This is a genomic window from Streptomyces parvulus (genome assembly GCF_014648855.1).
GTDB classification, from domain to species: domain Bacteria; phylum Actinomycetota; class Actinomycetes; order Streptomycetales; family Streptomycetaceae; genus Streptomyces; species Streptomyces parvulus.
In genome coordinates this window covers 56,802-282,911 of record NZ_BMRX01000001.1, presented here as the reverse complement: position 1 = coordinate 282,911, position 226,110 = coordinate 56,802, and the positions used below count along the sequence as shown (strand labels likewise).

Genomic DNA, 226,110 nt, shown 5'->3' with positions numbered 1-226,110 from the left:
CAGCGTCTTGCCCGAGCCGGTGCGGCCCCGGCCGAGGACGTCCCGCCCGGCCAGCGAGTTCGGCAGGGTCGCCGCCTGGATCGGGAAGGGCACGGTCACGCCCTCGCCGGTCAGCGCGGCGAGCATGCGCTCCGGCAGGTCCAGTTCGGCGAACGAGTCCACGGCGGGCAGGGCCGGCGTGATCGTCTTCGGGAGGGCGAACTCGCCCCCCTGGGGAGCGGCGGCCGGGCGGCGGCCGGGATTCTGGGAGCGGCCGGCCGTCCGGGGGGAGCGGCGGGGGCCGCCGCCGGAACGCCTGCGGTCGTTGGTGCGTGCGCGGTCCATACGGAACCTTCCTCGATACGGCACGTATCAAGGGAGTCCCGCAGCGGTGGTACGGCGCGGGGAATCGCAAGAACGAGCCGGGTCCGGTCACTGTGGGCGCGGCTGGGCGCGGGACCGGAAAATGGAGAAGAAAACGAGAAGAAAAACAGAGAAACGCGAGCGGGGGCCCGCACCCCAAGGTGCGGGCCCCGACTGCGAAGTAACGCGAGTGCGTCGTGAGGTCAGGCGACCACGATGTTCTCGGCGGTCGGGCCCTTCTGGCCCTGCGCGATGTCGAAGGTCACCTTCTGGCCCTCGAGCAGCTCACGGAAGCCCTGGGCGGCGATGTTCGAGTAGTGGGCGAAGACGTCGGGGCCGCCGCCGTCCTGCTCGATGAAGCCGAAGCCCTTTTCCGAGTTGAACCACTTCACGGTGCCGGATGCCATTTTTTTCTCCTTCGGTACGGTGCTCGGTGTTCACCCTGTGTGAACACCGGTCGCCGCGATGATCACCCCGTCGGAAAAACCTTCAGGCAACCACAACTGCAACTCCCATCGACAGTAGCACGCCGTGACCAGGTGGACGCTCGAGGTGCGACCCGGTCAGTTTTCGAGAAGCGGCGCGGCACCGGCCGCCCATACCTTCAGGGACATGAACTCCATCGACTCCGTCACCCTGGAAGTGGCCGACGCCGAGGCCGCCGCCCGCTTCTACTCCGACGCCTTCGGGCTCGACGCATCCCGGGTGCGCGTCCGCGCCTCCGAGGCCCCCTCGACCGGTTTCCGCGGCTTCACGCTGTCCCTGGTCGTCTCCCAGCCCGGCAACGTCGACGCGCTCCTCGCCGCCGCCGTGGACGCGGGCGCCACCGTCCTCAAGCCCGCCGAGAAGTCGCTGTGGGGCTACGGCGGCGTCGTGCGGGCCCCGGACGGCACGATCTGGCAGCTCGCCACCTCGAAGAAGAAGGACACCGCTCCGGTCGGCCGCGAGTTCGACGAGATCGTGCTCCTGCTGGGCGTCGAGGACGTGAAGGCCAGCAAGCAGTTCTACGTCGACCGGGGGCTCGGCGTCGGCAAGAGCTTCGGCGGCAAGTACGTCGAGTTCGCCACCGGCCCGGACACCGTGAAGCTCTCCCTCTACAAGCGGCGCGCCCTCGCCAAGGTGGCCGGCGTCGACGCCGAGGGCACCGGCTCGCACCGCCTCGTACTGAACGGGGAGACCGAGCCGTTCGAAGACCCGGACGGCTTCGCCTGGCAACCCGCGCAGTAATACATTCGTCTTCTTGTGCTGACGGGCAGGTAACCCTCCCGTCGACCGAAAGGTCGTTTATTCGCGCAAACCAGAACAAAAACGCAAACAGAATAAAGATTGAGATACATGCCATCACGGATACCTTCGCGCGCAGGTTGGCGTCAGCCGCGCGCAAAGCTCTGGGCCGTGGCGGGTGTGGCGGCTCTCGCGTTCCTCGTCGCGCTGGAGATCGCCGCGCGCCGCTACGGCCTGCCGGGGCCGATCACCAACCAGGCGAAGGAGGTGGTGTTCGCCCCGGTCTCGGGACCGCTGCTGTACGCCGGCCTGGCGCTGACGATGGTGGTCCTGACCTGGCGCCAGCGCTGGATCGCGGCTGCCTGCGCGGTCGGTGTCGACCTCGTCTTCGCGCTGGTGCGCTGGGCGTCGGGGGCCACGGTGTCCGGCAGCCACTCCTTCGGCAACGGCGCGCTGTGGGTGGTCCTCGGCTGCGGGGTCCTCGCGCTCACGCGCCGCACCGGCCCGGAGCGGGTGCTGCTGCTCAAGGGCGTCGGGCTCGGCCTGCTGCTGGTGGCCGGCCGCAAGACCGGCGACGCCTGGCTGCTGATCACCGCGAAGACCCGCCCCGACGTGCTGGACCCGTACGTCGCGGTCGCCGACCACGCGCTGGGCAGCCCCTCGTGGCTGGTGGGCCGGGCGATCAGGGCCTCGGGTCCGGTCGGTGAGCACGTACTCGACTGGGTCTACGTCCAACTCGCCGTCGCCGCCGTGGTCGTGGCCCTCTACCAGCTGCGCCACGTGGCGGCCCGGCGCCGCTTCCCGCGCCACCACCTGGTCCGCACCTTCCTGGTGATAGGCCTGCTGGGTCCCGCCATCTACATGATCTTCCCCGTGGTCGGCCCGGTCTTCACCTACGGCACCGGGGCCTTCGGCACCGGCGGCGAGCAGTGGGCGATCGCCACGCTGTGGCCGGACACCCCGCCCCCGCTCACGGCGCCCGCCGCGTTCACGTACGACGGGATCACCCCGCGCAACTGCATGCCGAGTCTGCACACCGCGTGGGCCACCGTGATCTTCCTGCACTCCCGGTACGGGCCGCGGCCGCTGCGCTGGGCGGGAACGTTCTGGCTCCTCGCCACGCTCGGCGCGACCCTGGGCTTCGGCTACCACTACGGCATCGACCTGGTGGCCGGCGTGGTGTTCGCCGTCACGGTCGAGGCGGGCCTGCGCGCCCACGACCGCGGCTGGGACCGGGCCGGGGTCCGGCTCGTGGCCCACGGCGTGCTCGTGTTCGCGGCGATCCTCGCGGCGACCCGCTGGCTGTCGCTGGACATGGCCCGCCATCCGCTGGTCTTCGGCCCCCTGCTGCTGCTCGCGATGGCCTCGGTGGTCCACGGCTACGTCCGCACCGTCCGGGGGTGGCGGCCGGCCGGCGCGACGGTGCCGGCCCAGCAGCGGGAGCCCCAGCTGGAGGCGGCCTGACGCGTCCGCCCCGGCCCCGGGGAGGGCGCCGGGGCGGTCAGTCGCGGTAGGCGTGGGTCTGGGCGGCCTTGACCGTGGCCCAGACGGTGGCGCCGGGGCGCAGGTCGAGTTCGGCCGCGGCGACCGTCGTCAGATCGGCGGCCAGCGGGAGTTCGCCGGTGAGGTCGGCGCGGATCTGGTCGCCGTGGGTCTCCAGGCCGGCGACCTCGCAGCGCCACAGGTTGCGGGCGCTGGAGCCGGTGGGGCGGTCGCGGTGCAGGGTGACGGCGCCGGGCGGGAAGGCCACGAACGCCGGCCCGGTCAGCTCCTCGGTGGTGACGATCGCGGTGCCGTCGTCGAGCCGCACCGTGTGCCCCTCGGCCCGCCCCCGGTACAGGTTGAGGCCGACCAGGTGGGCGATGTAGTCGGTGCGCGGGTGGCGGGCGATGTGGGCGGGGGTGCCCTCCTGCACGACCCGGCCGTCCTCCACGACGACGAGGTGGTCGGCGAGGACCATGGCGTCCAGCGGGTCGTGGGTGACGAGTACGGCCACCGCCTCGAAGTCGGCCAGGTGGCGCCTGAGCTGGGCGCGGACGTCGAGGCGGGTGCGGGCGTCGAGGGCGGCGAGCGGCTCGTCCAGGAGCAGCAGCCGGGGCCGGGTGGCCAGGGCGCGGGCGAGGGCGACGCGCTGGGCCTGCCCTCCGGAGAGCCGGCGCGGCTTGGCACCCCGGTGCTCGGCCAGGCCCATGCGGTCCAGCCAGTCCGCGGCCACCGCCCGTGCCTCCGCCTTGCCGGCGCCGTGGCAGCGCGGTCCGAAGGCCACGTTGTCCAGCGCGGTGAGGTGCGGGAAGAGCAGGTAGTCCTGGAAGACGACGCCGACGGGCCGGGACTCCGGGGGCGTACGGTCCAACTCGCCTCCGTCGAGCCGGAGGTGGCCGTCGGAGAGCGGGGCGAGGCCGGCCAGGGCGCGCAGGGCGGTGGTCTTGCCGGCGCCGTTCGGGCCGAGCAGGGCGACCACGTCGCCGGGGGCCGCGGTCAGGGAGACGTCGAGGCGGAAGGACCCGCGCTCGACGACGAGCCGGGCGTCCAGCCCCTCGGCGCCGGTCCCGGTCACGAGGCGGTCATCCAGCGGTCGCGCAGTCCGGCCAGTACGGCGATGGACACGGCCAGCAGCACCAGGCTGAGGGCGATGGCGGCCTCCGGGTCGCTCTGCAGGGCCAGGTACACGGCCAGCGGCATGGTCTGGGTGCGGCCGGGGAAGTTCCCGGCGAAGGTGATGGTCGCGCCGAACTCGCCGAGCGCCCGCGCCCAGGCCAGCACCGCGCCGGCCGCGATGCCCGGCGCGATCAGCGGCAGGGTGACCCGGCGGAAGGCGGTGAAGCGGGAGGCGCCGAGGGTGGTGGCCGCCTCCTCGTAGCGGGGGTCGGCGGCGCGCAGGGTGCCCTCGACGCTGATGACGAGGAACGGCATGGCGACGAACGCCTCGGCGAGGACGACGCCCGAGGTGGTGAACGGCAGGGTGATCCCGAACCAGGAGTCCAGCCACTGCCCGACGACCCCGTTGCGGCCCAGCGCCATCAGCAGGGCCACACCGCCCACCACCGGCGGCAGCACCAACGGCAGTGTCACCAGGGCCCGTACGAGCCCGCGGCCGGGGAAGTCGACGCGCGCCAGCAGCCAGGCCAGCGGCACGCCGATCACCATGCTGACGGCGGTCGCCGCCGTGGCGCAGATCAGCGACAGCCGCAGCGCCTGCCACACCTCGGGGCTGGTCAGCAGCTCCGGCATGCTCGTCCAGGGGGCCCGGACCAGCAGGGCGAGGAGCGGCACCAGGAGGAAGGCCAGGCCGATCAGCGCGGGCACGAGCAGGGGCAGCGGAGCCCCGCCCCGCACCCGCGCGCCGCCGGACTTCCGGGTCACGGTGCGGTGAACCCGGCCTCGGTCAGCACCTTCTGGCCCTCGGCGGACCGCACCAGCTCGATGAAGGCCTCGCCCACCTCGGCGTTGGGCGCGTCCTTCAGCAGGGTGATGGGGTAGTCGTTGACCGCGTCGGCCGATTCGGGGAAGTCCACGCCCTCCACCTTGTCACGCGCCGACTTCACGTCGGTCCTGTAGACCAGCGCGGCGTCGGCCTCCTTCAGGACCACCTTGTTCAGCGCCGACTTGACGTCCTCCTCGTAGGAGACGGGCGTCAGCTTCAGCCCGCTCGCGTCCAGCGCCTTCTGCGCGGCGGCCCCGCATGGCACCGACTTGTCGCAGAGCACGACCTTGAGGCCGGGGTCGGTGAGGTCCTTGAGGGACGCGATCTTGTCCGGGTTGCCCGGCAGGGTGGCGATCTGGAGCTGGTTGCGGACGAAGGTGGCGGGCGTCCCCGAGGCCGCGTCGGCGTCGGTGACGACCTTCATGGTCTTGGGGCTGGCGGACGCGAAGACGTCGGCGGGGGCGCCGCTGGTGATGCCCGCGGCGAGCGAGTCGCTGCCGCCGAAGTTGAAGACGACCTTGGTGCCCGGGTGCTCCTTCTCGAACGTCTTGCCCAGCGCGGTGAAGCTCTCGGTCAGCGAGGCCGCGGCGAACACGTTGACCGTCCCGGAGAGCTTCTCCGCACCCCCGGCCGCGCCCTCGGACTTCCCGCCCGACCCGGAGCCCGGGTCGGAGTCGGAGGACGAGCAGGCGCTCAGAGCCAGCAGCGCGGCGGCGCTCGCCCCCACCACCTGCACGGTGCGACGGGTCCGGCGCGCGGAACGGGTCATCACGGGTCCACTCCCTCGGGTCCTGATCCTGCTGGAACGGCTGCCTGGACAGCCGGCTCCACGGCTGCGCTTACGCCGATGATAATGCCGCAGATGCCACCCGTAAGTCTCCTGTCTCTTTGCATGAGCAGGCACAACTCATCTCTGGCATGGCATGTGCGTTTGTACGGGATGCCCGGCCGGGTACCGTCTCACGGGAGGTGATAGCCGTGAGTCAGTCCCTCGCGTCCGCCGGTCCGGCCGCCGCTCCGACGGCGGAGGTCGTCATCACCGGCGACCTCGGCCGCCCGGCCCGCCTGACCGTCCCCGACCTCGCGTCCTGGCCCCAGCACACGGCCCGGGTCGCGTTCGAGTGCGCCACCGACGGCATGCGGTACCACCGGTTCACCGGACCGCTCCTGCACGACGTCCTCGCCGACGCCGCGCCGGCCTTCGACCCCGCCCGCCGCAAGGACCGGCTGCGCTTCCTGATCGCCGTGCGGGGCGCGGACGGCCACCACGCGCTGCTGTCCTGGGCGGAGATCGACCCCGACTTCGGCCGCGCCCCCGTCCTCCTCGCCGTCACCCTCGACGGCACCGGCCTGGACCGCGTCGGCCCCCAGCTGGTGCTGCCCCAGGACCGCTGCGGGGGGCGGCACATCAGCGGCATCGACGCGATCCGGGTGGACGGGGGGTACGCCGGGGCGGTCACCGCGCCCCGGGGTCCAGCGCCTGCCACACCCGGTCGCGGGTGAGCGGCAGTTCGGTGAAGCGCACGCCCGTCGCGTCCCGCAGGGCGTTGGCCAGGGCGGGCGCGACCGGGTTGAAGGGGCTCTCGCTCATCGACTTGGCGCCGAGCGGGCCGATGGCGTCGGCGGTCTCCATGAAGTGGACCTCGGTGCGCGGCACGTCGGCGTACTGCGGCAGCCGGTAGCGGCGGAAGGCGGCCGTGTCGACCCTGCCGTGCGCGTCGATGCGGACGTTCTCGAAGAGGGTGGCCCCCAGCGCCTGCGCCACGCCGCCCTCGACCTGCCCGCGGCACTGCATCGGGTTCATCACCCTGCCCGCGTCGGCGGCGTGCACGCTGCGCAGGATGCGGATCTCCCCGGTGCCGGGGTCGACGGCCACCCTGAACCACTGGGCGTTGAAGGCGACCGAGCGCGGGGTGCCGCCGAAGTGCCCGTCGGCGGCGCACTCGACGCCCACCGCGCGGGCGCCCGCGTACAGCTCCTTCAGCGGCAGGCGGCCTCCGGGGTGCAGGACGTCCTCCTCGCCGAGCCGGCACTCCGCGCGCGGCACGCCCAGCCGCGCGGCGGCCAGGTCGAGCAGCAGGTCGGCCAGGGCGCGGGCGGCGCGCAGGGTGGCCTTGCCCGCGACGACGGTCCCGGTGGAGGCGAACGCGCCGGTGTCGTGCCGTACGACGTCGGTGTCGGACTGGCGGACGGTGATCCGGTCGACGACGGTGCCGAGTTCACCGGCGGCGATCTGGCGGTGGACGGTGGTGGTGCCGTTGCCGAACTCGGCGGTGCCGACGGCCAGGTCGTAGGAGCCGTCGGGCAGCAGCGCGGCCCTGGCGTCGGCGATGTGCCCGCCGGGCGGACCGGTCGCGATCATCGCGAGGGCGGCGCCCTCGCCCACCAGCCAGCCCTCCGGCGCCGGCGCGCCCGCGCCGGTCTGCGCCTGCGCGCGGCGCACGACGGCGACGCACTGGTCGAGGCCGTAGCTGGCGATGTGCAGGTCCTCCTCGTGGCCGCCGGGCGTGACCATGGGCTCGTCGGCGCCGATGACGTTGCGGGCGCGGAACTCCAGGGGGTCCAGGCCGAGCCGGCGGGCCAGTTCGTCCAGGGCCGACTCGACGGCGAACATCACCTGGCCCAGGCCGTAGCCGCGGAAGGCGCCCGCGGGCACGGTGTGCGTGTAGACCGAGTAGGCGTCGACCCTCTTGTTCGCCGCCCGGTAGACCGCCATGGACTCGCCGACGCTGTGGAACATCACCGCCGGCCCGTGGTTTCCGTACGCCCCGGTGTTGGCCACCACCCGCAGCCGCAGCGCGGTCAGGGTGCCGTCGCGGCGGGCGGCCGCCTTCACCGCGATGGTGAAGGGATGGCGGGTGGTGGCGCCGTAGAACTGCTCGGCGCGGGTGTACTCCAGTTTCACCGGGCGCCGCAGCCGCAGTACGGCCAGCGCGACGATGTCCTCGACGAGCATCTCCTGCTTGCCGCCGAAGCCGCCGCCGACCCGGCCCGCGACCACGCGGACCTCGTCGAGGGGCAGGTCGTAGAGGGCGCACAGGGCGCGCCGGGTGAGGAACGGCGTCTGCGAGCTGGTGCGCACGGTGAGCCGGCCGTCCTCGTCGAACCAGGCGACGGCCCCGTGCGTCTCCAGGCTGGCGTGCTGCGCCCGCTGGGTGCGGGAGGTGTCCTCGTAGACGGCGTCGGCCTCGGCGAAGGCGGCCTCCACGTCGCCGGTCTCGCCGTGGGCCTCGCCGACGACGTTGGCCTCCGGGCGGGAGATCCGGGCCGTCGCCGCGTCCTTGTCGTGGACGACGGGGGCGCCGGGCCGCATGGCCTCCTCCGGGTCGAGGACGGCGGGCAGCACCTCGTAGGTCACCTCGACGCGGCGGCAGCCCTCCTCGGCGGCGGCCTCGCTGTCGGCGACGACCGCGGCGACGCGCTGCCCGGTGTACCGGACGGTGTCGTCGAGGACGCGCGTGTCGTCGGGGTCCTCCTCGGGGTGCTCGTGCCGGGCGGTGGAGAAGTGCCGTTCGGGGGCGTCGTGGTGGGTCAGGACCGCGTGCACGCCGGGCACGCGCAGGGCGGCGGCGGTGTCGATCGCGACGATGCGGGCGTGGGCGTGCGGGGAGCGCAGCAGCTTCATGTGCAGCAGGCCCGGCACGTCGAGGTCGAAGGTGTAGCGGGCGGTGCCGGTGACGATCTGCGGTCCGGCCGGCGCGGGCAGGCTGCGGCCGACGGCCTCGCCGGGGGCCGGCTCCTCCACGTTCGTCACCCCGCGCACCGCGTCCTCGATGGCCCGGTACCCGGTGCAGCGGCAGAGGTTGCCCTTGAAGGCGCGGGGCAGGTCGGCGAGCTTGTCCTCGTCCAGGGCGGCCGTGGTCATCAGGAACCCGGCGGTGCAGAAGCCGCACTGGAAGCCCTGCGCGTCCAGGAACCGCCGCTGCACGGGGTGGAGTTCGCCGTCGGCCGGGGCCAGCCCCTCGACGGTGGTGACCGCGCGGCCGTCCGCGCGGAAGGCGGGGTAGAGGCAGCTGTGCACCGGTTCGCCGTCCACGTGGACCGTGCAGGCGCCGCAGTCGCCCTGGTCGCAGCCCTTCTTCACGCCGAACCAGCCGCGCTCGCGCAGATAGGTGCGCAGGCACTGGCCGGGCCGCGGCTCCTCCGCGTGGGACCGTCCGTTCACCTCGACCCTCATCGCGGGCCCCCTTCCAGTTCCCGGCGGATCTCCTCCGCGTACCGGAACGTCATGTGCCGCCGCCAGCGCGGCAGTCCGTGGATGTCGTCGAACCACTCGTCGTCGGCGACCGCCCCCTCGATCGCCGCCCGCAGCCGCCCGGCCGTCGGCGCCAGCGGGAACCACAGCCGCACCGGCCGCACGGTCGACGCCGTGAGCGTGACGGCGAGGGAGCCGTCGAGCGGGTCCAGGGCGCCGACGACGAGGACACCGGAGCGGCCCAGCCCGTACAGCGAGGCCTGCCGGAAGGCCGTACGGCAGGACAGGGCGCGGGCGGGCAGGGTGACGGACCGCAGCAGCTCGCCCTCGGCGAGGTCCTTGCGGCCCGCGCCGGTCACGAAGTCCGTGACGCGCACCCGGCGCCGTCCGCCGTCCTGCGCGAGCAGCAGGCACTCCCCGTCGAGGGCGGCGGTGAGGGAGGTCATCGGGCCGGCCGGCAGGGCGTTGCAGAGGTTGCCGCCGACGGTGGCCATGTTCCAGATCTTGAACGAGGCGAGGAAGGCCCGGCAGCACTGCTCGAACAGCGGCGCCGCCGGCGCCCCGAGGCCGCGGGCGTACCGGGAGAGCTGGGCGATGGTGCAGGTCGCCGCGATCTCCAGGTCGCCGTCCGGGCCGCGCCGCACCGGCGTCCAGCCGGTCCGGCTCAGGTCGACCAGCCGGCGCAGGTGCGGCTGCGGCTCCGAGAAGAGGTACGTCCCGCCGCCCAGCCACGCGTCGCCGGGCCGCCAGGGCGCGGGGTGCCGGCCGTCCCGGATCTCCACCACCGTGTTCAGGTCCATGTCCGCAGTGAAGCAACGCGGCGGGGGCCGGGACGACTGGTGCACAGCACGGAAAACACGGCCCGGCCACCCCGATGGTTGGTGGATCAACCAAGAGGCATACCGCTCACATCGTCTTGCACTTACGATGCTGTGACTCGCATACACCTGGTGAATGTGAGATGCCGGGTGGCACGCCCCTGCCGCCCGGCAGCACGACGAGGAGCCGGATCGCATGCACGTCGCACACCTCCTGCAGGACGCCTCCCTCGGCCTGCGCCCGCTCTGGTCCGAGGAGGCGCTGCTGCGGCGGGAGATCAGCGGCGTCACCGTCACCGACCTGGAGGACCCGGCCCGCTTCGTCCGGCCCGGCGAGGTCGTGCTCAGCGGCCTCGTGTGGTGGAGCGCGGACGGCGGCCCGGACCGGGCGGAACGCTTCGTCCGCGGGCTGCGGGACGCGGGCGCGGTCGCGCTGCTGGCCGGCGAGGAGACCCACGGATCGGTCCCCGGCGACCTCGTCGAGGCCTGCGCGCGCCATGCGATGCCGGTGGCGGGGGTGCCCGCCGACGTGATGTTCCGGGCCATCACCGACACCGTCTACCTGCGGCAGTGGGGCGACCTCAGCCGGCACCACGCCGGCCACGACGCGCTGCCCGAGCACGTGCGGCTGCTGCTGAACGGGCTCGTCGCGCGGGAGGCCGGCCCGGCGGAGATCCTCGCGGCGGCCTTTCCGCCCGACCCGCCCGCCGCCCACCTGCTGACCTCGGCGGGCCGGACCGTCGCGGCCACCCCCGGCGCGGGTCCGGCCCCCGTGCGGGTCCCGGCGGCCGGGAGCGACGGGGGCGTGACGGTCGCGGTGGACACGGACGCGGACGTCACGCCGTACGAACGCTGGTGGCTGCACCTGCCCGACGCCGGCGCCGCGCCCGCGCGCCTGCTGCACGAGATCACCGCGGTGCTGGGCCGCTGTCAGGAGGCGCTGGTCCGCCGCCGCCGGGCCGTCCGGCGGGCGGCCGACGGGCTGGGCGCGGCGCTCACCGGCGACGACGCGGGCGAGGTGGCCGCCGCGGCGCGGGCCTGCGGCCTGCCGGCCGAGGGGCCGTACCGGGTGGTGGCCGCCGACGCGGGCGCCCGCCGCGGTGACCTGGCGCTCGGAGCCCTGGCCGAGGCGGTCGGCCGCACCGGACCGGCGTGCGCGGCGGTGGGGCGCCTGCCCGGCGGTACGGCCTTCGCGGTGCTGCCCGAGGAGGCGGCCGCGGGCCTCGCGCCGGTCTGGCCCCCGGTGTGCGCCGCCGAGCCCGGCACCCTCGTGCACGCCGGGCTCTCCGCGCCGTCCGCGGGTGTGGCCGGCCTGCCCGGCGCCCTCGCCGAGGCGCGCTACGCCCTGGCCGCCGCCCGCACCACCGCTCCCGCGACCCCGGCCCTCGCCGACGCCACCGGCCTGACCAGCCTGGACGCCCTGCTCACCGGCGTACCCGCCGAGGTCCGCGCGGCCTTCAGCCGCTCCACCCTCGGCCCGCTGCTCGACCCGGCCGACGCCTCCGCCGCCGCGCTGCTGAACACCCTGGAGGTCTTCCTCGCCCACGACGGCTCCTGGGCCCGCACCGCCGAGGCCCTGCACCTGCACGTGAACACCGTCCACTACCGGATCCGGCGCATCGAGCACTTCACCGGCCGCGACCTCGCCCGCCTCAGCGACCGCCTCGACCTGTGGGCGGCCCTGCTGTGCCGTACGGAGCCGGACGGCGGGCGGCCGGTTCCGGCACCTCGACGTGCACGTCCGACGACGTCATCCGCGCGGTGACGGTGACCCCCACCGCGAGGCCCAGGTCCTCGACCGCCTCCCGGGTCACCAGCGACGCGATCCGGTGCGGGCCGGCCTGGACCTCCACCCGCGCCACCACGCCGTCGAGCCGCACCCCGGTGACGATCCCGGTGAGCGCGTTGCCGACCGGCACGGGCGCCGGGGAAGCCTCGTCGGGAGCCTCCCCGCCGGCCCGCTCCCGCACGAACCGCGCCAGCCCCGCCCCGTCGATCACCCGGTTCCCGGAGCCGTCCCGCCCCATCGGCAGCCGCCGGGCGTCGGCCCACCGGCGCACGGTCTCCGGACTCACCCTCAGCAGGCGCGCGGCCTGGCCAATGCTGTACGTCGGCACGCGAGAACCCTAGGCCGTGTCCGCGCGGCCCTCCCCCGGCCCACGGCCGGAAGGGGCCCGCCCCGGAGACGCCCGCCTCGCGCAGAGCAGCCGCCCCGGCCGCCCGCTCAGCCCCGGTCGATGTGGACGTTGGTCGACTTCACCCGGGCGGTGGCCTCCATGCCGACCTCCAGGCCCAGTTCCTCCACGGCCTCGCGCGTCAGCAGGGACACCAGCCGGTGCGGGCCGGCCTGGATCTCCACCTGCGCCGCCACGTCGCCGAGTTTGATCGCGGTCACGATCCCGGGGAACGCGTTGCGGACCGAGGTGTAGGACGCGTCCTCCTCGCCGCTGCCGCTCTGGGCCAGCTCCACGGAGAACGCCGCCAGATCCCTGCCGTCGATGAGCCGCCGGCCGCCCTCGTCGCGGTGGGTCGTCACCCGCCCCGCGTCCGCCCAGCGCCGGGCGGTGTCCGGGCTGACGCCGAGCAGCCGGGCCGCCTGGCCGATCGTGTATGCCTGCATGGGCGCCAAGATAGGCGAACCGCGGCGGCGCGCTGCACGGAGCCCGGCGTGCGCGCACCATGGGATCGGGGCCGCGCGCGGCGGCCCGCGACCCGGGAGGTGGCACGTGCCGGAGCTGCCCGACGTCGAGGGATTCCGGAGGGTCCTCGCCTCCTGTGCGACCGGCCGGGTGGTCCGGCGCGTCGAGGTGCGCGACGCCGGCGTCCTGCACGGCGTGAGCGCCCGCGGCCTCCGCGACGCGCTGGAGGGCCGGCGCTTCACCAGGGCCGAACGCCACGGCAAGTGGCTGCTCGCCCGCACCGGAGGCCCCACCGTGCTGCTGCACTTCGGCATGACCGGCATGCTGCTGTGCGGCCGCCCCGACGACCCCGCCGACCCGCACGACCGGGTGCTGTTCACCGTGTCCCGCGACCGCCGGCTCTGCTACCGCGACCAGCGCAAACTCCGCGGCCTCTGGCTGGCCCACGACGAGTCCGACGTGGGCCGGCTGCTGGCGGGCCAGGGCCCGGACGCGCTGACGGTGGACCGCGAGACCTTCGAGGAGGCGCTCGCCGGGCGGCGCGGCAGCGTCAAGACCGCGCTGACCGACCAGTCCGTCCTGGCCGGCCTCGGCAACCTCCTCGCCGACGAGATCCTGTGGCGTGCCCGGCTGCGCCCCACCCACCCCGCCGGCGACCTCACCGATGCCGAACTGCGCGTCCTCCACGCCGACATGCGCCGCACCCTGCACGGCGCCGTCCGCGCCCGCCGCGTACCGCCCCGCCCCTCCTGGCTCACCGGCCACCGCGACGCCCCGGATCCGGCCTGCCCCCGCTGCGGTACCCGCCTGCGCCGCACCCGCGTCGGCGGCCGCGGCACGGTGTGGTGCCCGCACTGCCAGCGGTGAGGCGGCGCGGCTAGGATCCGGGACATGGCCCTGCCCGTGAGCGACGTGGAACGGTTCGAGGCGTCCAGGCCCCGTCTGGAGGCCATCGCCTACCGCCTGCTCGGCTCGGCGAGCGAGGCCGAGGACGCCGTGCAGGAGACGTACCTGCGCTGGCAGGCCGCCGACGTCGCCCGCGTCGAGGTCCCCGAGGCCTGGCTGACCAAGGTGCTCACCAACCTCTGCCTCAACCAGCTCACCTCGGCCCGCGCCCGGCGGGAGACCTACGTCGGCCAGTGGCTGCCCGAGCCGCTGCTCGCCGGCGACCCCATGCTCGGCCCGGCCGACACCGCCGAACAGCGCGAGTCGGTCTCCTTCGCGGTGCTCACCCTGCTGGAGCGCCTGACGCCCGGGGAGCGGGCCGTCTACGTGCTGCGCGAGGCGTTCGGCTACCCGCACCGGGAGATCGCCGCGATCCTCGACCTCACCGAGGCCGCCAGCCAGCAGGTCTTCCACCGCGCCAAGAGGCACGTCGCCGAGGGCCGGACCCGCACCGAGGTGGACGGGGCCGCCGCCCGGCGCGTCGTGGAGGAGTTCCTCGCCGCGGCCACCAGCGGCCGCACCGAACCGCTGGTGCGCCTGCTCACCGCCGACGCGGTGTCGATCGGCGACGGCGGCGGGAAGGTCCCGGCGCGCACGAAGGCGTTCGAGGGCGCCCGCGCGGTGGCCACGTTCATGCGGGGCCTGTTCAAGCCCGGCAAGGCCAAGCGGGCGCTGGCCGGCGGCACCGTCGCGGTCCACGTGGACACCGCCAACGGCGACCCCGCGGTGGTGGCGGTCGTCGACGGCAGGGTCATCGGCGTCATGTGCCTGGAGGTCACCCCCGAGGGCATCGCCGGGTTCCGCAACCAGGTCAACCCCGACAAGCTCGAACGCGCCACCCGGCGCTGGGCCGCGGCCGACCACGGAGAACCCCTGTTCCACGCCTTCTGACCCGCCCTCCCCTTGTCATGAGACGTGGATGTGACGCGGATCACAACCTGCTCCTGTCAGGAAACCGCGGGCTGCCCGGTTCAAGGGGCGAACCCGCTGGAGGCCCCGCAATCCGGAGACCTCCGGCCACCGGAGAGGAGCAGGGAAATGCAGCACCGCATCGTCGTCCTGGGCGCCGGATACGCCGGAGCCGTCGCCGCCGGCCGCCTCGCCAAGCGGCTGCGCCGCGAGGACGTCTCCATCACCCTCGTCAACGCGGAGCCCGACTTCGTCGAGCGGGTCCGGATGCACCAGCTCGCGGTCGGCCAGGAACTCCGGCCCCGCCCGCTCGCCGCCATGTTCGCGGACACCGGGGTCGAAGTGCGCCTCGCGCGGGTCACCGCCGTGGACGTGGACCGCGGGACCGTCGCCGTCACCGACCCGAACGACCCGGGCCGGACCGGGGAGCTGGAGTACGACACCCTCGTCTACGCCCTCGGCAGCGCCTGGAACCCCCAGGACGTGCCCGGCGCCGCCGAGCACGCCCACGAGATCGCGGGACGCCCCGGGGCGCTGCGGCTGCGCGAGCGGCTGGCCGGCCTGGACGCCGGAGCGCCGGTGGTCGTGGTCGGCGGCGGGCTCACCGGCCTGGAGGCCGCGACCGAGATCGCCGAGGCCCGCCCGGACCTCGACGTGTCCCTCGCCGCGCGCGGCGGCCTCGGCGACTGGCTCTCGCCCAAGGGCGGCCGCCACCTGCGGAAGGTCTTCGACGCCCTCGGCATCACCGCGTACGAGAACGCGGCGGTCACCGCGGTCGCGCCGGACCACGTCGTCACCGCCGACGGCACCACCGTCCCGGCCGCGGTCACCGTGTGGACCACGGGCTTCGCCGTCCACCCCGTCGCCCGCGCCACCGCCCTCGACGTGACGGACACCGGCCGGATCGTCGTCGACGCCACCATGCGCTCGGTCTCCCACCCGAACGTCTACGCCGTCGGCGACGCGGCCCTGGTGGCCGGCCCCGGCGACAAGCCGCTGCGGATGTCGTGCGCCTCGGGCGTCCCCACCGCCTGGCAGGCCGCCGACTCCATCGCGGCCCGCCTGACCGGCGGGAAGCTGCCCAGCACACCGCTGCGCTACTTCAACCAGTGCGTCTCGCTGGGCCGCCGCGAAGGCCTGATCCAGTACGTCACCGCCGACGACCGGGCGGTGGGCGCGGCCCTGACCGGACGCTTCGCCGCCTTCTACAAGGAGGTCGTCTGCAAGGCCGCCGCCTGGGGCGTCGCCAACCCGACCCTCGGCGTCCCGGCCCGGCGCCGCGCCGTCACGTCACCGCAGACCCGTCCCGCGACGGTGTGACGGCACGTGTGTGACGGGGCGCGGGACCCCGGCCGCCCGCCCGGCCGGGGTCAACGCACCGGGAAACCGAACGAGTAGCCCTGCTCCGCCAGCCACGGAAGCACCCGGCGCAGGGCCTCGACGGTCTGCGAGCGGTCGCCGCCCGCGTCGTGGAAGAGGAGCGTCGGCCCGTTCGCCAGCTCCCGCTGCACCGTCTCGACGATGGCGTCCGTGCCGGGGCGTTCGAAGTCCTTGGTGTCCACGTTCCAGCCCAGCGGACGCATCCCGTGCGAGGCGGCGAGCTCGCGGCTGTAGGGGGTGAAGGCGCCACCGGGGGCGCGGTAGTACATCGGCCGCACGCCGCCCGACGCCTTGATGATCATCTTCTCGGCGTCGAGGATCTCCTTCGACTGGTACGCCTCGGACTTGCCGTCCATGCCCGTGTCGTGGGACACCGAGTGGTCGCAGAGCCGGTGCCCGGCCGCGACGACGTCCTTCACGAGGTCCGGGTGGGCCGCGGCCTGCGTCCCCGTCACGCAGAACGTGGCCTTCACCTCGTACTCCGCGAGCAGGTCGAGCACTTGGGGCGTCCAGGCCGGGTCGGGCCCGTCGTCGATGGTGATGTTCACGCCCCGCGGCCCCGCGTCCGAGGCGTGCGCGATGCTCGTGCCGACGGGCTTCACGGCACCGCCCGGCGCCGGTGACGCGGACGCCTTCGGGGGCGGACCGCCCACGGAGTCGGCCTGCGCGGTCCACACCGACGCCCCCACCGCGAGCATCGTCACCCCGAGCGCGGCCCCGACCACCTTGCCGTACCAGCCCCGCCCACCACTGTGCCGTGCCATGCCCGCCCCGCCTTCCCGCAGTCCGCCGACGAACCCCGGTCGCCCCGGGTCCACCTGGCATGACGAGGAAAGGCGGCCGGGGGATCCGTCCGTTACGGATCACGGACAATTCCGGAGGAGTTCGTGGACAAGGCCGCGACGTAAGGGTTTCGTCATCCGCCGCGTCACCCGGACGGGCCGCCGGGTCCGTTGAATGGACGCCATGCGGAACTCTCCCCGGGAGGCGGACGGTATGGGCCCTGGACGACGCGCGAGGATCCGGCCGTGGGCGGGCGGCGTGCTGGTGGCGGCGGTGGCCGTGGCGGGCCTCGGGCTGTACTGGTTCCAGCCCTGGAAGCTGTGGCAGGACGAGACCGTCCAGGAGGCGCTGCCCGGCACGGCCGACGCCGGCCGCGCCCGCGCCGCGGGACCGTCGTCCGCCGGGCCCTCGGCGTCGCCCGCCGCGCCGGTCACCCTGGCGAGCGGCGAGCTGATCGACCACGAGCACGCGACGTCCGGCACGGTGCGGCTGGTACGGCTGGCCGACGGCTCCCACGTGGTGCGGGTCGAGGACCTGGACACGAGCAACGGCCCCGATCTGCGCGTCCTGTTGAGCGACGCGCCGGTCCGGGAGGGGCGGGCCGGCTGGCACGTCTTCGACGACGGCGAGCACGTCGGCCTGGGCGGCCTCAAGGGCAACAGGGGCAGCCAGAACTACCCCGTCCCCGCCGACGTCGACCCGGCCCGCTACCGCAGCGTCAGCATCTGGTGCGACCGCTTCGACGTCTCCTTCGGTGCCGCCCGGCTCGACCCCGCCTGACCCGGCACGCCGCGTGCGGCGAAGTGACATGGCCCACACAGAAAGTGCGGCCTACGGACGCAACTGTGCAGGAACGTACCGTTTGTTCGTACGACGTGCGGCCTTTTCCGGCATGGGCGCGGGAAAGCCCCTGGGACCCCGGTCGTCCAGGTCATACGATCACCGGAGCGCCGCACCGCGTGACCACCCCGCGAGCGCGGCGCCCCTCGCACTTTCCGCCTCCCGACCAGGGGTTCATGTGAAGATTCGCCGTGCTCTCGCGACCGCCGTCGCCGCCGCCGTGACCGCGCCGGTCGTCCTCCTGTCGTCGGCCCCGGCCTTCGCCGAAGAGAAGCCCGCCGCGCAGACGCAGCAGGCGAAGCCGACGATCAAGGAGCTGAGGAAGGCCGTCAAGCGCGCGCAGAAGGAGTACGACGCCGCCGTCGCCGCGGTGGAGGACGCCATCCAGTTCCTGGAGGAGGGGCTGGAGGAGGAGACCTACCCGACCAAGGCCGCGCTCCTGGAGGCGAAGAAGGCCGCCGAGGCCGCCGGCAAGGCCAAGGCCGAGGCCGACCAGGCCGTCGTGGACGCGCAGGCCGAGCTGGACGCCGCCACCACCGACGAGGCCAAGGCGGCGGCGCAGCAGAAGCTGGACGAGGCCACGAAGGCCGCCGGGGAGGCCGCGACGGCCAAGACGGCCGCCGACACCAAGGCCACCGAGGCGCAGACGGCCCACGACGACGCCCGCGTCGACCAGACCCGCAAGATCGGCCTCCTCCAGAAGGCGCGGGACGAGGCGGAGACCAAGCTGGAGGACGCCAAGAAGGCGCTCGCGGCCGCCGAGGCCGAAGAGGCCGAAGAGGGCGGCGAGGGTGAGGAGGGCGGCGAGGGCGAGGAGCCGGACGGCGAGTGCGTCCCCGTGCCCGAACTCACCGCCGTGGTCCACGGTCTGCCGGACGAGGTCGTCGGCGGCACCACGGAGGACTTCACGCTCCGCGTCACCAACGGCACCGGCGAGACGATGGACGAGGTGTACCCGTTCGCCACCGTCCACGGCTTCGACACCAAGGGCTTCGAGGAGCTGGACTCCTACCTCGACCTGGAGTGGTCCACCGCCGCCAGCCCGAAGTGGCGCGACGCCGAGCTGCTGGGCGGCACGTCCCTCGGCTCCCTCAAGGCGAACACCTCGGTCGACGTCAAGCTCCGCCTCAAGGTCGACGCGGACGTCCCGGCCGGACAGGGCTCGGTCTACACCACGGCCGACTTCCTCAACGACGACGACTCCTGCGGCGGGTTCCCGGACCTGACCGACCACGTCTTCCAGATCCTGCCCAAGGGCGCGGACGACGGCGGGGACCCGGCCAAGCCGGACGACGCCAAGGGCAAGCCGGGCACCCCCAACAGCCCCTCCGGCCAGGGCGGCACCTCCACCACGCCGGTGAACACGACGTCCACCACCGGCTCGCTGGCCCAGACCGGTTCGAGCGACGCCCTGCCGAAGATCGCCCTGGCGGCCGGCGCGGCCCTCGTCCTCGGCGCCGGCGCGGTGGTCGTCACCCGCCGCCGCAAGGCGGACGCCGACGCCTGACCGGCACCGACGGCACACGACCGGGCCCGGTTCCCCCCTCGGGGGAGCCGGGCCCGGCCCGTCGGGCGGCCCGGCGACCGGGTCAGCCCTCGTCCTCCGCCTCGTCCTCCTCGTCCCCCTCGAAGAAGTCCCCCACCTCGTCCACCACCTCCGCGGCGACCATGCCGCCGGCGACGCCGACCGCGAGTCCGGCCGCACCCGCCGCGACCGCCGTTCCCATCCCGGGACCGGAGCGGTGGTGGCCCTCGTGGTGGTGCCCGCCGTGCGCGTGGTCGCCGTACGGCGCGTGCCCGTAAGCCTCGTGCCCGTGCGCCTCGTGGCCGTGAGTCTCGTGCCCGTGCGCGGTCCGGGACTCCAGCAGTTGGCGGATCCAGTCCTCGACGGTGGCGTTCCAGTCGCGCTCCTCGTCGTGGCCCACGGAGAAGCGCGTGAGCGCGTCGTGGCCCGGGGAGAAGAGGCCGCCGCGCTTGTCCGCCTCCAGGACCACCTCCATTCCGCCGGGGCCCGCCAGGAAGGTCAGCTCGATCTCGTCGGCCAGGTGCGCGTACCGCGGGGGCGGGGTGAGTTCGATCTCCTGGTAGAAGGGCAGTCGCTGCCCCGTGCCGCCGATGTGCCCGTACTCCAGGTCGGCCGAGCGGAAGCCGAAACCGAGCTGCCCCAGGGCCTCCAGGACGGCCTCCTGGGCGGGCAGGGGCGAGACGGTGAGCGGGTCGAGGTCGCCCGCGTCCCTGGCCCCGGCCACCGCGAGCTCGGTGCGCACCCCGAGCACGATCCCCAGGGCCTGGCCGTGCAGTTCGGTGACCGGGGTCTCCCAGGGCAGCGCGACGCCGAAGGTCACGTCGCGCTCCTCCTCCGCCGCGAGCCGGAAGCCGCCGCCGACGGTGACCCGTTCGAAGACGACGACGCCCTCGCTCTCCCCGTCCTCGTGCTCCGCCTCGACCCCGGCGACCAGTTCCAGCGTGATGCGGCTGACGTCGAAGTCGGCCTGGCCGCCCCTGAGCCGGACCTGGCCGGTGAGCGTGGAGCCCGGCCGGACGGGGCCCGGGTCGAGCACCGTGTCGACCGTGGGCGCGCCCACGCCCAGTGAACCGAGAAGCCGCTTGAACACCATCGTGGCGTCCACTCCTTATGCGTGCCGTCGTACGTGTCCCCGTGCGTGCCGTCGTGCGTGCCGACGCGTGTACCGGGGACCCGGACCTGTTTCTACAAGCGAGTAGAAGCATAGAGTTGCCCCGGCGGGCCGGGAGCGCACTCCGGGCCCGCCTCGCCGGAAAGGCCGAAACGCGCCCCCGACCCGCCCGGCGGCTCCGGCGCGGAGAGCGGCCGGCCACCCGCTCCCGGTCACTATCGTTTGCCGCCTGCACGCACAGATGAGGAGTCGCCCCTTGTCCGCCACCCCGACGGACCCGGCGGGACACGGCCCCCGGCCGTCCCGCCCGGCACTTCCCGAGCACGGCACGCGGCGGGGCGGTGCCCGATGAGCGCCGTCGAGGCCTGGCTGGGCGTGCTCGCGGTGTTCGTACTCACCGCCGGCACCGGCTACTTCGTCGCCCAGGAGTTCGCGTACGTCTCCGCCGACCGGCTCGCCCTCGCCCGCGAGGCCGACGCGGGGGACCGGCGGGCGGCCCGCGCCCTGAAGGTGCTGGGGCGGCTGTCGTTCATGCTGTCCGGCGCGCAGCTCGGCATCACCGTGACCGGACTGGTCGTCGGTTTCATCGCCGAGCCGTCCGTCTCCGCGCTGCTGCGGCCGGTGCTGTCCGGTGCCGGCGTCCCCGGCGGCGCGGTCACCGGCATCTCCGTCGTGCTCGCCTTCGTGCTGGCCACGGTCGTGCAGATGGTGCTGGGCGAGCTGGCACCGAAGAACCTCGCCATCGCCGTACCGGAACGGCTCGCGAAGTCGCTGGCGTCCTCCACGCTCGCCTACCTGAAGGTGGCCGGGCCGGTGGTCCGGGTCTTCGACGGCGCCGCGAACAGGCTGCTGCGCGCGATCGGCATCGAGCCGGTCGAGGAACTGCACCACGGCGCCACCCTGGAGGAGCTGGGCCACCTGATCGGCGAGTCCCACGAACAGGGGCAGCTGCCGCGCGGCACCGCCGAACTGATCGACCACGCCCTGGAGTTCTCCGAGCGGACGCTGTTCGAGGTGATGGTGCCCCGGGTGGACGCGGTCTTCGTCCGCGAGGACGCCACCGCCGCCGAGGCCGTCGACCTCGTCGCCCGGCACGGCCACTCCAACTACCCGGTGCTCGGCGACCACCCGGACGACGTCCCCGGAGTCCTCGGCGTACGGGAGCTGATGGGCCTCGCGGCCGACCGGCTCGCCACCGTCACGGTCGGCGCGGTGGCCCGCGGACCGCTGCTGCTGCCGGGCACCCTGCCGCTGCCGGACGCGGTGGAGCGGATGCGGGAGCGGGACGACGAGTTCGGCGTCGTCCTCGACGAACACGGCGGCGTGGCGGGCGTCGTCACCTACGAGGACATCGCCGAGGAGCTGGTGGGCGACATCGCCGACGAGTCGGACCGGGTCACCGAGGTCGCGGTCGCGGACGGCGCCGGCTGGCTGGTGGACGCCGGGCGGCGGCTGGACGAGGTCGCCGGGGTCACCGGGATCGAGCTGCCCGAGGACGAGGACTACGACACGGTGGCCGGCCTGGTCGTGGACCGGCTCGGGCGCTTCCCGGCCATCGGCGACCACCTCACCCTGCCGCTGCCCGACGGCGGCGGCGTGCGGATCGACGTACACACCCTCGACCGCCACGTACCGGAACGGGTCCGGATCGAGCGGACGGCGCCTTCTGAGCCCCCGGAGGAGCAGGCATGAGTTTCCCGACGGCCGTCTTCGTCACCGTCCTCCTGCTCGTCGGCAGCGGCTTCTTCGTCGCCGCCGAGTTCGCGCTGGTCGCCGCCAAACGGCACCGCGTCGAGAAGGCCGTCGCCGACGGGCGGCGCGGCGCCGGGGCGGCACTGGCCGGCATGCGCGAGCTGTCCCTGATGCTGGCCGGCGCCCAACTCGGCATCACGGTCTGCACGCTGGGCCTGGGCTCGGTCTCCAAGCCCGCGATCTCGCACGAACTCGACCCCCTCCTGCACGACCTGGGCCTGCCCGCGGCGCTCAGCTACGCCGTCGCGTTCGCCGTGGCGATGATCGTGGTCGTCTTCCTGCACATGGTGCTCGGCGAGATGGCCCCCAAGTCCTGGGCCATCGCCCATCCCGAGCGCTCCGCCATGCTCCTCGCCCCGCCCTTCCGGGGCGTCGTGAAGGCGGTGCGCCCCCTCATCCGGGTCCTCAACGTGCTCAGCAACGCCCTGGTCCGGCTCTCCCGGGTGACCCCGCGCGACGAACTGGCATCCGTCCACAACCGCGAGCAGCTCACCCACCTCGTGGCGGAGTCCGAACGGCTCGGCCTGATCAGCGGGACCGACTCCGGCCTGCTGACCCGCTCCCTGACCGAGCCGGAGACGCCGGTGCGCGACCTGTGCGTCCCGGTCGCCGCCATCACCGCCGTCGACGCGGACGCCGACGCGGAACGGATCCTGGCCGTGGCCGCCGCGGCCGACCGCACCCGGCTGCTGGTCCGCGAGGGCGCCGGCGTACTCGGCTCGCTGCACGCCCGCGACGTCCTGGTGGCCCGGGCCCGCTCCCGTCCCGCCACCGCCCGCGCCCTGGCCCGCCCCGTGCCCGAGCTGGCCGAGCACACCACGGTGGCCGAGGCGATCGAGGTCCTGCGCCGCCGCCGCTCCACCCTGGCGGTGGTCCGCGACGGCGCCGGCACGCTCACGGGCATGGTGACCCTGGACGACCTGCTGGCCCGCTACCTGCAACCGCGGGCGGCCTGACCCGAGCGGCCCGACCGGGCGGAGACCGCGTGGTAGCGTCCGTATACAAGGTGTATGCGAGAGCTGGGGGCTGCCGTGACGTCCGGTCGGGAGAAGGCGTACGCGTATCTCAAGGAGACGGTGCTCACGGATCCCGGGATGCAGGGCACCTTCCTGTCGGAGCAGGAGCTGGCCGACCGGATCGGCGTCTCCCGCACGCCCATCCGCGAGGCGCTGCTGCAGCTCGCGGCCGAGGACCTGGTCGAGCTGGTGCCGAAGCGGGGCGCCCGGGTGTCGCCGCTGACCGGGCGGGAGATCCGCGAGCTGATGGAGTTGCGCGGCATCGTCGAGCGGTACGCCGCCCAGGAGCTGGTCGCGGGCGGGGGAGCACCGGTGGCGGAGCTGCGGTCCCTGCTGGAGCGGCAGCGCGGGCTGACCGGCGCCGACCAGGCCCGGGAGTTCATCGCCGTCGACCACCGCTTCCACGCGGCCCTGGTCTCGGCCGTCGGCAACGCCCTCCTCGACCGGCACTACGAGGGCCTGCGCAGCCGCCAGGTCCGGGCGGGTGTCGCCGCCCTGTTCAGCGTGCAGGGCCGCCAGGAGGCGGTGCTGGAGGAGCACGAGGCCATCCTGGACGCCCTGGCCGCCGGCGACGCCCGGGCGGCGTGGGCAGCCATCGACCACCACCTGGAGTCGACGCTCAAGGTCCTGCTGGCGGGCTAGGCACTCACCCAAGAGCCCCCGACGAGCCCTGGCGACCACCAGCGACCGCCGTCGGGCGGCCCGCCCGTGGAACCCCTCACCCCCTACCCCCACACCTCCGGCCGCCGGTTCGCCAGTACGGAGATCCGCCGCCGCACCTCGTCGACCTCGTCGACGCCGAGGTCGGCGAGGAGCAGGCCGGGCTCCGCGCCCAGCGCGTGCCGCACGGTCCCGTCGGGTCCGGCGACGAGGCTGTGCCCGATGCCCGTCGGGGCGGAACCGGGGCCCGCGCCGGTGCCGGGGTCGGCCTGGCCCACGGCGGCGAGCCACACCGTGGCGTCCAGCGCACGGGCCCGCGCCAGCAGCTCCCACTGCTCGGCCTTGCCCGGCCCCGCGCCCCACGACGCCGCCAGCAGCACGGCCGCGGCACCGGCGTCGGCGTGCGCCCGGAACAGCTCGGGGAAGCGGATGTCGTAGCAGGTGGCCAGCCCCATCCGTACGCCGTCCACGTCGATGAGCACCGGGCCCCGGCCCGCGGCGACGGTGTCGGACTCGCGGAAGCCGAAGGCGTCGTAGAGGTGGATCTTGTCGTACGACGCCTCGACCCCGGGCCCGGTGGCGATCAGGGTGTTGGCCACCCGGCCCCCGTCGGCCGGGGTGAACATGCCGGCCACGACGACCGTGCCGGTCTCCCGGGCGAGGCGCCGCACGCCGTCGGCCCAGGGGCCGTCCAGCGGCTCGGCGAGCGGGGCGAGCGGGGTGCCGAAGCAGGCCATCGACGCCTCCGGGAAGACGACGACGCGGGCGCCGGCATCCGCCGCCCGCCGGGTCCACTCCTCGACGAGCAGCAGGTTCTTCGCCGGATCGGGGCCGGTGGTGAGCTGGCACAGGGCGATGCGCACGGTGTGATCCTCCTCGGATGCGGATGGCGCTCGGATGCGGGTGGCGCTCGGATACGGGTGGCGCTCAGACGCGGGTGGCGCCGGCGGTCCGCGGCGCCTTCGGTGCGGCGGCCAGGGCGGCGTCCTCGTCCAGCGCCGCGTCGGGATCGCGTCCGAGCCAGACGCCGACGAGGGAGACGGCCGAGGCGAGGGCGATGTACCCGGCCAGCGGCGCCCAGGTGCCGTACGCGCTCAGCAGGCTGGTGAACAGCAGCGGTGCGACGGCGCCGCCGATGATCCCGGCCAGGGTGTAGGCGAGGGACGAGCCGGTCGAGCGCAGGTGCGGTGCGAACTGCTCGGTGATGAACGCGGCCTGCGGACCGTACAGCAGGCAGTGGATCACCAGCGCGACGACGACCCCCGCGGCCAGCGGCAGCCAGGTGCCGCCGCCGGCCATCGGGAAGAACACGAACGGCCACACACCGGCCGCCACCGAGGCACCCCCGTACAGCAGACGCCGGTTGACCCGGTCGGAGAGGGCGCCGGCCAGCGGCATCAGGAAGACCTGGATCGAGGAGCCGATGAGCACGGCCGCGAGGGCGGAGCCGCGTGACATGCCCAGTTCCTCGGTGGCGTAGGTGAGGACGAAGACGGTGAACATGGCGTACAGCACGTCGGGGCCGACGCGGCACAGGATCGCGGCGAGCAGGGCGCGCGGCTGGGTGGTGAACACCTCGCGCACCGGCGCCTGGGGCCGTGACCGCTCGGCCTCCATCGCCTTGAACACCGGGGTCTCCTCCAGCTTCGCCCGGATCCACAGCCCGAACCCGACCAGCACGCCGGAGAACAGGAACGCCACGCGCCAGCCCCACGACTCGAACTGCGCCTCGGTCAGCGTCGCGCCGAGGGCCGCCAGCACGCCGTTGGCCAGCAGGTTCCCGGCGGGCGGCCCGACCTGGGCGGCGGAGGCGTAGAAGCCGCGGCGGCGCGGATCCCCGAACTCGCTGGACAGCAGCACGGCCCCGCCCCACTCGCCGCCGACCCCGACACCCTGCGCGAAGCGCAGCACGACCAGGGCGATGGGCGCGGCCACGCCGGCCGTCGAGTACGCGGGCAGCACGCCGATCAGGAAGGTTGCCGCGCCGATCAGTACCAGCGTGGCGATCAGCACCTTCTTGCGGCCGATCACGTCACCGAGCCGGCCGAAGACGAACCCGCCCAGCGGGCGGGACACGTAACCGACGGCGTAGGTGGAGAACGCCAGGAGCGTGCCGGTGAGCGGGTCCTCCGAGGGGAAGAACAGGTCGCCGAAGACCAGGGCGGCCGCGGCGGAGTAGACGGCGAAGTCGTACCACTCCAGCGCCGTGCCGGTCAGGCTCGCGACGAAGGCGCGGCGCACGCCGGAGCGCCGCCGGGGCGCGTCCGGGCCGTCCTTCCTGGCGTCCTCCGGGTTCGTGGCGTCCTCGGGGGCGTCCTTGGGGGTGTCGGACATGGTTCCCATCCTTGCTCGGGGACGTCGGGAGACATCGACCTTCCGGCATACTTCTTGTATACAGGTCGTATGCGCAACCCCCTGCGCGAGAACTTCCCCGCCGGCCGGGTCCGCGGACCCGGCCTCGGCGGACCCGACCTCAAGGGAGTGCCCCCATGGCCGTGCTGACCTTCGAACTGCCCGACGGATCGACGCGCGAGGTCGACGTCGTCCAGGTCCTCAACGCCGGGTACGCCGGACGGAGCCAGGAGGACGTCGCCGCGCACGTCGCGGAACTGGCCGAGCTGGGCGTGCCCGGCCCGGCCGTGACGCCCGCCCTCTACCCCGTCTCCCCCTACCTCGCCCAGCAGACCGACCGGGTCCAGGCCCAGCACGGGCGCACCTCGGGCGAGGCGGAGTGGGCGCTGGTCGTGGCGGACGACGGCGAGCTGCTGCTCACCGCCGCCTGCGACCACACCGACCGCGACCTGGAGGTGCACGGCGTGGCCTGGAGCAAGAACGCCGGCCCCGACGTCCTGGCCCGACGCGCCTGGCGCCTGGCCGACGTGGAGTCCCGCCTCGACGACCTCACCCTGCGGGCCTGGGTCACCCACGGCGGCACGCCGACGCTGATCCAGCAGGGCACCCTGGCCGAACTCCTCGACCCCGCCTACTGGATCGACGTCCTGCGCTCCCGCGGCGACCTGACGCCCGGCACCGTCCTGATCTCCGGCACCATCCCCATGGCCCCCGGCGTCGACCAGTTCGCCGACGGCTGGAGCGTGGAGCTGGCCGACCCCGCCACCGGGGACGCGATCAGCCTCCGGTACGACGTCCGGCCCATGCCGGCCCCGATCGGCTGAGGGCCGTCAGCCGCCGCTCCGCGTGACCGACGGCTGGAGGAGCTGGTCCACGGGCGCGTGGTCGTCGGTGAGCACCCGGGCGTCGCCGGTCCACGCGGCGAGCGCGTCCCCGGAGGCGATCCGCCACCCGGTCCCCCGGGCGTCCAGGCCCCGCTGCGTGGCGCGCAGGTCGAGGACGCGCCGGTCGGAGGCGAGCACGACCAGGTTGCCGCCCACGGGGCCGGCGCCCGGGTCGAGGCCGAGGTCACCGGGCTTGCCGACCACGGCGACGTGCTCGAACACCTCGCCCAGGGTGGCCACTTCGGCACGCGCGAAGTCCAGCCGCCCGTGGTCGATGAGGTTGACGACGTACAGCCCGTCCTCGTCGAGCACCCGCCGCACGTCGGTCATCGCCTCCACCGTGGTCAGGTGCCACGGCACGCTGACGCCCCCGAAGGCGTCGCCGACGACGAGGTCGCGACTGCCGGCGGCCAGCCGCCGCAGACCCAGCCGCCCGTCCTCGACCCGCACGTCGACCCCGGCGGCCGCGCGGAGACCGAGCCGCTCCCGGTCGATGCGTACGACCCCGCCGTCGATCTCGGAGACGAGGCTGCGGGTCCCGGGCCGGGTGGCGGCGAGATAGCGCGGGAAGGTGAGCCCGCCGCCGCCCAGGTGGTGGGCGGCGAGCGGCCGGTCCCCCGGGAAGGCCGCGTCCACCGCGGCGGCGAGGGCGCGCACGTACTCGAACCGAAGGAACGTCGGATCGTCCACGTCGACGTAGGAGTGCCGCACGCCGTCCAGCACCAGCGTGCGCCCGCCGGCCCGGTCGGGATCCGCGACCACCCGCGCGCAGTGGTAGCGGGTCTCCGCGTCGCAGCCGCCGGGCGCGACCGCGGTGGCGAGACCGCCCGCGACGACCACGAGGGCCAGCGCGGGCGTGCCGCTCCACCCCCGCGCACGCCACTCCACCACCGCCGCCCCGGCCACCAGCAGCGCCCCGAGGCCGAGCAGGATGCCGCTGACCGGCAACCGCGACACGAGCACGAACCCGGTCAGCACGGTCCCGAAGATGGCCCCGGCCGTACCGACCCCGGACAGCCGCCCCACGACCGCCCCGGTCTCGGCGAGGGTGGTCAGCCGCAGCTTCGTCACGACCGGCGTCACCGCGGACAGCAGCGCGCCGGGCACGAGGATGGTCATCGACGCGATGAAGAACAGCGCGGCCGGCGCCCACTCGGCGGTGGTCCGCAGCACGGCGGGCGTGAGCGCCACGACCGCCCCCGACACCCCGAGCGAGGGCCCCAGCAGCCGCCGCGGGTCGACCTGGTCGGCGAGCTTCCCCCCGAGCCACGACCCCACGGCGATCGCCGTCAGCGCGATCCCGATCACCATCGTGCTGGTCTCGAGGGTGAGCCCGAGGTAGGGGGCGAGCAGCCGCAGCGCGACGATCTCGACGACGAGTACGGCGGCGGAGGCCCCGAACACGAGCACACCGGCCCCCCGCGAACCGACCCCGCGCGCGGGGGCGTTGGCTTCAGCGACGACTGAGGGCGACGAATCGGTCACGGGGGGAAGTGTCCCACGCGACCCACCCCCTACTCCTCCTCTTCCTCCACGTACTCGTCGTCCGCCTCCTCGTCGTTGCCCTCCTCCTCTTCGTCGCCCTCCTCCTCGTCGTCCTCAAGCCCTTCCTCGTGCGTGCGGACGACCTCGCCGTCGCGGATCTCACCGCGCCAGCCCTCCAGTTCCTCGTCGTCGGAGAGGGTGGCGTACCGCAGGAAGTGCTTGAGGTCGAGGCGCAGACGACGGCCCTGCGCCCGCCAGATGTTGCCGGTCTTCTCGAAGAAGCCGGACGGGTAGTACTCGACGACGGCGACGACCCGCGTGAGGTCCGGGGTCAACTCGTGGAAACTGACGGCACCGCGCGTGGTCCCCTTGCCGCCCTCGGAGTTCCAGACGATGCGCTCGTCGGGAACCTGCTCCTGGACGGTCGCCTTCCAGCTGCGGTTGGAGAAGGCGATCTTGGCCTTCCAGTCACTCTCGGTGTCGTCCGACTGCGAGACGCTCTGGACGCCCTTGGTGAAGGAGCTGAACTCCTCCAGCTGCGTCCAGCGGTCGTACACGGTGCGCACCGGCTTGCCGACGTCGACGACCTCGACGATGTTGGTGACCTTCACGCTCCCGGCCTTGCCACCGCCCCCGCCGAAGGCCGCCTTCACGGTGTCGACCACCTTGTCCTTCACGTCCCCGGCCTTCTCGCCGAGGAACGCCTTGACCGGCGACTCCCCTTCGCCGAGCACACGCTTGCCCACGTTGAGCAACGTGCTGTCGCCGTCGCCCACCTCGCCGAGCCCCTGCGCGAGATCGCTGATCTTCTCCCCGGCCCGGTCCGCCAGCCGCTGCCCCTGCGCCGAGGCGAAGGCGGCCAACTCCTCCTTGAGCCGGTCCACACCAGACCCACCGGCCCCGGCGTCCTTCTCCTGCGCCCTGCCCACGGCCCACCTCCTACACCCCCACGCACACCCGCCCCCTCTCTCCCTCCACCTTCCTCCCGCGGGCGGGGGCTCGCATCTCCCCATCCGCCCCGAGCGGCGCGGCCCACTCGGCTGTTGTGCCATTTCAAATGGCATACTCGAAGGGTGACTGACGACGACGTTGAATTCCCGCCCGGCGACGGCCCCACCAGCGGTATCTCCGTCACCTTGACCACGGGAACCTTGCAGGCCATCCGCGAGCGGGTCGGCAAGCGTGGTGTCTCGGCCTACCTGGAGAAGGCCGCCCAGCGGCAGATCGAGCGCGACAACCTGGACGAGCTGATCGCGGACTTCGACAAGGTGCACGGTCCGGCCGACCCCGAGGCCGTCGCGGCCAAGCGCGCCCGAATGACCGGAGGCACCGCGAACCCAGGATCGGCCGCGTGAGCGGTGCCCTGGTCCTGGACAGCGAGGGCCTGGCGAAGACCGTGCAGCGGGACCGGGAAATCCACGAATGGCTGACGGCGGCTCGCGACGCGGACCTGCCCGTGATCACCTCGGCCGCCGTGCTGGTCGAGGTGATCCATCCCAAGATCAACGACGCCGCACTGCGGTGGACCCTGTCCCGCCTGGGCGTCGAGCCCGTGACGCAAGCGGTCGCCCAGTCCGCCGCCGCCCTGCTGCGGGCAGCCGGCCTGCACGGCCACACGTACGCCATCGACGCCATGCTGTGCGCGACCGCCTTGCAGCATCCCGGCCGGGTGACGATTCTGACTTCGGACGTGGAAGACATCGGCATGCTCACCGCCGGGCATTCCCGCCTGAGGACCGAGAAGGTCTGAGCCGTTGAACCAGGATGCCGGGCTGCTGCTAGCGTCCGGCGCCATGTGGGCTCAAGAGACCGTGGCCGGCCGGCCGACCGGCCTGGCGACACACCCCTTCCGGCGTGGTCTTCCGGGCTGTGCCTGGTGGGACGTTTCGGATGGGCCTGTCCGACGCGGAACTGGACGCGGTTCGTGCCATCGAGCGGGGCGACGGCGCCGATGACGACCTGGACGCGTTCTTCACCGGTGCTGACCAGGCCCGGCCGGTGCGGGAAGTACGCGTCGAGCCTTTCCTGATCGCTCGGCATCCGCTCACGGTGACGCAAGTACGGCACTGGCTGCCCGAGTACGAGGACGGCTTCACCGAGTCGGAGTCGAGCACGGCTCGGATCGAGGACGACCTGCCCGATCTGCTCGGGGCGTTGCCCTTCCGGCTGCCCAGCGAGGCGGAATGGGAGTATGCCGCCCGGGCAGGTACGACCACTCTGACCTTCCGGGGGGACAGGAGGCCGGAGGAGAACCAGGTCCTTGACGATTTCACCGACGAAGAGCGCACCGCCGCGGCCGAAAACGCCTTCGGGCTGGCGGCGATGGGATCGGCGAACGAGATCTGCGCCGACGTGTGGATCCCCCATTTCACGAACGCCCCCGCGGACGGACGCCCTCGCACCGGGGACGGACCGCGGGTGGTGCGCGGAGGCGCCGGCGACCTCTCTCCGTGGCAGGGCTGCGACGAGTGGCTGCTGCTGCTCTCCGCCACTCGCTACGAGCTCCAGGACTTCACTGCGGTCCGCCCGGTCGCACCTCTGCCGACCAGTCAGGGGCATGCCGAGCCCGCGGCGTCTTCATTCACGGAAGTCTGGCGACCGACGGGCAGGATGGCGTCATGAAGAAACAGTCCGTACTGCCAGTCCGGCGTGCCTCCTCGGGCTCAGTGCTGTCCTTGTGGTCACAGGACTCTGTGTTGTCGATCGGTTCAGTGGGATCCGTGCTGTCTGTGGGGTCCGTCGGTTCGGCCTTGTCGGTGGGCTCGATCGGAAGCGCCCTGTCGGTCGGCTCGATCGGTTCCGCCCTGTCGCTGATCTCAACCGGGTCGTGGCTGAGTACAGGATCGTTGTTTTCCGCGCAGTCGCGCTGGTCGGTGCTGTCCTGGCGCTCCTCTCGCGGTCTCCTGGCCGCGGGAGCGGTAGGGGCAGCGACTGGAGGCGCCCTGCTGCTCACTCACATGCTGCACAAGGCTGATACCGGCACCGGATGAACCTGGTCAGGCTGAGGAGTTGCTCCGCTCGGTGTTCAGACCGGTGGCCGCGAATGCAGCCCGCACCGATGTCGTCGAGGCACGCAGCCGTCTGAGCGAGGCCGTCGGCATGTGACCCGACGGCCGAGGCCCAAGGGGGTCGGGGGCAGCCCGGGCACAGCGCTGCCCGTCCGATGGGCGGAAATGAAACAACCCCCGGGTCAATGACCTGGGGGCTCGTATTGGAGCGGGTGACGAGAATCGAACTCGCGCTCTCAGCTTGGGAAGCTTGGGTTTTCTCCGGACGGTTGCCGGGCTGGCCTGCGGCTGACCGGCTATGGGGCCCGAGTGGTCAGCAACCTGGTCCCCGCCATTCCCCGTGGTTCCCCGCACGATCTGGCACGGTCCTGGCACGACATCTTCGTCCCGAACGCGATCAAGGGCCCTCGTGACGTTGCAATCAAGTATCAGGGCCGCTCTTTCGGTTCCGGGACTGTCCACCACTGTCCGGGACAGTCCTCGCGCGGCTGCAATGTTTGGCCCCCGTTTGGTCCCCTGGGCTGAGCCCGCGGAAGCTACCACTCTCGCGCAGCGGAAGAAGATGGAACGATCTCCAAGGCGTGCCGAGCGACCGGAATATTCTACTTTGTAATGTCTTGCCTGCTTGGGCTTCCTGCTGCGCATGTGACCTGGCGAGTCCAAGAGTTGACTTGAGGGGACATGGGCGTCGGTACCTGCCAAAATAACGGCGTGGGTATCGAAGCAAGGCGGACAAGCGCCTCGGAGCGCGTGGACAGCGCGCTAATCGAGCAAGAGCTGAAGGCGCTTACACCAGAGGATTTTGTCAATCACTATGTCATTGATCGCGTCCCGTGGATTTTTAATAGCCGACGACAGTACGTCGATTGGAAGATTGAGCTCGGTCGGGACCTCGACGTTGACCCGTTTTCGATCGTTGTGGTTGGGAGCGGATGTGTAGGGGTTAGCCTTTCCCCAAGTAAGAACTTCTCTCATTTTCACAGCGGCTCTGACATTGACGTTGCAGTTATCAGTTCTAGACATTTCGATGAGAGCTGGAGATGGCTTAGAACGCTCACCCCATCGGAGAGCCTGGCCTTGAGCAGGTTTGAGAAGAGCATGTTCAAATGGCATCATAAGAATCTAATTTTCGACGGTACGATTGCCACTGATAGTCTACTTTCAAAGGTTCCCTTTGGGAGGCAATGGACGGTTGCACTGGCGAAGGCTGCTCTCAGGGAACCAACCGAAGGACGGGAGATAAAGGCGCGAATCTACAGAGATTTTGAGTCTCTGCGCTATTATCAGGTCAAGTGTGTTAGAGATTTGCGTCTCGATCTGACGAACCCGGACCCTGACGAAGCGCCGGAAGCACTCGCAGTAAAGAATGCCGATATTTCGGAAATTGCACCAGAGAGGCAAATTGATGAATGCTGAGCTGCCTGCGAATCAGCGGTTTGCGGAGGCCACGCACCAGACGATTTCCTGGTTCTGGAAGAGGCTTAACTCTCAAGAGCTGGAACTGAGTCCCCCCTTTCAGAGGAACCCGGTTTGGCAAGTGGCGCAGAAATCGTTTCTTATCGACACGATCCTGCGTGGATATCCAATTCCCGAGCTTTACCTCCAGTCATCTACGACGGCTGAAGGGGATGAAGTGCACACCGTCGTTGATGGGCAGCAGCGAGTTCGGGCATGTATGGAATTTTTGGACGGATCTTATGCGCTCACCGATGAAGCAAAAGAGTATTCTGGTCTGAGGTTTGCAGATCTAGGTGACAATCTTAAAAAGCGTATCTGGCAATACAGGTTCGTCGTCAGATCCTTGCCCATCATGGAAGAGGAGGAGATTCGGAATATCTTTGGCCGACTCAACAGGAACAATGTTGCGCTGAATGGCCAAGAGCTGCGGCAAGCCACTTATTGGGGCGAGTTCATTACTTGCGTAAATAAACTGAGTCAGGATGATTTCTGGGTCAGCTCCAATATTTTTACGGCTAACGATTTTCGGAGAATGCTGGATATCGAATATGTGGGTGAGCTTGTCGTTGCATCCTTGTTTGGTCCGCAGAACAAGAAGGCGACTCTGGATAGATTTTACGGAGCGTTCGAGGAGGATTTCCCTGATCGAGAACGTGTGGAATCTGTTTTCGCTAAGGTATTGTCGGAAGTGGCCGAAATTCTAGAATGGCCGAACAAGTTGCGGTGGTCAAAGAAGATTGATTTCTATGCGCTATTTCTCGCGCTTTCTTCAAAGGTGAGTAGCTTCCCCTTGGGGGCGGCAGAGAGGGCGGATCTTCGTGAGAAGCTTGTTGACTTCTCGGAATCTGTAAACACTGTAGTGCGGCTTCCTGCCGGAGTGGCGGCTGATCCCTCGATCAGTCTCGCTGCCCGCGTATATGAAAGCGGAATCAGAAATTCGAGCGACCTTGCAAGCCGACGCAAAAGGATCAATGCGCTTAATAGCGTGTTGTGGGGTCCGGAGATGACTGAAGAGCCTCAACACGAATCAACCAGTCCAGTGGATCGCCTTGCAACAATTGAAGACTTGTATGCTTCTGCCCCTGACAGGGATGAGGAGAACCTCGACGGGGGTGACTAATGTCTTTCGAAGTCTCATTGGAGAAGGAATCCAGGCTTTTCAAGTCCGAGTACTTGGAGCCGTGCGAGGTATTCCTGTGCCGCGGGTTCTGAGCTGTATCGGCGTTTCATCTCGGCGGCGAGTTCGCGGCTCGTCATGATGAGCGACGGCATAGATTGCCGTCGCCATCCAGAGCACGGGCGCCCATCGTGAGTGCTTCCTCCGTGTCGCCTTCACGTGCTGCCGTGACCCTCAGCGTGACGCGGTCTCCCGCGTTGCGCATGGGTGAGCGCTCGCGACCGTCGAAGTCCGTGCCGGCCCTGAGTGCTTCCTCAGCGAGCGTGCGGGCGAGCTTGTCCTCACCGACCAGGCGATAGCAGTCCATCGAGTATGAAGTCGAACTTGGCGGGGTCCACTACGAAGTGGTTGTCCAGGTTGTCGGGATGCGGCATGCCTTCGAGCAGGCGCCGCCCCTTGTCGAGAGCGACCTCGACTTGCCGACGGTCGCCGAGCCGTGCCCACGCCTTGGCTTCCTGGCCTGAGCGCTGCACTGCCACGCTGTGGTGCGGCGCCACCCCACCTCCGGCCTGCGCTGCCGAGATCACGCCGCGGTAGTGGCCGGTCGTGAGCGCTGAAAGCCCATCGAGGGTCAGTGGGCTGGTCGGAAGGCTTCCGACAGCCGTTGGTGGTCGCCTGAGGTCAGGAAGGTTGCTGTACTTCGCTGCTGTACCGCTTCTAGCAGTACCGGGCCGGTGTCCGGCCAGTACGATGCGCAGGCTGGGCAATGTCCACGCGATGGGGGAGGGGTAATGAGGATCAAGGACCCGGAGTATCCGGCAGCGGTCGAAGCGGCCGTGGAGATCCTGCGGAAGCGGGCCCGACAGGGGCAGACCATGACGTACGGGGAGCTGAGCGCCGAGTTGGCGGTACAGGGCTTCGACTCCGTCCCGCCATACCGCGGAGTCATGACCTACCTGCTCAAGGATGTCTGCCTCCACCGCAACGAGGACGGACGAGCACCGATGCTTTCGGCGATCGTGGTGAACAAGGCCAGCCGGGAGCCATCCGACCAGTTCTCCGGCCTTGCCCGAAGCCTGCCGTTTTCCCGGCCAGGCAACTGGAGCTGGCGGGAGGAGCAGCAGCAGGTGTTCGCTCAGAGCCGCGAGGAATGACGTCGGCCCTCGATACGCGCTTTAGGAGTTCGATCTATGCCCGTCCCTGGGACCATCGGCGGCTGGAACGGCGGTCTTTCGGGGGCGCTGCTGTATGCCGCCGTCCGGCCTCGTTGATGTCAGCGTTGGATGTCAGCGAAACAGCTGAGGGACTGGGCAGACCTCCAATGCCTCCTCCGGCCGATCCGCACACTGCCACCAGGTCTGCCGGTCGATGCATCGCCACAGAGACCGGCAGGCCCTCCGGCCGTCGTCGTCTCGCTTGGACAGCACGAGACCGCCGGACTTCAGTGGCTGGCTGCACTCGGGACAGAGCTGGGCGTCGTCGGCCATACGGCGAACCCTAGGCCGGGCTAGCGGTTGATCGGGATCTCGTAGACGATCTCGCAGTGAGCGGCGGGCACCACGATGTCCGCCGTTTCGATGGGCCTACCGTCGTCGCTGTAGTACGTCCGTCGGATGTGCGTGACCAGTGCGGCCTTCTGGATGCCGAGTAGCGACGCCTCCTCGGCGGTCGCCTGCCTGGGCTCCGGCTGCTCCACGGCATGGCTGACCGTGATGCCGATCGCGGACATGCGGTTCACGACGCCCGCGCCTGCGTGCGGTCCTCCTTCGGGGAGAACGACGAGAGTCCCGGCGGTGAGGTCGTACGGCTCCCAACTGGTCGAGAGCTGCACGGGCCTGCCGTCGGCCAGGAACTCGTACGCGGTCCGGACGCACAGCTCACCCTCGGTGATCCCGAGTCGGGCGGCGATTTCCGCCGGGGCCGGCACCTTGGCGTCCGTTCTGCTCTCCCAGTCGCCCTGCCTGCCGACGGCCTTCATGTCCGCCCGGAACGGCGACCCTTCGGGCTGCTCGCGCGCCGACGACCGCACTACGCGCACGCGTTGCCGGGGCTCGGCGACGTAGGTGCCCGAACCGGCCCGACCTTCCAGCACGCCTTGGGAGATCAGCAGCTCCTGCGCCCTGCGGACGACGTTCTCGCCTACGCCGCACTCCTGGCCGATCTGCGCGCGGGAGGGCAGCCGGTCCCCCGGTTCCCACACGTGCTCCGCGATCCGCTGCCGTAGCTCGTCGGCGATGCGGAGATAGGGCGGCTGCTCAGACATATGGAAAATCTAGTCCACTAGTCCAATCTAGTTAACTAGCTTTACTCAAAGTGATCGTCGAGTGACGGAGGCTTCTCTGTGCCCGCTTCGCGAGTGAGCGCGGAGGCCATCGCCGCCCGGTTATCGGCAGTCGGGCTCACCACACGCGTGGAAGAGCGCGACCGGTGCACGTCGGTCGAGGCGGAGGTACCGGAATCGCTCTCCGCCGAGTCATGGCGGGAGGTCCTGGAAGTCCTGGCGGAGGCCGATCGATTCGGGCTCCACGCCACCAGCCAGAACGGCCGCACCCTCTGGGCGGTCGTACGCAAAGCGGCCCCCACGACGGGCGACGTCGGGGGACCGAGCCATCAGCGATAGGAGCTGAGCAGCGTGCTCAACCGTATCCGCCGTGCCGTCACGCTCGCCAGAGCGCGGCACTTCCCCAAGGGCAGGCACCGCCGAGCCTTAACGCCGTCCCGAACGGCTGTCGCGGCGCCGCTCGCGCTCGCCGTAGAACCACCGGCCGTCCCGGAATGGATGCCGGACACCGCTGACCGCCTTCACCTGCTCCTGGGCGAGGACAACGCGCTCGTCCGTCCGTACGTGCTGGCCTGGGAGCGGCAGCGCGCACGCCAACGCTCGATGATCGTGGCGCCGCGACTGTCGGCTGAGGCCTTCTCGGCTCTGGCAGGTGCTCGCTAATGCCCCCTCGTCAACAGCTCTATGTATCGGAAACCGGGGCTGCTGCCTACCGGTCGACTGCATGCAGGGTTGGCACTCACGCAGCCTGTGCGGAAGCGGCGCCATCTCCTGCGCCGGTCGACCTGCCGGTGATCTACGAGACGTGCGCCTGCCCCTGCCACCCCGCGCCGGACCACTCCACGCGACCGGCGGTGAAGCGGTGAGCAACTGGGCCCCCGGGGGTGCGCTGGCATCCAACGTCGAGATCACGGCGGCCACCGTTCTGCGGGGCGACATCATCCAAGTCGGCGGTCGGGCATGCCGGGTGAGCGACCTCTTCCAGTTGCCCCAGGGCGCGAAGCAACTCCTGTTCGAGTCGGGAGAGCTGCTGACCATAAACGGGCGAACCCGGCTCGTCGCCGTGCGGATGACGAGAAGGCGGTGACGTAGTCCATGACGTCTCGCCGCCTCGTCGTCGCTGACGACCTGAGACGCCAGATCACGACCGGTCGAATCGGACCCGGTGAACGGCTCCCGTCTGAGTCCGTCCTGGCCGACCGGTACAAGGTCAGCACGGCGACACTGCGAAGCGCCCTCGCCGTGCTCCAGGGAGAAGGCCTCGTCGAGAAGATCCACGGCAAGGGCAACTTCGTCCGCCGCCCGCTGCGCAAGGTCACGTACGTCGGTGGATGGGGCACGCTGGATCCACGGACTGCCGCAGACGTGGACCTGCGCATGACGGTCCGAACTACGGTGCTGCCCGCGCGGGGCCACCTGACAGCGCTGCTGAAGGTGGACGACGGAAGCCCACTGACCGAATACCTCCGACTCAGCTACGAGGGAGAGTCCCCACACAGCCTGGCCCGCGTCTACGTACCGCGAGACCTGACACCGACCAAGGCGCTCGGCGACCGGTCCTCAAGGGCGTGGGCGGAGGCCAGCTTCTCTGTGCCGGACCCGCCGCCGGCCGAGATCCACGAGATGGTGTCCGCCCGTCTCCCAACGCCGGACGAGGCGTCGACCCTGCGGATCAACACAGCCTTGGCCGTCCTCGCGATCACCCGCGTTGCGGCGGACAACACCGGGCGAGTCATTGAGGCGGCACTACTGGTGTTCCCTGGGGATCGTGTCGACGCTGTCTTCAGTACCCACCACGTGATCGAAGAAAGGCAGGCGCGCAGATGACGCCGCAGAACGAACTACGACTCCTCCCGTGGTCGGGCCCGGACGGCAAGCCCTGCTACCTGAGCACCGATGACAGCGGCGGCTACATGTCCCGCCTGGCGGACAACATCGAAGCGGTACAGCTCGGGATGGCAACCGATCTTCTGGAGCGGGCCGCGGGAGTCCTCGGCTACCAGGACGCCGGCCGCGATGACCTGCGGCTCATGCTGACCGAAGTGTCCCGAGCCCTACGAGACGTGGTCCGCGTGGCAGCCAGCCGCGGTCATCTCCTAGCGGTGAGCGAACTCCAGCCCTAAAGGCGCGGTCACGGCGGCGTCCCTGAGGTGGCCCTCCTGTCAGCGCTCAGGAGCCCGTCTACTGATCACCGGCTCCGCTGACCAGCGGGACTGAAGAGGCCCACGACTCTGAATAGTTCAGATGCCGTGGGCTTCTGTCGTTGCCGGTCAGTGTCGGGTGACCGTGAACGGCCGGGACGGCCCAGGATCCGCCCTCGGCTTCCACCAGCCAAAGAACACGACCTCTTCGTCCCGAAGCAACTTCGGTACACGTTCGGCCATAGGCTGAGGTGCCGTTCACATGCACTGACTGTCCGCAGGCGTCCGTGCATGTTCGCCTGCGTGCGTCGGCGTTGTCACGCAGTTAGGCACTCAGCAACCCGAGGAGCCAGCCACCACCTAGGGCTGTGTCCTCCCTAGCTGCTCTCATCTACAACGGAGCGCAGGCTTGTAGATGAACTTGTAGATGAGCTGTCTCCTGGGCGCCCGCAAAGCAGGGATTGTCACTCATCGTGACTACCGTGAAGGTCTAGTGGTGCTGTCGTGGATACGCTCCGTCGCTACGCTGCACCTTCGGTGACGGAGCGTATCCACGACAGCCCGACCTAAGGGTGCCCTTGGGGCAGACTTGACCTTCTCATAGTGGAATCTTTACCTACGGCCCTGACCTGGTCGTCCGTTGTAGGTCTGGCAAACCTACAACGGGCTCTTGTAGGTTTGCCTGCGTGGATACAGCTGAGCTGGCGACCGTCATCGCGGACTTGCGTAGTGAGGGTAGCGACATCGCGGAAGTGGAAGTCAAGCTGGCTGCAGGGGGATTCCCGCAGACTTTGGCTCCCACTTTGTCGGCATTTGCCAATACCCCAGGAGGTGGCACGCTCCTCTTTGGGCTGGATGAGTCCGACAATTTTGCTTCTGTTGGAGTATATGACGTTGCGGCCTGCAAGGCGGCTCTCGCCAACCTTGCTCGGACCGGTATGGAGCCAGCTCTAGTTCCTCGCTCGTGGAGTTTGGAATTCGAAGGAAAGGACATAGTTGTTGCGCAGATTGATGAGCTTTCCACCTCGGTAAAGCCGTGTCGAGTGAAAGGGACAGGGAAGGCTTACCTTCGCTCGTATGATGGTGATTATGAGCTGTCGCTTCTTGAGGAGCAGGCTTTCATTGCCAATCGGGATACACCTCGATTTGACCAGGAACCAGTAGCAGCAGCGACGATTGCAGATCTTGATCCGTCGCTGGTCTCTGACTATCTTGAAACATGTAAATCATCATCCGCCGCATTGGCCCGTTTTCAAGACTCTGAAATCCTCTTTCGGACGGGAGTTGTTGCGGAGCGGGAAGGCGCTCCTACGATGGCGGGTGTACTGGCGCTCGGACTTTACCCGCAACACTACTATCCGAACCTGGTAATTCAGGCGAGTGTTGCACCTGGACCGAACGATCCGCCAGGTACTCGTGCCGTGGATTCGAAAAAATTCGATGGTCCGATCCCGCTGATGCTTGACCAGGCGCTAAGGTGGGTTCAGCGTAATACGAGAAGTCGTGTTCGATTTGGCCGCGATGGGCATGGTCGAGACGAGCCTGAGTACCCGATCGAGGCAGTACGTGAACTACTCTCGAACGCGCTAATTCACCGTGACCTCGGGCCGTACGCTATGGGTGAAGCCATTACTTTGAAGCTAGAGAGCGGTCAGCTCATCCTGAGTAATCCGGGCGGCCTCTGGGGGCTGACAGTCGACCGTCTGGGCAAAACTGGAGTCACTTCTGCTCGTAATGGGTTCTTGACTCGCATCTGTCAAAATGTTCGTTATGCTCGTGATCAGCGGGTCATCGAAGCCCTGGCTTCTGGCATTCCAACTGTCCTCAGAAGTCTCCAAGAGGCCGGGATGGTTCCACCTCGTTTCCATGATCAGGGAGTTCGTTTTACAGTTCGGGTCCCCAACCACACGCTACTAGCTTCTGAGGACCTCGAGTGGTTGGCTTCTCTGCGTCCGGCGGTGCCACTGAGTGATATTCAGCGGCATGCAGCGGTGGCTATGCGGCAGGGGGTCAAGTGGTCCAATAAGACGCTCAGGGATGCGTTCCCCATGGACTCCCTGGACGCTAGGACGGTATTGGCTGGCCTGGTGGACGCAGGGGTCGCGGAAGCTGTTGGTGAGCGTGGTGGTCGCGTTTATCAGTTGTCTGAAAACCTACTGCCCGAGGGTGCCCCGGAGCAGCAAAGGCTTCCCATCGAATCAGAGGAGGTTCCTAGTGAGCTATCTGAGCCTCCCGTGCCGGCCGTGGAGGGTGAAACACCTTTGGCTTCGAGAGCCCGCGGGGCTCGTCGGGTAAATGCAGAAAACATCGCCAAGATTCTAGTGAGCGGACCTGCGTCCATGGCGACAATCCAGAAAGCCACAAACTTGTCTGAGAGGCAAGCTCTGTACGCGCTGCACCTATTGAAGGATCAAGGCAGAGTAGTTTTGCAGGGTGGGCAAGGGGACAGGAACAGCAAATGGGCGCTAATTCACGATGGTGAAAGCCGAACTGACTGATTTAGGTCGGTGGAGCGGCTTTGGGCTGGAGCTGCTTTGGGGCGAGTGATCTTGGCCCCGTAAGCTGATGGCGAGTCGGGCAGTCTGTGGACCTGCCCGTTAAAGCACGACGTTGGGGCCAAGATCTTAGAGGCTCGCCCCAAAGTGGCTGCCTAAAGCCGTGGAGCCGACCGCCCCAGCCACAGAGGGTGTCTCCCCACTTCATGCCCGCAGCCGCCGAGCGCGCCGCCGGGCGCGGCCAGCCGGGGCGAAGACAGGAGGCAGGCCGCGCCGTAGAGGCGGCGCGCGCCCGCGCCGTGCGCGGGCCTTGATGAAGTAGGGAAAGTCTTATCCCGCTGGGATGAGGTGCTTGCTTGTCTTGTCTCGGTTGATACTTGACGTTGTGGCTTCACCTGATGCTTGACACCGCTTGCCTCGGCTTGGCTGTGCGCGTCGTATCCGCGTGCAGGGAGGGCCGGGGCCGTGCTGGTGGAGTTGAGCGTGGTCGAGCAGCGGTATCACGCGGTGATGGAGGTCGCCGCGGGGGTCCCGGTCACTCAAGTCGCCGCCCGGTATGGGGTGTCGAGGCAGTCGGTGCACTCCTGGGTGCGCAAGTACAAGCAGTCGGGTCTGCCGGGTCTGACGGACCGGTCACACCGGCCGGACTCGTGTCCGCACCGGACAGCGCCGGAGGCGGAGGCTCTGGTGTGTGAACTGCGGCGCCGGCATCCGGGCTGGGGTCCGCGCAGGCTGGTGCACGAGCTGGAACGCAGGGGCACCACGCCGGTGCCGTCCCGGGCGACTATCTACCGGGTCCTGGTCCGCAACGGACTCATTGAGCCCGGGGTGCGTAAGCGTCGCCGGTCGGATTACCGCAGGTGGGAGCGGTCGGCGGCGATGGACCTGTGGCAGATGGACATCGTCGGCGGCATCCTGCTGGCCAACGGCAGCGAGTGCAAGATGGTCACCGGGATCGACGACCACTCCCGGTTCATGGTGATCGCGAAAGTGGTGCAGCGGGCCACGGCCCGAGCGGTGTGTCTGGCCTTCGGCGAGGCACTGGTGCGGTTCGGAGTGCCCGGCGAGGTGCTGACGGACAACGGCAAGCAGTTCACCGCCCGCTTCAGTCCCGGCAAGCCCGGAGAGACGATGTTCGACCGGATCTGCCGGGAAAACGGCATCGCTCACCGGCTGACGAAGCCGCAGTCCCCGACGACCACGGGCAAGATCGAACGCTTGCACCAGACTCTGCGTCGCGAACTCCTCGACCGGCGCGATCCGTTCACCGACCTGGCTACCGCGCAGGCGGTGGTGGATGCCTGGCTGGAGGACTACAACCGGATGCGGCCGCACCAAGCCCTGGACATGACCGTTCCGGCCAGCCGCTTCGTTCCTCGCCCGCGGTCCGAGCAGGACGCCCTGCCGGTGGTGCTACCCGCCCGCCTCGACCCCGTCCCCCAACCTGATGTCCCGGAGCCTCCACCCGAGCCTGTGGCGGCGGCGGCCTGGCCGATGGCGGAGGGGGAGGTCGGTGCGATCGAGGTGGAGCGGGTAGTGCCCGCCTCGGGAAACCTGAGCCTGCGCGGTCAGCAGATCTGGTTCGGCCCGGCCCTGGCCGGCATCACGGTGACCCTGCGGATCGACGTGAACCGGCTGCACGTCCTGATCGGCGGCGGCCGGCACAAGACGCTGCCCTCGAAGCTGTCCGGCCGGGACCTCAAGGCCCTGCTGGCAGGCGGGGACGCCCGACCCGCCGGGCCCCGGGCGGACGATCCCGGACCGGTGCAGGATGCGAAGGGGGCGGTGGAGGTGGACCGGACCGTGAACGCGGTCGGCTACGTCGGGCTGGGCGGTGACAAGGTCCTGGTCGGCTGGCCGTTCGCGGGACAGCGGGTCACCCTCCGCCTCGACGGGAAGGTTTTGCAGGTCTTGGACGAGCAGCGTGTCCTGCAGGCCACCCTGCCCAGCCCGCTGCCGCCCTCGGCCTGCGGTCGCCTGCAAGGGGGCCGTCCGGCCGGGCCGCCACCGCTGCTGCCTCCGCCCGGCCAGCAGATCGCCGAGCGGACCGTCAGCAGCGTCGGCGGCTTCATGGTCGCCGGACAGCGCGTCCAGCTCGGCCGCGGCTACGCCCACCAGGTCGTCACCGCCCACTTGGACGAGACATCGATCCGGGTCTTCCACGGCCAGGATCTGATCACCACCGTCCCGCGTGTCACCAGGAAGGAGGTGGTGGTCCGCAAGTCCGGCGAACACAACCGCCGGAAGATCGTGTGATCGCTGTGTCAGGAGGGTTCGGACGGCTGCTTGGACGGCCAGTTGGCCAGTCGGGCGCGGGCCTCCTGAGCAGTGACCGGCCACGGGTCATCAACCAAGCCCGCAACCGCCGGCCACGGCGAGTGCGGATGGTTTGCTACGAGCCTCCGCACGGCGTCATGCGGATCGTCGACCAGCCGTTCCAGCAGCTCAGGCGGGCAGTTGCGTTTGCTGGCCACCCGGTCTCGGACCCGCCAATCCGGATCCTTGATCAGCTCGGCCAGGATCTCCGACGGCGCCGTCCTGTTATGGGCAGCCCAGACACGCATGTCGGGACGGTTGCGCACCAGGTCCCACCAGACGGACAGCGGCATGGCTGCCCACGCCGAGCGGTTGTACTCCGCCGGATCCTCGCTCTCCCGCAGCCGGATGAACTCCTCCACGGAGGTGATCTCAGGGAAACGGTCCGTCATGGCAGCCAGTAAGCCACGATGTCTAGGTCAGACGTCAAGCATCACCTGGCGCCGAATCGTCAAGCATCAGCTGGGACTCGACAGGGATGAGGTGCTTGCCGTCGTGGCTTCGTACGTGGGGGCCAGCCCCGTCTAGGGCGTCCAGGAGTCTGATGGCGTAGACCTCGGACATGCGGTCGCTGACCTCGACGGGCGTGAGCCAAGAGACGGCTGTGGACTCGCGTGAGGTGCGTTCGGTGCCGCCGGAGGGCTTGCAGCGGAAGACCAGGGCGACGATGCCGCGGGTGGTGTTCTTGTAGACGCCGGTGAGTTCGTCGACCTCGACGTGGATGCCGGTCTCTTCCCAGACTTCGCGGGCTACGCCGGCCTCTGGGGTCTCGTTGAGTTCGAGTACGCCGCCGGGGAGTTCCCAGGTGCCGTTGTCGGCTCGGCGGATTGCCAGGAGGCGGCCGTCTTCGCGCACGACGACTCCGGCTACGGATACGGAGTGCAGGGGCGTCGACGTTGCTTCCTGTGGTTGACTCATGTACAGGAGCATAGGAGGCAGGGAAGGACTATGGGAACTGCGGTAGAGGGGGGCAGGTCCGGGCCTCGGTACGTGCAGATCGCGGACGAGATCGTGCAGCAGATCCGGGCGGGTGTGCTCAAGCCTGGTGACATGGTGCCGAGTGAATCGGAGCTGGTGGACCGCTACGGCGTGTCCGGCGGCACGATCCGCAAGGCCATGGTCGAGGTGCGGGCGAGCGGGCTCGTCGAGACCCGGCACGGCAAGGGCTCGATCGTGAAGGACCGGCCGCCGGTGCGGCACCGTTCCTCCGACCGCTTCCGGCGCTCGCTTCGCCAGGGCGGCAAGGCCGCGTACCTTGCGGAGTCCGCGCAGTCCGGCGCCACGGCCAAGGTGAGCGTCCTCTACATCGGCCCGATGGAGGCGCCCGCGGATGCCGCCCGGCGGCTCGGCGTTCCCGCTGGCACTCAGGTGCTTGCCCGGCGGCGTCTCTACTTCCGCAACGGCACCCCGGTCGAGACCGCCTCCTCCTACCTCCCGTGGGACGTCGTCAAGGACATCCCCGAGCTGTTCGCCGAGAACCCCGGCGGCGGTGGCATCTACGCCCGACTCGAAGACCACGGCCACGAGTTCGCGGAGTTCGTCGAGACGCTGCAAGCGCGGCCAGCCTCCAAGGCGGAAGCCTCCGAGCTCGCATTGAGTCCGGGTGCGCCAGTGGTTCATCTGATCCGGGAGGCCCGTACGACCGCCGGGGTCGTGGTGGAGGTCTGCGACACGCTCATGGCTGCTGACCAGTTCGTTTTCGAGTACCGGATCCCTGCCGCCGACTGACGCTCGCTCAACTTCTTGCAACCCGTCGTGACTTCGGTGTCGCGGCGGGTTGACTCATGTACAGGAGTGATGCACTCTTCTTCATGTCACTCATGTACATGAGTGACGGAGTTCAGCATCTGTAGAGGAGTGTTCTGCTGTGCGTCAGATCCCCGTCGACACCTCCGCCGCGACCGTGATGGTTGCCAAGACCCCGCAGCCCAAGGTGCGTGACCGCCGTACCGGCGAAATCGCTACCGACGCCGAGACCGGCGCGAAGCTGATGACCGTGGACGTGATGTTCGCGGCCAACGACGAAGTCGAGATCCTGTCCGTCACCGTCCCGGAGACCGGCATCTCCGGTGACCTGACCATGGGCACCCCGGCCGCGCTCACGGGGCTCATCGCCCGGCCGTGGGAGAACGAGTTCAACGGCCAGAAGCGGCACGGCATCGCCTTCCGCGCGGTCGCCGTCACCTCGCTGGCCACCACGGGCACGGCCTCGAAGGCGGCCTGAGCCATGACGTGGCCGACGGTCTTACTGCTGGTGGTCGTCGCCGCTGCGGGTCTCCTGCGGTGGCGGCGTCCCGCCTGGTACTGGACGACCTTCGGGGTCACCTTCGCTGTCGTGCGCGTCCTGGTCCGCTACGCCTCCGTCATGGAGGCCTGCGGGCTCACGGTCCCGCCCTCGCGCTGGCGCCTCATGCTGGCCCGGATGACCAACCGCCCGGCACCGGAATCCCGCGCGCCGCGCATCCTGCGGCTGCGGCCCACCCACACCGGCCTGGTCCTCCGGCTCAAACTCCGCCCGGGGCAGGACGCCTTCGACGTGGCCGCCGCCTCGGACCGGCTGCGCCACTCCTTCGGGATGTACGGCGTCACCTCCCGTGAGCTGAGCTCCGGTGTGGTCGAGATCCGGATGACCGGCTACGACGTGCTCAAGCGGGTGCAGATGCCGGCCAAGACCGACACCCGGCCGATGCGTGTTCCGGTCGCGTTGCGGGAGGACGGCTCGGTGCACTACCGCGACTACCGCGCCGTGCCGCACGGTTTGACTCTCGGGGCCACGGAGTCCGGCAAGTCCGTGTATCAGCGCAACCTCGTGGCCGGGCTCGCTCCGCACCATGTCGCGCTGGTCGGGATCGACTGCAAGCAAGGGGTCGAGCTGTTTCCGCTGGCACGCCGGTTCTCCGCGCTCGCCGACAACCCCGACACCGCGCTGGAACTGCTGGAGGCGCTGGTCTCCCACATGCAGGACGTGTATCAACTCATCCGCGCCGAACAGCGGATCAGCGTCGCCGTACCGGATGCGGAGATCGCCGCCGACGTCTGGGACCTGCCCGAGGACCTGCGGCCGGTGCCGGTCGTCGTCCTGGTCGACGAGGTCGCCGAACTCGCGCTCTTCGCCAGCAAGGAGGAAGAGAAGCGGCGGGACCGGATCATCACCGCCCTGGTCCGCCTCGCCCAGCTCGGCCGCGCGGCCGGCGTCTACCTGGAGATCTGCGGGCAGCGCTTCGGCTCCGAACTCGGCAAGGGCATCACCATGCTCCGCGCCCAGCTCACCGGCCGCACCGCCCACCGCGTCAACGACGAGACGTCCGCGAACATGGCCTTCGGCGACATCGCCCCGGACGCCGTCCTCGCCGCCATCCAGATCCCCGCCGAGACCCGCGGCATCGCCATCGCCGGGGACTCCACCGGCGGCTGGCACCGCATCCGCGCCCCGTACACCACGCTGCGCCAGGCCGTGAACGTCTGCAACAAGCACGCCGACCGCACCCCCGAGCTGCCCGCCCTCGCGCCCTTCCGGCCCGCGGTCGCTGCGCTGCCCTCGGCCCGCGTACCGCTGTCCAAGACAGCCCCGGCCACCGCCTGACCCATCCCCCTCCCACGGTCGGCGCGACCGTCCTTCGCGCCGGGTCCCTACCCCAGCCATGCCTGATGACAGGAAGGAGCCGTGATGGCCCGCCCCGCTCTCCGTATCGACGCCGTACTCGTTCAGGCCGTCATCGCCGGGGCGCTGTCCTTCGCCCACCTCCACGACCTCGCCGCCGCTGCCGGACAGAGCGGCTGGAAAGCCTGGGCCTATCCCGTCTCGGTCGATCTGCTCCTGGTCGCCGCCTGGCGACGGCTGCGGGCCGATGGGCCGTCCCGGTTGGCCTGGTGCTGGTTCCTCATCGCTCTGGTCGCGTCGCTCGGTGCCAACGTCGCCACCGCAGGGCTCCTCGACCTGGGCGACGTCCCGCCTTGGCTGCGCATCCTCGTCGCGGCCTGGCCCGCACTGGCATTCATGGGCGGCACCCTCCTCGCCCACTCACCCGCAGAACCTCCCCCGGCTCCGCCGACACCCTCCGACCCGACTCCGGACCCTGCGCCCGAAACGGCCGCCGCTGAGCCGGGCCCGACGCCCGAACCTTCCGCCGTCCCGCAGATCGAGGAAGCTCCTGCTCTGTCCACGGCCGTGCCGGTCCCTGCCGCGCTCGTCGACCATGCCCGCAAAGTCGCCGACGACCACCACGCCCGCACCGGCGCCCGGATCGACACCGACACCCTTCGCGCCCGCCTCGGCGTCCCGCCTCACCTCGCCGACGCCATTGCTGCCCACCTCAATGACATGACCGTGACACGAGAGGAGATCGACTGACATGCCCGCCCGCGACTTCTTCCACTCCGTCATGCGGATCGGCCCCGTGCAGATCGGCACCCACCGCGACCGGCGAGGCCAGACCAAACACGCCGCCGTGTGCACCAACGACCGCTGCGGCTGGTCCGCCGACTACTCCAGCCAGTCCGCCGCACAACTCGCCGCCCGCACCCACCGCTGCCGCGTCAGCTAGGAGGCCACCCGATGGACGTCCCGCTCTGGCTCGCGCTCCTCGCCGTCGGCTACCTCGGCGTCAAGCTCATCCGCCCGCCCTGGTGGCTCATCGCCGTACTGCTCCTCGGCGGCTTCCTCATCGCCGACAGCGTGCTGGCCCCCGTCGTCAACGGCTTCGTCAAGTAGCACGATCCGAAGGGAGAACCCCGATGCTCCGCCCGAAGATCCCGACCAACCCCACGCCCGCCGGCCACCTCACGCCGCCCGTGGTCGTCGAGCCGACCGCCGTCGTACCGAGTGCGCAGGTTCCGACTCCTGCTCCGGTCGCTCCTGCGCCGTCCCGGCCCACGGTGCAGCTCACCCCCGGCACCGCCCTCGCCCTCGTCGGCGGCGGAACGGCCGTCGTCCTGGTCGTCGGCGCCGTCCTCGTCTCGCTGCTCCTGGCCGTCGCCATCACCGGCGCCTCGGTCGCCGTCTGCGCCCTGGTGATCCGCTCCCTCGTCCAGGCCGACGCCAAGCGACGCTGACCGGCCCCCGGGCGGCCTCGATACCGCCAAGCATCCGCCGCCCGGGCGCCGTCCCCAACCGATCTCACAACCGGAAGGAAGCACCCAGCATGGCGCACCGCGCCCCGATCGCGCATGCCCCGCTGCTCGACCCGACCACCCTCGGCGACCTCCTCCGCGTCGCCTCCGCCCCCGACTACACCCGCTGGGAAGACCAGGTCCGCCGCACCGGCGGTTGCTCCGACCCCGTCCACCTCACCGGCTGGACCCTCCACAAGGACAAAACCACCGGCGAAACCCTGCACCACTACACGACCGCCGTAGAGCCTGGCGGACGCCTTCGCCTCGCCTGCGGCAACCGCCGCGCCTCCCGCTGCCCCTCCTGCGCCTGGACCTATGCAGGCGACACCTATCACCTCATCCGCGCGGGCCTGGCTGGAGACGACCGCCGAGACGTCCCCACCACGGTCCGGGAACACCCGCGCGTGTTCGCCACGCTTACAGCCCCCTCCTTCGGCCCGGTCCACAACCGGCCCGACCACGGCACCTGCCGCTGCGGCACCCAACACGCCCCGGACGCCCCAGAACTGGGCACCGCCCTCGATCCCACCACGTACGACTACGCGGGCGCCGTCCTGTTCAACAACCATGCCGGACAGCTCTGGCAGCGCTTCACCACACGACTGCGCCGCGAACTCGCCGCCCGCGCCAGCCTCACCCGCCGAGAACTCGCCGGCCGCCTCCGCGTCTCCTACGGCAAGGTCGCCGAATTCCAGAAGCGCGGCGCCCTCCACTTCCACGCGGTGATCCGGCTCGACGGACCGGACGGACCCGGAACGCCCCCGCCTACCTGGGCTACGGTGGGCCTCCTCGCCGATGCCATCCATGCTTCTGCCGCGCACTCCTACACGTCCGTCTCTGTTCCGACCGCCGGAGACCAATCGGCCCGGTCCTTCCGCTGGGGCACACAGCTCGACGTCCGGCCGGTGCAAGCCTTCGGCGACGGCTCCGACATCACCGAACAGGCCGTCGCCTCCTACGTCGCCAAGTACTCCACCAAAGCCGCCGAGAACACCGGCACCCTCGACCGCCGCATCGGCGAACTCGCCGAACTCGACCGCCACCAGGTCCCGGACCACACCCGCCGACTCATCACCGCCTGCCGCGACCTGGACCGCCTCTACCCGGACCGGCGGCTGTGGGCGTGGGCGCACATGCTCGGCTTCCGCGGTCACTTCTCCTCGAAGTCCCGCCACTACTCCACCACCCTCGGCGCCCTCCGCCAGGCCCGTGCCGACTACCGCGCCGCCCAGGACCATGCCGCCCTCGCCCTGGACGACCGCGAGCCGGACAGCGTCCTCGTCCTGAGGGACTGGCAGTACGCCGGACACGGTCACACCCCCGGCGAATCCGCCCTTGCCGCCACCATCGCCCGGGACCTCCGGCTCAACCGCGAGACCGCCCGCGATGCCCTGCGCGACCAATCCGCAGCCGAGGGGGAGTGGTGACCATGGATGGACTCCTCACCGTGGACCAGGCGGCTGAACTGCTGGGCACGACCGTCCGCTTTCCCCGGCGGCTCATCGAGGAGCGGCGCATCCGGTACGTCAAGGTCGGACGGCACGTTCGTATCCCGGAGAGCGCCCTCCGCGACTACGTCGCCTCGCGCACTGTGGAGCCGCTGAGGCGGCCTCGGTCTCGCTTCGGGAGGGCAGCTGCCTGATGGCCAACAGCAAGGGCAGGCGACGCCGGTTCGGCGCGATCAGAAGGCTTCCATCCGGCCGGTACCAGGCTCGCTATCCGGGCCCTGACGGCGTGATGCGTCCGGCGCCCGTCACCTTCGAGACGACGGCCGATGCCGACGACTGGCTTGCCGAACGGCAGACAGAGATCCGCCGGGGTGAGTGGCGCGATCCCGAGGCAGGCGCGGTGAGCTTCCAGGCCTACGCCGACAAGTGGGTCGACGAACGAGAGCTCGCGCCGCTCACCCGAGATCTGTACCGTTACCTCCTCGATAAGCACCTGTTCGCCTTCGCCGCGTCGGACTTGGACGAGATCACCGCGCCGCGTGTCCGCGAATGGCGGGCCGATCGACTGCGGGCCACTAATGCCAAGACGATGACGGCCAAGGCGTACCGGCTTCTCAAGGCCATCATGGAAACGGCCGTGGACGACGAGCTGATCACCCGCAACCCGTGCCGAATCAAGGGAGCGGGGAAGGAGAAGGCGGCTGAGCGACGCATCGCGACCGTTGCCCAAGTCGATGCCCTTGCCGAAGCCGTAGGCATGAGGTGGCGGCTCATGGTCTACCTCGGCGCGTACGGTCCGATGCGTCCGGAAGAGCTGGCCGGCCTCCGGCGCCGAGACATCGACCTCGACGAACTGCGCGTCCGCGTCCGCCTCGCCGAGCCGGAGCGGACGAACGGGCGACGCGTCCAGGGCGACACCAAGTCCGAGGCGGGCACCCGGACTGTGATTCTTCCAGCGTTCCTTCGCCGAGAGCTCCGCTGGCACCTGGAGAGCTATGCCGAGCCGGGCCCGGACGGGCTGATCTTCGTCGGGGAGAAGGGTGCTCCCTTCCGGCGCAGCACCTTCGGGCGGAAGTGGCGGAAGGCGCGTGAGACGGTCGGCATGCCAGAGGGCTTCCGCTTCTACGATCTCCGGCACACGGGACACACCCTGTCCACGCGCTCCGGGGCCACGCTCAAAGACACCATGGTCCGTGCCGGGCAGTCCTCGGAGAAGGCGGCGCTGATCTATCAGCACTCCGACGACGAGCGGCAAGTGGAGGTCGCCGCCGGGCTGGACGCCACCGTGCGGAAGGCGCGGGCCGCTGCCAGGGAGAAGCAGCCCGACAGGCCTTCTGGCACGGATCTGGCACGCGGCGAGTGATCACAGCGCACAGCAAAAAGGCCCGGGTCTCTGACCTGGGCCTTCTGTATGGAGCGGGTGACGAGAATCGAACTCGCGCTCTCAGCTTGGGAAGCTGATGTTCTACCATTAAACTACACCCGCGTAAGACGCCGACCACGGTCGGTGCCTGGACGCTCGGTTACTCTACCCCATCGCTGGCCCCCGGTGTTTGCGCCGTGGGGCCGGTGGTCGTTCCGGGGTGGGGGGACGCGGCTTCGGGTGGGTCGGGTGGGGCGTAGGTTGGGGCGTACGGTGGGGGCCTTCGAGAGGGTGCGTGCGAGGGCGGAGTGCCGCCTGGAAGGTCGTCTCTTTCATCCCCTACTGTGGCTTTTGTCGTCAGGGTAGAAGACACCCAGACGCGGCTTCTGGGGAAGGGACTTGAAGGACTTGATGGAGCGCACCACCGTCGTCCGCTGTGCCGATGGGCACGTGTTCACCGCCGCCTCGTTCCCGATGCAGCAGGCCGGTCGCCTCGGCCCCGGCCGGCTCGTCCGATGTCCGCGGTGTGCGCGGCTGAGGAGTGCCGTGCCGGTGGGTTCGCAGCAGCGGTAGGGCAGGACCGGGCGCGCGGTGCGGCGGCGGTTGTCGCAGCTCCGCGCGCCTTGCGTATCCTCGGTGCGTGCTTCTCTCAGACAAGGACATCCGGGCCGAGATCGACTCCGGGCGGGTGCGGATCGATCCCTTCGACGACTCCATGGTGCAGCCGTCGAGCATCGACGTACGCCTCGACCGCTACTTCCGGGTGTTCGAGAACCACCGGTACCCGCACATCGACCCCTCCGTCGAGCAGGTGGACCTCACCCGGCTCGTGGAGCCGGAGGGCGACGAGCCCTTCATCCTGCACCCGGGCGAGTTCGTGCTGGCCAGTACGTACGAGGTCGTCTCGCTGCCCGACGACCTCGCCTCGCGGCTGGAGGGGAAGAGCTCCCTCGGCCGGCTCGGTCTGGTCACGCACTCCACGGCCGGGTTCATCGACCCCGGTTTCTCGGGGCACGTGACGCTCGAACTGAGCAACCTCGCGACCCTGCCGATCAAGCTGTGGCCGGGGATGAAGATCGGGCAGCTGTGCATGTTCCGGCTCACGTCGCCGGCCGAGCACCCCTACGGGAGCGAGCGGTACGGGTCCCGTTACCAGGGGCAGCGGGGGCCGACGGCCTCCCGCTCCTTCCTCAACTTCCATCGGACCCAGGTATGAACCCAGGTATGAGCAGGACGCGCGCATGAGTGATGTTCGGGAGAATCTGACCTACGAGCAGTTCGGCGTCGCCGTGCGCGAACTCGCCCAGACGATCGCGGACGACGGGTACGAGCCGGACATAGTGCTCTCCATCGCCCGCGGCGGCGTCTTCGTGGCCGGCGGGCTGGCGTACGCGCTCGACTGCAAGAACATCCACCTCGTGAACGTCGAGTTCTACACGGGCGTCGGGACCACGCTGGACATGCCCGTCATGCTCGCGCCCGTTCCCAACGTCATCGACTTCTCCGACAAGAAGGTCCTGATCACCGACGACGTCGCCGACACCGGCAAGACGCTGAAGCTGGTCCGGGACTTCTGCCTCGACACCGTCGCCGAGGTCCGCAGCGCGGTGATCTATGAGAAGTCGCACTCGCTGGTCCAGTGCGAGTACGTGTGGAAGCGGACCGACGAGTGGATCAACTTCCCGTGGAGCGTCCTGCCCCCCGTGGTCCGGCGTGACGGTCAGGTGCTCGACGCCTGACCGTCACGGTCGCAAGGGTCAGTACAGGCCCTTGAACGTGTTCCAGCCTCCCGTGCCGATCAGCACCCGGCCCCCGTACGCCCCGGACCCCGTGGACGCGTACCGCCACAGCTTCCCCGTGGTGTCCCGGGCCAGCAGGTCGGTGCGGCCGTCGCCGGAGAGGTCGCCGGTGCCGGCGAGGGCGGAGTAGACGTTCCATCCGCCGCCGACCCGCTCCCGGGGGGTCACTCCGCCGGCGGCGGTGCCGTAGTAGCGCCACAGCACGCCCGCGGAGTCCAGGCCGAGCAGGTCGCCGCGGCCGTCGCCGTTGAGGTCCCCGGCGCCGGTGACGCTCTTGTACAGCTTCCAGTTCGTCTGGATCCGCACCCGGGGCTTCAGGCGGTGGTCGGCCGTGCCGCCGTAGAAGTAGATGTCCCCGGTGGCCGCCTGGCGTGCGATCAGGTCGACGAGCCCGTCCCTGTCCATGTCGCCCGGCGAGGTCAGCAGGTCGTACTGGGACCAGCCGCCGCCGATCGGCGTGTACGGCGACGAGGCGCCGACGACCTTGCCGCAGCCCGGCCGGTAGGCCCGCAGCTGGTCGCCGACCCGCACCAGGACGTCCGTGCACCGGTCGCCGTCCACGTCTCCGACGGGCACGAGCGGCGAGCCGGCGGCGAAGGCGCCCGCGGTGCCGGCGGTGCGGGCGGAGAGACCGCCGGTTCCGGTGCCCCGGTACAGCGACACGGCCCCGGCGGCGTCCGTGGTGAGCAGGTCGCCGAAGCCGTCGTCGCCGGCCATGTCCCGCCAGACGGCCGCGCCGCCGGTGACCGGGAAGGTGCCCGAGACGGAGAGGGCGGCCTGGACGCCGTCGGCGGGCTGCGCGGTCAGGGTCCAGGTGTAGGAGCCGTTCGGGAGCCGGCCGCCGGAGGCGTCCTTCCCGTCCCACGACGGGGCGATCATGCCCCGGGCCTCGCCGCCGGACAGCGTCCGCACGGTCTTGCCGCTCGCCTTGTTCCTCAGCGTCAGCGACCACGAAGCCGCCGGCTTCGACAGCCACCAGCGCGGCTGCCACGCCCCGGCCGCGACGTCCGGGGCGGGCACGTCCGCGTCGACGACGGCGACGCGGGAGGCCGGGACGCCCGACGGGACGATCCGCACCCGGCGGTCCGCGCCCGCGTAGGCGACGTGGCCGCCGAAGCGGTCGACGGTCCAGTCGGCCCGGCGCACGGTCCGCTCGCCCAGCTCCGCGGCGGTGACGATCACCCGCTGGGGCAGGTCCGCCTCCGTGCCCGAGGCCGGGAGGCCGTCGCGCAGGTCGATGAGGGTGAGACCGGCCGCGTCCGACTGCCGCACCAGGTAGCCGTCGCCGAGCAGCGTCCTGTCGGTGCCGAGCTTCAGGGTGCGCCTGGTCTGGCGGTCGTAGACGCCGCCGCTGCGGTAGTCGGGCCAGGAGTCGTCGCACTGCCAGTACACCAGGCGGCCCACGGCCTGGAGCTCGCGCGGGACGCACCCCGCGTCGAAGCTCTCGCCGGCCGCGCCCGTCGTCACGTTCTTCGCCGCCACCGTGGTCGGCACGTTCTGGCCGGGGCCGGCCCAGCCGCCGGCGGCGCTCCACAGGGTGCTGCCCCAGAGCGCGGCCGCGACCTGTTCCCGCTTCTGGAGGACGCGGCCGGTGTCGCCGTTCCCGAGGTCCAGGAGCGCCTGCGTGCCGCCCCACGCCTGGTCCACGACGGCGAACCGGCCGGACAGGTCGACGAGTTCGGGACTGCCGAGTCCCGAGGTCACCCGCGGGCCCCAGGACGCGGAGCCGTTGCGGTAGAGCATGGTGACGTCCTGCTCGGTGGCGGCCTTGCGGCCGTGGTGCCCGTCGCCGCTCGCGAACATCGTGACGCAGTAGCCGCTCTCGCTGTCGCCGCAGTCGTCGTCCCGGCCCGACACGAGGCCGTCGACCGTCGACTTCAGCTCCTCGGGGCGGCCGGACGTCTTCAGCCAGGTGCTCCGGTAGCCGCCGACGTAGGTGCCCGGCATGTAGAGCTTCGAGTCGTCGGCCGTGGTGAGGATGCCGCTGCCCAGCGAGATGCCGGCCGGCTCGGCCTCCCGGTCCTCGATGTCCGCGAGGCGCTTGCGGGTGACGGTGCCGTCCGCGCCGGGCGTGAAGAGGTAGTACCCCCAGTCGAGCGGGCCGTAGTCGGTGTCCGCCTCGGCGCCGGTCACTAGCAGCGAGCCGTCGGGCGTGCGGTGCACGGAGGGCGCGGCCACCGCCAGCAGGGTCTTCAGGTGGTTCCCCTCGCGGTCGCGCAGGGACAGGGCGTTGCCCCGGTACTCGTCGTCGCCGGGGTTGGGCGGGGAGACGGTGGCGAAGCCCTCGCCGAAGGGCAGGACGGTCTCGTCGTACCCCATGTTCCGCAGGTCGAGGGTGGTCGGTTCCGCGTCCGGGTCGTCCCGGCGGTACACCTGGGCGGCGTAGGGCTCCGGGGCGCCGAGGTGGAAGACGGTGTCCCGGTCGAAGGTGACGCGCTCGCCGTGCGTGGAGAGCGTCCTCAGCTTCCCGGTGGCGAGGTCGAGGACCCACCACCCCTGGGACATGGTGGTGTCCTCCCACTTGATCGCGCGGACGGCGACGGACCGCGTGTCGCCCTCGCCGAGGCTGAGGTTCCAGCCCTCCGGCAGGCCCTCCACCCTCTGGTCGCGCACCTCGCCGTCCACCGAGCGCAGCAGGTGCAGGCCGGTCTCCGCGCCCTTCGCACCGGTGCGGGTGACGACGGTGTCGCCGTAGGTCGCGACGTACGACTGGCCCTCGGGGATCCGGATCGTGACCGTCGGTCCGCCGCCGGCCCGCTGCTGGAGCGTCACGTGCGGGTCGGGGGACTCCCCGTACAGGGCGACGGTGTCGGAGCCGTGGCCGAACTCCCCCGGATACGCGGCGAAACGGAAGTCGTCGACGTCGTAGGAGAGCGGCTTGGGCAGCCGGTGGTCGAGGACGGTGACCGCGCCGGTGGCGTAGTCGGTCCAGCGGAGCCGGTCGTCGCCCTCCTGGGCGGTGAGGAAGCCGGTCTCGCCGGCGTTCAGGACCAGGGTGGCGCGGGGCACGAAGCGGGCGCCGGGGCTGATGACGACGGGTTCGGCGGTGGTGCCGGCGGGCGCGGCGACGGCCGTTCCCGTGGTGGCGCCCACTCCGGCGGTCACGGCGAGCGCGACGGTCAGAGCGGTACGGGCGAGCGCGCGCCGACGGCGCTCGGCCCGCTTGTTCAGCGGACGTGTCACGTGTGAGTCCCTCCCCAGGGCGCTCCGCGCAGGGGGGGTGTTCAGGGAACCGCCGCTCGGCCCTGCGCGAGCAGGGTGACATTAGCAGGGGGTGATCACCGCGGGGCAGGGGAAGGGCCCCCGGCGCGACGCCGGGGGCCCTTACGCATCCGAGCTGCTAGAACGTCCCGAGCTTCACGATCGACAGCAGTGCGATCAGCTGGATCGCCGACGCGCCCAGCGCCTTCGGCCAGGGCAGGTCGTGGGAGCGGGAGACCATCAGGGTCAGCAGGGCGCCGGCCGCGATCCAGGTGGCCCAGCCCAGGATCTGGACGAAGGGCGCGTCGCCGCCGGCGAACAGGGCGACGACCAGGCGCGGCGCGTCCGTGATGGACATGATCAGCATGGAGAGGCCGACCGTGGGCTGCCACGCGCCGTCGCCGCCGAGCTGGCGGGCCAGGGTGTGGGTGACCACGCCCAGGACGAAGGCGCTCAGGACCATGGCGACGGCCGTGGTCAGGACGATCGGGACCGCGTTCGACAGGGTGGCGTTGATGGCCTCCTCGCGGGCGCCGTCGAAGCCGAAGACCGCCAGCAGGCCGTAGAGGAACGTCACGATGAGCGCCGGGGCCCACATCGCGTAGTCCCGCATCTGGAGGAAGGTCTGGTTGGGGGCGAGGACGACGCCCCTCAGCAGGTCCTTCCAGTGCAGGCGCGGGCCGACCGGGCCGGGCGCGGGGGCCGATCCGGCGCGGTAGGTGTCGCCCTGGTTGTAGGGGTCGTCGACGGTGAACGCCTGGGTGTGGCCCGGGTTGTTGGCGGCGTACGGGTCGTACGGGGCCTGGCCGCCGGGCTGCCCCGGGTGGTGGCCGCCGTCGCCGAAGTACTCCGGCTCGCCGTGGCCGCCGCCGTGGGCCTGGGGCCAGGGGGAGCCGCCCGGTCCGGGTCCGCCACCCCCGTACGGCTGCTGCGGGTACGGCTGCCGAGGCGCCGCCTGTCCGCCGTACGGCGGTCCCTGGGGCGCCTGCTGTCCGTACGGTGGGCGTTGCGGTCGCGTGTGTGGAGCGCCGTTGTCCCGGCCGCGTCCGATCCTGAATCCAGCCACGCCTTCGAACGTACCTGGTCCCGGAGAGTGACGTGCGGGGCCCGGCCATTCGGGGGACCCTTTGCGGCCGAGCTGTGACATCCCCTACGGGTCTCCCCGAGGGGCCGGTGCACGGCATGCCGCCCCGACCTCGGCCCGAGGCCGCCCGGCCCCTAAGGGGTCAGGAAGTACGCCGTCGAGAAGGTGACCGCCGGCTCCCGCGTCACGAGCCCGTTCGCCGTGCCCCGGTAAACCTCGACGGTGTCCTTGGTGTCGCCCCGGTTCGTCCGCACGACCAGGTCCGCCCGCCCGTCGCCGTCGAAGTCGCCCGCCGTCAGCACGCGCGTCGTCCCCTGGGCGGCGGGCTCCACGGTCACCGCGCCCTCCGTCACCGGGCCCGTCGCGCGGCCCGGGAGGACGCGTACGGCGGGTTCGCCGAGGACCAGCTCCGTGCGGCCGTCGCCGTCGAAGTCGGCGGCGTCGAGGGCGGTGCCGGGGGCGTCGAGGGTGCCGCGGCGGGAGGCGGGCAGGTCGAAGCGGAGGGCCGTGCCGTCCGCGCCGCCCACCGCCGCGTCCAGCGCCTTGCCCCGCCCGAAGGAGCCCAGCGCGACGTCCGTGCCCGCCGGGAGGGCGACCCCGGTGCGGGTGGGGCCGTCGGGGCCGCCGAGGACGAGGGCGGCGGCGCCGGGGCCCGCGGAGGCGCGGACGACGAGGTCGTCGTACCCGTCGCGGTTCACGTCGGCGGCGGGGCCGGTCGGCACCTCGCCGGGGGAGGGGACGGGCGCGCCGGCCTCGCGCGGGGCGCCCTCGCGGGTGAAGGGGCCGCGCAGGTAGCTGAGGTGGCCGGCCGAGGCGTGCAGGACCAGGTCCTCGGCGCCGTCGCCGTCGAAGTCGCCGCAGACCGGGCGCTCGGGCCAGTCGTTGCCGAAGCGTGCCGTGCCGGGGACGGCCAGCGGGACCGCGCGGGCGGCCGGTCCGGCCGGGGATCCGAAGAGGAGCTGGAGCGGGACCGGGGGGCGGCCCTGTCCGTCGTAGGGCGGGTCGGTGGTGACGACGAGGTCGGTGAAGCCGTCGCCGTCCAGGTCGCAGGCCGACTCCGCCTCGAAGACGGCCGGGATCTGCCCGTCCGTGGGGGCCGCGTACTTCGCGGGGGTGAGCAACTGCCGGGTGGCGGGGGCCGGTCCGCGCGCCGAGCCGTAGACGATGCCGATCCCGGCGTCGTCGGCGTGGCTCTCCGCCTTGACCAGGTCGTCGAGGACGAGGTCGCGGTGGCCGTCGCCGTTGAAGTCGTCGGGGACCTCGCTGCCCTCGCCGCGCGGGACGGGCTGCGCGGCGGGGGCCTGGGCCGCGCGCACGGGGGTGGGGCCGGTGCCGTCGGCGGCGGGGGCCGGTCCGCCCCGGCCGCAGGCGGCGAGCAGCAGCGCGCAGCCGGCGGCCGTCGTACCGACCCGGATGGCTCTTCGTCCGCGCACCATTCGCCCCGCCCCGTCCGATCCGGTGATTCCGTGATTCCGTGCCACTGACAACGACCGGGTAATGATGCACGCGTTCGACGAACGGCGACACCCCCGGGTCCGGGCGGGACCAGGGGGTGTCGGCGGCAGGAGTGGTGCGGGTTACTTCACCGGCTCCGGCGTCGGCTCGCTCTCCGGCTCCGGCTCGCCCGCCGGGTCGGCCGGGGTCTTCACCGAGTCCAGCAGCAGCTGGGCGACGTCGACGACCTGAATGGACTCCTTCGCCTTGCCGTCGTTCTTCTTGCCGTTGACCGAGTCGGTCAGCATGACGAGGCAGAACGGGCAGGCGGTGGAGACGATGTCCGGGTTGACGGAGAGGGCCTCGTCGACGCGCTCGTTGTTGATGCGCTTGCCGATCCGCTCCTCCATCCACATCCGCGCGCCGCCGGCGCCGCAGCAGAAGCCGCGCTCCTTGTGGCGGTGCATCTCCTCGTTGCGGACGCCCGGGACGGCGGCGATGATCTCGCGCGGCGGCGTGTAGATCTTGTTGTGCCGGCCCAGGTAGCACGGGTCGTGGTACGTGATGATGCCCTCGACCGGGGTGACCGGGAGCAGCTTGCCCTCGTCCACGAGGTGCTGGAGCAGCTGGGTGTGGTGGATGACCTCGTAGTCGCCGCCGAGCTGCGGGTACTCGTTGCCCAGGGTGTTGAGGCAGTGCGGGCAGGTGGCGACGATCTTCTTCGCCGACTTCGGCTTCTTCGACTCCTCGGTGACCTTGCCGTCGTCGTCCATCTCCTCGCCGAAGGCGGCGTTGAGGGACATGACGTTCTCCATACCCAGCTCCTGGAAGAGCGGCTCGTTGCCCAGGCGCCGTGCCGAGTCACCGGTGCACTTCTCGTCGCCGCCCATGATCGCGAACTTGACGCCCGCGATGTGCAGCAGCTCGGCGAAGGCCTTGGTGGTCTTCTTGGCGCGGTCCTCCAGGGCGCCGGCGCAGCCGACCCAGTACAGGTACTCGACCTCGGTGAGGTCCTCGATGTCCTTGCCGACGACCGGGACCTCGAAGTCCAGCTCCTTGAGCCACTCCAGGCGCTGCTTCTTCGCCAGGCCCCAGGGGTTGCCCTTCTTCTCCAGGTTCTTGAGCATCGTGCCCGCCTCGGACGGGAACGCCGACTCGATCATGACCTGGTAGCGGCGCATGTCGACGATGTGGTCGACGTGCTCGATGTCCACCGGGCACTGCTCGACGCAGGCGCCGCAGGTGGTGCAGGACCACAGGACGTCCGGGTCGATGACGCCGTTCTCTTCGAGGGTGCCGATCAGCGGGCGCTCGGACTCCGCGAGCGCCGCCGCGGGCACCGGGGCGAGCTGCTCCTCGGACGCCTTCTCGTCGCCCTCCATCGTCTTGCCGCCGCCGGCCAGCAGGTAGGGGGCCTTGGCGTGCGCGTGGTCGCGCAGGGACATGATCAGGAGCTTGGGGGAGAGCGGCTTGCCGGTGTTCCACGCGGGGCACTGCGACTGGCAGCGGCCGCACTCGGTGCAGGTGGAGAAGTCCAGTAGGCCCTTCCAGGAGAACTGCTCGACCTGGGAGACGCCGAAGGTGTCGTCGTCGCCGGGGTCGGTGAAGTCGATCGGCTTGCCGCCCGAGGTCATCGGCAGCAGGGCGCCGAGGGCGGTGCCGCCCTTCGCGTCGCGCTTGAACCAGATGTTCGGGAAGGCGAGGAAGCGGTGCCAGGCGACGCCCATGTCGGTCTTGAGGGCGACGGTGATCATCCAGATGAACGAGGTCGCGATCTTCAGGCCGGCGAAGAGGTAGACCAGGTTCTGGAGGGTGGAGACGTCCAGGTTCCCGAGTGCGGAGACGACCGGGTACGAGATGAAGAACGAGGCCTCGTAGCCGTCCACGTGGTGGAGGGCGCCCTCCAGGGCGTGCAGCATGAAGATGCAGACGCCGACGATGAGGATGACGGCCTCGACGAAGTACGCCTGGCCGAAGTTGGACCCGGCGAAGCGGGACTTGCGGCCCGGCTTGTCCGGCCGGCTCAGCTGGCGGATCACGATCAGCGCGAGGATGCCGAGCACCGTCATGGTGCCGATGAACTCGACGAAGACGTTGTACGGCGCCCAGTCGCCGATGACCGGCAGGATCCAGTCCGCCTCGAAGAGCTGCCCGACCGCGTTGACGATCGTCAGCAGCAGGGAGAAGAAGCCCACCGCCACGAACCAGTGCGCCACACCGACGATGCCCCAGCGGTTCATCCGGGTGTGGCCGAGGAACTCCCGGACCACGGTGACGGTGCGCGCTGCGGGATCGTCGGTCCGCGTGCCGGCCGGCACCGGCTGGCCCAGCCGCATGTAGTTGACGATCTGCAGGACGGCGCGGCCGAACAGCGCCACGCCGACCACGATCAGGACCAGCGACACGATGATCGCGGCGAGTTGCATTTGGGGGCTCCTCGGGCCTGCGAGGTTGCGAGGGGATCAGTGTTGCTCGGTATTACTAAGCGGTAACTTATTCAGTCCGTCCGAGACTACCCCGATCCTCAGCCGCACTGTAGTCGGACGTGCGGTGATCTGCGTCGCTGAGGCAACCCTGACCGCCGGGCCCGCCCGGGGGCCCCTTCGCCACGCCGTAGCGGCCGAGCAATTCATAGCAAAACGTGATATCCGGCATAACTTGTCCCCGTGCTCTACGGGATCGCCGCCGCCACCGCCTCCTTCCTCCTCGCCGCCCTCCTCGCCGCGCTGCTGCGCGCCCCCGCCCTCTCCCTCGCCCTCGTCGACCGCCGCCGGCGGCGTCCCGTCCCGCTGTCCGGCGGGGTGGCGGTCGCCCTGGTCACCGGGCTGGTCGCGGGGGTGGGCGACTGGACCGGCGTCGTGCCGCTCGGCCCCGCGGCCGGCCGGCTGCTGCTCGGCGCCCTGGCCGCCGGCGCCCTCGGCCTCGCCGCCGACCTCTGGCGGCTGCGCCGGCGGTGGGTGGTCGCCGGTACGGCCGTCGCGGCGGCCTGCGTGGTGCCGTACGGGGAGACCGGCCCGGTGGCCGGAGTGCTCGCCGTGGGATGGATCACGCTGGTGGCCGCCGCCTTCCGGGGGCTGGACCACGCCGACGGGGTGGCCGGCACGGTGGGGGTCGTCACCGCCTTCGGGGTCGCCGCCTGCGCCGCGGCGGAGCTGCGGGACGGGCTGGCGGTGGCGCTGCTCGCGCTGGCGGCCGCGCTGACCGGGCTGCTGCTGCACAACTGGCACCCGGCGCGGATCGCGCTCGGCGCGTGCGGGGCGCTCTTCACGGGCTTCCTGCTGGCCGGGGCCGCCGTGTTCACCCGCGCGGGGCATCCGCCGGCCGGCGGTGCGGCGGTGCTCTTCGCGCTGACCGCGCCGGCCTGCCTGGACGTCGTACTCGTACTCCTCTCGCGCCGGCTGGCCGGGCGGCCCGTGCTGCGCGCGGGGCCCGACCACCTGGCCCACCGGCTGCGCCGGCTCGGGCTCACCCCGCAGGGCGCGGCGGTGGTCGTCGGCGCGGTCTCCTGCGGCGCGGTGCTCACGGGTGTGCTCGTGCACACGGGCCGGGTCGGGGCGCCGGCGGTGTGGTGGGTCGCGGGAGCCGCGGCGGCCGCGGTGGCGGGGCTGCTGCGGGTACGGGTGTACGGGCCGCGGCACGGGGCAGGGGCGCAGGGCCGGGTACCGGGGCCCGCGCGGCCGCCTCGCGGTGCGTCCCGGGTGCCTCCCGAGGTGGCGGACACCCCTGGGGATGCCTCCTCCCGAGGGACGATTTTCCCGGTTCGCCAGGCTCGGCGGGCCGAAGAAGTCCAGGTCAGCGCCCCGTTGCGTGTAAGGAACGGATAAGAGTTGAGTCGGCTCGACTCACCTCTGTTGACCGCACGGAGACCGTCGTGCACACTTGAGCCTGTTCCACTCAAGTCAGCTGGAGGTTATTCACCATGGCACGTGCGGTCGGCATCGACCTGGGCACGACTAACTCCGTCGTCAGCGTTCTGGAGGGCGGCGAGCCCACCGTCATCACCAACGCCGAGGGCGCCAGGACCACGCCGTCCGTCGTCGCCTTCGCCAAGAACGGTGAGGTGCTGGTCGGCGAGGTGGCCAAGCGCCAGGCGGTCACGAACGTCGACAGGACCATCCGGTCGGTCAAGCGCCACATGGGCACCGACTGGAAGATCAACCTGGACGGCAAGGACTTCAACCCCCAGCAGATCAGCGCCTTCGTGCTGCAGAAGCTGAAGCGGGACGCCGAGTCCTACCTGGGCGAGAAGGTGACCGACGCGGTCATCACCGTCCCGGCGTACTTCAACGACGCCGAGCGCCAGGCCACCAAGGAGGCCGGCGAGATCGCGGGCCTGAACGTCCTGCGCATCGTCAACGAGCCGACCGCCGCCGCGCTGGCGTACGGCCTCGACAAGGACGAGCAGATCATCCTCGTCTTCGACCTCGGCGGCGGCACCTTCGACGTCTCGCTGCTGGAGATCGGCGACGGCGTCGTCGAGGTGAAGGCCACCAACGGTGACAACCACCTCGGTGGTGACGACTGGGACCAGCGCGTCGTCGACTACCTGGTGAAGCAGTTCCAGGCCGGCCACGGCGTGGACCTGTCCAAGGACAAGATGGCCCTCCAGCGTCTGCGCGAGGCCGCCGAGAAGGCCAAGATCGAGCTGTCCTCGTCCACCGAGACCTCGATCAACCTGCCCTACATCACGGCCTCCGCCGAGGGCCCGCTGCACCTGGACGAGAAGCTCACCCGGGCGCAGTTCCAGCAGCTGTCGGCCGACCTCCTGGAGCGCTGCAAGACGCCGTTCCACAACGTCATCAAGGACGCCGGCATCCAGCTGTCCGAGATCGACCACGTCGTCCTCGTCGGCGGCTCGACCCGTATGCCGGCCGTCGCCGAGCTGGTCAAGGAGCTGACCGGCGGCAAGGACGCCAACAAGGGCGTCAACCCGGACGAGGTCGTCGCCATCGGCGCCGCCCTGCAGGCCGGTGTCCTCAAGGGCGAGGTCAAGGACGTCCTGCTCCTCGACGTCACCCCGCTGTCCCTCGGCATCGAGACCAAGGGCGGCATCATGACCAAGCTGATCGAGCGGAACACGACGATCCCGACGAAGCGTTCGGAGATCTTCACCACCGCCGAGGACAACCAGCCCTCCGTGCAGATCCAGGTCTACCAGGGCGAGCGCGAGATCGCGGCGTACAACAAGAAGCTCGGGATGTTCGAGCTGACCGGCCTGCCCCCGGCGCCCCGCGGCGTCCCGCAGATCGAGGTCGCCTTCGACATCGACGCCAACGGCATCATGCACGTGACCGCGAAGGACCTGGGCACGGGCAAGGAGCAGAAGATGACCGTCACCGGCGGCTCCTCGCTGCCGAAGGACGAGGTCGACCGGATGCGCCAGGAGGCCGAGAAGTACGCGGAGGAGGACCACGCCCGCCGCGAGGCCGCCGAGTCCCGCAACCAGGGCGAGCAGCTCGTCTACCAGACGGAGAAGTTCCTCAAGGACAACGAGGACAAGGTCCCGGGCGAGATCAAGACCGAGGTCGAGGAGTCCGTCGCCGAGCTGAAGGAGAAGCTCAAGGGCGAGGACACCGCCGAGATCCGCACCGCCACGGAGAAGGTCGCCGCCGTCTCGCAGAAGCTGGGCCAGGCCATGTACGCCGACGCCCAGTCCGCGCAGGCCGCCGGCGGCGAGGCCCCCGGTGACGGCGCGCAGGCCGGCGACAAGGCCGACGACGACGTCGTCGACGCCGAGATCGTGGACGACGAGCGCAAGGACGGTGCCGCGTGACGGAGGAGACCCCGGGCTTCGACGAGAAGCCCGACGTCCCCTCCGGCGCCAGCCCCGACGACGCCGAGCCGAAGGCCGCCGCCCCCTCCTCGGAGGAGGGCGCGGCCCCGGCCGGGGACGCTAGCGAGAACGCGGGCCTGGTGGCCCAGCTGGACCAGGTGCGCACCGCGCTCAACGAGCGCACGGCGGACCTCCAGCGGCTCCAGGCCGAGTACCAGAACTACCGCCGCCGGGTGGAGCGGGACCGCGTCGCGGTCAAGGAGGTCGCCGTCGCGAACCTCCTGTCCGAACTCCTCCCGATGCTGGACGACATCGGCCGCGCCCGGGAACACGGGGAGCTGGTCGGCGGCTTCAAGTCCGTCGCGGAGTCGCTGGAGACGGTCATCGCCAAGATGGGCCTCCAGCAGTTCGGCAAGGAGGGCGAGCCCTTCGACCCGACGATCCACGAGGCCCTGATGCACTCCTACGCACCGGACGTCACCGAGACGACCTGCGTGGCGATCCTCCAGCCCGGGTACCGGATCGGCGAACGCACCATCCGCCCCGCGCGGGTGGCCGTCGCCGAACCGCAGCCCGGCGCGCAGCCGGCCAAGGCCGAGGAGGGCACCGAGGCCAAGGACGGCTCCGACTCCGCGGAGAACAAGGAGAACGGTGGCCCGGACGAGGGCTGACGGCAGGACCGGAAGCGGGAAGGAGGGACGTCGGGGATGAGCACGAAGGACTTCATCGAGAAGGACTACTACAAGGTCCTCGGCGTCCCCAAGGACGCCACCGAGGCCGAGATCAAGAAGGCGTACCGGAAGCTCGCCCGCGAGAACCACCCGGACGCCAACAAGGGGAACGTCAGGGCCGAGGAGCGCTTCAAGGAGATCTCCGAGGCCAACGACATCCTCGGCGACCCCAAGAAGCGCAAGGAGTACGACGAGGCCCGCGCCCTCTTCGGCAACGGCGGTTTCCGCCCGGGGCCGGGCGCGGGTGGCGGCGGCACCTTCAACTTCGACCTGGGCGACCTCTTCGGAGGCGGCGCCCAGGGCGGGGGCCAGGGGGGCGCCGGCGGCTTCGGCGGCGGACTCGGGGACGTGTTCGGCGGCCTGTTCAACCGCACCGGCGGCGCTCCCGGCGGCGGCACGCGGACCCAGCCGCGGCGCGGCCAGGACATCGAGTCCGAGGTCACGCTGAGCTTCACGGAGGCCATCGAGGGCGCCACGGTGCCGCTGCGGATGTCCTCGCAGGCGCCCTGCAAGGCCTGTTCGGGCACCGGCGACAAGAACGGCACACCGCGCGTGTGCCCGACCTGCGTCGGCACCGGTCAGGTCGCGCGGGGCTCCGGCGGCGGCTTCTCGCTCACCGACCCGTGCCCGGACTGCAAGGGCCGCGGCCTGATCGCCGAGGACCCCTGCGACGTCTGCAAGGGCTCCGGACGCGCCAAGTCCTCCCGGACGATGCAGGTCCGCATCCCGGCCGGGGTGTCGGACGGGCAGCGCATCCGGCTGCGCGGCAAGGGCACACCGGGCGAGCGGGGCGGACCGGCGGGCGACCTCTACGTGGTCGTGCACGTCAAGGAGCACTCCATCTTCGGCCGCCGGGGCGACAACCTCACGGTCACCGTCCCCGTCACCTACACCGAAGCCGCCCTGGGCGGCGAGGTGCGGGTGCCGACCCTGGGCGGTCCGCCCGTCACGCTGAAGCTTCCGCCGGGCACGCCCAACGGGCGCACCATGCGGGCCCGCGGGAAGGGCGCGGTCCGCAAGGACGGCAGCCGCGGCGACCTCCTGGTCACCGTCGAGGTGAGTGTTCCGAAGGACCTGACGGGGAAGGCTCGTGACGCGCTGGAGGCGTATCGCGAGGCGACCGCGGACGAGGATCCGCGGGCGGAGTTGTTCCAGGCCGCGAAGGGAGCTTGATGGGGATGGACGGTCGTCGACGCAATCCGTATGAACTGACCGAGGAGACCCCGGTCTACGTCATCTCGGTGGCGGCCCAGCTCTCCGGTCTGCACCCGCAGACCCTGCGTCAGTACGACCGCCTCGGCCTGGTCTCCCCGGACCGCACGGCCGGGCGCGGCCGGCGCTACTCGGCCCGCGACATCGAGCTGCTCCGCCAGGTGCAGCAGCTGTCGCAGGACGAGGGCATCAACCTGGCCGGAATCAAGCGCATCATCGAACTGGAGAACCAGGTCGCCGCGCTCCAGGCCCGGGTCGCGGAGATGGCCGACGCCCTCGACGGAGCGGCGACGGCGATGCGCCAGCGGGAAGCGGCGGTGCACGCGTCGTACCGCCGTGACCTGGTCCCCTACCAAGAGGTACAGCAGACCAGCGCCCTGGTCGTGTGGCGTCCCAAGCGCCACGGCCAGGCCTCGGACTGACCGCTTTGGGCAGGCGGCACAAGGGAAGACGGCATCGCGAGCCCCGGAGGTCCGGTCGGACCTCCGGGGCTTGTTCACAACGGTGCTGTCTCATTGGTCCAGTAGTTCTTGACGATTTCGTGAAGAGAGCGTTGGCTTCCTTCACCTGGGTCGTCTGGGTCCCCCGGGTCACAACAACACCCGTGTGTCGGAAGGTCAGCGCAGTGAGCAGCCGTGCCCGTCGTACCGCCATATCCGTGGCCGCGTCTCTGATGACTCTGTCGCTGGCCTCCTGCGGCGTCCTGGGCGCCTCGGACAGCAGCGACGAGGCGAGCCCCACGAAGGGCGACGACATCACCGTGGGGCTGCTGCTGCCGGAGAAGGAGAACACGCGCTACGAGCAGTTCGACTACCCCTTCTTCAAGGCGAAGGTCGGCGAGCTCACGAACGACGCGGGCAACGTCAAGTACGCCAACGCCGAGGCGAGCGCGGCGAAGCAGACCGAGCAGCTGCAGCAGATGATCGACGACGAGGTCGACGTCATCGTGCTGGACGCGGTCGACGCGCAGTCCATCGGGGACGGCGTGCAGAAGGCCAAGGACGCCGGGATCCCGGTCATCGCCTACGACCGGCTGGCCGAGGGCCCGATCGACGCCTACATCTCCTTCGACAACGAGCTGGTCGGCGAGGTCCAGGGCCGCTCCCTCATCGACGCCCTCGGCGACGGCTCGGACAGCTCCGACAAGATCGTCATGATGAACGGCTCGCCCACCGACCCGAACGCCAAGCAGTTCAAGGCGGGCGCCATGTCCGAGCTGAACGGCAAGGTGACGATCGCCCAGTCCTTCGACACCAAGGACTGGAAGCCGGAGAACGCCGAGGCGAACATGACCGAGGCGATCGGGGAGATCGGCAAGGGCAACATCGCGGGCGTCTACTCCGCCAACGACGGCATGGCCGGCGGCATCATCAAGGCCCTGGAGGACGCGGGCGTCACCGACCTGCCGCCCATCACCGGCCAGGACGCGGAACTGGCCGCGGTCCAGCGGATCGTCACCGGCGACCAGTACATGAGCGTCTACAAGTCCTACCCGCAGGAGGCGGAGAACGCCGCGGAGATGGCCGTGGCGCGCGTCCAGGGCCGGGACATCCAGTTCGACGCCCTCGCCCGCGACAAGGTCGACAGCCCCACCCACAAGGGCATCCCCGCCCAGCTCGTCCCCGTCGTCGCCCTCACCAAGGGCAACATCGACGAGACGGTGATCGCGGACGGCTTCTACAAGGTCAGCGACATCTGCACGGCGAAGTTCGCGGAGGCTTGCGGGGAGATCGGGTTGAAGTAGGGGAGCCGCTTCAGCGCGGGGCGGCCGGCGGGCGGCCGGGGTCGACTTCGGGGTGTGTGAACCGCACGGGCCTGCCCAGCGACCGGGCGTAGGCGATCTCGGCTCGGGTGCTGTCGCCGATGTAGTCGCCGACCACCAGCACCTCGTCGGCGAGCCGGATCTTCGCCCGGTGCAGTTCGTCGAGCCGGATCTTCAGCGCCGCGGCCTCGTCGGGGTCGGACCAGAGGGCGTGCGGCGCGTTCAGGTCACAGCCCGGTTTGACGACGATCCGGCCGGCCTCGGTCTCCCGCAGGTCGGCCTCGTTCATCTCGGCCATGAAGCGGGTCGAGCCGCAGATCGCGACGACGGGCGGGAGGCCCGACAACTGCTTCGCCTCGGCGAGCCTCTCCTCGGGGGTGGGCATACCGGCGACCTCCTCGGGCACACGTCCCTCATTCCTACCCCCGGGTGCAACGCCGTGACACCTGCGGCATGTCGGCGCGGTCCGCCGCGGGTGGCGACCGGCGAACCGGAGGGCGCGCGCAACGGACACGGTGCCAGGTTTTGGACTCCCTTGGCCAGGGAGCCGTGTTGCGGAGCCGGTCCGGGCCGCGCATAGTTGCGCTGCGGATGGAGCCGGAACCGGGGGTGGGATGGGCGATGGCCGGGCACGGGGCGCAGGAGCATCCGCACGGTGCCGACCGGCTGTGCGCGGCCGGGGACCGCGTGTACTCCCGTGCCGTGCGCCGCGGCCGGGTGCAGCGCCAGGACGCCGAGCCGGTGCCCTGCCTCCTCGAACTGGCCCTGCTGCACCCTGATCCCGACGACATGGACTGGCTGGTGCCGACCTCGCCGCAAGAGGTCATGACGCGGCTGCTGCGGGGCGTCCACGACGAGGTCAGCGCGAGTCAGCGGCGGGTGGGCTCGGCGGTGGAGGCCTTCGAGTGGTACGCGGGGCTGGGCCGGCTCATCCACGCGCCGGCCGGCCTGGAGGGCACGGCGATCCGCGTCCTCGACGGGCTGGCCCGCATCCAGGCCGCGATGGACGAGGCGACGCAGGCGTGCACGACGGAGGTCCTGACCGTGCAGCCCGGCGGCATCCGGCGTGAGGCGGAGCTGTCCGAGGGCCTGCACCGGGCGCTGGCGCTGCGGGGGCGCGGGGTGCGGATGCGGGACCTGTACACGCACGTGGCCCGGCACGGGCAGGGCCTGCTCAACTACCTGGAGCTGATGGGCGACGCGGTGGAGGCCCGGACGCTGGACGAGGTCATCGACCGCCTCATCCTCTTCGACCGGACCGTGGCCTTCATCCCGGCCAACAGCGACCGCACGATGGCCCTGGAACTGCGCCACCCCGCGCTGGTCTCCTACCTGGTCACGGTCTTCGAACGGCTCTGGCGCCTCGCGATCCCGCTCTCCGCCGCCCTCCCCGACACCGGCATCGAGGGCATCTCGCACCGCGAGCAGTCCATCGCGGCGCTGCTGGCGGAGGGCCACCAGGACGCGGTCATCGCGGAACGGCTGGGCATAAGCGTCCGCACGGCCCGCGCACACATCGCCCGCCTCTCGGAGACCCTGGGCGCCGCGAGCCGCACCCAACTGGGCGTGCGCATAGCCCAGGCAGGCCTGGACGGCCCCACCCGGGGCGCCTCGGCCCCCGTCATCCTTCCCGGTCGAGAATCCCCGACCGCCCGATGAGATACCCGAGCTGAGCCCGGCTCTCGCTGCCGAGGGTGGCGGCGAGCTTGGCGATGTGGACGCGGGCGGTACGGACGTTCATGCCGAGGCGCTCCGCTATGTCGGCGTCGGTGTGGCCTTCGACGAGTAGCGAGGCGATGGTGCGTTGGCGGGGCGTGATGCCGCCCAGCGACGGGCGCGGAGCGGCCTCTGGGTGCATGGGCGTGGCGAGACGCCACAGGCGCTCGAATGTGGTCACGAAATACGCGATGAGGGCGGGGTGGCGGACTTCCAGGGCCAGCGTGGCCTCGACGTCGGCGGGGATGAAGGCGACTTTGCGATCGACGACGATGAGGCGGTCCGTCACCTCGTCCAGAGAGCGTGCCTCGGCGTCTCCGCGCAACTGCTCGTAGCGGGCCCGGACCATCGGCAGATGGCGTTGTGTGTGCTGGTAGAGCGTGCGGATGCGGGCGCCGCGGTCGAGCATGTCCTGGTCCCGGCCAAGTGACAGCGTCTGGGCCACCTGTCCGCGCCGGTCGCCGTAGTGGGCGTTGGGCTGTATGCACAGCAACTCGCGCGTGGCGTTCGACATGGCCTCGCTGATGGCCTGGTTGATCTGGGGGACCCCATTGAGGACGCGCACGGCCCCGGCGTCTCCTCCGGCCGTACGCCGGCCGTCCACCAGCATGAGGGGTTCGAACGTCGCGGTCAGCCGGGCTTCCCGCTGCCGCTCCTCGGCGACACGCTGCGCCGAGGCGTCCAGCATCCGGTGCAGGGCGACGGCGGGGGCGACCGGCTCCAGCCAGTCCAGGTCGCCCACGGTCGGTTGCAGTAGGCCGTAGTCCGTGAGGCAGGGCACCGCCGAGACCTCCCGGGTGGGCACGCGACCCTCGCGCAGGGCTTGCGTGTAGAGGTCCGTCCCCGCGGCACAGAGTTCTTCCGGACCATGCTCGATATGAGACGGCACCGGCCGCTCCTCCTCCTGCGGGCCGGGCGCCTCCCCCGTCATGGGCCCGCCTCTTGCGCGATGCCGTGCTGATCCTGCTCCAGGATCCCCGACTGAGCTATCAGATAACCGAGTTGGGCGCGGCTTCCGCTCCCCAGCACGGAGGCCAGTTTGGCTATGTGGGCCCGGCAGGTGCGGACGTTCATGCCGAGGCGGCGGGCGATGGCCTCGTCGACGTGGCCTTCGACCAGCAGCTTCGCTATGGAGTGCTGGATGTCGGTGATGCCGTCCGGAGCGGTCTCGTACGGTGCGCCGGCCGTGAGCGGCACCGCCCGGCCCCAGATGAACTCGAAGACCTTGATCAGGTAGCGGACGAGACCCGGGTGCCGGATCTCCAGAGCGACCTGGCGGTCGTCCCGGATGGGGATGAAGGCCACGGTCTCGTCGCAGATGATGAGGCGTTCGACGAGTTCGTCGATGGTGCGGTACTCGGCCTTCCCGTTCGGGAACTGGTCCACGTAGGCCAGGCGCTCCGGGCTGTACCGCGCCGTGTGCTGGTAGAGGGTGCGGATCCGCACGCCTCGCTCGATGAGCGTCCTGTCTCGTTCCAGTGCCTCGATGAGCCGGCGCTCGGGGTGCCGGGCACTTGGCTGGACCGTGAGCATCTCGATCAGGCACTGGTCGGTGGCAAGGTCGAGGGCGGCGTTGATGCGGTCGAGCCCCTCCAGCACGGTGATCGAGTGGGTCGGCGCCGCTCCCTGCGCGCTGAGCGCCATGAAGGGTTCGAAGGCCGCGGCCAGTTCGATCGACGTCCGCCTGCGCTCGGATATCTCGTGCTCGATCGGATTCAGCCGTCGTGCGAGTGCGACGGCGGGCGACACCGGGAGGAGCCAGTTGGCATCGTCGGGGTCGGGGTGGAGGAGCGCGAACTCCATCAGGCAGGGGACGGGCTCCGCCTCGGCGCGTGCGATACGTCCAGTGCGCAGCGCGTTCGCGTACAGGCGCCCCCCCTCCTCACACAGTTCAGTAACTGCATGGGGATGTGTCGCTTTGGCCTGATTTGTTGTCAAATCTCCACCCCCCAGGGTCCTGAACGTGCAGGAACATGATGCACCGATTGTGTGGCCATGACGTGCCTGAATGAGCCATCGTCTTATCCGACGGGGGAAGAGGGGACCTTCAAGTGAGGACGAAGCCGACTATGTCTAAGAGAATGCTTCGCTCGGTGCTTGTCGCCGCCTTCTCCGCCGTTGTGGCCTTCGGAACACTGAGTGGCCTCTCCGTGGCGAAGGGTGACGCCCGAGCGGACAGCGCCTGGTCCGTGGAAGCGGTAGCCGCCTCCCCGGCCGGAGAAGCTCTCACTGACGACAGTGCGTGGTCCTGACATGACAACGCCACCCGACGACCGCTCCTTCCGCCGAGAAATGGCCACCGCCTACCGCTCCGGCTGGCACTTCATCGACCTGGTCACCGCGATCCCCCACCCCGGTGACTCCCTGATGGTGACCGTCTTCGGCGAGCCGGTCGTCGTCACGTTGGACGAGGACGGTGACGTGCGGGCGTACCGGTGTCTGCGGCGGCCTCGGGGGGCGCCGCAGCCAGTGCGGTGTGCCATCCGGTACGGAATGATCTTTGTGAACCTGGACCAGCGGGACCACCGGCTCGCGCCGCCGGAGGTCTCCGGCATCAGGACCATCTCGGCCACCCCCCGCAGCGCCTGACGCGATTCCCCCGTCGTAACAAATCGCTCAGGTGCTTCCCCCCGGCAGCGGCGTCACCGTGACCTGAACACGGTGACGCCGCTGTCGTATGTGTGCCTGTTTCCGGGACCTCCGGGTACCCCTTGAGTGAAATAGACTCAACTTTGTGTACGTTGTGTGAGTCAGCACTGGGAGACATGGAGACACGGAGGAGAGCCAGAACGTGGACGCCGAGCTGACCAACCGGAGCCGGGACGCGATCAACGCGGCCAGCAACCGGGCCGTGACCGAGGGAAACGCCGACCTCACCCCCGCCCACCTGCTGCTGGCCCTGCTCCAGGGGCAGGACAACGAGAACATCACCGACCTGCTCGCCGCCGTCGAGGCCGACCTGGCCGCCGTGCGCTCCGGCGCCGAACGCATCGTCGGCGGGCTGCCCAGCGTGACCGGGTCCACGGTCGCACCGCCGCAACCCAGCCGTGAGATGCTCGCCGTGGTCGCCGACGCCCAGGCACGCGCCAAGGAACTCGGGGACGAGTACCTCTCCACCGAGCACCTGCTCCTCGGCATCGCCGCGAAGGGCGGCGCGGCCGGTGAGGTACTGGAGGGGCAGGGTGCCAGTGCGAAGAAGTTGCAGGAGGCCTTCCGCAAGGCGAGGGGTGGACGCCGCGTGACCACCGCCGACCCCGAGGGTCAGTACAAGGCGCTGGAGAAGTTCGGTACCGACTTCACCGAGGCCGCCAGGGAGGGCAAGCTCGACCCCGTCATCGGGCGTGACCAGGAGATCCGCCGGGTGGTGCAGGTGCTCAGCCGCCGCACCAAGAACAACCCCGTCCTCATCGGCGAGCCGGGCGTCGGCAAGACCGCCGTCGTGGAGGGGCTCGCCCAGCGGATCGTCAAGGGGGACGTGCCCGAGTCGCTGAAGGACAAGCGGCTGGTGGCGCTCGACCTGGGCGCGATGGTGGCCGGGGCCAAGTACCGTGGCGAGTTCGAGGAGCGGCTGAAGACCGTCCTCGCCGAGATCAAGGACTCCGACGGGCAGATCATCACCTTCATCGACGAGCTGCACACCGTCGTGGGGGCCGGCGCCGGCGGGGACTCCGCCATGGACGCCGGGAACATGCTCAAGCCGATGCTCGCGCGCGGTGAGCTGCGCATGGTCGGCGCCACCACGCTGGACGAGTACCGGGAGCGGATCGAGAAGGACCCCGCCCTCGAAAGGCGCTTCCAGCAGGTGCTCGTCGCCGAGCCGACCGTCGAGGACTCCATCGCGATCCTGCGCGGGCTCAAGGGGCGCTACGAGGCCCACCACAAGGTGCAGATCGCCGACAGCGCGCTGGTGGCCGCCGCCAGTCTGTCCGACCGGTACATCACCTCCCGGTTCCTGCCCGACAAGGCCATCGACCTCGTCGACGAGGCCGCCTCGCGGCTCCGCATGGAGATCGACTCCTCGCCCGTCGAGATCGACGAGCTCCAGCGTGCCGTCGACCGGCTGAAGATGGAGGAGCTGGCGATCGGCAAGGAGACCGACGCCGCCTCGCTGGAGCGCCTGGAGCGTCTGCGCCGCGACCTCGCCGACAAGGAGGAGGAGCTGCGCGGCCTCAACGCCCGCTGGGAGAAGGAGAAGCAGTCCCTCAACCGGGTCGGCGAGCTGAAGGAGAAGCTCGACGAGCTGCGCGGCCAGGCCGAACGCGCCCAGCGCGACGGGGACTTCGACACCGCCAGCAAGCTGCTGTACGGCGAGATCCCGGATTTGGAGCGTGACCTGGAGGCCGCCTCCGAGGCCGAGGAGGAGGTGGCCAAGGACACCATGGTCAAGGAGGAGGTCGGCGCCGACGACATCGCCGACGTGGTCGCCTCCTGGACCGGCATCCCGGCCGGGCGGCTCCTCGAGGGCGAGACGCAGAAGCTGCTGCGCATGGAGGACGAGCTGGGCAAGCGGCTCATCGGGCAGAGCGAGGCCGTGCGGGCCGTGTCCGACGCCGTGCGCCGCAGCCGGGCCGGGATCGCCGACCCCGACCGCCCTACCGGGTCGTTCCTCTTCCTCGGCCCCACCGGCGTCGGCAAGACCGAGCTGGCCAAGGCGCTCGCCGACTTCCTCTTCGACGACGAGCGGGCCATGGTCCGCATCGACATGTCGGAGTACAGCGAGAAGCACAGCGTCGCGCGGCTGGTGGGCGCCCCGCCCGGATACGTCGGGTACGAGGAGGGCGGCCAGCTCACCGAGGCGGTGCGGCGGCGGCCGTACACCGTCGTGCTCCTCGACGAGGTGGAGAAGGCGCACCCCGAGGTCTTCGACATCCTGCTCCAGGTGCTCGACGACGGGCGCCTGACCGACGGGCAGGGCCGCACCGTCGACTTCCGCAACACCATCCTGGTCCTCACCTCGAACCTGGGCAGCCAGTACCTGGTCGACCCGACGACCGGCGAGGCGGAGAAGAAGCAGCAGGTGCTTGAGGTGGTCCGCAGCTCGTTCAAGCCGGAGTTCCTCAACCGGCTCGACGACCTCGTGGTCTTCTCGGCGCTCAGCAAGGAGGAGCTGGGCCGGATCGCGCGGCTCCAGATCGAGGCCCTGTCCCGGCGCCTCGCCGAGCGCCGCCTCACCCTGGAGGTCACCGACGAGGCCCTGGCCTGGCTGGCGGAGGAGGGCAACGACCCGGCGTACGGCGCCCGCCCGCTGCGCCGCCTCGTCCAGACGGCGATCGGCGACCGGCTGGCCCGGGAGATCCTGTCCGGCGAGATCAAGGACGGCGACAGCGTCCGCGTGGACCGGTTCGGCGACGACCTGATCGTGGGACCGGCGACGGAGGGCAAGACCCTCTGAGGCACCGGAGGGCAAGACCCTCTGAGGCACCTGGGAGCGGCCCGTCACCCCATGTGGGTGGCGGGCCGCCCGCACGCCCGCGTCGGCGGCCCCGTCAGGTCGTGAACGCCGCGAACCGCACCAGCGCCGTCCCCGCGTCCTCGTGCACCACCCGCACCCGTACGACGTGCGCCTCCACCCCGTCCGGCAGCCCCGCCGCGTGATTCAGGTCCAGACACAGGTCGGCGGCCTCGCCCGCACAGAACCCGGCGGCGGGCTGCGGGGCGTCCGGATAGGTGTGTATCAGCCAGTCCTGGACACCCGTGCGGGGCATGCGGAAGGCGGCGCTGTAGTGAACGTCCTGGAAGCCCTGCACCGTGCACCCGCCGGTGGGCCGCGCCCCGGCCGGCAGGACGGCCCCGCCGAAGGCCAGCGCCTCGGCGCAGGGCACCCGCTCGCTCGCGCGGCCGCCCTCCCCCCGGTCGTCGTCCTCGCTGAAGACGATGCCCACGAAGGCCACCAGCAGGGGCAGCAGGACCAGTGCCGGCAGGGCGACCAGCGCCGCCACCCGCCACCACCTGGTCCGCCCCCGCGGAACCTCGGTGCCGCCCCGTGGACGGCCGCCCGCCACCGGTGTGCGCGCCATGTTCCCCGCCCCCTCCGCAGAAACGTCCACCCGACCGGCCGGATCATGTCAGCCCAGGGCTGACAGGCCCCCGGCGGGCTTGCCACGCCCCTCCCCGCATGGGGGAGGATGGCCAGATCCGTACGAAGGGAAATTCACGGTGAGCATCGACCCGTCCTCGATTCCGAACTTCGGGGGCAAGCAGCCCGAGCCGCAGCCCCAAGGACCGGCGGGCCCCGTCGTCCCGGATCAGGATCTTGTGAAGCAGCTCCTCGAGCAGATGGAGCTGAAGTACGTCGTCGACGACGAGGGCGACCTCGCGGCGCCGTGGGAGCAGTTCCGTACGTACTTCATGTTCCGCGGCGAGGGCGACCAGCAGGTCTTCTCGGTGCGGACGTTCTACGACCGGCCCCACCAGATCGACGAGAAGCCGCAGCTCCTCGAGTCGGTCGACGACTGGAACCGGCGCACCCTGTGGCCCAAGGTGTACTCCCACACCCACGACGACGGCACGGTCCGCCTGATCGGCGAGGCGCAGATGCTGATCGGCATGGGCGTCAGCCTGGAGCACTTCGTCTCCTCGACGGTCAGCTGGGTGCGGGCCGCCATCGAGTTCGACCGGTGGCTCGTGGAGCAGCTGGGCCTGGAGCAGGAGGTCAACGAGGCGGAGAAGCCGACCGACGAGGACGGCGAGTAGTCCGACGGTCTCCGTACCGCCCGTACGAGGAGAGCCCGGCCCGGTATCGCGGGACCGGGCTCTCGTCGTACCGCCACGCCACGCCTCATCCCGCCAGCGCCTTGAGCCGGCCCACCGCCTCCTCCAGCACCGGGATCCGCTTGCAGAAGGCGAACCGCACGTAGGGCGCGCCCGCGTCCCGGTGGTCGTAGAAGACCGCGTTGGGGACGGCGACGACTCCGGCGCGCTCGGGCAGGCCGCGGCAGAAGGCGAAGCCGTCGCTCTCGCCCAGCGGACGGATGTCGGTGGTCACGAAGTACGTCCCCGCGGGCCGGAACACGCCGAAGCCCGCCTCCGCGAGCCCCGCGGCGAGCAGGTCCCGCTTGGCCCGCATGTCCTCCCGGTAGGCGCCGAAGTAGGACTCGGGCAGCGCCAGGGCCTCGGCGATCGCGTACTGGAACGGTCCCGAGGCCACGTACGTCAGGTACTGCTTGGCCGACCGCACGGCCGTGACCAGGGCGGGGGTCGCGGTGACCCAGCCGACCTTCCACCCGGTGAACGAGAAGGTCTTGCCGGCCGAGCCGATGGTCACCGTGCGCTCGCGCATCCCCGGGAAGGTCGCCAGCGGGATGTGCTCCGCCGTGTCGAAGACCAGGTGCTCGTAGACCTCGTCGGTCACCACCAGCAGGTCCCGCTCCACGGCCAGCTCGGCGATCGCGGCGAGTTCGGCGCGGGTCAGGACCGTCCCCGTCGGGTTGTGCGGGGTGTTCAGCAGCAGCAGCCGGGTGCGGTCGGTGACCGCGTCGCGCAGCTCGTCGAGGTCCAGGCGGAAGACGGGGCCCTCGTCCGTCGTGTGCGGGCGCAGGGTCACCGGCACGCGCGTGCCGCCCGCCATCGCGATGGCCGCCGCGTACGAGTCGTAGTACGGCTCCAGCGCGACGACCTCGTCACCGGGCTCCAGGAGCGCGAGCAGCGAGGCGGCGATGGCCTCCGTGGCGCCGGCCGTGACCAGGACCTCGGTGTCCGGGTCGAAGGAGAGGCCGTAGCGCCGCTCCTGGTGGGCGGCGACGGCGGCGCGCAGCTCGGGGACGCCGGGGCCCGGCGGGTACTGGTTGCCCCGCCCGTCGCGCAGCGCCCGCACGGCGGCCTCCCTGACCTCCTCGGGGCCGTCCGTGTCCGGGAAGCCCTGGCCCAGGTTGATCGCGCCGGTCCGCGCGGCCAGGGCCGACATCTCGGCGAAGATCGTCGTTCCGAACTCCGCCAGCCGGCGGTTCAGGAGGGGGCGGGCGCTGGAGCTCATGGAGGTCATGGCGGCCATCCTGCGCCGAAGCTCTGGACTTCCTCAACTCTGCTTTGGGCCGTGGCGGGGAAGGGCATCTCCCGTTCACGCAACGAGCTCCACAGCGGATTCCGACAGAGCGAGGCACCCGACGGGGGACTGCTTCGGGGGACTTCCGGGCGTCGCGTCCGGAGGGAAAGGAGGGCGGAGTCATGGTCATTGCCATCGTCCTGATCGTGGTCGCGGCCCTGTTGATCAGGGGCATCTCGGTGAGCAGGCGGGCCGACCGCTCGCGGCGCGGCAGGCGTTCGCGCTGGGCGGGCGGAAGCGGCGGCGCCGGCGGCGGCAGCTGGTGGGCCGGTGACAGCGGCGGCGGTGACGGCGGCTCGTCAGGCGGGCACCACGGAGGCCACTCCTGCAGTAGCGGTTCGTCCTGCGGAGGCGGGTCGTCCTGCGGGGGAGGAGGGGGCGGCGGCGGATGCGGTGGAGGCAGCTGACACGGGGCAGCTGAGCTCCGGCCAGGGGGAACCGCATCCCCGCCGAGGGGGCCGGTCCTGGGACCGGGCCCCGGGCCCCGCCCAGAGCGCCCACCGGGTGGCACACCCGGTGGGCGCTCGTACGCTCCGGCGCACTCCGTTCGCTCGGGGTGTGCGCCCTGGTTGAACAGTTGAGCAGTGGAGCCCCCTGAGGGATGGAAACCCCACGAAGTTGGGTAAAAACGCTGTGGCGACGCCATAGTTCATGATTCGCTCTCCCTCACCAACGCAGCTCCTCGGACGACCTGTTGACCCCCCTCCTGACCGGCCGACCGGGCTGCGCGGACCGCAGCCCCGGCAGTGGCCGGGATGCGCGGGCCCCACATCTTCCTCTCCTTGTGTGCTTGCGGAGCCGATCCATGCTCACGACCCTGAACACCGCCTACACCGACACCCGCGCCGCGGACCTGGCCTGGGCCCTGGGGCGCGAGCCGCTGCCCGCGCTGGCCTGCCTCGATATCGAACTCACGGACGCGACCCTTCAGTTGAGACTCCTCGGCGCCTCCCACCAGGTCCTCCTGGAGGAGGAGCGGGGCAGCTGTTCGGAGACGGTGGCCTGCATCCCCGGCAGCAGCACCCCGCTGCCGCTGGGCGTCGCCAAACGGGTGGGCGACTGGGAGTACGAGTTCGCCGCCCGCGTGGAGGTGCTCTCGCCCGGCTCCTTCGCCGGCCGCGCCCAAGAGCTGCTGGCCCTCGTCTCCGACCACCCGCACGGCCTGGCCGGGGTCTTCCCCGGCAGCCCGCACGCCTTCACCGCGCTGCTGGCCCAGCGCCGCGAGGGCCAGGTGCACTGGCGCACCTGGCACGCCTACCCGCAGGACGGGCAACTGGTCGCGACCCGGACCCGGGTGGGCGTCCGGGTGCCGACGTCGCAGCTCAGGCCGTCCGCGGTGTGAGCCGGGACCCGTCCGGACGGTGTCCCGCCCCGGTCGCGGGTCCCGTCCGGATAAACCTCCGGGGGCCGAGCGGGACATCAGTTTCACACGTGTGGGTGACGAAGCGCAGTGGGGGAGTGACGTAACGTCACCCCGTGATCGATCCGCACGCGCCCGCCCCGCCCGGCTCACCGCCGGCCTGGGGCGTCCCCCGCGGTCCGGACGCGCCCGCGCCGCTGCCCGTCCGTCCGGCCGTCGCGCGGTTCCTGGTCCTGGCGTGCGTGTTCGTCTGCGCGGCCTGCGGGCTGGTGTACGAACTCGAACTGGTCGCCCTCGCCTCGTACCTGATCGGCGACTCGGTCACCCAGGCGTCCGTGGTGCTGTCCGTCATGGTCTTCGCCATGGGCCTCGGCTCGCTCGCCGCCAAACGGCTGCGCCGCCTGGCCGCCGCGGGCTTCGGCGCGGTGGAGGCGGTCCTCGCCCTCGTCGGCGGCTCCAGCGCGATGATTCTCTACGCCGTCTTCGCCTGGACCGGCGGCTGGGGCGGCCTGTGGGCCGACGGCCCCCGCTTCCTGCTGGTCGCCTTCTCGCTCGCCATCGGCGTGCTGATCGGCGCCGAGGTACCGCTGCTGATGGAGCTGATCCAGCGGGTGCGCCGGCAGGACGCGGGCGGCGCGGTCGCCGACCTGTTCGCCGCGGACTACGTCGGCGCGCTCGTCGGCGGCCTCGCCTTCCCCTTCGTCCTGCTCCCCTTCCTCGGCCAGCTCACCGGCGCGCTGCTCACCGGCACCGTCAACGCGGCCGTGGGCGCGGCCCTGGTCCTCGGCCTGTTCCGGCGCGACCTGTCCCGCCGGGCCCGCCGGCTGCTGCTCACCGCCAACCTCCTCGTCCTCGCCCTGCTCGCGACGGCCACCGTCCTCGCCGACGACTTCGAACGCGCGGCCCGCCAGGCGGTGTACGGGCAGGACGTGCGGGTGGCCGTCCAGACGGACGTGCAGGAGGTGGTCCTCACCGGCGACCCGGACGGCCGGTCCCTCGGCCTGTTCCTGGACGGGCGGCTCCGCGTCGACGGCAGCGACGAACGGCGCTACCACGAGGCGCTGGTGCACCCCGTGATGAGCGGCCCGCACGCGCGCGTGCTGATCCTCGGCGGCGGCGACGGACTCGCCGCCCGTGAGGTGCTGCGGCAGTACGGCGTGCTCCGCGTCGACGTCGTCGAGTTCGACCCGGGGCTCACCCGGCTGGCCCGGCACGACCCCGGCCTGACCACCCTCAACGACCACGCCTACGGCGACCCGCGCGTCCGCGTCTCGGCCCAGGACGCCTTCCGCCGGCTGCGGGCGACGCCCTCCGCGGCGTACGACGTGGTGATCTCGGACCTGCCCGACCCCGGCATCACGGCCAGCACCAAGCTGTACTCGCAGGAGTTCTACGGCCTGGTGCGGCGGGTGCTCGCCCCCGACGGGCGTCTCGTGGTGCACGCCGGACCGGCCGCCGCCCGGCCCCGTACCTTCTGGACGGTGGACGCCTCGCTCCGCGCGGCCGGGCTGCCGGCCGTCGCCTACCGCGTCGCCGCCCGCGACGCCGGCTTCGCGCCCGGCCCCGACCGCACCGCCGCGGGCCCCGGCGCCCCCCGCGACTGGGGCTTCCTGCTGGCCGCGCGGACGCCCCCCGCACTGCGCCTGGACACCGCCCGGGAGCCCCGTCCGCGCACCCTCACCCCCGGGTCGCTGGCCCGGGACGCCCGCGCCGCGTCCCGCACCCGGGTGCCGGGACTGCCGCCGTCGACGCTGGTGCATCCGCGGTACTGAAGCGGCCGGGGTGCGCGGGGGCGCCGGGTGAGTTTGCGCCCACGGGGGGTGCTCCGGGCGCCCGCTGGGTAGGGTGCCGTGACATGGAGCATGAGGTGTTCGTTCCGGTTCCCGCGGAGCGGCTCAGGGACGTGCTGGCCGACCCCGTCCGGGTCGCCCGGGCGGTGCCGGGGCTCCAGCAGGACGCCGGTGCCGAGCCCGTCGCGGGCCGGCTGAAGGTGCGTATCGGCAGCCACTCCATCACCTACCGGGGTGCGCTGCACCTGTCCGCGCGCGAGGACGGCACGTACGCCGCCGAGGGCGACGCCACCGAGTCGCGCGGGACCGGCGCGGTCACGCTCGCGCTCACCCTCTCCGTCCGGGAGGCCGAGGGCGGCGCCACCGTCGCCTTCGCCGGGACCGCCACCGCCGACGGCAGGGTCACGGAGCTGCCCGGGGAGGCGGTGGCGTCGGCCACGGCCCGGCTGCTCACCCGTTTCGCGGAGAACCTGGGCACTGCGGCGGCCGAGGAACCGGCGCCCGCCTCCGTCTTCGACACGGAGGTCCCGCCGTCCTCCCTCGACGCGGAGGACGCGGACGAGACGGAGGCCGCGGGCGGCACGCGGGACGCGGGCGGCACGCGGGAGACGGACGGGTCGGTGGACGCGGACACCACGGCGGGCACCGACGGCACGGCCGGCACAGGCGACACGGCGGACTCCGGCGACACGGCGGCTCCCGACGCCCCGGCGGCCGAGGACGTCGGCCATGCCCCGCAGCCCCCCGCCACCCCGCAGGACCCCGCGGAGCCCCCCGCCCCCGACGTGGTCGGACCCCCCGCCGAGGCCGCGCACGCGCGCCGCACGATGATCGGCCGCAGCGCCGAGGAGGTCGACCACTCCCCGCCGCGCGGCCGGTACGCCCCCGTCCCCGCGCCCCAGTCCGGCGTGGCCGGCGCCCCCCTGCGCTGGGCCGCCCCCGCGGCGGCGGTGGTCGTGGCCGGGGCGATCGTCGTGGGCCGCGCGCTGCGCAAGCGGCGCTGAGCCGCCGCAGACCCGCACGCCCCGGCCCCCGCGTGCCCCGGCGCCCTTGATCGCCCCAGTAGGGTCGGGGCGTGAGTAACGAACCCATCACGCTGACCGCGGGTGACGCGGAGGCGACCGTGCTGCCGGGCAACGGCGGCCGGATCGGCGGACTCCGCGTCGGCGGCACGGAACTGCTCCGCCAAGGGGAGCGCTACGGCTGCTTCCCGATGGTCCCCTGGTGCGGCCGGATCCGCGACGGCCGCTTCCGGGACGGCGCGGCCGTGCACCGGATGCCGCTCAACTCCCCGCCGCACGCCATCCACGGCACCGCCCGCGACGGCGCCTGGCGCACCGCCCGCGTCACCGCGGACGAGGCGGTCATCACGTACGACCTGGCCGACCCCTGGCCCTACACCGGACGCGTCACCCAGGTGATCGCGCTCGGCGAGGACGCGCTGACGCTGACGATGTCCGTGGAGACGTACGACTCGTCCTTCCCGGCGCAGGTCGGCTGGCACCCGTGGTTCAACCGCACCCTGGACGGCGTGGACGCGGCGATCGCCTTCGACCCCGCCTGGCAGGAGGAGCGCGGCGACGACCACCTGCCCACCGGCAACCGCGTCGACCCGAAGCCGGGCCCCTGGGACGACTGCTTCGGCATGCCCGACGGCGTCGACGTCACCCTCACCTGGCCCGGACGGCTGGAGCTGAACGTCGCCAGCCGCGAGCACTGGGTCGTGGTGTACGACGAGCAGGAGGCCGCCGTGTGCGTGGAACCGCAGACCGGGCCGCCCAACGGCCTGAACACCCTCCCGCGCCTGGTCACGCCCCTGGAGCCGCTGGAGGCCACGACGACCTGGTCCTGGCGCCGCCTTTAAGCTGGCGTACATGACGGACGACGTACGCGCGGCGCTGCTGCAGCAGATCAAGGACAAGGCCGTGGTGCACGGCAAGGTGACCCTCTCCTCGGGGATCGAGGCCGACTACTACGTCGACCTGCGCCGCATCACCCTGGACGGCGAGGCCGCGCCGCTGGTCGGGCAGGTGCTGCTGGAGCTGACCGACGACCTGGAGTTCGACGCGGTCGGCGGGCTGACCATGGGCGCCGACCCGGTAGCCGCGAGCATGCTGCACGCCGCCGCCGCGCGCGGGAAGCGCCTGGACGCGTTCGTCGTCCGCAAGGCCGCCAAGGCGCACGGGCTCCAGCGCCGGGTCGAGGGTCCGGACATCAGGGGCCGCCGCGTCCTGGTCGTCGAGGACACCTCCACCACCGGCGGCTCCCCGCTCACCGCCGTCGAGGCCGTCCGCGAGGCCGGCGCCGAGGTCGTCGCCGTCGCCACGATCGTCGACCGCGCGACGGGCGCCGCCGAGAAGATCGAGCAGGGCGCGGGGGTGCCGTACCTGTACGCGTACGACAAGGACGAGCTGGGCCTGGACTGAGTCCGCCCGGAGGTCCACTCGGGTATTCCCGGTCCGTCTGGAAGGATGGGGCCGACGATGACGTCGCCCCCCAGTCCTAGGTCAGGGCCATAAGCAGCAGCCGAGCCCACCCGCACATACAAGGAGCGGACAGATGCCCATCGCAACTCCCGAGGTCTACAACGAGATGCTGGACCGGGCGAAGGCAGGAAAGTTCGCCTACCCGGCCATCAACGTGACCTCCTCCCAGACGCTGCACGCGGCCCTGCGCGGTTTCGCCGAGGCGGAGAGCGACGGGATCGTCCAGATCTCCACCGGCGGCGCCGAGTTCCTGGGCGGCCAGCACAGCAAGGACATGGTGACGGGCGCCGTGGCCCTCGCCGAGTTCGCGCACATCGTGGCCGCGAAGTACGACGTGAACATCGCGCTGCACACCGACCACTGCCCGAAGGACAAGCTCGACGGGTACGTCCGCCCGCTGATCGCCGTCTCCGAGGAGCGCGTCAAGGCCGGCCGCGAACCGCTGTTCCAGTCCCACATGTGGGACGGCTCCGCGGAGACCCTGGCCGACAACCTCTCCATCGGCACCGAGCTGCTGGAGCGCGCCCGCGCCGCCAGGATCATCCTGGAGGTCGAGATCACCCCGACCGGCGGCGAGGAGGACGGCGTCTCGCACGAGATCAACGACTCCCTCTACACCACGGTCGACGACGCGCTGCGCACCGCGGAGGCCCTGGGCCTGGGCGAGAAGGGCCGCTACCTGCTCGCCGCCTCCTTCGGCAACGTGCACGGCGTCTACAAGCCGGGCAACGTCGTGCTCCGCCCCGACCTGCTCAAGGAGCTGAACGAGGGCGTCGCCGCGAAGTACGGGCAGCCGGCCGGCTCCAAGCCGTTCGACTTCGTCTTCCACGGCGGCTCCGGCTCCACCGCCGAGGAGATCGCCACCGCGCTGGAGAACGGCGTGGTCAAGATGAACCTCGACACGGACACCCAGTACGCCTTCACGCGTCCGGTCGCCGACCACATGTTCCGCAACTACGACGGCGTCCTGAAGGTCGACGGCGAGGTCGGCAACAAGAAGACCTACGACCCGCGCACCTGGGGCAAGCTGGCCGAGGCCGGCATGGCGGCGCGCGTCGTCGAGGCCTGCGGCCACCTGCGGTCCGCCGGTACGAAGATCAAGTAGTCCCCGGCGGTCACCCGTCCGCCCGGTCCTCGGGCGGTCACCCGACCGCGAGACGTGCAGCGAGCCCGGCGCCGAACGCGCCGGGCTCGCTGTATACCTGGGGGCATGCCCGACGTCCGGCTGTCCTCACCGCAAGGCAAGTGGATCCTGCTGACCACCGTCCTCGGCTCCAGCATGGCGCTGCTGGACTCGACCGTCGTCAACGTCGCGCTGCCCCGCATCGGCCGCGACCTCGACGCCGACCTCGCCGCGCTCCAGTGGACGGTCAACGCCTACATGGTCACGCTGGCCGGGCTGATCCTGCTCGGCGGCGCCCTCGGCGACCGGTTCGGCCGCCGCCGGATCTTCGTCATCGGCGTGCTGTGGTTCGCCGCCGCGTCGCTGCTGTGCGGCCTCGCGCCGAACGCCGGTGTCCTGATCGCCGCCCGCGCCCTCCAGGGCATCGGCGGCGCGCTGCTCACGCCCGGCTCCCTCGCCCTCATCCAGGCGTCCTTCCACCCCGACGACCGGGGCCGCGCGGTCGGCCTGTGGTCGGGCTTCGGGGGCGTCGGCGCGGCGGTGGGACCGTTCCTCGGGGGCTGGCTGGTGGACGGCGCGGGCTGGCGCTGGGTGTTCCTGCTCAACGTGCCGCTGGCCCTGCTGTGCGCGCCGATCGCGCTGCGGCACGTACCGGAGTCCTCGGACGAGCGGGCCCACGCGCGCTTCGACGTGCTCGGCGCGGTCCTCGGCGCGGCGGCCCTCGCGCTGCTCACGTACGCGCTGATCGAGGCGCGGGGCGCGTCCTGGGCGGTGGCGGTGAGCGCGGTGGCCGGTGCCGCGGCGGCGGTGGCCTTCGTCGCCGTCGAGCGGCGCCGCACCGATCCGATGATGCCGCTGGACGTCTTCGCCTCCCGCCAGTTCACGGCCGTCAACCTGGTCACGCTGTGCGTGTACGCGGCCTTCGGCGGCTTCTTCTTCCTGGCCGCGCTCCAGCTCCAGGTGGTCGTCGGCTGGTCCGCGCTGGCCGCCGGTACGGCGCTGCTGCCGACCACCGTCCTGATGCTGCTGCTCTCCGCGCGCTCGGGCGAGCTGTCCGAGCGGCTCGGCCCCCGGCTCCAGCTCACCGTCGGCCCGCTGCTGTGCGCGGCCGGGATGCTGCTGATGCTCCGGGTCGGGCCGGGCGCCTCGTACCTCACCGACGTGCTGCCCGCCCTGGTGGTGCTCGGCCTCGGCATGGTCACCCTGGTCGCGCCGCTGACGGCGAGCGTGCTGGCGGCCCTGGACACCGCGCGCGCCGGTCTGGCCAGCGGCATCAACAACGCGGCGGCGCGCGCGGCCGGGCTCGTCGCGGTGGCCGCGCTGCCGCTGCTCACCGGCATGGGCGAGGAGGCGTACCGGTCGGCGGCCGCCTTCGACGACGCGTTCGGGCCGGCGATGCTGATCTGCGCGGGCGTCCTGGTCGCGGGCTCGGTGATCGCCTTCACGACGGTCCGCCGCCCGGCCCCGGACTGCCGCCGCCCGGAATGCCGGACCCACGGCTCGGTCCTGGCCCCGCCCCTGGAGGCGGAGGGCCGGGTCCGGCAGGCATGACTTTGCGCGTCGTGTGAACGATGTGTGTGAAGGGCCGTGCCCGGGGGCGGAGTTGCTCCGCGCGGGTACCCGCGCCCGCAGGGCCGGGCCGCCGGAGGCTCCGGTCCGCATCGGGCAGGACGGGAGGTGATCGCCGTGTCGGGTTCGCAACCGCGGGAGCGCGGGGACGAGCCGGTCGGCGAACTGGTGCAGCGGGCGTCGCAGCAGCTGACCGAGCTGGTGCGCGCGGAGCTGCGGCTGGCGCAGGCCGAGATGAAGGAGAAGGGCAGGCGCTACGGCAAGGGCGGTGGGCTGTTCGGGGGCGCCGGGGTCGTCGGGTTCCTGATGCTCCAGGCGCTGGTGGCCACCGCGATCGCCGCGCTGGCCGTACCGCTGCCGGTGTGGGCCGCGGCGCTGATCGTGACCGCCGTGCTCGGGGTGATCGCCGCGGTGATGGTCCTGACCGGCAAGAAGGAGGTCGGCCGGGCCGCCCCGCCCACGCCCCGGCAGACCATCGACAACGTGAAGGCCGACGTGACCGAGATCAAGAGGAGCGCACACCGATGACGCAGCCGCCCCACGACGAACCGACCGCCCAGAGCCCGGAGGAACTGCGCGAGCAGGTGGAGAACACCCGCAGCGAGCTGGGCGACACCGTCGAGGCCCTGGCCGCCAAGACCGACGTCAAGGCCCGGGCCCAGGAGAAGGCCGGCCAGGTCAGGGAGCAGGTCGCGGGCGTGACCGAGCAGGCGCAGGCGAAGGCCGCCGAGGTGGCCCAGCAGGCGCAGGCGAAGGCCGCCGACGTGGCCCACCAGGCGCAGGAGAAGGCCGCGGGCGTGGCCCACCAGGTGCAGGAGAAGCTGCCCGGCACCGTCAAGGACACCGCCGCCCGGGCCGGCGAACGGGCCCGCGACAAGGCGACCGAGGCCGGCCGCCTGTGGGAGGAGAAGGCCCCCGAGCCGGTACGCCGGCACGCCGCCCGCTCGGCACAGCTGTCCAGGGACAACAAGCGCACCCTGCTCCTCGCCGGCGGCGGAGCCGCCCTGCTCTGGATGGTCCTGCGCCGACGCAGGAAGTGACCGGGAGGAGGCCGGGGCGTCGCGGGGCGGCCCCCGGCGCCCCCGCCCGGCGGAACGAGCGCCCGCATCCCGGTCTCCCTACCCGTCCGGGACAGCCCGGCACATGCCGCAGACTTGTCCCATGGCCATTCACGAGAACCTCCTCGGGGGACCGCCCCCGACCCACCTCCCCGACGACCCCGGGCCGCGCGAGCTGCTGGCGGGCGGCACCTCCCCCGCCGACGTCGCCGCGAAGTACCCGACGTCCTCGCTCGCCTGGGCCCGCCTGGCCGACGAGGCGTTCGAACGGGGCAGCGTCGTGGAGTCGTACGCGTACGCCCGTACGGGCTACCACCGCGGCCTTGACGCTCTGCGCCGCAGCGGCTGGAAGGGCCACGGCCCGGTGCCCTGGGAGCACGAGCCGAACCGCGGCTTCCTGCGCGCCCTGCACGCCCTCGCCCGCGCCGCCCAGGCGATCGGCGAGAAGGAGGAGTACGAGCGGTGCTCCCAGTTCCTGAAGGACTCCTCACCCGAGGCCGCCGAGGTGCTCGGCTGAACCGAGGTGCGCCCCCGGGCCCGTCCGCCGTGCGCGGGCGGGCCTTGCGGTTTCCTGCGACCATTGCGGAGGATGCCGTTGGGGACCGGGGCCCCGTGCCGGTAACGGCAGGGCGGACCGCTACCCGTGCACAACAGGAGACAGCGATGTCCCACGAGGCCCCGAACCTCGACTTCGAGGGCAGCACGCCGTACGAGGACTATGTCCAGGCGGACGTGCTCACCCACCTCCAGCACACCCTCTCCGACGATCCCGGAGAGATGGTCTTCCTGGTCACGACCCAGGTCATGGAGCTGTGGTTCACCGTCATCGTCCACGAGTGGGAGACCGCGGCCCGCGCCCTGCGCGAGGACCGGATCCCGGTGGCGACCGACGCGCTCAAGCGTTCGGTGCGGGAGCTGGAGGCGCTGAACGCCTCCTGGACGCCGCTGGGCCAGCTCACCCCGGCGCAGTTCAACTCCTACCGGGCCGCCCTCGGCGAGGGCTCCGGCTTCCAGTCGGCCATGTACCGCCGCATGGAGTTCCTGCTCGGCGACAAGTCCGCCTCCATGCTCGTCCCGCACCGCGGCGCCCCGCGCGTCCACGCGGAACTGGAGAAGGCGCTGCACGAGCCGAGCCTGTACGACGAGGTCGTCCGGCTGCTCGCCCGGCGCGGGTACGACATCCCGGACGCCGTGCTCCGGCGCGACGTCACCCGGAAGTACGAGGCCGCACCCGAGGTGGAGGCCGCCTGGACGGCCGTCTACAAGGGCGACCAGAACGGCGAGCTGGCCCGCCTCGGCGAGGCCCTCACCGACGTCGCCGAACTGGTCTGGCGCTGGCGCAACGACCACCTGGTCGCCACCCGGCGCGCGATGGGCTCGAAGACCGGCACGGGCGGCTCCGCCGGGGTGGCCTGGCTGGAGAAGCGGGCCCGCGGCAACGTGTTCCCCGAGCTGTGGACGGCGCGGTCCTATGTCTGAGCCCCTGGACCCCGCCGGGGAGGCCGCGGCCGTGGACCTGGCCGGGGAGGCGCGGCGCCTCGACGCAGCCGACGCGCTGGCGCCTCTGCGCGAGCGGTTCGTCCTCGACGACGTGACCTACCTCGACGGCAACTCGCTCGGCGCCCTCCCGGTGCACGTCCCCGCGCGCGTGGACGACGTCGTCCGCCGCCAGTGGGGCGAACTGCGCATCCGCTCCTGGGAGGAGAGCGGCTGGTGGACGGCGCCCGAGCGGATCGGCGACCGGATCGCACCGCTGGTCGGCGCGGCCGCCGGGCAGATCGTCGTGGGCGACTCCACGAGCGTGAACGTCTTCAAGGCGCTCGTCGCCGCCGTGCGCATGGCGCGGGAGGACGTCGGCGACGGCGGCGAAGGGGGCGGCGCGGTCCGGGACGAGATCCTGGTCGACGCCACCACCTTCCCCACGGACGGGTACATCGCCGAGTCGGCGGCCCGGATGACGGGGTGCGCGCTGCGTGCCGTGACCCCGGCCGAGGTCCCCGGCGCGCTGGGCGACCGCACCGCCGCCGTCCTCCTCAACCACGTCGACTACCGCACCGGCCGCCTGCACGACCTGCCCGGGCTCACCCGCGCGGTGCACGCGTGCGGGGCCTACGCCGTGTGGGACCTGTGCCACAGCGCGGGCGCCCTGCCGGTCGGGCTCGACGAACACGGCGTCGACCTCGCGGTCGGCTGCACCTACAAGTACCTCAACGGCGGCCCCGGTTCGCCCGCCTACCTGTACGTGCGCCGCGATCTCCAGCCGCGCTTCGACTCCCCGCTGCCGGGCTGGAACTCGCACGCGGAGCCGTTCGGCATGCGGTCCGCCTACGCCCCGGCGTCCGGCGCCGTCCGCGGCCGGGTCGGCACGCCGGACATCCTGTCGCTGCTCGCCCTGGAGGCGGCGCTGGACGTGTGGGACGCGGACGGCGTCTCGGTGGCGGGGGTGCGGGCCAAGTCGCTCGCGCTGACGGACTTCTTCCTGCGCTGCGTCGGGGCGTACGTGCCCGCCGGCCGGGTCGAGTCCGTGACACCGGCGGCACACGCCGAGCGCGGCAGCCAGGTCGCCCTGCGCTGCGACGACGCGGGCGAGGTCATGAAGCGGCTCGTCGAGAGCGGAGTGGTCGGCGACTTCCGCGCGCCGGACGTGCTCCGCTTCGGCTTCACCCCGCTGTACGTCGGCTTCGCGGACGTGGAGCGGGCGGCCCGGGTGCTGGCGCGCACGCTCGGGTGACGCGCGGGAGCGGCGGCGTCACGCACGGGTGAAAGGTGGGGGCCGGGCGAATCGTTTGGTCCTCACCCAGCGTCACATCCCCATGTCCGCGCACGTCATCGGCCTGATAACGTCCCGCCAACGGCCGATTTCCACTCATCCGGTCCGCCAACACCGTTCCTTCGCCGAGAGGTTGAGCATGCCGGACGCCGCCGCAGAACCGGGCACCGCTGCCGCGAGGAACGCCGCGGAGGAGAAATCGGCGTTCGCGCACCCGGCGGTGGACCCCGACGGCACGGCCGCGTACGGCGACCACCCCGACCAGGTGATCGACTTCTACGCGCCGCGCGCCGCCGCGGGGCCCGGCGACGCCGCGCCCGTGGTGGTGCTCCTGCACGGGGGCTCGTGGCGGGCGCCGTACGACCGCCGGCACGTCAGCCCGTTCGCCGGGTTCCTGGCGGGCCGGGGGTTCGCCGTGGCGAGCGTGGAGTACCGGCGCGGACGGGCCGGCGAGGGGACGGGTGCCGAGGGCGGTGGCGCGGGTGCCGTGCCGGATGGCGGCGGCGCGGGCGGGCCCGTCGCCGGGCGGTGGCCCGAGACCCTCGACGACGTCGCCGCCGCGCTGGACGCGCTGCCCGGACTGGTCCGGCCGCACCTCCCGGGGGCCGACCCGCGCCGCACGGTGCTCACCGGCCACTCGGCCGGCGGCCACCTCGCCCTGTGGGCGGCCGCCCGGCACCTGCTGCCCGCCGACGCCCCCTGGGGCACCGACCGCCCGGCACCGCTGCGGGGCGTGGTCGCGCTCGCGCCGATCGCGGACTTCGAGGTCGCCGACAAGCTCGACGTGTGCGGGGGAGCGGCCCGGCAGTTCCTGGGCGGGGACGGCCTGTTCACCGAACGCCGTCCGTACGCCGACCCCGCGCTGCTGCTGCCCACCGGCATCGCGACGACCCTGGTCCAGGGCCGCGCCGACGTGGACGTGCCGCAGGCGGTGGCCGAGGCGTACGCCGACGCGGCGGCCAAGGCCGGTGAGGTGGTGGGCGTGACGCTGCTGGAGGACGTCGGCCACTTTCCGCTGATCGACCCGGCGGCGGACGCGTGCGCGGTGGTGGCGGAGGAGATCGCCCAGCTGGCGTGGTGAGGGGGTGCGCGGGGGGTGTCCTGAGCGATCCCCCGGGCAGCACCCTCCGGAGGCCGTAGCGCCATACCCGTCATACCTGAGAGCTACCCGCCAGGTGAGTCCCCCGGCGGGACGCGGGTTACCCCGGCCGATTCATAACTTCTCCTGCAGGCGGGCCCGATGGGCGGGCGTGCCGGAGGGGAGCGGCCATGCGGCCCGGTTCGGCGGTACGTTGGCGACGCGGGCGTGCGGGCAGATGGCGCCGGGCCGTGTGCGCGGCGCTCGTCGCGGGGGCCGTGGTCGTCCCGCTCTCCGGCGCCGCCCAGCCCCGGATCCCCGCCCCGCCGCCCGCCCGCCTGCCCGCGCCGACGGCCGCCACGCTGGAGGCGACGTACACCGCCCACCGGGCCAACGCCGCGGAGGCCTCCCGCAGGGCCGCCGCCCACGGCGACCGGCACCGCGCCGCGGCCGACCGCGCGCTGGCCGGCCCCGGCCGCCGCCTCCTCGCCTTCGACGGGCGCGGCGCCGGACTGGCCACCGAGGTCCTGGGCGACCTGGCGCCCGCCGGCCGCGTCGCCGTCCTGGTCCCCGGCTCCGACACCGGCCTCGACACCTACGGCCGGTTCCGCGCCGCCGCCCTCGCCCTGCACCGGCAGCTCGCCGCGCGGGCGCCCGCCGGGACCGGCACGGCGGTCGTGGCCTGGCTGGGCTACGAGACGCCGGGCACCGTCAGCACCTCCGTCGCCACCACCGGCCGCGCCGAGGAGGCCGCCCCGAAGCTGCGCGCCCTCGTCGCCGACCTGCGCCGGATCACCGCCCCCGGCACCGGTGTCGCCCTCCTCTGCCATTCCTACGGCTCGGTCGTCTGCGCCCGCGCCGCCGAAGGGCTCGACGTGGACGACATCGCCCTGCTCGGAAGCCCCGGCACCGGGACAGGCACCGCGGCCGGCCTGCGGACCGGCGCCCGGATCTGGGCGGCGCGCGGCGGCGGGGACTGGGTGGAGCACGTCCCGCACCTCAGCGCCGGACTGTTCGGCACCACCGTCGGCTTCGGCACCGATCCGGTCTCCCCCGACTTCGGCGCCCGGATCTTCGACGCCGGGGACGGCGGCCACAGCGACTACTTCGACCCAGGCTCCCGCTCCCTGACCAACCTCGTCCGGATCGCCCTGGGCGAGACCTCGGAGGTGACCCATGACTGACCCCGCCTCCGCCCTGGCGCCAGCGCCCGTGCCCAAGGGGGGCGCGCTGCGTGCCGCCGCCGCCCGTATCGACGCCGCCACACCCGCCGGGCGGGACCGCGCCGTCGACGCCCTGCGCGCCCTCGCCATCGCCGGCGTGGTCCTCGGGCACTGGCTGGTGACGGCCCTGGTCTCCGACGGCGGCGGTCTGCGCGCCGCCAGCCCGCTGCGGGACATGCCCTGGCTGGCCCCGGTCTCCTGGGCCTTCCAGACCCTCGCGGTGTTCTTCCTGGTCGGCGGACACGTCGCCACCCGCGGATACGCGTCGGCCCGCAGCCGCGGGGAGGGTTACGGCCGCTGGCTCGGCGCCCGCCTGTCCCGGCTGTTCCGGCCGGTCCTGGCCGTCCTCGGCCTGTGGACGGCGACGGCGGCGCTGCTGCTCCTGTCCGGCGCCGAGTTCGGCACCGTCCGCACCCTGGTGAAGCTGGCGCTGTCCCCGATGTGGTTCCTGCTGGTCTTCGCCGCGCTGACCGCGGCGACGCCGCTGCTGGCCCGGCTGAGTCCGCTGTGGCCGCTGGTCGTCGTCCTCCACGTCGACCTGCTGCGCTTCGGCTTCGGCGCCCCGTCCTGGCTCGGCTGGGTCAGCCTGGCGGCCGGCTGGCTGGTCCCCTTCACCCTCGGCGCGGCCTGGACCCGCGGCGAGCTGGACCGCCGCCGCGCCGGCCTGGTGCTGCTCGCCGGAGGCACGGCGGCGACGGCGGCACTCGTCGCGTGGGCCGGCTACCCGGCGTCGATGGTCGGCGTCCCCGGCACCCCGGTGTCGAACCTCGATCCGCCGACCCTGGCCGCCGTCACCTTCGGCCTGGCCCAGTGCGGCCTCGCCCTGCTGCTGCGCGACAGGCTGCGGCGCGTGACGCGCCGGCCGGTGGCGTGGGCGGCCGTCGCGGTGGTCAACCTCTCCGCGATGACGATCTTCCTCTGGCACCAGACCGCCCTGATGGCGACCACCGCGGGCACCCTCCTGCTCGGCCGCCTGCCCGGCCTGCACACCCGTCCCGACGGCCTGGACTGGGTCGCCGCCCGGATCGCCTGGCTCCCGGTGTTCGCCCTGGTCCTGGCGGGCTGCTGGGCCGCCTTCCGCTCCCGCGAGCGCGGGCGCCCCCGGCGGGGTTCCCGCATCGTCCGCGCACACCGGCCGTCGGGTACGACGAGGACGGCGGGTGCACGTCATGTCTAGGGTGGGGCCCGTGAGCCGACGGGGGGAACGACGGACGGTGCTGGGCCGTGCCGGGCGCGTGCTGGGAGTGCTGCGCGACGATCTGTGGACCTGGCGGGCGGATCCGCTGCCGCCGTCGGTGTGGCTGCGCTGGTTCCCGCACGGGTTGGTGTGCCTGGCCGCCGTCGGCGTGCTGCTCGGGGACGCGGCCCAGCTCGGGGACAACGGCGGGGTGGACCCCGGGTTCGCCTTCGTGATCGCCCTCGCCCAGGCCGGCGCGATGGTCCTCGCGCTGTGGCGGCCGGTCGCGGCGTGGTGGCTGTCGACGGCCGGGATGCTGGTGGGCGCCTTCGCGGTGCGCGCCGAGATGCTGCCCGGCGGCGAGAGGTTCACCTGGCCCTGGACGGCCGCCGGGCTCATCGGCCACCTGTTCGTCATGCTGCTGCTCGCCCTGCGGGTCCGGACCCGGGTCTCGGTCGAGGCGCTGTCCCTGACGGTGCTCGCCACGTACGTCGTGCAGGGCCTGGTCGGCGCGGTGGACTACCAGGCGACGGGCCAGCTCGCCGTCATCCTCTTCGCGGTCGCCGTGATGCTCGCCACCGCCCTGCGCGGCCGCCGGGAGGCCCGCCGGGAGCTGGAGCAGCAGACCTCGCTCACCGCCGAGGAGCGGGCCCGGCGCACCCTGCTGGAGGAGCGCAGCCGCATCGCGCGCGAGCTGCACGACGTGGTCGCCCACCACATGTCCGTGATCTCCATCCAGGCCCAGGTGGCGCCCCACCTCGTGGAGAATCCGCCGGACGAGCTGAAGGACAACCTCGCGGGCATCCGGCAGAACGCGCTGGAGGCGCTCACCGAACTGCGCCGCGTGCTCGGCGTACTGCGCTCCGAGCACCCCGACGCACTGGAACGGCCCGAGCACGGCGACACCGCCCCGCACGCCCCGCAGCCCACCCTCGACCGGCTCGACGCGCTGGTGGAGAACACCCGGGCCGCCGGACTGACCGTCACCACCGGCACGAGCGGCACCCCCCGGCCCCTGCCGCCCGGCGTAGAGCTGTCCGCGTACAGGATCGTGCAGGAGGCGCTGAGCAACGTCCTGCGGCACGCGCCCGGTGCGAGCGCCCGGGTCCACCTCACCTACCTCCCGATCGGGCTGCGCGTGGAGGTCTCCAACACCCGCCCGCAGCGCGCGCCGGCCCCGTCGCACGGGGCGGGGCACGGGCTGCTCGGCATGCGGGAGAGGGTGGCGATGCTCGACGGCAGCCTGACCGCGCACCCCCTTCCGGACGGCGGCTACCAGGTGGCCGCCTTCCTCCCGGTCGACGCCGCCGGACAGGCCGCCGACCACGAACCCCCCATCCATCACCTCCCCGAGGACGACATCCGATGACGACCAGCGGCAACGGGCGCGTGATCCGCGTCCTGATCGCCGACGACCAGCAGATGGTCCGGCAGGGCTTCACCGTGCTGCTCAACACCCAGCCGGACATCGAGGTGATCGGGCAGGCGGTGGACGGCCGGGACGCCGTCGCCAAGGTCGCCGAACAGGCGCCGGACGTCGTCCTGATGGACATCCGCATGCCCGAGCTGGGCGGCATCGAGGCCACCCGGCTGATCACCGGCGCCACCCCGGAGATCAGGGTGCTGGTGCTGACCACCTTCGACCTCGACGAGTACGTGTACGAGGCGCTGCGGGCCGGCGCGTCCGGCTTCCTGCTCAAGGACGCGTCCGCCGACCAGCTCGCCGAGGCGGTCCGCGTGGTGGCGGCCGGCGACGCCCTACTCGCGCCGGGCATCACGCGGCGGCTGATCGCGGAGTTCTCCCGGCTCGACGACCGGCCGCGCGCCCCGCTGAAGGACCGCGTGGGCGAGCTGACCGAGCGGGAGACGGAGGTGCTCGCCCTGATCGCGCAGGGCCTGTCGAACGCGGAGATCGCCCGGCGCCTGGTGGTCGCCGAGCAGACGGTGAAGACCCATGTGGGCCGCATCCTGGTGAAGCTGGGCCTGCGGGACCGCACCCAGGCGGCCGTGTTCGCCTACGAGTCGGGTCTCGTGCGGCCCTCGGGGTACTGACTCCGATGGACGCGCGCGGCCCCTGCCCGGCCCCCGTAGTACCTGAGGCGGATGCCGAAGGACCCCTCTCACTGGTGACGACGGCCCCTCCCGCCGCCGCCTACCGTGGCAACGTGACCGAGACGACCCAGACGGGTGCCACGCCCCCCGGCGACGCGAGCGCGACCCGCAGCCCCGAGTACCGGCTGGCCAAGGACGCCCTGAGCGGCCTGCGCGAGGACCTGTTCCACGACGCCTTCGCCTACCGCCCGCTGTCCCGCACGGCCCTGGACGGCCAGTGGACGCGCCGCCTGCCGGCCCGGCTCAGGCCGAAGGCGGCGCGCGTCCCCTACGCGGCGGTGGGCCTCGTCGCGCTGCTGTGCTTCTACGGCGGCCTGGTGGGGGGGTACAACGGGCCGTGGACCATGCTGAGCGGGCTGGTGTGCGCGGTCCCGGTGCTGGCCACCCTGGTCCGGCCGGTCGGCGCCTTCTGGATGTCCATGGCGGCCACACCGCTGGTGGCGCTGCTCGACAGCAGCTGGGGCGACTGGCCGTGGCTGCCGGGTCCGTTCATGTGCCACACCGCCGTCCTGGTGATCGTGGCGATACGCACCCGTCCGCGCACCGCCGTGTGGATGTGGTTCATCACCGCCGCCTACGCCTTCGTCAACGAGTCCCTGTGGGGCCCGGGCCACTACGGCAGCAATTCGGCGCCCCTGCTGGTGCTCACCGCCTTCGCCCTCCTCGCGATCTCCCTCTGGCACATCCGCCGGGACGCGCGGCAGCAGGTCACCGCCCAGCAGACGGTCACCGCGCACGAGCGCTCCCGGCGGACCCTGCTGGAGGAGCGCACCAACATCGCCCGCGAGCTGCACGACGTGGTCGCCCACCACATGTCGGTGGTCGCCATCCAGGCGGAGGCCGCGCCCTACCGGGTGGAGAATCCGCCGGAGGAGCTGGAGCGCGCCTTCGCCACCATCCGGGAGAACGCGGTGGCTGCCCTCACCGAGCTGCGCCGCGTCCTCGGCGTCGTCCGGGCCGAGGACTACGAGGCCCCGGACGCGCCGCAGCCCACCCTCGCCGACCTCGACGCCCTGCTCGCCAACGTCCGCGAGGCCGGCCTCGGCGTGGAGAAGGCGGTGACCGGCGCCGTGCGCGAGCTGCCGCCCGGCGTGGAGCTGTCGGCGTACCGCATCGTGCAGGAGGCCCTGAGCAACTCCCTGCGGCACGCGCCCGGCGCGACCGCCCGCGTCGAGGTGTCCTACGTCCTGGGCGGTCTGGGCCTGCGCATAGTCAACACCGCCATCCCGGCGAACACCCTGGTCAAGCCCTCGCCCGGCGCGGGACACGGGATCACCGGCATGCGGGAGCGGGTGTCGATGCTGAACGGCGAGATGACGGCCGGCCCGACCGGCGACGGGGGCTACGAGGTGGCGGTGTTCCTGCCGGTCACCGCACCGAGCGAGGGTGACGCATGACCGGCCGCACCATCCGGGTCCTGATCGCGGACGACCAGATGATGGTCCGCGAGGGCTTCTCGGTCCTGTTGAACGCGATGCCGGACATCGAGGTCGTCGGCGAGGCGGTCAACGGCCGCGAGGCGGTCGCCCGCGTCCGCGAACTCGCCCCCGACGTCGTCCTGATGGACATCCGCATGCCCGAGCTGAACGGCATCGAGGCGACCCGGGAGATCGTCGCCGCCGACGGCGCGGCGAAGGTGCTGGTGCTGACCACCTTCGACCTCGACGAGTACGTGTACCAGGCGCTGCGCGCGGGCGCCTCCGGCTTCCTCCTCAAGGACGCCTCGGCCCGTCAGCTGGCCGACGGGGTCCGGGTGGTCGCGGCCGGCGAGGCCCTGCTGGCGCCGTCGATCACCAAGCGCCTGATCACCGAGTTCTCCAAGCTCTCCGACGCCCCGCGCCTGATGCCGTCGGCGCAGGCGGCCTACGGGGAGCTGACCGAGCGGGAGACCGAGGTCCTGGTGCTGATCGCGCAGGGCCTGTCGAACGCGGAGATCGCCGGGCGCCTGGTGGTCGCCGAGTCGACGATCAAGACGCACGTCAGCCGCATCCTGGTGAAGCTGGGCCTCCGGGACCGCACCCAGGCCGCCGTGTTCGCGTACGAGGCACGGCTGGTGACCCCGGGCTGAGCGGGCCGCAGCGGCCGGGCGAGCGGCAGCGGCCGGGCCGGCGGCGGCGGTGCGCCCGGGAGCCTCTGGTCAGGGCCGTTGCCACCGGCTAGCGTCCGTCCATGGCAGCCATCGACCGCTCCGTACGCTTCGACCCGTGGGACCCCGCGTTCGTCGCCGACCCCTACCCCGCCTTCGCCGAGCTGCGGGACCGGGGCCGGGTGCACTACTACGCGCCGAGCGACCAGTGGCTCGTCCCCCACCACGCCGACGTCTCCGCGCTGCTGCGCGACCGGCGTCTGGGCCGGAGCTACCGGCACCGTTTCTCGCACGAGGAGTTCGGCCGCACCCCGCCCCCGCCCGAGCAGGAGCCCTTCCACACGCTCAACGACCACGGGATGCTCGACCTGGAGCCCCCGGACCACACACGGATCCGGCGGCTGGTGTCCAAGGCGTTCACGCCGCGCACGGTGGAGCGGCTGAAGCCGTACGTGCGCGGGCTGGCGGACGACCTGGTCGCCGGGCTGGTGGAGGCGGGCGGCGGCGATCTGATCGCGGACGTGGCCGAGCCGCTGCCGGTGGCGGTGATCGCCGAGATGCTGGGCATCCCGGAGTCGGACCGGGCGCCGTTGCGTCCCTGGTCGGCTCAGATCTGCGGGATGTACGAGCTGAACCCGTCCGAGGAGACCGCGGCGAAGGCGGTCCGCGCCTCCCTCGACTTCTCGGAGTACCTGCGCGGACTGATCGCGGACCGCCGCGAGAAACCCGGCGACGACCTGATCTCCGGCCTGATCGCGGCCCACGACGAGGACGACGACCGCCTCACCGAGCAGGAGATGATCTCGACCTGCGTGCTGCTGCTGAACGCCGGCCACGAGGCCACGGTGAACGCGACGGGTAACGGCTGGCTGGCCCTCTTCCGCAACCCGGACCAGCTGGCGGCCCTGCGCGCCGACCACACGCTGGTGCCGACCGCGGTGGAGGAGCTGATGCGCTACGACACCCCGCTCCAGATGTTCGAGCGCTGGGTGCTGGACGAGATCGAGATCGACGGGACCGTGATCCCGCGCGGCGCGGAGGTGGCGCTGCTGTTCGGCTCCGCCAATCACGACCCGGCGGTCTTCTCCGACCCCGGCCGCCTCGACCTCGCCCGCCGGGACAACCCGCACATCTCCTTCAGCGCCGGCATCCACTACTGCATCGGAGCGCCGCTCGCCCGGATCGAGCTCGCCGCGTCCATGACGTCGCTCCTGGAGCGGGCCCCGACCCTGTCCCCGGCGGCGGAGCCGGAGCGGACGCCGAACTTCGTGATGCGGGGCCTGACGGCGCTACCCGTGTGCCTGTGAGCGCCCGCGCCGGGTGAGCAGCCAGGCGCCCAGACCCCACAGCAGTCCGGGCAGGACCATGCCGGCGACCACGACGAGGGGCAGTTCGACGAGGGCGGCGCCGAGGTCCTGCCCGTTGTTCTCGAACTTGTTGCCCAGGTGCCGCTGCGTGCGGTCCGAGGCCCCCCACAGCCACACGGCTCCCACGGCCCCCACCGCCGAGACCACACACCCGCCACACGTCACCGCGTCTCGCCTCATGCCGGTCAGGACGCCGGTGGCCCTCCCTCCGGTTCGCCGCCACGGGTCACGTACTCATGTCGCGCCGCCGCAGCCCCGCCAGGCCCACCGCCACCAGCACCCCCGCGATCAGCAGCAGCACCAGCACCGGGGGCCAGCGCATCTCCCCGCCCGGCAGCTTCGGCAGGTGCCCGAAGGGGGAGACGTCCAGCACCGCCTGCGGCACGTCCAGCGCGGGTCCGACCCAGCCGAGCAGCAGCACCGCGCCCGCGACGGCCCAGGCGGCGGCCGCGGCCCGCGGCAGCAGGCCGTGCAGCAGCACCGCCACCCCGCCGACCACCCACACCGCGGGCACCTGCACCAGGCACGCGCCGAGGATCGCCCCGGCGTCCCGCCCGTGGCCGGCCGCGAAACCCGCCCCGGCGAGCAGCATGACGAGCGCCGCCCCGCCGAAGGCCACGACGAGATGCCCGGCGGCCCACCGCAGCCGCCCCACGGCCCCCGCGAGCACCGGCTCGGCCCGTCCGGACGTCTCCTCGCCGCTGAGCCGCAGTACCGACGAGACCACGTGGAGCGCCGCGACCAGGCCGAGCATGCCGATCATCGCCGACACGAACGCGTCGCTGATCGCGGCCTGCCCGCCCATCCGCTCGATGATCCCGCGGGCCTGCTCGTTGTCCCCGACCAGATCGGCCGCGCCCTCCGTCATCCCGCCGTAGACGAGACCGGCGAGGAGGAAACCGGCGCTCCAGCCGGCGACGGCGCCCCGCTGCAGCCGCCAGGCCAGCGCACCGGCCGTCGCCAGCCGCCCGGCGGCCGGTCCCGGCCGGGTCGGCAGGAAGCTCATGCCGAGGTCCCGGCGCCCGGCGAGCAGGAAGGCGACCGCGCCCTGCGCCACCGCCGCGCCCGCGAGCAGGCCCAGCACCCACCACCGCTCGCCCGCGAAGGGCCGCAGGTTCTCCAGCCAGCCGAGCGGCGACAGCCAGGTCAGCACCGACGAACCGTCGGCCGTCGCCGAGTCCCCCGCGGCGCGCAGGACGAAGGCCCCGCCCAGCACCCCGGCCGTCAGGCCCCGGGCCAGCCGGGCGCTCTCGGTCAGCTGGGCGGCGATCGCCGCCATGGTCGCGAAGAGCATCCCGACACCCGCGACGCCCAGCCCGAAGGCCACGGCTCCGGCCGCCCCCAGTCCGGCGAGTCCGGCCGTCACGACCAGCGCCAGGGCGGCGTTCGCGGCGCCCGCCGCGAGCAGGGCCGCCGTCAGGGACGCGCGGCGCCCCACCATGCCGGAGGCGACGACCTCCTGCCGGCCGCTCTCCTCCTCGTCGCGGGTGTGCCGCACGACGACGAGGAGGCTGGTCACGGCGGCGAGGGCGGCGGCGTAGACGCCGACGCGCCAGGCGGTGAGCGCGCCCAGGCCGTCGTCGAAGAGGGGGCCGACCATGGCGCGCAGCGAGGAGTTGGTCTCCATCTGCCGCACCAGGCCGGCGCGTTCGGCGGCGGTGCCGTAGAGGCCCTCCAGGGTGCCGGGCATGGAGAGGACCATCAGGGCGTTCACCGCGACCCAGACCGGGATCATCACCCGGTCCCGGCGCAGCGCGAAGCGCAGCAGGATGCCGGTGCCGGCCAGCGGGCGCGAGGTGCCCGGCCGTGCTCCGGCGGCGACCGTGGCGGTCATCGCGCCGCCACCTCCTCGGCGGGGGCGCCCCCGGCCTGGTAGTGCCGCAGGAACAGCTCCTCCAGTGTGGGCGGCGTCGTCGTCAGCGACCGCACGCCCGACGCGCTCAGCGACCGCAGTACGGCGTCCAGTCCTTCGGTGTCGACCTGGAGCCGGACCCGGTGGCCCCGCACGTCGAGGCCGTGCACGCCGGGCAGGTCCGCCAGTCGGCCCGGGGCACCGGCGAGTTCGGCGCTGACGCTGGTGCGGGTCAGGTGGCGCAGGTCGGCGAGCGAGCCGCTCTCGACGGTCCGGCCCCCGCGGATGATGCTGACGCGGTCGCACAGCTCCTCGACCTCGCTGAGGATGTGGGAGGAGAGCAGCACGGTCCGGCCGCGCTCGCGCTCCTCGGCCACGCACCGCTGGAAGACCTCCTCCATCAGGGGGTCGAGTCCGGAGGTGGGTTCGTCGAGGATCAGCAGGTCGACGTCGGAGGCGAAGGCGGCGACGAGGGCGACCTTCTGCCGGTTGCCCTTGGAGTAGGTGCGGCCCTTCTTGGTCGGGTCGAGTTCGAAGAGCTCGACCAGTTCGGCCCGCCGCGCCCGGTCCAGCCCCCCGCGCAGCCGGCCGTAGAGGTCGATGACCTCGCCGCCGGAGAGGTTGCGCCACAGGGAGACGTCGCCGGGGACGTAGGCGATCCGGCGGTGCGCCTCGACGGCGTCCTTCCACGGGTCGCGGCCGAGTACCTGGGCCGCGCCGGAGTCGCCGCGCAGCAGGCCGAGCAGGACGCGGATGGTGGTGGACTTGCCGGCGCCGTTGGGGCCGAGGAAGCCGTGCACCTCGCCCACCTCGACCTCCAGGTCGAGGCCGTCCAGCGCGTGCGTCCGTCCGAACGACTTGTGGAGCCCGGAGACGCTGATTGCCTTCGTCATGATTCGGAAAGTACATTGATTTCACAAATTTGTGAAGTTAAGAAAACGTCAGGAAGTGGGGGATGATCGAGGGATGAGCGAAGCAGCGGAGGCGGGGGGCGCGGGGCGCGACCCCGAGTCGGTGTCGAAGTTCGTCGAGGGCTTCGCGGCGCAGCTCGTCGAGGCGGGTATGCAGCGGATGCCGGCCCGGGTCTTCGCCGCGCTGCTCTCCTCCGACTCGGGCTCCCTGACCTCGGCGGAACTCGGCGAGTGCCTCCAGGTCAGCCCGGCCGCGGTCTCCGGCGCGGTGCGCTACCTCTCCCAGCAGCACATGGTCTCCCGCGAGCGTGAACCCGGCTCGCGGCGGGAGCGGTACCGGGTGCACAGCAACCAGTGGTACGAGGCCCTCACCAACCGCGAGGCCATCCTCAAGCGCTGGGAGAGCGCCCTGCGCGAGGGCGTCGCGAGCCTCGGCGCGGACACCCCGGCGGGCCGGCGCATGTCGGAGACGCTGGCGTTCTTCGAGTTCGTGGACGGCGAGATCACCGCGATGATGGAACGCTGGCGGGTGCACCGGGAGAAGGTCTTCGGGTCCCCCTGACCAGCCCCGAACCGGCACCCGCCGAGGGCGATGTCCCCCCACCGATCACCCGCACCCGCCGACGGCGAGCACACCCCACCGGGGCCACCCGCACCCGACGACGAATGCCGCACGGGTGGTGCGGGTGGGAACACGACCGCCGAGGGCGAAGCCGAGGCGCCTACACCGCCCCCACCGGCAGCATCAACCCCCACGCCCCCTCCCGCACCGTCCACGTCCGCGTCCGCACCGGCCCCGACACCACCGCGTCCGCCCGATAGCGGAAGTCCGCCCCCGACACCGTCACCGCCCGCCCGCTCCCCGTCAGCGGCACCGCCCGCGACCCCGGCTCCGCCCCGGCGGACACCGGCCGCACCTCCACCACGGCCATCCCCGCGGGCCCCGGTATCAGCGACACCGCCTCGACCGGCTGATCGAGGTCCACCAGCGTCGCCCCGTCGATCTCCACCCGCAGCCGGGCCGGCGGCACCCCGCCCGCCCCCGGCGCCACCGTCACCCGCCCCGAGCGCGAGGACGCCAGGGTCCGCACCAGCGACTGGCAGGTCCGCAGCCAGGGACGGCCCGCCCCGGACTCCCCGCGCACCAGGTCGTCCCCGGCTCCCCGGGGCCCCTCGGAGGCGACCGACGGAATCCCCACCGCCCCCAGCACCACCCCGTCGCTGTCGTCGACGAGCAGGTCCATGCGCCGCTCCGCCCCGTCCAGCACCGCCCGTGCCGCCGCCACCGCCCCGGTCGGCAGCCCCAGGGACCGGGCGAGCCCGAGCACCGGACCCACCGGCACCACCGACAGCGCGCACCCCGCCAGCTCCCGCCGCCGGTGCAGCAGACCCACGGCCCGCAGCAGCGCGCGGTCGTCGCCGACCACCACGGGCCGCCGCGATCCGCGCCGCCCGAGCGCCCGCGCGAACTCCTCCGGGTCGTCCGGCAGGCACACCTTCGTACCGGCCGCACCCGCGCTGAGCACGTCTTTCGCGATCCGGACGGACTCCCCGTCGGTCCGCCGGGCGACCGGGTCGACGACCACCAGAAGCTGGTCGGACCTAGCGGAAGAGTTCGCGGAAGAGCTCGCGGAAGTCGCCACCTCGGCCATGCCTCGCTTCCTCGGGTAGCATCTTTGTGCAAGAGCCCCTTGCGCTATTGCGCCAGGGGCTTCGTCTATTCCGGGGCATCCGGTCCGACGGTTGGCGGCCAACGACGGTCGCGGTGTGCGCGGCTCAAAATCGCCGCGTACGCCCTCGACCATGGACATGCCCCGCCCGGAAGGGGTGTACGCGCGTGCCCGCACTTGTGCTGCTCGGTGCTCAGTGGGGTGACGAAGGCAAGGGAAAGGCGACGGACCTGCTCGGTGGTTCCGTCGACTATGTGGTGCGCTACCAGGGCGGCAACAACGCCGGCCACACGGTAGTCGTGGGCGATCAGAAGTACGCCCTCCACCTGCTCCCTTCCGGAATCCTGTCTCCCGGCTGTACGCCGGTCATCGGTAACGGCGTCGTCGTCGACCCGTCGGTCCTGTTCTCCGAGCTGAGCGGGCTGAACGAGCGCGGCGTCGACACGTCCAAGCTCCTGATCAGCGGAAACGCGCACATCATCACGCCGTACAACGTGACCGTCGACAAGGTGACGGAACGCTTCCTCGGCAAGCGCAAGATCGGCACCACCGGCCGCGGCATCGGCCCGACCTACGCCGACAAGATCAACCGCGTCGGCATCCGCGTCCAGGACCTCTACGACGAGTCGATCCTCACCCAGAAGGTCGAGGCGGCGCTCGACGTCAAGAACCAGATGCTCACCAAGCTCTACAACCGGCGCGCGATCGCCGTCGACCAGGTGGTCGAGGAGCTGCTGGCCTACGCGGACAAGCTCGCCCCGTACGTCGCCGACACCGTCCTGCTCCTGAACCAGGCCCTCGACGACGACAAGGTGGTCCTCTTCGAGGGCGGCCAGGGCACGCTGCTGGACATCGACCACGGCACGTACCCCTTCGTCACCTCGTCGAACCCGACCGCCGGCGGTGCCTGCACCGGCGCCGGCGTGGGCCCGACGAAGATCAGCCGGGTCATCGGCATCCTCAAGGCGTACACGACCCGCGTCGGCGCCGGCCCCTTCCCGACCGAGCTGTTCGACGAGGACGGCGAGGCCCTGCGCCGCATCGGCGGGGAGCGCGGTGTCACCACCGGCCGCGACCGGCGCTGCGGCTGGTTCGACGCGGTGATCGCCCGCTACGCGACCCGCGTCAACGGCCTCACCGACTTCTTCCTGACGAAGCTCGACGTCCTCACCGGCTGGGAGCGGATCCCGGTCTGCGTGGCGTACGAGATCGACGGCAAGCGCGTCGAGGAGCTGCCGTACTCGCAGTCCGACTTCCACCACGCGAAGCCGGTCTACGAGACGCTGCCGGGCTGGAGCGAGGACATCACCAAGGCGAAGTCCTTCTCCGACCTGCCGAAGAACGCCCAGAACTACGTCAAGGCGCTGGAGGAGATGTCCGGCGCCCCGATCTCCGCGATCGGCGTGGGCCCGGGCCGGGACGAGACGATCGAGATCAACTCGTTCCTGTAGGTGGCTGCGGCCCGCCGCGAGGCGGCGGGCGGCGGCGTAGGACGACGAACGTACGGCGACGGAGCGAGTGGAACATGCGGATCGGCAACCCCCTCCCCGTCGCCCTGCGCCGAAGGCCCGCCGCCCGGACGTGGATCTGGCTGACCGTGGCCGTCGCCGCGGTGGCCGGCGCGCTGTTCTACGTCGACGGCCACCGCGTCTCCGCCGCCCCGCACGCCGGTGACGCCAAGTGCGACGAGGTGGTCTCCCGCCTCCCGGACGGCATACCCGGCGCCTCGCGCGACTGGGCCCTCGGGGACGGCGTCGCCTCCTGGGGCGGCCAGAAGGCGGTCTTCCGCTGCGGCGCCGAGGAGCTCCAGCCCAACGTCAACCTCTGCGTCACGGCCGAGGGCGTGGACTGGGTGCTGGACGAGCAGCGGCTCAAGCGCGACGGGGTGAGCGTCCTGCGGACCTACGGGCGCTCGCCGGCCGTCGAGTTCACCTACCGCGGGCCGCGCGAGGACGTGGGCGGCATCCTCACCGAACTGAACCCGGCCGTGCGGTGGCTCCCGCAGGAGCGCAAGTGCATCGGCCTGGACGACGCCGACGTCCTGTGACCCTTCGTTCGGCCCCCTCCACCGGGCGCCCCCGGGCCGCCTGGTGTCGGATCGGGGCATGACCGACCGTTACAGCGCCGCTTCCTGCCAGGGCCCGTACGGCGGCGGGGCCGGGCCCGGCGAGTGCGGCGACCCGGCCCGCTTCGAGGTCGCCCGGCACCTGCGCACGCCGCTGCGCGTGTGCCCCGTACACCTGGGACCCTCGCTGCTGCTGGCCGACGGGGTGCTCTGGCCGCCGGGGATCACCCTGGTGCGGTGAGACCGCCGGGGACGCCCGCCCACCGGGGTGGTTCACTGGGGTGCCCCGCCCGCGAGGCGCGGAGCCGGGGCAAGCGCCCGTGAGGGGCGCGGGGGACGGGGAGGAAACCGTACGGTGCCTGGACGATCCGACGACATGGTCCTGCGGTTCGAGCGGGACCGGCCCCGGCTGCGGGCGGTCGCGTACCGCATCCTCGGTTCGCTGAGCGAGGCCGACGACGCCCTCCAGGACGCCTGGCTGCGGGCCGACCGCGCGGACACCTCCGACGTCGCGAACCCGTCCGGATGGCTCACCACGGTCGTCGCCCGGGTCTGCCTCAACATGCTCCGCGCCCGCGCCGGCCGCCGCGAGGACCCGCTGGACGACGCGGCCCCCGTCCCTCGGCCGGGCGGCGGCGGCTCCGCCGACCCGGAGGAGGAGGCGCAGCTCGCCGACTCCGTGGGGATCGCCCTGCTGATCGTCCTGGACACCCTCGGCCCCGCCGAGCGTCTCGCGTTCGTGCTGCACGACATGTTCGACGTGCCCTTCGACGACATCGCCGCCCTGCTCGGCAAGACGCCCGCGGCCACCCGCCAGCTGGCGAGCCGGGCCCGCCGCCGGGTCCGCGGGGTCCCCGCGCCCGAGGCCGACACCCCGCGCCGGCGTCGCGCCGTCGACGCCTACCTCGCGGCCACCCGGGGCGGCGACTTCGACGCGCTGGTCTCCCTGCTCCACCCGGACGTCGTGCTGCGCGCCGACGCGGCGGTCGTTCCCACGCCCGAGCCCGTGGTCATGTCCGGCCGGGAACCGGTGGCCCGGGGCGCGATGGCCTCCATGGCACGGGCGCGGTCCGCCGCCGTCGTCCTCGTCGACGGTGTGCCCGGCATCGCCACCGCCGCGCACGGCAGGCTCGGCGTGGTGCTCCGCTTCACCTTCGGCGGCGACGGCCTCATCACCGGCATCGACGTGGCCGCGGAGCCGGAGCGGCTGGCCGCCCTGGACCTCACGGGGGCCGGGGTCAGCTGAAGACGATCATCGACCCCTGCGCCAGGCTCCGCGTGGCCGCCGCGTGCAGGCCCAGCCACACGTGCCGCTCGCGGGCGAAGGGGCTGGAGTCGTAGGGCGCGGGCCCGGCCGGCTCTTCCAGCTCGGTGGGCGCGGGCGGCGGCTGCGGGGGCGCCGGCGGGTTGGCGGGGTCGATGCCGAGGGCCGGGCCGACGGACTCCAGCTCCCGCAGCAGGCCGTGCGAGGAGCCCAACGGCCCGCCACCGGCGAGGAGTTCGTCGTTGGCGAGGGGGTGCGGGAAGTCGACCGGGACGTAGGCGCCGGCGTGGTCGTAGTGCCAGACCAGGTGCGACTGCTGGGCCGTCGACTCGAACATCTCCAGCAACTGCTCGTAGTCGCCGCCGAGTTCGTCCACCGGCGTCACCGGCAGTCCGCACACCTGGAGCAGGTGTGCCCGGCGCAGGAAGTGCAGCGCGTCGTAGTCGAACCCGGCCACCGGCCCGACCTCGCCGGTGAGCCCCGGCATGTACTGGTACACCGGCACCGGCGGCAGCCCGGCCTCGGCGAGCACCTTGTCGTATTGCGCGAGTTCTTCGGCGAACGGGTTGTCCGGCGTGTGGCACAAGACGTCGACGAGCGGTACCAGCCACAGGTCACAGGCCAAAAGAGGGCTCCTCACACAGCACGGCGGTCAGCGGTCAGGGAAGCGTAGTCGGTGCGTGTCGCGTGCAGGTCCCATACCCACCTGAGCCCCGACCACGACACGCCGGGCGATGGTCATCGCCCCGTGAGCCGCTCGATGAGGGCGAGCGAGTGGGCGTTGTAGGCGTGCACCAGCGCCCGCGCGCCCGGTACGTCGCGGCGGGCGAGCGCGTCGACCAGCTCGGTGTGCCCCGACCACAGGGCGCCGCGCAGCTCGCTGAGCCGGCGCAGGTGCTGCACGGTGCACACCCAGGACTGCACGCGCAGCCGGTGCAGGAAGTCGGAGAGGTACGGATTGCCGAACAGGACGGCCAGCTCGCGCCAGAACCGCAGGTCGTAGCCGATGAGGACGGTCAGGTCCCCGGCCGCGGCGGCGCGCTGGGCCTCCTCGCCGCGGCGCCGCACCCCGGCGAGGGCGGCGGAGACCCGCGGGTCGTCCGGGTCGGGGCCGCCCCCCGGTTCCCCGGCCAGGGCCAGGAACATCCCGTCGGTCACGAGGCTGCGGGCCTCGATCATGCCGCGGAAGTCGTCCACCGAGTACTCGTGGACCCGGAAGCCCCGGTGGTGGTCGGCGTCCAGCAGTCCCTGCGCGGACAGGTCGACCAGGGCCTCGCGCACGGGCGTCGCGGACACGCCGTACTGCTCGGCGATCTCCTTGACGGTGAACTCCTGCCCCGGCTGGAGCCGCCCGGCCAGCACCTCGTCGCGGAGCGCGTCGGCGATCTGCTGCCGCAGGGTGCTGCGCGTGACGGCACCGGTGCCGCTGGGGCCGGGCATGGGCGGGCGTCTCCTCGTCACGGGCGGGGGCGTGCGGGCCGGGGGCGGGCTCGCACACATGTCTACGGTGTACGAGCACGCCACCTTACGCGCCGGCGCCCCCTCCTGCCCGCTTGCGGGCAGGGACCTTCCGGCCCGGCCCCCGGGTACTACTCGGTGTACTCGTCCGCCACGGACAGTGCCGTGTCGAGGACCGCCAGGCCCTCCTTCAGCTCGGCCTCCGAGATGTTGCACGGCGGCACCACGTGCGTGCGGTTCATGTTCACGAAGGGCCACACGCCGTGGGACTTGGCGGACGCGGCGAACGCCGACATCGGGGTGGCCGCCTGCCCGGTCGCGTTGTAGGGCACCAGCGGCTCCCGGGTCTGCCGGTTCTTCACCAGCTCCAGCGCCCAGAACATGCCGGTGCCGCGCACCTCGCCCACGCTCGGGTGCCGCTCGGCCAGCTCCCGCAGGGCCGGCTCGACGACCTCGGCGCCGAGGCGCGCCGCGTGCTCGACGATGCCCTCCTCGGCCATCACGTTGATGGTGGCGACGGCCGCCGCGCAGGCCAGCGGGTGCCCGGAGTAGGTCAGACCGCCCGGGTAGGGCCGCTCGGCGAAGGTCTCGGCGATCTTCGCGGAGATGGCGACGCCGCCCAGCGGCACGTAGCCCGAGTTCACGCCCTTGGCGAAGGTCATCAGGTCGGGCACGACGTCGTACAGGTCGGCCGCGAACCAGGTGCCGGTGCGCCCGAAGCCCGCCATGACCTCGTCGAGCACGAAGACGATCCCGTACTTGTCGCAGATCTCCCGGACCCCGGCGAGGTAACCGGCCGGCGGCATCATGATCCCGGCCGTGCCCGGGACCGTCTCCAGCACGATCGCGGCGACGGACGCCGGGCCCTCGAAGGCGATCGTCGTCTCCAGGTGCTCCAGCGCCCGCGCGCACTCCTGCTCCTCCGTCTCGGCGTAGAAGCGCGAGCGGTACAGGAAGGGCCCCCAGAAGTGCACGACACCGGCGGTGCCGCTGTCGGAGGCCCAGCGGCGCGGGTCGCCGGTGAGGTTGACCGCCTGCTGGGTGCCGCCGTGGTACGAGCGGTACGTCGACAGCACCTTCGGCCGGCCGGTGTGCAGCCGGGCCATGCGCACGGCGTGCTCCACGGCGTCGGCGCCGCCGTTGGTGAAGAAGATCTTGTCCAGGTCGCCGGGCGTCCGCTCGGCGATCAGCCGGGCCGCCTCCGAGCGCGCCTCGACGGCGAACGCGGGCGCGAACGTCGTCATCCGCGCCGCCTGCTCCTGGATCGCGGCGACCACCTTGGGGTGCTGGTAGCCGATGTTGGTGTAGACGAGGCCGCTGGCGAGGTCGAGGTAGCGCTTGCCCTCGTAGTCCCAGAAGTACGACCCCTCGGCGCCGGCGACGGCGAGCGGATCGATGAGCTCCTGGGCGGACCAGGAGTGGAAGACGTGCGCGCGGTCCGCGGCCTTCACGGCGGCGCCGGCCTGGAGGTGGGGCTCGGGAGTCATGCGGCCGAGGGTAGATGTCCGCGATGCGGAAACGGAATCGGCGTCCTGTCTGCGGTCCGCGGCTTTCCACGACAGGTTGTCGACAGCTCGTCGACGAGCGCGTACCCGTCCCCGGCAAGACCCCCGCGCGCGGGTGCGTGCCCGCACTATCCTCGGTCCGTTGCGCACGTTCGGGGGAAGGCGGCGGCATGCAGGAGCTGGGGGACGGGGACCCGCGGAGGATCGGGGCGTACCGGCTGCTGGCGCGGCTGGGCGCGGGGGGCATGGGCCGCGTCTACCTGGCCCGCTCGGACCGCGGGCGCACGGTCGCCGTGAAGCTGGTCCGCGAGGAGCTGGCCGCGCTGGAGGAGTTCCGGGAGCGCTTCCGGCAGGAGGTCGGCGCCGCGCGCCGGGTCGGCGGTCTGTGGACCGCGCCCGTGCTGGACGCCGACACCGAGGCCCCCGTGCCGTGGGTCGCCACCGGGTACGTCGCCGGCCCCAGCCTCCAGCAGGTCGTCGGCCACGACCACGGGGCGCTGCCCGAGCGGTCGGTCCGCATCCTGGGCGCCGGTCTGGCGCACGCCCTCCAGGACATCCACGCCGCCGGGATCGTCCACCGCGACCTCAAGCCGTCCAACGTGCTCGTCACCATCGACGGGCCCCGCGTCATCGACTTCGGCATCGCGCGGGCCCTCCAGACGGTCACCGACGGCGGGCTCACCCGCACCGGGGCGCTCGTCGGCTCGCCCGGTTTCATGGCGCCGGAGCAGGTCCGCGGCGACCGGATCACCCCCGCCTGCGACGTCTTCTGCCTCGGTTCCGTCCTCGCCTACGCCGCCACCGGCGAGCTGCCCTTCGGCACCGCCGACAGCGGCGTGCACGCGCTGATGTTCCGCATCGCGCAGGAGGAGCCCGACCTGGACGCCCTGCCCGAGGGCATCGCCGACCTGGTGCGCGACTGCCTGCGCAAGGACCCCGCCGCGCGCCCCGGCCTCGCCGAGGTCCTGGAGCGCACCGGCGCGCAGGACACCGTCGGCGACGGCCGCTCCCGGGACCCGTGGCTGCCCGGCGCCCTGGTCGCCCAGCTCGGCAGGCACGCCGTACGGCTCCTGGACACGGAGAACCCGGAGTCGCCGGGCGGCACCGGTCCGGCCCCGCGGACCGCGGTGGCGGGGCCTCCGCCGCCGCGCGAGCCGGGCAGCGGCGGCGGGGGAGGGACCGCTCCGCTGAACCACCTGCCGACCCTGGTCGCGGGCCAGACCCCGCCCCCCACACCCCCGCCGGACCACGGGTACGCCGCTCCCGCCTGGAACGCCCCGCCGCCGCCCGGCCACCACCCGCACCCGTACGGCGCCGGCCCGACCCCGCCCTACGGGCCCCCGCCGTACGCGCAGCCGTACGCCCCGCCCCGCAGCCGCCGCTCCACCGCGCTGCTGATCGTCGTGGCCCTCGTGGTCGCGCTCGGCGCGGGCGGCTCGGTCTACGCCCTGATGAGCGGGGGCGGCGACGACGGCCGGGCCGACGGCGGACCCTCACCGACGCCGACGGTCTCCGCGTCCCGGGGCACGGACGGCTCGGTCCAGCCGGCCGGCGACGGCCCGATCCCGGCGGGCTACCTCGGCACCTGGGCCACCACGATCGACAACGCGTCGGGGACCCACACCCGCACGCTGAGCGTCCGGCAGGGCGAGGTCGGCGACACGGTCCTGTCCCTCACCGCCGACGGCCCCGCGGGCAACGGCACCTATCACTGCGTCTTCGAGGCCGCCCTCACCGACACCCCGGCCTCCGAGGGCCCGGTGACGCTGGGCCCCTCCACGGTGACGACGGGCCCCTCCACCACCTGCACCCCCGGCGCCCCCACCCAACTCACCCTGCTCCCGAACAACACCCTGGAACGCACGAACCCAACCACGGGCGAAACCCTGACGTACACCCGCCAGTAGCCCCACCAGTCTGCGGCGGTCGTACCGACCAGCCACACCCCCCCGTAGCTGCGGGCAGTCGTGCCGCTGGGGCGGCACGGGTGGGCGCAGCGGCACCCCGCAACGCCGGGCCACGACACCCACCCCCGGCCCACCGCAACGCGGGTCACCGATCAGCCGACCTCACCGCACCCGACCTCACCGCACCCGACCTCACCGCATCCCCAGGGACACGTCACCGCGGCTCCGGCGGCCGCTGCCGAGGCATGTTCGGCCGAGCCCCGTTCGCCGGCGCCGAGAACCGCCCCGGCCCCACCACCCCCGCCTCCGAGGACCGCGAACCGCCCGCCCAGCCCCCCGCCCCGGACTGCAACCCCAGCGGCGCCGCCCCGGACCGGAAGTCCACCATCCAGTCCGCCGTCTCCGCCCGCACCAGCTCCGTCACGTCCTCCGAGAACCGCCGCAGCACCAGCAGACACCGCTCCGCCGCCTCGCTCGCCGTCCCGTCCGCCGGCCCCAGCACCTCCCGCACGCTCTCCGACGCCCAGTCGAACTGGAGCATCTGGAGCCGCCGCTGCACCGCCTGCGCCGTCGCCACGTCCCGCATCCACCCGGACGTCACCCCGAAGTACCGGTCCCCGGCCACGCACGCCACCGCGAACAGCAGCGCCAGATACCCCCAGGGAGCGACCCCTCCCACCACCCCGGACATGTCGAGCAGCGGCAGCGCCGCCCCAGCGACCGCCCCCACCGCCGCCCCGCACCGCAGCAGCACCGCGCCCCGCCGCTTCCACACCCGGTCCGCCAGATACCAGGCGGCCGTGTCCAGCGCACCCCGCTCCACCCACCGGTACAGCTCGTCCAGCCGGTCGGCTGGCAGCGCCCAGTCACCGAGCGGAAACGCCCGCCCGGCCAGGTCGCCCGGCCACGGTCCGGCCGCCCCCTGTCCGCCCCGCCCGTCCTGCGGCGGCCCCTCGGGCTGCCTCTCCGGCTGACCCACCCCGCACTCCCTACTGCTACTGCTCACCGTCCGCTGATGCGCGGAACCCTTCCTACCGCCCAATGGGTGGCGAAACCGTGGCTTCCGCCGCCTTTCCGCCCGTACGTGGGCCTTGATCAGGTATAGGACTCGGGCGACATCACTCGAAAGAGTGCTGGGGCGAGGGCCGCCCGGACCACGTAGGCTCGTGCCGAACGGGAAAAACCGCGACGAGCCGTAGCGACAGGAGCTGAACGTGATCCCCGGTGGTGGCCAGCCCAACATGCAGCAGTTGCTCCAGCAGGCCCAGAAGATGCAGCAGGACCTCGCCCGGGCCCAGGAGGAACTGGCCCAGACCGAGGTCGAGGGCCAGGCGGGCGGCGGCCTGGTGAAGGCGACGGTGACCGGCTCCGGCGAGCTGCGCGGCCTCGTGATCGACCCGAAGGCGGTGGACCCCGAGGACACCGAGACCCTCGCCGACCTGGTCGTCGCCGCGGTCCAGGCGGCCAACGAGAACGCGCAGACCCTCCAGCAGGAGAAGCTGGGCCCCCTCGCCCAGGGCATGGGCGGCGGCAGCGGCATCCCCGGTCTGCCTTTCTGAGTTCGCCTTTCTCAGACCGGCGGAAGCCATCTACCGTACGTAGTGCAGGAACCTCAGGAAGGACGGCAGTCCGTTGTACGAAGGCGTGGTCCAGGACCTCATCGACGAGCTGGGGCGGCTGCCCGGCGTCGGTCCCAAGAGCGCGCAGCGGATCGCCTTCCACGTCCTCCAGGCGGAACCGACCGACGTACGACGGCTCGCCCAGGCCCTCATGGAAGTGAAGGCCAAGGTCCGCTTCTGCGCGACCTGCGGGAACGTCGCGCAGGAGGAGCAGTGCAACATCTGCCGCGACCCCCGGCGCGACCCCGCCGTCATCTGCGTGGTGGAGGAGCCCAAGGACGTCGTCGCCATCGAGCGCACCCGTGAGTTCCGCGGGCGCTACCACGTGCTCGGCGGCGCGATCAGCCCGATCGACGGGGTCGGCCCCGACGATCTCCGCATCCGTGAGCTGCTGGCCCGCCTGGCCGACGGCACGGTGACGGAGCTGATCCTGGCCACGGACCCGAATCTGGAGGGCGAGGCCACGGCCACGTACCTCGCCCGCATGATCAAGCCCATGGGCCTCAAGGTCACCCGCCTGGCCAGCGGCCTCCCGGTGGGCGGCGACCTGGAATACGCGGACGAGGTGACCCTCGGCCGCGCCTTCGAGGGGAGACGACTCCTAGATGTCTGACGCCACGCTGCACGCGACCAACCAGAACCCCGACGACTTCGCGGTCCAGATCGCGGACCAGATCGAAAGCTTCCTGGTCGCGGTCACGGAAGTGGCCAAGGGCGACGAACCGGACTCGGCCGTCCCCTTCCTCCTCCTGGAGGTCTCCCAGCTCATGCTGGCCGGCGGCCGCCTGGGCGCCCACGAGGACATCGTCCCCGACGAGCGCTACGAGCCCGACCCGGGCCCGGAGCTGGACGTGGACGAACTCCGCGAGAACCTGGCCCGCATCCTCGACCCCGTCGACGTCTACTCCGAGGTCTTCGACCCCTACGAGCCGCGCAAGGCCCCCGTCCCGGCCCGTATCTCGGACGACCTCACCGACGTCATCACCGACCTCCGCCACGGCATGGTCCACTACAAGGCCGGCCGCACCACGGAGGCCCTGTGGTGGTGGCAGTTCTCCTACTTCTCCAACTGGGGCTCCACCGCCTCCGCCACCCTGCGCGCCCTCCAGTCGATCGTCGCCCACGTCCGCCTCAACCAGCCCCTCGCCGCCCTCGACGGCCTGGACACCGACGAGGACCTCGGCGACGACACCCTGGAGACCGAGGCCGGCCGGGTCATGGTGGAGGAGATCGCGGGCCCGCTGGGGCTGCGTCCGGTGAAGTGACGAGCTCACCCGTCCCGGTCACACACGGCCACCGTCGTCTATACCCTCGGTAGTCCACGACTTGCCGGAGGTGGACGCTGTGCCGGTACCGAACGACAACTCCCGGCCACCCGCGGCCTGGTGCTACAGCGGCAACCAGATCAGACGCTGGCGCACCCTCGCCAACGTCAGCCGCGAGGCCCTGGCGGCCGCCGCCAACTACGCCCCCGAGACCATCTCGTCCATGGAACGCGGCGTACGGATGCCCTCACCCCGCCTCCTCGACATCGCGGACGAACTCTGCGGCGCCCAGGGCATGCTGAGCGCGGCGAAGGAGTACGTCCGCCGGGAGCGGTACTCCGCGCGGGCGGTCGACTTCATCGAGCGGGAGCGGGAGGCGACGAGCCTGTGGTGGTACGAGGTCGCCCTCGTCCCAGGCCTGTTGCAGACGCGGACCTACGCGCAAGCACTGATCGACAACCGCATCCCGCCCCTGGACGAGGAGACCGTGGCGGAGCGGGTCACGGCCCGGATGGAACGGCAGGCGATCCTCACCGGGCCAAAGCCGCCCGTGGGGCTCAGCTTCGTCATCTACGAGGCCGTGCTGCGCAGCCCGTTGGTGGACGAGGCCCAGCTACTGCGCCTGCTGGAGGCCTCCCGTATGCGCAACGTCGTCTTGCAGGTGCTCCCCTTCGCACAGGCCTTCAGCGATGCCCTCATGGGGCCGATGGTGCTGGTGGAGGGGCGGGACCACGAACGACTGGCCTTCATGGAGGGCGCGTTCGCCAGCGAACTTTCGGCCGACCCGGGTGTTGTCAGCCGCGTCACCGAGCGGTTAAGCATGATCCGCACGCGGGCTCTCGACCCCGACGAGACGGCCCGCTTCATCGAGCGGACGGTGGCCCGGCGTGAGTGATCAGCTGAAGTGGTTCAAGTCGAGCTACAGCGACAACGAGGGCGGCGCGTGCGTCGAGATCGCCCTCGCCGACCCCGTCCACATCCGCGACTCCAAGTCCACCCACCCCGGCCCGGAGCTCCAGGTCTCGCCCGCCTCCTGGTCGGCGTTCGTCACCGCGGTCCGGCCGGAAGCCTGAGCCACTGGGCCCGCGAGGGGTCCCGGGTGCGGGTTTTACGGAACCCAAAGATACTTGTGAACGTGTGACACGCCGCACTTTCCCGAGTGACCCGTCTCCGGTTGGGCATGAGCCAGCCTGAGCGAGTACCCGGGTCTCACCATGCGATACCGCAGAGGCGAAACCCGGACGCTCGGTAAAATGAGCCGACCGCAGTACATATACGTACGTGCGGAAAGAGACGGATTGAGCGAGGAGCGCACGTGGGCCTTGTCGTGCAGAAGTACGGAGGCTCCTCCGTAGCCGATGCCGAGGGCATCAAGCGCGTCGCCAAGCGGATCGTGGAAGCGAAGAAGAACGGCAACCAGGTGGTCGCCGTCGTTTCCGCGATGGGCGACACGACGGACGAGCTGATCGATCTCGCCGAGCAGGTTTCCCCGATCCCTGCCGGGCGCGAACTCGACATGCTGCTGACCGCCGGAGAGCGTATCTCCATGGCGCTGCTGGCCATGGCGATCAAAAACCTGGGCCACGAGGCCCAGTCGTTCACCGGCAGCCAGGCCGGAGTCATCACCGACTCGGTCCACAACAAGGCCCGGATCATCGACGTCACCCCGGGGCGCATCAAGACCTCGGTGGACGAGGGCAACGTCGCCATCGTGGCCGGCTTCCAGGGCGTCAGCCAGGACAGCAAGGACATCACCACGCTGGGCCGCGGCGGGTCCGACACCACGGCCGTCGCCCTCGCCGCCGCGCTCGACGCGGACGTCTGCGAGATCTACACCGACGTCGACGGCGTGTTCACCGCCGACCCGCGCGTCGTGAAGAAGGCGAAGAAGATCGACTGGATCTCCTTCGAGGACATGCTGGAGCTCGCCGCCAGCGGTTCCAAGGTGCTCCTCCACCGCTGTGTGGAGTACGCCCGCCGGTACAACATCCCGATCCACGTCCGGTCCAGCTTCAGCGGACTCCAGGGCACGTGGGTCAGCAGCGAGCCGATCAAGCAAGGGGAAAAGCAGGTGGAGCAGGCCCTCATCTCCGGAGTCGCACACGACACCTCGGAGGCCAAGGTCACGGTCGTCGGCGTGCCGGACAAGCCGGGCGAGGCCGCCGCGATCTTCCGCGCGATCGCGGACGCCCAGGTCAACATCGACATGGTCGTGCAGAACGTCTCCGCCGCCTCCACCGGCCTGACGGACATCTCCTTCACCCTGCCGAAGTCCGAGGGCCGCAAGGCCATCGACGCGCTGGAGAAGAACCGCGCCGGCATCGGCTTCGACTCCCTGCGCTACGACGACCAGATCGGCAAGATCTCCCTGGTCGGCGCCGGCATGAAGAGCCACCCGGGCGTCACCGCCGACTTCTTCACCGCGCTCTCCGACGCCGGGGTGAACATCGAGCTGATCTCGACCTCCGAGATCCGCATCTCGGTCGTCACCCGCAAGGACGACGTGAACGAGGCCGTGCGCGCCGTGCACTCCGCCTTCGGACTCGACTCCGACAGCGACGAGGCAGTCGTCTACGGGGGCACCGGCCGCTGATGTCCCACACCGGACGGGACGGGCGGCCCACGCTCGCCGTCGTGGGAGCCACCGGTGCCGTCGGCACGGTCATGCTCACGATCCTGTCCCAGCACGCGGACGTCTGGGGCGAGATCCGCCTGATCGCCTCGCCGCGCTCGGCCGGCCGCAAGCTGGCCGTGCGCGGCGAGGAGGTCGAGGTCATGGCGCTCACCGAGGAGGCCTTCGACGGCGTCGACGTCGCCATGTTCGACGTGCCCGACGAGGTCTCCGCGCGGTGGGCGCCGATCGCCGCCGCCAAGGGCGTGGTGGTCGTCGACAACTCCGGCGCGTTCCGGATGGACCCGGACGTGCCGCTCGTCGTGCCCGAGGTCAACCCGCACGCGGTACGGATGCGGCCGCGCGGCATCGTCGCCAACCCCAACTGCACGACGCTGTCCATGATCGTGGCGATGGGCGCGCTGCACGCCGAGTTCGGGCTGCGCGAGCTGGTCGTCTCCTCCTACCAGGCGGTGAGCGGGGCCGGCCGGGACGGCGTGGACACGCTGCGCCGCCAGCTGTCCCTGGTGGCCGGCACCGAGCTGGGGACGCACCCCGGCGACGTGCGGCGGGCCGTCGGCGACGACACCGGGCCGTTCCCGGAGCCGGTCGCGCTGAACGTCGTACCGTGGGCCGGATCGCCGCGCGAGGACGGCTGGTCGTCCGAGGAGATGAAGGTGCGGGACGAGTCCCGCAAGATCCTCGGACTGCCGCACCTCCCGGTGGCGGTGACGTGCGTCCGGGTCCCCGTGGTCACCACCCACTCCCTCACCGTGCACGCCCGGTTCGAGGGCGAGGTCACGGTCGACCGGGCCCGCGAGATCCTGGCCACCGCGCCCGGCGTCGTCCTCTTCGACAACCCGGCCGCGGGGGAGTTCCCCACCCCCGCCGACGTCGTCGGCACCGACCCCACCTGGGTCGGCCGGGTGCGGCGCGCGCTGGACGACCCGACCGCGCTGGAACTCTTCGTCTGCGGGGACAATCTGCGCAAGGGCGCCGCGCTGAACACCGCGCAGATCGCGGAGCTGGTCGCTGCCGAGTACGCCTGAATCCCCATCAGAGGGTCCAAACCCCCTGGCCAACGTGTATTTCCTTTGTAGGATCCATGAACGAGATGTGATCCGGAAGTTGGTCCGGACTACTTGTACCCGGCACCTGTGCCGTCAGAGGATTTCCTCCCCGCCCTCCGCAACCGTGCGGAGGGCGGGGAGCGTCTTTGCGGTCACCCCTTAGGGGGCGCTCAGACGCATGGGTCGGCGTGGGGACGCCGAGGGCGGGCGTGGGGACGTCCGTTCACATGGGACATAGGGGAAGAGCGGACGATGAGGGCGTATGACGCACCGTCAGCCGGGCGGCTGCCCGACGGACAGGACCGACACGGGAACGTGACGCCCGGCACGTACAACCCTCACGGGGGTGGACGTGTCCAACAGGCGTGGCAGAGGTTCTCGAATTCACCGCATCGACACGTGGCCCCGCTGTGCGGGCCCCCGGCCGGTCAGTCCGCCCCCGTGTGGCCGGTCCGGCCGGTGGCATGCCGGTGATCGCGCCGATGCCAGCAGCGCGGCCGGCCCGCATATCGAACCAGCGCGACGGCGCGGACGACACGGTGGCGGCGGGTACCACCGTCGACCACCTCACCGAGACGTACCGGGCGCACTACCGGTCGCTGCTCGGCCTCGCCGCCCTCCTCCTCGACGACACCGCCTCCTGCGAGGACGTCGTCCAAGAGGCCTTCATCCGCGTGCACTCCGCGCGCAAACGCGTCCGCGACCCGGAGAAGACCCTGGCGTATCTGCGCCAGACCGTCGTCAACCTGTCGCGTTCGGCGCTGCGCCGCCGCATCCTGGGCCTCAAACTGCTCTCCAAACCGATGCCGGACATGGCGAGCGCGGAGGAGGGCGCCTACGACCAGCTGGAGCGCGACTCCCTGATCAAGGCGATGAAGGGACTCCAGCGCCGCCAGCGCGAGGTCCTGGTCCTGCGCTACTTCGCCGACATGACCGAGGCACAGGTCGCCGAGACGCTCGGCATATCCCTCGGCTCGGTCAAGGCGTACGGATCTCGCGGCATCGCGGCGCTCAGGGTGGCCATGGAGGCACCGGTATGAGCGACGGCGACAGGCACGTGCCGCGGGACGAGGGCGCGCCGGGCGACGAGGGCGCGCCGCGCGAGGTGAGTCCGCCGCGGGACGAAGGGGCGGTGAGTGCGGATGGCGCGCTGAGTGAGGAGGGCGCGCCAAGTGCGGAGGGCGCGCTCAGTAAAGCGGGCCCGCCGAGCGAACCGGGCTCGCCGAGCGAAGAGGGCGCACCGAGCGAAGAGGACGCGCCGAGCGAACAGGGTGCGCCGGACGTGAGTGCGCCGCCGGACGAGGGCGTACCCCGGGAACGGCCCGCGCCGGACGGGCCGGCCCGACAAGAGCAGCCGAAGAACACGCACGCTGGGAACCGAACTGTGAACCACGGCCCCGCCGACCAGGGCCCCGGCCCGCGAGGGCAGGACGGACTCGACGCCGACGAACCCGCACTGCGGCGGATGCTGCAGCAGGCCGTCCAGGACATCGAGCCGAGCGACGGCACCCTGGACCACCTGCGCCGCGCGGTACCCGCCCGGCGCGCCCGCAAGCGCCAGGCCGTCGTCGGGATGGCCGCCGCGGCCCTCTTCATCGGCACCGCGGTCCCCGCCCTCGTGCACGTCTCCAACACCACCGGCCCGGGCGCCGACCCGTCCGTCGCGGGCAACGCCTCGCAGGCCCAGGGCGGCGCCTCCCAGGGCAAGGACCCGGCCGGCGGCCAGAGCGGCGTCGTAGGGTCCCCGGGCGCCGCCGAGGACAAGGACCGCACCGACCCCGAGAAGACGCCCGAGGGCGAGCAGAGCGGCGCGGCCACGGGCTCGGCGCCCGGCACGGCCCCCTCGCCCAGCGTCGCGGCCGACGTCCCGGTGTGCTCGTCGCAGCAGCTCGGGCCGGCCGTGGCCAGCATCGCCGAGCCGGACTCCGCGGGCGTGGTCTACGGCTCGTTCCGCGTCACCAACGTCTCCTCGGACGGCTGCACCGTCACCGGCCCCGGCAGCGTCGTCACCGCCTCGCTGGGAGCGGCGGACGCCTCCAGGATCGGCACCGCACGGCACGTGGCGGGCGACGCCGCGGCCGGACTGCCCGACCCGTCCCTGGAGGCCCCGGCGCTGACCCTGGCGCCGGCCGCCGGGTACGAGGTGCAGTTCGCCTGGGTGCCCTCGGAGACCTGTCCGACCCCGGGCGGCTCCACCGGGGGCAGCACCGGCGAGCCCTCGCCCGACCCCTCGCCCACGGGGGACACGACCGCCGCGGGCGGATCCTCCACGGGGGGTGCCGAGGCGGGCCCGACGACCCAGCTGCTCACCGAGGACGGACCGGCCGACGGCAGCGTCTCGGTGACGTACACCCCGGAGGGCGGATCGGGCTCGGCGACGGCCAAGGTGGCCAACGCCTGCGTCGGCACCGTCTACTGGACGGGCGTGCTGCCCGGCACGGAGTCCTAGGCGGGAGACGCCCTGGGACGGCGGAGGAGCTGCTCGGCCGCCGTCAGGCGCCGGTCGGGCTGGGCCGAGCCTCTCGCTCGGTCTCTTCCCCGGCGGGCCCGGCCTCCTCCCGTGCCTCGGGCACGGCGAGGCCCAGCTGCGCGTCCCGGGCCAGCTCGGTCTCGCGGCGCAGCAGCCGGAACCACATGAAGATCACGAAGCCCACGAAGGCGAACCACTCGGCGGTGTAGCCGAGGTTCTGGAACGCCTTCAGGTCGAGGCCGCTGTTCTGCGGCTCGCTGACCGGCACCGCCCGCATCCCGGAGTCGCCGCTGTTCAGCGTGACCCACGCGTCGTACACGTCGTAGGGCACCAGGTTCAGCAGCGTCGACGCGCTGATCGAGCCGGTCTGTCCGGCGGGCCAGCCGGAGCGTCCGCTGACGCCGTTGCCGCCCGGGGACTCCGGGGCCTGGAGCGCCCCGGTGACGGTGACCTCGCCGGCGGGCGGGGCCGGGGCCTTCGCCGGGTCCGGCTCGCCCGGCAGCCAGCCGCGGACGACCGGCAGCGCGCGGCCCTCGTCGGTGCGCAGCAGCGTGAGGACGTAGTAGCCCTCCCGGTCGTCGAGCTTGCGCTCGGGGACGAGCAGCTGGTCGTCGTACCGGCCGGTGACGGTGGTCTGCCTGCCGACCGTCGACTTGTCCAGGGGCAGCAGCGCGTCCAGCGGGCGCGGCGCGTCCCGGCGGGCCTCCTCGTGCTGCGTGGACGCGGTCTCGTGGTCCTGCACCCGGTCCTCGAAGCGGCCCAGCTGCCAGGAACCCATGAAGATGCAGAACGGGATGGCCAGGACGACGAAGACGTTGATCCCCCACCATCGGGGCGTCAGCAGAAACCGGTACACGCCCTCCACGGTACGGGGCGGGCCCGCGCGGCCCCGCCTCGGGGCTGTGGAAAACGCGCGGGCCGGCGGGCGGACGGGCGGGGTTGTCCACAGGCTGGGGATCCCGTCTGCGCGATGTCGGCAGGTCGGGGCAGTATGGGGCCATGACTGAGAGCAACGGGTCCGTTCCGTCGGACGAGCGGCAGACGCAGGCCGAGCAGATGCCCGAGTGGGAGAAGCGCTTCCGGGCGCCCAGGGTCTCCCTCCCCGACTGGGCCGAGGACGCCCCGGACCGCTCCCTGTTCGTGTCGAACGCGACGGGGACCTACGAGCTGTACGCCTGGGACCGCTCCTCCGGTGACCAGCGCCAGGTCACCGACCGGCCCAACGGCACGACGGACGGCGTGCTCTCGCCCGACGGCGACTGGATCTGGTGGTTCGACGACAAGGACGGCGACGAGTTCGGCGTCTGGCGCCGCCAGCCCTTCGCGGGCGGCCCGGACGAGGCGGCGGTGCCGGGCCTCGACCCCTCCTACCCGGCGGGCCTCGCCCTCGGCCGCGACGGGCGTACGGCGGTGGTCGGCCGCTCCACCGACGAGGGGGGCACGACCATCCACGTGGCGCGCGGGGACGGCGCCGACCCGGCGGAGATCTACCGCCACCGCGAGTCCGCGGGCGTCGGCGACCTCTCCCACGACGGTTCGCTGATCGCCATCGAGCACACCGAGCACGGCGACGCGATGCACTCCGCGCTGCGCGTCCTGCGCCCCGACGGCACGACGGTCGCGGAGCTGGACGACACGGAGGGCGGCGAGGAGGAGCTGGGCCTGGAGGTCCTGGGCTTCGCGCCGGTCGACGGCGACACCCGGCTGCTCATCGGCCACCAGCGCCGGGGCCGCTGGGAGCCGCTGGTGTGGGACGTCGCGACGGGGGAGCAGACCGACCTCGCCCTGGAGCTGCCGGGCGACGTCAGCGCCGAGTGGTTCCCGGACGGCGGCGCCCTGCTGATCGTGCACGGCTTCGAGGCCCGCAGCGAGCTGTTCCGCTACGACCTCGCGCAGCGCGAGCTGACGGAGATCGAGACGCCCGCGGGCACCGTCTCCGGGGCGACGGCCCGCCCGGACGGCGCCGTGGAGTACCTGTGGTCCTCCGCCGCCGAGCCCTCCGCCGTCCGCTCCACCACCGGCGGCGTCGTCCTGGACCCGCCCGGCATGAAGTCGCCGCGCTCGGTCCCGGTGGAGGACGTGTGGGTGGACGGCCCCGGCGGCCGCATCCACGCCCTGGTCCAGAAGCCCGCCGGCGCGACCGGCCCGCTCCCGACGGTCTTCGACATCCACGGCGGCCCGACCTGGCACGACAGCGACTCCTTCGCCGCCGGCCCGGCCGCCTGGGTGGACCACGGGTACGCGGTGGTCCGCGTCAACTACCGGGGCTCCACCGGGTACGGACGTGCCTGGACCGACGCCCTCAAGCACCGGGTGGGCCTCATCGAGCTGGAGGACATCGAGGCGGTGCGCGAGTGGGCGGTCACGTCCGGCCTCGCCGACCCCGGCCGTCTGATCCTCACCGGCGGCTCCTGGGGCGGGTACCTCACGCTCCTCGGCATCGGCACCCAGCCCGACGCATGGGCCCTGGGCATCGCCGCCGTCCCGGTCGCCGACTACGTCACCGCGTACCACGACGAGATGGAGGCCCTGAAGGCCCTGGACCGCACCCTGCTGGGCGGCACCCCCGAGGAGGTCCCCGACCGCTTCGAGGCGTCCTCCCCGCTGACCTACGTCGACGACGTCAAGGCCCCCGTCTACATCTCGGCCGGGGTCAACGACCCGCGCTGCCCGATCCGCCAGGTCGAGAACTACGTCCAGCGCCTGGAGGCCCGCGGCGCGCTCCACGAGATCTACCGCTACGACGCGGGCCACGGCTCCCTGGTCGTCGACGAACGCATCAAGCAGGTCCGCCTGGAACTGGACTTCGCGGAGAGGTACTTGCCGAAGGGCGCGTAGCGTCCCGACGCTTTTCGCCCTGCCCTTCTCTCCCAACCGAGTCGGGTGGTGGGTGGGCAAAGGCCGGGGGTCCAGGGGGCGGGAGCCCCCTGGACGGGACTGGAGGGCGCCGAACCCTGCACCCGCCCACCCACACGCCGCCCCCCCCGCTACCCAGGGAACCGCTCCCGCGTACGCCGCCCCAGCAACTCCGCCAGCCCCCGCCGCGTGGCCGCCAACACCACCCGGTCCTCCCCCCGGAGGACATACGTGTCGGGCAGCTCCCACACCAGCCGCGACCCCCGGCGCACCTCGCCCTCCACGTCCGCGTCCACGTCCGCCTCACCCTCGCCGGAGGCGACCCCGTCGGCCACCTCCAGCGCCAGCACCCGCCACGCCCCCGCCCGGAACGCCTCGCCGACCGTCCGCCCCTCCAGCTGCGGATGGCCCGCCACCTCCACCGCCGCGAACAGCAGCACCCGCCGCTCCACGGGGATCGCCCCGAGGATCTGGCGGCCCATCATCGCCCCCGCGAAGGACGGCGCCGCCAGATGCGTCACGCTGCGGCTGCGGGTGAGGGCCCCGGGATGGGCGGCCCGCAGGGTCCGGTACACGGCGGTCGCGAAGTCGTCGTCGTACAGCCGCAGCACCACCCGCAGTCCGGACCGCACCGACCGGCCGTACAGCACCGCCTCCAGGTTGGTGGTGTCCACGCTGGTCAGCGCGAGCAGCGAGTGCGCCCGGTGGATCTTCGCGGCCTCCAGGACGCCCTCCTGGGTGACGTCCCCGAGCACCACCGGCACCCGCAGCCGCCTCGCGGTCGCCATCCCGCGCGCCTCGGGGTCGGCCTCGACGCAGACCACGGGGATGTCCATCTCCCGCAGCCGCGTCAGCACCCGAGTACCGATCTTGCCGAGACCCAGCAGGACCACGTGCCCGCCGAGTCCCCGCGGCGGCTTCCGCAGCGCGGTGGCGGTGCGGAAGGTCCCCAGGGCCTCCAGTACGGCCGCGAGCAGCACCGGAAGCAGCAGCAACCCGACGAAACCGGAGAGGAGTTGCAGCACCTGCCGGCCGCTGTCCGCGTTGTGGGCGGGCTCGTTGATGGAGAACAGGTCGAGCAGCGTCACATACGTCGCGTGCAGCGGGTGGTCCCCCGTGACCACCATCAGCGCCACCGCGAGCGCCACCACGCACGCCGCCAGACCGGCCAGCGACCACCGCAGCCGCCGCGAGAACAGTTCGGCGAACGGCGGCACGCTCGCGCGCCCGGCGGGCAGCGACGGCCCGGAGTACGACACCTGCTCCAGGACCACGGTCCCGCGCCCCGTCGCCGCCCGCACCGCCGCCGCGTCCGGCAGCAGCTGCGGCCCTTCGCCGCTGTCCTCCGAACCGTCCGCCCCGGCCGGGTCGTTGCTCGTCGCGGAGAGCAGCGCGAGCGTGCACAGACCGGGGTCGGCGACCTGCCCGGGCAGCGGCGGATTCCGCTCCACCGCGCGCAGCAGCAGGCCGTCCGTCTCCACGATCTTGCTGGTGCCGACGAGCGCGGTGGCCGCGAGCGCCGGCGCGGCCGTGTCGGCGTCCGACAACACCGTCGTGGACGACTCGACGCCGTCCGTCCGCAGGGGCCGCCCGTCACCGACCGCCAGCGCGGCGCTCTGGTCGAGGAGAGCCTCGATGTGCTGGCCCAGACGGCGGTTGTACAGGCGCAGCACCAGCCGCACGCGGGGGTTGAGCCGGCGGGCCGTCAGGGCGGCCCGGATGTTGGTCTCGTCGTCGTCGTACACCAGCGCCAGCGCGCCCGCCCGTTCCACCCCGGCTTCCGCGAGCACGTCCTCCGTCGGCTCGGAGGCCTCCAGTTCGCGGGCCGAGCCGCCCTGTTCGCCGTTGCCGGTGCGGTTGACGGCCGCGCTGACCATGTCCCGCAGCGCCGCCGACGCCGCCCGGGCCCGTCCGACGACCGGCTGGCGGACCCGGCGCCCGGAGGGCGGGACGACGAGGGTGACCTGCTCGGCGTAGACGCCGCGCAGTTCGGCGGCCAGCCGGTGGGCCAGCCCGTCGTCGCCGCACACCACCATGGGCGCGTACGCGTCGCCCTGCGGAACCTGATTCGGAACGCTCCCCGTATGAGTCCCCATTTGAGGAAGGACAGTACAGGCGCGGGGCCCGGTTCCAGCAGGGGCCGACGAAGCGCGGGCGGAGTGCAGCACGGCATCAGGCACCGCATCAGGCACGCATCAAGCACGGCATCAGGCACGCATCAGGCACGGCATAAGGCACGGCATCAGGAACGCGTAAAGATTGCCGGAACCCGGCAATGACGCACACCCCCGCCGGGTGTGAGGATTCTTCTCACCGGAGGTCAGCGACGGGCGGGAGGGGGACTGCACACATGGCCTGGTTTCTCGGAATCGGCATCACGGGGGTTGTGCTGCTCGCCCTGTCGCTGGTCTTCGACGGACTGTTGGAAGGCGTGCTCGACGGCGCGCTGGACGGCGTCCTGGAGGGGTGGCTGTCGTTGCCGGTCGTCGCCGGATTCGTGGCGATGACCGGCTTCGGTGGCGCCATCGCCCTCGGCACCGGCTGGACCGGACCGGCGGGGGCCACCGCGGCCGGCACCGTCGTGGGCACGGGCGCCGCCTGGCTGACGTACCGCTTCAGCCGCGCGCTGATGCGCGACCAGAGCACCCCCACGCCCCGCGCGGACGACCTGCTCGGCACGTCCGGCAAGGTCGTGACCGCCATCCCGGCGCAGGGCTACGGCGAGGTGCTGCTGCGGCTCGCGGGGCAGCCGCTGAAGTGCGCGGCGCGCAGCGCGGTGCCGCTCGCGCGGGGCGCCGAGGTGTGGGTCGAGGCGGTGCCGACGGGCACGTCGGTCGTGGTCCGCCCGGTGGACCGCTGAACACGCAAACCTCTCCTCTTCGTCTGTTTGTTCTCCTTCTCTCTGTGTGATTCGGGGGCGTTGCCATGAGTCCTGTCGTCATCGCGGTCCTGGGAGTCGTCGTACTCCTGGTGCTGCTCGCACTCGTCGTGGTCAGCCGCTACAAGGTGGCCGGTCCGAGCGAGGCGTTCATCGTCACCGGCCGCCGCGGCAAGAAGTCCACCGACCCCGAGACCGGCCGGGTCTTCACCGACAACAGCGGCCAGAAGGTCGTGGTCGGCGGCGGCGTGTTCGTCGTGCCGTTCGTGCAGCAGCGGTTCACGCTCGACCTCTCCTCCCGGCACATCCCGGTCGCCGTGCGCGGCGCGGTGACGCTGCGCGGGGTGAAGGCCAACCTGGAGGGCGTCGCGATCGTCAAGGTCGGCGGCACGGAGGACGCGATCCGCGCCGCCGCGCAGCGCTTCCTGATGCAGCAGGACGGCATCGTCGGCTTCACGCAGGAGGTGCTGTCCGGCGCGCTGCGGGCGATCGTCGGGCGGATGTCGGTGGAGGACGTGATCCGGGACCGGGCCGCGTTCGCCGGGCAGGTCGCCGAGGAGGCGGAGGCGAGCCTGTCCGGGCAGGGCCTGGTCCTCGACGCCTTCCAGATCCAGGACATCACCACCGAGGGCTCCTACCTGGAGGACCTCGGCCGTCCCGAGGCGGCGCGGGCCCGGCAGGAGGCCGACATCGCCGAGGCCGTGGCCCGGCGGGCGGCGGAGCAGGCGCGGCTGAAGGCCGAGGAGGAGATCGCGGTCGCGCAGCGCACGCTCTACCTGAAGCAGGCCGAGATCAAGGCCGAGACCGACCAGGCGTCCGCCCGCGCCAACGCCGCCGGCCCGCTCGCCGAGGCGGCCCGGCAGCAGGACATCCTCGCCGAGCAGGAGAAGGTCGCCGAGCGGCAGGCCGCGCTCAAGGACCGCCAGCTCGACACCGAGGTGCGCAAGCCGGCCGACGCCCAGCGGTACGCCGCCGAGCAGGAGGCGGAGGCCCGCCGGGTGGCGCGGGTGAAGCAGGCCGAGGCCGAGCGGTCCGCCGGGATCGCGGCGGCCCAGGCCGAGGCCGAGCGGGCCCGGCTCACCGGTGAGGGCGAGAAGCAGCGCCGCGGGGCGCTGGCTGAGGCGGAGGCCATCGAGGGCCTCAAGCAGGGCGAGGCCGAGCGTTCCCGGCGCGCGGCGATCGCGGAGGCGGTCCGGCTGGAGGGCGACGCGGAGGCCGCCGCGATCGGTGCCAAGGGCGCGGCCGAGGCCGAGGCGATGCAGAAGAAGGCCGACGCCTTCGACCGGTACGGCGACGCGGCCGTGCTCCAGATGCTGGTCGAGGTGCTGCCGCAGGTGGTGGCCAAGGCGTCCGAGCCGCTCTCGGCCGTGGACAAGATGACGGTCATCTCCACCGACGGCGCGAGCCGCCTGTCCCGCACCGTCGCCGACAACGTCGCACAGGGCATGGAACTGCTGGGTTCCACCACGGGCGTCGACCTGGCGTCCCTGCTCCAGGGCATCACGGCGAAGGCCGGCACCGGCACGTCCGGCCCGAAGCCGCCGCAGAACCCGGACGCCCCTGACCAGCGCAACGGCAAGGTCGAGATCACCGGCTGACGCCCGGCGCGGGGAAGGCCCCTCAAGGCCACCCCGCAGACCGCAGGCCGCAGACCGCCGGGCGCCGCTTACGGCGCCCGGCTCACGGCTGTCCGTACGACACCGCTCGGCTCACGGCTGCCGGTGCGGGTCCCGCCTCACGGCTGCCGGTGCCGGTCCGGCCTCACGGCTGCTGGTACGGCTGCTGCGGCGACGCCCCGTACGCCTGCCCGCCGGGGCCGGCACCGGGACCGCCGCCCATGCCCCCCTGCGCCTGGAGCTGCTCCGCCTGCTCCTTGGACACCTGCTGCTCGGCACCGCAGAAGGTGCACTGGGTCGCGTACTTCGTCGAGAACGGGAACAGCGGCACGAAGAACAGCGTGAACTTGTTGACGCGCTTCCTGAGCGTGTGCGCGGAGGGGTTCCCGCACCGCCCGCACACCAGCGTCAGTATCGCGAGCTGGTAGAGGTATCCCTTGGTACCGAAGATGATCACGATGCGGTCCTTCCCGGTCGGCCCCCGCGGACTCGCGGGACACGCAGATCTTCTCCCAGCCTACGGAGACCGCGCTTCCTCCGCGGCCACACACCCTCCCTGCACATCCGGCACCGCTGCTTTTGGGTACCAATCCTGATGGTGCCCGGCATCCGCTGCGGGCGAGCCTGGAGCCAACTCCCCGGCCCCGGGCCCCAACCGACGCGGAGGGGGGCAACGTGCCCGTGCCCGACGACCAGCAGCTCAGCGAGATCGCGTCCCGTCTGCACCGTGAGGACCCCCATTTCGCACGCGCCCTCGCCGACGGCCGCCCACGCCGCCCGCGCGAGTACCGGCACCACCGGGCCTGGCTCCTGCTCACCGCCGCCCTCGCCGCCCTGTCCACCGGCCTGCTCCTGCCCCACGGCCTGCTGATCGCCGCGGGCCTGGTCCTCGCGGGCATCGCGGGCGAACTCTTCGACCCCCACCGCCACGAGCGAACCACTCGCCACCCACACTCGGAAACCTGAGGCCGCCGTCCGCCGACGGACCGCCCCCGATCCCCGCCACCGGAAAAAATGGCTCGCGAGACGATCTCGTCCGCACGATGGTGTGCTCCGAACGCAATTCAAGAAACCTGTCGCTCAGCGCAGCCCAACCGGCCATCCCCACCGCCCACTTCTCAGAGAGGACCCCGTGGAGCACGAGTACGAGGCGAAGTTCCTGGCCGTCGACCCCGCCGCCCTCCAGGCCAGGCTGACCACCCTCGGAGCCGTCCAAGCCTTCCCCCGCACGCTCCTCACCCGAAGGATCTTCGAGGCCGACTCCTTCGGGCGCGGGACCTGGATCCGCCTCCGGGACGAGGGCACCCGCTCCACGCTCACGCTCAAGCAGGTCACCGACGGCACGAGGATCGACGGCACCAAGGAGATCGAGACCGAGGTCTCCGACCCGCACGCCACGGCAGACATCCTGCGCCTCGCCGGCCTCACGGAGGTGCGCTACCAGGAGAACTACCGCGAGGAATGGCGCCTGGGCGAGGTCGCCTTCGACTTCGACACCTGGCCCGGGCTCCCCACCTTCCTGGAGATCGAGGGCCCCGACGAGCCATCGGTCCGGCAGGCCGCGGCGCTGCTGGACCTCGACTACTCCGAGGCCCGCTTCGGCAGCGTCGACGCGATCTACAAGACCGAGGCCGACCGGGACATCCTCACCGAGCCGACCCTGCTGTTCTCGGACGCGGAGAAGCACGCGAACACGCCCTCGGCGACTCCGCGCCCCTGATCAAGAAGGCGGCCCCCAGAAACCACTCAGGGGCCTGATCCGCTTAGCGGATCAGGCCCCTGACCTGGAACTTCACTGTCGGGGTGGCGGGATTTGAACCCACGACCTCTTCGTCCCGAACGAAGCGCGCTACCAAGCTGCGCCACACCCCGATCGTCGCTGCTCGTCGCGGCGACGTCGTTTACTTTAGCCCACCGGTGGCCGGAGACGAAATCCGATTCAGCGGGGGCGGCGGAGCGGGTTCGGGCGGATGTGGTCTGCGGCGATCAGGAGGACGGCCAGGGCGTAGAGGGCCAGGCCGAGGAGGAGGGCGTTGCCCAGGACGCCCTTGAAGCCGTGCTGGTCGACGTCGAGGAAGGGGTAGAGATAGCGGTCCTGTGTGCCGGGGAGCAGCAGCTCGCCGCGGGCCAGGGTGAAGGCCAGGTAGGCCAGGGGGTACAGGAGCCACACGGGGGCGTGGCGCAGGTGCAGGCGGCCGGGGACGGTGAGGAGGAGCCAGTCGAGGGCCGCGGCGAGGGGGACTGCCGTGTGCAGGATGTGGTTCGCCGCCGTCTGCCAGCCCGCGCCGGCGCCGCCCGCCACGGTGAAGGGGTTCGCCGCGTCGGCCAGCAGCAGGTGGTGGACCAGGCCCGCGGTGCCGGCGTAGAAGAGGGCCGCGCCCGTCAGTGCGCCCGGCAGGGGGTGGTGGGCCGACCAGGCGCAGCGGGCGGACGCGATCATGACCAGCGCCAGCAGGATGCCGCTCTGGATCGTGAAGTGGCTCAGGGTCTTCATGACTGGGCCGCCCGTCACCAGCGCGATGGTCACGCCGGTCAGCGTGAGCAGGGCGGTGAGGAGGCGGAAGGTCGCGATCAGCCTGCGGCGTACGGGGGTCACGACCGCCGTGGCCGGTACGACGGTGGGCAGCAGGGCGCGGTGTCCCGGGATCGGGGGGAGGTCCGGGAGGTCCCTGGGTATCGGGGCTGTCATGGCCTCACGCTAGACAGACCGGATATATCGGGCGATGTGGGTGGGCCGTGTGGGTTAACCCCGCCGCGGGGCGGGTCCGGCACGTGCCTGATCCGACGCGGCCGGGCCCCGCGCGGGATCCCACGGGGCGGGTCCGGCACGTGCCTGATCCGACGCGGCCGGGTCCCGCGCCGCCGGCCCCGTGCGGCCGCCCGCCCACCGGTCCGCCCCGCGCTAGCCCCGCGCCCGTCCCACCAGCGTCAGCAGCGTCGCCTCCGGCGGGCAGAAGAAGCGGACCGGCGTGTAGCGGCTCGCGCCGCAGCCCGCGGAGACGTGGAGGTGGGACGTGCGGCCCTCCGCCGTGTGCGTGGACAGGCCCTTCACGCGGTCCGTGTCCAGGTCGCAGTTGGTGACCAGCGCGCCGTAGAAGGGGATGCACAGCTGGCCCCCGTGCGTGTGGCCGGCCAGGATCAGCGGGTAGCCGTCCGCCGCGTAGGCGTCCAGGACGCGCAGGTACGGCGCGTGCACCACGCCCATCGAGAAGTCCGCCGTGCCCGAGGGGCCGCCCGCCACCTCCGCGTACCGGTCCCGCTTGATGTGCGGGTCGTCGAGGCCGGTCAGCTCGACGGAGACGCCCTCCACCTTGAGCGTCCCGCGCGTGTTCGTGAGGTTCTGCCAGCCCGCGGCGTCGAAGCCGTCGCGCAGGTCCTCCCACGGGTTGTGGACGACGCCGACGGCCGGCGGGTTGCCGTTCAGGCCGTGGCGCCCCTGAAGCCTCTCGGTCAGGTACCGGCCGGGGTTGCGGAGCTTGGGGCCGTAGTAGTCGTTGGAGCCGAAGACGTACGCGCCCGGGAACTCCATCAGCGGGCCCAGGGCGTCCAAGACCTCGGGGACGCCTTCCGGGTCGGACAGGTTGTCGCCGGTGTTGATCACGAAGTCGGGGCGCAGCCCGGCCAGTGAGCGCAGCCAGCGCTGCTTCTTGCGCTGGCCGCGGACCATGTGGATGTCGGAGACCTGGAGCACGCGCAGCGGGCGCATCCCGGGGGGCAGGGCGGGGACCGTCACCCGTCGCAGGCGGAACGAGCGGGGCTCGATCCCCGCCGCGTAGACCAGACCGGCGGCGCCAACCGCCGTGATTCCCAGGGGCACTCCGTATCGCGCGCGCATACGTCCATCGTGTCAGAAGCGCGGGCGGTGGGCCGAACGCAGGCCCACGGGCCGACCACCCGCGGGCCGATCGGCGCCCGCCCCCCGAACCGGCGGGCGTCCGCCGGCCGACCACCCGCGGGGCCGATCGGCGCCCGCCCCCGAACCGGTGGGCGTCCGCCGCTAAATCGGCGGGCGCCTGTCCCGCCGTACCTGCGACAATCAGGTCCATGACCACGCTCAAGTCGAAGCTGCACGCCGACCTCAACGCCGCGATCAAGGAGCGTGACGAGCTGCGCTCCTCGACGCTCCGGCTGACGCTCGCCGCGATCACCAAGGAGGAGGTCGCGGGGAAGGAGAAGCGGGAGCTCTCCGACGACGAGGTGCAGAAGGTGATCACCCGCGAGGCGAAGAAGCGCCGGGAGGCCGCCGAGGCCTTCGCGCAGGGCGGCCGTGCCGAGAGCGCCGAGCGGGAGAAGGCGGAGGGCGAGGTGCTCGCCGCCTACCTGCCGAAGCAGCTGTCGGACGACGAGCTGAACGCGATCGTCGCGCAGGCCGTCGAGGAGGCGAAGGCGGGCGGTGCCGAGGGTCCGCGCGCGATGGGCGCCGTCATGAAGATCGTCAACCCGAAGGTGGCCGGCCAGGCCGAGGGCGGCCGGGTCGCCGCCGCGGTCAAGAAGCTGCTGGTGGGCTGAGCCGCCCGGCCTCCCCCCGGCAGGCCGCCCTGCGCGAAGGCCTCGGCGGCCTCCCCCCCCGCATCGAAACGAGGGCGCCCTCCGCGAACCGCGGAGGGCGCCCTCACTTCGTCGGACCTCGGGTGGCCCCGGGATCAGTCCCGTCCGCCCGGGCCGTTCCCCGCACCCCGGAACAGGTTCCCGGGGAAGCCGCCGCCCCCGTTGTCGCCGCCGCCGTTGCCGGTGCCGCCGTCGACCAGGCCGCCGATGAAGCCGTCGTCGCCGTTGCCGCCGTTGTCGCCGTTGTTCCCGTCGTCCTGGCCCGGCGGGTCCCCGGCGTCCTCGTCGCGGCCCTTGTCCCGGTCCTTCTCGCCGTCGGGGATGTCGATGACGTTGAAGGAGGGCGACTCCTTGCCGGACAGGGCGCCGGTCATGGCGTCCTTCCAGATGGGGCCGGGGACCGCGCCACCGAAGACGAGCGGGTGGTAGACGCCGCCGATCGTGATGTTCTTCATCTCGACCTTCTGGGTGGCGCTGCCGACCCAGACGGCGCCCGACATGTTCGGGGTGTAGCCGACGAACCAGGCGTTCTTCCGCTCGTCGGTCGTACCGGTCTTGCCCGCGTTGTCCCGGTCGCTGAGGCCGGCCTCCCTACCCGTACCGGAGTCGACCACGCCGCGCAGCAGCGTGTTCACGCTGTCCGCGGTCTTCTCGGTCATCGCCCGCGAGCAGGTGGACTTCGGGACCTCGAGCGACGTCTGCTTGTTGCCGATCTTCTGCGTGATCGACTCGATCGCGACCGGCGTGCAGTGCATGCCGCGCGAGGCGAAGGTCGCGTAGGCGCTCGCCATCGTCAGGGGGGACATGCCGACCGAGCCGAGGGCGAGGGCGGAGGGGTTCTGCGGGAGCTTGTCGCCGTTGCCCTGGTGGACGTCGAGCTTGTCGGCCATCTCCGACACCGGGCACAGACCGATCTCGGCGAGCATCTGCACGAAGTAGGTGTTGACCGACTTGGCCATCGCCTCCTTCAGACGGTACGGGCCGACCTCCGACTCGTTCTCGTTCTCCACGCGGTAGCTCGAGTCGTTGATCCAGGGCTTGTCGCAGGTCTGGATGGGGCTCGGGTAGTCCATGTCGTACGGCGACGAGTACTCCTTCGTCGGCGGTACGTTCTGCTCCAGCGCCGCGGCCGCGAGGAAGGGCTTGAACGTCGAGCCCGTCGGGAAGCCGAAGTTGGAGCCGCCGTAGGCCGCGTCGACGGAGTAGTTGTACTCGGTCTCGTTCTTGCCGTAGCCGTACGGCTTCGACTGGCCCATCGCGACGATCTTGCCGGTGCCGGGCTCGACCAGCGTGCTCGCGGCGGCGACCGAGTCGGACTTGTCGACGTGGTCCTTGAGGGACTGCTGCACCGACTCCTGGGCCTGCGGGTCCAGCGTCGTGCGGATGGTCAGACCGCCCTGGTTCCAGATCCTGGCCCGGTCCTGGCGGGTCTTGCCGAAGACCTTGTCGCTGAGGAAGACCTCGCGCACGTAGTCGCAGAAGAAGCTGGCGTCGTTCGTGGCCGTGATGCAGCCGTTCTTGGGCCGGCTGACCTTCAGCCCGAGCGGGGCCTCCTTCGCCTTGTCGGCCTCCGCCTGAGAGATGTCGCCGACCTGGGCCATCCGGGTCAGGACCGTGTTGCGCCGCTTGGTGGCCTCGGCCTCGTCGTTGACCGGGTCGTACCGGCTGGGCGACTGGACGATGCCGGCCAGGAGGGCGGCCTCCTGGACGTTGAGGTCCTTGGCGGACTTGGAGAAGTAGCGCTGGGCGGCGGCCTCGACGCCGTACGCCTGCTGGCCGAAGAAGGTGATGTTCAGGTAGTTCTCGAGGATCTTCTTCTTGCCCAGCTCCTCCTCGACCTGGATCGCGAGCTTCAGCTCCTGGATCTTGCGGCCGATGGTCTGCTGGGTGGCCTGGGCGACCTTCGTCGGGTCGTCGCCCGCCTCCTCCACGAAGACGTTCTTGACGTACTGCTGGGTGAGGGTGGACGCGCCCTCGGAGACCTCGCCGCTGCGCGCGTTCTTGTTGAGCGCGCGCAGGACGCCCTTGAGGTCGATCGCGCCGTGCTGGTAGAAGCGCGAGTCCTCGATGGCGACGATCGCCTTCTGCATGTACGGCGAGATGTCCTTGAGGTCGACCACCGTGCGGTCGCGGGAGTAGACCGTGGCGATGGTGCCGCCCTCGGCATCGAGGATCGCGGTGCGCTGGCTCAGCGGGGGAGTCTTCAGGTTGGCCGGGAGGGCGTCGAAGCCCTCCACCGACCCCTTGGCCGCCAGCCCCAGCGCGCCCACGGCGGGCAGCGCGATGCCGGCCAGTACCGCTCCCGCGAGCACACTGACACCGAGGAACTTGGCGGCCTGCTGCGTTGGCGACAGACCACCGCCCGAGCGCTTCTTTGGCATGGAGGCAGCCTACGTTCTCATTCGCCGGACACGCGTATATGCCTTGGCCTAAGCTGCACTCAACTGTCACAGCAGTGCGGCCACGTATCAATACGTCCGGCGACCCCGAATCGTTCCGGATCGGCTCGGATTTTTTCTGAGAGGCCCCCGAGGGGGGCGCGTTGGTGTGTGTCGGCGCGTGCCACGGCGTGTGGATGACGTGTCCGAATCCGCCTTGTGTGTCAATCGGTGTCCGTTGTGGCGCAAGAAGGATGACCCGAATGTCGGGATCGTCGCGCATGTCGCCAGCTCACTCCCCCGGGTGATCTGCCGCTTACCCATAGTCCGTTCGGGCCATTCAAGATTGGGCCCGAAGGGGGTGTTGCGCTGTGCCCACCTTCCGTAACGTCCTCAACTGGCGGCGGTGAATATGCCGCTGCCGCCGTGGGGGAGCCTCGATTCGGGAGAGGACGGCGCCGGTATGGGCTGGGTAACCGACTGGAGTGCGCAGGCCGCCTGCCGCACTACCGATCCGGACGAACTGTTCGTTCAGGGAGCAGCGCAGAACAGGGCCAAGGCGGTGTGCACCGGGTGCCCGGTGCGGACCGAGTGCCTGGCCGACGCGCTGGACAACCGCGTCGAGTTCGGCGTGTGGGGAGGCATGACGGAGCGGGAGCGCCGCGCACTGCTGCGCAGGCGGCCCACCGTGACGTCCTGGCGCCGGCTGCTCGAGACGGCGCGGACGGAGTACGAGCGAGGGGCCGGCATCCTGCCCCTCGACGACGACGAGGTCTACGAGAACTACATGGCGGTGGGCTGAGCCGCCGCTCCGGGCTCCTCGGACACCCGGCCGGTGTCAGACGTCCGACTCCGGCAGCTCGGGCTCGCCCGTCGCGAGACGGGCCCCGATGTCCCTGAGGCCGGCCAGGTCGTGCACGTCGCCCGGCAGCGCGGCCACTTCGGTGACCGCCACCTCGGGATGGCGCGCGGTGAAGCGGTCGCGTGTCCGCTGCTCGCGGGCGAGCAGGTGCATCCGCTCGGCGTGCAGCCGCAGCAGGCCCGAGGCCAGCTGGTCCACGGACCGCTCCGGCGTGTCCGCGTCCGGTACGTCGTCCTCGGGGGATGGCGTGGGAGAGGCCTCGGGTGCGGAGCTGTCGGGAGCGGAGGACTCGGAGGCGGGCGACTCGGAGGCGGGCGACTCGGAGGCGGAGGACTCGGCCGGCGATTCGGGAGCTTGTGAACTTCCGTGCGTGTCGGGGGAGTTACGAACTCCAGCTTTCCCACCGGTCTGATCCACAATGCGGGGGTCTTCAAGATTTTCCGCGGCGGCGAGCGCCCGCTCGGCCGACAGCCGGTCGGCGCCGCTGCCGTGGACCCGGTTCAGCACCAGACCGGCCAGCGGCATGTCCTCGGCCGCCAGCCGCTCCACGAAGTACGCGGCCTCGCGCAGCGCGTCCCGCTCCGGGGCCGCGACCACCAGGAACGCCGTGCCGGGCGCCTGGAGCAGCTTGTACGTCGCGTCCGCGCGCGTGCGGAAGCCGCCGAACATGGAGTCCATCGCCGCCACGAAGGTCTGCACGTCCTTGAGGAACGGCCCGCCCAGCACCTTCCCGAGGACCCCGGTCATCATCGACATGCCGACGTTCAGGAACTTCATCCCGGCCCGGCCACCGACCTTCGCGGGGGCCAGCAGGACCCGGATCAGCTTGCCGTCCAGGAAGGAACCGAGGCGCTTGGGCGCGTCCAGGAAGTCCAGGGCCGAACGGGACGGCGGCGTGTCGACGACGATGAGGTCCCACTCGTCCCGGCCCCGGAGCTGGCCCAGCTTCTCCATCGCCATGTACTCCTGCGTGCCCGCGAAGCCCGCCGAGAGCGACTGGTAGAAGGGGTTGCCCAGGATCGCCGCCGCCCGGCCGGGATCCGCGTGCGCCTCGACGATCTCGTCGAAGGTGCGCTTCATGTCGAGCATCATGGCGTGCAGCTCACCGCCCGCCGAGTCGTCGACGCCCTTCACCCGGCGCGGTGTGTTGTCCAGGGAGTCGATGCCCATCGACTGGGCGAGCCGCCGGGCCGGGTCGATGGTCAGGACGACCACCTTGCGGCCCCGCTCGGCCGCGCGCAGACCCAGGGCCGCCGCCGTGGTCGTCTTGCCCACCCCGCCGGCGCCGCAGCACACGACGATGCGCGTCTTCGGGTCCTCCAGCAGCGGGTCGACGTCGAGCACACGCGCGTGGGAGAGGCGCCGGGCGCCGTCCTTGGGCCGGGCGGCCGGGTCCGGACTCATGCGATCCCCTGCTTCCGCAGCTCGGTGGCGAGTTCGTACAGGCCCGCGAGGTCCATGCCCTCGGCGAGCAGGGGCAGCTCGTGCAGCGGCAGGCCGAGGTCGGTGAGGACCGACCGCTGCTCCTGCTCCAGCGCGTACCGCTCGGCGTACTCCTCGGCCTGGGCCAGGAGCGGGTCCACCAGCCGCTCGGCGTGTCCGCCGCGCCGCGCCCCGCCCAGCCCCGCGCCGGACAGGGACCGCGCCAGCGCCGCGCGCGGGGTCTCCCGTACGAGCTCCAGGTCGGTGGCGTCCAGGACCGCGGGGCGGACCATGTTGACGACGACCCGGCCCACCGGGAGACGTGCCGCGCGCAGCTCGGCGATGCCGTCCGCGGTCTCCTGGACCGGCATCTCCTCCAGGAGCGTCACCAGGTGCACGGCCGTCTCGCGCGACTTGAGCACCCGCATCACGGCCTGCGCCTGATTGTGTATCGGGCCGACCTTCGCGAGGCCGGCCACCTCGTCGTTCACGTTGAGGAAACGGGTGATGCGGCCGGTCGGCGGGGCGTCCATCACGACGTAGTCGTAGGCGAAACGGCCGCTCTTCTCCTTGCGGCGCACCGCCTCGCACGCCTTGCCGGTCAGCAGGACGTCCCTGACCCCCGGCGCGATGGTGGTCGCGAAGTCGATCGCGCCGAGCTTCTTCAGGGCGCGGCCTGCGCTGCCCAGCTTGTAGAACATCTGGAGGTAGTCCAACAACGCCTGTTCGGCGTCTATGGCGAGGGCGTACACCTCCCCGCCCCCTGGAGCGACGGCGATCTTCCGCTCCTCATAAGGCAGCGCCTCCGTCTCGAAGAGCTGCGCGATGCCCTGGCGACCCTCGACCTCGACGAGAAGCGTCCGCTTCCCCTTCGTGGCCAGGGCCAGCGCGAGGGCGGCGGCCACCGTGGTCTTACCGGTTCCGCCCTTGCCGCTGACGACCTGGAGCCTGCTCACGTATTCGAGCGTAACCAGTCCGCGCGCCGAGTACGCCGGAGGCTGTGGACAACGTCGCCGCGGTCGGCCTGCGAAGGGGGCTTCGGGCAGCGGCTAGAGTCGGCCGCATGACCAAGTGGGAATACGCAACCGTGCCGCTGCTCGTCCATGCCACGAAGCAGATTCTGGACACCTGGGGCGAGGACGGCTGGGAGCTCGTCCAGGTCGTGCCCGGGCCGAACAACCCGGAGCAGCTCGTCGCCTACCTGAAGCGGGAGAAGCAGGCATGAGCGCCGTCGAGGCGAAGCTGGCCGAGCTCGGGCTGACCCTGCCCGAGGTCGTCCCGCCGCTGGCCGCCTACCAGCCGGCCGTGCAGTCCGGGCCGTACGTCTACACCTCCGGCCAGCTGCCGATGGTGGAGGGCACGCTGCCGGTCACCGGCAAGGTCGGTGCCGAGGTCACCGCCGAGGAGGCCAAGGAACTCGCCCGCACCTGCGCGCTGAACGCCCTGGCCGCCGTGAAGTCCGTCGCCGGCGACCTCGACCGCATCGCGCGCGTGGTGAAGGTCGTCGGGTTCGTGGCCTCCGCGTCCGACTTCACCGGCCAGCCCGGCGTGATCAACGGCGCCAGCGAGCTGCTCGGCGCGGCCCTCGGCGACAAGGGCGTCCACGCCCGCAGCGCGGTCGGCGTGGCGGTCCTGCCCTTGGACGCGCCGGTCGAGGTCGAGATCCAGGTGGAGCTGGCCCAGCCGTAGCCGGGCACGGTCGGCGGGGGCGTGACGGGGTGTCGCGCCCCGCTTTGCCACCCCGGCAACAAACCTCGCCTCCCTCGCCTGCCACCCGCAGGATCGGTTCCCGGGCCGGGCCGCGAATCCGGGCCCGGCCGTTCGGCCGTACGTGTCAGGAGGAGCCGTGTCCCAGTCGCCGTCCGTGAATGATCAGTGGGTTCACCGTGTGGTGCCCTCGCCCGCCGGGCGGATCCACCTGGTGGAGCAGGGCAGCGGGCCGCTGGTGCTCCTCGTCCACGGCTTCCCCGAGTCCTGGTACTCCTGGCGCCGCCAGCTGCCCGCGCTGGCCGCCGCCGGTTTCCGGGCCGTCGCGATCGACGTGCGCGGCTACGGGCGCTCCTCGCGGCCCGCCGCGGTCGAGGCGTACCGGATGCTGGACCTCGTGGCGGACAACGTCGCCGTCGTCGAGGCGCTGGGCGAGCGCACCGCCGTCGTCGTCGGCCACGACTGGGGCGCGAACATCGCCGCGCACTCCGCGCTGCTGCGGCCGGACGTGTTCCGCGCGGTCGGCCTGCTGAGCGTCCCGTACACCCCGCCCGGCGGCCCCCGGCCCAGCGACGTCTTCACGGGGATGGGCGCCCCCGCCGGCCCGTTCCCGGGGCAGGAGTTCTACGTCTCCTACTTCCAGGAGCCCGGCCGCGCCGAGGCGGAGATCGAACCCGACGTACGCGGCTGGCTGGCCGGCTTCTACGCCGCCCTGTCCGCCGACACGATGCCCCCGCCCGAGGCCCCCGACCCGCACTTCGTCGCCCCCGGCGGCGCCCTGCGCGACCGCTTCCCGGCGGACGGGCGGCTGCCCTCCTGGCTGAGCGAGGAGGGGCTGGACGTCTACGCGGCGGAGTTCGAGCGCACCGGCCTCACCGGCGCCCTCAACCGCTACCGCAACATGGACCGCGACTGGGAGGACCTCGCGGGGCACGAGGGCGCCCCGGTCACCCAGCCCGCCCTGTTCCTCGGCGGCGGCCTGGACGCCTCCACCACCTGGCTGTCCGACGCCATCGAGGCGTACCCCGCGACGCTGCCCGGCCTCACCGCCGCGCACCTGCTCGACGGCTGCGGCCACTGGCTGCAGCAGGAGCGCCCAGAGGAGACGAACCGGCTGCTCACCGAGTGGCTGGCCGCCCTCCCGCGGTGACGTCCGGATCACCCCTGGGACCACTCGAACATCCGCCCGTCACCGGATAGCCTCCGGCCATGGCGAATGCGCGGGCGAACGGGCAGTGGTACCCACCGGAGTGGCCGGACCGCATCCGGGCGCTGGCCGCCGGCACCCTCACCCCGGTCACCCCGAGGCGCGCGGCCACCGTCATGCTCCTCAAGGACACCGGCGCCGGTACGGCCGTCCACATGCTGCGCCGCCGCACCTCCATGGCGTTCGCCGGCGGCGCGTACGCCTACCCGGGCGGCGGCGTCGACCCGCGCGACGACGACCGCGCCGTCGGCTGGGCGGGCCCCACGCGCGCGTGGTGGGCGGACCGGCTCGGCGTCGACGAGGCGGGCGCGCAGGCGATCGTCTGCGCGGCCGTCCGGGAGACGTACGAGGAGGCGGGCGTCCTGCTGGCCGGCCCGACCGCCGATTCCGTGGTCGGCGACACGACCGGCGCCGACTGGGAGGCGGACCGCGCCGCCCTGGTCGACCGTGAGCTGTCCTTCGCGGAGTTCCTGGACCGGCGGGGCCTGGTCCTGCGCTCCGACCTGCTGGGCGCCTGGGCCCGCTGGATCACCCCGGAGTTCGAGTCCCGCCGCTACGACACGTGGTTCTTCGTCGCCGTGCTCCCCGAGGGGCAGCGCACCCGCAACGCCTCCACGGAGGCCGACCGGACGGTGTGGATCACGCCCGCCGAGGCGACCGCCGGCTACGACCGGGGCGAGCTGCTGATGATGCCGCCGACCGTCGCGACCCTGCGCGCCCTCGCGGCCTGCGGTACGGCGGCCGGGGCGCTGGCGGCGGCGCCGGACCGGGACCTGGACCCGGTGCTCGCCCGCGCGCGCCTGGAGGGCGACGAGGTGGTGCTCTCCTGGCCGGGGCACGAGGAGTTCACCAAGCACGTGCCGTCCGCGCCGCCGGAGCCCGCGACACCTTCCGACCCGACCGGGGGAGCCACCGCATGACCGACGCAGCAGCACTGCCCGGCCAGCCCAGGGGCGGCGTCCTGTCGGGGCCCGCCACCGCGCGCGCGGTGAACGTCCTCGCGCCCAACCCCTCCGCCATGACGCTGGACGGCACGAACACCTGGATCGTCGCCGAACCCGACTCCGACCTGGCCGTCGTGGTCGACCCGGGCCCGCTGGACGACGTCCACCTGCGGAACGTCCTCGACACGGCCGAGCGCGCGGGCAAGCGTGTCGCGCTGACCCTCCTGACGCACGGTCACCCGGACCACGCGGAGGGCGCCGCCCGCTTCGCCGAGCTGACCCGCACCCACGTCCGGGCGCTGGACCCGGCCCTGCGCCTCGGCGACGAGGGGCTGGCGGCGGGCGACGTGATCGGGGTCGGCGGCCTGGAGCTGAGGGTCGTACCGACCCCCGGGCACACGGCCGACTCCCTGTGCTTCCATCTCCCGGCCGACCGCGCCGTCCTGACGGGCGACACGATCCTCGGACGCGGCACGACAGTGGTGGCCCACCCGGACGGCCGTCTCGGCGACTACCTGGACTCGCTGCGCAGGCTCAGGTCGCTCACGGCCGACGACGGGGTGCACACGGTGCTGCCGGGCCACGGTCCGGTGCTGGACGACGCCCAGGGGGCCGTGGAGTTCTACCTCGCGCACCGCGCCCACCGCCTCGCCCAGGTCGAGACGGCGGTGGAGGACGGCCACCGGACGCCGGGCGAGGTCGTCGCCCGCGTGTACGCGGACGTCGACCGGTCCCTGTGGCCGGCGGCGGAGCTGTCGGTGCGGGCGCAGCTGGAGTACCTGGACGAGCACGGGCTCATCCAGCGACTCGGCTAGGGAGTACTCGGACGAGCGCGGGCTCGTCCAGCCTCGCGGCCGGGCCTGTCGGCGACCCGGCAGGGCGGCTCAGCGCGAGCGCTTGGCGAGCCGCTCCACGTCCAGCAGGATCACCGCGCGGGCCTCCAGCCGGAGCCAGCCGCGCCCGGCGAAGTCCGCCAGCGCCTTGTTGACCGTCTCGCGGGACGCGCCGACCAGCTGGGCCAGCTCCTCCTGCGTCAGGTCGTGCACGACGTGGATGCCCTCCTCGGACTGCACGCCGAACCGGCGGGAGAGGTCCAGCAGGGCGCGGGCGACCCGGCCCGGGACGTCCGAGAAGACCAGGTCCGACATGGCGTCGTTGGTCTTGCGCAGGCGGCGCGCGACGGCACGCAGCAGCGCGGTGGCCACCTCGGGCCGGACGTTCAGCCAGGGCTGGAGGTCGCCGTGGCCGAGGGCCAGCAGCTTGACCTCGGTCAGCGCGGTGCCGGTCGCGGTGCGCGGGCCCGGGTCGAAGAGGGACAGCTCGCCGATCAGCTCGCTCGGGCCGACGACGGCCAGCATGTTCTCGCGCCCGTCGGGGGACGTGCGGTGGAGCTTGACCTTGCCTTCCGTGACCACGTAGAGGCGGTCTCCGGGGTCCCCCTCGTGGAACAGGGTGTCGCCGCGGGCGAGGGTCACCTCACTCATGGAGGCGCGGAGCTCCGCGGATTGCTCGTCGTCGAGCGCCGCGAAGAGCGGGTTGCGCCGCAGAACGTCGTCCACGAGTTCTCTCCTTGTCGACCGGCTCAGAGGATCTTGTTCCCCCGGTGTACCAGGGGTCCGTGGTGCCCATTTTGCCGGACAGTCCAAACAGTGTGATCTGTCACAAGGATGCCGCACTGGTGTCCCGGGGTACGCGGCAGGGGTCCAATTGGACGCCGATCTTCGCGGTCCGGGGCGGATGTCGGTGCCGGGTCGTAGGCTGGCCGGGTGTCCAAATCGCCGGTGAGAGCACAGGCTCAGGGGGCTGCGCGGGTGAGTGTACGTCGCGATTCCGCTGTGGGCGAACAGGGCCCCGATGGCGGTAGGAAATCGGCGAAAGCGACAAAGAAGGCGGCACCTGCCGAGAGGGTGACCGCGGAGAAGGATGCCGTGAAGAAGACGCCCGCGAAGGAGACGGCGGCCCCCGCCAAGAAGGCGACCGCCAAGAAGGCGACCGCCAAGAAGGCCACCCCGGCGAAGAAGTCCACGTCGGCCAGGAAGACCGCCCCCGTCGCGAAGCGGGCCGTGGCCAAGAAGCCCGCCGTCGCTCCCAAGAAGGCCACCGCCGCCGTCGAGGACGTCGCCCCGGCGAAGACCGTCGCCGCGAAGCCGCCGCGCGGTGAGTCGCGCACCGCGCTCGTGCGCCGGGCCCGCCGGATCAACCGCGAGCTGGCCGAGGTCTACCCGTACGCCCACCCGGAGCTGGACTTCGAGAACCCGTTCCAGCTGGTCGTGGCCACCGTGCTGTCCGCCCAAACCACCGACCTGCGGGTCAACCAGACCACCCCCGCGCTCTTCGCCAAGTACCCGACCCCCGAGGACCTGGCCGCCGCCAACCCCGAGGAGGTCGAGGAGATCCTGCGCCCGACCGGCTTCTTCCGGGCCAAGACCAAGTCGGTCATAGGGCTGTCCAAGGCCCTCGCGGAGGACTTCGGCGGCGAGGTCCCGGGCCGCCTCGAAGACCTGGTCAAGCTGCCCGGCGTGGGCCGCAAGACCGCCTTCGTCGTGCTCGGCAACGCGTTCGGCCGCCCCGGCATCACCGTGGACACGCACTTCCAGCGCCTGGTGCGCCGCTGGGAGTGGACCGCCGAGACCGACCCGGACAAGATCGAGGCCGCCGTCGGCGCGCTCTTCCCGAAGAGCGACTGGACGGACCTCTCGCACCACGTCATCTGGCACGGCCGCCGCATCTGCCACGCCCGCAAGCCCGCCTGCGGCGCCTGCCCCATCGCCCCGCTCTGCCCCGCGTACGGTGAGGGCGAGACGGACCCGGAGAAGGCCCGGAAGCTGCTGAAGTACGAGAAGGGCGGCTTCCCGGGCCAGCGGCTGAACCCCCCGCGGGCCTACCTGGACGCCGGCGGGAAACCGGCACCGCCCCTGGGGTCCGCGTGACGGAACGATCGCGGGGGCGTCGGGCGTTGGAGTCGGCAGGACGGGGGTGTGGATGACAAGGGCGAGCGACACGCAGGGCCACGCGTGGGGCGCGGAGCTGAGCAAGGAGGGCCTGCCCGGCTGGCTGGACCCGGTGGTGCGGGCCGCCGAGACGGTGCGGCCGACGCAGCTGAGCCGCTTCCTGCCGCCCGCGGACGGGGCCGGCCGCCAGTCCGCCGTGCTGATCCTCTTCGGGGACGGCGCGGGCGAGGGCGGTCGCGGCCCGGAGCTGCTGCTCATGGAGCGGGCCGGCTCCCTGCGCTCCCACCCCGGCCAGCCGGCCTTCCCCGGCGGCGCCCTCGACCCGGAGGACGGTGACCCACGGGGCGAGGGGCCGCTGCGGGCCGCCCTGCGCGAGGCGGAGGAGGAGACCGGGCTCGACCCGGCCGGCGTGCAGCTCTTCGGTGTGCTGCCCAAGCTCTACATCCCGGTCAGCGGCTTCGTCGTGACCCCGGTGCTGGCCTGGTGGCGCGAGCCGAGCCCGGTCGGCGTCGTCGACCCCAACGAGACGGCGCGGGTCTTCACCGTCCCCGTGGCGGATCTCACGGACCCCGCCAACCGGGTGACCACCGTCCATCCCAGCGGGCACCGCGGCCCGGCATTCCTGGTCGAATCGGCGCTCGTGTGGGGCTTCACCGCCGGTGTCATCGACCGGCTGCTGCACTACGCGGGCTGGGAGCGGCCCTGGGACCGGGAGAAGCAGGTCCCGCTGGACTGGCGCGCATGACAGGGTGGCCTGCGTACCGAAGACGACTAGACGAGGCCTGAATCAGTGAACGTGCTGGACATCCTGTTGCTGCTGGCCGCCGTCTGGTTCGCGATCGTCGGGTTCCGCCAGGGCTTCGTGGTCGGCATCCTGTCGGTGGTCGGCTTCCTCGGCGGCGGTCTCGTCGCCGTCTACCTGCTGCCGGTCGTCTGGGACGTACTGACGGACAACGCCGAGGTGAGCACGACCGCCGCCGTCGTCGCGGTCGTCGTCATCATCGTGTGCGCCTCCGTCGGCCAGGCCCTCACCACGCATCTGGGCAACAAGATGCGCCGGCACATCACCTGGTCCCCGGCCCGCGCCCTGGACGCCACCGGGGGCGCGCTGGTCAACGTCGTCGCCATGCTCCTGGTCGCCTGGCTGATCGGTTCCGCGCTGGCTCGGACCACGATGCCGACGGTCGGCAAGGAGGTGCGGCAGTCCGCCCTGCTGCGGGGCGTGCAGGAGACGCTGCCCGCGGGCGCCGAGAACTGGTTCGAGGACTTCACCTCGGTCCTCTCGCAGAACGGTTTCCCCCAGGTCTTCGGCGCGTTCGCCAACGAGTCGATCCCCGAAACCCAGCCGCCGGACCCGGCGTTGGTGAACAGCCCCGTCGCCGAGCGGGCCAAGCGCTCGATCGTCAAGGTCATGGGCACCGCGCCCGACTGCGGCAAGGTCCTGGAGGGCACCGGCTTCGTCTTCGGCGACCGGCGGGTCATGACCAACGCCCACGTGGTGGGCGGCGTCGACGAGCCCACGGTGCAGATAGGGGGCGAGGGTAGGAAGTACGACGCCACGGTCGTCCTCTACGACTGGCGGCGCGACGTCGCCGTCCTAGACGTGCCCGAACTGGACGCGCCCGCGCTGCGGTTCGCGGAGGACGACGCCCAGCGCGACGACAGCGCGATCGTCGCGGGCTTCCCGGAGAACGGCGCCTACGACGTCCGCGCCGCGCGGGTGCGCGGACGCATCACGGCCAACGGACCGGACATCTACCACCGGGACACCGTCGGCCGGGACGTCTACTCGCTGTACGCGACGGTCCGTCAGGGCAACTCCGGCGGACCGCTGCTGACGCCCCGGGGGGAGGTCTACGGCGTGGTGTTCGCCAAGTCCCTGGACGACCCCGACACCGGCTACGCGCTCACCGTGGACGAGATCCGCGAGGACATCAGCGAGGGCCGCAGCGCCAACCAGCAGGTGGACAGCGACAGCTGCGCGCTCTAGGGGCCGGCCGCGGCCCGCAGGCGCTAGACCTGCGTGCCGCGTTGATGGCGCAGCCGTACGGAGACCCAGCGGGCCCTACGGCGCAGGATATGCGGGATTCCCACCCGTGGGTCCGCACCCGCCAGTTGCGGGGTGCCTCCTCGCCGGGGGAAGTTCACGCCGCTCATGGAGCGGCCGTCGCGTGCTACGTCGTCGTAGTCGTGCGTCCAGCCCATACCGGGACGTCTGCCCCCGCCTCAAGGTCGATAACCTCCCGGGGGGCGCCCAATTGGCCTATGCGCGCGGCAATTGGCGTTTCATAGGACAAGCATTCCGGTTCGGGTGCCGGATGCGACCGATCCGTCACCGATCGGGTTCGGGATCCTTCAGCCAGTTGATCAGTTCCGTGGAGAACGCGACCGGGTCCTCTTCGTGCGGGAAGTGCCCGAGCCCGTCGAACAACCGCCAGCGATACGGCGCTTCGACGTACTGCCCCGACCCGGCGGCGCTCCGCGTGCGCATCACGGGGTCCAGCGAGCCGTGCAGGTGCAGCGTCGGCACCCGCACCGGCCGCTTCATGCGGCGGTAGAACTGGATGCCGTCCGGACGGGCCAGCGAACGCACCAGCCAGCGGTACGGCTCGACCGAGCAGTGGGCCGTGGAGGGGACGCACATCGCGCGCCGGTACGCCGTCACCGCCTCGTCGTCCAGCAGCCGCGGCCCCGACCAGTCGTGGAGGAGCCGGCCGACCAGCGCGCCGTCGTCCGCGGTCAGTTGCCGCTCCGGCACCCACGGACGCTGGAAGCCCCAGATGTAGGAGCCGGCCCGGCTCTGCCGGACGTCCCCCAGCATGGCCGAGCGCCAGCGCCGCGGATGCGGCATCGAGGAGACCGCGAGCCGCCGCACCAGCTTGGGCCGCATCGCGGCGGCCGTCCAGGCCAGGTAGCCGCCCAGGTCGTGGCCGACCAGCGCGGCGTCGGGCTCGCCCAGCGAGCGGACCACCCCGGTGATGTCCAGGGCGAGGCCGGCCGGGTCGTAGCCGCGCGGCGTGCGGTCGCTGCCGCCGACGCCGCGCAGGTCCATGGCGACCGCGCGGAAGCCGGCGTCGGCGAGCGCCACCAGCTGGTGCCGCCACGTCCACCAGAACTGGGGGAAGCCGTGCAGCAGCAGCACCAGCGGCCCGTCGCCCAGCTCGGCGATGTGGAAGCGCGCGCCGTTGGCCGCGACGTCGCGGTGGATCACCTCGTGCCCGCCGGGCATGGCGGGCCGGACGACGGAAGCGGGGGGCTGGCCCGAAGGGGTGGTGGCGCCGGTCATGAGGACGAGCGTGCCACAGCCTCGATGGCTTCGGGGGACCGGTCCGCGGGCAGCTCCGGACGCGGGTGCGGCTTGGCGTTCTGCAGCACGCCCGCCGACTCCTTCACCGAGGCGGCGACCTTCTGCGGGCCCTTGCCCTTCTTGGCCTTCTTCGCGAAGACGATGCCGATCAGCGCGAGGAGCGCCGCGACCAGGACGTTCGCCGCGAAGGACAGCAGGAAGCAGACCGCCATGTTCCAGCCGCTCCAGGTCCGGATGCCGTAGGCGAGCGCGAAGCTCAGCATCGGCAGCGAGAACAGGAGGACCGCCCCGGCCGCCGAGAAGGCGCCGCCGCTCGTCGCCCCGCGCTTGACGTCCTGCCTCAGCTGTGCCTTGGCCAGCGCGATCTCGTCGTGCACGAGCGCCGACAATTCGGTGGTCGCCGAGGCGAACAGCTGACCGATGCTGCGTTCGGTGCCGACCGGGCTGCCGTCGGGTGCGCTCATCGCGGTCTCCCTCTTCTGCTGGCTCATCTGCGTACGGTTCCGTGCCGTCGTCTTCGGTCCTGCTGCGTCCGGTCCGAGTGCGAACGGTCCCGTCTTTTGTACCGTCTCGTCAGATCATGCCGGACCGCTGCCCTCATCGCCTGCCCCGCCCTTCACTTCGGCAAGCCGCGCCGACTCCATCTCCTCGGCGATCCGGCGGTGCTCGGCGGCCTTCTTCTCGTAGATGGCGGCGACGCGCAGGTGGTAGGCGGGGTCGTCCTCCTCGTAGATGTCGGGGACGCCGCTGAGGTCGTCGTCGCGCTCCTCGTTCGCCACCATCCCGCGGTATTTGGCGTTCCGTATCTTCAGCAGCACGGTCGCCAGGCCCGCGGCGATCAGGGAGCCGGTGAGAACGGCGGCCTTCACCTGGCCGGTCATCGCCGCGTCGTCCTCGAAGGCCAGCTCGCCGATGAGCAGGGAGACGGTGAACCCGATGCCGGCCAGGATGGCGACGGCGAACACGTCGGCCCATTCCAGGTCGTCGCTGAGCGAGGCCCGGGTGAAGCGCGCGGTCAGCCAGGTGCCGCCGAAGATGCCCACCGTCTTGCCCAGCACGAGCCCCAGCACCACGCCGAGCGTCTCCGGCTGGGTGAACACGTCGGCCAGCGCCCCGCCCGAGATCGCCACACCCGCGCTGAAGAGCGCGAACAGCGGCACGGCCAGACCCGCCGACAGGGGACGGACCAGGTGCTCGATGTGCTCGCCCGGAGCGTGGTCCTCGCCCTCGTGCCGGTGGCAGCGCAGCATCAGGCCCATCGCCACGCCGGCGATGGTGGCGTGGATGCCGCTGTTGTACATCAGCGCCCAGATCACGAGGGCGAGCGGGACGTACACGTACCAGCCGCGCACGCCCTTGCGGAGCAGCAGCCAGAAGACGACGAGGCCGACGACGGCGCCGCCCAGCGCCGCGAAGTTCAGGTCGGAGGTGAAGAAGACCGCGATGATCAGGATCGCGAAGAGGTCGTCGACGACGGCGAGCGTCAGCAGGAAGGCGCGCAGCGCGCTCGGCAGGGAGGTGCCGATGACGGCGAGCACGGCGAGCGCGAAGGCGATGTCGGTGGCGGTGGGCACGGCCCAGCCGGCCAGGGAGCCGCCGCCCGCGGTGGCGGTGACGGTGTAGACGATCGCCGGCACGGCCATGCCGCACAGGGCCGCGACCACCGGCAGCGCGGCGGCCCTCGGGTCCTTGAGGTCGCCGGCGACCAGTTCGCGCTTCAGCTCGATGCCGGCGACGAAGAAGAAGACCGCGAGGAGTCCGTCGGCGGCCCAGTGCGCCACGGACAGGTCGAGGCCGATCGCGGAGGGGCCGAAGTGGAAGTCGCTGACGCTCTCGTAGCTGTCGCCGAACGCCGGGAGATTCGCCCACACCAGCGCGGCGACCGCGGCGATCAGCAGCAGCACCCCGCCGACGGTCTCGGTGCGCAGCGCCTCCGCGACGTAGTTCCGCTCCGGCAGGGACAGCCGTCCGAAGACCTTGCGGGGGGTGGGGCGGGGCGCGGTCACGGGGAAGACCTCCGGTCGGTGGGCAGCGGTGGGCAGCTCGCCGACCAGACTTCCCGGCACACCATGAGGATCTTGTTGGTTCTCTTACGCGTTTTTTAGCCTACCCAAACTGCGGAGCGGGGGCCGGGTGATCTCCGTGACGGTACGTAGTGGTCCGTAGCGCACGAAAAAGGGCACCCGGCGGGTCTGCGCCGGGTGCCCTGGGAGCGGCGGGTTCAGTCCTCGCTGGGTGCCGCGGGGAGCTTCGTCTGGATGAGGTCCATGACGGTGGAGTCGGTCAGGGTGGTGACGTCCCCGAGCTGGCGGTTCTCCGCGACGTCGCGCAGCAGGCGGCGCATGATCTTGCCGGAGCGGGTCTTGGGCAGCTCGGCCACCGGCAGGATCCGCTTGGGCTTGGCGATCGGGCCGAGCGCCGTGCCGACGTGGGTGCGCAGTTCGGCGACCAGGTCCTCGGACTCCGCCGCCGTGCCGCGCAGGATCACGAAGGCCACGATGGCCTGTCCGGTGGTCTCGTCGGCCGCGCCGACCACGGCGGCCTCGGCGACCGAGGGGTGGGAGACGAGGGCCGACTCGACCTCCGTGGTGGAGATGTTGTGGCCGGAGACGAGCATCACGTCGTCGACGCGGCCCAGCAGCCAGATGTCGCCGTCGTCGTCCTTCTTGGCGCCGTCGCCGGCGAAGTACTTGCCCTCGAAACGCGACCAGTACGTGTCGATGAACCGCTGGTCGTCGCCCCAGATCGTGCGCAGCATCGACGGCCACGGCTCGGTGAGGACCAGGTAGCCGCCCCCGCCGTTCGGCACCTCGCGGGCCTCGTCGTCGACGACGGTGGCGCTGATGCCGGGCAGCGGGCGCTGGGCCGAGCCCGGCTTGGCCTCGGTGACGCCGGGCAGCGGCGTGATCATCATCGCGCCGGTCTCGGTCTGCCACCAGGTGTCCACGACCGGGGTCGCGTCCGCGCCGATGTTCTTGCGGTACCAGACCCACGCCTCGGGGTTGATCGGCTCGCCGACCGAGCCGAGGACGCGCAGGGAGGACAGGTCGAACTTGGCGGGGATGTCGTCGCCCCACTTCATGAACGTCCGGATCGCGGTGGGCGCGGTGTACAGGATCGTCACGCCGTACTTCTGCACGATCTCCCAGAACCGGCCCTGGTGCGGGGTGTCCGGCGTGCCCTCGTACATGACCTGCGTCGCGCCGTTGGCGAGCGGGCCGTAGACGATGTAGGAGTGCCCGGTGACCCAGCCGACGTCGGCGGTGCACCAGTAGACGTCGGTCTCCGGCTTGAGGTCGAAGACCGCCCAGTGCGTGTACGCCGCCTGCGTGAGGTAGCCGCCGGAGGTGTGCAGGATGCCCTTGGGCTTCCCCGTGGTGCCGGAGGTGTAGAGGATGAAGAGCGGGTGCTCGGCCTCGAAGGCCTCCGGCGTGTGCTCGGCGGACTGCCGGTCGACGGTCTCGTGCCACCACTTGTCGCGGGAGTCGTCCCACGCCACGTCCTGCCCGGTGCGGCGGACGACGAGCACGTGCTCGACGATCCCGGCGCGCTCCACCGCCTCGTCGACGGCCGGCTTGAGGGCGGAGGGCTTGCCGCGCCGGTAGCCGCCATCGGAGGTGATGACGACCTTGGCGTCCGCGTCCTGGATGCGGGTGGCGAGGGCGTCGGAGGAGAAGCCGCCGAAGACCACGGAGTGCGCGGCGCCGATCCGGGCGCAGGCCAGCATCGCGATCGCCGTCTCCGGGATCATCGGCATGTAGACGGCGACCCGGTCGCCCTTCTGCACACCCAGCTCCAACAGGGCGTTGGCGGCCTTGGAGACCTCGTCCTTCAGCTCGGCGTAGGTGACGGAGCGGCTGTCGCCGGGCTCGCCCTCGAAGTGGATGGCGACGCGGTCGCCGTGGCCGGCCTCCACGTGCCGGTCGACGCAGTTGTAGGCGACGTTGAGCCTGCCGTCCTTGAACCACTTGGCGAACGGCGGGTTCGACCAGTCGAGCGTCTCGGTCGGCTCCTCGGCCCAGCTCAGCCGGCGGGCCTGCTCGGCCCAGAAACCGAGCCTGTCTGCCTTGGCCCGTTCGTACGCCTCCGCCGTGACGTTGGCGTTCGCGGCCAGGTCGGCGGGGGGTGCGAACCTGCGTTCTTCCTTGAGCAGGTTGGCCAAGGATTCGTTGCTCACGACATCTCCCATTCTCAGGGTTGTCCGTTGTGTCCCAGGCCACAGCTCATCAGACCCGGGGGGCCGATGACAAGGGCCGACGGGCAACTGGTTTAGACCTGTCGCGTTCCCGGTGCGGCCCCGGTCACCCGTACCCACGGACGCCGGTCGCGGCGAGTTCAGCCTCTGTAACGCCCGTCACACACCGGTGCGCGGCGCCGCGCGGGGCGGGCCGCGCACCGACGGTGCCGGGTCAGACGGTCACGTCCGTCTCCAGGACCCGCCGGAACACGGCTTCGCCGCCGTCCTCGGCGAGCAGGTAGGCCTGAGCCTCGCCGACGTGGAAGTACATGCCCTGCAGTTCCAGGTCGCCCGCGCGCAGTGCCCGGGAGACCGACTCGTGGGCGCGCAGGTGCTCCAACTGCTGGACCACGTTGACCAGGGAGAGCCGCTCGGCGGTGTCCGCGCAGGGCCGTCCGGCCAGCCGGGGCCCGGCGTCCGCGTCGGCCGCGTCGGCCGCGTCGGCCGCGTACCCCTCGTCCCCGTGGTTCCCGGCGCCCCCGGGCACCCGCGAGAGGCTCGGCAGCCCGTGCCGCAGCCATCTGCGCAGCGGGGTCTGGGCGCCGCCGGGCTCGGCGCTGAGCAGCGCCTGCATGGCCCCGCACCCGGAGTGCCCGCACACGGTGACGGACCGCACCTTGAGCACGTCGACGGCGTACTCGATCGCGGCGGCCACCGAGTCGTCGCCGCCCTCCTCGCCGGGCAGCGGCACGAGGTTGCCCACATTGCGCACCACGAAGAGGTCGCCCGGACCGCTGGAAGTGATCATGGACGTGACCACCCGGGAGTCCGCGCAGGTCAGGAAGAGCTGGGAGGGCTGCTGCCCCTCGCGGGCCAGCCGCGCCAGTTCACCGCGCACCAGGGGCGCGGTGTTGCGCTGGAAGGCGCTGATGCCGCGGGCGAGTTCGCGCCCGCCGCCCGGACCGTCGGCGCCCTCGGCGGGGCCGGGACCGGCGGTGTCCGCCCGCGCGGCCCGGCCGGTCCGGTCCGTCCGGCCGGAGGGACCGGCGGCGGGGCCGGTGCCGGCCGCGGAGTCCTGCCGGGTGGTGCCGGGCGGGGGCGCGGTGGGCGGGCGTTCGCACTGGTGGTTGCGCCAGGGAGTCCAGGGGCGGCAGCGGCAGTTGTCCGTGTCCGCGGGTTCGGAGATGCGGGTGCCGGGCCGGCGTCCGGTGATGTCGACGGCGCCGCCCTGCGCGGTGTGCGTCTTCTGCCAGTCCTGGAGCGTCTCGAACGCCGCGTGGTCCATGAACGACCCGTCCAGCTCCACGACCGCGTCCGCCCCGTGCGGCACCTGGTGCAGCACGCGGCTGAGCCGGGGCACCGCGAGGAACGTCAACTGGCCGCGCACGTGCACGTGGTGGACGCCCGCGGTCTCGTCGTGGGTGATGCGGGTGCGGGTGAGGCGGTGCAGGGCGACGCCGACCGCGACGGCGATGCCCAGGGCGACGCCCTCCAGGACGCCGAGGAAGACCACGCCGGCGGTGGTGACCGCGTAGACCAGCACCTCGCGGTGGCGGGTCACCGTACGGATGTGGTTCAGCGAGATCATCTTGAGGCCGACGGCCATCACCAGGGCGGCGAGGGAGGCGAGCGGGATCAGCTCGAGGGCCGGGACGAGGAGCAGGGCGGCGATCACCACGAGACCGCCGTGCAGCATCGTGGAGTTGCGGCTGACGGCGCCGGCCGCCACGTTCGCCGTACTGCGTACGGCCACCCCGGCGATGGGCAGTCCGCCGAGCGAGCCGGAGACGATGTTGGCGGCGCCCTGGCCGAGCAGTTCCCGGTCGAGGTTGGAGCGCTTGACGCGGCCGGTCAGGCCCGGGCGGGCGGCGACCAGCTTGTCCACGGCGACCGCGCCGAGCAGGGACTGCACACTGCACACCAGCGTGGTGGTGAGGACGGCGGCGACGAGGCCGAGCACCGGCCCCTCGGGCAGCGTGGCCAGCGCGTGGCTGCTCCAGGACGGCAGGTCGACCTTGGGCAGGCGCAGTCCCGCGACGGCGGCGACCGCGGTGGCGCCGGCGACGGCGATCAGGGCGGCGGGCAGCTTGCCCAGGAGCTGACCGGCCCGGCCCGGCAGGCGCGGCCAGAGACTCAGCAGGCTCAGCGTCAGCGCGCTCACGGCCAGGTCGGCGGGGCGCACGTCGGCCAGCTGGGCGGGGAGCGCGACCAGGTTGTCGGGCACGGAGCTCTGCGGGGTACCGCCGAGGACGATGTGCAGCTGGGCGACGGCGATGGTGACACCGATGCCGGCGAGCATGCCGTGCACGATGGCGGGGCTCACCGCGAGGGCCGAGCGGGCCACGCGCAGGCAGCCGAGGCCCAGTTGGGCGAGGCCGGCGAGCACGGTGATGGCGCAGGTCGTGCGCCAGCCGTACTGCTGGATGAGGTCGGCGGTGACCACGGTGAGGCCCGCGGCGGGGCCGCTGACCTGGAGCGGGCAGCCGCCGATCCGCCCGGCGACGATTCCGCCCACCGCGGCGGCGACGAGGCCGGCCTGGAGGGGCGCGCCGGTGGCGAGGGCGATGCCCAGGGACAGGGGCAGGGCGATCAGGAACACGGCGATCGAGGCCGACACGTCGGCGCCCGCGACGCGGAAGCGCCGGGGGCCGCGGGGCGGCGGGCTGTGCGGCGGGTGGACGTGCTCGGTGCGGGCGGAATCGGCGTGGGCGGGGACGCAGGCTGACATCTTTTCCCGTCTCCTGAGGGGCTGCGCGGTCGCGGTCGGGCGGCCGTGGGTCACGGCGTACAGCGGCGGGATGCCAGAGCGCTCATGATTGCGCTCAGTAAACAGAGCGTAATTCAGAGTAAAGAGAAGGCATAGACTTTTCGCGCAAATGGAGTAAGGCCCCGCGCATTCGAGTGCATCAGTTATTTCATCGGCTTGTCGTACTAATTCCTTCTCATTTCCGTGTCACCTTGACGGCGCTGACGGCACGTCCCGGCTCAGCACCCCGACATCGCCTTGTCGGCGTTGGCCCGAGAGAAGGAAGAAGGTGGGCTGAACATGGCCGCCACCCACAGGATGGCCGCGTACACCGTGGTCGCGGCGGTCTGCGCCGCGGCGCTCGCCGGTTGCGCGCTCGACAGCGGCAGCGGTTCCGGCGAGGGCACGAAGGGCTCGCCGAAGGAAAAGGGGGAAGCCGCCCCGGCACCGAAGAACGCGGTCCGCCTGATCGGCGACGGTTCCACCGCGTACACCGGCGCCCAGCCGCACCTTCCCCGCCCCGAACGCCTCAAGGCCGGCCAGAAGCCCCCGCAGTTCGTGGTCTTCTCCTGGGACGGCGCGGGCGAGGACAGCCAGAGACTGTTCTCCCACTTCCGCGAAGTGGCCAAGGAGAACAACGCCACGATGACGTACTTCCTGAGCGGCGTGTATCTGCTGCCGGAGGAGAAGCGGGACCTGTACCGGCCGCCCCAGCACTCCCCGGGCCGCTCCGACATCGGCTTCAACGACGAGCAGGGCATCACCGACACCGTCGAGCAATTGCGCATGGCGTGGCTGGAGGGCAACGAGGTCGGCACCCACTTCAACGGGCACTTCTGCGGCGCCGGCGGCGGCGTCGGCGAGTGGTCCGTCGACGAGTGGAAGGAGGAGATCACCCAGGCCAAGCAGTTCGTGAAGACCTGGAAGAGCAACACGGGTTCGAAGAACGCGGCGCCTCTCCCCTTCGACTACGACAAGGAGCTGATCGGCGCCCGCACCCCGTGCCTGGAAGGCCAGAAGAACTTCGTGAAGGCCGCGAGCGAGATGGGCTTCCGCTACGACAGCAGCGGCGTCGACAACCAGGTGTGGCCGGAGAAGAAGCAGGGCCTGTGGGACCTCTCGATGCAGCTCGTGCCGTTCCCCGGGCACTCCTACGAGCAGCTCACCATGGACTACAACTACATGGTCAACCAGTCGGGGACCAGCACCCAGGGCGACCCCGCCAAGCGGGAGTTCTGGGGCGACCAGATGCGTGACAGCCTGCTCCAGGGCTTCCAGCGGGCCTACGACGGCAACCGCGCGCCGCTGATCATCGGCAACCACTTCGAGTCCTGGAACGGCGGCACCTACATGCGCGCCGTCGAGGAGGTCGTCGAGCAGGTGTGCACCAAGGAGGAGGTGCGCTGCGTGTCCTTCCGCCAGCTCGCGGACTGGCTGGACGCCCAGGACCCCAAGGTCCTCAAGAAGCTGCGCACCCTCGGTGTCGGCGAGGCTCCGGAGAAGGGCTGGAAGCCCTTCCTGTCGGCCCAGCCGGCTCCGGCGCCGAAGGGCGTGCCCGGGGCGCCGGCCGCCAAGCAGTAGCGCGGACCGGCGCGAGGGGTCACGCGGGCGCGACGACCTCCTCGCCGAGGACGAAGCCGGGATCGACCTGCGCCGCCAGGTCGGTCCCGGTGCGCTCGTTGCCCCAACTCCGCGCGTTCCGCTGGTGGAACTCGACCATCTGGCGTGTGTAGCGCCTCCAGTCCCGTGACCCGTACGTCTCGTCGGCGGCCGTGCGCAGGGCGCGCAACGCGCGGGCGTTGACATCCTCCAGGAGGTCGAACCGGGGCGGGCGGCCCTTCTCCATGGCACGCACCCAGTCCGAGTGCCCGACGGTCACCAGGAGGTCGTCGCCGGCCTGTTCGCGCAGGAAGTCGAGGTCGTCGGGGCCCTGTACCTTGTTTCCGACGACCTTCAGGGTGACGCCGAAGTCGCGGGCGTACTCCTTGTACTGGCGGTACACGGAGACGCCCTTGCGGGTCGGCTCGGCGACCAGGAACGTCATGTCGAAGCGGGTGAACATGCCGGAGGCGAACGAGTCCGAGCCGGCGGTCATGTCGACGACGACGTACTCGTCGGGGCCGTCGACCAGGTGGTTGAGGCACAGCTCCACCGCTCCGGTCTTGGAGTGGTAGCAGGCGACCCCCAGGTCGGCGTCCGTGAAGGGCCCGGTGACCATCAGGCGGACCGCGCCGCCGTCGAGTTCCACCGGCCGGGCGCAGGCGTCGTACACCGGGTTGTCCTCGCGCACCCGCAGCAGGCGCGAGCCCTCGCCGGGCGGCGTCGTCTTGATCATCTTCTCGGCGGAGGCGATCCGCGGGTTGCTCCCGCGCAGGTAGTCCTTGATCAGCGGCAGGTGCTCGCCCATCGCGGGCAGCCCGGCCGACTCCGCCTCGTCGAGGCCGAGCGCGGCTCCGAGGTGCTGGTTGATGTCGGCGTCGATCGCGACGACGGGCGCGCCGGCGGCGGCGAGATGGCGGATGAACAGGGAGGACAGGGTGGTCTTGCCGCTGCCGCCCTTCCCGACGAAAGCAATTTTCATGTTCACCAAGCGTAGTGGCTCGATAGCTGTACGTGGCACGCGCAACCGGTAATACGTGAAGAAGACCACTCATTCGTGGGGCGCGGCGCCGGGGTGCGTAGGGTCGTACTCATGAGTACGACAGGCGCGACCGCCGATCCGCTCGCGGCCCTGGGCGCACTGCCCGGCGTGGCCGAGTCCGTGGAGTCCGTGCGCAAGGCGGTGGACCGCGTCTACGGCCACCGGATCATGCGGCGCCGCAGCAACGAGATCACCTCCGAGGCGGCCCTGCGCGGCGCCCGGGGCTCGGCGGCCCTCTCCGGGGCGGACTGGGCCCTGGAGGAGGTCCGCAGGCGGACCGACTTCAGCGGCGACACCGAGGCGCGGACGGTGGGCGCCGCACTGCGGCTGACCGCCGAGGCGGGCCAGTTGCTGTCCATCTGGCGCCAGTCGCCGCTGCGCGTGCTGGCCCGGCTGCACCTGGTGGCGGCCGCCGACAACGCCGACCAGGTGGGGCGGCCGCGCCACGAGGGCGAACCGGTGGACGAGCCGCTCGTCGAGCTGCCGCTGCCCGGCGCCGCGGAGGCGCACGGCCGGCTGGACGGCCTCGCCGCGCTGGTCACCGCGGGCGGTTCCGCTCCGGCGCTGGTCACGGCCGCCGTCGTGCACGGCGAACTCCTCGCGCTGCGGCCCTTCACCTCGCACAACGGCCTCGTCGCGCGCGCGGCCGAGCGCATCGTCCTGGTCGGCAGCGGCCTCGACCCCAAGTCGGTCTGCCCGGCCGAGGTCGGCTACGCCGAACTGGGGCGCGCGGCCTACCTGGCGGCGCTCGACGGCTACGCCTCCGGGACCCCGGAGGGCATGGCCGCCTGGATCGCCCACTGCGGCAAGGCGGTGACGCTGGGGGCGCGTGAGTCGACGGCGGTCTGCGAGGCGCTCCAGCGCGGGGCCGCGTAGGCGGACCCCGGGCGCGCGCCCAACAGAGAAATGCGGCGGTACGAGGACTCGTACCGCCGCTGGCATGTCCTACCGGGTTACCAAGCGTCCTCGCTGTGTTGCCCATCAGGCCGGGTACTTTGCCCGTCACCTGGTGCGGCTGGCCCGTAATCGACGGGTCGACGTCGCGTGGGTGCCCAGTGGCCATGCTCGGTCCGTGGGGCCAAATGCGTTGTTAAGGTGATCCTTTCGGATGTCCTTGGTCTCGCGGGCCGTTGATTCCTTTGTACTCCTGCCCCCCAGTAAGCGGAAGTGCTCGCCGCACTTCTTTACTTTTGCGCTCATACGCGGGTGAAAGGGTGCGGGGCTGAGGGGCTGAGGTCCGGGGCCGGTGCTTCCCGAGGCGAGCGTCCGTCAGGCCGCCGTGGACCGCCGCCGGCTCGCGTACCAGACGAGGCCGGCGGTGGCCGCCGCGGCGCCGACCGCGGCGGCGGCGACCAGGGCCGGCCGGGGCGGCACCGAGAATCCGCCGATGCGCTGCTTGAGCCGCACCGGCCGGTGGAAGTCGAGGATCGGCCACGCGCGCGTGAGTGCCTCGCGGCGCAGCGCCCGGTCCGGGTTCACCGCGTGGGGGTGGCCGACGGCCTCCAGCATCGGCACGTCGGTCGCCGAGTCGCTGTAGGCGTAGCAGCGGGAGAGGTCGTACCCCTCGGACGCGGCAAGCTCCCGGATCGCCTCCGCCTTCGTGGGGCCGTACGCGTAGTACTCCACCTCGCCGGTGAAGCAGCCGTCGTCCCCCACGATCATGCGGGTGGCCACCACCCGGTCCGCGCCCAGCAGTTCGCCGATCGGCTCGACGACCTCGGCGCCCGAGGTGGAGACGATCACGACGTCGCGGCCGGCCGTGTGATGCTCCTCGATCAGGGAGGCGGCCTCGTCGTAGATGATCGGGTCGATCAGGTCGTGCAGGGTCTCGGCGACCAGCTCCTTGACCAACTGGACGTTCCAGCCGCGGCACAGCGCGGAGAGGTACTCCCGCATCCGCTCCATCTGGTCGTGGTCGGCCCCGCCGGCGAGGAACACGAACTGGGCATACGCGGTACGCAACACGGCCCTGCGGTTGATCAGCCCGCCTTGGTAGAACGACTTGCTGAACGTCAGCGTGCTCGACTTCGCAATGACCGTCTTGTCCAGGTCGAAGAAGGCCGCCGTGCGGGGCATGGAGAGGGGCAAGGAGGGGTTTTCCACGACCCTGAGCATAGGTGCAGCCCATTCGGCGTAAGCTGTGGCGCGTGGGTTTGCCTGAGAAGGCTCTCGGGTACACCATGGAAGTCACGGATCGTTCGCGACCGTGCTAACCCGGTCCGACTCCTCCCCCCCCGAGTCGGCCGTGGAGACGACCCCCGCTCTCCCCCCCGGCGGGGGTCGTCGCATGTCCGGACGCGTTTTCCGGCTCTCCTTCCGCTCCAGTCCGTGTGCTGTGGTGGCGTGCGAGGTATGGATGGCATGCGCATGACACATAACTGCGAGTAGCCGAAGTGCTGCTCTGTGGAAGTCGTGCGCCGGCTGCGGGGCGGGCGGTGGAGGCTCACCGGTTTGGGTGACGGTGATATTCACAACCGTCAACTCGTCCACAGTTTTGGACCAAGATCCACACTATTTCCGCGTTCGCCGCACCGTGATTCCCATGCGTCCGGGCCGCGCCGAGTTCTACGGCCGGATCTCTTTGCCGGACACGTCATGCCGGCCGTTCAAACGGGGACCGCTTTCCGGTTCTCCGTACGGCCGCGAATCGAAGGGGGAAGCGAACATGGCCGGAAACATCACGCCCGATCCGCCGCCCGTCGCGGGAGGGCGGCGGGGTGGGCCGCCCGCGAGCGGGCCCTTGATCGTCACCGAGGACGCCGGACTCCTCGACGACCTGCTGCGCCTGTGCGCGGCGGCCGGCGCCACACCGGAGGTGCACCACTCGCTGCCGGCGGGGTCGGCGGCGTCCGCGGGACCCGGGGTGGCCGCAGGGGCTCGGGAGGGGACGGCGGCCGGCGGGGGCGACGAAGGTTCGGCTCCCGGGCGGCGTGGGGCCTGGGACGCCGCGCCGCTCGTGATCGTCGGTGACGACGCGGCCCGGCGCGTGCGCGGGGCCGTACGGAGGCGGGGCGTGGTCCTCGTCGGCCGCGACCAGGACGACTCCGGGGTCTGGCAGCGCGCGGTGGAGATCGGTGCCGACCACGTCCTGCTGCTGCCCGACGGCGAGCAGTGGCTGGTCGACCGGATCGCCGACGTCGCCGAGGGCGTCGGCAGGCCCGCCCTCACCGTCGGCGTCATCGGCGGCCGGGGCGGTGCGGGGGCCTCCACGCTCGCCTGCGCCCTCGCCGTCACCTCCGCGCGGGAGGGCACGCGCAGCCTGCTGGTCGACGCCGATCCGCTGGGCGGCGGCCTGGACGTCCTGCTCGGCGGTGAGACGGCCGACGGCCTGCGCTGGCCCGCGTTCGCGGCCTCGCGGGGGCGGGTCGGCGGCGGCGCCCTGGAGGAGTCGCTGCCGGAACTGCACTCCCTGCGGGTGCTCAGCTGGGACCGCGGCGACTGCGTCTCGGTACCGCCGCAGGCCGTCCGGGCGGTACTGGCCGCGGCCCGGCGCAGGGGCGGCACGGTCGTCGTCGACCTGCCGCGCCGGATCGACGACGGGGTCGCCGAGATCCTCGCCCAGCTGGACGTCGCACTCCTCGTCGTCCCCGCCGAGCTGCGGGCCGTCGCGGCGGCGGGCCGGGTGGCCACCGCGGTCGGCATGGTGCTGCGCGACCTCCGCGTCGCCGTACGCGGGCCGTACGCCTCGGGGCTCGACGACCGCGAGGTGGCCCGGCTGCTCGGACTGCCGCTGGCCGGCGAGGTGCCGGTCGAGTCCGGGCTCCTGCGGGCCGCGGAGAGCCGACGCCCGCCGGGCACCGCCGCGCGCGGACCACTGGCGCGCTTCTGCCGGGAGTTCTGGGACCGGGCGCTGGTGGAGACGGGCGGTGCGGCGTGAGTGGGGAGCGGGTGCCTGGGGCCGGGTCGCCGAGGGGGGTGCGGGAGCCGAGTCCGCCGAGTGCCGGGGTGGTGCCCGGCTGGGCATCCCGGACGGCCCCGGGTCCGGTCGGTGCTGTCCGTCCGGGTGGGGTGGTCGCCCTCGGGTCGCCGGGGGCCGCTGGGGCGCGGGGCTCGGATCGGGGTGACTCGGCGTGGACGCCTGTCGCGCCGGTTTCGAGGTCAGGGGTACCGGCCTCCGGGTCGGCGGATTCGTCTCCGGACCCGGACCCGGCTCCGGCGCCCGGGGTGCTCGACGGGGTGCGGAGGTGGCTGGCCGAGAGCGGGGCGGAACCGACACCGGCGCGGGTGGCGCAGGCGCTGCGGGAACAGGGACGAGTGCTCGGGGACGCCGAGATCCTCGGCACCGCGGCGCGGCTCAGGTCGGAACTGGTCGGCAGCGGGCCGCTGGAACCGCTGCTCGCCGACCCCTCGGTGACCGACGTGCTGGTGTCGGCGCCGGACCGGGTCTGGGTCGACCGGGGCGGAGGGCTGGAACTGACGCCGGTCTCCTTCCCGGACGCGGGATCGGTACGCAGGCTCGCCCAGCGCCTCGCCACCGTCGCCGGCCGGCGGCTCGACGACGCCCGGCCGTGGGTGGACGCCCGGCTGCCCGACGGCACCCGGCTGCACGCGGTGCTGCCCCCGGTGGCCGTGGGGTGCACCTGCCTGTCGCTGCGGGTGGTGCGACCGCGCGCCTTCACGCTCGACGAGCTGGCGGCGGCCGGCACTGTCCCGCCGGGCGGCGACCGCGTGCTGCGCGCCCTGGTGCGGGCCCGGTTGTCGTTCCTCGTCAGCGGGGGGACGGGCAGCGGGAAGACGACGCTGCTGAGCGCGCTGCTCGGGCTCGTCGGGCCGGACGAACGCGTCGTGCTGGCCGAGGACTCGGCGGAACTGCGGCCGGACCATCCGCACGTCGTCCGCCTGGAGACCAGACCCGCCAACCAGGAGGCCGCCGGCCTGGTCACCCTTGAGGACCTGGTGCGACAGGCGCTGCGCATGCGCCCGGACCGGCTGGTCGTGGGCGAGGTGCGCGGGCCCGAAGTGGTGCACCTGCTCGCCGCGTTGAACACCGGCCACGAAGGCGGGTGCGGCACGGTCCACGCCAACGCCGCCGCCGACGTACCCGCCCGGCTGGAGGCCCTCGGCACCGCCGCGGGCCTGGACCGCGCGGCCCTGCACAGCCAGCTGGCCGCGGCGCTCTCGGTCGTCCTGCACCTGGTCCGCGACCGGACGGGCAGACGGCGGATCGCCGAGGTGCACGTGCTGGAGCGGGATGCGTCGGGGCTGGTGCGGACGGTGCCGGCCCTGCGATGGGGCCCGGCGGCCTTCCAGGCGGAACGCGGCTGGGAGCGGCTGCGGGAGCTGCTGCGCGGCGGAGGGCTCCAAGGGCCCCAAGCGCTCGAGGGGCTGGAAGGACTTGCGGGAGACCGTCGGACGGGGGCGTGTCGTGATGGGAACGGGTGACCTGCTGACGGGCGCGGCCACGGCGTGTCTGGGAGCCGCCGCGTGGCTGGCGGGCGGATGGCACTCCGGCGTGCGGCGCGCGCGGGCGGTGCTGGCTGAAGGCGGGACGGGTGTCGCCGGGACGCCGCCTCCGGTGCTCCGAGTGGCGGAGTTGCTGGCGCGGGCGCGAGGCCGGCTCGGGTTCGAGTGGTGGTCGCCGGCCGCCGGGCTGGTGCTGGCGCTGCTGGGCGCCTCGGTGCTGCCGCTGGTCGCGGGAGTCGCGGGCGTGCCGGTACTGCGGCGTACCCGGCTGGCCGCCACCGGGAGACGGGCCCGGGAGCGACGGCAGGAGGCGGTGCTCGCGCTCTGCGGGGCGCTCGCCGGAGAGGTGCGGGCGGGCCGGCAGCCCGGCGAGGCGCTGAGGGCGGCCGAGCGGGACTCCGGCGGGCTCGGGGACGCCCAGGCGGCCGTGCTCGCGGCGGCCCGCTTCGGCGGGGACGTTCCGGGCGCGCTCGCGGTAGCGGCCGGTCAGCCGGGGGCGGAAGGGCTGCGGGGACTCGCCGCCTGCTGGCGGGTCGCCGTCGACCAGGGCGCGGGACTGGCCACCGGGCTCGACCGGCTGGAGGGCGCGCTGCGCGCCGAACGGGACCAGCGCTCCGACCTGCGTGTCCAGTTGGCCGGTGCCCGGGCCACGGCGGTGATGCTCGCGGGCCTGCCGGTCCTCGGGCTCCTGCTCGGCGTGGCCCTCGGCTCCGACCCGCTCCACGTGCTGCTGCACACCGGAGCCGGGCTCGGCTGCCTGCTGGCCGGAGGACTGCTGGAGGCACTGGGCGTGTGGTGGGTGGCCCGGATCGTGCGGGGAGCGGAGGAGATCTCGTGAACGGTGAAGTTGTCCACAGGCTGGGGGCGATGGTGGGGACGCTGGCGGCGGTCCTCTGGCTGACACGGGTGCTCGCGGCGGCGAGGCGGGAGCGGGCGGTGCGCCGTCGCGTCACGGGGCTGCTGGTGCGCGCGCCGGCCCGGGCGAATCCGCGGGGTGCCGAGGTGCGGGCCGCTGTCCGCGCGTGGGGGCCGCTCCTGGGCACGGTGTGCGCCGGCTGGGCCGTGGTGGGAGGCGTATCCGGTGCCTTGGTGGGGCTGGCGGGTGCTGCGGCGCTGTGGCGGTACCGCTCCCGTCGCCCGGCCGACGGTACGGCCGGGGACGGCGCCGCCGCCCGGGCCGCCCGGCAACTGCCGCTGGCGGCCGACCTCCTGGCGGCCTGCGTCGCCGCGGGGGCGAGTCCGGTGGCCGCCGCGCGCGCGGTGGGCGACGCCTTGGGCGGGCCCGTGGGAGACGCGCTGGGCCGGGGCGCGGCGGAGGTCCGGCTCGGCGGCGAACCGGAGGGCGCGTGGCGCGGGTTGGCCGCCGTACCGGGCGCCGGTCCGCTGGCGCGACTGCTGGAACGGGCCGATGTCTCCGGGCTGCCCGCGGCGGGGCCGGCCGCTCGTCTCGCCGCCCAGGCCCGCGCCGACTGGGCCCGCCGGACCACGGTCCGGGCCCGGCGGGCGGCCGTCATGGTCACCGCCCCGGTGGGGCTGTGCTTCCTCCCCGCCTTCATCGCCGTGGGTGTACTGCCCGTGGTCATCGGGCTGGCCGGCGGGGTGCTGGGAGACGGGGGAGGCGGCCGCTGACCGAGCGCGGAGACCGACCGGCGTGGAGCCGGACACCGAGTGACGAACGAATGAGCCGAGAACGGCGATGAACCTCACGGGGGTTGAGATGTATCAGGCGGTACGGGCACGGCTGTGTGCCCTGGTGTGCGGAGCACGGACGGCGCTGCGGCGACGGGGCGTGCGGCGGGACGCGGGAATGGTCACCTCGGAGTACGCGATGGGGATCGTCGCGGCGGTGGCGTTCGCCGTGGTCCTGTACAAGGTCGTCACGAGCGGTGCGGTCAGCGCCGAGTTGCAGGGCATCGTGAAGCGGGCCCTCGATGCGCGGATGTGAGCGGCCGGTCAGCACGGAGGCGGCGCGGGCGGGCCGCCTCCGAGGCGGCTGTAGCCGCTCCGACGGAGGGTTCGTGACCGCCGAGACGGCCGTGGTGCTGCCGGTGCTGGTGGTTTTCGCGATGGCGCTGGTGTGGGGGCTGCTGGTGGTGGCCGCTCAGATCCAGTGCGTGGACGCGGCCCGCACGGGTGCCCGTGCGGCGGCGCGTGAGGATCCGGACGAGGCCGTCGTCGCGGTCGCCCGGGAGGCCGCGCCGCCCGGGGCCCGGGTCACGGTCGGCAGGGGAGCGGGTCTGGTCCGCGTGGTCGTGGTGGCCGAGCCGCCGGCGTTGCACGGCCTCCCCTTCGAGGTACGGGAGGAGGCCGTGGCCTCGGCGGAACGGCCCGGGGCGACGGTGGGGGCGGAGCCGTGAGGGGCATGGCGTCGCCCCGCGCGACAGCCCCGGGTGTCGGCGGCGCTCGGGCGGTCCGGTGCTCCGGTGCCGTCGGCCACACCGTCCCCGGCGTTGGTGTGGATGCCGCCGGCCGCACTGTTTCCGGCCCGGGTGCGGTTGCTGCCGGGCCCGCTGTTTCCGTACCGGGTGTGGATGCCGCCGGCGCCGCTGTTTCCGGCCCAGGTGCGGCTGCCGCTGGCCGCGCTGTTTCCGGCCCGGATGCGGATGCCGCCAATCACGCTGCCCCCGCCCCGACTTCGGATGCCGCCGAGCGTCCCGCATCCGATCAGGGTTCCGCCACCGTCTGGAGTGTCGGTGCGGTCGCCGTCCTCTGCCTGGTGTTCGGCATCGTGCTGGGGCTGGGGGAGGCGGTGGTGGCGCGGCATCGGGCCGCCGGCGGTGCCGATCTGGCTGCGCTGGCGGCCGCGGACCACTGGTCCCGGGGAGGACCGGCGGCGTGTGCCGAGGCCGAACGGGTCGCGCGGGCCCAGCGTGCGCGCTTGGTGCGCTGCGTGCTGACCGGTCAGGTCTCGGACGTGTCGGCGGAGTCGGGCCGGGGGCCGTTCGCGGCGGAGGTCCGGGCACGGGCGGGCCCAGCGCTGCCGGCCGAGCACCAGCCGGTCGGGCCGCCGCCTGCCGCACCCCGCTCTACTGAACCCGTTCCTCAGCCTCCGCGCCCGTCTCCCCCTCCGCCTCGGCCGCCGCATCCGCTCCCCGCAGCAGCACCGTGAGGAGCCGCACCGCTCCCCGCTTGTGCAGCGGGTCGTTGCCGTTGCCGCACTTGGGGGACTGGATGCAGGACGGGCAGCCGGCGTCGCACTCGCAGGACGCGATGGCCTCCCGGGTGGCCGTGAGCCATGCGCGGGCCGTGTGGAAGGCGCGCTCGGCGAAGCCCGCGCCGCCGGGGTGGCCGTCGTACACGAAGACGGTGGGGAGCAGCGTGTCCGGGTGCAGGGGGACCGACACCCCGCCGATGTCCCAGCGGTCGCAGGTCGCGAACAGGGGCAGCATGCCGATGGACGCGTGCTCGGCGGCGTGCAGGGCGCCGCCGAGGATCTCGGGGTTGATCCGGGCCGCGTCGAGCTGGTCCTCGGTGACCGTCCACCACACCGCGCGCGTACGCAGCGTCCGGGGCGGGAGGTCCAGCTTCGTCTCGCCCAGGACCTCGCCGGTGATGAGGCGCCGGCGCAGGAAGGAGACGACTTGGTTGGTGACCTCCACGGAGCCGAAGCACAGGCGCCCGTCGCCCCAGGGGACCTCGACGTCGGTCTCCAGGACCGAGATCGCGGTCGTGTCGCGGGCGACCGTCGAGTACGCGGGCGTGGCCTGCTCGACCAGCGCGACGGAGTCCTCCAGGTCGAGCGAGCGGACGAGGTAGGTGCGCCCCTGGTGGAGGTGGACGGCCCCCTCGTGGACGGTCGTGTGGGCGGCACCGGCGTCCACCGTGCCCAGCAGCCGCCCCGTGCCGGCCTCGACGACCTGGACCGGACGCCCGCCCTCCCCGCGGATGTCCGTGAGGTCGGCCGCCCGCTCCCGGCGCGTCCAGTGCCAGGCCCGGGTCCGCCTGCGCAGCAGCTTCGCCGCCTCCAGCTGGGGCAGCAGTTCCCCGGTGGCCGGGCCGAAGAGGTCCAGGTCCTCCTCCGTCAGGGGCAGCTCGGCCGCCGCCGCGCACAGGTGGGGGGCGAGGACGTAGGGATTGTCGGGATCGAGGACGGTCGACTCGACGGGCTGGTCGAACAGCGCCTCCGGGTGGTGGACGAGGAAGGTGTCCAGCGGGTCGTCCCGGGCGACCAGCACCGCCAGGGCCCCCTGTCCGGCGCGGCCCGCCCGGCCCGCCTGCTGCCACAGGGACGCCCGCGTGCCCGGGTAGCCCGCGATCACCACCGCGTCGAGGCCGGAGATGTCGAGGCCGAGTTCGAGGGCGTTCGTGGCCGCGAGTCCGAGGAGTTCGCCGGAGTGCAGGGCGCGTTCGAGGGCGCGGCGCTCCTCGGGGAGGTAGCCGCCTCGGTACGCCGCGACACGCCGGGTCAGGGAGCGGTCCACCTCGGCGAGGCGCTCCTGGGCGATCACCGAGATCAGCTCTGCGCCGCGCCGGGAGCGGACGAAGGTGATCGACCGCATGCCCTGCACCGTGAGGTCGGTGAGCAGGTCGGCGGCCTCCGCGGTCGCCGCGCGGCGGACGGGGGCGCCCTTCTCGCCCTCCAGCTCGGTCAGCGGCGGCTCCCACAGGGCGAACACCAGTTCACCGCGCGGTGAGGCGTCGTCCGCGACCTCGACGACCGGGAGTCCGGTGAGCCGGCGGGCCGCCACCGACGGCTCGGCGGCGGTGGCGGAGGCGAGCAGGAACACGGGCGACGCGCCGTAGCGGGCGCACAGTCTGCGCAGCCGGCGCAGGACCTGGGCGACGTGCGAGCCGAAGACCCCGCGGTAGGTGTGGCACTCGTCGATGACGACGTACTTCAGCGCCTTCAGGAAGGAGGACCAGCGGGGGTGGGACGGCAGGATCCCGCGGTGCAGCATGTCCGGGTTGGTCAGCACGTAGGTGCCGTACTGGCGGATCCACTCGCGTTCCTCGAACGGTGTGTCGCCGTCGTACACGGCGGCGCGGACGGCCTTGCCCAGAGGTTGTGAAAGTTCCTTCACCGCACGGCACTGATCGGCCGCGAGCGCCTTGGTCGGCGCCAGGTACAGGGTGGTGGCGCCGCGGCCGTTGGAGGCCTCGGAGCCGTCGAGGAGCGTGGACAGCACGGGCACGAGGTAGGCCAGGGACTTGCCGGAGGCGGTGCCCGTGGCGACCACCACCGAGTCGCCGTCCAGCGCGTGCTCGGCGACGCGTGCCTGGTGGGCCCACGGATGCTCGATGCCCGCGGCCCGCACGGCGGCGAGGACCTCCGGACGAATCCGGTCCGGCCAGACTGCATGACGCCCCGCACGTGGGGGCAAGTGCTCCGTATGAGTGATGCGCGCAGCCCGGTTCGGTCCCGAGGCGAGCCGGTCCAGGACCATGCCTGGTTCCGGCCGGGAGCCGGGCTCCGCCGGGGGTCGATCGGGTCGGTGATTCTTGGCCATCGGCACCGAGTCTGACACTGGCGTGACGGACAATGGGACCAAGGCGTCGTGCACGCCTGCCGGTAAGTGATTGAATGCCATCGCGGCTGGCGAACCGTCCTGGGGGCTTCAAGCCGAGGTGTCCCGATGGACGACCGCTCGATAGCAAGGTGCTGGAGGATCCGTGGACCTGTCCCTGTCGACCCGTACCGTCGGCGATCGTACGGTCGTCGAGGTCGGTGGCGAAATTGACGTATACACCGCGCCCAAGCTGCGTGAGCAGCTGGTCGAGCTCGTGAACGACGGGAGTTTCCACCTCGTCGTCGACATGGAGGGCGTGGACTTCCTCGACTCCACGGGGCTCGGCGTGCTGGTCGGCGGACTGAAGCGGGTGCGCGCCCACGAGGGCTCGCTGCGCCTGGTCTGCAACCAGGAGCGCATTCTCAAGATCTTCCGTATCACCGGCCTCACCAAGGTGTTCCCGATTCACACCTCGGTCGAGGAAGCGGTGGCGGCCACCGACTGACGACCGGTCCCGGGCCCGCGGGCCCGGGACGCGAGAACGAGGGGGGTCCGGGCCGTCGCGGCCCGGACCCTCGAAAGCACGCCCGTAGTTCCGAGGGGGATGCATGGCCACCGTTGAACTCCGCTTCAGCGCGCTGCCCGAGCATGTCCGGACCGCCCGTCTGGTGGCGGCCGCGGTGGCACGCAGGGCCGGAGTGGACGAGGCCGTCCTCGACGAGGTCAGGCTCGCCGTCGGTGAGGCCTGCACGCGGGCCGTGGGCCTGCACCAGCACGTCGGCATCACCGCGCCGGTCAAGGTGTCGCTGATCGAGGAGGAGAAGCAGTTCTCCATCGAGGTCGGCGACGAGGCGCCGCACGCCGTCCCGGGAGACCGGGCGGCCGGCGCCGGAGCGGACGATGCGGAGGCCGAGGAGGACGAGATGGGCCTCGCGGTCATCAGCGGCCTCGTCGACGACGTGGAGGTCAAGGCCGACGAGGACGGCGGTCTGATCCGCATGACCTGGCCGACCGCCCCGGCGGTGCTGCCCCCGGTCTGACCGCTCCCGCGGCACCCCCCCGTATCACCCGAAGGGCCCCGTCTCGCGGGGCCCTTCGTCATGTGCGGATCTAGAGTGGTGCCGTGCCGTGCCGCGTGAATTCATTCACGATCAATGGCGCGGGAAAGGGATCACAACAGATCACAACGTGAATCCGGGAAGTTAATGCCGGAAGGGCATTACTACTTCCCCGGCCCTTGTGGTTGACAGGTCATTTCCTTTTGTCGTGCACTGTTTTGATCAGCTTTCGGTACCTACAATCCCGTCCACATCTTGAGCTCAGCCCAAGCGTCAAGGAGGACGAATGGCGGAGCTTTCCACCTCTCATCAGTTGGGCGACACCACGACCCTCGCGGCCGCCGTCCTGACCGACGGAAACCGTGTCCTGATCGCCGTCATCGCCGTCGTCGCGCTGGCCGCCCTGGTGCTGGCGGGGATCCTGGTGCGCCAGGTGCTCGCGGCGGGCGAGGGCACCGCGAGCATGAAGGAGATCGCGGCCGCCGTCCAGGAGGGCGCGAACGCCTATCTGGCCAGGCAGCTTCGCACGCTCGGCGTATTCGCCGTGGTCGTGTTCTTTCTGCTCATGCTGCTGCCCGCGGACGACTGGAATCAACGAGCCGGGCGGTCGATCTTCTTCCTGATCGGCGCGGCGTTCTCGGCGGCCACCGGCTATATCGGCATGTGGCTCGCCGTGCGCAGCAATGTGCGCGTGGCCGCGGCGGCGCGGGAGGCGACGCCGGCGCCGGGCGAACCGGAAAAGGATCTCACTCTCGTCTCGCACAAGGCGACGAAGATCGCTTTTCGCACCGGCGGCGTGGTCGGCATGTTCACGGTGGGGCTCGGCCTGCTGGGAGCCTGCTGCGTGGTGCTGGTGTACGCGGCCGACGCGCCGAAGGTCCTGGAGGGCTTCGGCCTCGGCGCCGCGCTGATCGCGATGTTCATGCGGGTCGGCGGCGGCATCTTCACCAAGGCCGCCGACGTCGGCGCCGACCTGGTCGGCAAGGTCGAACAGGGCATCCCGGAGGACGATCCGCGCAACGCCGCGACCATCGCCGACAACGTGGGCGACAACGTCGGCGACTGCGCGGGCATGGCCGCCGACCTCTTCGAGTCGTACGCCGTCACCCTGGTGGCCGCACTGATCCTCGGCAAGGTGGCCTTCGGCGACTCCGGGCTGGCGTTCCCGCTGCTGGTCCCGGCGATCGGTGTGATCACCGCCATGATCGGCATCTTCGCGGTGGCGCCCCGGCGGTCCGACCGCAGCGGCATGAGCGCGATCAACCGGGGCTTCTTCATCTCCGCGGTGATCTCGCTCGTCCTGGTCGCGGTGGCCGTCTTCGTCTACCTGCCCGGGAAGTACTCCGAGCTGGACGGCGTCACCGACGCGGCCATCGCGGGCAAGAGCGGCGACCCGCGGATCCTCGCGCTGGTCGCGGTGGCCATCGGCATCGTGCTCGCCGCGCTGATCCAGCAGCTCACCGGCTACTTCACCGAGACCACCCGGCGCCCCGTCAAGGACATCGGCAAGACCTCGCTCACCGGTCCCGCCACCGTCGTCCTCGCGGGCATCTCGCTCGGCCTCGAATCCGCCGTCTACACCGCCCTGTTGATCGGCCTCGGCGTCTACGGGGCCTTCCTGCTCGGCGGCGCCTCGATCATGCTCGCGCTGTTCGCGGTGGCGCTGGCCGGCACCGGTCTGCTCACCACGGTCGGTGTGATCGTCGCCATGGACACCTTCGGCCCGGTCTCCGACAACGCGCAGGGCATCGCGGAGATGTCCGGCGACGTCGAGGGCGCCGGCGCCCAGGTGCTCACCGACCTGGACGCCGTCGGCAACACGACCAAGGCCATCACCAAGGGCATCGCCATCGCCACCGCCGTCCTGGCGGCGGCGGCCCTCTTCGGGTCGTACCGCGACGCCATCACCAGCGGCGCCGCCGACGTGGGCGAGAAACTCAGCGGTGAGGGCGCGCCGATGAGTCTGATGATGGACATCTCGCAGCCGAACAACCTCGTCGGGCTGATCGCCGGCGCCGCGGTCGTCTTCCTCTTCTCCGGGCTGGCGATCAACGCGGTGTCGCGGTCGGCGGGCGCGGTGGTCTACGAGGTGCGCCGGCAGTTCCGGGAGCGCCCCGGGATCATGGACTACAGCGAGAAACCGCAGTACGGCAAGGTCGTCGACATCTGCACCAGGGACGCCCTGCGGGAGCTGGCCACGCCCGGACTGCTCGCCGTGCTGGCGCCGATCTTCATCGGGTTCACGCTCGGCGTCGGCGCGCTCGGCGCGTTCCTCGCGGGCGCCATCGGCGCGGGCACGCTGATGGCGGTGTTCCTCGCCAACTCCGGAGGCTCCTGGGACAACGCCAAGAAGCTCGTCGAGGACGGCCACCACGGCGGCAAGGGCAGTGAGGCGCACGCGGCCACCGTGATCGGCGACACGGTCGGCGACCCGTTCAAGGACACCGCGGGGCCGGCGATCAACCCGCTGCTGAAGGTCATGAACCTGGTGGCGCTGCTCATCGCGCCCGCCGTCATCAAGTTCTCCTACGGCCCCGACGAGAGCATCGGCGTGCGGGTGCTGATCGCGGTCCTCGCGTTCCTCGTCATCGCGGGCGCGGTCTACGTGTCCAAGCGGCGCGGGATCGCCATGGGTGACGAAGACAACGCCGGGCACGAGCCCAAGTCGGCCGACCCGGCGGTGGTTTCGTAGCGGGCGGCGCGCGGTCCTCGTAGGAGGCGCAGCTCAAGGGACGGGCGGACGGCGCGTGTTGAGGCGCCGTCCGCCCGCTTCGTGCCCGCGCGCTCCCTTCACCGTGACCCTTCTCTCTCTTGGTGCAAATGGCTTCAATACGGTCTTAACGGATGTTCGTCCGGCGGATGTAGGCCATCCGGCGTGTATGTTCCGGGGCCGAGAGCCATGGAAGGGACCAAACCGGTGAACAAGAAGCTCGCGGTCGCACTGTCCGGCGGTGCGGTACTGGCACTGGCGCTGACGGGATGCGGGGGCAGCGACGACAACGAGAAGCTGAACTCCTGGGCGAAGGACGTCTGCGAAGGAGTGCAGCCGCAGGCCAAGAAGATCGAGGCGGCCAACGCGGCGATCCAGAAGGAGACCGCGGACAACAGCACGCCGGCGGAGGTCCAGAAGACCGACGCGAAGGCGTTCCAGGACATGTCCGACGCCTACAAGGCGATGGGCGCCACCGTCCAGAAGGCCGGCGCCCCGGACGTCGAGGACGGCGAGAAGAAGCAGAAGGACGCCGTCACCGAACTCAACGGCCTCTCCACCTCCTACGCCTCCCTCCGGAAGCAGGTGGAGGACCTCGACACCAAGGACCAGGCGAAGTTCGCCGACGGCCTCAAGGACATCGCCACCGAGCTGAACAAGCTCAGCAAGAGCGGCAACGACGCGCTGAAGACCCTGGAGGAGGGGGAGGTCGGCCAGGCGATGGGCAAGCAGGAGAGCTGCAAGGCGGCCTCGGTCACGCCGTCGTCCACGAGCGGCTGACCCGGCCCACCCGGACACGGGGCGGGGGGCCGGACGCGGGGCCACAATGGGGGATGTGAGTAACCCCAGCCTGTCCCCCCTGCCCTCCGCCGACCGCCCCGACGTCACCACCCGGCTGCGCGACGCCCTGCTCGGCGCCTCCTTCACCGCCGACGGACTGCTGGAGCTGCTCGGCGCCCCCGCCTACGCGGCGCTGTCGCGCAGCGAGACGGTGCCCGCGCTCCGGGCCACCCGCGGCGACACGCCGCTCGAAGTGCTCGTGCGGCTCTTCCTGCTCCAGCAACCCGTGCCCCACGCGCGCGTGACGGACGTTCTGCCCGTCGACGCCTGCCTGGAGACCGGCTGGCTGGTCCGGGCGGACGACGAGGTGGCGGCCACCGTGGATGTGCGGCCCTACGGCGGGCCCGGCGGCGAGGACTGGTTCATCGTCTCCGACCTGGGCTGCGCGGTCGGCGGCGCCGGCGGCATCGGCAACCACGCCGAGGGCGTCGTGCTCGGCGTCGGCGGCGCCTCCACGACCCTCGCGGGCCTCACCGTGCGCACACCCGTCTCCGCCGCCCTCGACCTCGGCACCGGCTCCGGCATCCAGGCGCTGCACGCCGCCGCGCACGCCACGCGCGTGACGGCGACCGACGTCAACCCGCGCGCCCTGCACATCACCGCCCTCACGCTCGCCCTCTCCGGGGCCCCCGCCGCCGACCTGCGCGAGGGGTCCCTGTACGAGCCGGTCGCCGAGGACGACGCGTACGACCTGATCGTCTCCAACCCGCCCTTCGTGATCTCGCCCGGCGCCCGCCTCACCTACCGCGACGGCGGCATGGGCGGGGACGATCTGTGCCGCCGGCTCGTTCAGGAGACGGGGGAGCGCCTGAACCCGGGCGGGTTCGCGCACTTCCTCGCCAACTGGCAGCACGTGGAGGGGGAGGAGTGGACGGACCGGCTGCGCTCCTGGGTGCCGCGCGGCTGCGACGCCTGGATCGTGCAGCGCGAGGTGCAGGACGTCACGCAGTACGCCGAGCTGTGGCTCAGGGACGCGGGCGACCACCGAGGTGACCCGGCCGAGTACCAGGCGCGGTACGACGCGTGGCTGGACGAGTTCGAGGCGCGCAAGGTCAGGGCCGTCGGCTTCGGCTGGATCACGCTGCGGCGGACCGGCGCCGCGGAGCCCTCGGTCGTCGCCGAGGAGTGGCCGCACCCGGTCGAGCAGCCGCTCGGCGAGACCGTGCGCGCCCACTTCGACCGCGTCGACTACCTCCGCGCCCACGACGACGCCGCCCTCCTCGAAGCGCACTTCACGCTGGCCGGCGAGGTCGTCCAGGAGCAGGTCGGGCTGCCCGGCGCCGAGGACCCCGAGCACGTCGTCCTGCGCCAGAACCGCGGTATGCGCCGGGCCACCCGGGTCGACACGGTGGGCGCGGGCTTCGCGGGTGTCTGCGACGGCACCATGAGCGCCGGCCGCATCCTGGACGCCATCGCCCAGCTGGTCGGCGAGGACCCGGTGGCGCTGCGGGACCGCACGCCCGCCCAGATCCGGCTGCTGGTGGAGCAGGGCTTCCTCGAACCGGCGTAGCGGGAACGCCCGCCCAGACCGCCGCTCGAAGGGCCGCAGGCCGGGCGGCGCACCCCGCCGGCCGGCGCGGAGAACGAGCCACCGGTGGCGGGACGGCCGCCCGTCGGCCCCGCGTTCACCTCGGGTTCGCCTGCCCGCCGCCCGCGCGTGACAGCGTCCCGGATGCTGCACACGCGCGGGCTGGAGAAAAGGGGCACGGGGCCATGGAGAGCGGACCGGCGATCTTCGCGGGACTGGTGTTCGCCCTGTTCGGGGCGGGTCTGCTGGTGTGGACCACGACGCGGGTGCGGCACGGCCGGCCCGTCGCGCACGGTGTGAGCCCCGTCGCATCGGCCACCGTCGCGAGCGTCGCCGGCGTGGTCGCGCTGCTCCTCGGGGCCTGGTGCCTGACGCACGTCTGAGAGGCCGGTTCCGGCCCCCTGCCGCGTCCTCCGCCGAGTAATCGGGGGATCGCGCTCCGGATACCCGGATCGGGGCCGGTGACCACTCCGGGCGGCAGGAACCGGGTTCGTCGGGTTACCGTTCGAGTGGCCGTTGCGGGCTTTTCCCGTTTGACACGGGGGCGGGAGGTACCGTCACACTCCGCAGCGTCACGACCGAAACGCAGTACGACCCGACCCCGGGGACCACGGCCCGGGGAGGCCCAGCGTCGACCGGAGAGAAGAGCGAAGTTGTCCCCGACCAGCGAGACCGCGAACGGCGGCCGCCGACTCGTCATCGTCGAGTCGCCTGCCAAGGCGAAGACGATCAAGGGCTATCTCGGCCCTGGTTACGTCGTCGAGGCGAGCGTCGGGCACATTCGCGACCTTCCCAGCGGCGCCGCCGAGGTGCCGGAGAAGTACACCGGCGAGGTCCGCCGCCTCGGTGTGGACGTCGAACACGACTTCCAGCCGATCTATGTGGTCAACGCCGACAAGAAGGCGCAGGTCAGGAAGCTCAAGGACCTCCTGAAGGACTCCGACGAACTCTTCCTCGCCACCGATGAGGACCGCGAGGGCGAGGCCATCGCCTGGCACCTGCAGGAAGTCCTCAAGCCGAAGATCCCGGTCAAGCGCATGGTGTTCCACGAGATCACCAAGGACGCCATCCGGGCCGCCGTGGCCAACCCGCGCCAGCTCAACCAGAAGCTGGTCGACGCCCAGGAGACCCGCCGCATCCTCGACCGCCTCTACGGCTACGAGGTCTCGCCGGTCCTGTGGAAGAAGGTCATGCCGAAGCTGTCGGCGGGCCGCGTCCAGTCCGTCGCCACCCGCCTCGTCGTCGAGCGGGAGCGCGAGCGCATCGCGTTCCGCTCCGCCGAGTACTGGGACCTCACCGGTACCTTCGCGACCGGCCGCGCGGGCGACGCCTCCGACCCGTCGTCGCTGGTCGCACGCCTCCAGACGGTCGACGGTCGGCGTGTCGCCCAGGGCCGAGACTTCGACTCCCTGGGGCAGCTCAAGAGCGCCAACACCCTCCACCTCGACGAGGCGAACGCCCGCGCGCTCGCCGCCGCGCTGGAGGACACCCGGTTCTCCGTCCGCTCCGTCGAGTCCAAGCCGTACCGCCGCTCGCCGTACGCCCCGTTCCGTACGACGACGCTCCAGCAGGAGGCGAGCCGCAAGCTCGGCTTCGGCGCCAAGGCGACCATGCAGATCGCCCAGAAGCTGTACGAGAACGGCTACATCACCTACATGCGTACGGACTCGACGACCCTGAGCGACACGGCGGTCTCCGCCGCCCGCGCCCAGGTGACGCAGCTGTACGGCGCCGACTACCTGCCGCCCCAGCCGCGGACGTACGCCGGCAAGGTCAAGAACGCCCAGGAGGCGCACGAGGCGATCCGCCCGTCGGGTGATCGTTTCCGCACGCCCGCCGAGACCGGGCTGACCGGCGACCAGTTCAAGCTCTACGAGCTGATCTGGAAGCGGACCGTCGCCTCCCAGATGAAGGACGCGACCGGCAACAGCGTCACCGTGAAGATCGGCGGCGCCGCCTCCGACGGCCGCGACGTCGAGTTCAGCGCCTCCGGCAAGACCATCACCTTCCACGGCTTCCTCAAGGCCTACGTCGAGGGCGCCGACGACCCGAACGCCGAGCTGGACGACCGCGAGCGCCGGCTGCCGCAGGTCTCCGAGGGCGACGCGCTGACGGCCGAGCAGATCACGGTCGACGGCCACGCCACCAAGCCCCCGGCCCGCTACACCGAGGCGTCGCTGGTCAAGGAGCTGGAGGAGCGCGAGATCGGCCGCCCGTCGACGTACGCGTCGATCATCGGCACCATCCTGGACCGCGGGTACGTCTTCAAGAAGGGCACGGCACTCGTCCCGTCCTTCCTCTCCTTCGCCGTGGTCAACCTCCTGGAGAAGCACTTCGGGCGGCTCGTCGACTACGACTTCACCGCCAAGATGGAGGACGACCTCGACGCCATCGCCCGCGGCGAGGCCCAGTCGGTGCCGTGGCTGCGGCGCTTCTACTTCGGCGAGGGCACCGGGACCGGCGGCGCGGCCGAGGCCGGCAACGGCGACGGCGACCACCTCGGCGGCCTCAAGGAACTCGTCACCGACCTCGGCGCCATCGACGCCCGAGAGGTGTCGTCCTTCCCCGTCGGCAACGACATCAAGCTGCGCGTGGGCCGCTACGGCCCCTACGTCGAGCGCGGCGAGAAGGACGCCGAGAACCACCAGCGCGCCGACGTCCCCGACGACCTGGCCCCCGACGAGCTGTCCGTCGAGCTGGCGGAGGAACTGCTCGCCAAGCCGAGCGGCGACTTCGAGCTGGGCACCGACCCGGCCACCGGCCACACCATCGTCGCCAAGGACGGCCGCTACGGCCCCTACGTCACCGAGGTGCTCCCCGAGGGCACCCCGAAGACCGGCAAGAACGCCGTGAAGCCGCGGACGGCCTCGCTGTTCAAGACGATGGCGCTGGACACCGTCACGCTGGACGACGCCCTGAAGCTCATGTCGCTGCCGCGCGTCGTCGGCGCCGACGCCGAGGGCGTCGAGATCACCGCGCAGAACGGCCGCTACGGCCCGTACCTGAAGAAGGGCACCGACTCGCGGTCCCTCCAGGCGGAGGAGCAGCTCTTCACGATCACGCTGGAGGAGGCGCTGGCGATCTACGCCCAGCCCAAGCAGCGTGGCCGGGCCGCCGCCAAGCCGCCGCTGAAGGAGCTGGGCACCGACCCGGTCAGCGAGAAGCCGGTCGTGGTCAAGGACGGCCGCTTCGGCCCGTACGTCACCGACGGCGAGACCAACGCGACCCTGCGCTCCGGCGACAGCGTCGAGGAGATCACGCCGGAGCGCGGTTACGAACTGCTCGCCGAGAAGCGCGCCAAGGGGCCTGCCAAGAAGACGGCGAAGAAGGCCACCAAGAAGACGGCCGCCAAGAAGGCCCCGGCCAAGAAGACGGCCGCCAAGAAGACGACGGCGGCGAAGACGACGGCGGCCAAGAAGACCACCGCCGCCAAGAGCACCGCGAAGAAGACGGCCACGAAGACCGCCGCCAAGTCGGCCGCCGAGAAGGCGACCGCCGCACCGGCGTCGGAGGACTGAGCCCCGCTCAGGAGCCGGGCGCGGCCCCGGAGCCGACCGGTTCGGGCCACGCCCACCTTCGCAAAACGAACGCCCCGGCATCTTTCGGATGCCGGGGCGCTCGCAGGTCGGGCCGGGCATGCCGGACTGTCGGCGGCGACCGATAGGCTGAACGCATGACGCGAGCCGAGCAGCCAACGGCCCCTCACCCCGCCCCGGACGACGCACTCGTCGCGGACTCCCGCGAGCGCGCCGTCCGCGCCCTGCTGCGCCGTCCGCAGCTGCGGCGCTTGTGGAGCGCACAGCTCGTGGGGGGTGTCGGCGACATCCTCGCCCTGCTGGTGCTGGTCCTCCTCGCCGTCCAGGCCGCGATCGGCGCGGGCTCTTTCGGCGGGGGCTACCGGGGCGTGGCGTTCGCAGTGGCGACCGTCTTCGGTGTCCGGATTCTGGCGACGCTGCTCTTCGGCGCCGTCCTGCTCGGACCCCTCACCTCGCTCACCTCGCAGGACGGCCCGCTCGACCGCCGCTGGACCATGGTCGGCGCCGACGGGCTGCGCGCCGCGCTGCTGATCGTCGCCCCCCTGTGGATCGACTGGACACCGGACGACGCCCTCGCCGTCCTCCTGGTGACCGCCTTCGTGACCGGCGTCGCCGAGCGCTTCTGGACGGTGTGCCGCGAGAGCGCGGCCCCCGCCCTGCTCCCGGAGCCGCCCCCGGAGGGTGCCGCGGTGCGGCCGCTTCCCGACCACATGGACGCGCTGCGCCGCCTGTCGCTGCGTACGGGCTTCGTCGCGATCCCCCTGGCCGGCCTGGTCCTGGTCGTCGCCGGGCTCGTCAACAACCTGCTGGGCGCCGGCATCGACTGGTTCGCCGGACACCAGGCGGCGCTCGCCTCCTACGTCGCGGCCGGACTCTTCGCCGCCTCCCTGTCCGTGGTGACCTTCCTGGAGCTGCCCGGCGTCCGCACCCCCCGCGCGCGCTCGCCGCTGGAGGGCCTGCGCCGTCCGAAGAGCGGCACCGGCGCCGACAAGGGCCGCACCGGCGTCCTGCCCCTGCTGGTGCTCGCCTGCGGCGCGGTCGCCGCCGTCGTGGCCGCCGCGGTCGCCGTCGCGGTGCTGCACGCCAAGGACCTGGGCGGCGGCCCGGTGCTCTTCGGGCTGATGGTGGCCGCCCTCACCGGCGGAGTCGTCGTCGGCATCCGCACGGCCCCGGCCCTGCTGCCCTCCCTGTCCCGCCGGCGCCTGCTGGCGCTGGCCATCGCCTTCGCCGGCGTCGCCCTGCTCGCCGCCGGGCTGGTCCCGGACGACACCACCGTGCTGCTGCTCCTCGCGCTGGCCGGTGCCGGCGCGGGCGTCTCCGCCAACACGGGGCACGCGCTGATCGACCAGGAGACCGAGGACGCCCGCCGGGCACGGACGACCGAGCACCTGCACGCGGTCGTCCGGGTCTGCGTGGCCCTCGGCGCGGTCGTCGCGCCCGTGGTCGCCGCGGCGATCGGCCCGCACCGGCTGGAGAACGGCAAGTTCGTCTTCGCGCACGGCGGCGCCGCCTTCGTCCTGATGCTGGTCGGCGCGCTGCTGCTGCCGGTGGCCGCGCTGGTGCTGGCCAAGGTCGACGACCGGTCCGGCGTCCCGCTGCGGCACGACCTGCGGGACGCGCTGCTCGGCGGCGACGACCCGGTTCCGGCGCCCGCGGCGGGCGGCTTCTTCATCGCCCTGGAGGGCGGTGACGGCGCCGGCAAGTCCACCCAGGCCGAGGCGCTCGCCGAGTGGATCCGGGGCAAGGGGCACGAGGTGGTGCTCACGCGCGAGCCGGGAGCCACCCCGGTGGGCAAGCGCCTGCGCTCCATCCTGCTCGACGTCTCCAGCGCCGGCCTGTCGCACCGCGCGGAGGCGCTGCTGTACGCCGCCGACCGCGCGGAGCACGTCGACACCGTGGTCCGGCCCGCGCTGGAACGCGGCGCCGTGGTCATCTCCGACCGCTACATCGACTCCTCGGTCGCCTACCAGGGCGCCGGCCGCGACCTGTCGCCGACCGAGATCGCCCGCATCAACCGCTGGGCCACCAACGGCCTCGTACCGAACCTGACCGTCCTGCTGGACGTCTCCCCGGAGGCCGCCCGCGAGCGGTTCACCGAGGCGCCGGACCGGCTGGAGTCGGAGCCCGCCGAGTTCCACGCGCGCGTGCGCTCCGGTTTCCTCACCCTGGCCGCGGCCGACCCCGGGCGCTACCTCGTCGTCGACGCGGGCCAGGAGCCCGAGGCCGTCGGCAGCGTCGTACGCCACCGGCTCGACCAGGTGCTGCCGCTGTCCGAGGCCGAGATCCAGGCCCGGGAGGAGGCGCGCCGCAAGGCCGAGGAGGAAGCCCGCCGCAAGGCCGAGGAGGAGGCCGCCCGCAAGGCCGAGGAGGAGCGCCTGGAGCGCGAGCGCCTCGAGCAGCTGGAGCGGCTGCGCGCCGAGGAGGAGGAGCGCAAGCGGCGCGAGCTGGAGGAGGCGCAGCGGCGCGAGGCCGAGCGGCAGGCCGAGGAGGCCCGGCTGCGGGCCGAGGAAGCCAGCCGGAAGGCCGAGGAGGAGCGGGTCCGGCTCCTCGCCGAGGAGAAGGCGCGCGCCGAGGAGGAGGCGCGGCTGCGGGCCGAGGAGGAGCGCCGCCGCAAGCAGGCCGAGGAGGAGGCGCGGCTGCACGCCGAGGCCGAGGAGCGGCGCCTGGAGAAGCAGCGCAAGGCCGAGGAGGCCCTGCTGCGGGCCGAGGAGGCGCGTCGTGCCGCGGAGGCGGCCGCCGCCGCTGCCGCGGCGGGCCCGAGGACGTCGGCGCCGCCCGCGGCGGACGCCCCCCGGCCGAAGCGGACCGCGGCCCCCCAGGACGCGGCGACCGTGCCGACGCCGGTCGTGACCCCGACGAACGCCTCCGGCGGGCCCGTGGAGGACACGGCCGTCCTGCGGCCGGTGCGCGACGACGCCGACGGGGCCGCCCCGGACGGGGCCCGCGACGACCGCGCGTCCGGGGCCCGGGAGTCCGAGGCCGAGGTGACGGCCGAGCTGCCCAAGCCGCCCGAGCCCGACGGTTCGGCCGCCGAGACGACGGTGCTGCCGGCGGTGGAGCCGCGGGACGGCGACGAGACCACGGTGCTGCCCGCGGTGGAGCCGCGCGCGGCCGACGAGACGGCGGTCCTGCCGCCGGTGACGCCGGGTGCCCCCGACGAGACGGCCGTGCTGCCCCCCGTGCGCGACGACGATCCCGCGGACCGGGTCCCGCCGGGCTACTTCCGGGAGGACGGCGCCGGCGAGGGTGCCGCCGACCGCGGCCCGGAGCCCCAGGACCGTACGCGCGAACTGCCCCGGATCGACCCGGACCAGGCACCGCCGCGCCGGCGCCGCTCCGACTGGGCCGAGGAGACGCCGCTCGACGACCTGCCCAGCCTGGCGGACGAACTGCTCGGCCCGCACGACGACGAGGACGGCCGCGACGACGCGGCTCGTCGTGGCGACGAGGGCCGCGGTGACGACGGCGGCCGCCGGGGCAGGGGCCGGGGACGACGCTGAGCGCCGGGCCCCGGCCGGGGCCCGCTGTCAGTGCCGCCCCGCACAATGGAAGCCGCGACGCGGGACGGATGCGGCGCGTGCGACGGCGGAACGTGACGGAAGGGCGGCACGACCCATGACCGTGTGGGACGACCTGGTCGGGCAGGAGAAGGTGAGCGAGCAGCTCGCCGCCGCTGCCCGGGACGCCGACGCCCTCGTCACCGCGGCGGCCTCCGAGGGCCCGCTGCCGGAGGCGTCGAGCATGACGCACGCGTGGCTGTTCACCGGACCGCCCGGCGCGGGGGTGACCCGGACAGCGCGCGCCTTCGCCGCCGCCCTCCAGTGCGTGAGCCCCGACCGCGCGCTCGGCGGGGTCCCCGGCTGCGGCTTCTGCGACGGCTGCCACACCGCGCTCCTCGGCACCCACGCCGACGTCAGCACGGTGACCGCCGTGGGCGCCGAGATCCTCGTCAAGGACATGCGGGACACGGTCCGCAAGTCGTTCACCTCACCGGCCAACGGCCGCTGGCAGATCATCCTGGTCGAGGACGCCGAGCGGCTCAACGAGAAGTCGGCCAACGCCGTCCTCAAGGCCGTCGAGGAGCCCGCCCCCCGGACCGTGTGGATGCTGTGCGCCCCGTCCATCGAGGACGTGCTGCCCACCATCCGCTCCCGCTGCCGCCACCTGAACCTGCGCACGCCGTCGGTGGACGCCGTCGCCGACATGCTCGTCCGCCGCGAGGGCATCGAGCCGCCGGTCGCCGCCGCCGCGGCCCGCGCCACCCAGGGCCACGTGGACCGGGCCCGCCGCCTGGCCACCGACCGGGCCGCCCGGGAGCGCCGGGCCGCCGTGCTGAAGCTGCCCCTGCGGGTCGAGGACGTCGGCGGCGCGCTCAGGGCCGCGCAGGAGCTGGTCGACGCTGCGGCCGAGGACGCCAAGCAACTCGCCGAGGACATGGACGGCAAGGAGGCCGAGGAGCTGAAGGCGGCCCTCGGAGCGGCCCAGGGCGGCAGACTCCCGCGCGGCACGGCCGGCGTGATGAAGGAGCTGGAGGACAAGCAGAAGCGCCGCCGGACGCGTACGCAGCGCGACAGCCTCGACCTCGCCCTGACCGACCTCACCACCTTCTACCGCGACGTCCTCGCCCTCCAGCTCGGCTCCCGCGTGGCGATCGCCAACGCCGACGCGCAGGACGCCCTCGACCGGCTGGCCCACGGCAGCTCGCCCGAGGCGACCCTCCGCCGCATCGAGGCCATCGCCGCCTGCGGTGACGCCCTCGACCGCAACGTGCCGCCGCTGCTGGCGGTGGAGGCGATGACGATGGCGCTCAGAGCGGGCTGAGCCGCGCGCCGTCGGCACCGGGACGCATCCGCTTGACGGCGTAACACGAACGAGGCACCGGGAACCACGCACCGCTTCCACCTCATCGCGGAGAGTTACGCTCGCTCAATGCACACAAGGCGCACGCACCGCAGGACCCGCACCGGCGGCACCCGGATCCGAGCCACGCTCCTCGCCGCCGCGCTGCTCGCCACCGCCTGCTCGGCCGGGGGCGCGTCCACGTCCGCCGGATCGGAGGCGGAGGCGGCAGGCTCGACGGAGGCGGCGACGGCGTCCCTGGCCCCGCTGCCGAAGGCCACGCCCGCCGAGCTGTCGCCGTACTACGAGCAGAAGCTCGCCTGGCGCGACTGCGGTGTCCCCGGCTTCCAGTGCGCCACCATGAAGGCCCCGCTCGACTACGCCAAGCCCACCGAGGGCGACGTGCGCCTCGCCGTGGCCCGCAAGAAGTCCACTGGCCCCGGCAAGCGCCTCGGCTCGCTCCTCGTCAACCCGGGCGGCCCGGGCGGCTCCGCCGTCGGGTACCTCCAGCAGTACGCGGGCATCGGCTACCCGGAGGAGGTCCGCGCCCAGTACGACATGGTCGCGGTCGACCCGCGGGGCGTGGCCCGCAGCGAGCCCGTCGAGTGCCTGGACGGCCGCGAGATGGACGCGTACACGCGGACCGACGTCACCCCGGACGACCAGGGTGAGACGGACGAGCTGGTCGGCGCGTACAAGGACTTCGCCGAGGGCTGCGGGGCGGACGCGCCGAAGCTGCTGCGCCACGTCTCGACGGTCGAGGCCGCCCGGGACATGGACGTCCTGCGCGCGGCGCTGGGCGACGACCGGCTGAACTACGTCGGAGCCTCGTACGGCACCTTCCTCGGGGCGACCTACGCCGGGCTCTTCCCCGACCGGACCGGGCGCCTGGTCCTGGACGGGGCGATGGACCCCTCCCTGCCCGCCCGCCGGCTGAACCTGGAGCAGACCGCGGGCTTCGAGACCGCCTTCCAGTCCTTCGCGAAGGACTGCGTACGCCGCACCGACTGCCCCCTCGGCGGCCCGGGCACCACTCCCGGGAAGGCCGGCGAGAACCTGAAGGCCTTCTTCGACGACCTGGACGCCGAGCCGATCTCCACCGGCGACGCGGACGGCCGCAAACTGACCGAGTCCCTGGCCACCACGGGCGTCATCGCCGCGATGTACGACGAGGGCGCCTGGCAGCAGCTGCGCGAGTCGCTGACCTCGGCGAAGAAGGAGAAGGACGGCGCCGGTCTCCTGGTCCTGTCCGACAGCTACTACGAGCGCGAGGCCGACGGCGGCTACAGCAACCTGATGTTCGCGAACGCCGCCGTGAACTGCCTCGACCTCCCGGCCGCCTTCTCCTCCCCGGAGGAGGTGCGCGACGCGGTCCCCGAGTTCGAGAAGGCGTCGCCGGTCTTCGGCGAGGGCCTCGCCTGGGCCTCGCTGAACTGCGCGTACTGGCCGGTGCGGGCCACGGGCGAGCCGCACCGCATCACGGCCGCCGGCGCCACCCCGATCGTCGTGGTCGGCACGACCCGCGACCCGGCCACCCCGTACCGCTGGGCCGAGGCCCTGGCCGGTCAGCTCGCCTCCGGCCGCCTCCTCACCTACGAGGGCGACGGCCACACCGCGTACGGCCGCGGCAGCACCTGCATCGACTCCGCGATCAACACCTACCTGCTCCGCGGCACCGCCCCGGAGGACGGCAAGCGCTGCTCGTAGGCCCCCCACCGCCCCGGAACCCGCCCCTCCGGGGCGGGTACGAAGCACCCCGGGGAACTGTGTAGACTTACGGACGTTGCTGATCGCACCATGGTGCCCAGCGCGCCGCCTTAGCTCAGATGGCCAGAGCAACGCACTCGTAATGCGTAGGTCTCGGGTTCGAATCCCGAAGGCGGCTCTGAGAAGGCCCAGGGCAGACATCGTCTGACCTGGGCCTCTGTGTGTCGCGGGTCAGGTGAGGCGCTGGAGGAAGTCCGCGCTCGGGGCGTGGAAGAGGCAGCCCGTCACGGGCCTCGAGAAGTCCAGGATGCGGTCGTGGACGCCCGGCCGGTCGCCCAGGAACATGTGGCGCAGCATCTGCTCGATGACGTCCGGCGTGCGGGCGTATCCGATGAAGTACGTGCCGAACTCCTCCTGCCCTACGCGGCCGAAGGGCATGTTGTCGCGCACGATCTTCCGTTCGTTGCCGTCCTCGTCCTTGACGGTGGTCAGGGCGACGTGGGAGTCCGCGGGTTTGACGTCGTCGGGCAGCTCGATGTTGTCGGGCTTGGTGCGGCCCACGACGTTCTCCTGCGCCTCGGTGCTCAGGGCGTTCCAGGCCGTGAGGTCGTGCAGGTACTTCTGCACCACGACGTAGCTGCCGCCGGTGAAGCCGGGATCCTCGTCGCCCACGAGGACCGCTCGCGCGGCCCGTTCTCCCACCGGGTTGGCCGTGCCGTCGACGAAGCCGAGGAGGTCGCGCTCGTCGAACGACTTGAAGCCGTGCACCTCGTCCACCACGTCGACGGCTCCCCGCAGCCGCCCGGCGATCAGCTGGGCCAGCTCGAAGCAGAGGTCCATGCGGCCGGCCCGTACGTGGAAGAGAAGGTCACCCGGAGTGGCGGGCGCCTGGTGCCGGGGGCCGGTCAAGGGGGCGAAGGGGTGCAGCCCGCGCGGCCCGGGTCCGTCGAACAGCCGGTCCCAGGCCGCTGAGCCGATGCCGGCCACGCAGCTGAGTCCGCCGTCCGGGGCGCGGTACCCGACCGACCGGGTCAGGTCCGCCAGGCCCCCCAGCAGACCGCGGACCCGCTGCTCGCCCCCGGCCGACACGGTGCACACGAGGAACACCGCCGCCTTCGCGGGCGGCGCGAGCACGTGCTGCGATTCGGCCACCGTGCGAGCCTCCCGCTCCGCTTGGTCGACGCGCCTCGGTAGCGGCACCGCCGTCAGGGCTGCTTCCCAGTCTCGCCTCGGGCCCGGGGGGACGCCATCGGGCGGCCGGCGCCGGGCCGCGCCGCGTCAGGAGGTCACCAGGCCCGCCACGAGGTTGATCGCCGTGGCGAGGACGCCGGTGCCGAAGAGGTAGGAGAGCAGGCAGTGCCGCAGCGCGATCGCGCGGATCGTCGAGCTGGACACGTCGGTGTCGGAGACCTGATAGGTCATGCCGAGGTTGTAGCTGAAGTAGAAGAAGTCCCGGTACGCCGGTGGGTCGTCCGAGTTGAAGTCGATGCCGCTCGCTGCCTCGTAGTAGTGGTAGGCGTACCTGGCCGCGTACATCAGGTGCAGGGACGCCCACGCCATGAGCACCCCGCACAGCGCGGTGGCCGCGCCGCCGTGTCCGGTGTCGGCCGTGTCCAGCAGGAGCAGCAGCACGATGGCGACCAGGCCGCACAGCGCGACCGTCACGACGACGATCTCGTCGGTGACCGGCCGGAAGTCCTCGCGCCGGGCGTTGGTCCGGGTGGCGGAGGCGTTCATCGGCCACAGCACCGTCCAGCCGGCCACGACGAAGACCAGCTCGGTCGCGGTGATGCCGGCCAGGGCGCCCAGGGCCGGCCCGGTGAACGGGCCCACGGCCGCGCCCACCACGGCACCGAGGGCCACGGCCGCACTCAGTCGGGGCACGGCGTCCAGGGGCAGCCAGGAACTCATGTGTCACGCTCTCGGTCTCGTGGCCGGTGCCCGGCCGGGTGATGGTAGGTATACAACTCATATGCCGCCCTTGCGACGTTTCGTCCCTTCCGTGCCGAGGCGCGGCCGGTGGCATGCGGTCGCCGGGGCGCGGCGGGCGCTCCGACCGCGCGGCGTGCTCGCGCTGCACCGGGTGGACGGGGCCTTCGTCTTCGCGCTGCGGGCGGCCCTCGCGACGGGCCTGGTCGCCGTGCCCCTGGTGGTGGCCGGCCGTTCCGACCTCGCCGTGTACGCCGTGCTCGGCTCCTTCACGACCACCTTCGGGCGGAACCTCCCCTACGGCCGGCGTGCCCGGGTGCTCGCGCTGGTCGCCCTGGTCATGACGGCGTGCGTGGCCGGCGGATCCGCGCTGGGGGCCTGGCTGCGGCCGGAGGAGAGCACGGGCGGCGCCTTCGTGGTGGCGGCGGCCACGGCCGTGGTGGCGGGAGCCGCGAAGTTCGTCTGCGATCTCACGCGGCTGAGCGGGCTGGGCGCGGTGATGGTGCTCTTCTCGTTCGCGGTGGCCGCCCAGGCCACGCCGTCGTCCGGCGACGCGCTCCCCTATACCGGTGCCGCCGCCGCGGGGGGCGCGCTCGCCTGGCTGCTCGGGGTGCTGGGCCGTCTGGTCCATCCCGACCGGCCGCAGCGCCTCGCGGTCGCGACGGCCCTGCGCGAGGTCGCCGGGCTGCTGGAGGCGGGTGCCGGGGCTGCCCGGTCCTCGCGGCACGGGGCCACCGTCGCCGTGCTCCAGGCCTACCGGAGCCTCGGGCGGACGCCACCGACCTCCGCCCGCCGCACCGGCCCGCGTCACGACCCGGGACTCCTGCGCCTCGTCGACACCGCCTGGACCGCGCTGGTCGGATCGTCCCGGTGGACACCCGGGGCACGGACCGGCGCGGCGCTGCGGCTGCGTGAACGGGCCCGGACACTCACCCGGCGTCGCGGAGCACGGCGTCCGGTCGCGGACGAACCCTCCGTGCGGGCCCCGGCCGACGCGCTGCGCGCCGCGGAACTGCTCGTCGGGGACCCGCGCGGACCGCACCGCCGGGCGGTACTCGCGGTGCCCGCCCTGCGCATGGCCCTGGGCACGGCGGTGGCGGGCGGACTGGCGGTACTGCTCCACCTGGAGCACGGCTACTGGGCTGCCGTCTCCGCCGCGGCGGTGCTGCACTCGGTCAACGTCCGCACCACGGCCCAGCGCGCGGTGCAGCGGACGGTGGGAACCGCGGCGGGTCTGCTGCTCGCGCTCGCCGTCCTGGGCGCGCGGCCCGGGGCGGTGGCCCTCACCGTGGTGATCGTGGCGCTGGAGTTCCTGCTGGAGTACGTCGTGGTCCGCAACTACGCGCTGGGCGTCGTCTTCCTCACGCCGATCGCGCTGCTCCTGAGCGACCTCGCCACCCCCGCGCCCGCCGGTGAGCTGATCCTCGACCGGGTGTCGGGCAGTGTCATCGGCATCGTCGTCGGGCTGCTCTGCGCGCTCCTCGTGGTCCACGACCGGGCGACGGCGCGGGTACGGCACGCCCTGGACCACTGCCGGGCGGCCGCCGGCCGTGCGGAGGACGCCCTGGTGCACCCCGCCGGGCCGCCGGACGCGGTGGTGGGTCTTCGGCTGGCGGAGGCGGTGGTGGAACTCCGGGAGGCCGACGACGCCGCGGCGGGCGAGCTGTGGCCGGCCGAGATCGACCCGTCCGAGCCGGCGGCCGCCGAGCAGCACGCGTACGACCTGCTCGCCCGGCTGGAGCACGGCGCCTGACGGCGACGCGAGGCCCGACGGCCGCCGAACGGACCGCCACGCGGGGTCACTTCGCGTCCCCGTAGCACTCCACCACCGCCGTGGTGAACGGGAACCGCACCGGCGTCGGTCCGAAGGTCAGCCGTCCCGCCAGCTCCGCCGACTCCCGGATCGCGGCCACGATCGCGTCGGCCTCCTCCTCGGGACAGTGCACGATCACCTCGTCGTGCTGGAAGAAGACCAGCTCGGCCGCCATGTCCGCGCAGGCCTGCCGCAGCGCGGCGAGCAGCAGCAGGGCCCAGTCGGCGGCGCTGCCCTGGACGACGAAGTTGCGGGCGAAGCGGCCCCGCGCGCGGGCGTCGCGGGAGGCGTAGCCCGGCACCCACTCCTGCGGCCGGTCCGAGGAGCCGGCGGGCTCGTCCTGCGGCAGCCCCGCCTCCTCGGCACCGTCGGCCGCGCCGGCCGCCGGCGGGCAGGTGCGCCCGAGCCAGGTCCGGACGAGGCGCCCCTCCTCGCCCGCCCGGGCCGCGTCGTCGACGTACGAGACGGCCTTCGGGAAGCGGCGTCTGAGGGCGGCGAGGTTCTTCAGGCCGTCGCCGGAGGTCTGCCCGTACACCGCGCCGAGCACGGCGAGCTTGGCCTGGGCGCGGTCCCCGGAGAAGGCGCGGTCGGAGACCGACTGGTAGAGGTCGCTCTCCCGGCCGGCCACCTCCATCAGCCCGGGGTCGCGGGAGATCGCCGCGAGCACGCGGGGCTCCATCTGGTCGGCGTCCGCGACGACCAGCCGCCACCCGGGGTCGGCGACGACGGCGCGGCGGATCACCTTGGGGATCTGGAGTCCGCCCCCGCCGTTGGTCACCCAGCGGCCGGTGACGGTGCCGCCGGCCAGGAACTCGGGGCGGAATCTTCCGTCGCGCACCCAGTCCTGGAGCCAGGACCAGCCGTGGGCGACCCAGATCCGGTACAGCTTCTTGTACTCGATCAGCGGCTTCACCGCCGGATGGTCGACGGACTCCAGCTCCCAGCGGCGGGTGGAGCCGACCTTGACGCCCGCCTGCCCGAACGCCCTGACCACGTCGGCCGGCAGGTCGGGCCGCACCCGGCGGCCGAAGGCCGTGGAGACCTCGTCGGCCAGCTCGGCCAGCCGGCGGGGCCCCCCGCCGCCCGCGTACCGGTCGCCGAGCAGGTCGTGGAGCACCTGCCGGTGCACGTCGGCCCGCCAGGGGAGGCCCGCGTGGTTCATCTCGGCGGCCACCAGCATGCCCGCCGACTCCGCCGCCGTCAGCAGCCGCATGCGGTCGGGGTGCGCGGTCCGGTCGTGGCGGCGCTGCTGCTCGGCGTAGACGGTGAGCAGGTCCTCCAGGGGCAGGTGGACGGCCTGCGGCTCGAACAGCGGGGACTGCGCGCCCGGCTCGGCGGAGCGCTGCGGCGGATCGGCCGGTACGGGGCCGCCGTGCAGCCGGGCCAGGGCGGCCGCGGCCGAACGCGGCTCCCCGTACCGCCCCTCGTGGCCAAGGAGGAGGGTCTCGGCGGCCTCCATGTCGTAGCACCGCTCGACTCGCACCCCCGTGGCGAGCAGGCGCGGCGCGACCTCGGCGGTGGACCGCCACACCCAGCGCGCGACGTCCGGCCTGCTCCGCACCGCTTCGGCGGGGCCGGCCTCGCGCCGCACCGGTCCGGCGGGCAGCCCGTCGGGGCCGAGGGGGGCGACGTCCACGCCGCCGTCCTCGGCCACGGCGAGTGCCCACCGGTCGGCCATGTCGCGAGTGTCGCAGCCGGGTCTGACAACGGCCCTGGCCAGTGGCACCCGGCCGAGGCGTCCGCCGTGGCAGAGAACGTCCGCCCGGGCCGCAGAGGCACAGGGCCGCACAGGACCCCGGGCATCCGCTTCGGCCCGCGTTCGCGGGCCCTGACCCCTAGGCCTTCCCGGCGTCCGGCTCCCCGGACGCCCGCGTCGCCTCCAGCACCTGCGCCAGCGCCTCCGTGACGTACCGCTCGACCGCATCCTTGCCGACGCCGAGCCCGCTCAGCACGCCCTCGCCGTTCTCGTGCTCCAGCAGGGCGAGGAGGATGTGCTCCGTGCCGACGTAGTTGTGGCCGAGGCGGAGGGCCTCGCGGAAGGTGAGTTCGAGGACCTTCTTCGCGGCGGGGCCGTACGGGACCAGTTCCGGGACGTCTTCGGCGGCGGGCGGGAGCGTCGCCGCGGCCGCCGCGCGGATCGCGTCGAGGGCCACGCCCTGGGCGATGAGCGCCTTGGCGGCCAGCGCGTCGCGTTCGGTGAGCAGGCCGAGGACGAGGTGTTCGGGCAGGCCCTCGGTGGCACCGGCGGCCACCGCCTCGTTGTGGGCGGCCATCACGGCGTTCCGGGCGCGCGGTGTGAAGCGGTTGAAGCCCTGGTCCGGGTCCAGGTCGGCCGACTCCTTGGGCACGAAGCGCTTCTGGGCCGCCTGCCGGGTGACGCCCATGCTCCTGCCGATGTCCGTCCACGAAGCGCCCGAACGCCGGGCCTGGTCCACGAAGTGTCCGATGAGGTGGTCGGCCACCTCGCCGAGGTGCTCGCCCGCGAGGACGGCGTCCTGGAGCTGTTCGAGCGGCTCCGGGTGCACCTTCTTGATCGCGTCGATGAGTTCGTCGAGTCGTACGGATGACGTGATGCTCGGATTCGTCGCCATGTGTCAACCGTAGGTTGCACCCTCGTGGGTGTCAACCTTCGGTTGACAGGTGAAGGGCGAGCCGCGGGCTACTTCGGGGACGCCACCGCCAGTCGCACCGCGAGCCCGGTGAACACCGTGCCGGAGACGATGTTGAGCCAGCGGTTCAGCCGGGCGCTGCGCCGGAGCAGACCCGCGAGTCGGCCGGAGAGCAGCCCCACGAAGCCGTCCCACAGGAAGCCCATCACCACGAGCGTGCCGCCGAGCAGAAGCAGCTGTCCGGGCACGTGACCGAGCGAGGGGTCGACGAACTGCGGCAGGAACGCCACGTTGAAGAGGATCACCTTGGGGTTGAGCAGGTTGGTGATCGCGCCCTGCCAGAACGCCCGCCGCATCCCGGTGCCCCGTTCCGCCGCGTCCCCCTCGCCCGGTACCGAACGGTCCCGGAAGGCCTTCACCGCCAGGTACAGCAGATACGCCGCCCCCGCCCAGCGCAGCAGGTGGTACAGCGTGGGCAGCGTCGTGAAGAGGGCCGACAGCCCGAGGGCCGCGGCGACGGCGTGCACGAGCATCGCGCAGGCCACCCCGAAGGCGGCCATCACGCCCGCCGTCGGGCCGCCCCGCCCGCCCATCGCCACGATGAACATCAGGTCGGGACCCGGAGTGACACAGAGCGCCAAGGCGGCGACGAGGAAGGCCGCGTAGAGAGTCATGTCCACCATGGCCCCCATCGTCCGCCCCGCGCGGCCCGCCCCCGCCCGAATTCCATGGACTGAGACGGGCGCCGGACCGGCCCGCCGGGCGGCCATGGCACGATCGCCGTGTGAGTACGTCCCGCACCGTCGACCGCGCCTTCGAGACCGCCCTGTACGACACCGCCGACCACGCCCTCGACACCGCCGCCTCGCTGCTCGCGGCCGACCCGGGCGCGGACGCCGAACTGGACCGCCGCGGAGAGGAGTTCGTGGCGACCGCCTGGCGGCGCGGGTGGCAGCCCGCCGACCTGGTGCGCATCGTCCGCCGCGAACTGGACGACGTACACCTGCGCCTGGTCGCGCGGCTGATCCGCGCACAGGCTCCGCACGACCGCCCGCGCGGCCCCCGCTGGGCGGCGCAGCTGGACGCCGTACCGGAGGGATCCGCCGCACCCCGCGCCGACCGCTTCTCGCACGCCACCGCCGTACTGGAGCTGTACCGCCTGCTGCTGCGGCTGCCCACCCTGGAACCCCTGGAGACGGGAGGCGCCGAAGAGAACGGGCGGCGGACCCCCCGGGAGGCGCGGCCCGAGTCGCGCGCCCTGGCCAGGATCCGCGCGCTGCTCGCCAAGGCCGAGGCGACCGGGTACCCGGAGGAGGCGGAGGCACTGAGCGCCAAGGCGCAGGAGCTGATGGCCCGGCACAGCGTCGACGAGGCGCTGCTGTCGGCGCACGCGCCCGCGCCGGACACCCCCGGCGCCTGCCGGATCGGGATCGAGGCGCCCTACGAGCAGGCCAAGGCGGTGCTGCTGGACGCGGTGGCCGACGCGAACCACTGCCGGGCGGTGTGGAACGAGGCCCTCGGCTTCTCCACGGTGGTCGGTTTCGAGTCCGACCTGGAGGCCGTCGAACTCCTCCACACCTCCCTGCTGGTGCAGGCCGAGGCCGCGATGACCAAGGCGGAGGCGGTCCAGCGGGCGGGCGGGCGCAAGCGCACCAAGACCTTCCGCCAGTCGTTCCTCGCCGCCTACGCCCACCGCGCCGGCGCCCGGCTGCGGGCCGCCGCCGAGGCCGCCACCGCGGAGGCCGGCGGCGCCGGTGACGTGGACCTGCTGCCGGTGCTCGCCTCCCGCGAGGTCGCGGTCACCGACCGGCTGGAGCGCATGCTCCCCGAGACGACCACGACCCGGCTGCGCGGCGCCGGTGACGCGGCCGGCTGGACGGAGGGCACCCGCGCGGCCGACGACGCCGAGGTCGGGCGCCGACGACCGCTGCGGTAGCGACCGGGGCCTGCCCCCAAGAGCCGCGGCGGGCAGGCGGCGGGGTCAGGAGCCGAGGCCCTCCGTCGGCAGGCCCGGCGGCAGCGACCCGCCCTCCGACTTGGTGTACGTCTCCTCGCCGACGCCGCCCTCCCAGACCATCTTGAGGGTCTTGCCGTCCACCGACCCGACCGTGCCGGACGCCCGGTCCTTGCTGCCGTCGGTGCACTTGAGGCGGACGATCCGGGTGCCGGCGTCCTCACCGGCCGTGCCGCTGCACACCGTCCCGCCGGTGGCGAAGAGGGCGGCCTTGTCGCCGGTCACCATCAGCGCGACGGCCTGGCCGTCGGCGGTGGCCAGCCAACTGCCCTCCAGCTCGCCGGCGGACGGCGACCCGCCGCCGCCACCCGTGCCCGTGCTCGCGGACCCGTCGGGCGCCGCCGAGGACTCGCCGCCCCCGCCGGAGTCGCCGTCGTCCGAGCCCCCGCCGTCGGTGCACGCGGCCAGCGCCAGCGTGCCCACCAGCCCGAGGGCCACGGCCGCGACCCGCACGGACCGCCGCCCACGCGCGCGTGGACGCGGCCCCCGGGCGCCCGGCGGAAGGGCATCGCTGCCTGCCGTACTCGCCGCGCTCGCCGTACTCTCCGCAGTCTCCAACGTCACGGGAAGCTCCAAGCTGTAGCCGGACGGCCGGGCCGGCCCAGGGCATCGCAACCCCGGGACGACCTCAGGACAGCCGCAAGTTACCAGGACGACTTGCGGACCCCCGGCAGATGCCCGGCGTGCGCCTGTTCACGCAGGTTCACCCGGGACAGCCCGAAGGTGCGGAGGTACCCGCGCGGGCGCCCGTCCACCTGGTCGCGATTGCGCACGCGCGTGGGGCTCGCGTCGCGCGGCTGCCGGCGCAGTTCCCGCTGGGCGGCGAGCCGTTCCGCCCCGGTCGAGGACGGCCGCCGGAGGACCTCCTTCAGCTCGGCCCGGCGCGCCGCGTACCGCGCGACGGTCGCCCGCCGCCGCTCGTTCTTCGCGATCTTGCTCTTCTTCGCCATCAGATCCTCACTCCCCGCGCGCGGATGCGGGCCACGGCCGCCTCCACGCCGATCGTGTCGACGGTCCTGATCCCCCTCGCGCTCAGCCGCAGCCGTACGTGCCTGCTCTCGCTCGGCAGCCAGTAGCGCTTGCTCTGGACGTTGGGGTCGAAGCGGCGCGAGGTGCGCCGGTGGGAGTGGGAGACGCGGTTGCCGAAGCCGGGACCGGCTCCGGTCAGCATGCAGTGGGCGGACACGGTGACGTACCTCTCCTTCAGGGACGACGGATGCAACTGTTAATGGAATTCATTTTCAGTAAGATACCAGCATGGCACGCAACGAACTCCGGCCGGTCATCAAGCTCCGGTCCACCGCCGGCACCGGCTTCACCTACGTCACCCGCAAGAACCGCCGCAACGACCCGGACCGGCTGACCCTGCGCAAGTACGACCCGGTGGCCGGCCGGCACGTCGACTTCCGAGAGGAGCGCTGACCGTCATGCGCGAGGGCATCCACCCCGACTACCGCCCCGTCGTCTTCCGCGACCGGGCCGCGGACCACGCCTTCCTCACCCGCTCGACCATGACCTCCGAGCGCACCATCGAGTGGGAGGACGGCCGCACCTACCCCGTCGTCGACGTCGAGACCTCGAACGTCAGCCACCCCTTCTACACGGGTACCGCCCGCGTCCTGGACACCGCCGGACGCGTCGAGCGCTTCGAGCGCCGGTACGGGAAGGACGGGGCATGAACGGCCCGGAGCGGCCCGGACCGCCGGTGGTGATCGTCGGCGGGCTGCACGCCGAGGCCCGCCGGGCGACGGTGGCACGGCTGCTGGCCGACGTGCCCGGCAGCGTGGTCCTCCACCACGACCTGGCGACGGCCACCGCGGGCACCGTCGTCCGCACCGTGCGGGACGCCACCGGCGTCCTCTCCGCGGGCGAGGCTCCGCTGGTCAACGACTGCGCGTGCTGCGCGCTGCGCGAGGACCTCGTCCCCGAACTGGTCCGGCTCGCGGAGGCCGGCGGCACCCCGCTGGCGGTCGTCGAGCTGTGGGACTCCGTCGAGCCCAAGGCGATGGCGGAGGTGGTGACGGCCGGCGGCTTCACCGTCACCGGAGTGATCACCGCCGTTGACCCGGCCCTCGTCCTGCCGTACCTCGGCAACGGCGACGACCTCGCCGAGGGCGGCCTCGCCGCCGCCGCCACCGACCAGCGCACCGTCGCCGACACCTTCGCGCGGCAGCTGGAGTACGCCCCCGTCCTGGCCCTGGCCGAGTCCCTCCCCGGCTCGCCCGAGGCCGACGACGAGGACCGCGAGCTGCTGGCCCAGCTGCACCCCACGGCGCTGAAGGTCCCGGTCGGTCCCGGCGCCGCGACCGCCGCACCGGCCGCACCGGCCGCACCGGCAGCACTTGCCGAGCCCGCCGCACCGGCCGCGCCCGCCCGACCCTCGGCGCTGGCGCGGGCCGCCCTCGCCGGGTTCGACGTGGAGGCCGCGGCCGCCGCCCAGCACCCGGCCTGCGCGCTGCTGCCCGCCGAGGCCGACGCGCACGGCGTCACCACCCTGGTCTGGCACCGCCGCCGCCCCTTCCACCCCGGGCGGCTGTACGCGGCGCTGGAGGACCTGACCTGCGCCGCCGCCCGCAGCCGGGGCCGGTTCTGGCTGGCCGACAAGGCGGACACGCTGCTCCACTGGGACGCCGCGGGCGGCGCGCTGTGCGTGGAGGGCGCGGGGCCGTGGCTCGCCTCGCTGCCGGACGCCGCCTGGGACCTGGTCCCGCCGGTGCGCCGGGCCGCCGCCGCGCTGGACTGGCACCCCGAGCACGGTGACCGCTGCCAGCACCTGGTCTTCACCTCGCCCGGCCTCGACCGCGACGGCCTGGCCCGGGTGCTGGAGTCCTGTCTGCTGACCGACGCCGAGTACGCCGCCGGGCGCGCCGCCTGGGAGCGGCTGCCGTCCGGCTTCGACACCCTCCTGGAGGTCTGATCCATGCCGCGCAAGAGCGACCGCAAACCCGTCGGGAAGCGCCCCAACCCGCTGGATAGGGCGGGCGTGACCCACATCGACTACAAGGATACCGACCTGCTGCGGAAGTTCCTCTCCGACCGCGGGAAGATCCGCAGCCGCCGCGTCACCCGCGTGACGTCCCAGCAGCAGCGGCGGCTGGCCCGGGCGATCAAAAACGCGCGCGAGATGGCCCTGCTGCCCTACGCACCGCGCTGACCTGCGCCGCGTCCGACTTCCCCGCACAGCGCCTGGGGCCCGCCCAACCGGGCGGGCCCCAGGCGCTGTTGCTTGTTGTCTGCTTGTTGTCGCTTGTTCTGGGAATTCGAGGGCAGACGGGGAACGTCTTCTCTCCCTCGGGCGTCCATGAGGGCAAGGGCTTTCGGTAAAGCGGCCGTCAAGGCTGTAACCGCGGGAACACCGCGCGTGCACGTGCATTTGCTCATGCATCGGCACGTGAACAGGGTTATGATCCGGATCAGTTGACCACTGCATCAATGGCCACATCAGCCAGTGCACACCGGGGAGCGACCTGTGGACCACGACGTGTACGACGTTGACCGCGTGTCCCGCGTGTACAACGGCATGGCCGCCACGCAGCTGCACGACGCAGCCTGGCAGAAGAGCAGGCACAGCAACTCGCAGGGGTCCTGCGTGGAGTTCGCGCGGCTGCCGGACGGCGCGGTCGCGGTGCGCAACTCCCGCTTTCCCGACGGGCCCGCGCTCGTCTACACGCGCGCCGAGATCGAGGCGATGCTGCTCGGCGTCAAGGACGGCGAGTTCGACCACCTGGTCACGAGCTGACGCGGGGCACCACTCGGGCTACACGCGTAGAAACGGGACGCGCGAGGGTGCCGCACCGCCGCGTCATCCGTAGGCCCGGCCCGTCCCCTCGCAGGAGGCGGGGAGCCGGAACAGCGCCCAGACGACCTTGCCGTCGAGCGTCCCGGCGAGCGGGTGCCAGCCCCAGCTGTCGCTGAAGGAGTCGACGAGGAACAGGCCGCGGCCCGACTCCGCCGAGAAGTCGTCCGTCGCGCGGGCCACCGGGCTGTCGTGGCTGGGATCTCGCACCGCGCACACCAGCCGCTCGGTCCAGCGCATCAGGTGCAGCCGCACGGGACCGTTGTGCTCGCCGTGCCGGGGGGTGTCCGTCGGCAGCGCGTGGCGCAGGGCGTTGGTGACGAGTTCGGAGACCACCAGGCAGACGTCGTCGAAGCGGTCGCCGGCGTCCCAGCCGTCGAGCGTTCTCCGGGTGAACCGCCGGGCCTCGCCCACCGCTTCGAAACGCGGCGGGAGGGCGCAGGAGGCCGCGTTCGACACGGCCGCGGGGTCGAGTGGCGGAAGGCCCTGCCGTAACGGCTCGAGCATGGTCGATCCATTCGTCCCCATGCGAGGCACTCCCGGGAGTTCGCGGTCGTAGCGATGCGGCGCGGTGGTGCGGGACCATGGTTTCGGATGCGTACCGCAGATGCAAGGGCAGATGCACGTGCACGTGACCGAAATGGACCTGCCCGTACCGCTTGTTGGGCAATTTTTCCGTCATTTTCGCCTCCCCTTCACCCCTGGCGGCGTCCGGTTTCAGATCACGGTCTGCATGATCCTGAGCGTTTCCTTTGGCTCGATTCCGTTTCCGTAACCGGACGAGTACTGCTCGAAGTGTTTTAGTGGCAGACTTCGGCCCCTGAAGACGGTTGGGGAGGCTGGCGAACGTGAGCGCGGGAGAGCCCGGATCGGTGGTGCGGCGCATGCTGCTCGGATCACAACTCAGGCGACTGCGTGAGACGCGGGGGATCACGCGGGAGGCGGCGGGCTACTCGATCCGCGCCTCCGAATCGAAGATCAGCCGGATGGAGCTGGGCCGGGTGAGCTTCAAGACGAGGGACGTCGAGGACCTGCTGACGCTGTACGGCATCACCGACGAGCAGGAGCGCACCTCCCTGCTCTCACTGGCCAAGGAGGCCAACGTCGCGGGCTGGTGGCACAGTTACTCCGACGTGCTGCCCAGCTGGTTCCCCACCTACGTCGGCCTGGAGGGCGCCGCCTCGCTGATCCGGGTGTACGAGGTGCAGTTCGTGCACGGACTGCTGCAGACCGAGGAGTACGCCCGCGCGGTCGTGCGGCGCGGCATGAAGGGCGCCGGCGCCGCGGACGTCGAACGGCGCGTCGCGCTGCGCCTGGAGCGGCAGAAGTACCTCGTCGCGGAGAACGCGCCCGAGTTCCACATCGTCCTGGACGAGGCCGCCCTGCGCCGCCCCTACGGCGACCGCGGGGTGATGCGCGGCCAGCTCCAGCACCTGATCGAGATGTCCGAACGCCCCAACGTGCGGCTCCAGGTCATGCCGTTCGGCTTCGGCGGGCACTCCGGCGAGAGCGGCGCGTTCACGCTCCTCAGCTTCCCCGAGTCCGACCTCTCGGACGTCGTCTACCTGGAGCAGCTCACCAGCGCGCTCTACCTGGACAAGCGCGAGGACGTCACCCAGTACGAGACGGCGCTGAAGGAGCTGCAGCAGGACAGTCCGGGCCCCGACGAGAGCCGGGACCTGCTGCGGGGTCTCATTCAACTGCTGTGAAACATCAGTACGATGACGGTCATTCAGGCGGCCGGCCGGCGGCGGCTGCGGGAGCCAAGGGGATTGAGGGACACATGTCGTCGTACTTCACCGATCTCGCCCAGCAGTACATCGACGGCGAGTGGCGCCCGGGGACCGGCTCCTGGGACATCATCGACTTCAACCCGTACGACAACGAGAAGCTGGCCTCGGTCACCATAGCCACGGCCGACGAGGTCGACGCCGCCTACCGGGCCGCGGAGCGCGCGCAGAAGCAGTGGGCCGCGACGAACCCGTACGCGCGCCGCGCGGTGTTCGAGAAGGCGCTGCGCCTGGTGGAGGAGCGCGAGGCGGAGATCGGCGACGCGATCGTCGCCGAACTGGGCGGCACCCGCCTGAAGGCCGCCTTCGAACTGCACCTCGCCAAGGAGTTCCTGCGCGAGGCGGTCCACCTGGCGCTGCGCCCCGAGGGCCGGATCATCCCGTCCCCGGTCGACGGCAAGGAGAACCGCGTCTACCGCGTGCCGGTCGGCGTGGTCGGCGTCATCAGCCCCTTCAACTTCCCCTTCCTGCTCTCCCTGAAGTCCGTCGCCCCGGCCCTCGCCCTCGGCAACGGCGTGGTCCTCAAGCCGCACCAGAACACCCCGATCGTCGGCGGCACCCTGGTCGCGAAGCTCTTCGAGGACGCGGGACTGCCCGGCGGCCTGCTGAACGTCGTCGTCACCGACATCGCGGAGATCGGCGACGCCTTCATCGAGCATCCCGTGCCGAAGGTCATCTCCTTCACCGGCTCGGACGCGGTCGGCCGCCACGTGGCCACCGTCTGCGCCGCCCACTTCAAGCGCTCGGTCCTCGAACTCGGCGGCAACAGCGCCCTGGTGGTGCTGGACGACGCCGACGTCGACTACGCGGTGGACGCGGCCGTCTTCAGCCGATACGTCCACCAGGGCCAGGTCTGCATGGCCGCCAACCGCGTGCTGGTCGACCGGGCGGTGGCGGACGAGTTCACCGAGAAGTTCGTGGCCAAGGTCGCCGGACTCAGGACCGGCGACCCGAGCGACCCGGCGACCGTCATCGGCCCGGTGATCAACTCCTCCCAGGCCGACGCGATCGCCGGCGTGGTCGAGCAGGCGCTCGCCGAGGGCGCCACCGCCCTGGTGCGCGGCTCGGTCAGGGACAACCTCGTCGAGCCGTCGGTCCTCACCGGGTTGCCCGCCGACTCCGCGCTGCTGCGCCAGGAGGTCTTCGGCCCGGTCGCCTTCCTCGCCACCTTCGACGGCGAGGAGGAGGCCGTCCGCCTGGTCAACGACACCCCGTACGGGCTGAGCGGCGCCGTGCACACCGGTGACGTCGAGCGCGGCGTGAACTTCGCCCGGCGGATCGACGCCGGGATGTTCCACGTGAACGACGGCACCGTGCACGACGAGCCCATCGTCCCGTTCGGCGGCGAGAAGCACTCGGGCGTCGGCCGGCTCAACGGCGACGCGATGCTGGACGCCTTCACCACCCAGAAGTGGATCTCGGTGCAGCACGGCCGCAGCGGGTTCCCCTTCTGACGAGCGCGGCGGGCGGGCCCTAATCTGGACCCCATGTCAGCGATCCGTCTCCTCGTGCTCGGCGCCGTCCGCCAGCACGGGCGGGCCCACGGCTACCAGGTGCGCAACGACCTGGAGTACTGGGGCGCGCACGAGTGGTCCAACGCCAAGCCCGGTTCGATCTACCACGCGCTGAAGCAGATGGCGAAGCAGGGCCTGCTCCTCGCGCACGAGATCGCGCCGTCCACGGCGGGCGGCCCGCCGCGCGTGGAGTACGAGGTGACGGAGCAGGGCACCGAGGAGTACCTCACCCTGCTGCGGGCCTACCTGACCGCCTACGACCAGCGGCCGGACGTGCTCACCGCGGCGCTCGGCTTCATGGTCGACCTCCCGCGCGAGGAGGCGCTCGCCCTGCTGGCGGAGCGGGTGCGGAGGATCGAGGAGTGGCGGGGCGCCGTCACCGACTACTACACGCCCGAGGAAGGGCCGGGGCAGCTCGGCCACATCGGCGAGATCATGAACTTCTGGGTCCACTCGGCCGACACCGGCGCCGAGTGGACCCGGGGCCTCATCGAGCGCGTCCGGGGCGGCGCGTACACCTTCGCGGGCGAGGGCGACCCCTTCGTGGGCGTGCTGGCGGAGGGCGAGGAGAACCCGTTCGCGGCCGGCCGGCCGCGCCACGAGGACGATGCGGCAACGGGCTAATCAAGTTTGACCAATGACTCCGAGCGCGCTACCTTGACCAAGTAGTCAAACTTGGCTAGCGAGGGGAGCGGCAGTGGCCGACGCGGCGATCACCGTCGAAGGGGCACGCAAGAGGTACGGGAAGAAGGACGCGCTGGACGGACTCGACCTCACGGTCGCGCGCGGCACGGTGCACGCCGTGCTCGGCCCGAACGGCGCGGGCAAGACGACCCTGGTCCGCATCCTCGCCACCCTGCTGCGGGCGGACGCGGGCCGGATCGAGGTGGCCGGGCACGACGTCGCCGCCGAGGCGTACGCCGTACGGCTGCGCATCGGCCTGCTCGGCCAGCACGCGGCCCTCGACGAGGAACTGGGCGGCCCGCAGAACCTGGAGATGTTCGGCCGCCTCCACCACCTGGGCGCCCGGCGGGCACGCGCGCGGGCCGGCGAACTGCTCGCCCGCTTCGAGCTGGCCGACACCGGACGCAAGCCGGTCAGCGCCTACAGCGGCGGCATGCGGCGCCGCCTGGACCTCGCCGCGTCCCTGATCACCGAACCGGAGGTGCTCTTCCTGGACGAGCCGACCACCGGCCTCGACCCGCGCGGCCGCGCCGAGGTCTGGGACTCGGTGCGCTCCCTGGTCGGCGGCGGTACGACCGTCCTGCTCACCACCCAGTACCTGGAGGAGGCCGACCAGCTCGCCGACCGCATCTCCGTCGTCGACGCCGGACGGGTCGTCGCCGACGGCACGGCGGACGAGCTGAAGGCCGCCACCGGCGGCGACCGCGTCGACGTCGTCCTGCGCGACGCCGGCCAACTGGGCGCCGCCGTCGCCCTGCTGCCGCTCACCGGCGTCCGCGTCGACCCCGACCGCCGGCTGCTCAGCGCCCCGGTCACCGACCGCATGGCGGCCCTCTCCGGCGTCGTACGGGCACTGGAGGAGGCCGGTCTGGAGGCCGAGGACGTGGCGCTGCGCCGCCCCACCCTGGACGAGGTCTTCCTGCACCTCACCGACCGCCCGAAGGAGGCCGTGTGAGCACGAGCACCGTCCCGCACCCGAACCCCGTGAGCCACGCCCTGACCGACTCCTGGACCATGACCCGCCGGGAACTGGCCCGCTGGGCGCGGCAGCCGGTGGCGGTCGCCGTCAACCTGGTCTTCCCGGTGATGCTGCTGCTGATGTTCGGCTACCTGGTCGGCGGCGGCCGGGGCGTCGGCGGCGAGTACGTCGACTACCTGGTCCCCGGGATGCTGGCGCTCACCATGGCCTTCGGCCTGGAGGGCACCATGATCGCCGTCACCCAGGACCTCAACAAGGGCGTCGTCGACCGCTTCCGCTCCCTGCCGATGGCCAACGGCGCGGTCCTGGTGGGCCGTTCCGCCGCCGACATGCTCCAGTCGGCGCTCGGCCTCACGGTGCTGATCGGAGTGGGGTACGCGCTCGGCTGGCGCGCCCACGGCGGCCCCGGCGCCTTCCTGGGCGCCGTCGGCCTGCTCCTGCTCTTCCGCTTCGCCATGCTGTGGATCGGCATCTTCCTGGCCCTGGTCGCCGGGAAGCCCGAGCTGGTGCAGGCGGTGCAGATCCTGGTCTGGCCGGTCGGCTTCCTCTCCAACGCCTTCGCCACGCCGGACTCCATGCCGGGCTGGCTGGGCGCGGTCGTCCAGTGGAACCCGATGTCCCAGACCGCCACGGCCGTACGCGACCTGTTCGGCGGCCCCGGCGGCGAGTCCGGCCACGTGTGGACGGCGGTCGCCTGGCCGCTGGCCCTCCTCGTGGTGTTCTTCCCGCTGGCGGTGGGGAGGTTCGCGCGGCTCAGCAAGTAAGGCCCTAGTGGTGGAACCCGGTCGCCGCGCCCTTGTCCCGGATCAGCGGTCCCGGCTGGCGCCGCAGCTCCGGCAGCAGCCGCTCCAGGTCGGCCAGCAGCAGGTCGGCCATGTCGGTGGAGAAGCCGTTGCGGCACACCACCCGCAGCACCGACAGGTCCTCGCGGTGCGGCGGGAAGGTGTACGCCGGCACCAGCCAGCCGCCCTCCCGCAGCCGCCGCGAGACGTCGAACACGTCGTACGCCGTCACGTCGTCGGCGGTCGTGAAGGCGAACACCGGCAGCTGGTCGCCGCGCGTCAGCAGCCGGAAGTCCCCGAGCGCCTCCACCCGTTCGGCGAGCCCGCGGGCGATGTCCCGCGCGGAGAGCTGCACCGCCCGGTAGCCCTCCCGGCCCAGCCGCAGGAACGTGTAGTACTGCGCCACCACCTGCGCGCCGGGCCGGGAGAAGTTCAGCGCGAAGGTCGGCATGTCGCCGCCCAGGTAGTTCACGCGGAACACCAGCTCCTCGGGCAGCGCCTCCGCGTCCCGCCACAGCGCCCAGCCGACGCCCGGGTAGACCAGCCCGTACTTGTGCCCCGAGGTGTTGATCGAGGCGACCCGCGGCAGCCGGAAGTCCCAGACCAGGTCCTCGTCGAGGAACGGCGCGACCATGGCGCCCGAGGCCCCGTCGACGTGGACCGGGACGTCGAGGCCGGTGCGCTCCTGGAGGGCGTCCAGGGCGGCGCACAGGTCGGCGACCGGCTCGTAGGACCCGTCGAAGGTGGAGCCCAGGATGCCGACGACGCCGATCGTGTTCTCGTCGCACAGCTCGGCGGCGGCCTGCGGGTCGAGGTGGAAGCGGTCGCCCTCCATGGGCACCTGCCGCGCCTCCACCTCCCAGAAGTTGCAGAACTTCTCCCAGCAGACCTGCACGTTCACGCCCATCACCAGGTTGGGCCGCGCTCCCGGGTACCGGTCGGCGTTGCGCAGCGCCCACCGCCGCTTCAGCGCCATCCCGGCGAGCATGCACGCCTCGCTCGACCCGGTCGTCGAGCAGCCCACGGCCGTCTCCGGGTCCGGCGCGTGCCACAGGTCGGCGAGCATCGCCACGCAGCGCCGTTCCAGCTCCGCGGTGCGCGGGTACTCGTCCTTGTCGATCATGTTCTTGTCCCGGCACTCGCTCATCAGCACCCCGGCCTGCGGCTCCATCCAGGTGGTGACGAAGGTGGCCAGGTTCAGCCGGGCGTTGCCGTCCAGCATCAGCTCGTCGTGGACCAGCCGGTACGCGCTCTCGGGCGGCAGCGGTGAGTCCGGCAGCCGGTGGGCGGGCGGGGCCTCGGTCATGCCGCCGAGCGGGTTCGCGGCCGCGTGGAACGGGTTCACGGCGAGCCGGCGCCGGTCGCGGTCGTCGTCACGGGACGGGCGGGGACCCTTGTGCAGAGACATGCCATCGACGGTAGGCCGGGCCCCGCGGCCCCGCACCCGGGACCGCCCCGGACTTGCACCTCACGCCGCGTGAGGCGGCAGCGTGGACGGCGTCACAGAAGGGAGCGGAAGTGAGCTACTCCGTGGGACAGGTCGCCGGCTTCGCCGCGGTGACGGTGCGCACCCTGCACCACTACGACGAGATCGGCCTGCTCGTGCCCGGCGAGCGCAGCCGCGCCGGCCACCGGCGCTACAGCGACGCCGACCTCGACCGGCTGCAGCAGATCCTGTTCTACCGCGAGCTCGGCTTCCCGCTCGACGAGGTCGCCGCCCTGCTCGACGACCCGGCCGCGGACCCGCGCGCGCACCTGCGCCGCCAGCACGAGCTGCTGACCGCCCGGATCGAGCGGCTGGAGAAGATGGCGGCGGCCGTGGAGCAGGCCATGGAGGCACGCAGCATGGGCATCAACCTCACGCCCGAGGAGAAGTTCGAGGTCTTCGGGGACTTCGACCCCGACCAGTACCAGGAGGAGGTCCAGCAGCGCTGGGGCGGCACCGACGCCTACCGCCAGTCGCGGCAGAAGACCGCCTCGTACACCAAGGAGGACTGGCAGCGCATCCAGGACGAGGCCGACGAACTCACCCGGCGCTTCGTCGCCCTGATGGACGCCGGGGAGCCCGCCGAATCCGAGGCGGCCATGGACGCCGCCGAGGACCACCGGCGGGGGATCTCCCGCAACCACTACGACTGCGGGCACGAGATGCACACCTGCCTCGGCGAGATGTACGTCTCCGACGAACGCTTCACGCGCAACATCGACGCCGTCAGGCCGGGCCTCGCCGCCTACCTGCGCGACGCGATCCTCGCGAACGCCGTCCGCCACACCCCCTGAGCGGTGGCCGTGGCCCGGGTCTCACTCCCGGGCCACGACCACCGCCGTGCCGTACGCGCACACCTCGGTGCCGACGTCCGCGGCCGTCGTCACGTCGAAGCGGAAGGCCAGCACCGCGTTGGCCCCCCGCGTGCGTGCCTGCTCGACCAGCCGCTCCATCGCCTCGTTGCGGGTCTCGACCAGCGTCTTGGTGAGCCCGCGCAGCTCACCGCCCACCATCGACTTCAGCCCGGCCCCGATCTGGCTCCCCAGGTGCCGGGAGCGCACGGTCAGCCCGAAGACCTCGCCGAGCACCTCCTGGACCCGGTGGCCCGGCACGTCGTTCGTGGTCACCACGAGCACATCGGACTGCGGACTCTGCCCACCGCCGTATTCTTCAATACCCATGGTTCCCAGACTTCCCCGGGAAGGGCGCAGTGCACCCCGGGGACCCCGGTGGAACCTGGTGCACCGCGGCTGCGTTATACGTTTGGGCAGCCAGGTCCAGCCCGCCTCCCCCCAGCAGCAGGAGCCACAATCCCGTGACCACCCTTGCGCTCGGCCCCGAGTGGCTCAGCCCGGACTACCTGATCGAGACCTTCAGTCTTCCGGGCATCCTGCTCATCGTCTTCGCCGAGTCGGGACTCTTCGCGTTCCTGCCCGGCGACTCGCTGCTGTTCACCGCGGGCCTCTTCGTCGCCCAGGGCGAGTACATCAGCCAGCCGCTGTGGCTGGTGTGCACCCTGATCGTGCTGGCCGCCGTCATCGGCGACCAGGTCGGCTACATGATCGGCAAGTTCTTCGGACCCAGGCTGTTCAGCCGTCCCAACTCCAAGCTCTTCAAACAGGAGAACCTGGAGAAGGCGCACGAGTTCATGGAGAAATACGGCCCCAAGGCGATCGTCCTGGCCCGCTTCGTGCCCATCGTGCGCACCTTCGCGCCCATCGTCGCGGGCGCCGGCCGCATGAAGTACCGCACGTTCCTCACGTACAACGTCATCGGCGGCGTGGCCTGGGGCACCGGCGTCACCCTCGCGGGCTACTGGCTGGGCCAGATCGAGTTCATCCGGACCAACGTCGAGGCCATCCTCGTCCTCATCGTCGTCGTGTCGGTCGTCCCGATCGCCATCGAGTACCTGCGCGAGCGCAAGAAGAAGAAGCGCGCGGCGGCCGGCGCCCCGGCGGCGTCCCAGCAGCAGTACCAGCAGCCGCAGTACCCGGTGATGGACGACGCCACGACCCAGCTCCGCCGCGTCGATCCGTACCAGCCGCCGCAGCAGCAGTACCAACAGCCCCAGCAGCCGCAGCAGTACCAGCAGCCCCAGCAGCCGTACGCGCAGCAGTACCCGCAGGGATACGGCCAGCAGCCCTACGGCGACCAGCAGGGCGGGCAGTACCCCTACGACCAGGGCCGCTGAACCCACCCAGGGGCGCGGGCAGCCACGACGCGCTCGCGCCCCCGGACACACGGCACCACCCGCCGCCGCGGGCGCCCGGGGCTAGAACCCCCGCGTCCGCTTGGCCGCGCGGCGTCCCGCGGCACTCGCCGCCCCCGGCACCCGCAGGAACAGCCGCGAGATCTCCCCGCCGAGGTTCACCCCGATCGCGATGGCCATCGCCAGCGCCACCGCCTTGGACAGCGACAGCAGCCCGTTGTCGACCTCGCTCTGGGCGATCGCCAGCAGTCCGAAGTACGTCGCGGAACCGGGCAGCAGCGGCCCGATCGCCGCGGTCGTGTACGGCAGCGCCGACGCGAACCGGTACCGGGACATCAACTGCCCGAACAGCCCCACGAGCCCGGCCGCGGCGGCGGTGGAGGCCACCGGGGAGATGTCGCCCGCGTAGTGCATCGCGCCGTACACGCACCAGGCGACACCGCCGTTCAGGGTCACCGCCAGCACGGTGGACCGTTCCTGCTGAAGCAGGATCGCGAAGGCCAGCGACAGCAGCATCGAGGCGAAGATCTGCACGAAGGGGTCGTCGCCCGTGCCCAGCGCGGCGTCCGGGTTGAGGTTGGCGCCGAGCTGGACGCCGAAGTACAGGACCACCAGCACCCCGGCGACGATGCTGACGAAGAAGTACATGACCTCCAGCAGACGCGCGGCGGCGGTGATGTAGAAGCCGGTCAGGCCGTCCTGCACACCCGCCACCAGCGCCCGCCCGGGCAGCAGCGCGAACAGCCCACCGGTGATCACCGCGGACGCCTTCACGTCGACGTGGGTCAGCGTCAGCGTGATGCCGATCGCGGCCGGCGGCATCGCGGCCACCGCGAACTGGTAGAACTCCGGCAGCCCGCGCCCCGCGCACAGCCACGCGAGCCGGTCGCCGAGCATCGCGCCGATCATGGCCGCGAAGAACACGATCACGTCACCGCCGACGAGCAGCGAGGCGCCGCCCGCGAGCAGGCCGCTCGCCGTCGTGAGCACCCAGGTCGGGTAGGGGTGCCGGTTGCGGCGGATCTCCGCGAGGCGCCGGTAGGCCTCCTCCAGCGAGATGTGGGTGTCGGGGTCGCTGAGGTCGTCCACCAGCTGGAAGACGGCCGCGAGCCGGGTGTAGTCGGTGCCGCGGCGGCGCACCGTCCGCGAGGCCGTCACCGGGTCCTCGACCAGGGAGGGCTGGTGGGAGATCGACAGCAGGGTGAAGGTGACGTTCGGCTCGCAGCGGTCCAGGCCGTAGGACCGGCAGACGGCGAACATGGCCGCCTCCACGTCCTCGGCGCCCTCACCGCCCGCCAGCAGCAGCTCCCCGATACGCAGCGTCAGGTCGAGCACGCGCGGCACCGCGGGCCCGGTCTCGTCGTCGTGCTTCTGCGACGGCTCGGGAGCGGGCCGCTCGGCCACCGGCATGCGCAGCATGGCCCGCATCCGGTCCTGCCAGGGCACGTCCGCCAGGCTCACCGCCGGGAAGCCGCTCGCCGGCGTGAACGCGGCCGGCGCGGTCCACGCGTGGTACGTGCTCGGCGTGGCGAACGCCGAGCCCTCGGTGTCCCCGGGCGCGGCGGGCGGCGCGTCCATCCCGTCGGGAAGGGCGAACTCCGAGGTGGTCTCGGACTCCGACCCGGTGTGCCGCGGGACGGCCAGTCCCCGCGGGATCTCGAACTCGGACGTCGTCGACGACTCGTTGTCGATCGAAGCCGCGATCCCGCCCGGTTGCCGGAACGCGCTGTGCGCCTCCTCCGACTGCGGCTTGCGGTCCTCCGCCTCCGTCACCTGTGCAACGCTCCCTGGTACGAACACACCCTCCTGTTGACCTCAGTATGCGCACCCAAACGCGAACGGGCCGCACGCGGGTGGCGTGCGGCCCGTTGCGGAAGAGTGGCTGCTCAGTGGCCGCCCTGCTCCTTGAAGCGCTTGTACGACCGCTCGATCTCGATCTCCGCGTCCGTGCGTCCCACCCAGTTGGCGCCCTCGACGGACTTGCCGGGCTCCAGGTCCTTGTAGACCTCGAAGAAGTGCTGGATCTCCAGGCGGTCGAACTCCGACACGTGGTGGATGTCCCGCAGGTGCTCCACCCGGGGGTCGGTCGACGGAACGCACAGCAGCTTGTCGTCGCCGCCGGCCTCGTCCGTCATCCGGAACATGCCGATCGCGCGGCAGCGGATGAGGCAGCCCGGGAAGGTCGGCTCGTCCAGGATGACCAGCGCGTCCAGCGGGTCGCCGTCCTCGCCGAGGGTGTTCTCGACGAAGCCGTAGTCGGTCGGGTAGGCGGTCGAGGTGAAGAGGCGGCGGTCCAGGCGGATACGACCGGTCTCGTGGTCCACCTCGTACTTGTTCCGCGAACCCTTCGGGATCTCGATCGTGACGTCGAACTCCACCGGACGCTCCTCCATGATCAGTCCATACTTCTGGTGGTTAAGTGTCCCTCACGCCGACGTGTGATCGCGAAAGGGGCTGGTGATGGTGCCAGAGCTGAGGCCTTGGCGGTCCGCGAGGCCGCATCTGGTGCGGGCCGCGGGCGCCGTACGACCCCGTCTGGCGCGCCTCGCCCGGGCCGCCGAACCGCGGATCGCACGGTTCGCGCGGGCCACGGGACCGCGGCTCGTCCGGATCACGAGGCCGAAGACCTGGCAGTACACCGCCGGTGCCGCCACCGCCGGGCTGGCTCTCGCCGCCGGTGTGGTGACCGCCGCCGGCCCCTGGGACTCCACGGGTCAGCGTACGGCCGAGCGGGACCGGGCCGTCGCCCAGGAGCACACGGGTGGCGCAGATCACGGTCGCACCTCCGGCACCGGGGGCACCACCGCCGGGACGCCCCGTCCCGCGCCCAGCGCCGGCGCGGTGCTGGCCGGCCTCGGCGGCAGCGGCACCCCGGGCGGCGTGAAGGCCGCCCCCGGCGGCGAGGCCCTCGGCGACCTCCTCGGGCCGCTCCTGGACGACCCGGCGCTCGGCACCGACCGCGCGGCCTCGGTCGTCGACCTCACCACCGGCAAGCGCCTGTACGGCCTCGGCGGCGACGCGCCCCTCACGCCCGCCTCCACCACCAAGATCGCCACCGCGGTCGCCGCGCTCACCGCCCTCGGCCCCGACCACCGGCTCACCACCCGCACGGCCCTGGAGGGCGACACCGGCGAACTCGTCCTGGTCGGCGGCGGCGACCCGACGCTCACCGCGCGCGCGGACGCCAAGGGCCTCGCCAGTCTGCGAACCCTGGCCGAGAAGACCGCCGCCGCCCTGAAGAAGCGCGACCTGCGCAAGGTGACGCTGTCGTACGACACGACGCTCTACGCCGGTGACGAAATGCACCCGATCGGGGTCAACGAGAACCTCGCCCGCGTCACCGCGCTGATGGCCGACGAGGGCCGCAAGGACGACTCCACCAGCGGCCCCGCCGACCGCGAGGCCGACCCCGCCGCCCAGGCCGCCCGCGCCTTCGCCGGATTCCTGAAGCAGCACGGCGTCACCGCGTCGGCCCCCGGCCCGTCCAAGGCCACCGGGCGGGCCGACACCCTCGCCGCCGTCTCCTCGCCGCCGCTGTCCGCCCTGGTCGAGCGGATGCTGACCAACAGCGACAACGACCTCGCCGAGGCCCTGGCCCGGCACACCGCCGTGGCGAGCGGCAGGCCCGCCGACTTCGACGGGGCGTCGGCCGCCATGAAGGACCGGCTCAAGCGGCTCGGCCTCCCGGTGCGCGGCGCCGAGCTGAACGACGGCAGCGGCCTGGACCGCACCGACCTGGTCGGCGCCGACCTGCTCACCGCCCTGCTGGCCGAGGCCGCCGACCCGGAACGCCCCCAGCTGCGCAGCGTCCTCACCGGTCTCCCGGTGGCCGGATTCACCGGGACCCTGGCCGGCCGCTACACGGACGGCGCAGCGGGCCTCGTCCGCGCCAAGACGGGCACGCTCACGGGCGTGAACACCCTGGCCGGCACGGTCGTCACCGCCGACGGCCGCCTGCTGGGCTTCGCCTTCATGGCGCACGGGACGTCCGACCCCGCCGCCGCCCAGGCGACCCTGGACCGGGCGGCGACGAGCCTCGCCTCCTGCGGCTGCGGGTGACGGGGGCCCACCCCCGCGCCCGCCACGGCCTGCCCCGAGCGGCGGCGCTCCCGTACCGTTGACGCATGACGAGCATCGGCGCAAATTCCGGCATGGTCGACTGGAACCTCGCGGTGGCGACCGCGACCCGGCTCGTACGGCCGGGCCCCGAGGTGAGCCGCGACGAGGCCCGAGCGGTCGTCGCCGAACTCCGCCGCCATGCCAAGGCATCCGAGGAGCACGTCCGGGGCTACACCGGGATGGGCACCGAGGAGACCCACGACACCCCCGTCCTGGTCGTCGACCGCCCCGGCTGGGTCCGGGCGAACGTCGCCGGGTTCCGGGAGATCCTCAAACCCCTCCTGGAGAAGATGCAGGAGCGGCGCGGCGACGGCGCGGGCAACGCGGTCCTCGGCGCCGTCGGCGGCAAGGTCACCGGCGTCGAGCTGGGCATGCTGCTGTCGTTCCTGTCCTCGCGCGTCCTCGGCCAGTACGAGACCTTCGCCCCGGCCACCCGGGAACTCCCGGCCGGCGCGAACGGCGGCGGCCGGCTGCTGCTGGTCGCGCCGAACATCGTGCACGTCGAACGCGAACTCGACGTCCACCCGCACGACTTCCGCCTCTGGGTGTGCCTGCACGAGGAGACGCACCGCACCCAGTTCACGGCCGTGCCCTGGCTGCGCGACCACCTGGAGGGCGAAATCCAGTCGTTCCTCGCGGAGACCGACGTCGACCCCATGACCGTCCTGGAGCGGGTCCGCGAGGCCGCCCAGACCCTCGCCGGCGGGCGCCCCGAGGGCGAGGAGGACGACGGCGGCCGCTCGCTGGTGGAGCTGGTGCAGACCCCCGCCCAGCGGGAGGTCCTCGGCCGCCTCACCGCTGTGATGTCCCTGCTGGAGGGCCACGCCGACTTCGTGATGGACGGGGTGGGCCCGGCCGTCGTGCCGAGCGTCGGGGAGATCCGCGAGAAGTTCCAGCAGCGCCGCGCGAAGGGCGCCTCCCGCCTCGACCTGGCCCTGCGCAAGCTGCTCGGCCTGGACGCCAAACTCCGCCAGTACCGCGACGGGGAGCGCTTCGTGCGGGCCGTCGTCGACGAGTGCGGCATGGACGGCTTCAACCGCGTCTGGACCTCGCCCAACACCCTCCCCACCAAGTCGGAGATCGCCAAACCGGCGGACTGGATCGCGCGGGTGCACCGCAGGCCGGAGGCGTGAGCCCCCGCGGAGGGTGTGAAACGAATCCGGCCGACGGCAGGTAAACGCCCCTCCAATCACCCGTCCGAGGGACCGTGAGCCCTCGGCAGGCGTGCGATGCTCGGGGAACGGCCCGTTTCTGTCACCATCTACACACTCTGCGTGACAGAACCCCGGGCTCACCCCCCGAAACTTCATGAAGGGCACCGGACATGGGTCCCCATCCTGCGGTCGCGGCGATACGCCTGGCGGTCCGCCGCGTCCTCCACGACATCCTCACCGAACTGAACACCACGGCCGGCGTCCCCGCCGCGACGGCCGGCGGGCGAACGCCCGAGCGGCCGCCGTCACCGCTCGTGCTCGTGGCGTGCTCCGGCGGCGCCGACTCCATGGCGCTCGCCTCCGCCCTCGCCTTCGAAGCCCCCCGGCTCGGCATCCGGGCCGGCGGCGTCACCGTCGACCACGGCCTCCAGAACGGCTCCGACCTGCGCGCCGAAGAGGTCGTCCTGCGCCTGCGCGAACTGGGCCTGGACCCCGTCGAGGCCACCGCCGTCAGCGTCGGCCGCGCGGGCGGCCCCGAAGCCGCCGCCCGGGACGCGCGCTACGCCGCGCTGGACGCCGCCGCGGCCCGCCACGGCGCCGCCGCCGTCCTGCTCGGCCACACCCGCGACGACCAGGCCGAGACCGTCCTGCTGGGCCTCGCCCGCGGCTCCGGCATCCGCTCCCTGTCGGGCATGGCCGCGGTCTCGGGGGCCGACGGCCGCTACCGGCGCCCCTTCCTCCAGGTCGACCGGCAGACCGCCCGCAAGGCCTGCATGGTCCAGTCCCTGCCGGTCTGGGACGACCCGCACAACGCCGACCCGGCGTACACCCGCTCCCGACTGCGCCACGAGGGCCTGCCCGCCCTGGAGAAGGCGCTCGGCAAGGGCGTCGTCGAGGCCCTCGCCCGCACCGCCCAGCTCTCCCGGGACGACGCCGACGCCCTCGACACCTGGGCCCGCCAGGCCGAGGAGGGCGTCCGCGATGCCACGGGCGTGCTGGAGTGCGCCAAGCTCTACGCCCTGCCGCCCGCCGTGCGCCGCCGGATCCTGCGCCGCGCCGCCATCGAGGCCGGTGCCCCGGCCGGTGCGCTCTTCGCCCGCCACATCGAGGAAGTCGACCGGCTGATCACCGGCTGGCGCGGCCAGGGGGCCATCAACCTCCCCGGCAAAGTCGTCGCCCAGCGGCAGGGTGGCAGACTGGTCATTCGGCAAGGCTGAATACGGGCCGGTGGGACGACCGAAAGTGATGCGGGTGGACGCGAACGACATGGGTGCCGACCTCGAGAAGGTACTCATCACCAAGGAAGAGATCGACGCCAAGCTGGCCGAGCTGGCGGAGAAGATCGACGCGGAGTACGCGGGCAAGGACCTGCTCATCGTGGGCGTGCTCAAGGGCGCCGTGATGGTCATGGCCGACCTCGCCCGCTCGCTGTCCTCCCCCGTCACGATGGACTGGATGGCCGTGTCGTCGTACGGCGCGGGCACCCAGTCCTCCGGTGTGGTGCGGATCCTCAAGGACCTCGACACCGACATCAAGGGCAGGCACGTCCTGATCGTCGAGGACATCATCGACTCCGGCCTGACCCTCTCCTGGCTGATCTCCAACCTCGGCTCGCGCGAGCCCGCCTCCCTCAAGGTGTGCACGCTGCTGCGCAAGCCAGACGCGGCGAAGGTCGCCATCGACGTGGAGTGGGTCGGCTTCGACATCCCGAACGAGTTCGTCGTGGGCTATGGCCTCGACTACGCCGAGAAGTACCGCAACCTGCCGTTCGTCGGTACGCTCGCGCCCCACGTCTACGGCGGCTGACCCGCCCCCTCGGCGGGCCGCACGGCCATCGGGGGTCTACCGGGAACCCCGGAGGCCTCCGCGCCGTTGAGCATGCAGACGGGACGCCAGCGGTCCCGTGCGGCTGAGCGCCGCCGCGCTGGGGTACCGTCAGAAGAACTGTCTTATCAAACTCACTATGGCAGGAGGGACGGGGCGACACCGCTCCGTGTGGATGGACGTGAAGCGATACTTCCGTGGGCCAATCATGTGGATCGTGCTGGCCGTCCTTGCCGTGGTCGTGTTGATGCAGGTCGTTGGCTCGTCCGGCGGCTACAAGACGGTGGACACGGGCCAGGTCGTCCAGGCGATCAACGACAACAGGGTCGAGTCGGCCAAGCTGACCACCGGTGACGAGCAGACCATCAAGGTCCAGCTCAAGGACGGCGAGAAGGTCGAGGGCAGCTCGAAGATCCAGGCGAGCTACATCGGCGACCAGGGCGTGACCCTCGCCAACACCCTGCAGAACAAGTACCAGGACAAGCAGATCTCCGACGGCTACACGGTGTCGCCGTCGAAGCAGAACCCGTTCGTCGGCATTCTGCTCTCCCTGCTGCCGTTCGTCCTGATCGTCGTCGTCTTCCTGTTCCTGATGAATCAGATGCAGGGCGGCGGCAGCCGCGTGATGAACTTCGGCAAGTCCAAGGCCAAGCTCATCACCAAGGACACCCCCAAGACGACGTTCTCCGACGTCGCCGGCTCGGACGAGGCCGTCGAGGAACTCCACGAGATCAAGGAGTTCCTCCAGGAGCCGGCCAAGTTCCAGGCCGTCGGCGCCAAGATCCCCAAGGGCGTGCTGCTGTACGGCCCGCCCGGCACCGGCAAGACCCTGCTCGCGCGCGCCGTCGCGGGCGAGGCGGGCGTCCCGTTCTACTCGATCTCCGGTTCCGACTTCGTCGAGATGTTCGTCGGTGTCGGTGCCTCCCGGGTCCGCGACCTGTTCGAGCAGGCCAAGGCGAACGCCCCGGCGATCGTCTTCGTCGACGAGATCGACGCGGTCGGCCGCCACCGCGGCGCCGGCCTCGGCGGTGGCCACGACGAGCGCGAGCAGACCCTGAACCAGCTGCTCGTCGAGATGGACGGCTTCGACGTGAAGGGCGGCGTGATCCTCATCGCCGCCACCAACCGGCCCGACATCCTCGACCCCGCGCTGCTGCGCCCCGGCCGCTTCGACCGGCAGATCGCCGTCGACCGCCCGGACATGCAGGGCCGGCTGGAGATCCTCAAGGTCCACCAGAAGGGCAAGCCGGTCGCGCCCGACGTCGACCTGTCGGCCGTCGCCCGCCGCACGCCCGGCATGACCGGTGCCGATCTGGCCAACGTGCTGAACGAGGCCGCCCTGCTGACGGCCCGCAGCGACCAGAAGCTGATCGACAACCACATGCTGGACGAGGCGATCGACCGCGTGGTCGCGGGCCCGCAGAAGCGGACCCGGATCATGTCGGACAAGGAGAAGAAGATCACCGCGTACCACGAGGGCGGCCACGCCCTGGTCGCGGCGGCCTCGCCGAACTCCGACCCGGTCCACAAGATCACGATCCTGTCCCGCGGCCGGGCCCTCGGTTACACGATGGTGCTCCCGGACGAGGACAAGTACTCGACCACGCGCAACGAGATGCTGGACCAGCTCGCCTACATGCTGGGCGGCCGCGCGGCCGAGGAGCTGGTCTTCCACGACCCGACCACCGGCGCCGCCAACGACATCGAGAAGGCCACCAGCGTGGCCCGTGCCATGGTCACGCAGTACGGCATGACCGAGCGCCTCGGTGCGATCAAGTTCGGCGGCGACAACAGCGAGCCGTTCCTCGGGCGTGAGATGGCCCACCAGCGCGACTACTCGGAAGAGGTCGCCGCGCTGGTCGACGAGGAGGTCAAGAAGCTCATCGAGACGGCGCACAACGAGGCCTGGGAGATCCTGGTCGAGAACCGCGACGTCCTCGACAACCTCGTGCTCGCCCTGCTGGAGAAGGAGACGCTGGGCAAGGAGGAGATCGCCGAGGTCTTCGCCCAGATCGTCAAGCGCCCGGCCCGGCCCGCCTGGACCGGCTCCTCGCGCCGTACGCCCTCGACCCGTCCGCCGGTGCTCTCCCCCAAGGAGCTGGCCCTGACGAACGGAGCGAACGGCGCCACGGCGGCGATCTCCACCACCAAGAGCCCCACGGTGGATCCCGCTCCGGAGCACGCTCCGGAAGACCGCCCGGAGAGCTGACCGGGCCACCCCCGGCGGGCCCACCAGGCCCGGAATGTATGCCGCGCCCCCCAGGTTCTAGCCTTGGGGGGTGCGGCATTTCCCATGCCGACCGCAGGACCGCACAGGAACGAGGCACCAGATGACCGACCCCGTGACGTTGGACGGCGAGGGCGAGATCGGCGAGTTCGACGAGAAGCGCGCCGAGAACGCCGTACGCGAACTGCTCATCGCGGTCGGCGAGGACCCGGACCGCGAGGGCCTGCGGGAGACGCCGGGGCGGGTGGCCCGGGCGTACAAGGAGATATTCGCCGGGCTGTGGCAGCAGCCGGAGGACGTGCTGACGACGACGTTCGACCTCGGGCACGACGAGATGGTCCTGGTGAAGGACATCGAGGTGTTCTCGACCTGTGAGCACCATCTGGTGCCGTTCCGCGGGGTGGCGCACGTGGGCTACATCCCGTCCAGCAGCGGGAAGATCACTGGCCTGTCCAAGCTGGCCCGCCTCGTCGACGTCTTCGCCCGCCGCCCTCAGGTGCAGGAACGTCTCACCACGCAGATCGCCGACTCCCTGATGGAGATCCTGGAGCCGCGCGGCGTGATCGTCGTGGTCGAGTGCGAGCACATGTGCATGTCCATGCGGGGCATCCGCAAGCCCGGTGCGAAGACGCTCACGTCGGCGGTGCGGGGGCAGCTGCGGGACGTCGCCACGCGGAACGAGGCCATGAGCCTCATCATGGCTCGCTGAGGGGATGCCGGCGGTGGGCCGGCGCGCGGCTCAGGCCGCCGTCGCGGCGCCCGGGTGGTCGTCGTCCTCGTCCTCCGGGAGCTTGCAGACGCGTTCCATGAAGACGGCGGCCGCTATCACGCCGATGCCCGCCAGTACCGAGAGGCCGGCGTAGACCGCCTGGTCGCGGCGGGCGGGGATGTCCAGGTACTCCAGCAGGAAGACGCCCGTGCCGCCGTACATACCGGCGACGAGGCCCGCCACCAGGGCGCTGGCCTGGGCGAAGACCACCGCGCGGGCCGCCATCATCGGGTCGACGCCCTTGGCGCCGGGGACGCGCTCCCGCTGTGCCTTGAGGCGGGCGCGCAGCGAGAGCGCCGTGGCCAGCAGGATCACCGCGATCAGGGCGAGGACGACCGGGGCGGCCAGGGGGACGCTCGGCAGGGTCCCCACCGAGTTCCACAGGCGGGCGCCCGCCCAGGACAGGACGCCGGCGACGACGAACACGCCGGCCAGCACCCTGATGCGCAGCTCTTTCACGGTGTTCCGGTGTCCCTTCGGTCCCCTGAGCGGTCGTCGTGTCCCGCCGGCCTCGTCGACCTTAACGACTACTCGGGCAGCCGGAGTTCCAGGTCCGCGCGCGGCGCGACGCCCTCGCGGGTGACGGCGGCCAGGAGGTCGGCGACCGTGCCCTGTCCGGGCAGCCGGGCCTCCGGGTCCACGTCGAGCCAGGGAGCGAGCACGAAGGCGCGCTCGTGGGCGCGGGGGTGGGGGAGGGTCAGCTGGGGGTCGTCCGAGACGACCTCGGCGTAGGCGACGATGTCGACGTCCAGGGTGCGCGGGCCCCAGTGCTCGTCGCGGACCCGGTGGAAGGCCTCCTCGACCGCGTGCGCGCGCTCCAGGAGCGACGACGGGGGCAGTGTCGTCTTCACGACCACGACCGCGTTGAAGTACGCCGGCTGGCTCTCCGGGTCGACGCCCCACGGTTCCGTCTCGTAGACCTGCGACACGCCTTTGACGCGCACGCCGGGGGTGTCCTCCAGGGCGTCGATGGCGCCCTGGAGGGTCTCCAGGCGGTTGCCCAGGTTGGCGCCGAGGGCGATCACGGCACGCTTGGGGTTGGACAGCGTGGTGTCCGCGGCGTCGACCTGCTCGATGACGGAGGCCGGCACCGGCTGTACGGTCGGGTCGCTCGGACCCTCGGCGAAGGGGGCGCTCATACACGGCTCCGGATGATGGTGACGGTCACGTCGTCGAACGGGACGGTGATCGGGGCGTCCGGCTTGTGGACGCAGACCTCGACCTCCCGCACCCCGTCGTGCTTCAGACAGACCTGGGCGATGCGCTCGGCGAGCGTCTCGACGAGGTTGACGGGCTCGCCCTCGACGACGGCCACGACCTCCTCGGCCACGATGCCGTAGTGCACGGTCTTCGCCAGGTCGTCGTCGGCCGCGGCCGGGCGGGTGTCCAGGCCAAGGACGATGTCCACGAGGAAGGTCTGGCCGTCCTCGCGTTCCTTGGGGAACACACCGTGGTGCCCGCGGGCCTTGAGGCCGCGCAGCGCGACACGATCCACGCGAATCACTCCTGCAGTCGTCGGTCCAGGCCGGTCGCACCGCGTGCGGGCGGTACGGCGGCCACAGTCGAATCTACCCGTGAGCACCGGTGGGGCCGGGCCACGGGGGGTGGGGGGCCGGGGCGGAACCGGGAGGATTCACCCGCTGTTCTCCCTGGCGGTCCCGGTGGATCACGGGTAGGTAGCCGCCCATACCCGCCGGTCCGTGATTCCAACCACTTCCTCAGGAAGGGGTGCCCTCGGGGTCGGTGCCGGGGCCTTCGCCTTCGCCTTCGTCCTCGTCGTCGGTCTCGGCCAGGACGGGGGAGGCGTGGTGGGACCAGAGTTTCCAGCCCGCGGGGGTGCGGCGGAAGGTGTTCGTGGCGACCACGAGCTGGCCGACCAGGGGGCCCAGCTCCTCGTCGCCGGCCGGGGCCGGGCCGCCGCTGAGGATGTTCTCGGTGCAGGTGACCAGGGCGGTGTCGCCGGTGACGGAGACGTGGACGTCGGTCAGGAAGAACTGGATGTAGTCCGTGTTCGCCATGATCAGCGCGTAGGAGCGCAGGACCTCGCCGCGGCCGGTGAGCACCGGCCAGCCGGGGTGCACGCAGGACACCACGCCGGCGTCGGCCGGGTCGTGGTACGTCTCGTCGACGCCCAGGTCGGACGGGGTGAGCCAGAACGCGGAGACCTTCTCGAAGTCGCCCTGCTCCAGCGCCTCGTAGAACGCGGTGTTGGCGGACTCGACCTGCTCGACGTCGACGTGCGGGGCGTTCACCGGGCTCCCTCGACGGCGCGGGCGACCCGTACGGCGTCGGCGGTGGCGCGGACCTCGTGGACGCGGACGGCCCACGCGCCGGCGTGCGCCGCGAGGGCGGAGACCGCGGCGGTGGCCGCGTCGCGTTCCCGGGCGGGGGGCGGGGCGGCGTCGGGGTCGGCGGCGAGGACGCGGCCGAGGAAGCGTTTGCGGGAGGCGGCGACGAGGAGGGGGTGGCCGAGGCCGAGGAGGCGGTCGAGGTGGGCGAGGAGGGCGAGGTCGTGGTCGGCGTTCTTGGAGAAGCCGAGGCCGGGGTCGACGACGACCCGGTCGGGGGCGATGCCGCCCTCCAGGACGGCGTCCACGCGCGTGCGCAGCTCGTCGACGACCTCGGTGACGACGTCGGCGTACTCGCCCTTGACGTTGCCGCCCTCCAGCAGGCCGCGCCAGTGCATGACGACGAAGGGGGCGCCGGTGTCGGCGACGGCCGGGATCATCCGGGGGTCGGCCAGGCCGCCGCTGACGTCGTTGACGAGGGCGGCGCCCGCGGCGAGGGCGCGGGCGGCGACGGAGGCGCGCATGGTGTCCACGGAGACCGTGACGCCCTCGGAGGCGAGGCCGCGGACGACGGGGACCACGCGGCGGAGTTCCTCGTCCTCGTCGACGCGGGTGGCGCCGGGGCGGGTGGACTCGCCGCCCACGTCCACGAGGTCGGCGCCCTCGGCCACGAGGTGGAGGCCGTGTTTGATCGCCGCCGTGGTGTCGAAGAAGCGACCGCCGTCGGAGAAGGAGTCGGGGGTGACGTTGACGACTCCCATGACCGCGCAGCGGTCCCATGCGGTGAGTCCCGCCGGGTGGGGGCGGCGGTCGGTCTGCTTGGTCATGTCTTCAGCCTAGGCCCAGGGGGTGGCTTGCCAGCGGGTTGCCTCCGGCGGTTGGGGGGGCGATGCCTGCGGCGGCCTGTGGCTGGTCGGGTGGGGGTGCGCGTTGCGCCTTCGGTTGGGGGTGGGTCGGGGGTGCGCCGGGGGGTGTCCGTCCTCGGAACGGCGCGGAATCGGTACCTCAAGATGTGCGGTCCGTTGACGCGCCAACCGCTGCGGGCGGACACCCCCCGGCACACCCCCTTCTCGCCGTACGCGGCCAACCCGCTCCGCGATCCGCGGGCAGATGTGCCGCCTGGGGCGGCACGGGTGGGCGCGGGCGGCACCCCGCTACGCCGGGTTGCGTCATCCGCCCCCCGGCCCGCGCCCACACCGGGTGATCAGGGAACGGCGGTGCCTGACGGGTGGCGGTACGGACGGCGTGTCACGTCGCGTGGGCGTCTCCGTGGGCGCAGGGGCGGCGTGGGGGTGTGGGGCGGCGTAGGGCTCGGGGGAGGGGTGGGGTGAGGGTGACGAAGCCCTCGGCCTGCATCGCGGCGAAGCCGATGCGGGGGAGGTCGGACGAGGAGCGGTAGACCACGAAGCGGGGCTCCCAGCGGGGGCGGAACTTCGCGTTGAACTTGTACAGGGATTCGATCTGGAACCAGCGGGAGAGGAAGACCAGCAGGCCGCGCCAGGCGCGGAGGACCGGGCCCGCGCCGATCTTCTCGCCGCGCGCGAGCGCCGCGCGGAACATCGCGAAGTTCAGCGACACCCGGGTGATGCCCAGCCTCGGCGCCGCCTGGAGCGCGGCGACGATCAGCAGTTCGTTCATGCCGGGGTCGGCCGCGCGGTCGCGGCGCATGAGGTCCAGGGAGACGCCGTCGGTGCCCCATGGGACGAAGTGCAGGACCGCCTTCAGGTCGCCGTACGGGCCCGGCTCGGCGTCCTGCTTGTGCGCGGTCGCGATCAGGCAGTCGCCGTCGGCCGGGTCGCCGACCCGGCCCAGGGCCATCGAGAAGCCGCGCTCGGTGTCGGTGCCCCGCCACGCGCCGGCGGCGCGGCGCACGCGGTCCAGTTCGGCGTCGGGGAGGTCAGCCACGCGCCGTACCCGGGTCTCGTAACCGGCGCGCTCGATGCGCTTGACCATCTGGCGCACGTTGCGCATCGCGCGGCCGGCGAGGGAGAAATCCGCCACGTCCACCACCGCCTCGTCACCCAGTTCGAGGGCGTCGAGGCCCGTTTCGCGGGTCCACACCTCGCCGCCGGTCTCGGAGCAGCCCATGACGGCCGGGGTCCAGGAGTGGGCGCGGGCCTCGTCCATGAAACGTTCGATGGCGCCCGGCCACGCCTCGACGTCGCCGATCGGGTCGCCGCTGGCCAGCATCACGCCGGAGACGACGCGGTAGGTGACCGCCGCCTTGCCGCTCGGGGAGAAGACCACCGCCTTGTCCCGGCGCAGCGCGAAGTGGCCGAGGGAGTCGCGGCCGCCGTGCCGGGCGAGGAGGGCGCGCAGGCGTACCTCGTCCTCCTCGGTGAGGCGGGCCGCCGGGTGTTCCGGTCGGAAGGCCAGGTAGATGGTGGTGACGGCGGTCAGGAGGCCGAGCGCGCCGAGGGAGAAGGCGACCGTCCAGGAGGTGTTGCCCGCGTAGTGGACCGGGCCCTCCACGCCGAACAGGCCGTACAGGACGTGGGTGAGGCGGTCGGCCAGGCTCGGGGAGCCGATCATGCGGTGCGGGTGGGCGTTGACGACCAGGAGGCCCAGCGCGAGCGAACCGGCCCCCATGAGAACGAAGTTGGCCAGGGCGCGCCAGCGGCTGCGCGGGTCCGGCAGGGCCGCGAACTGGTCCCGGTGGCGCAGCAGGGGCGCGAGCAGCGCCAGGGAGATCAGGACGCCGAGGACCGAGTGGCGGTAGCCGAACTGGGCGAGTGCGCCCAGCGGGAGGAGGGCCACCGCGGCCCGCCACGCCCGGCGCTTGCGGCGCCTCAGGCCGTGGGCGAGCAGGAGGAGCAGGACACCGGCGCTGAGGGAGAGGGCGGCGGCGAACGGGCCGAACGAGCCCGGCAGTACCTCGGCGAGGGCGTGCATCCGGCTGTGCCGGAAGCGCGGGAAGACGCCGGCGGCGATGTCCAGCAGGCCGACGAGCGCGCAGGCGCGGCCGACGAGGAGGGGCACGTTCTCCGGACGGGGGCCGCGCGGCAGCCGGCGTACGCGGGTGGGTCCTGCCGGAACCGCACCCGACATTTCCTCATCTGTCCTGACAGACATCGCACCTGTTGTTCTGCGAGTAAGAGTGGATCCGGGCCCGTTTCGGGCATCCGGCGACATTGCGCCCTCTAGGACGGTGTCTTGGCGGGAGAGGTTCACTCCCCTTGATCGGATTGCCCGAACGGGCGCACGGAAAGCGCAGGCAGGTACCAAGGCATGGGTCTCACGAGCAACAAGGTGCTGGCGTTGGCGGTACTGGCCGGCGTGCTGCTGTTCGCCGGCACGGTGTGGCTGTGGCCGCGCCTGGCCCACGGCGGTGTACGGGCCGTACTCGGGCGGGTGGGCCTGCTGTTCGCGACCCAGGCGGCCCTCTTCGCGGCGGTGGGTCTGGTGGCCAACCAGTCCTTCGGGTTCTACGGCAGCTGGGCCGACCTGTTCGGGCGGGAGAACGGGCAGGGCGTCGTCGTCGACCACGCCTCCGGCGCGACGGGCGGGCCGCTGCGGGTCGTCGGGGACCGGAAGGTGACGGGGGCGGGCGGCGGCCGGCCCGAGGCGAGCGGGCGGATCGACGAGGTCCGCGTCGTCGGGCGGACGACGCGGATCGCGACCCCGGCGTACGTGTACCTGCCGCCGGAGTACTTCCAGGCACGGCACCGCGGCCGTACGTTCCCCGCGGCCGTCGTCCTGACCGGGTACCCGGGGACCGCCGAGGCGCTGGTGGACAAGCTCCGCTATCCGCGCACGGCGCTCGACCTGGCCCGGGCGGGCCGGATGCGGCCGATGATCCTGGTGATGCTGCGGCCGACCCTCGCTCCGCCCCGCGACACGGAATGCGTCGACGTGCCGGGCGGGCCGCGGACGGAGACGTTCTTCGCGAAGGATCTCCCCGAGGCCGTGGGCGGCCACTACCGCGTCTCCCGGGGACCGGGCACCTGGGGTGTCGTCGGCAACTCCACGGGCGGATACTGCGCGCTGAAACTCGCCGTGCACCATCCGGACGTGTTCGCCGCGGGAGCGGGACTCTCCGCGTACTACGACGCGCCGAACGACCCCACCACCGGTGATCTCTTCCAGGGGAACGAGGAACGGAAGAACCACGCGAATCTGTGGTGGTATCTCAAGAACAGGCCCGCGCCCGGCACTTCCCTGCTCGTGACCAGCAGCAGGTCCGGCGAGACGAACTACGCGGACACGCTGGAGTTCATCGAGCGGGTCAAGAGCAGGAAGCCGACCCGGATCTCCTCGATCATCCTGGAAAGCGGAGGGCACAACTTCAATACCTGGCGGCGCGAGATTCCCGCGACACTGGAGTGGCTCGGGGGACGGCTGGGCGGGCGCACGGTCTGAATGATCTTGAGTAATTCGCCCGGCGACGGGGTTGTGGATTCCCGGTGGCGTGTGAACGCGTCGGAGAAGGCCGTGTTTTTACGGGGCGGGGCGCCAAGATTCGCCTACGCGCGGTAAGTTTCTGGCCATGCCACGTGGACGTCACCGCCATTCCCCGCCTCTGCACAGGCTGCTTCCTCCGTCGGCGATCGCAGGCGTCTCGGTCGTCTGCGCCCTCGGCCCCTGGGTGTTCAGCGAGATCACGGTCCTCCGCGTACTGGCCGCGGCCGCCGCGGTGACGGCCGTCGTCGGCGCGGTCGTCATGCGGCACTGGGACGCACAGGCGGGCAGGCGCGTCGCCGACCTCACGCGCGCGCGGGCGAGCGACGAGTGGCGCTACGAGGAACGGGTCGCCGAACTGGAGTCCGACCTGGAGGAGTCGCGCGACCTGCGCGTCAAGCTGGAGCACCGGCTGCGGGCCAAGCGCACCGAACTGGCTGGCCTGCGCAACGAGCACGCCTCGCTGCTGCGCCGCTACGCCACGGCGGAGACCGAGCGGGCCAGCGCGCTGGAGGGCCGCCGGCTGCTGGAGATAGAGGCCGTCCCGTCGGCGCCCGCCCTGCCCGCGGCCCGGCCGGCGCCGGACCGGGAGGAGGCGGCCGCGGACGCCGTGCCGGCCGCCACGGACCCGGCCGCCGAGAGCACGGGCACGGTGGAGAAGGAAACGGCGGAGAAGCACGCGGCGGAGAAGGACAGTGCCCCGGCGGTGTTCTCCCCCGCGGGCTCGCAGCTGTTCCTGCGCGCGGGCGCCGCGCTCGCCCGCTTCGACGGGGACGCGCCGAAGGGCCCGGACGGCGGCAACCGGGACGACGGCGGCGACTCCGCCGACGGTGACGGCGACGGCGGCGACGACGGCGGCGACGGTGGCGGCAAGGACGACGGCGACGGCGGCGGCGAGAGCACGCCGGCGCCCGAGGCGGCGCGGGAGCACGAGACGCGGGGGCAGCCCGAGGCGGCCGACGGGCACGAGAGCGCCGCCGCCTCCCCGGCGCCGCGCTCCGACGAACCGTCCGCCCCGCCCGCCCAGTCCACCCGGCGTGCCGAGGGGCACTTCACCGTGCCGACCGCGGTGGCCGTCGTACCGGCGTCCCCGGCGCGGCGCCCGTCGGTCGAGGGCGGCTTCGACTTCTTCGGGACCAAGGAGCCCGGCGACGGGGAGGGCGCGGACGGCTCGGACGCCTCCGGAACCGCCCTGGAGTCCGTGCAGAACGAGGACCTCGCCGACGTCGTCGGCCAGGAGGCGCTCGCCCTGCACAAGGCCGAGGCGGAGGCCTCCTTCAAGCCGGCCGGCGAGGAGTCCCGGGGCGTCGGCCAGGTGATCGACCTGACCGCCCACGACGAGACCGAGCAGATCGACATCCAGGGGCTGCGCAGCGCGGTCTCCTGACCCCGCGTCTCAGGCCATCCAGCGGTCCGGCGGGGCGTCCCGGCGGCCGGTGCGGGAGCGTTCCGCCTGGCCGTCCAGCAGCCCGGCGGCCTCGTCGGCGTCCCGCAGCCGCGCGGTCACCGTCTTGTTGGCCCCCGTGTCCACGCGCACGTCGGCCAGCCGCAGCGCTCGCTGCCAGGGCCCCTGAGCGAGCCGGACGCTCTGCACCTTGGCGTGCGGCACCAGCGCCAGCGTGCGGCGCAGCAGTCCGTACCGGGCGGCGAAGACCGCGTCGGTGACCGCGAGGCCGTAGCCGCGCCACCACAGCGGCCGGCACCGCGCCGCGCGCCGTGGCGGGCGCGACAGGTCCGGCGCCGCCGGCACGCTCACCCCGGGCAGCACGCGCGCGACGACCGCCTCGGCGATCTCGCGCGGGGCGACCGGCAGCAGCACGGAGTTCGACGAACCGGCCACGTCCAGCTCCACCCGCACCCAGCGGCGCCGCCGCCACAGCAGCGGCTCCACGATCCGCACGGTCTGCACCCGGCCCGGCGGCACCGTCTCGTGCGCGCGGTCCAGCAGGCCGTGGTCGATGCGCAGCCCGTCCTGGGACTCGGCCACGGTCCAGTCGTACTCCCCGACGAACCGGCCCGCGCTGCTCGCGCCCGCGGCGCCCACCAGCGGCAGGGCGGTCGCCAGCACCGTCCACAGGTTGTGGGTGGCCAGCCACAGCAGCGTCGGCACCACCACGGCGGCCAGCAGCGTGCCCCAGGTCGCCCCGGTCAGCAGCAGCGAGACGGCGAGCACACCGGGCGGCACGCGCAGCAGCTGCCGGGCCGGGGCCTCGCCGACCTCGTGCGCGGTCTCGGGCGCGAAGCCCGCCGCGCGGGCGAGCAGCTCGGCCCGCAGCGCACGGGCCTCGTCGGCGCCGAGGAAGGCCAGCTCGTCCTTCTTGCCGGTGCCTATGACGTCGAGTTTGAGCTTGGCGACCCCCGCGACACGGGCCAGCAGGGGCTGGGTGACGTCGATGGCCTGGATGCGCTCCAGGCGGATGTGCGCGGTACGGCGGAACAGCAGGCCGGTACGGATGCGCAGTTCGGTGTCGGTCACCGCGTAGTGGGTGAACCACCAGGTCAGGAAGCCGTAGAGGCCGGCGGCCGGAATCAGCACGGCGAGGCCGATGAGCAGGTGGGTCGTGGTCAGCCGGGTCAGCTGGCGCTGCGCCTGGTCGGGGTCGTGGACGGCCCAGCCCACCAGCACGGCGACCGGAGCCCACGCCCGGCGCAGCGGCGTGACGGGGTGCAGCCGGCGCTCGGTGACGCCGTCCGCCGGCGGGGGAGGGACGTGCTCGGCGGCCCGGGTGCCGCCGTCGGTCCCGGGCGTGGTCACAGCCCCGCCGATCGGGCCTCGCCCAGCTCGGTGAGCCGGTCGCGCAGCCGCTCCGCCTCCGCCGGGTCGAGGCCGGGGATGGTCGCGTCGGTCGCGGCGGCGGCCGTGTGCAGCTGCACGCTGGCCAGGCCGAAGTGCCGCTCGACCGGCCCCGAGGTGACCTCGACCAGCTGCATCCGGCCGTACGGCACCACGGTCTCCTCCCGCCACAGCACACCCCGGCTGATCAGCAGGTCGTCGGCGCGCTCGGCGTACCGCCAGGACCGCCAGTTGCGCTCCAGCATCGCCCAGCCCCAGCCGAGCACGGCCAGCGGCGGCAGCGCCAGGGTCGCCCAGAGGGGGCCGAGGAACAGACCCGGCAGCAGCCCCGCGGCGAGCGCCAGCAGTCCCAGCCACACCACCAGCAGCAGCCGTCGCATGCGCAGCAGGCCGGGCGGCAGGCCGGTCCACACCGGCTCCTCCCGCGCCCGAACCACCGCGTCCGTCGCCCCCGCCGTGCCCGCGTCGTCAGGGCTCCCCGTCTCCATGGGCCCAGCGTACGTAGGGGAGACTGTGTCCATGACTCCTACGACGGAGACCATGGTCGGCATCGGCGGCGCCGCGGAGAGCACCGACATGGTGCTCAACATCGGGCCCCAGCACCCCTCCACGCACGGCGTGCTGCGGCTCCGGCTCGTCCTGGACGGCGAGCGCATCACCAGCGCGGAACCCGTGATCGGCTACATGCACCGCGGTGCGGAGAAGCTCTTCGAGGCCCGGGACTACCGGCAGATCATCGTGCTCGCCAACCGCCACGACTGGCTGTCGGCGTTCTCCAACGAACTGGGCGTCGTCCTCGCCGTCGAGCGCATGCTCGGCATGGAGGTCCCCACCCGCGCGGTGTGGACGCGGACGCTGCTCGCGGAGCTGAACCGGGTGCTCAACCACCTGATGTTCCTGGGGTCGTACCCGCTGGAGCTGGGCGGGATCACCCCGGTCTTCTACGCCTTCCGGGAGCGGGAGGTCCTCCAGAACGTCATGG

Annotated in this window: 216 protein-coding genes and 3 tRNA genes (2 of these 219 running past the window's edge); 142 read left to right on the top strand and 77 right to left on the bottom strand. The window is 72.3% G+C overall.

Translation table 11 applies throughout. The features are described from left to right. Positions 1-324 carry the 5' portion of a DEAD/DEAH box helicase gene (locus tag IE108_RS01340; RefSeq protein ID WP_064728927.1) on the bottom strand. It extends 1,239 nt beyond the left edge of the window, so the window shows 324 of its 1,563 coding nt (coding positions 1-324); it begins with the start codon at positions 322-324; the stop codon falls past the left edge of the window. Positions 325-545: 221 nt separating this feature from the next. Beyond that, entirely contained in the window at positions 546-749 is a 204-nt protein-coding gene (locus IE108_RS01335; protein ID WP_019324834.1) for a cold-shock protein, read from the bottom strand. 205 nt (positions 750-954) lie between these two features. On the opposite strand from IE108_RS01335, the gene IE108_RS01330 reads away from it, so the two are divergent. Then, entirely contained in the window at positions 955-1,569 is a 615-nt protein-coding gene (locus IE108_RS01330; RefSeq protein WP_064728928.1) for a VOC family protein, read from the top strand. 108 nt (positions 1,570-1,677) lie between these two features. Then, complete coding sequence (locus IE108_RS01325; protein WP_079163591.1) at positions 1,678-3,030, top strand: phosphatase PAP2 family protein; 1,353 nt, start codon at positions 1,678-1,680, stop codon at positions 3,028-3,030. Between the two features lie 37 nt (positions 3,031-3,067). Here IE108_RS01325 and IE108_RS01320 read toward each other — a convergent pair whose 3' ends face one another. From IE108_RS01320 to modA, 3 genes are read right to left on the bottom strand one after another with little or no spacing between them, the layout of a single operon-like run. Further along, entirely contained in the window at positions 3,068-4,123 is a 1,056-nt protein-coding gene (locus IE108_RS01320) for an ABC transporter ATP-binding protein (protein ID WP_229851543.1), read from the bottom strand. Next, on the bottom strand, positions 4,120-4,929 hold the full coding sequence (modB, locus tag IE108_RS01315; protein WP_064728930.1) for a molybdate ABC transporter permease subunit: 810 nt from the start codon (positions 4,927-4,929) through the stop codon (positions 4,120-4,122). Before modB ends, IE108_RS01320 begins: the two co-directional genes overlap by 4 nt. After that, complete coding sequence (modA, locus tag IE108_RS01310; protein ID WP_107420228.1) at positions 4,926-5,759, bottom strand: molybdate ABC transporter substrate-binding protein; 834 nt, start codon at positions 5,757-5,759, stop codon at positions 4,926-4,928. The genes modB and modA overlap by 4 nt, the downstream gene beginning before the upstream one ends. A gap of 209 nt (positions 5,760-5,968) precedes the next feature. Here modA and IE108_RS01305 point away from each other — a divergent pair, with 209 nt between their 5' ends. Continuing rightward, positions 5,969-6,493, top strand: a complete 525-nt coding sequence (locus tag IE108_RS01305) for a molybdopterin-dependent oxidoreductase (protein ID WP_064728932.1) — start codon at positions 5,969-5,971, stop codon at positions 6,491-6,493. Here the strand turns inward: IE108_RS01305 and IE108_RS01300 are convergent. Beyond that, positions 6,447-9,167 carry a molybdopterin-dependent oxidoreductase gene (locus IE108_RS01300; RefSeq protein WP_064728933.1) on the bottom strand — a complete coding sequence of 907 codons (2,721 nt, stop codon included), beginning with the start codon at positions 9,165-9,167 and terminating at the stop codon, positions 6,447-6,449. The two genes, IE108_RS01305 and IE108_RS01300, sit on opposite strands and share 47 nt — an antisense overlap. Beyond that, positions 9,164-9,985: an FAD binding domain-containing protein gene (locus IE108_RS01295; RefSeq protein ID WP_064728934.1), complete on the bottom strand. Its 822-nt coding sequence runs from the start codon at positions 9,983-9,985 to the stop codon at positions 9,164-9,166. The genes IE108_RS01300 and IE108_RS01295 overlap by 4 nt, the downstream gene beginning before the upstream one ends. A 214-nt stretch (positions 9,986-10,199) precedes the next feature. On the opposite strand from IE108_RS01295, the gene IE108_RS01290 reads away from it, so the two are divergent. Beyond that, positions 10,200-11,768, top strand: coding sequence for a PucR family transcriptional regulator (locus tag IE108_RS01290; RefSeq protein WP_064728935.1), 1,569 nt, complete (start codon positions 10,200-10,202; stop codon positions 11,766-11,768). Here the strand turns inward: IE108_RS01290 and IE108_RS01285 are convergent. Further along, positions 11,656-12,120 carry a TOBE domain-containing protein gene (locus tag IE108_RS01285; protein WP_079163592.1) on the bottom strand — a complete coding sequence of 155 codons (465 nt, stop codon included), beginning with the start codon at positions 12,118-12,120 and terminating at the stop codon, positions 11,656-11,658. The two genes, IE108_RS01290 and IE108_RS01285, sit on opposite strands and share 113 nt — an antisense overlap. A 107-nt stretch (positions 12,121-12,227) precedes the next feature. Next, positions 12,228-12,623, bottom strand: coding sequence for a TOBE domain-containing protein (locus IE108_RS01280; protein WP_064728937.1), 396 nt, complete (start codon positions 12,621-12,623; stop codon positions 12,228-12,230). Between the two features lie 106 nt (positions 12,624-12,729). On the opposite strand from IE108_RS01280, the gene IE108_RS01275 reads away from it, so the two are divergent. The 3 genes from IE108_RS01275 (at position 12,730) to IE108_RS01265 (ending at position 15,816) form a co-directional block, all read left to right on the top strand. Then, positions 12,730-13,509 carry an Fpg/Nei family DNA glycosylase gene (locus IE108_RS01275; RefSeq protein WP_064728938.1) on the top strand — a complete coding sequence of 260 codons (780 nt, stop codon included), beginning with the start codon at positions 12,730-12,732 and terminating at the stop codon, positions 13,507-13,509. 24 nt (positions 13,510-13,533) lie between these two features. Then, positions 13,534-14,478 (top strand): RNA polymerase sigma factor SigJ, encoded by a 945-nt coding sequence (gene sigJ, locus IE108_RS01270; protein WP_064728939.1) that lies wholly within the window; start codon positions 13,534-13,536, stop codon positions 14,476-14,478. Between the two features lie 147 nt (positions 14,479-14,625). Beyond that, on the top strand, positions 14,626-15,816 hold the full coding sequence (locus tag IE108_RS01265) for an NAD(P)/FAD-dependent oxidoreductase (RefSeq protein WP_064728940.1): 1,191 nt from the start codon (positions 14,626-14,628) through the stop codon (positions 15,814-15,816). 50 nt (positions 15,817-15,866) lie between these two features. Here IE108_RS01265 and IE108_RS01260 read toward each other — a convergent pair whose 3' ends face one another. After that, entirely contained in the window at positions 15,867-16,640 is a 774-nt protein-coding gene (locus IE108_RS01260; RefSeq protein ID WP_064728941.1) for a polysaccharide deacetylase family protein, read from the bottom strand. 232 nt (positions 16,641-16,872) lie between these two features. Here IE108_RS01260 and IE108_RS01255 point away from each other — a divergent pair, with 232 nt between their 5' ends. Then, entirely contained in the window at positions 16,873-17,439 is a 567-nt protein-coding gene (locus tag IE108_RS01255) for a DM13 domain-containing protein (RefSeq protein WP_064728942.1), read from the top strand. A 238-nt stretch (positions 17,440-17,677) separates the two neighbouring features. After that, positions 17,678-19,006, top strand: a complete 1,329-nt coding sequence (locus tag IE108_RS01250) for a hypothetical protein (RefSeq protein ID WP_064728943.1) — start codon at positions 17,678-17,680, stop codon at positions 19,004-19,006. An 82-nt stretch (positions 19,007-19,088) separates the two neighbouring features. Here the strand turns inward: IE108_RS01250 and IE108_RS01245 are convergent, their stop codons facing one another. Then, positions 19,089-20,117 (bottom strand): sporulation protein, encoded by a 1,029-nt coding sequence (locus IE108_RS01245; RefSeq protein ID WP_064728944.1) that lies wholly within the window; start codon positions 20,115-20,117, stop codon positions 19,089-19,091. Positions 20,118-20,483: 366 nt separating this feature from the next. Here IE108_RS01245 and IE108_RS01240 point away from each other — a divergent pair, with 366 nt between their 5' ends. Genes IE108_RS01240 through IE108_RS01230 form a run of 3 tightly spaced genes read left to right on the top strand, consistent with a single transcriptional unit; the run spans position 20,484 to position 23,545 of the window. Continuing rightward, positions 20,484-21,827 (top strand): hemolysin family protein, encoded by a 1,344-nt coding sequence (locus IE108_RS01240; protein WP_064728945.1) that lies wholly within the window; start codon positions 20,484-20,486, stop codon positions 21,825-21,827. Then, positions 21,824-22,843, top strand: coding sequence for a hemolysin family protein (locus IE108_RS01235; RefSeq protein ID WP_064728946.1), 1,020 nt, complete (start codon positions 21,824-21,826; stop codon positions 22,841-22,843). Before IE108_RS01240 ends, IE108_RS01235 begins: the two co-directional genes overlap by 4 nt. Before the next feature lie 54 nt (positions 22,844-22,897). Beyond that, positions 22,898-23,545: a GntR family transcriptional regulator gene (locus IE108_RS01230; RefSeq protein ID WP_226484186.1), complete on the top strand. Its 648-nt coding sequence runs from the start codon at positions 22,898-22,900 to the stop codon at positions 23,543-23,545. 83 nt (positions 23,546-23,628) lie between these two features. On the opposite strand, the gene IE108_RS01225 is transcribed toward IE108_RS01230, so the two are convergent. Together IE108_RS01225 and IE108_RS01220 are read right to left on the bottom strand one after the other, a co-directional pair. Further along, positions 23,629-24,426 carry a carbon-nitrogen hydrolase family protein gene (locus IE108_RS01225; protein WP_064728948.1) on the bottom strand — a complete coding sequence of 266 codons (798 nt, stop codon included), beginning with the start codon at positions 24,424-24,426 and terminating at the stop codon, positions 23,629-23,631. Between the two features lie 64 nt (positions 24,427-24,490). Next, positions 24,491-25,897: an MFS transporter gene (locus tag IE108_RS01220; RefSeq protein WP_229851541.1), complete on the bottom strand. Its 1,407-nt coding sequence runs from the start codon at positions 25,895-25,897 to the stop codon at positions 24,491-24,493. A gap of 155 nt (positions 25,898-26,052) precedes the next feature. Between IE108_RS01220 and IE108_RS01215 the strand changes: the two genes are divergently transcribed. After that, entirely contained in the window at positions 26,053-26,739 is a 687-nt protein-coding gene (locus tag IE108_RS01215; RefSeq protein WP_064728949.1) for a DUF2848 domain-containing protein, read from the top strand. 6 nt (positions 26,740-26,745) lie between these two features. Here IE108_RS01215 and IE108_RS01210 read toward each other — a convergent pair whose 3' ends face one another. Together IE108_RS01210 and IE108_RS01205 are read right to left on the bottom strand one after the other, a co-directional pair. Further along, entirely contained in the window at positions 26,746-28,284 is a 1,539-nt protein-coding gene (locus IE108_RS01210) for a fused MFS/spermidine synthase (RefSeq protein ID WP_064728950.1), read from the bottom strand. Positions 28,285-28,313: 29 nt separating this feature from the next. Beyond that, the gene (locus IE108_RS01205) at positions 28,314-29,213 is read right to left on the bottom strand and encodes an SRPBCC family protein (RefSeq protein WP_064728951.1); all 900 of its coding nucleotides are present in this window, start codon (positions 29,211-29,213) and stop codon (positions 28,314-28,316) included. Between the two features lie 144 nt (positions 29,214-29,357). Between IE108_RS01205 and IE108_RS01200 the strand changes: the two genes are divergently transcribed. The 6 genes from IE108_RS01200 to IE108_RS01180 all read left to right on the top strand — a co-directional run bounded on the left by IE108_RS01200 (position 29,358) and on the right by IE108_RS01180 (position 33,870). Beyond that, positions 29,358-29,639 (top strand): hypothetical protein, encoded by a 282-nt coding sequence (locus IE108_RS01200; protein WP_064728952.1) that lies wholly within the window; start codon positions 29,358-29,360, stop codon positions 29,637-29,639. Next, complete coding sequence (locus IE108_RS01195; protein ID WP_064728953.1) at positions 29,636-30,034, top strand: PIN domain-containing protein; 399 nt, start codon at positions 29,636-29,638, stop codon at positions 30,032-30,034. Before IE108_RS01200 ends, IE108_RS01195 begins: the two co-directional genes overlap by 4 nt. Before the next feature lie 140 nt (positions 30,035-30,174). After that, positions 30,175-30,906 carry a formylglycine-generating enzyme family protein gene (locus IE108_RS01190; protein WP_064728954.1) on the top strand — a complete coding sequence of 244 codons (732 nt, stop codon included), beginning with the start codon at positions 30,175-30,177 and terminating at the stop codon, positions 30,904-30,906. Further along, a complete protein-coding gene (locus IE108_RS34715) occupies positions 30,903-31,274 on the top strand; it encodes a hypothetical protein (protein WP_079163593.1) in 372 nt (123 codons plus the stop codon). Before IE108_RS01190 ends, IE108_RS34715 begins: the two co-directional genes overlap by 4 nt. A gap of 729 nt (positions 31,275-32,003) precedes the next feature. Next, positions 32,004-32,708, top strand: coding sequence for a hypothetical protein (locus tag IE108_RS01185; RefSeq protein WP_159394618.1), 705 nt, complete (start codon positions 32,004-32,006; stop codon positions 32,706-32,708). Beyond that, the gene (locus IE108_RS01180; RefSeq protein ID WP_159394619.1) at positions 32,698-33,870 is read left to right on the top strand and encodes a DUF262 domain-containing protein; all 1,173 of its coding nucleotides are present in this window, start codon (positions 32,698-32,700) and stop codon (positions 33,868-33,870) included. Before IE108_RS01185 ends, IE108_RS01180 begins: the two co-directional genes overlap by 11 nt. Positions 33,871-34,208: 338 nt before the next feature. Here the strand turns inward: IE108_RS01180 and IE108_RS34710 are convergent, their stop codons facing one another. Then, positions 34,209-34,454, bottom strand: coding sequence for a hypothetical protein (locus IE108_RS34710; protein ID WP_229851539.1), 246 nt, complete (start codon positions 34,452-34,454; stop codon positions 34,209-34,211). Between the two features lie 204 nt (positions 34,455-34,658). Between IE108_RS34710 and IE108_RS01170 the strand changes: the two genes are divergently transcribed. Next, positions 34,659-35,021, top strand: a complete 363-nt coding sequence (locus IE108_RS01170) for a hypothetical protein (protein WP_064728955.1) — start codon at positions 34,659-34,661, stop codon at positions 35,019-35,021. Between the two features lie 353 nt (positions 35,022-35,374). On the opposite strand, the gene IE108_RS01165 is transcribed toward IE108_RS01170, so the two are convergent. Next, entirely contained in the window at positions 35,375-36,130 is a 756-nt protein-coding gene (locus IE108_RS01165; RefSeq protein ID WP_064728956.1) for a GntR family transcriptional regulator, read from the bottom strand. A gap of 78 nt (positions 36,131-36,208) precedes the next feature. Here IE108_RS01165 and IE108_RS34705 point away from each other — a divergent pair, with 78 nt between their 5' ends. The 7 genes from IE108_RS34705 to IE108_RS01135 all read left to right on the top strand — a co-directional run bounded on the left by IE108_RS34705 (position 36,209) and on the right by IE108_RS01135 (position 43,040). Next, positions 36,209-36,487, top strand: coding sequence for a hypothetical protein (locus IE108_RS34705; RefSeq protein ID WP_064728957.1), 279 nt, complete (start codon positions 36,209-36,211; stop codon positions 36,485-36,487). A gap of 12 nt (positions 36,488-36,499) precedes the next feature. Further along, a complete protein-coding gene (locus tag IE108_RS01160; RefSeq protein WP_064728958.1) occupies positions 36,500-36,811 on the top strand; it encodes a hypothetical protein in 312 nt (103 codons plus the stop codon). A gap of 199 nt (positions 36,812-37,010) precedes the next feature. Next, positions 37,011-37,235 carry a hypothetical protein gene (locus IE108_RS01155; protein ID WP_053637609.1) on the top strand — a complete coding sequence of 75 codons (225 nt, stop codon included), beginning with the start codon at positions 37,011-37,013 and terminating at the stop codon, positions 37,233-37,235. Between the two features lie 8 nt (positions 37,236-37,243). Further along, a complete protein-coding gene (locus tag IE108_RS01150; protein WP_064728959.1) occupies positions 37,244-37,975 on the top strand; it encodes a GntR family transcriptional regulator in 732 nt (243 codons plus the stop codon). Next, positions 37,972-38,271 carry a hypothetical protein gene (locus IE108_RS01145; RefSeq protein ID WP_064728960.1) on the top strand — a complete coding sequence of 100 codons (300 nt, stop codon included), beginning with the start codon at positions 37,972-37,974 and terminating at the stop codon, positions 38,269-38,271. Before IE108_RS01150 ends, IE108_RS01145 begins: the two co-directional genes overlap by 4 nt. A gap of 704 nt (positions 38,272-38,975) precedes the next feature. Next, entirely contained in the window at positions 38,976-40,787 is a 1,812-nt protein-coding gene (locus IE108_RS01140) for an RNA/DNA-binding domain-containing protein (RefSeq protein ID WP_079163597.1), read from the top strand. A 474-nt stretch (positions 40,788-41,261) separates the two neighbouring features. After that, positions 41,262-43,040 carry an IS481 family transposase gene (locus tag IE108_RS01135; RefSeq protein ID WP_079163837.1) on the top strand — a complete coding sequence of 593 codons (1,779 nt, stop codon included), beginning with the start codon at positions 41,262-41,264 and terminating at the stop codon, positions 43,038-43,040. An 8-nt stretch (positions 43,041-43,048) separates the two neighbouring features. Here IE108_RS01135 and IE108_RS01130 read toward each other — a convergent pair whose 3' ends face one another. Together IE108_RS01130 and IE108_RS01125 are read right to left on the bottom strand one after the other, a co-directional pair. Next, positions 43,049-43,492 carry a hypothetical protein gene (locus IE108_RS01130; RefSeq protein WP_064728961.1) on the bottom strand — a complete coding sequence of 148 codons (444 nt, stop codon included), beginning with the start codon at positions 43,490-43,492 and terminating at the stop codon, positions 43,049-43,051. Between the two features lie 34 nt (positions 43,493-43,526). Next, positions 43,527-44,030: an NUDIX hydrolase gene (locus IE108_RS01125; RefSeq protein WP_064728962.1), complete on the bottom strand. Its 504-nt coding sequence runs from the start codon at positions 44,028-44,030 to the stop codon at positions 43,527-43,529. 18 nt (positions 44,031-44,048) lie between these two features. Between IE108_RS01125 and IE108_RS01120 the strand changes: the two genes are divergently transcribed. The 10 genes from IE108_RS01120 to IE108_RS01075 all read left to right on the top strand — a co-directional run bounded on the left by IE108_RS01120 (position 44,049) and on the right by IE108_RS01075 (position 51,023). After that, positions 44,049-44,828 (top strand): GntR family transcriptional regulator, encoded by a 780-nt coding sequence (locus IE108_RS01120; protein WP_064728963.1) that lies wholly within the window; start codon positions 44,049-44,051, stop codon positions 44,826-44,828. Between the two features lie 139 nt (positions 44,829-44,967). Next, on the top strand, positions 44,968-45,324 hold the full coding sequence (locus IE108_RS01115; protein WP_064728964.1) for an SCO3933 family regulatory protein: 357 nt from the start codon (positions 44,968-44,970) through the stop codon (positions 45,322-45,324). 3 nt (positions 45,325-45,327) lie between these two features. Then, the gene (locus tag IE108_RS01110) at positions 45,328-46,683 is read left to right on the top strand and encodes an FtsK/SpoIIIE domain-containing protein (RefSeq protein ID WP_064728965.1); all 1,356 of its coding nucleotides are present in this window, start codon (positions 45,328-45,330) and stop codon (positions 46,681-46,683) included. A gap of 84 nt (positions 46,684-46,767) precedes the next feature. Beyond that, entirely contained in the window at positions 46,768-47,451 is a 684-nt protein-coding gene (locus tag IE108_RS01105; protein WP_064728966.1) for a DUF2637 domain-containing protein, read from the top strand. A 1-nt stretch (position 47,452) separates the two neighbouring features. Further along, the gene (locus IE108_RS01100) at positions 47,453-47,644 is read left to right on the top strand and encodes a mobile element transfer protein (RefSeq protein WP_007388789.1); all 192 of its coding nucleotides are present in this window, start codon (positions 47,453-47,455) and stop codon (positions 47,642-47,644) included. A gap of 11 nt (positions 47,645-47,655) precedes the next feature. Continuing rightward, positions 47,656-47,811: a hypothetical protein gene (locus IE108_RS01095; RefSeq protein ID WP_003950175.1), complete on the top strand. Its 156-nt coding sequence runs from the start codon at positions 47,656-47,658 to the stop codon at positions 47,809-47,811. Positions 47,812-47,834: 23 nt separating this feature from the next. Next, complete coding sequence (locus IE108_RS01090) at positions 47,835-48,152, top strand: hypothetical protein (RefSeq protein WP_064728967.1); 318 nt, start codon at positions 47,835-47,837, stop codon at positions 48,150-48,152. 89 nt (positions 48,153-48,241) lie between these two features. Further along, complete coding sequence (gene repSA / locus IE108_RS01085; RefSeq protein WP_064728968.1) at positions 48,242-49,639, top strand: replication initiator protein RepSA; 1,398 nt, start codon at positions 48,242-48,244, stop codon at positions 49,637-49,639. Positions 49,640-49,641: 2 nt separating this feature from the next. Next, positions 49,642-49,854: an excisionase family DNA-binding protein gene (locus IE108_RS01080; protein ID WP_064728969.1), complete on the top strand. Its 213-nt coding sequence runs from the start codon at positions 49,642-49,644 to the stop codon at positions 49,852-49,854. Further along, positions 49,854-51,023 (top strand): tyrosine-type recombinase/integrase, encoded by a 1,170-nt coding sequence (locus IE108_RS01075; protein ID WP_079163598.1) that lies wholly within the window; start codon positions 49,854-49,856, stop codon positions 51,021-51,023. The genes IE108_RS01080 and IE108_RS01075 overlap by 1 nt, the downstream gene beginning before the upstream one ends. Before the next feature lie 49 nt (positions 51,024-51,072). Here the strand turns inward: IE108_RS01075 and IE108_RS01070 are convergent. Beyond that, positions 51,073-51,146: transfer RNA gene (locus tag IE108_RS01070), tRNA-Gly, on the bottom strand. 517 nt (positions 51,147-51,663) lie between these two features. Between IE108_RS01070 and dcd the strand changes: the two genes are divergently transcribed. Together dcd and IE108_RS01060 are read left to right on the top strand one after the other, a co-directional pair. Then, entirely contained in the window at positions 51,664-52,239 is a 576-nt protein-coding gene (gene dcd / locus IE108_RS01065; protein ID WP_064728971.1) for a dCTP deaminase, read from the top strand. 25 nt (positions 52,240-52,264) lie between these two features. Continuing rightward, entirely contained in the window at positions 52,265-52,762 is a 498-nt protein-coding gene (locus IE108_RS01060) for a phosphoribosyltransferase (protein WP_064728972.1), read from the top strand. A gap of 18 nt (positions 52,763-52,780) precedes the next feature. On the opposite strand, the gene IE108_RS01055 is transcribed toward IE108_RS01060, so the two are convergent. The 4 genes from IE108_RS01055 to IE108_RS01040 all read right to left on the bottom strand — a co-directional run bounded on the left by IE108_RS01055 (position 52,781) and on the right by IE108_RS01040 (position 60,967). Then, complete coding sequence (locus tag IE108_RS01055; RefSeq protein ID WP_079163599.1) at positions 52,781-56,005, bottom strand: FG-GAP-like repeat-containing protein; 3,225 nt, start codon at positions 56,003-56,005, stop codon at positions 52,781-52,783. Positions 56,006-56,162: 157 nt separating this feature from the next. Beyond that, positions 56,163-57,170, bottom strand: a complete 1,008-nt coding sequence (locus tag IE108_RS01050; protein ID WP_064728973.1) for a Yip1 family protein — start codon at positions 57,168-57,170, stop codon at positions 56,163-56,165. Positions 57,171-57,241: 71 nt separating this feature from the next. Next, positions 57,242-58,543: an FG-GAP repeat domain-containing protein gene (locus tag IE108_RS01045; RefSeq protein WP_064728974.1), complete on the bottom strand. Its 1,302-nt coding sequence runs from the start codon at positions 58,541-58,543 to the stop codon at positions 57,242-57,244. Positions 58,544-58,684: 141 nt separating this feature from the next. Next, positions 58,685-60,967, bottom strand: coding sequence for a (Fe-S)-binding protein (locus tag IE108_RS01040; protein ID WP_064728975.1), 2,283 nt, complete (start codon positions 60,965-60,967; stop codon positions 58,685-58,687). Between the two features lie 240 nt (positions 60,968-61,207). Here IE108_RS01040 and IE108_RS01035 point away from each other — a divergent pair, with 240 nt between their 5' ends. The 6 genes from IE108_RS01035 (at position 61,208) to IE108_RS01010 (ending at position 68,001) form a co-directional block, all read left to right on the top strand. Continuing rightward, on the top strand, positions 61,208-62,365 hold the full coding sequence (locus IE108_RS01035; RefSeq protein WP_064728976.1) for an MraY family glycosyltransferase: 1,158 nt from the start codon (positions 61,208-61,210) through the stop codon (positions 62,363-62,365). Positions 62,366-62,460: 95 nt separating this feature from the next. Next, positions 62,461-64,314 carry a molecular chaperone DnaK gene (gene dnaK / locus IE108_RS01030; RefSeq protein WP_064728977.1) on the top strand — a complete coding sequence of 618 codons (1,854 nt, stop codon included), beginning with the start codon at positions 62,461-62,463 and terminating at the stop codon, positions 64,312-64,314. Next, entirely contained in the window at positions 64,311-64,985 is a 675-nt protein-coding gene (grpE, locus tag IE108_RS01025; protein ID WP_064728978.1) for a nucleotide exchange factor GrpE, read from the top strand. Before dnaK ends, grpE begins: the two co-directional genes overlap by 4 nt. Before the next feature lie 36 nt (positions 64,986-65,021). After that, complete coding sequence (gene dnaJ / locus IE108_RS01020) at positions 65,022-66,218, top strand: molecular chaperone DnaJ (RefSeq protein WP_064728979.1); 1,197 nt, start codon at positions 65,022-65,024, stop codon at positions 66,216-66,218. Positions 66,219-66,223: 5 nt separating this feature from the next. Next, positions 66,224-66,679 (top strand): heat shock protein transcriptional repressor HspR, encoded by a 456-nt coding sequence (locus IE108_RS01015; RefSeq protein WP_064731870.1) that lies wholly within the window; start codon positions 66,224-66,226, stop codon positions 66,677-66,679. A 203-nt stretch (positions 66,680-66,882) separates the two neighbouring features. Beyond that, on the top strand, positions 66,883-68,001 hold the full coding sequence (locus IE108_RS01010) for a sugar ABC transporter substrate-binding protein (RefSeq protein WP_064728980.1): 1,119 nt from the start codon (positions 66,883-66,885) through the stop codon (positions 67,999-68,001). 10 nt (positions 68,002-68,011) lie between these two features. On the opposite strand, the gene IE108_RS01005 is transcribed toward IE108_RS01010, so the two are convergent. After that, positions 68,012-68,404, bottom strand: coding sequence for a hypothetical protein (locus tag IE108_RS01005; protein WP_064731871.1), 393 nt, complete (start codon positions 68,402-68,404; stop codon positions 68,012-68,014). Positions 68,405-68,640: 236 nt separating this feature from the next. On the opposite strand from IE108_RS01005, the gene IE108_RS01000 reads away from it, so the two are divergent. Then, entirely contained in the window at positions 68,641-69,678 is a 1,038-nt protein-coding gene (locus IE108_RS01000; RefSeq protein WP_064728981.1) for a helix-turn-helix transcriptional regulator, read from the top strand. Here IE108_RS01000 and IE108_RS00995 read toward each other — a convergent pair. Both IE108_RS00995 and IE108_RS00990 read right to left on the bottom strand, forming a co-directional pair. After that, a complete protein-coding gene (locus IE108_RS00995) occupies positions 69,641-70,666 on the bottom strand; it encodes a helix-turn-helix transcriptional regulator (RefSeq protein ID WP_064728982.1) in 1,026 nt (341 codons plus the stop codon). The genes IE108_RS01000 and IE108_RS00995 overlap by 38 nt on opposite strands. Further along, entirely contained in the window at positions 70,663-71,673 is a 1,011-nt protein-coding gene (locus IE108_RS00990; RefSeq protein WP_079163600.1) for a helix-turn-helix transcriptional regulator, read from the bottom strand. Before IE108_RS00990 ends, IE108_RS00995 begins: the two co-directional genes overlap by 4 nt. Positions 71,674-71,988: 315 nt before the next feature. Between IE108_RS00990 and IE108_RS00985 the strand changes: the two genes are divergently transcribed. Together IE108_RS00985 and clpB are read left to right on the top strand one after the other, a co-directional pair. Beyond that, positions 71,989-72,324, top strand: a complete 336-nt coding sequence (locus IE108_RS00985; protein ID WP_064728984.1) for a Rieske (2Fe-2S) protein — start codon at positions 71,989-71,991, stop codon at positions 72,322-72,324. 202 nt (positions 72,325-72,526) lie between these two features. Further along, the gene (gene clpB, locus IE108_RS00980) at positions 72,527-75,127 is read left to right on the top strand and encodes an ATP-dependent chaperone ClpB (RefSeq protein WP_064728985.1); all 2,601 of its coding nucleotides are present in this window, start codon (positions 72,527-72,529) and stop codon (positions 75,125-75,127) included. 94 nt (positions 75,128-75,221) lie between these two features. Here the strand turns inward: clpB and IE108_RS00975 are convergent, their stop codons facing one another. Further along, positions 75,222-75,752, bottom strand: coding sequence for a hypothetical protein (locus IE108_RS00975; RefSeq protein WP_064728986.1), 531 nt, complete (start codon positions 75,750-75,752; stop codon positions 75,222-75,224). Positions 75,753-75,891: 139 nt separating this feature from the next. Between IE108_RS00975 and IE108_RS00970 the strand changes: the two genes are divergently transcribed. Continuing rightward, positions 75,892-76,428 (top strand): YbjN domain-containing protein, encoded by a 537-nt coding sequence (locus tag IE108_RS00970; RefSeq protein ID WP_064728987.1) that lies wholly within the window; start codon positions 75,892-75,894, stop codon positions 76,426-76,428. Between the two features lie 85 nt (positions 76,429-76,513). Here the strand turns inward: IE108_RS00970 and IE108_RS00965 are convergent, their stop codons facing one another. Then, the gene (locus IE108_RS00965; RefSeq protein ID WP_064731872.1) at positions 76,514-77,716 is read right to left on the bottom strand and encodes a pyridoxal phosphate-dependent aminotransferase; all 1,203 of its coding nucleotides are present in this window, start codon (positions 77,714-77,716) and stop codon (positions 76,514-76,516) included. An 865-nt stretch (positions 77,717-78,581) separates the two neighbouring features. On the opposite strand from IE108_RS00965, the gene IE108_RS00960 reads away from it, so the two are divergent. From IE108_RS00960 to IE108_RS00865, 20 genes are all read left to right on the top strand, one after another. After that, positions 78,582-79,118, top strand: a complete 537-nt coding sequence (locus IE108_RS00960) for a DUF2617 family protein (RefSeq protein WP_064728988.1) — start codon at positions 78,582-78,584, stop codon at positions 79,116-79,118. Between the two features lie 134 nt (positions 79,119-79,252). Then, on the top strand, positions 79,253-80,908 hold the full coding sequence (locus IE108_RS00955; RefSeq protein ID WP_064728989.1) for a polyamine aminopropyltransferase: 1,656 nt from the start codon (positions 79,253-79,255) through the stop codon (positions 80,906-80,908). 83 nt (positions 80,909-80,991) lie between these two features. Next, positions 80,992-81,930, top strand: coding sequence for an SRPBCC domain-containing protein (locus IE108_RS00950; protein ID WP_064728990.1), 939 nt, complete (start codon positions 80,992-80,994; stop codon positions 81,928-81,930). A 71-nt stretch (positions 81,931-82,001) separates the two neighbouring features. Continuing rightward, positions 82,002-82,790: an aldose epimerase family protein gene (locus IE108_RS00945; RefSeq protein WP_064728991.1), complete on the top strand. Its 789-nt coding sequence runs from the start codon at positions 82,002-82,004 to the stop codon at positions 82,788-82,790. 10 nt (positions 82,791-82,800) lie between these two features. Continuing rightward, positions 82,801-83,352: an orotate phosphoribosyltransferase gene (pyrE, locus tag IE108_RS00940; protein WP_064728992.1), complete on the top strand. Its 552-nt coding sequence runs from the start codon at positions 82,801-82,803 to the stop codon at positions 83,350-83,352. 133 nt (positions 83,353-83,485) lie between these two features. After that, positions 83,486-84,517: a class II fructose-bisphosphate aldolase gene (fbaA, locus tag IE108_RS00935; RefSeq protein WP_064728993.1), complete on the top strand. Its 1,032-nt coding sequence runs from the start codon at positions 83,486-83,488 to the stop codon at positions 84,515-84,517. A gap of 105 nt (positions 84,518-84,622) precedes the next feature. Then, positions 84,623-86,086: an MFS transporter gene (locus IE108_RS00930; protein WP_064728994.1), complete on the top strand. Its 1,464-nt coding sequence runs from the start codon at positions 84,623-84,625 to the stop codon at positions 86,084-86,086. Positions 86,087-86,215: 129 nt separating this feature from the next. Beyond that, on the top strand, positions 86,216-86,632 hold the full coding sequence (locus tag IE108_RS00925) for a phage holin family protein (RefSeq protein ID WP_064731873.1): 417 nt from the start codon (positions 86,216-86,218) through the stop codon (positions 86,630-86,632). Next, positions 86,629-87,144: a DUF3618 domain-containing protein gene (locus tag IE108_RS00920; RefSeq protein WP_064728995.1), complete on the top strand. Its 516-nt coding sequence runs from the start codon at positions 86,629-86,631 to the stop codon at positions 87,142-87,144. Before IE108_RS00925 ends, IE108_RS00920 begins: the two co-directional genes overlap by 4 nt. Before the next feature lie 121 nt (positions 87,145-87,265). Continuing rightward, positions 87,266-87,679 carry a DUF3151 domain-containing protein gene (locus IE108_RS00915; RefSeq protein ID WP_064728996.1) on the top strand — a complete coding sequence of 138 codons (414 nt, stop codon included), beginning with the start codon at positions 87,266-87,268 and terminating at the stop codon, positions 87,677-87,679. Positions 87,680-87,825: 146 nt separating this feature from the next. Beyond that, positions 87,826-88,641 carry a tryptophan 2,3-dioxygenase family protein gene (locus IE108_RS00910; protein WP_064728997.1) on the top strand — a complete coding sequence of 272 codons (816 nt, stop codon included), beginning with the start codon at positions 87,826-87,828 and terminating at the stop codon, positions 88,639-88,641. Then, a complete protein-coding gene (gene kynU / locus IE108_RS00905; RefSeq protein WP_064728998.1) occupies positions 88,634-89,893 on the top strand; it encodes a kynureninase in 1,260 nt (419 codons plus the stop codon). The genes IE108_RS00910 and kynU overlap by 8 nt, the downstream gene beginning before the upstream one ends. Before the next feature lie 178 nt (positions 89,894-90,071). Then, positions 90,072-91,013 carry an alpha/beta hydrolase gene (locus IE108_RS00900; protein WP_064728999.1) on the top strand — a complete coding sequence of 314 codons (942 nt, stop codon included), beginning with the start codon at positions 90,072-90,074 and terminating at the stop codon, positions 91,011-91,013. A gap of 188 nt (positions 91,014-91,201) precedes the next feature. Next, positions 91,202-92,194 carry an alpha/beta hydrolase gene (locus IE108_RS00895; RefSeq protein ID WP_064729000.1) on the top strand — a complete coding sequence of 331 codons (993 nt, stop codon included), beginning with the start codon at positions 91,202-91,204 and terminating at the stop codon, positions 92,192-92,194. Then, entirely contained in the window at positions 92,187-93,410 is a 1,224-nt protein-coding gene (locus IE108_RS00890) for an acyltransferase family protein (protein WP_064729001.1), read from the top strand. Before IE108_RS00895 ends, IE108_RS00890 begins: the two co-directional genes overlap by 8 nt. Beyond that, positions 93,403-94,779, top strand: coding sequence for a sensor histidine kinase (locus tag IE108_RS00885; RefSeq protein WP_079163839.1), 1,377 nt, complete (start codon positions 93,403-93,405; stop codon positions 94,777-94,779). Before IE108_RS00890 ends, IE108_RS00885 begins: the two co-directional genes overlap by 8 nt. Next, positions 94,776-95,462 carry a response regulator gene (locus tag IE108_RS00880; protein ID WP_064729002.1) on the top strand — a complete coding sequence of 229 codons (687 nt, stop codon included), beginning with the start codon at positions 94,776-94,778 and terminating at the stop codon, positions 95,460-95,462. Before IE108_RS00885 ends, IE108_RS00880 begins: the two co-directional genes overlap by 4 nt. A gap of 113 nt (positions 95,463-95,575) precedes the next feature. Beyond that, entirely contained in the window at positions 95,576-96,919 is a 1,344-nt protein-coding gene (locus IE108_RS00875; RefSeq protein WP_226484242.1) for a sensor histidine kinase, read from the top strand. Beyond that, positions 96,916-97,590 (top strand): response regulator, encoded by a 675-nt coding sequence (locus IE108_RS00870; protein ID WP_064729004.1) that lies wholly within the window; start codon positions 96,916-96,918, stop codon positions 97,588-97,590. The genes IE108_RS00875 and IE108_RS00870 overlap by 4 nt, the downstream gene beginning before the upstream one ends. 101 nt (positions 97,591-97,691) lie before the next feature. Continuing rightward, the gene (locus tag IE108_RS00865) at positions 97,692-98,915 is read left to right on the top strand and encodes a cytochrome P450 (protein ID WP_064729005.1); all 1,224 of its coding nucleotides are present in this window, start codon (positions 97,692-97,694) and stop codon (positions 98,913-98,915) included. On the opposite strand, the gene IE108_RS00860 is transcribed toward IE108_RS00865, so the two are convergent. From IE108_RS00860 to IE108_RS00850, 3 genes are all read right to left on the bottom strand, one after another. Beyond that, a complete protein-coding gene (locus tag IE108_RS00860; protein WP_226484246.1) occupies positions 98,898-99,101 on the bottom strand; it encodes a hypothetical protein in 204 nt (67 codons plus the stop codon). The two genes, IE108_RS00865 and IE108_RS00860, sit on opposite strands and share 18 nt — an antisense overlap. Positions 99,102-99,201: 100 nt before the next feature. Next, positions 99,202-100,809, bottom strand: a complete 1,608-nt coding sequence (locus IE108_RS00855) for an ABC transporter permease (protein WP_064729007.1) — start codon at positions 100,807-100,809, stop codon at positions 99,202-99,204. After that, on the bottom strand, positions 100,806-101,720 hold the full coding sequence (locus IE108_RS00850; RefSeq protein WP_064729008.1) for an ABC transporter ATP-binding protein: 915 nt from the start codon (positions 101,718-101,720) through the stop codon (positions 100,806-100,808). The genes IE108_RS00855 and IE108_RS00850 overlap by 4 nt, the downstream gene beginning before the upstream one ends. A 73-nt stretch (positions 101,721-101,793) precedes the next feature. On the opposite strand from IE108_RS00850, the gene IE108_RS00845 reads away from it, so the two are divergent. Continuing rightward, a complete protein-coding gene (locus IE108_RS00845; protein ID WP_189397553.1) occupies positions 101,794-102,300 on the top strand; it encodes a GbsR/MarR family transcriptional regulator in 507 nt (168 codons plus the stop codon). 160 nt (positions 102,301-102,460) lie between these two features. Here the strand turns inward: IE108_RS00845 and IE108_RS00840 are convergent, their stop codons facing one another. After that, entirely contained in the window at positions 102,461-103,390 is a 930-nt protein-coding gene (locus IE108_RS00840) for a diacylglycerol kinase family protein (protein ID WP_064729009.1), read from the bottom strand. A gap of 185 nt (positions 103,391-103,575) precedes the next feature. Here IE108_RS00840 and IE108_RS00835 point away from each other — a divergent pair, with 185 nt between their 5' ends. The 4 genes from IE108_RS00835 to IE108_RS00820 all read left to right on the top strand — a co-directional run bounded on the left by IE108_RS00835 (position 103,576) and on the right by IE108_RS00820 (position 106,719). Next, entirely contained in the window at positions 103,576-104,859 is a 1,284-nt protein-coding gene (locus IE108_RS00835) for an adenylosuccinate synthase (protein ID WP_064729010.1), read from the top strand. A 74-nt stretch (positions 104,860-104,933) separates the two neighbouring features. Continuing rightward, positions 104,934-105,455, top strand: a complete 522-nt coding sequence (locus IE108_RS00830) for a DUF3515 family protein (RefSeq protein WP_064729011.1) — start codon at positions 104,934-104,936, stop codon at positions 105,453-105,455. A gap of 58 nt (positions 105,456-105,513) precedes the next feature. Next, positions 105,514-105,714: a hypothetical protein gene (locus tag IE108_RS00825; protein ID WP_064729012.1), complete on the top strand. Its 201-nt coding sequence runs from the start codon at positions 105,514-105,516 to the stop codon at positions 105,712-105,714. A 135-nt stretch (positions 105,715-105,849) separates the two neighbouring features. Continuing rightward, positions 105,850-106,719 carry a sigma-70 family RNA polymerase sigma factor gene (locus IE108_RS00820; RefSeq protein WP_189397567.1) on the top strand — a complete coding sequence of 290 codons (870 nt, stop codon included), beginning with the start codon at positions 105,850-105,852 and terminating at the stop codon, positions 106,717-106,719. On the opposite strand, the gene IE108_RS00815 is transcribed toward IE108_RS00820, so the two are convergent. The 3 genes from IE108_RS00815 to IE108_RS00805 all read right to left on the bottom strand — a co-directional run bounded on the left by IE108_RS00815 (position 106,712) and on the right by IE108_RS00805 (position 109,682). After that, entirely contained in the window at positions 106,712-107,362 is a 651-nt protein-coding gene (locus IE108_RS00815) for a putative DNA-mimic protein (RefSeq protein WP_064729014.1), read from the bottom strand. The two genes, IE108_RS00820 and IE108_RS00815, sit on opposite strands and share 8 nt — an antisense overlap. A gap of 113 nt (positions 107,363-107,475) precedes the next feature. Continuing rightward, a complete protein-coding gene (locus tag IE108_RS00810; protein ID WP_064729015.1) occupies positions 107,476-108,177 on the bottom strand; it encodes a GntR family transcriptional regulator in 702 nt (233 codons plus the stop codon). Between the two features lie 149 nt (positions 108,178-108,326). Beyond that, positions 108,327-109,682, bottom strand: a complete 1,356-nt coding sequence (locus IE108_RS00805) for an aspartate aminotransferase family protein (RefSeq protein ID WP_064729016.1) — start codon at positions 109,680-109,682, stop codon at positions 108,327-108,329. 188 nt (positions 109,683-109,870) lie between these two features. Between IE108_RS00805 and IE108_RS00800 the strand changes: the two genes are divergently transcribed. Then, the gene (locus IE108_RS00800; protein ID WP_064729017.1) at positions 109,871-111,607 is read left to right on the top strand and encodes a serine/threonine-protein kinase; all 1,737 of its coding nucleotides are present in this window, start codon (positions 109,871-109,873) and stop codon (positions 111,605-111,607) included. 214 nt (positions 111,608-111,821) lie between these two features. Here IE108_RS00800 and IE108_RS00795 read toward each other — a convergent pair whose 3' ends face one another. After that, positions 111,822-112,586, bottom strand: coding sequence for an SLATT domain-containing protein (locus tag IE108_RS00795; protein ID WP_064729018.1), 765 nt, complete (start codon positions 112,584-112,586; stop codon positions 111,822-111,824). Positions 112,587-112,821: 235 nt separating this feature from the next. On the opposite strand from IE108_RS00795, the gene IE108_RS00790 reads away from it, so the two are divergent. The 9 genes from IE108_RS00790 (at position 112,822) to IE108_RS00750 (ending at position 120,621) form a co-directional block, all read left to right on the top strand. Further along, positions 112,822-113,166, top strand: coding sequence for a YbaB/EbfC family nucleoid-associated protein (locus IE108_RS00790; RefSeq protein WP_079163602.1), 345 nt, complete (start codon positions 112,822-112,824; stop codon positions 113,164-113,166). Between the two features lie 73 nt (positions 113,167-113,239). Then, positions 113,240-113,839 carry a recombination mediator RecR gene (recR, locus tag IE108_RS00785; protein WP_064729020.1) on the top strand — a complete coding sequence of 200 codons (600 nt, stop codon included), beginning with the start codon at positions 113,240-113,242 and terminating at the stop codon, positions 113,837-113,839. Next, the gene (locus tag IE108_RS00780) at positions 113,832-114,491 is read left to right on the top strand and encodes a DUF5063 domain-containing protein (protein ID WP_064729021.1); all 660 of its coding nucleotides are present in this window, start codon (positions 113,832-113,834) and stop codon (positions 114,489-114,491) included. The genes recR and IE108_RS00780 overlap by 8 nt, the downstream gene beginning before the upstream one ends. Before the next feature lie 79 nt (positions 114,492-114,570). Then, complete coding sequence (locus IE108_RS00775; protein WP_064729022.1) at positions 114,571-115,386, top strand: DUF5753 domain-containing protein; 816 nt, start codon at positions 114,571-114,573, stop codon at positions 115,384-115,386. Next, on the top strand, positions 115,379-115,564 hold the full coding sequence (locus tag IE108_RS00770) for a DUF397 domain-containing protein (protein WP_064729023.1): 186 nt from the start codon (positions 115,379-115,381) through the stop codon (positions 115,562-115,564). The genes IE108_RS00775 and IE108_RS00770 overlap by 8 nt, the downstream gene beginning before the upstream one ends. A 242-nt stretch (positions 115,565-115,806) precedes the next feature. Further along, the gene (locus IE108_RS00765; protein ID WP_064729024.1) at positions 115,807-117,084 is read left to right on the top strand and encodes an aspartate kinase; all 1,278 of its coding nucleotides are present in this window, start codon (positions 115,807-115,809) and stop codon (positions 117,082-117,084) included. After that, complete coding sequence (locus IE108_RS00760) at positions 117,084-118,151, top strand: aspartate-semialdehyde dehydrogenase (RefSeq protein WP_064729025.1); 1,068 nt, start codon at positions 117,084-117,086, stop codon at positions 118,149-118,151. Before IE108_RS00765 ends, IE108_RS00760 begins: the two co-directional genes overlap by 1 nt. Positions 118,152-118,636: 485 nt before the next feature. Continuing rightward, entirely contained in the window at positions 118,637-119,212 is a 576-nt protein-coding gene (locus IE108_RS00755; RefSeq protein WP_064729026.1) for a SigE family RNA polymerase sigma factor, read from the top strand. Positions 119,213-119,556: 344 nt separating this feature from the next. Continuing rightward, on the top strand, positions 119,557-120,621 hold the full coding sequence (locus IE108_RS00750; RefSeq protein WP_064729027.1) for a hypothetical protein: 1,065 nt from the start codon (positions 119,557-119,559) through the stop codon (positions 120,619-120,621). 43 nt (positions 120,622-120,664) lie between these two features. Here IE108_RS00750 and IE108_RS00745 read toward each other — a convergent pair whose 3' ends face one another. Then, positions 120,665-121,498 carry an SURF1 family protein gene (locus IE108_RS00745; RefSeq protein ID WP_229851535.1) on the bottom strand — a complete coding sequence of 278 codons (834 nt, stop codon included), beginning with the start codon at positions 121,496-121,498 and terminating at the stop codon, positions 120,665-120,667. 143 nt (positions 121,499-121,641) lie between these two features. Here IE108_RS00745 and IE108_RS00740 point away from each other — a divergent pair, with 143 nt between their 5' ends. Then, positions 121,642-123,480, top strand: a complete 1,839-nt coding sequence (locus tag IE108_RS00740; protein WP_189397552.1) for a S9 family peptidase — start codon at positions 121,642-121,644, stop codon at positions 123,478-123,480. Positions 123,481-123,629: 149 nt separating this feature from the next. On the opposite strand, the gene IE108_RS00735 is transcribed toward IE108_RS00740, so the two are convergent. Next, on the bottom strand, positions 123,630-125,534 hold the full coding sequence (locus tag IE108_RS00735) for an NAD-binding protein (protein WP_064729030.1): 1,905 nt from the start codon (positions 125,532-125,534) through the stop codon (positions 123,630-123,632). Between the two features lie 314 nt (positions 125,535-125,848). Here IE108_RS00735 and IE108_RS00730 point away from each other — a divergent pair, with 314 nt between their 5' ends. Both IE108_RS00730 and IE108_RS00725 read left to right on the top strand, forming a co-directional pair. Beyond that, positions 125,849-126,358 (top strand): NfeD C-terminal domain-containing protein, encoded by a 510-nt coding sequence (locus IE108_RS00730; RefSeq protein WP_064729031.1) that lies wholly within the window; start codon positions 125,849-125,851, stop codon positions 126,356-126,358. A 65-nt stretch (positions 126,359-126,423) separates the two neighbouring features. Further along, entirely contained in the window at positions 126,424-127,974 is a 1,551-nt protein-coding gene (locus tag IE108_RS00725; protein WP_064729032.1) for a flotillin family protein, read from the top strand. Positions 127,975-128,137: 163 nt separating this feature from the next. On the opposite strand, the gene IE108_RS00720 is transcribed toward IE108_RS00725, so the two are convergent. Beyond that, on the bottom strand, positions 128,138-128,449 hold the full coding sequence (locus IE108_RS00720; RefSeq protein ID WP_064729033.1) for a zinc-ribbon domain-containing protein: 312 nt from the start codon (positions 128,447-128,449) through the stop codon (positions 128,138-128,140). A gap of 218 nt (positions 128,450-128,667) precedes the next feature. Here IE108_RS00720 and IE108_RS00715 point away from each other — a divergent pair, with 218 nt between their 5' ends. Continuing rightward, entirely contained in the window at positions 128,668-128,958 is a 291-nt protein-coding gene (locus IE108_RS00715) for a DUF3040 domain-containing protein (protein WP_064729034.1), read from the top strand. 166 nt (positions 128,959-129,124) lie between these two features. Further along, a complete protein-coding gene (locus tag IE108_RS00710) occupies positions 129,125-129,712 on the top strand; it encodes a class IV adenylate cyclase (RefSeq protein ID WP_064729035.1) in 588 nt (195 codons plus the stop codon). 78 nt (positions 129,713-129,790) lie between these two features. Here IE108_RS00710 and IE108_RS00705 read toward each other — a convergent pair. From IE108_RS00705 to IE108_RS00695, 3 genes are all read right to left on the bottom strand, one after another. Beyond that, a tRNA-Pro gene (locus IE108_RS00705) sits at positions 129,791-129,864 on the bottom strand. 67 nt (positions 129,865-129,931) lie between these two features. Further along, the gene (locus tag IE108_RS00700; protein ID WP_064729036.1) at positions 129,932-130,681 is read right to left on the bottom strand and encodes a Pr6Pr family membrane protein; all 750 of its coding nucleotides are present in this window, start codon (positions 130,679-130,681) and stop codon (positions 129,932-129,934) included. 213 nt (positions 130,682-130,894) lie between these two features. Further along, complete coding sequence (locus tag IE108_RS00695) at positions 130,895-131,827, bottom strand: metallophosphoesterase (RefSeq protein ID WP_064729037.1); 933 nt, start codon at positions 131,825-131,827, stop codon at positions 130,895-130,897. A 209-nt stretch (positions 131,828-132,036) separates the two neighbouring features. On the opposite strand from IE108_RS00695, the gene IE108_RS00690 reads away from it, so the two are divergent. After that, the gene (locus tag IE108_RS00690; RefSeq protein ID WP_064729038.1) at positions 132,037-132,501 is read left to right on the top strand and encodes a GatB/YqeY domain-containing protein; all 465 of its coding nucleotides are present in this window, start codon (positions 132,037-132,039) and stop codon (positions 132,499-132,501) included. A gap of 134 nt (positions 132,502-132,635) precedes the next feature. On the opposite strand, the gene IE108_RS00685 is transcribed toward IE108_RS00690, so the two are convergent. Continuing rightward, positions 132,636-134,921, bottom strand: a complete 2,286-nt coding sequence (locus IE108_RS00685) for a transglycosylase domain-containing protein (RefSeq protein ID WP_064729039.1) — start codon at positions 134,919-134,921, stop codon at positions 132,636-132,638. Positions 134,922-135,381: 460 nt separating this feature from the next. Between IE108_RS00685 and wblA the strand changes: the two genes are divergently transcribed. Next, positions 135,382-135,720 carry a transcriptional regulator WblA gene (gene wblA, locus IE108_RS00680; RefSeq protein WP_064729040.1) on the top strand — a complete coding sequence of 113 codons (339 nt, stop codon included), beginning with the start codon at positions 135,382-135,384 and terminating at the stop codon, positions 135,718-135,720. 36 nt (positions 135,721-135,756) lie between these two features. On the opposite strand, the gene bagB is transcribed toward wblA, so the two are convergent. Then, the gene (gene bagB, locus IE108_RS00675) at positions 135,757-137,184 is read right to left on the bottom strand and encodes an ATPase BagB (protein WP_064729041.1); all 1,428 of its coding nucleotides are present in this window, start codon (positions 137,182-137,184) and stop codon (positions 135,757-135,759) included. Beyond that, a complete protein-coding gene (bagA, locus tag IE108_RS00670) occupies positions 137,181-138,158 on the bottom strand; it encodes an ATPase BagA (protein ID WP_064729042.1) in 978 nt (325 codons plus the stop codon). The genes bagB and bagA overlap by 4 nt, the downstream gene beginning before the upstream one ends. Positions 138,159-138,265: 107 nt before the next feature. On the opposite strand from bagA, the gene sp36 reads away from it, so the two are divergent. From sp36 to IE108_RS00645, 5 genes are all read left to right on the top strand, one after another. Further along, entirely contained in the window at positions 138,266-138,427 is a 162-nt protein-coding gene (gene sp36, locus IE108_RS00665; RefSeq protein ID WP_003975360.1) for a Sp36 family protein, read from the top strand. Then, positions 138,424-138,891, top strand: a complete 468-nt coding sequence (locus tag IE108_RS00660; RefSeq protein WP_064729043.1) for a RidA family protein — start codon at positions 138,424-138,426, stop codon at positions 138,889-138,891. The genes sp36 and IE108_RS00660 overlap by 4 nt, the downstream gene beginning before the upstream one ends. Positions 138,892-139,066: 175 nt before the next feature. Next, on the top strand, positions 139,067-140,059 hold the full coding sequence (locus IE108_RS00655) for an alpha/beta fold hydrolase (RefSeq protein WP_107420455.1): 993 nt from the start codon (positions 139,067-139,069) through the stop codon (positions 140,057-140,059). A 59-nt stretch (positions 140,060-140,118) separates the two neighbouring features. Then, positions 140,119-141,036 (top strand): NUDIX hydrolase, encoded by a 918-nt coding sequence (locus IE108_RS00650; RefSeq protein WP_064729045.1) that lies wholly within the window; start codon positions 140,119-140,121, stop codon positions 141,034-141,036. Then, the gene (locus IE108_RS00645; protein WP_064729046.1) at positions 141,033-141,875 is read left to right on the top strand and encodes an MBL fold metallo-hydrolase; all 843 of its coding nucleotides are present in this window, start codon (positions 141,033-141,035) and stop codon (positions 141,873-141,875) included. The genes IE108_RS00650 and IE108_RS00645 overlap by 4 nt, the downstream gene beginning before the upstream one ends. A gap of 69 nt (positions 141,876-141,944) precedes the next feature. On the opposite strand, the gene IE108_RS00640 is transcribed toward IE108_RS00645, so the two are convergent. Continuing rightward, positions 141,945-142,619: a Crp/Fnr family transcriptional regulator gene (locus IE108_RS00640; protein WP_064729047.1), complete on the bottom strand. Its 675-nt coding sequence runs from the start codon at positions 142,617-142,619 to the stop codon at positions 141,945-141,947. A gap of 276 nt (positions 142,620-142,895) precedes the next feature. On the opposite strand from IE108_RS00640, the gene nth reads away from it, so the two are divergent. The 3 genes from nth to IE108_RS00625 are packed head-to-tail and all read left to right on the top strand — an operon-like array spanning position 142,896 to position 146,001. Next, positions 142,896-143,990: an endonuclease III gene (nth, locus tag IE108_RS00635; RefSeq protein ID WP_064729048.1), complete on the top strand. Its 1,095-nt coding sequence runs from the start codon at positions 142,896-142,898 to the stop codon at positions 143,988-143,990. 52 nt (positions 143,991-144,042) lie between these two features. Continuing rightward, positions 144,043-144,756, top strand: a complete 714-nt coding sequence (locus IE108_RS00630) for an NUDIX hydrolase (RefSeq protein WP_064729049.1) — start codon at positions 144,043-144,045, stop codon at positions 144,754-144,756. 45 nt (positions 144,757-144,801) lie between these two features. After that, positions 144,802-146,001: a MarP family serine protease gene (locus IE108_RS00625; protein ID WP_064729050.1), complete on the top strand. Its 1,200-nt coding sequence runs from the start codon at positions 144,802-144,804 to the stop codon at positions 145,999-146,001. 23 nt (positions 146,002-146,024) lie between these two features. On the opposite strand, the gene IE108_RS34700 is transcribed toward IE108_RS00625, so the two are convergent. The 6 genes from IE108_RS34700 to IE108_RS00600 all read right to left on the bottom strand — a co-directional run bounded on the left by IE108_RS34700 (position 146,025) and on the right by IE108_RS00600 (position 154,223). After that, a complete protein-coding gene (locus IE108_RS34700; RefSeq protein WP_079163604.1) occupies positions 146,025-146,216 on the bottom strand; it encodes a hypothetical protein in 192 nt (63 codons plus the stop codon). A gap of 127 nt (positions 146,217-146,343) precedes the next feature. After that, positions 146,344-147,297 (bottom strand): alpha/beta fold hydrolase, encoded by a 954-nt coding sequence (locus tag IE108_RS00620; RefSeq protein ID WP_064729051.1) that lies wholly within the window; start codon positions 147,295-147,297, stop codon positions 146,344-146,346. Next, on the bottom strand, positions 147,294-147,782 hold the full coding sequence (locus tag IE108_RS00615) for a phage holin family protein (RefSeq protein WP_064731876.1): 489 nt from the start codon (positions 147,780-147,782) through the stop codon (positions 147,294-147,296). The genes IE108_RS00620 and IE108_RS00615 overlap by 4 nt, the downstream gene beginning before the upstream one ends. Positions 147,783-147,896: 114 nt before the next feature. Further along, positions 147,897-149,324: a Na+/H+ antiporter NhaA gene (nhaA, locus tag IE108_RS00610; RefSeq protein WP_064729052.1), complete on the bottom strand. Its 1,428-nt coding sequence runs from the start codon at positions 149,322-149,324 to the stop codon at positions 147,897-147,899. A gap of 215 nt (positions 149,325-149,539) precedes the next feature. Then, complete coding sequence (gene acs, locus IE108_RS00605; RefSeq protein WP_064729053.1) at positions 149,540-151,495, bottom strand: acetate--CoA ligase; 1,956 nt, start codon at positions 151,493-151,495, stop codon at positions 149,540-149,542. A gap of 232 nt (positions 151,496-151,727) precedes the next feature. Next, positions 151,728-154,223: a bifunctional SulP family inorganic anion transporter/carbonic anhydrase gene (locus IE108_RS00600; RefSeq protein ID WP_064729054.1), complete on the bottom strand. Its 2,496-nt coding sequence runs from the start codon at positions 154,221-154,223 to the stop codon at positions 151,728-151,730. 318 nt (positions 154,224-154,541) lie between these two features. Between IE108_RS00600 and IE108_RS00595 the strand changes: the two genes are divergently transcribed. Next, positions 154,542-155,822 (top strand): polysaccharide deacetylase family protein, encoded by a 1,281-nt coding sequence (locus IE108_RS00595; RefSeq protein ID WP_064729055.1) that lies wholly within the window; start codon positions 154,542-154,544, stop codon positions 155,820-155,822. Positions 155,823-155,841: 19 nt separating this feature from the next. Here IE108_RS00595 and IE108_RS00590 read toward each other — a convergent pair whose 3' ends face one another. Further along, positions 155,842-156,822 carry an ATP-binding protein gene (locus IE108_RS00590; RefSeq protein ID WP_064731877.1) on the bottom strand — a complete coding sequence of 327 codons (981 nt, stop codon included), beginning with the start codon at positions 156,820-156,822 and terminating at the stop codon, positions 155,842-155,844. A 111-nt stretch (positions 156,823-156,933) separates the two neighbouring features. Between IE108_RS00590 and IE108_RS00585 the strand changes: the two genes are divergently transcribed. Then, positions 156,934-157,758, top strand: a complete 825-nt coding sequence (locus IE108_RS00585) for a Fic family protein (RefSeq protein ID WP_064729056.1) — start codon at positions 156,934-156,936, stop codon at positions 157,756-157,758. 393 nt (positions 157,759-158,151) lie between these two features. On the opposite strand, the gene IE108_RS00580 is transcribed toward IE108_RS00585, so the two are convergent. Continuing rightward, the gene (locus IE108_RS00580) at positions 158,152-158,997 is read right to left on the bottom strand and encodes an HAD family hydrolase (RefSeq protein ID WP_189397551.1); all 846 of its coding nucleotides are present in this window, start codon (positions 158,995-158,997) and stop codon (positions 158,152-158,154) included. Positions 158,998-159,547: 550 nt separating this feature from the next. Here IE108_RS00580 and ssd point away from each other — a divergent pair. From ssd to IE108_RS35290, 7 genes are all read left to right on the top strand, one after another. Next, positions 159,548-160,759 (top strand): septum site-determining protein Ssd, encoded by a 1,212-nt coding sequence (ssd, locus tag IE108_RS00575; protein WP_064729058.1) that lies wholly within the window; start codon positions 159,548-159,550, stop codon positions 160,757-160,759. A 287-nt stretch (positions 160,760-161,046) separates the two neighbouring features. Then, positions 161,047-162,264 carry a TadA family conjugal transfer-associated ATPase gene (locus IE108_RS00570; protein ID WP_064729059.1) on the top strand — a complete coding sequence of 406 codons (1,218 nt, stop codon included), beginning with the start codon at positions 161,047-161,049 and terminating at the stop codon, positions 162,262-162,264. Then, positions 162,251-163,123, top strand: a complete 873-nt coding sequence (locus IE108_RS00565; protein WP_064729060.1) for a type II secretion system F family protein — start codon at positions 162,251-162,253, stop codon at positions 163,121-163,123. Before IE108_RS00570 ends, IE108_RS00565 begins: the two co-directional genes overlap by 14 nt. After that, positions 163,120-163,914 carry a type II secretion system F family protein gene (locus tag IE108_RS00560; protein WP_064729061.1) on the top strand — a complete coding sequence of 265 codons (795 nt, stop codon included), beginning with the start codon at positions 163,120-163,122 and terminating at the stop codon, positions 163,912-163,914. The genes IE108_RS00565 and IE108_RS00560 overlap by 4 nt, the downstream gene beginning before the upstream one ends. An 88-nt stretch (positions 163,915-164,002) precedes the next feature. Then, positions 164,003-164,230, top strand: coding sequence for a DUF4244 domain-containing protein (locus IE108_RS00555; RefSeq protein WP_064731878.1), 228 nt, complete (start codon positions 164,003-164,005; stop codon positions 164,228-164,230). Continuing rightward, positions 164,217-164,642, top strand: a complete 426-nt coding sequence (locus IE108_RS00550) for a TadE family type IV pilus minor pilin (RefSeq protein WP_079163605.1) — start codon at positions 164,217-164,219, stop codon at positions 164,640-164,642. Before IE108_RS00555 ends, IE108_RS00550 begins: the two co-directional genes overlap by 14 nt. A 5-nt stretch (positions 164,643-164,647) precedes the next feature. Beyond that, positions 164,648-165,394: an Rv3654c family TadE-like protein gene (locus IE108_RS35290; RefSeq protein WP_373296884.1), complete on the top strand. Its 747-nt coding sequence runs from the start codon at positions 164,648-164,650 to the stop codon at positions 165,392-165,394. On the opposite strand, the gene sftH is transcribed toward IE108_RS35290, so the two are convergent. Then, positions 165,312-167,813 (bottom strand): DEAD/DEAH box helicase, encoded by a 2,502-nt coding sequence (gene sftH, locus IE108_RS00540; RefSeq protein ID WP_079163607.1) that lies wholly within the window; start codon positions 167,811-167,813, stop codon positions 165,312-165,314. The two genes, IE108_RS35290 and sftH, sit on opposite strands and share 83 nt — an antisense overlap. Before the next feature lie 82 nt (positions 167,814-167,895). Here sftH and bldG point away from each other — a divergent pair, with 82 nt between their 5' ends. The 11 genes from bldG (at position 167,896) to IE108_RS00485 (ending at position 184,128) form a co-directional block, all read left to right on the top strand. After that, the gene (gene bldG, locus IE108_RS00535) at positions 167,896-168,237 is read left to right on the top strand and encodes an anti-sigma factor antagonist BldG (RefSeq protein ID WP_003975386.1); all 342 of its coding nucleotides are present in this window, start codon (positions 167,896-167,898) and stop codon (positions 168,235-168,237) included. 103 nt (positions 168,238-168,340) lie between these two features. After that, positions 168,341-168,772, top strand: coding sequence for an ATP-binding protein (locus IE108_RS00530; protein WP_064729065.1), 432 nt, complete (start codon positions 168,341-168,343; stop codon positions 168,770-168,772). A 304-nt stretch (positions 168,773-169,076) separates the two neighbouring features. Next, positions 169,077-171,482: a sodium-translocating pyrophosphatase gene (locus IE108_RS00525; RefSeq protein ID WP_064729066.1), complete on the top strand. Its 2,406-nt coding sequence runs from the start codon at positions 169,077-169,079 to the stop codon at positions 171,480-171,482. 207 nt (positions 171,483-171,689) lie between these two features. Beyond that, the gene (locus IE108_RS00520; protein ID WP_064729067.1) at positions 171,690-172,280 is read left to right on the top strand and encodes a hypothetical protein; all 591 of its coding nucleotides are present in this window, start codon (positions 171,690-171,692) and stop codon (positions 172,278-172,280) included. A gap of 46 nt (positions 172,281-172,326) precedes the next feature. Further along, complete coding sequence (locus IE108_RS00515) at positions 172,327-173,850, top strand: DUF7059 domain-containing protein (RefSeq protein ID WP_189397550.1); 1,524 nt, start codon at positions 172,327-172,329, stop codon at positions 173,848-173,850. Positions 173,851-174,053: 203 nt separating this feature from the next. After that, a complete protein-coding gene (locus IE108_RS00510) occupies positions 174,054-174,251 on the top strand; it encodes a hypothetical protein (RefSeq protein ID WP_064729069.1) in 198 nt (65 codons plus the stop codon). 270 nt (positions 174,252-174,521) lie between these two features. Next, positions 174,522-177,386 (top strand): type I DNA topoisomerase, encoded by a 2,865-nt coding sequence (gene topA, locus IE108_RS00505; protein ID WP_064729070.1) that lies wholly within the window; start codon positions 174,522-174,524, stop codon positions 177,384-177,386. Positions 177,387-177,541: 155 nt separating this feature from the next. After that, positions 177,542-180,904: a dTMP kinase gene (gene tmk, locus IE108_RS00500; protein WP_064729071.1), complete on the top strand. Its 3,363-nt coding sequence runs from the start codon at positions 177,542-177,544 to the stop codon at positions 180,902-180,904. A gap of 115 nt (positions 180,905-181,019) precedes the next feature. Next, positions 181,020-182,225 (top strand): DNA polymerase III subunit delta', encoded by a 1,206-nt coding sequence (locus tag IE108_RS00495; protein WP_064729072.1) that lies wholly within the window; start codon positions 181,020-181,022, stop codon positions 182,223-182,225. A gap of 108 nt (positions 182,226-182,333) precedes the next feature. Further along, complete coding sequence (locus IE108_RS00490; RefSeq protein WP_064729073.1) at positions 182,334-183,950, top strand: alpha/beta hydrolase; 1,617 nt, start codon at positions 182,334-182,336, stop codon at positions 183,948-183,950. A 104-nt stretch (positions 183,951-184,054) separates the two neighbouring features. After that, a tRNA-Thr gene (locus IE108_RS00485) sits at positions 184,055-184,128 on the top strand. A 53-nt stretch (positions 184,129-184,181) separates the two neighbouring features. Here IE108_RS00485 and IE108_RS00480 read toward each other — a convergent pair. Beyond that, complete coding sequence (locus tag IE108_RS00480; RefSeq protein ID WP_064729074.1) at positions 184,182-185,102, bottom strand: Dyp-type peroxidase; 921 nt, start codon at positions 185,100-185,102, stop codon at positions 184,182-184,184. A 126-nt stretch (positions 185,103-185,228) separates the two neighbouring features. Next, entirely contained in the window at positions 185,229-185,861 is a 633-nt protein-coding gene (locus IE108_RS00475) for a DUF1345 domain-containing protein (protein ID WP_064729075.1), read from the bottom strand. A gap of 61 nt (positions 185,862-185,922) precedes the next feature. Between IE108_RS00475 and IE108_RS00470 the strand changes: the two genes are divergently transcribed. After that, positions 185,923-187,632, top strand: coding sequence for an FUSC family protein (locus IE108_RS00470; protein ID WP_189397549.1), 1,710 nt, complete (start codon positions 185,923-185,925; stop codon positions 187,630-187,632). Between the two features lie 46 nt (positions 187,633-187,678). On the opposite strand, the gene IE108_RS00465 is transcribed toward IE108_RS00470, so the two are convergent. From IE108_RS00465 to IE108_RS00455, 3 genes are all read right to left on the bottom strand, one after another. Beyond that, a complete protein-coding gene (locus tag IE108_RS00465) occupies positions 187,679-189,370 on the bottom strand; it encodes a bifunctional 3'-5' exonuclease/DNA polymerase (protein ID WP_064729077.1) in 1,692 nt (563 codons plus the stop codon). A gap of 157 nt (positions 189,371-189,527) precedes the next feature. Beyond that, positions 189,528-190,283 (bottom strand): Clp protease N-terminal domain-containing protein, encoded by a 756-nt coding sequence (locus IE108_RS00460; RefSeq protein ID WP_189397548.1) that lies wholly within the window; start codon positions 190,281-190,283, stop codon positions 189,528-189,530. Positions 190,284-190,351: 68 nt separating this feature from the next. After that, positions 190,352-190,984, bottom strand: coding sequence for a LysE family translocator (locus IE108_RS00455; protein WP_064731879.1), 633 nt, complete (start codon positions 190,982-190,984; stop codon positions 190,352-190,354). 101 nt (positions 190,985-191,085) lie between these two features. Between IE108_RS00455 and IE108_RS00450 the strand changes: the two genes are divergently transcribed. Continuing rightward, positions 191,086-192,237 carry a DUF2786 domain-containing protein gene (locus tag IE108_RS00450; protein WP_064729079.1) on the top strand — a complete coding sequence of 384 codons (1,152 nt, stop codon included), beginning with the start codon at positions 191,086-191,088 and terminating at the stop codon, positions 192,235-192,237. A gap of 45 nt (positions 192,238-192,282) precedes the next feature. Here the strand turns inward: IE108_RS00450 and IE108_RS00445 are convergent, their stop codons facing one another. The 3 genes from IE108_RS00445 to rpmB all read right to left on the bottom strand — a co-directional run bounded on the left by IE108_RS00445 (position 192,283) and on the right by rpmB (position 193,501). Further along, a complete protein-coding gene (locus IE108_RS00445; RefSeq protein ID WP_064729080.1) occupies positions 192,283-192,768 on the bottom strand; it encodes a hypothetical protein in 486 nt (161 codons plus the stop codon). A 191-nt stretch (positions 192,769-192,959) separates the two neighbouring features. After that, positions 192,960-193,265: a 30S ribosomal protein S14 gene (gene rpsN / locus IE108_RS00440; protein WP_064729081.1), complete on the bottom strand. Its 306-nt coding sequence runs from the start codon at positions 193,263-193,265 to the stop codon at positions 192,960-192,962. Then, a complete protein-coding gene (rpmB, locus tag IE108_RS00435) occupies positions 193,265-193,501 on the bottom strand; it encodes a 50S ribosomal protein L28 (RefSeq protein WP_064731880.1) in 237 nt (78 codons plus the stop codon). The genes rpsN and rpmB overlap by 1 nt, the downstream gene beginning before the upstream one ends. Before the next feature lie 71 nt (positions 193,502-193,572). Here rpmB and rpmG point away from each other — a divergent pair, with 71 nt between their 5' ends. The 5 genes from rpmG to IE108_RS00410 all read left to right on the top strand — a co-directional run bounded on the left by rpmG (position 193,573) and on the right by IE108_RS00410 (position 196,054). Next, positions 193,573-193,737, top strand: coding sequence for a 50S ribosomal protein L33 (gene rpmG, locus IE108_RS00430; protein WP_044382365.1), 165 nt, complete (start codon positions 193,573-193,575; stop codon positions 193,735-193,737). A 5-nt stretch (positions 193,738-193,742) separates the two neighbouring features. Further along, positions 193,743-193,994 (top strand): type B 50S ribosomal protein L31, encoded by a 252-nt coding sequence (locus tag IE108_RS00425; protein WP_064729082.1) that lies wholly within the window; start codon positions 193,743-193,745, stop codon positions 193,992-193,994. Beyond that, on the top strand, positions 193,991-195,232 hold the full coding sequence (locus IE108_RS00420) for a GTP-binding protein (RefSeq protein WP_064729083.1): 1,242 nt from the start codon (positions 193,991-193,993) through the stop codon (positions 195,230-195,232). The genes IE108_RS00425 and IE108_RS00420 overlap by 4 nt, the downstream gene beginning before the upstream one ends. A 3-nt stretch (positions 195,233-195,235) precedes the next feature. Further along, positions 195,236-195,469 (top strand): 30S ribosomal protein S18, encoded by a 234-nt coding sequence (gene rpsR, locus IE108_RS00415; protein WP_064729084.1) that lies wholly within the window; start codon positions 195,236-195,238, stop codon positions 195,467-195,469. A gap of 315 nt (positions 195,470-195,784) precedes the next feature. Next, positions 195,785-196,054: a DUF397 domain-containing protein gene (locus IE108_RS00410; RefSeq protein WP_064729085.1), complete on the top strand. Its 270-nt coding sequence runs from the start codon at positions 195,785-195,787 to the stop codon at positions 196,052-196,054. Positions 196,055-196,117: 63 nt separating this feature from the next. Here the strand turns inward: IE108_RS00410 and IE108_RS00405 are convergent, their stop codons facing one another. After that, complete coding sequence (locus tag IE108_RS00405) at positions 196,118-196,618, bottom strand: ATP-binding protein (RefSeq protein WP_064729086.1); 501 nt, start codon at positions 196,616-196,618, stop codon at positions 196,118-196,120. Between the two features lie 365 nt (positions 196,619-196,983). Between IE108_RS00405 and IE108_RS00400 the strand changes: the two genes are divergently transcribed. From IE108_RS00400 to IE108_RS00380, 5 genes are all read left to right on the top strand, one after another. Then, positions 196,984-197,820 carry a Sco1979 family transcriptional regulator gene (locus tag IE108_RS00400; RefSeq protein ID WP_491591004.1) on the top strand — a complete coding sequence of 279 codons (837 nt, stop codon included), beginning with the start codon at positions 196,984-196,986 and terminating at the stop codon, positions 197,818-197,820. A gap of 74 nt (positions 197,821-197,894) precedes the next feature. Next, positions 197,895-199,355, top strand: a complete 1,461-nt coding sequence (locus IE108_RS00395; protein WP_064729088.1) for an aldehyde dehydrogenase family protein — start codon at positions 197,895-197,897, stop codon at positions 199,353-199,355. Positions 199,356-199,388: 33 nt separating this feature from the next. Then, positions 199,389-200,039, top strand: coding sequence for a PadR family transcriptional regulator (locus IE108_RS00390; RefSeq protein ID WP_064729089.1), 651 nt, complete (start codon positions 199,389-199,391; stop codon positions 200,037-200,039). A gap of 73 nt (positions 200,040-200,112) precedes the next feature. Then, the gene (locus tag IE108_RS00385) at positions 200,113-201,054 is read left to right on the top strand and encodes an ATP-binding cassette domain-containing protein (protein ID WP_064729090.1); all 942 of its coding nucleotides are present in this window, start codon (positions 200,113-200,115) and stop codon (positions 201,052-201,054) included. A gap of 59 nt (positions 201,055-201,113) precedes the next feature. Beyond that, positions 201,114-201,842: an ABC transporter permease gene (locus IE108_RS00380; protein WP_064731882.1), complete on the top strand. Its 729-nt coding sequence runs from the start codon at positions 201,114-201,116 to the stop codon at positions 201,840-201,842. A 4-nt stretch (positions 201,843-201,846) separates the two neighbouring features. On the opposite strand, the gene gad is transcribed toward IE108_RS00380, so the two are convergent. Next, a complete protein-coding gene (gene gad / locus IE108_RS00375; protein ID WP_064729091.1) occupies positions 201,847-203,268 on the bottom strand; it encodes a glutamate decarboxylase in 1,422 nt (473 codons plus the stop codon). A gap of 110 nt (positions 203,269-203,378) precedes the next feature. On the opposite strand from gad, the gene IE108_RS00370 reads away from it, so the two are divergent. Continuing rightward, positions 203,379-204,140, top strand: coding sequence for a MerR family transcriptional regulator (locus IE108_RS00370; protein ID WP_064729092.1), 762 nt, complete (start codon positions 203,379-203,381; stop codon positions 204,138-204,140). A 21-nt stretch (positions 204,141-204,161) separates the two neighbouring features. Here the strand turns inward: IE108_RS00370 and IE108_RS00365 are convergent, their stop codons facing one another. Then, positions 204,162-204,527 carry a YbjQ family protein gene (locus IE108_RS00365; protein WP_064729093.1) on the bottom strand — a complete coding sequence of 122 codons (366 nt, stop codon included), beginning with the start codon at positions 204,525-204,527 and terminating at the stop codon, positions 204,162-204,164. A gap of 134 nt (positions 204,528-204,661) precedes the next feature. On the opposite strand from IE108_RS00365, the gene IE108_RS00360 reads away from it, so the two are divergent. Then, positions 204,662-205,537, top strand: coding sequence for a DedA family protein (locus tag IE108_RS00360; protein WP_064729094.1), 876 nt, complete (start codon positions 204,662-204,664; stop codon positions 205,535-205,537). 81 nt (positions 205,538-205,618) lie between these two features. Here the strand turns inward: IE108_RS00360 and IE108_RS00355 are convergent, their stop codons facing one another. Then, entirely contained in the window at positions 205,619-207,328 is a 1,710-nt protein-coding gene (locus IE108_RS00355; protein WP_064729095.1) for a threonine/serine exporter family protein, read from the bottom strand. Positions 207,329-207,441: 113 nt separating this feature from the next. After that, positions 207,442-207,933 (bottom strand): inorganic diphosphatase, encoded by a 492-nt coding sequence (locus IE108_RS00350; protein ID WP_064731883.1) that lies wholly within the window; start codon positions 207,931-207,933, stop codon positions 207,442-207,444. A gap of 82 nt (positions 207,934-208,015) precedes the next feature. Between IE108_RS00350 and dacB the strand changes: the two genes are divergently transcribed. From dacB to folE, 6 genes are all read left to right on the top strand, one after another. Then, positions 208,016-209,614, top strand: coding sequence for a D-alanyl-D-alanine carboxypeptidase/D-alanyl-D-alanine endopeptidase (gene dacB / locus IE108_RS00345; RefSeq protein WP_189397547.1), 1,599 nt, complete (start codon positions 208,016-208,018; stop codon positions 209,612-209,614). A 65-nt stretch (positions 209,615-209,679) separates the two neighbouring features. After that, positions 209,680-210,807 (top strand): Rv3626c family coenzyme F420 biosynthesis-associated protein, encoded by a 1,128-nt coding sequence (locus IE108_RS00340; protein ID WP_064729096.1) that lies wholly within the window; start codon positions 209,680-209,682, stop codon positions 210,805-210,807. Positions 210,808-210,998: 191 nt separating this feature from the next. Further along, the gene (gene tilS / locus IE108_RS00335) at positions 210,999-212,045 is read left to right on the top strand and encodes a tRNA lysidine(34) synthetase TilS (protein WP_064729097.1); all 1,047 of its coding nucleotides are present in this window, start codon (positions 210,999-211,001) and stop codon (positions 212,043-212,045) included. 28 nt (positions 212,046-212,073) lie between these two features. Further along, complete coding sequence (gene hpt / locus IE108_RS00330; RefSeq protein ID WP_064729098.1) at positions 212,074-212,634, top strand: hypoxanthine phosphoribosyltransferase; 561 nt, start codon at positions 212,074-212,076, stop codon at positions 212,632-212,634. Positions 212,635-212,827: 193 nt separating this feature from the next. Continuing rightward, a complete protein-coding gene (gene ftsH / locus IE108_RS00325) occupies positions 212,828-214,861 on the top strand; it encodes an ATP-dependent zinc metalloprotease FtsH (RefSeq protein WP_064729099.1) in 2,034 nt (677 codons plus the stop codon). A gap of 121 nt (positions 214,862-214,982) precedes the next feature. Then, the gene (gene folE / locus IE108_RS00320) at positions 214,983-215,588 is read left to right on the top strand and encodes a GTP cyclohydrolase I FolE (RefSeq protein WP_064729100.1); all 606 of its coding nucleotides are present in this window, start codon (positions 214,983-214,985) and stop codon (positions 215,586-215,588) included. 30 nt (positions 215,589-215,618) lie between these two features. On the opposite strand, the gene IE108_RS00315 is transcribed toward folE, so the two are convergent. From IE108_RS00315 to IE108_RS00290, 6 genes are all read right to left on the bottom strand, one after another. Further along, positions 215,619-216,107 carry a DUF3180 domain-containing protein gene (locus IE108_RS00315; protein WP_064729101.1) on the bottom strand — a complete coding sequence of 163 codons (489 nt, stop codon included), beginning with the start codon at positions 216,105-216,107 and terminating at the stop codon, positions 215,619-215,621. Positions 216,108-216,175: 68 nt separating this feature from the next. Continuing rightward, positions 216,176-216,787: a 2-amino-4-hydroxy-6-hydroxymethyldihydropteridine diphosphokinase gene (gene folK, locus IE108_RS00310; protein ID WP_064729102.1), complete on the bottom strand. Its 612-nt coding sequence runs from the start codon at positions 216,785-216,787 to the stop codon at positions 216,176-216,178. After that, positions 216,784-217,143, bottom strand: coding sequence for a dihydroneopterin aldolase (gene folB, locus IE108_RS00305; RefSeq protein WP_064729103.1), 360 nt, complete (start codon positions 217,141-217,143; stop codon positions 216,784-216,786). The genes folK and folB overlap by 4 nt, the downstream gene beginning before the upstream one ends. A 223-nt stretch (positions 217,144-217,366) precedes the next feature. After that, a complete protein-coding gene (locus IE108_RS00300; RefSeq protein ID WP_064729104.1) occupies positions 217,367-217,900 on the bottom strand; it encodes a nuclear transport factor 2 family protein in 534 nt (177 codons plus the stop codon). Then, on the bottom strand, positions 217,897-218,763 hold the full coding sequence (gene folP, locus IE108_RS00295) for a dihydropteroate synthase (RefSeq protein WP_064729105.1): 867 nt from the start codon (positions 218,761-218,763) through the stop codon (positions 217,897-217,899). The genes IE108_RS00300 and folP overlap by 4 nt, the downstream gene beginning before the upstream one ends. Before the next feature lie 421 nt (positions 218,764-219,184). After that, positions 219,185-220,984 carry a phosphatidylglycerol lysyltransferase domain-containing protein gene (locus tag IE108_RS00290; RefSeq protein ID WP_064729106.1) on the bottom strand — a complete coding sequence of 600 codons (1,800 nt, stop codon included), beginning with the start codon at positions 220,982-220,984 and terminating at the stop codon, positions 219,185-219,187. Between the two features lie 180 nt (positions 220,985-221,164). On the opposite strand from IE108_RS00290, the gene IE108_RS00285 reads away from it, so the two are divergent. Further along, positions 221,165-222,295, top strand: coding sequence for an alpha/beta hydrolase (locus IE108_RS00285; protein WP_064729107.1), 1,131 nt, complete (start codon positions 221,165-221,167; stop codon positions 222,293-222,295). A 127-nt stretch (positions 222,296-222,422) separates the two neighbouring features. Then, the gene (locus tag IE108_RS00280; RefSeq protein ID WP_079163609.1) at positions 222,423-223,721 is read left to right on the top strand and encodes a hypothetical protein; all 1,299 of its coding nucleotides are present in this window, start codon (positions 222,423-222,425) and stop codon (positions 223,719-223,721) included. A gap of 9 nt (positions 223,722-223,730) precedes the next feature. Here IE108_RS00280 and IE108_RS00275 read toward each other — a convergent pair whose 3' ends face one another. Together IE108_RS00275 and IE108_RS00270 are read right to left on the bottom strand one after the other, a co-directional pair. Continuing rightward, positions 223,731-225,089 (bottom strand): PH domain-containing protein, encoded by a 1,359-nt coding sequence (locus IE108_RS00275; RefSeq protein ID WP_372462964.1) that lies wholly within the window; start codon positions 225,087-225,089, stop codon positions 223,731-223,733. Further along, positions 225,086-225,616, bottom strand: coding sequence for a PH domain-containing protein (locus IE108_RS00270; RefSeq protein WP_064729109.1), 531 nt, complete (start codon positions 225,614-225,616; stop codon positions 225,086-225,088). Before IE108_RS00270 ends, IE108_RS00275 begins: the two co-directional genes overlap by 4 nt. A gap of 31 nt (positions 225,617-225,647) precedes the next feature. Between IE108_RS00270 and IE108_RS00265 the strand changes: the two genes are divergently transcribed. Continuing rightward, positions 225,648-226,110, top strand: the start of a protein-coding gene (locus tag IE108_RS00265; RefSeq protein ID WP_064729110.1) for an NADH-quinone oxidoreductase subunit D. 689 nt of this gene lie beyond the right edge of the window; 463 of the gene's 1,152 nt are visible here — the first part of the coding sequence; it begins with the start codon at positions 225,648-225,650; the stop codon falls past the right edge of the window.

Bases quoted from the DNA above. Each gene is read 5' to 3' on its own strand.
- IE108_RS01335 (WP_019324834.1), bottom strand. From the start codon at position 749: ATGGCATCCGGCACCGTGAAGTGGTTCAACTCGGAAAAGGGCTTCGGC.
- IE108_RS01330 (WP_064728928.1), top strand. From the start codon at position 955: ATGAACTCCATCGACTCCGTCACCCTGGAAGTGGCCGACGCCGAGGCC.
- IE108_RS01325 (WP_079163591.1), top strand. From the start codon at position 1,678: ATGCCATCACGGATACCTTCGCGCGCAGGTTGGCGTCAGCCGCGCGCA.
- modA (WP_107420228.1), bottom strand. From the start codon at position 5,759: ATGACCCGTTCCGCGCGCCGGACCCGTCGCACCGTGCAGGTGGTGGGG.
- IE108_RS01300 (WP_064728933.1), bottom strand. From the start codon at position 9,167: ATGAGGGTCGAGGTGAACGGACGGTCCCACGCGGAGGAGCCGCGGCCC.
- IE108_RS01295 (WP_064728934.1), bottom strand. From the start codon at position 9,985: ATGGACCTGAACACGGTGGTGGAGATCCGGGACGGCCGGCACCCCGCG.
- IE108_RS01290 (WP_064728935.1), top strand. From the start codon at position 10,200: ATGCACGTCGCACACCTCCTGCAGGACGCCTCCCTCGGCCTGCGCCCG.
- IE108_RS01280 (WP_064728937.1), bottom strand. From the start codon at position 12,623: ATGCAGGCATACACGATCGGCCAGGCGGCCCGGCTGCTCGGCGTCAGC.
- sigJ (WP_064728939.1), top strand. From the start codon at position 13,534: ATGGCCCTGCCCGTGAGCGACGTGGAACGGTTCGAGGCGTCCAGGCCC.
- IE108_RS01265 (WP_064728940.1), top strand. From the start codon at position 14,626: ATGCAGCACCGCATCGTCGTCCTGGGCGCCGGATACGCCGGAGCCGTC.
- IE108_RS01260 (WP_064728941.1), bottom strand. From the start codon at position 16,640: ATGGCACGGCACAGTGGTGGGCGGGGCTGGTACGGCAAGGTGGTCGGG.
- IE108_RS01255 (WP_064728942.1), top strand. From the start codon at position 16,873: ATGGGCCCTGGACGACGCGCGAGGATCCGGCCGTGGGCGGGCGGCGTG.
- IE108_RS01245 (WP_064728944.1), bottom strand. From the start codon at position 20,117: ATGGTGTTCAAGCGGCTTCTCGGTTCACTGGGCGTGGGCGCGCCCACG.
- IE108_RS01240 (WP_064728945.1), top strand. From the start codon at position 20,484: ATGAGCGCCGTCGAGGCCTGGCTGGGCGTGCTCGCGGTGTTCGTACTC.
- IE108_RS01235 (WP_064728946.1), top strand. From the start codon at position 21,824: ATGAGTTTCCCGACGGCCGTCTTCGTCACCGTCCTCCTGCTCGTCGGC.
- IE108_RS01230 (WP_226484186.1), top strand. From the start codon at position 22,898: ATGCGAGAGCTGGGGGCTGCCGTGACGTCCGGTCGGGAGAAGGCGTAC.
- IE108_RS01220 (WP_229851541.1), bottom strand. From the start codon at position 25,897: ATGTCCGACACCCCCAAGGACGCCCCCGAGGACGCCACGAACCCGGAG.
- IE108_RS01215 (WP_064728949.1), top strand. From the start codon at position 26,053: ATGGCCGTGCTGACCTTCGAACTGCCCGACGGATCGACGCGCGAGGTC.
- IE108_RS01190 (WP_064728954.1), top strand. From the start codon at position 30,175: ATGGGCCTGTCCGACGCGGAACTGGACGCGGTTCGTGCCATCGAGCGG.
- IE108_RS34715 (WP_079163593.1), top strand. From the start codon at position 30,903: ATGAAGAAACAGTCCGTACTGCCAGTCCGGCGTGCCTCCTCGGGCTCA.
- IE108_RS01180 (WP_159394619.1), top strand. From the start codon at position 32,698: ATGAATGCTGAGCTGCCTGCGAATCAGCGGTTTGCGGAGGCCACGCAC.
- IE108_RS01170 (WP_064728955.1), top strand. From the start codon at position 34,659: ATGAGGATCAAGGACCCGGAGTATCCGGCAGCGGTCGAAGCGGCCGTG.
- IE108_RS01165 (WP_064728956.1), bottom strand. From the start codon at position 36,130: ATGTCTGAGCAGCCGCCCTATCTCCGCATCGCCGACGAGCTACGGCAG.
- IE108_RS01150 (WP_064728959.1), top strand. From the start codon at position 37,244: ATGACGTCTCGCCGCCTCGTCGTCGCTGACGACCTGAGACGCCAGATC.
- IE108_RS01145 (WP_064728960.1), top strand. From the start codon at position 37,972: ATGACGCCGCAGAACGAACTACGACTCCTCCCGTGGTCGGGCCCGGAC.
- IE108_RS01130 (WP_064728961.1), bottom strand. From the start codon at position 43,492: ATGACGGACCGTTTCCCTGAGATCACCTCCGTGGAGGAGTTCATCCGG.
- IE108_RS01125 (WP_064728962.1), bottom strand. From the start codon at position 44,030: ATGCTCCTGTACATGAGTCAACCACAGGAAGCAACGTCGACGCCCCTG.
- IE108_RS01120 (WP_064728963.1), top strand. From the start codon at position 44,049: ATGGGAACTGCGGTAGAGGGGGGCAGGTCCGGGCCTCGGTACGTGCAG.
- IE108_RS01110 (WP_064728965.1), top strand. From the start codon at position 45,328: ATGACGTGGCCGACGGTCTTACTGCTGGTGGTCGTCGCCGCTGCGGGT.
- IE108_RS01105 (WP_064728966.1), top strand. From the start codon at position 46,768: ATGGCCCGCCCCGCTCTCCGTATCGACGCCGTACTCGTTCAGGCCGTC.
- IE108_RS01100 (WP_007388789.1), top strand. From the start codon at position 47,453: ATGCCCGCCCGCGACTTCTTCCACTCCGTCATGCGGATCGGCCCCGTG.
- IE108_RS01095 (WP_003950175.1), top strand. From the start codon at position 47,656: ATGGACGTCCCGCTCTGGCTCGCGCTCCTCGCCGTCGGCTACCTCGGC.
- IE108_RS01090 (WP_064728967.1), top strand. From the start codon at position 47,835: ATGCTCCGCCCGAAGATCCCGACCAACCCCACGCCCGCCGGCCACCTC.
- repSA (WP_064728968.1), top strand. From the start codon at position 48,242: ATGGCGCACCGCGCCCCGATCGCGCATGCCCCGCTGCTCGACCCGACC.
- IE108_RS01080 (WP_064728969.1), top strand. From the start codon at position 49,642: ATGGATGGACTCCTCACCGTGGACCAGGCGGCTGAACTGCTGGGCACG.
- IE108_RS01075 (WP_079163598.1), top strand. From the start codon at position 49,854: ATGGCCAACAGCAAGGGCAGGCGACGCCGGTTCGGCGCGATCAGAAGG.
- IE108_RS01060 (WP_064728972.1), top strand. From the start codon at position 52,265: ATGAGTGATGTTCGGGAGAATCTGACCTACGAGCAGTTCGGCGTCGCC.
- IE108_RS01050 (WP_064728973.1), bottom strand. From the start codon at position 57,170: ATGTCACAGCTCGGCCGCAAAGGGTCCCCCGAATGGCCGGGCCCCGCA.
- IE108_RS01045 (WP_064728974.1), bottom strand. From the start codon at position 58,543: ATGGTGCGCGGACGAAGAGCCATCCGGGTCGGTACGACGGCCGCCGGC.
- IE108_RS01040 (WP_064728975.1), bottom strand. From the start codon at position 60,967: ATGCAACTCGCCGCGATCATCGTGTCGCTGGTCCTGATCGTGGTCGGC.
- dnaK (WP_064728977.1), top strand. From the start codon at position 62,461: ATGGCACGTGCGGTCGGCATCGACCTGGGCACGACTAACTCCGTCGTC.
- dnaJ (WP_064728979.1), top strand. From the start codon at position 65,022: ATGAGCACGAAGGACTTCATCGAGAAGGACTACTACAAGGTCCTCGGC.
- IE108_RS01015 (WP_064731870.1), top strand. From the start codon at position 66,224: ATGGACGGTCGTCGACGCAATCCGTATGAACTGACCGAGGAGACCCCG.
- IE108_RS01005 (WP_064731871.1), bottom strand. From the start codon at position 68,404: ATGCCCACCCCCGAGGAGAGGCTCGCCGAGGCGAAGCAGTTGTCGGGC.
- IE108_RS01000 (WP_064728981.1), top strand. From the start codon at position 68,641: ATGGCCGGGCACGGGGCGCAGGAGCATCCGCACGGTGCCGACCGGCTG.
- IE108_RS00995 (WP_064728982.1), bottom strand. From the start codon at position 70,666: ATGACGGGGGAGGCGCCCGGCCCGCAGGAGGAGGAGCGGCCGGTGCCG.
- IE108_RS00985 (WP_064728984.1), top strand. From the start codon at position 71,989: ATGACAACGCCACCCGACGACCGCTCCTTCCGCCGAGAAATGGCCACC.
- IE108_RS00975 (WP_064728986.1), bottom strand. From the start codon at position 75,752: ATGGCGCGCACACCGGTGGCGGGCGGCCGTCCACGGGGCGGCACCGAG.
- IE108_RS00965 (WP_064731872.1), bottom strand. From the start codon at position 77,716: ATGACCTCCATGAGCTCCAGCGCCCGCCCCCTCCTGAACCGCCGGCTG.
- IE108_RS00960 (WP_064728988.1), top strand. From the start codon at position 78,582: ATGCTCACGACCCTGAACACCGCCTACACCGACACCCGCGCCGCGGAC.
- IE108_RS00950 (WP_064728990.1), top strand. From the start codon at position 80,992: ATGGAGCATGAGGTGTTCGTTCCGGTTCCCGCGGAGCGGCTCAGGGAC.
- pyrE (WP_064728992.1), top strand. From the start codon at position 82,801: ATGACGGACGACGTACGCGCGGCGCTGCTGCAGCAGATCAAGGACAAG.
- fbaA (WP_064728993.1), top strand. From the start codon at position 83,486: ATGCCCATCGCAACTCCCGAGGTCTACAACGAGATGCTGGACCGGGCG.
- IE108_RS00930 (WP_064728994.1), top strand. From the start codon at position 84,623: ATGCCCGACGTCCGGCTGTCCTCACCGCAAGGCAAGTGGATCCTGCTG.
- IE108_RS00920 (WP_064728995.1), top strand. From the start codon at position 86,629: ATGACGCAGCCGCCCCACGACGAACCGACCGCCCAGAGCCCGGAGGAA.
- IE108_RS00915 (WP_064728996.1), top strand. From the start codon at position 87,266: ATGGCCATTCACGAGAACCTCCTCGGGGGACCGCCCCCGACCCACCTC.
- IE108_RS00910 (WP_064728997.1), top strand. From the start codon at position 87,826: ATGTCCCACGAGGCCCCGAACCTCGACTTCGAGGGCAGCACGCCGTAC.
- kynU (WP_064728998.1), top strand. From the start codon at position 88,634: ATGTCTGAGCCCCTGGACCCCGCCGGGGAGGCCGCGGCCGTGGACCTG.
- IE108_RS00900 (WP_064728999.1), top strand. From the start codon at position 90,072: ATGCCGGACGCCGCCGCAGAACCGGGCACCGCTGCCGCGAGGAACGCC.
- IE108_RS00895 (WP_064729000.1), top strand. From the start codon at position 91,202: ATGCGGCCCGGTTCGGCGGTACGTTGGCGACGCGGGCGTGCGGGCAGA.
- IE108_RS00890 (WP_064729001.1), top strand. From the start codon at position 92,187: ATGACTGACCCCGCCTCCGCCCTGGCGCCAGCGCCCGTGCCCAAGGGG.
- IE108_RS00885 (WP_079163839.1), top strand. From the start codon at position 93,403: ATGTCTAGGGTGGGGCCCGTGAGCCGACGGGGGGAACGACGGACGGTG.
- IE108_RS00880 (WP_064729002.1), top strand. From the start codon at position 94,776: ATGACGACCAGCGGCAACGGGCGCGTGATCCGCGTCCTGATCGCCGAC.
- IE108_RS00870 (WP_064729004.1), top strand. From the start codon at position 96,916: ATGACCGGCCGCACCATCCGGGTCCTGATCGCGGACGACCAGATGATG.
- IE108_RS00865 (WP_064729005.1), top strand. From the start codon at position 97,692: ATGGCAGCCATCGACCGCTCCGTACGCTTCGACCCGTGGGACCCCGCG.
- IE108_RS00855 (WP_064729007.1), bottom strand. From the start codon at position 100,809: ATGACCGCCACGGTCGCCGCCGGAGCACGGCCGGGCACCTCGCGCCCG.
- IE108_RS00850 (WP_064729008.1), bottom strand. From the start codon at position 101,720: ATGACGAAGGCAATCAGCGTCTCCGGGCTCCACAAGTCGTTCGGACGG.
- IE108_RS00845 (WP_189397553.1), top strand. From the start codon at position 101,794: ATGAGCGAAGCAGCGGAGGCGGGGGGCGCGGGGCGCGACCCCGAGTCG.
- IE108_RS00840 (WP_064729009.1), bottom strand. From the start codon at position 103,390: ATGGCCGAGGTGGCGACTTCCGCGAGCTCTTCCGCGAACTCTTCCGCT.
- IE108_RS00830 (WP_064729011.1), top strand. From the start codon at position 104,934: ATGCGGATCGGCAACCCCCTCCCCGTCGCCCTGCGCCGAAGGCCCGCC.
- IE108_RS00825 (WP_064729012.1), top strand. From the start codon at position 105,514: ATGACCGACCGTTACAGCGCCGCTTCCTGCCAGGGCCCGTACGGCGGC.
- IE108_RS00820 (WP_189397567.1), top strand. From the start codon at position 105,850: ATGGTCCTGCGGTTCGAGCGGGACCGGCCCCGGCTGCGGGCGGTCGCG.
- IE108_RS00810 (WP_064729015.1), bottom strand. From the start codon at position 108,177: ATGCCCGGCCCCAGCGGCACCGGTGCCGTCACGCGCAGCACCCTGCGG.
- IE108_RS00805 (WP_064729016.1), bottom strand. From the start codon at position 109,682: ATGACTCCCGAGCCCCACCTCCAGGCCGGCGCCGCCGTGAAGGCCGCG.
- IE108_RS00800 (WP_064729017.1), top strand. From the start codon at position 109,871: ATGCAGGAGCTGGGGGACGGGGACCCGCGGAGGATCGGGGCGTACCGG.
- IE108_RS00780 (WP_064729021.1), top strand. From the start codon at position 113,832: ATGTCTGACGCCACGCTGCACGCGACCAACCAGAACCCCGACGACTTC.
- IE108_RS00760 (WP_064729025.1), top strand. From the start codon at position 117,084: ATGTCCCACACCGGACGGGACGGGCGGCCCACGCTCGCCGTCGTGGGA.
- IE108_RS00755 (WP_064729026.1), top strand. From the start codon at position 118,637: ATGCCGGTGATCGCGCCGATGCCAGCAGCGCGGCCGGCCCGCATATCG.
- IE108_RS00740 (WP_189397552.1), top strand. From the start codon at position 121,642: ATGACTGAGAGCAACGGGTCCGTTCCGTCGGACGAGCGGCAGACGCAG.
- IE108_RS00735 (WP_064729030.1), bottom strand. From the start codon at position 125,534: ATGGTGGTGTGCGGCGACGACGGGCTGGCCCACCGGCTGGCCGCCGAA.
- IE108_RS00730 (WP_064729031.1), top strand. From the start codon at position 125,849: ATGGCCTGGTTTCTCGGAATCGGCATCACGGGGGTTGTGCTGCTCGCC.
- IE108_RS00725 (WP_064729032.1), top strand. From the start codon at position 126,424: ATGAGTCCTGTCGTCATCGCGGTCCTGGGAGTCGTCGTACTCCTGGTG.
- IE108_RS00700 (WP_064729036.1), bottom strand. From the start codon at position 130,681: ATGACAGCCCCGATACCCAGGGACCTCCCGGACCTCCCCCCGATCCCG.
- IE108_RS00695 (WP_064729037.1), bottom strand. From the start codon at position 131,827: ATGCGCGCGCGATACGGAGTGCCCCTGGGAATCACGGCGGTTGGCGCC.
- IE108_RS00690 (WP_064729038.1), top strand. From the start codon at position 132,037: ATGACCACGCTCAAGTCGAAGCTGCACGCCGACCTCAACGCCGCGATC.
- IE108_RS00685 (WP_064729039.1), bottom strand. From the start codon at position 134,921: ATGCCAAAGAAGCGCTCGGGCGGTGGTCTGTCGCCAACGCAGCAGGCC.
- wblA (WP_064729040.1), top strand. From the start codon at position 135,382: ATGGGCTGGGTAACCGACTGGAGTGCGCAGGCCGCCTGCCGCACTACC.
- bagB (WP_064729041.1), bottom strand. From the start codon at position 137,184: ATGAGTCCGGACCCGGCCGCCCGGCCCAAGGACGGCGCCCGGCGCCTC.
- sp36 (WP_003975360.1), top strand. From the start codon at position 138,266: ATGACCAAGTGGGAATACGCAACCGTGCCGCTGCTCGTCCATGCCACG.
- IE108_RS00660 (WP_064729043.1), top strand. From the start codon at position 138,424: ATGAGCGCCGTCGAGGCGAAGCTGGCCGAGCTCGGGCTGACCCTGCCC.
- IE108_RS00650 (WP_064729045.1), top strand. From the start codon at position 140,119: ATGGCGAATGCGCGGGCGAACGGGCAGTGGTACCCACCGGAGTGGCCG.
- IE108_RS00645 (WP_064729046.1), top strand. From the start codon at position 141,033: ATGACCGACGCAGCAGCACTGCCCGGCCAGCCCAGGGGCGGCGTCCTG.
- IE108_RS00630 (WP_064729049.1), top strand. From the start codon at position 144,043: ATGACAAGGGCGAGCGACACGCAGGGCCACGCGTGGGGCGCGGAGCTG.
- IE108_RS34700 (WP_079163604.1), bottom strand. From the start codon at position 146,216: ATGGGCTGGACGCACGACTACGACGACGTAGCACGCGACGGCCGCTCC.
- IE108_RS00620 (WP_064729051.1), bottom strand. From the start codon at position 147,297: ATGACCGGCGCCACCACCCCTTCGGGCCAGCCCCCCGCTTCCGTCGTC.
- IE108_RS00615 (WP_064731876.1), bottom strand. From the start codon at position 147,782: ATGAGCGCACCCGACGGCAGCCCGGTCGGCACCGAACGCAGCATCGGT.
- IE108_RS00600 (WP_064729054.1), bottom strand. From the start codon at position 154,223: ATGTCAGCCTGCGTCCCCGCCCACGCCGATTCCGCCCGCACCGAGCAC.
- IE108_RS00595 (WP_064729055.1), top strand. From the start codon at position 154,542: ATGGCCGCCACCCACAGGATGGCCGCGTACACCGTGGTCGCGGCGGTC.
- IE108_RS00590 (WP_064731877.1), bottom strand. From the start codon at position 156,822: ATGAAAATTGCTTTCGTCGGGAAGGGCGGCAGCGGCAAGACCACCCTG.
- IE108_RS00585 (WP_064729056.1), top strand. From the start codon at position 156,934: ATGAGTACGACAGGCGCGACCGCCGATCCGCTCGCGGCCCTGGGCGCA.
- IE108_RS00580 (WP_189397551.1), bottom strand. From the start codon at position 158,997: ATGCTCAGGGTCGTGGAAAACCCCTCCTTGCCCCTCTCCATGCCCCGC.
- ssd (WP_064729058.1), top strand. From the start codon at position 159,548: ATGGCCGGAAACATCACGCCCGATCCGCCGCCCGTCGCGGGAGGGCGG.
- IE108_RS00565 (WP_064729060.1), top strand. From the start codon at position 162,251: ATGGGAACGGGTGACCTGCTGACGGGCGCGGCCACGGCGTGTCTGGGA.
- IE108_RS00555 (WP_064731878.1), top strand. From the start codon at position 164,003: ATGTATCAGGCGGTACGGGCACGGCTGTGTGCCCTGGTGTGCGGAGCA.
- IE108_RS00550 (WP_079163605.1), top strand. From the start codon at position 164,217: ATGCGCGGATGTGAGCGGCCGGTCAGCACGGAGGCGGCGCGGGCGGGC.
- IE108_RS35290 (WP_373296884.1), top strand. From the start codon at position 164,648: ATGGCGTCGCCCCGCGCGACAGCCCCGGGTGTCGGCGGCGCTCGGGCG.
- sftH (WP_079163607.1), bottom strand. From the start codon at position 167,813: ATGGCATTCAATCACTTACCGGCAGGCGTGCACGACGCCTTGGTCCCA.
- IE108_RS00530 (WP_064729065.1), top strand. From the start codon at position 168,341: ATGGCCACCGTTGAACTCCGCTTCAGCGCGCTGCCCGAGCATGTCCGG.
- IE108_RS00525 (WP_064729066.1), top strand. From the start codon at position 169,077: ATGGCGGAGCTTTCCACCTCTCATCAGTTGGGCGACACCACGACCCTC.
- IE108_RS00520 (WP_064729067.1), top strand. From the start codon at position 171,690: ATGGAAGGGACCAAACCGGTGAACAAGAAGCTCGCGGTCGCACTGTCC.
- IE108_RS00515 (WP_189397550.1), top strand. From the start codon at position 172,327: ATGGGGGATGTGAGTAACCCCAGCCTGTCCCCCCTGCCCTCCGCCGAC.
- IE108_RS00510 (WP_064729069.1), top strand. From the start codon at position 174,054: ATGGAGAGCGGACCGGCGATCTTCGCGGGACTGGTGTTCGCCCTGTTC.
- tmk (WP_064729071.1), top strand. From the start codon at position 177,542: ATGACGCGAGCCGAGCAGCCAACGGCCCCTCACCCCGCCCCGGACGAC.
- IE108_RS00495 (WP_064729072.1), top strand. From the start codon at position 181,020: ATGACCGTGTGGGACGACCTGGTCGGGCAGGAGAAGGTGAGCGAGCAG.
- IE108_RS00490 (WP_064729073.1), top strand. From the start codon at position 182,334: ATGCACACAAGGCGCACGCACCGCAGGACCCGCACCGGCGGCACCCGG.
- IE108_RS00475 (WP_064729075.1), bottom strand. From the start codon at position 185,861: ATGAGTTCCTGGCTGCCCCTGGACGCCGTGCCCCGACTGAGTGCGGCC.
- IE108_RS00470 (WP_189397549.1), top strand. From the start codon at position 185,923: ATGCCGCCCTTGCGACGTTTCGTCCCTTCCGTGCCGAGGCGCGGCCGG.
- IE108_RS00465 (WP_064729077.1), bottom strand. From the start codon at position 189,370: ATGGCCGACCGGTGGGCACTCGCCGTGGCCGAGGACGGCGGCGTGGAC.
- IE108_RS00460 (WP_189397548.1), bottom strand. From the start codon at position 190,283: ATGGCGACGAATCCGAGCATCACGTCATCCGTACGACTCGACGAACTC.
- IE108_RS00455 (WP_064731879.1), bottom strand. From the start codon at position 190,984: ATGGTGGACATGACTCTCTACGCGGCCTTCCTCGTCGCCGCCTTGGCG.
- rpsN (WP_064729081.1), bottom strand. From the start codon at position 193,265: ATGGCGAAGAAGAGCAAGATCGCGAAGAACGAGCGGCGGCGGGCGACC.
- rpmG (WP_044382365.1), top strand. From the start codon at position 193,573: ATGGCACGCAACGAACTCCGGCCGGTCATCAAGCTCCGGTCCACCGCC.
- IE108_RS00425 (WP_064729082.1), top strand. From the start codon at position 193,743: ATGCGCGAGGGCATCCACCCCGACTACCGCCCCGTCGTCTTCCGCGAC.
- IE108_RS00420 (WP_064729083.1), top strand. From the start codon at position 193,991: ATGAACGGCCCGGAGCGGCCCGGACCGCCGGTGGTGATCGTCGGCGGG.
- rpsR (WP_064729084.1), top strand. From the start codon at position 195,236: ATGCCGCGCAAGAGCGACCGCAAACCCGTCGGGAAGCGCCCCAACCCG.
- IE108_RS00405 (WP_064729086.1), bottom strand. From the start codon at position 196,618: ATGCTCGAGCCGTTACGGCAGGGCCTTCCGCCACTCGACCCCGCGGCC.
- IE108_RS00395 (WP_064729088.1), top strand. From the start codon at position 197,895: ATGTCGTCGTACTTCACCGATCTCGCCCAGCAGTACATCGACGGCGAG.
- IE108_RS00390 (WP_064729089.1), top strand. From the start codon at position 199,389: ATGTCAGCGATCCGTCTCCTCGTGCTCGGCGCCGTCCGCCAGCACGGG.
- IE108_RS00380 (WP_064731882.1), top strand. From the start codon at position 201,114: ATGACCCGCCGGGAACTGGCCCGCTGGGCGCGGCAGCCGGTGGCGGTC.
- gad (WP_064729091.1), bottom strand. From the start codon at position 203,268: ATGTCTCTGCACAAGGGTCCCCGCCCGTCCCGTGACGACGACCGCGAC.
- IE108_RS00365 (WP_064729093.1), bottom strand. From the start codon at position 204,527: ATGGGTATTGAAGAATACGGCGGTGGGCAGAGTCCGCAGTCCGATGTG.
- dacB (WP_189397547.1), top strand. From the start codon at position 208,016: ATGGTGCCAGAGCTGAGGCCTTGGCGGTCCGCGAGGCCGCATCTGGTG.
- IE108_RS00340 (WP_064729096.1), top strand. From the start codon at position 209,680: ATGACGAGCATCGGCGCAAATTCCGGCATGGTCGACTGGAACCTCGCG.
- tilS (WP_064729097.1), top strand. From the start codon at position 210,999: ATGGGTCCCCATCCTGCGGTCGCGGCGATACGCCTGGCGGTCCGCCGC.
- hpt (WP_064729098.1), top strand. From the start codon at position 212,074: ATGCGGGTGGACGCGAACGACATGGGTGCCGACCTCGAGAAGGTACTC.
- ftsH (WP_064729099.1), top strand. From the start codon at position 212,828: ATGGACGTGAAGCGATACTTCCGTGGGCCAATCATGTGGATCGTGCTG.
- folE (WP_064729100.1), top strand. From the start codon at position 214,983: ATGACCGACCCCGTGACGTTGGACGGCGAGGGCGAGATCGGCGAGTTC.
- folK (WP_064729102.1), bottom strand. From the start codon at position 216,787: ATGAGCGCCCCCTTCGCCGAGGGTCCGAGCGACCCGACCGTACAGCCG.
- folP (WP_064729105.1), bottom strand. From the start codon at position 218,763: ATGACCAAGCAGACCGACCGCCGCCCCCACCCGGCGGGACTCACCGCA.
- IE108_RS00290 (WP_064729106.1), bottom strand. From the start codon at position 220,984: ATGTCGGGTGCGGTTCCGGCAGGACCCACCCGCGTACGCCGGCTGCCG.
- IE108_RS00285 (WP_064729107.1), top strand. From the start codon at position 221,165: ATGGGTCTCACGAGCAACAAGGTGCTGGCGTTGGCGGTACTGGCCGGC.
- IE108_RS00280 (WP_079163609.1), top strand. From the start codon at position 222,423: ATGCCACGTGGACGTCACCGCCATTCCCCGCCTCTGCACAGGCTGCTT.
- IE108_RS00270 (WP_064729109.1), bottom strand. From the start codon at position 225,616: ATGGAGACGGGGAGCCCTGACGACGCGGGCACGGCGGGGGCGACGGAC.